Origin of the sequence: Peribacillus muralis (assembly GCF_001439925.1) — a bacterium.
GTDB classification, from domain to species: domain Bacteria; phylum Bacillota; class Bacilli; order Bacillales; family DSM-1321; genus Peribacillus; species Peribacillus muralis.
Genome location: NZ_LMBV01000001.1, coordinates 1 through 204,001, shown reverse-complemented (window position 1 = coordinate 204,001; position 204,001 = coordinate 1). Strand labels below are relative to the sequence as shown.

The window sequence follows — 204,001 nt, the reverse complement described above, 5'->3', positions numbered from 1 at the left end:
GGGCTGACCTCCGTTTTGACCGTGCATCATCATGCCGGGCTGGCCTCCGTTTTGACCACCCATCATCATGCCGGGCTGACCTCCGTTTTGACCACCCATCATCATGCCGGGCTGACCTCCGTTTTGACCATGAATCATGAACGCATCATATTGTTGACTTGAATCGGATTCAGTTGATTCTGTTTCATTTTGATGATATTGCATTTGATTCCCCATCTGTGGATAGGCCCCAAAATTCTGGTCTTGATAATGCTGCTGTGATTCATCGGATTGATATTGATGATAATCAGGATGGTGATGATGGTGTTGTTTTGTCGCTTCCGCTTGATACTGCCCCTTCACTTCCGGCCCATAAGTCCCAAGTAACCCTTTATTACAGCCACAATCTTCCTCATCCTCATCTGCAGACTGTATATGCTGTTGCGGATAATTATGATGGTTGTAAGAAGAAGATGATTCGCTTGGAGATTCATGGTTTTGCTGCATATAAGAACCTGCTACTTGAGGGTTCTGCATCATCCCCCCATAGAAATGGTGCGGCATCGGTGCAGGTGCTTGATATGGATATTGTTGTTGCTGGCTGTATGGATTCATACTTGCCCCTTGGACGAACCCCTGCCCCATCGATGGTGCGTACGGAGATGCTCCCCAGTTCTCAGAACTTTCATCCATCATTTGATAGCCCTGTGGTTCCGGGTATGCATAACCGCCTTGATACGGCGCTTGCATTCCGTGCATCGGCATGTGCGCCCAAGGAGGAGGCTGCATGCTATAGCCGGTTCCTGGCATGATTGGCGTCATTGGAACGCAATCATCCACAGGCTCATAATATTCTTGTTCGGGCGATACAGCTGGCTTCTTTTTCTTTTTCTTTGAAACGATCGGCTCTTCTTTTTTCTTCGGTAATGGTGGTGGTGCAGGGGGCTTTTGCACACTCATATTAGCCATGTTCACCATATAATAATTATTGATATCGATTTCAGGAATTACCGGTGTCGGTACCGGGACTTCCTTTGGAACGTCTATTTGCTTTTCTTTCACGATTGGCTTTGGCTGATATTTCGGTTGTTCTTTGATCGGCTGCTGATACTTTGGTTGTTCTTTAATCGGTGGCTGATACTTTGGTTGTTCCTTGATTGGTGGCTGATATTTCGGTTGTTCCTTGATCGGCGGCTGATATTTAGGTTGTTCCTTGATCGGCGGCTGATATTTAGGTTGCTCCTTGATCGGCGGCTGATATTTAGGTTGCTCCTTGATCGGCGGCTGATATTTAGGTTGTTCTTTGACTGGCGGCTTCTGCATCATTTGCTCTTTCATGGGTGTCGGCTGTTGAATTTGTGATTCTTTCACGCCCATATTAATGTTGGGTTTATTCATTTCTTTTATTACTGCTCCGGATGTCCCTGGTATTTTGATTTTCATTCCCGGCATCATCATGTCCGGGTTGCTTAATTGCGCGTTCACTTTTTTAAGTTCTTCAAAACTGACGCCGTATTTTTTGGCGAGTTTCCAAAGTGTATCTCCTTTTTGGACTATATGAATTTTCACGCTGATAACCCCTCCTGTGCATATGTCCATATATACTATGATGTAGTGGGTGAATTGCTAATATTTTTATCATGAAAACTTATGCGACAAAAAGGTCTTTTATGATTGGATCGATGATTTAGGGACACGGATGGTCTTTTTTTTGAAAAGGAATTAGATGATAAAACTTCCTAAAAAAAAAGAAAATCAACCGTAAATAGTTATGTCTTTCAAAACAACAATTTTACGAAAAGAGCCTTAACGCATATGCATTCACTTTATTAAAAATGGGGAGCTCGAACGCCGAGGATAAAAGAGAGATGAGGACAAAGGGTATAGCAAGTATCGGAGGCGAGATAAATATGAACCTTCATTTTTATATTCTTATTTACATATCTGATTTAAAAAACCCAGCCACCTTCACATGAGAAGATAAGCTGGGCTGTAATATTATTTGGGAGTTGAAACGAGAGGCATCGCTTATTCCTCGGCGACTTTAAGCTTGCTGAGTCGCCTATACTTGCTTTTTTCCTACACGGAGTCTCGAACCCGTTTCAATATACAATGCATTAGAACGAAGGCAAAACCACGATTTCTTCAGACATAAGGTTGCTATTGACCGTTGAACGGATTATCTCAAACTCGTTCCAACATTCGATTTAAAGCTAGAATTGCGTTATCCGCAATGCTTCTTTCGACTTTGATCGGATTGATGATAGTACCTTGTTCTATTGATTCAAGCGCCCATAGCAGATGCGGTAAGTCTATCCGATTCATCGTAAGGCATGGACACATATTCGGATTTAACGAGATGATGTTTTTGTCTGGATTTTTGGCGATAAGGCGCTTGACAAGGTTCATTTCCGTGCCGATTGCCCAAGCGGTGCCTGCCTCTGCTTTTTCGATCATATCAATGATATAGGAGGTGGAGCCTGCATAATCCGACAAAGCAACCACTTCCCGGCGGCATTCTGGATGGACGATGATATTCATGGCAGGCTGTTCTTTCCTTAATGCTTCAACATTCGCCGTTGTGAAATTTTCATGGACCGAACAATGCCCTTTCCATAGAAGCACCTTCATATCTTCGAGTTCACCTTCATAAATCAATTCCTCTTTATGTGGATCATAAACAGCCATTTCATTCAACGGAATTCCGATATCAAAGGCTGTGTTCCTGCCAAGATGCTGATCGGGAAGAAAAAGGATCCGCTCTTTTTGCTCAAGGGCCCACGAGACCATCTCTTGTGCATTGGAAGAAGTCACCGTGGCTCCGCCATTTTTTCCTACAAATGCTTTGATGGCCGCAGTAGAGTTAACGTAAGTAAGCGGGAGGATCGTATCGCCAAATAATTCCTGAAGCTTTGTCCAGGCCCGTTCGGTTTGAGCGATATTCGCCATATCTGCCATCGAACAGCCTGCACGCATGTCAGGCAGGATGACGGTCTGCCCCTCTTCTGTCAATATATCGGCCGTTTCAGCCATGAAGTGAACGCCGCAAAACACGATATAATCCGCTTCACGATTTTGAGCGGAAAGCTGAGCCAGCTGAAGTGAATCTCCCGTTACATCGGAAAACCGGATGACTTCCTCCCTTTGATAATGATGACCAGGAATATACAGCCGGTTACCCATGCGCTGCTTAATGTTTTGTACCGCTTTCCCCATATCCTCCACTGACATCGTTTTATATTTTTCAGGCAATACATGCCCTGCTGTGCTAGCCATATCCAGTATGTTCATTTCATTATCCCCTCACGTTCTGTAACTCTTGCGCTAATATCAAGTGCCCGGACGCTATGCGTCAGACTGCCCAACGAAATGTAATCTACCCCTGTTTCACGATATGCTGCTAAATTGCTTAGGGAAATTCCACCGGAAGCTTCCGTTATGATATGGTCAGGAACCAATTTGATCAGCTGCTTAATTTCTTCAGGGCTCCGATTATCGAACATGATGATATCCACGCCAGCTGCCACTGCTTCAAGCACTTGATCGCTTGACTCCGTCTCAACCTCCACCTTCCATGTATGCCCCAACTTGGCTTTGACCGCTTGAACCGCATCCGTTATGGAACCGGCAAAAGCAATATGATTGTCTTTAATCATGACCGCATCATACAAGCCATTTCGGTGATTGAAGGCTCCGCCTGAGCGGACGGCATATTTCTCAAGCATCCTCAGGCCAGGCGTGGTCTTCCTTGTATCACATGCCCTAGTCTTCGTCCCCGCTAGGATCATTGTCGCTTCACGAGCAAGCGTGGCAATTGCCGACATGCGCTGCACCAAATTTAAAACGACCCGTTCCCCTTTTAATAGCGAAGCCATATTGCCGGTCATTTTTGCAAGCTCTTGACCTGCTTCAAACACTTCACCATCCAAGACAGGCAGGGTCACCTCGATTTTGTTATCCAACAAAGCAAATCCCGCCTTGATGACGTCTCCGCCACTAAAAACCCCACCTTCTTTGGCAATGTAGGTCAACGTCCCTTGTTTTGCTTCACCAAAAATTGTATCACTCGTTACATCGCATTCCCCAATATCCTCGATCAAAAAATGCTCCAGCATTTGCTTAAGCTTCAATATATTCATATAGTCGCCGTCCCTTCAGTCGGTTTTTCACATCGGTACTAGCAAGGATGACCGAATTCCCAAGCCATAGGGAGTCATCTTCGCTTGGATAATCACTGCGGAAATGACCGCCCCTGCTTTCCGTTCTTGTCAATGCCGATTCGGCAATCAGCCACGCTACGATTATGGCGTTAGCTTTGGTAATCTCGGTAATCGATTGTCCGGTAACGTCCATATCAAGCAGACTTTCGATGTGAAAAGCCTCGAGATAATTCTTTAAGCTCATTAACCCTGCTTCCGTCCGGACTATTCCAGCTTCATTCATCAACTTTTCCTGCAATTCCGGTAATTCGGGTAAAGTAGCGATATGACAGAAACTTTTGGACTGCTGTTTTTCTTCCGGGATCTCCCTTGCTGGCAGATGTGCAAGCAAATCACCAAGCGCCTTGCCAAAAACCAGGCCTTCGAGTAGGGAATTGCTTGCCAAGCGGTTCGCACCATGCACACCCGTGCATGCGACCTCGCCGACAGCATACAAAGAAGGGACAGAGGTTTGCCCCCATTCATCTACTTCGATTCCACCCATTAGAAAATGGTTTCCAGGTGCGACCGGGATTCTTCCCGCCTGGAGATTCACCCCGCTTGTCTCACATAATGAGCTCACCGTCGGGAAGCGCTTTTTAAAATCCTTGATCATCGAAATATCCAAAAACACCTTTTCACCGCGCTGTACATAAGAAAAAATCGTTTGTGCGACAATATGCCTCGGGGCAAGATCTTTCAGATCATGGACACCTTCCATGATCGGCCTTCCCTTTTCCGTTACTAATATGGCACCATCTCCGCGGACCGCTTCTGAAACAAGTCCCCCGGTTTTGTTGTTCATAAAAAGCAGCGTCGGATGGAACTGGATGAATTCCATATCACGAACCTTCGCCCCCGCCTTGAATGCCATGGCGATTCCATCACCTGATACCGTTTGTGAATTAGAGGTTAACCGGTATAGCGAACCGCACCCCCCCGTTGCCAAAACCGTACGCTCTGCATGATAGACAGCCATTTTTCCTGACTTATTGATTGTTTTGACACCTATGCAGGATCCATCTTTACCGATGATCAACTCCACTGCGGCCTCATTCTCGATCACCGTTATCAATGATCTCCTCAAGCAGCCTATTAAATGCTCCATGATGTACTTTCCTGTACCATCCCCGTGGCTATGAAGAATTCTCCTTTCACTGTGAGCCCCCTCCATGCCAAGCATCAAGGTACCATCATGATTTCGGTCAAATTGCATTCCGGATCGGAGAAGTTCAGCTATCGCCGCTGGAGCTTCACAGACGAGTTTTTCCACTGCCTTTACCTTGTTATAGCGCTGGCCAGCAGCCAGCGTATCTTTTTTATGTAAGGATACTCCATCCTGATTGGATAGTGCCGCGGCAATCCCGCCCTGCGCCAAGTAGGAATTACTGTGACGAAGCGTTGATTTTGTGATGAGTATCACATGCTTATGTTCGCTTGCTTCCATTGCCGTTTTCAAGGCAGCAATCCCACTGCCTATCACGATGACTTCCGCTTTAACCATCATTATATCCCTCCTGTTTACGACAGGTGTCTTGACAACTATATTTACATATTATTAAACTATTATCAAGAGTTTTTTAGAATGAAGGATGGAAGTGATTTTATGATTTATTTGGACTATGCGGCCACAACGCCGATGGATGAAGAAGCGATCGAGGTGTTCAGCCAAGCGTCCCGGAGTTTTTTCGGGAACGCAAGCAGCTTGCATGATATTGGGTCAGAAAGTGCACGTTTATTGAATATGTCAAGACAGCAACTGGCAGAAATGCTGAACTTAAAAAAAGAAGCGATTCTGTTTACGAGCGGCGGTTCCGAAAGCAATATGCTTGCGATCGATACATTCGTCGCTTCGAAACCGGACTGGCAGAATCACTTGATTGTAAGCCGGACCGAGCATGCATCGATTGCCAATTTTGTCTGCAAGCTTGAACAATCCGGCTACGAGGTGACGTATTTACGGCATTTGGAAGATGGCCGTATCGATATCGAGCATCTGAGCGAAGCGCTGTCGGAGAAAACCTGCCTGGTCATTGTCCAACATGTGAATTCGGAAATCGGGGTCATTCAGCCGATTGAGCAAATAAGTAAACTCGTTCGTAAGCATCAAGCCTTTTTGCATGTCGATTGCGTTCAATCATTTGCAAGATTGCCACTGGGTGGGATATCTCCCTTATGCGATGGCATGTCCATTTCAAGCCACAAGGTTTATGGACCAAAAGGGACCGGGGCGGTCATTTTTCCAGCCATCCACCAGTTAAAGGCTTCGATTCCGAATATCACCCATGAATTTGGATTTCGGCCTGGGACAGTGGATGTTCCCAGTATAGCTTCCTTCGTGACAGCTGCCAAAAATTGTGAAAATATCATCGAAAACGAATATGAACGCATCTCCATGCTGCGGATGCAATTGATTCAGCAGTTAACGGAGAAAGAAGTCGACTTTCAAATCATTGGCGGGAAAACCGAACAATTGCCGCATATTCTGGCCCTGACCTTCACGGGATTGCAAGGACAGTACATCATGCTCGAATTAAACCGGCAGGGCTTCGCGGTATCGACGGGAAGCGCCTGCCAGATCGGTAAACAGGAGCCATCGAAAACCATGATGGCGATCGGGAAAAGCGAAGAAGAAGCGCATCAATTCGTCCGCCTTTCCTTTGGTAAGCATACGACGGCGGAGGATATTCACAAATTGGCAGACTGCCTCGAAGGAATGGTGGCCATTCGCTAAAACAAAACCGAGCATTCTATGGTAAAATGTTTGTAAATAAAGAGGTGAATGTTGATGGAAAAAAAGAAATTACGCGGCGAAGAAAGACGGACGAAACTTTTACATATATTGCAAACAAGCACGCAGCCCGTTACAGGCAACGAGCTTTCGCAAATGACGAATGTAAGCCGGCAGGTTATCGTTGGTGATATAACGCTCCTGAAAGCCCGGAATGAGCCGATCATTGCCACGAGCCAAGGCTATATGTATTTACCAGTCGAAAGCACGAAAAAGCCGGAAAGGATCATCGCTTGCCAGCACGATCCTTCTCGGACGCAGGAAGAGCTATTTCTACTCGTCGATATCGGCGTCACGGTGAAGGATGTCAAAATCGAGCATCCCGTTTACGGTGACCTAACTGCTTCCATCATGGTCAGCAGCCGGAAGGAAGTCCAGCAATTCCTCTCCAGGGTATCTGCCACGAACGCTTCCTTTTTATCGGAACTAACGAGTGGCATCCACCTCCATACCGTGAGTGCAGCAACAGAAGATCTGCTTGACGAGGCGGAGGTTGCACTGAGGGATGCCGGCATATTGGTCGATTGATTATACGAAGCCCTTCAAAAGCTTGAGGGGTTTTTTCTTATCTTATGATCTCAATCTTCCGAACGGCTTTCTTGATTGCTCCTCAATTGGCCGATGAGGTTGAGGACGGAACCGACCACTTGTATCCACCCCCCCATCGTCTGGATTAATTCGGCATCTGTCGGCTTCTTTTCTAAATCTGGATATTGATATTTTTGATTTCCCTCCTCGTTCTCTTCATCATCGTTTTCTTGTTTTTTACCATCATCTTCCTGATCTTTTTCCTGGATGCTATTTCTAAGTTCGTCAATTCCCCCAATCGCCTGCATCGAATTCCCTATCACCTGCAAAATATTTCCGGTGACATTCAAGGCCTGTTCTGGTTGATCGGGATTCACGTAAGCATCCGCCACAGCGGTTCCTCCGCCTAACGCTTGAATCAGATTACCCTTAATGATCAGTTCCTGCTTCGTCACCTCATCGAAATCGATGACCAATCCCAAAATAACAGTCAAATTACCAATCGCCTCTATCTGATTGCTTAGTTTGTTTAATGACCATGTGTCTTCCGCATCCGCCAATAACGCATTTCCAGTCGCTTGAAGTTCATTGCCGATCAAATCGAGGTTTTTGCGGAATTCTTCGTCGAACACATGCGATGGTGTTCCTCCAACAGCAGAAATGACTGTCCCTATCGCCTGCGCCCAAGAACCAAAAGTTTCTTTGAACTGACTATCCATCTCTACTGAACACCACCCTCTCCATGCATTTTGAGTAGTACTCCCACCCTAAAAAGGTGCCACCGTTACTGTAGTCATCAAGGTATGTATAGTTTTTTTGTCATCGCCATTCGCCTACCTATTGTATACGAGTTCATAAGGAATGGTGTGCAGTCTCAGGCTTTTTCAAAGCCTGAATGCTCCTTCTCCATTCATAAAAACCGGCGTTCAGACACAAAAAAACGCCCCCGATATGCTCAGGGGCGCCACCTCATCATTATTTTTCGGTTTTGATTGTACCTTTTTGCTTCTATGGATAGCAATATAAACCATTCAAGGAAGAAAGTTACCGCTGAACCACACCGCTTTGGACTTTAAAGCAGGAATAGCTTCCCATGACCGAAACCGTGCAGCCAAGAGCCTCCAACTCGGAAATGGCACCCGGGATGAGCACATCGTCAAGGGCCATTTCAATGTCGATGATGAAAAAGTAATTGCCCAAACCCGTCTTCATGGGCCTTGATTCGATCTTGGAGAGATTAAGCTTCCTCCAGGAGAAAGCGGAAAGAACTTGGTGCAGCTGCCCTGAGTGGTCGGCAGGAAGCTGGATCATCAAGGTCGTCTTCGCATCTCCTTCAACAGTCAAATGCCCGGTAAAGTCAACTTCACTGTTGGAAACGACGATAAACTTCGTATGATTATGTTCGTAATCATGGATATTTTGCTTTACGATCGTCAGCCCATACTCCGCTGCAGCCATATCATTGGCAATCGCAGCAATGTTGATATCAGGATTCTCCATCACCATCTTCGCTGCAGCGGCGGTGGAAGTCACATACTCATATGGAATGCCCCTCAGTTCTTTATGTAGGAATTTGCGACATTGAGCGATTGCATGGGAATGCGAATAGACCATGTCCGGTTTGAAGCCGGGGTACGCATGATCCGGATGCACCATATAATGCTGCTGGATCGGAATCGTCACTTCCCCTTTAATCGGTAATGTGACTTCATGGATCAAGTAATCCATCGTTATATTGACCGAGCCCTCCAAGGCATTCTCGATCGGGACGAGCGTGTGATTCACTTTGCCGTCACGGACAGCATCCAGGCAGTCCGGAATCGTGTTCATCGGCATTTTTATGTCATTAGGAAATAGTCGTGAAACAGCTAAATCCGTGAACGTTGCTTTCGGTCCTAGAAATGCGATTTTTGATGTCATATTATAAACTCCTTTTCACGGAAAATCTATTGTTTATGTTATGCCATTTTCTGATTTTTTACAATAGTTAATCCCCACATATAAAAAAACAGCCTGTACATGTAACATGTACAGGCTGTTTTCATGCGCCATTCCCAATGATTTCGACTTTTTCGACGAACTCCATTCTACGCAGTTTTGTTAGCAGTTCATTAATATCCATCGTCATTCCGCCCGTATTCAGAGACAAAGTAACATTGGCACGTCCCTGCAAAGGAATTGTTTGGTGAATCGTCATGATGTTGCAGCCGGATGATGCGACGAGCCGTAAGAGCTCCGATAGGGTACCGGAACGATCTTCAAGATAGAAGAACAGGGTAATCAGCTTTTCTTTGACAATGGTATGAAACGGAAACACCGTGTCGCGGTATTTGTAAAAAGCACTTCTGCTTAGGTCGACACGCTGTACCGCTTCCCAAACTGATTCTGCTTTCCCCCGCTCAATCATTTCTTTTGCATCCAGCGTTTTTTTCATCGCTTCGGGAAGGACATCCTCTCGAACGAGGAAAAACTTCTGATCGGCCTTATTCAAACTCTGCACGCCTCCTTTTGCCTGCCATCATGGCATCTAATCAATCAACAAATTCAAATTCATATTCAAGGATGCGGACGATATCGCCATTTGTGGCACCTCTTTGGCGAAGGCCTTCATCGACTCCGAATGAACGAAGCTGTCTGGCGAAACGACGGATCGACTCTTCACGGGTGAAGTCCGTCATTTTGAATAGACGCTCGATCTTGAATCCTGATACAGCAAAGCTGCCATCGGATTCGCGTTCAATGTTGAATTCATCCGACTGTGATGTATGTTTATAAAGGACACGGTGAATTCCCGTGTTTTCTTCTTCATGATCAAGAGGGAATTCAGGTGTTTCTTCGATTTTATCTGCAATTGCATAAAGAAGCTCACGAATTCCGTCTCGCGTTACCGCAGAAATCGGGAAGACAGGGTAGTCTTCTTCAAGCTTTTCCTTGAATGCCGCCAAATTATCTGCAGAGTCCGGCATATCCATTTTACTCGCAACGATGATTTGCGGACGCTCAGTCAAGCGCAGGTTATACTCTTCCAACTCTTTATTGATCGTTTGGTAGTCTTCATAAGGATCACGTCCTTCAAGACCCGACATATCGATTACATGAACGATTACCCTCGTTCTTTCAATATGGCGCAGGAATTGATGACCAAGGCCCACTCCTTCTGAAGCGCCTTCGATCAGACCAGGCAAATCGGCCATGACGAAGCTGCGGTGATCTTCCGTTTCCACCATTCCGAGGTTAGGGACGATCGTAGTGAAATGGTATTCGGCAATTTTAGGTCTAGCTGCAGATACGACTGAAAGCAAGGTGGATTTCCCTACGCTTGGGAAACCGACCAAACCGACATCAGCCAATAGCTTCAGCTCCATGATGATATCGCGCTCCTGGCCCGGTTCGCCGTTTTCCGCGATTTCAGGTGCAGGGTTGGCAGGTGTGGCAAAGCGGGAATTCCCCCGGCCTCCACGTCCACCCTTGGCAATAACGGCGCGTTGTCCATGTTCAACTAAATCAGCGATGACTTCCTTCGTTTTTTCATCAATGACAACCGTACCCGGCGGAACTTTGATGATCATATCCTTTGCGGTCGCTCCGTGCATGTTTTTGGACATGCCATGCTCTCCGCGTGGTGCTTTAAAGTGACGTTGATAACGGAAATCCATTAACGTACGCAAGCCTTCTTCCACTTCAAAAACGACATTGGCCCCATTACCGCCATCTCCGCCCGCAGGTCCGCCCTTTGGTATGAATTTCTCGCGACGATAAGCAACTATCCCGTTACCACCGTCTCCGCCTTTTATATAGACTTTCGTTTGATCGACAAACATGCTATCACTTCCTTGTTTTCTGCAAGTCAATTCTTGCTGTATACTTCTCTAAAAATTTATATTCATCAAAAAAATTAGTTCATCCTCATTGCATGCACGTATTTCAATCGACTGCTCAACCGTTAGTGAACAATCCAAAAACTCCATCACTGCAGATTGGTCAATGAACCTCCCTTGCATATGAAAGGAACAGCGCATATCGCTCACCCCTTTTTTATCCAGCGAAACAGTCAAGCTGTTTTCAAAAGACGGGTCGAGGCTTTTATCTAAAATGGTAAAGTAATCGTTTGTCCAGCGATACATCAGCTCATCCATCTCGACAGAGCCTTTGAACACATCGATGATTTCATATTCGCAATGAAATGATCCATTATTCCAATTTGACGTCAATAACATCTCGGTGAACTTCGGTAAATTCAAACTGGAAAGACGTGCTTCATTCTGCGTTTCAATAATGATTTCATCAATGATGCCTTTTACACGATCAATTCTGTTTAGCTCGAGGTTCCCTTTGATGATTTGAATTTTATTCAGCCAATCATGCCTCGTTTGACGTAGGGTTTCAATAGTCGTCCAATTTTTATCCATTATTAACACCTTCAATTATGATAAAGAAACTTTTATTTCAGCTCTATCATGTTGAATACTTCCATTTGTACAGTATATCAAAAATATAACAAACAGGAAATGAAGCTCGATTCACATGCCTTCACATGAAAGCCCCCGTCCAAAAAATACAGCCACACACCCTGAGTTCTTTGGACGATGGTAGAGCCATTTGAACTAAAAAAGAGAATGGGCCTTATTTATGCACCAATTGGAGATATTATCGTTATATTGGATTGTCTATTCGGGATGGGATCAGTAATTTGGATTTCCCCCCTAAAAGAGTAAGAAAGCCCGCCGGTTGGCGAGCCTTTTGTAAGTCAGAGGTTGTTTTCCTTATACTAATGACTAAAGTCTCCTGCAAAACGCTGGTTATTTATCGAACTATAGTATAAATAAAGGGCCGGACCCCTTCTCCACTATATAGCCTACCATTATTAAAAATGACGCGGTATATAGTGTCTCGGAGAAGGAATCAGACCCTATTGAGTCAGCCTCTGTTCAAGGATGCCAAATTATGCTTCTTGTGCAACTGGATATACGCTTACTTTTTTACGGTCACGTCCGAAACGTTCGAATTTAACAACACCGTCTACTTTAGCGTATAGAGTATCGTCTCCACCACGGCCTACGTTCTCACCAGGATAGATTTTCGTTCCGCGTTGACGGTAAAGAATAGAACCACCAGATACGAATTGACCGTCTGCACGTTTAGCGCCAAGACGCTTAGATTGAGAGTCACGTCCGTTCTTTGTAGAACCTACTCCTTTTTTCGAAGCGAAGAACTGAAGATTTAATCTTAACATTTGTTCCACCTCCTATTGGCTGAGGATAATTTTCATGTATTTACCATAATCACGCTCGATGGTTTGCAGCGATACGAGCATGCCATTCAAGAGCAGCTGAACCTTCTCCTCCGATTCCTGAGGAAGGTTCCCCGGAATCGTGCAGCGAAGATAGCCGCCTTCTTTGCCTTGCTCGATCTCAGGCTCTACATCCGTTAAGGACATAATCGCATTGACCGCCCCGAAGGAAACAGCCGACACTCCTGCACAAACGATATCAGAACCTTTTTTAGCAAAATTAGCATGTCCGCTTAAGGTGAACGAATCAATCCGTTCCTGCGGAGCATTAAAGACAACTTTAATCATCAAGAATCAGCCCTTACGCGTTGATTGCTTCAATCACAACTTTTGTGTATGGTTGACGATGACCTTGTTTTTTACGATTGTTTTTCTTCGCTTTGTATTTGAAAACAGTGATTTTCTTTTGCTTACCTTGTTTTTCGACAGTACCTGTTACAGTAGCGCCTTCAACTAGTGGAGCACCGACTTTCACGTCTTCGCCACCTACGAATAAAACTTTGTCAAATGTAACAGTTTCGCCTGCTTCTGCGTTTAATTTTTCAATGTAAACCGCTTCGCCAGCTGCTACTTTAATTTGTTTACCGCCAGTTTCGATAATTGCGTACATACTTGCACCTCCTTAAATGTCTCAGACTCGCCAATCACAGGCGTTTCACCTGAAAGGCAAAAGCTTAGGACCTGTTGTTGAGCGGTTGTAGCACGGGTGCTACAAACATAACATTAAAATCCTATCATGAAACAGGAAGAGCTGTCAATATATTTATAGAAATTCCCGCCTTTCACTCGAAGGCGCTGCTGATTTCCTGAACGGTGCCGAAGCGCTTGATGGAATAGGCGTTCGTGGAGCCAGGAAGAAAGGATAGGAATAACCTTTTGCCGCCGATCAGCTCCTCCAGTGTCGGTCTGTACGATTCCTTTTCACCAAGCAGCACGTCGGCAACCGCCCTGCTTGCCTCCACCCAGACCGCTTCATCATCTCTCTGCCGGTGCTCAAGCAGTTCTCGCTCCAGCCGGAAGGCCATGGTTTCCGGACTCTCGATTTTGCCGCTCCCACTGCAAACGGGGCAAGGAACCGTCATCAATTCGCTTAAGGACGGAGAAGTTCTCTTCCTTGTCACCTGAAGGATGCCCAATTCCGTAAAGCCGATGACCTGGACCCGCTTCTCATCCTTCGCCGTGTCCTTTTTGACGATGTCGATGATTTCTTGCTTATGTCGTGGTTGATCCATATTGATGAAATCGATCAAAACGATTCCGCTAATATTCTTCAACCTCAGTTGACGGGCAACCTCTTTCGCTGCCGCTTGATTCACCGCAAACAATGTCGTCTCCTTTGCCACTTTGCCGGTGAACTTACCTGAGTTAACATCGATGACGGTGAAAGCTTCCGTTTCTTCAAAAATTAAATAACCGCCATTATCAAGCCAAACGATTTTCTTGTTCGTTTTTTCCACTTTCGCTTCGATACTCGATTCGGAAAAAATATTTTGCGGACCGGTTGCATGGGATATTTCCCACTCCTTATGATTTTTCCGGGCCCATGATTTCAACTCCAGATAGGCGTTGAAATCATCGATAACCAGCTGTCCGACAGTCGTTCGAGTCATTTCGGCCATGATCATCTCCAAAAGAGTGTCCCGCTCAAGGATCAGTCCCGGAGCCTTGAGGGAGGCAGCCTTCCGTTCAAGTCCTTGATACATCTCACGCAATGAAGTCAGCTCTTCAATAAAAAACGCTTCACTCTCGTTCTCCATCATCGTGCGAACGATCAATCCTTCATCCGTTTTTTTATTTTGCATCGCTAGTTCACGCCACTGCTTTTGCATATGATCGTTACTGAATTTCTTTGAAACGCCCACATAATCGATCCCATGTATGTATACGAGGGATTCTGTCGATAACTCGATCAGCCCCGTCAATTTAGCTCCTTTTGTGCCTGTCTCATCCCGGCTCACCTGAACGAGCAGCTTTTCTCCCTGGCGAATATATTGACCGATGGCTTTTTTTCCATCGCTGTTTTTTGCCAGCTGGAAACTGGGAATCTCGTCTCGATGCAAAAAGCCATTCTTCTCCGCACCATAATCAACGAAGACGGCATCCATCCCAGGCAGCACCTTCGTCACTTTTCCAAGATAAATGTTACCGACCGTACTCCGCTTTTGAGGCGGCATGATATCAAGCTTACACAATACATCATTCTCAAGTACGGCGACTCTTTTTTCGCGTGAAGCCAAGTTCGCGATCATCTTTTTCATAAAAAAAAATCCTCTCCTCAATTTGAAGAAAGGATATCATATTTAATAAGAATATAATAGGTCACCGATTTTCCCATTAGTCATTTTCTCGGAAAAATAGGCATGAAGAATTTCCGTTTCATCCAAGGAGCCGCTTTCCTTGCCGTTTTTCATGATGATGATGGGGTGTTTACACCCTCGTTGGAACAGTTCTAGCACTTTATAAATCGGTTCCTGTGAATCCACCAAAATCGGCTTCAATTTCGCCAGATCATTCGTATGCCCATAATGGCGCTGCAAAAGGAAACGGATAAACGCATAATAGCGCTGCCGCCATTCCATCACGAGCGAGAGACTGATGAAAAAGACGATGAGCCAGATGTTCAAATTGAGCGGATCAAGAATGAGCCAGGTCAAAAAAGCCAAAACGGCGAAGGCTGCCGAAAAATGAAGTGTATATTTCTGTGCGTCAAGAAAGGTGCAATATAGCGATACACCAATGAATAGCAAACGTCCCCCATCCAACGGCCAAATTGGCAGCAAATTAAAAACCAGCAGCGTTAAGTTCATATACAAAAAGGGCTGATACAGCTCATAGGAAATAAAAGAAAAGAAATAGAGCAAAAAAGCTGCACCAATGAGCCAAACATGCTGAAGCGGACCGGCAAGCACCACCGCCAAATCCTCCTTCAAGCTTTTATTGCCATACTCCTCAGTCTCGACAGCCCCCCCGAAGGGAAGCAGCTGGATTGATTTTATCCGCCATTTGAAATGCTGGGCACAGATGGCATGCCCCATTTCATGAATGAAGACGATGAGCAGCAGCATCAGCACTTCAACGAAGTGAGCTGTGAGGATGGCCATGCCAATGACGAACCACAATGTCGGATGCACCCTGATCTTGAACAGCAGTTTCCCATATTCACTCAAAGGAAATCACCTTTTTAGGATTGACGAAGGCATCATTTTCCTTGATCGCTAAATAAAATCTGCCCTTGGATCCATCTTCACTGACTGTAACCTGTCCGACTTCATTACCCTTTTTAACGAAATCATACAATTTCACATCAATCTCCTTGAGCTGCCCATACCAGGATTCACTTTTATTGGCATGCTGAATGACGACCGTCTTTCCTATTCCCTCCTTTTCACCGGCAAAAATGACTAGCCCCTCATTGATTGCCTCCACCTTGGAGCCTTTGCTCGTTTCCAGTATGATACCTTCACCGTTCGTCTCGAACGTTTGGGTAATCTTCGCAGAAGCTGGCATGGCATATTCTTCATTCGAGTCGACCGTTTCCTTGTTCGCTTCCTTCGGCAAGAAAGCGATCGGTTTGCCAAACGCACTTTCATACCAATTGGAGATGGAAGCGAACTGAAATTCCTTGCTCATGTTTTCCGTGACAAAGCTCCTGGCAGGGTCAAGCCGTACCGATGGGTGCTTGAACATCACCGCGACAATCAGGAACAGGCAGACACTGACAAGTATTTTAAAGAAAAAATATTCTTTCCTGAAGAGCGGATGATCTTTTTCGGAATATCCGTTGAATGAATCAGCTCCATATGATTCATCATTGTTGATCTCCGTCCAACTGCTGTTCCCAACTGGGTTATCATTGAACTTACGTCTCTTGGCGATACGATTGCGGATATCTTTCCTGCGATCATCCATAAAGAATCCCCCCTGCTCTTGTCAAAGCGCTATATTACAGCGTATGAACAACTTGTCCGGACTATGACCGAGAAAAGATGTTAGTGATAAAATAAATATCCCGGACCAAATCGAGCGGAAACTCATAAAATTCAAGGGATTTTCACAACAATTAATGAAATTGAATAAATGAGGAAAAAATCCAATTGATATTGTTCCCTGAAATTTGTTATAATAAAGTGGTTTTAACATTATTGAGGGGGAACATTTTTTTATGTCAATCGAAATAGGCAGCAAAGTACAAGGTAAAGTAACAGGTATCACTAATTTTGGAGCATTCGTAGAATTACCAGGAGGCTCAACAGGTCTTGTGCATATCAGTGAGGTAGCAGATAGCTATGTAAAAGACGTCAATGACCATCTTAAAGTAGGCGACCAAATAGAAGTTAAAGTGATTAGTGAGAAAGACGGAAAAACTGCCTTGTCCATCAAAAAGGCTATAGATAGACCCGAAGGGCAAACCTCTTCTTATACCAAACGCCCACCACGCCAAGGGGATAGCCGTTCTAAAGATTTTCGTTCAAAAGGTAATTTCCAACCAAAGGAAAATTTCGAAGATAAAATGGTTCGCTTTTTAAAGACTAGTGAAGAAAATTTATCGACTCTTAAACGCAGCACCGAATCGAAACGCGGCGGCAGAGGCGGAAGACGCGGATAACCCGTCTAAGTTTCAACCATATAGATAAGGCAAGCCAAGGATCTTGGCTTGCCTTTTTTATTGGCGGAAGCAAAAAAAAGCGGGGGCATCAAGTGCTCCCGCTTCCTGAACTTGATTGTACTCATCAAGTTTTTTCGGAATTTTAGCGTACGCTAAAGAATTTTTTCAGTTTGGACATGAAGCCCTTCGGTTCACCGCCAATTGGCGACAAGGGAACGGATTCACCAAGAATCCTGCGGGCTATGTTCCGATAGGCAAGTGAGACTCTATTGTCTGGATTATAGGCGATCGGTTCCTTTTTATTAGCTGCCACAATGACCTGGTCATCGTCAGGGATGACGCCAATCAAATCAATTTTAAGAAAATCGGTAACGCCATCGATATCCATTTCTTCATCTTCATGAAGTAAATGGCCACGTATCCGGTTGATGATCAATTGTGGCGGTTCAATCTGCTCTTCTTTTTCAAGCAGGCCAATGATGCGATCTGCATCCCTGACAGCGGGCCTCTCCGCCGTCGTAACGATGATCGCCTTGTCCGCCCCGGCAATGGCATTCCTGAAGCCCTGTTCGATGCCTGCTGGGCAGTCAATGAGGATATAATCATAGTCCGGTTTCAAATCGCTGATGAGTTTCCTCATTTGCTCTTCATTCACCGCTGATTTATCGCTATTTTGCGGAGCCGGCAGCAAATAAAGCAAATCCTCGAAATGTTTATCTTTAATGAGCGCTTGATGTATTTTACAGCGCCCTTCGACCACATCGACCAAATCATAGATGATCCGGTTTTCCAACCCCATGATCACATCCAAGTTTCGAAGACCGATATCGGTATCAATCAAGCAAACCTTTTTGCCTAGAAGAGCTAAAGATGTTCCCAGATTGGCGGAGGTGGTCGTTTTCCCGACACCACCCTTACCGGATGTTATAACTATTGCCTCTCCCACGATTAGAGACCCCCTTCTAATCTATTTAAATTAGGTCTATATTTCTTTAAAACTTGCAGTTTATCGATAATGATATTTTCTTCTTCATCCATGAAGGCACATTCCAAGTCATGCCCCCATTTCGTATATTCATCAGGAGATAAATTGACTTGTCCGGCAATGCGAAGCTGGGCAGGCTTCATGACCGAGGCGGCTATTATCGCCTCATTATTCCCCTTGTAACCGGCATGGGCTATTCCCCTTAACTGTCCCATGACATATATGCTGCCCCCCGCACGTACCGTTCCATCGGGATTGACATCCCCGATTAGCAGTAAATCCCCGGGAACTTCAAAAACTTGTCCAGATCTTATCACCTTGGTGACGGTCGTCACTTGGTTTTCGTCTTTCCAGCGGTTCGCTTCGTCCTTTGTCAGGACATTCGAAATCATTTCATCTACAAAAAGCTTCTTTTTTTTGTGGATGACCTCTTTAATCATTTCTTCTTGTTTTTCATCAAGATAGCGGTTCCCTGTATGTACTTTAACGGAAATAGACGGGTCATTTTCTTGAAACTGATAGTTTGCCGAAAGCTTCACTTCTAACTCTTTCAATAATTCGGAAAATGAGCAAGAATCATCGAGATGAAGCATAAACCCGTCTTTTGTTCCCTTAATCATGACATTTTGCTGAATTCTTTTATTCATGACGTTTGTTTCACCTCAATGAAATATAATTCGACATAGGAAAACAAATTTCCTTTTTCTACGTACACGGAAGAGAGAAATACCAATCCGACCTGCTTTTTCGGACATTGAAACGTTATTCCGCTTCTCCTTGCAAATCAAGTTTTTCGAAAATTCTCTTTAAAGGATAGCAGCTGATGACAATGAATACGAGATTCAATAACAAGGTCGGCAGTAATCTCCTTTCCGCGAATTCACCGAATGGCATCTCGGCGAATGAAAGGATGGTATTCATCTGAAAAATGACTACCTCTAAAACGGCCGTAAACACAAACGCCGTCAAACAGGCAATCAAAACATTATTTTGCAGGATTTTCATGCATTTTGAAATCAAGTAGGCAAGAAAAGGAAGCAGGAACATATAAACCCCTAAGATTTCCGTATATACGACATCATAGGTCAATCCAAGAATCGCTCCATAAAGCATGCCCATTTTCCTGGAACCATACATGGTCAGGAAAAAAACGAAAATCATCATGAAATGGGGAACGAGGATTTTATCGTCCCCGAACGTATCACCCGCAAAAAGCTGCGCGAAGATGCTTTCAAAAACAAAAAAAATCAAGGCTATAAAAGAAAGGATGAATTGTTTCACTCAGCTTCATCCTCCCCATCACTTTCCTTCGCTACCCCGCCTACTTCACGCTGAACGACCATAACATTGTTTATATCGTAAAAATCCGTCGAAGGTTCAATATACGCAGTTTGATTCAATCCGTATTGATCGACCTTGACATCAACCACTTTTCCGATCAATAAACCTTTAGGGAAGATCCCTCCATAACCGGATGTGATGACCGTTGAATCCTTCTTGATTTTTTTATCGTATGGAATCCGTTTCATTAACAATAGGTTCTTTTTATCATCGAACCCTTCTATCAAACCGTATGCTTTATCATCACCTTGAACGATGGCGGAGACGCGGTTGGCTTTATCGATTGAACTCAAGAGCTGAACCGTAGCCGTGAAATCAGTTGCTGACTTAACCTTTCCCACAAGCCCATTGGACGTGATGACGGCCATATTCTTTTCTACCCCATTACGCTTTCCTTTATTGATCGTCAGCATTTCATGCCAACGGTCAGGATTGCGGCCGATGACCGTCGATTGAATCGGTGAATACTTCCGCAGGTCATCTTCCTTCTTGAGGTTATCGCGAAGATCTTCATTTTCTTCTTTTAAATCCTGGACTTGGGTTTTCAATAATACATATTCATCCAAGCGGGCCTTCAATTTTTTGTTTTCATCATATGTATGTTGAAGGTCTTTCAAGCCCCCTACAAATCCTGTTATACCCGAAACTGGCTTATTAAACACATTTCCAACCCAGCCTGTCGTATCTTTGAGGAATTGTTCCGGCCATGTCAACTCTTCTCTCTCCTTTAAGGAAAAACCGATCAATGCCACGAGAACGATGATACTAACGAGCAAGAGAAGGAGTTTTTTATTAAAAATCTGTGGCATGATAATTGCACCTCTATATCTTAATATCTTAAATCTTAAACATATACCCTTACATGCTTCGCCTTCGCTACCTGTTCATTAAGCAGCTTGGACATAAGAAAAACCGGCTCAAAATTGCAACCTTTTGTTGAGCCGGCTCCTATTTGAGAAGTTGTGCTTATCGGGAATCTCTTGATTTAGTTTTGAATAAGTGAATGTGGTCCAATGCTTTCCCCGTGCCGATCGCTACACAATCCAGCGGATTTTCGGCAATGATTACCGGCATTTGCGTTTCTTCACTGATGACTTTATCCAGATTGCGCAGTAGTGCTCCTCCGCCTGTCAACACAATTCCTCTATCCATGATGTCAGCAGCCAATTCAGGTGGTGTTTTTTCGAGCGTGTTTTTCACGGAATCCACAATCGCAGTAACCGTATCGCTCAATGCTTTGGATATTTCCTCAGCTGTAATTTCAATCGTCTTTGGCAATCCAGTCAATAAGTCACGACCGCGAATTTCCATGTTTTCGACGCCTTCCGTGTCACCGGCAGAACCAATTTCCATTTTAATCGCTTCCGCGGTACGCTCACCGATCATCAAATTGTAGTTTTTGCGTATGTAGACGATAATGGCATCATCCATTTCATCTCCGGCAATGCGGATGGATTGGCTCGTAACGATTCCGCCAAGGGAGATGATCGCCACTTCCGTCGTTCCTCCGCCGATATCGACGACCATGCTGCCTGTAGGCTCCCAAACAGGAAGGTCTGCCCCGATCGCTGCCGCAAACGGTTCTTCGATAGGATAGGCATCACGTGCCCCAGCTTGTCTAGCTGCATCAATGACTGCACGCTGCTCAACTGCCGTAATTCCAGAAGGTACGCAAATCATGACATATGGCTTGTTACCGAATACACCCTTTTTTTGGGCTTCTTTCATATAATACTTCATCATTGTTGCCGTCGTTTCATAATCGGCAATTACGCCGTCTTTCATCGGACGAAGTGCAACCACGTTTCCAGGTGTACGGCCGATCATGTTTTTTGCATCATTTCCGACTGCCACGATTTGCTTTGTATCGGTTTGCACCGCGACGACGGATGGTTCGCGAACTGCAATCCCTTTTCCTTTCACATATACAAGCGTGTTAGCCGTTCCTAAATCAATCCCTATATCTCTAGCGCCTATTCCAAACATTGGTATCTCCCTTTCGTAAACAAAAATGCCTTTTTATAAGTTCAAGTTGTAATTTGTCGTTTTTTGACAATAAGAGTTTTGAAAAAGTTTCCTCTTTTAAAAATCATAAACAATATTATATCGTATCGTCAAAAATTTTGATAGTGTCATAAATAACCTTTTTCCTTCAAACTAACATATTTATGCTCCCCGATAATGATGTGGTCCAATACTTCAATCCCGATAATTCTACCACATTCGACTAATCTTTTCGTCACTTCAATATCTTCTCTGCTAGGAGTGGGGTCTCCGGAGGGGTGGTTATGAAGACAGATGATAGAGGCGGCAGACCTTCTGAAAGCTTCTTTGAAAACCTCCCGTGGGTGCACGATCGAGGCATTGAGGCTGCCGATGAAGACCGTCGTTTTTTGAAGCACTTGATTTTTCGTATTTAAATAAAGGCAGACGAAATGTTCCTGGGACAAAAACCGCATTTCTTCCATGCAGTAATTGGCCCCGTCTTCAGGAGAACGAATCACATAGCGATCTTGATCATTCAATTGGTTCATCCTCCTGCCAAGTTCCACAGAAGCTAGAATATGAATCGCCTTCGCTTCTCCTATTCCTTTGATCCCGGTCAATTCTTCCACGGAGGCTTCTTTTAGCAGACGCAGGCCTTTGACGGAATTGATGAGCCTGCCGGCTAATTGCAGTACGGATTCTTCCTTTGTACCCGTCCTTAATAGCAGCGCAAGCAACTCCTGGTTGGAGAGGCTTTCTGGTCCGTCTTGCAAAAACCTTTCGCGTGGCCTCTCTTCTTTCGGGTAATCCCTTATTAACATTTTTTCACTCAAAACATCCGCCCTCCCATAAAAGGGAGATGCCAAAGCAGAAATCCACTTAGCCGAAATCTGCCTGCATCGCCTTGAGCTCACGGGCCAATCTTGAAACCGGAAGCCCGACGACAGAGAAATAATCCCCTTTGATTTGTTTGACAAGCAGGGACCCGTATCCTTGTATCCCATAACCGCCGGCTTTATCAAAAGGTTCCCCGCTATCCAGATAACGTTCGATTTCAGCTTCTGGCAGCTCCCAAAATGTCACTTCCGTTTTTTCCGCGAATACTTTGCAATGCTTACCGAATAAGATGGCAACACCTGTATAAACCTCATGTGTCCGACCCGATAACATCTCCAGCATCCTTTTTCCATCCGCGCGGCTTGTTGGCTTGCCTAATATCTTTCCATCAAGGACGACAACCGTGTCCGAGCCGATTACCCAGCTTTCCTGAAATCTTGCTAATATCGCCTTGGCTTTACGGGAGGCAAGCTCTTTCACCGCAGCATCTGGACACATGGTATCATCAATACTTTCATCGACATTGGAATTCATGCTTTCAAAGGGGATTTGTAGGAATTGCAGAAGTTCTTTACGACGTGGTGATGAAGAAGCTAAAATCAATGGCTGCATAATTAAAAGGTCACCTTTCTTTACATAGGGAGATACATACCTATCCTATCAAATTATCAGGCAATCCACAATTATTGTTTACTAGGAATCGACAATCCCGGCTAAGTATTTCCCGGAAAATAAAAAAAACTGTCATCTGACCGTTTCTTGGTGGGGAGCTTGTCCGCTTGGATAGCTCCCTGTTTCATCAGTTAACTTGATGCACTTTGGTAATTCAATAAAAAATCCAGAAGGCTTCCTTGTGCCTCCAGGAGCTTGTCTTCCTTTTTGGAGCTCTCAAACTCGGTAATCGCCTCTGCCGCAGCAGTTAGGTCGGCATTCATTTTAGATAACTCTTTCGATACTTTCTCCGCCTTCAGCTCGTTCAGGTTTTTTTTCAACGCTTCTTTGTTTACAGTCGCTTCCTTACCACGTAGCTTGGCCGCGGATATTTCCGCTAACGAAGCATAGACCATCTTCATCTTGTCGAGGGTTTTTTCATCCACCTCGCTTTTTCCATTTGCTTCAAGATTGATTTCCTTCCAATAAACGTCGACATCATAGGACTTTAAGAACAAGGCCAGATCTTTGCTTGAAGCTAGACTCTCTGCCGACCCCAGGAATAAATAATAGCTTTCTTCCAGTTTGAAAATTTCAGCGGGAACTTGCTTATCCAAGATTTTCTTTTGTATCTGCTTGGCAGCATCCTCGGTGCTGAATACTCCACCCTGCACAAGGAATGTTTTCAGCTCGGCTCCATTCTCCTTCACTGCCGCTTTTTTATCCTCAACCGGGGCTTTCGTTGAAATGGGTGTCTCGAGTGTGGGAACCGCGGCTTTTTCCCTCGTGATCGTTTTAACGGCGATCAAGCCAAGAATCGACCCAAAAAACACGGCACATATGACAGCGATCAAAAAGGTCTTAACTGGCCTTTTATCCGAGCCCTTCCTTGAGCTGGCACCAAAACCGATGAGCTTCGGCATTTTCTTCTTTTTTGGGGAAGGGACCAATACAATCTTGTTCTCATTCGCCTCATCAGGAAGTATCCATTCAAAACTCTCATCTTGATGCTCCTGCTCTTCACTCGCTGCCTCTTCGCTTTCGATTCTATTATTATCGGCAAATACTTTTTCTTCCCCATTGATTTTAATCGTGACACCTTTGCTTTTTCCTGACTTGCCCACTTTTTTTCCTCCTCTCCAGTTCATTTTTTCCATCCTATCATAGTGCAAAAAAAAAATAACAAGACTTTTGTCGTCTTGTCATTAATAGGTTTCGTCAAATTTCCCTTTCACTGACTAGTAGATTACCTATATCTTCTTAGTCACTGGTACTTCTGGTTCATTGCCGCATCCATATCCATGCCCCAAAAATGACGGACGATCGAATTTCTCGATGTTCACCTATAACCGAATGGGGGAAATTCACTGGCAGCGTGGACCGAGGGGCATTTTGACAAATTCCCCCTTTTTCTAAAATGGTCCTTTACACTCATCTTAGGTAGCTTACATACGAACGCACAATGTAATCGCCCCAAAAATATGCCGTCAATGTTCCGAAAACGATGTACGGTCCGAATGGAATCACGGTTTTCTTTTTTAGAACGCCGCTGAGCATCCCGATGATGCCAAAAAATGCACCATAAAAGCAGGCAAACAGCAAGGATAATAGCACTAGTTTCGTACCCAGCGCAAAGCCGATCACGGCAAACAGTTTGATATCCCCGCCACCCATGCCGCCCTTGCTCACTACGGCGATCAAGAGCAGGAGGGCGAAGCCGATTGCCGCCCCAGCTAGCGAATCCCACCAGAGAGACAGCGGGAAAGATACTCTCAAAGCAATAAAAAGCACCATAAAGAAGATCAGGATTTTATCAGGTATGAGCATGTAGATGACATCGGACACAAAGATGATCATGAATAACGAAATCAATGTCCAGCAAATGAAAAGCTCGCCCGACCAGCCCAGGAATATCGGAGCTGAGACGAATAATATGCCTGTCAGCATTTCCACGATCGGGTAAAGAGGGGATATCCTAGCTTCACAGCCCCGGCATTTTGCACCTTGCACTACATAGGAAATCACAGGAATCAACTCGAAGAATGTCAAGGTACGCCCACAGGAGGGGCAAGCGGAGCGACGGTTCACAAATGGTTGACTTACTGGAACACTTAAACCGACGACATTAAAAAACGAGCCTAAGATCAAGCCAAGTACGAGGAGATAAATATGGATAGCCATCATTTATGTAACGTGTACTTCCGAATTACTGGATTCCCAAAACTCATTCTTACAAAATCCTTCACCCGCATGGCCCATTCTTTTGCCAGGACAATAACCTCACGACAATCACTACGGTTATTCATCGTCATTCATCCTCCCGTATTTTATCTTCATGCCTGCTCTTTCAGTAAACTTCTCACATTCTCTGTCGATTCGATTCAGCTAGGAACAATTTATAAGCCTATTTTAACAAATAAACGTGGATTTGGTTGCTAAAAAACGTGATGAAGGGCGATGAAAAGCCAGATTCGTTTCTTTGTTGCTGCCCATATTGCCTACAAGCCAACAGACAGGAATGCCCTCACAAGTGAAAGGAAATGCAGGGACCCGGCGATGACAAGAACCTCCTTATTCCCTGTTTTCCGTTTTCCCTCCGTAATTGCCTCCTGCCAATTCTTGATTAACCGTTTATTGTCGTGATGAGATGCTTCATAAAGCGTCTGCGCATCCGCCGCCCGATCATGGACAAATTCGGTAATGATGATTTCAAGCGCATTTCCTTCAAGGTCACGAAGCATCTGAGCATAATTTTTATCCTTAAATGAGCTGAAAACGAATCGGTACTTATATTCAGGGTAATGCACCTTCAGCGTATCAATGAGTGCCTCGATGCCTGCAGGATTATGGGCACCATCAAGGATCACCAAAGGTTCATTGGATACCTTTTCAAACCGGCCATCCCATTTCGCTTCCGCTATCCCTTTGCGAATGCTTTTTTCATCGATATGCTCCATGGCAATTAAGACAGCAGCAATGGCTAATGCTGCATTCTCGATTTGATGGTATCCTAACATGTTCATTTCTATATGTTCGATAGTCTTATTTCCAAGTGAAAACGAGAAGCTTTGTCTGCTTTCGCTTTTCTTGACATCTGCTAAATGAAAATCCTTGCCTACTAGGTAATATGGGGCGCCGACTGCATCCGCCTTTGCTTCGATCACGTCGGCCGGTTCTTTCGCCGTCACTCCGCTTATGACTCCTGCCCCGGTCTTGATGATGCCCGCCTTCTCTGAAGCGATTTCCGCTAAGGTGTCACCGAGGATATTCGTATGCTCCAATGATATCGAGGTAATGATCGAAAGTAACGGCTTGATGACATTGGTTGTATCGAGCCTGCCTCCAAGTCCCGTTTCCATTAAAACTACATCGACTTCCTTTTTGCTAAAATAAGAGAACGCCATCGCTGTCAATATTTCGAATTGGGTGGGACCATTCCCTGCCTGATCCATCTCTTCGATGAACGGCCCAAGTTCACGGAACACAGCAATGAAATCGTTATCGCTAATTTCATCTGCATTTATCTTTAGCTGCTCATTCATGCGTATTAAATAGGGAGATGTGAAGGAAGCCACCTTGCCTCCTCCTTCTGCCATCAAAATTTCCTTAATATACTGAAGTGTTGAGCCTTTCCCATTCGAACCCGCAATATGAATATATGTTAGCCCTTCATGCGGATTGCCTAGTTTACTTAATAGTGCCTCCATGCGTGACAGGCCAAAATTCATGCCTAATTGAACTTGGCGCCGTTCAAAAAAATGATTGATTTCGTTCATGGTCGTTGCCATTAATCATCGAGCCTCCTCTATCTTTATACCGCTCTTATGCGTTAAGATTATTTTATCAATATATGAACGATTAACCTAGATGAAAGGTAGTGTTATTTCATGAAAACTTCTGTGCTTCACTGTTGGATCGTCGTGAATGGCTATTTACAGCATGATAAATTTTCCAGATTGGCTTTGTTCATTAAAGAAGCGGCTGAAAGAAAAAAAATCAAGGCAACCTTAATCCGTAATTCAGATCTTATTCCCGTCATAGAAAAAGGGGTTCCATTACTTAAAGGAACGTCTGAAATGCTGCCGGATTTTGTGCTGTTCATGGATAAAGACATTCATTTGGCACACCATTTGGAATTGCTCGGCCTTCCGGTATATAACAGCAGTACCGCGATCGACATTTGCGACAGCAAAGCGAAAACGCATCAAGCCTTGGCAGGACATAACATACCGATGCCAAAGACTGTCTTCCCCCCTTTCACGTATGAGGGTATCAAAAGGGTAAATATGGATGTTTTTAAACAGATCGGGAGCGAACTTGGATTCCCGCTTATCGTCAAGGAGTCTTATGGTTCTTTTGGGGAACAAGTTTATTTGATCCAAACGGAGGAAGATCTGCTCAAGACGATCCTTCAGCTTGGCCACAAACCATTCATCATCCAGGAATTCATCAATCATAGTAAAGGCCGGGACATTCGTGTCAATGTCGTCGGCGATCAAGTCGTTGCTGCTATGCAACGCCATTCCGAGCATGACTTCCGAGCCAACATGACTGCTGGCGGCAGGGCTGAACCATACACTCCCACGAAGGAAGAGGCAAAGCTTGCGATCCGGTGTGCCAAGATTCTCGGTGCCTCATTTGCCGGCGTCGATTTATTGTTTGGTGAAGATGGTCCGCTTTTGTGCGAGGTGAATTCGAACTCGCATTTACTGAATATATATGAATGCACCGGCATCAACATCGCTGATAGCATGTTTGATTATATGTTGAACATATTAGGAAAAGGAAGTACTTCAGATGACAAAAAAAACAGGCTGGCTAATTTATAACCGCGAGGATGCCGTAAACAATAAAGGATACATAGAATGGATGCTGGACGAGGCCAGTAGACTCGATCTTGATTTGCATTTCTACCATCGTGAGGACCTACGGATCGGCCATCGCTTCAATGAATTATACGTGGAACATGTGCTCAAACCCATCACATTGCCAGCCTTCGCCATCGTGCGGACCATCGATCCTTTTTTCACGAGACAGCTGGAGCAAATGGGGATCGCTTGCTTTAACTCCTCTTTCGTATCGGAAATCGTGAATGACAAAGCGAAGACGCATCAATATTTGACTCCACTCGGAATTCCGATGGCTGATACCGTGTATTGCCAAGGTAGGCCGAGTGCTGATGATATGGACTTCCCCTTCATCGCTAAAGAAACTAATGGGCGCGGCGGGAAACAAGTATTTTTAATTCAGCACGCTAGAGATCTTGCCGAATTGAAAGACGGAAATTGGCTTGTCCAAAAACCTGGCTTATTCGGTAGAGATATCCGCGTTTTTGTAATCGGTAACGAAGTGAAGGCTGCCGTGCTCCGCGAATCAGCTTCCAGCTTCAAGGCGAATTATACGTTAGGCGGGACAGCATCCTTATACGAGCTGACTGCATCCGATTTAGTTCTTGTTGAAAGAGTAATGGAAGCGTTCGATTTTGGCCTGGTCGGAATCGATTTCATCTTTGCCGAAGACGGCAGCTTGATGCTCAATGAAATCGAGGATGTTGTCGGCAGCAGGACGTTAAGTGCCCTTAGCGACTTGAATATCGTAAGAGAGTACCTCACATTCATAAATGAAAGAATCTCTGCCTCCATTTAGGACGTAAAAAGGATGAACCCAGCAAAAGCTGAGTTCATCCTTTTTTTATTTTACAGTTGTTTCAGTTCATTGATCCGGTGAATCACCGAGTCGCGTTTATCGCTATAGTCTTTTTCTTTGGCACGTTCTTCTTCGATGACGCTCGCTGGCGCCTTTTTCACGAAGCCCTCGTTGCCTAATTTTTTCTGTACGCGTTCCACTTCTTTATTAAGTTTGTCGAGTTCCTTTTCAAGACGTTTCACTTCTTCGTCGATATTGATCAGCCCTGTCAGCGGAAGGATCAACTCCACTCCGGTTACGACAGCCGTCATCGCCTGAGCCGGCTCTTCGACTTCCATGCCGATCGTCAATTGTTCAGGATTACAGAAACGCTCGATATAGCTGCTGTTTTTCTGCAATGTGCCTAAGATTGATTCGTCCTTCGCTTTTAAAATCAAATTGATTTTCTTGCTGAGCGGCGTGTTCACCTCAGCACGGATGTTACGGACGGAGCGGATGATTTCAACAAGCAGCTTCATTTCCTCGGCTGCAGCCGTATCCGTCAATTCTTCGTTCACTTCCGGCCAAGCGGCTACCGTGATCGACTCTCCTTGATGAGGAAGGTTCTGCCAGATTTCCTCAGTGATGAATGGCATGAACGGGTGTAACAATCTCATCGTGTTATCTAGCACGTAGGCCAAGATTGAGCGCGTCGTTTTCTTTGCCGCTTCATCTTCACCGTATAATGGAAGCTTCGCCATTTCAATATACCAATCACAGAAGTCATCCCAAATGAAGTTATAAAGCACACGGCCGACTTCACCGAATTCATAACGGTCCGCAAGTCTCGTCACGTTCGTGATCGTTTCATTCAAACGAGTCAAAATCCATTTATCGGCTACTGATTTTTCACCGCTTAAATCGATTTCATCGTACGTCATGCCGTTCATGTTCATCAAAGCAAACCGCGATGCGTTCCAAATCTTATTGGAGAAGTTCCAAACCGCTTCCACTTTTTCGGTACTGTAACGAAGGTCCTGACCTGGTGAGCTGCCGGTGGATAAGAAGTAACGTAAGGAATCGGCGCCGTATTGATCGATGACATCCATCGGATCAACACCATTGCCAAGCGATTTACTCATTTTGCGTCCCTGTTCGTCGCGAACAAGACCGTGAATCAACACATCTTCAAAAGGACGTTCACCCGTAAACTCAAGAGCTTGGAAAATCATCCGCGATACCCAGAAGAAAATGATATCGTAGCCAGTCACAAGCGCCCCGGTTGGGTAGTATCGTTTGAAATCGATACTGTCCGCATCAGGCCAGCCCATAGTCGAGAACGGCCATAAAGCCGAGCTGAACCATGTGTCGAGAACGTCTGTATCTTGTTCCCAGTTCTCCGCATCCGCAGGCTCTTCATGTCCTACATATACTTCGCCAGTTTCTTTATGGTACCAGGCTGGAATGCGGTGGCCCCACCATAGCTGACGGGAAATGCACCAGTCACGAATGTTTTCCATCCAGTGCAGATACGTTTTTTCGAAACGATCTGGAACGAAATGGACTTTTTCATCATCGGAACCTTTTTGAAGCTCAACCGATGCATCAGCCAGTGGCTGCATTTTAACGAACCATTGCGTTGAAAGATAGGGCTCGACAACTGCTCCGCTTCTTTCTGAATGTCCGACTGAGTGCAGGTGATCTTCGATTTTGAATAGTACTCCTTCTTCCTGAAGATCTTTGACGATTTGTTTACGGCAGTCAAAACGATCCATACCATCATATTTTCCGGCTTTTTCATTCATGGAGCCATCTTCATTCATGACAAGGATTCGTTCCAGATTGTGACGATTCCCGATTTCAAAGTCATTCGGATCATGAGCCGGTGTAATTTTCACCGCACCGGAACCGAATTCCATATCGACATAATCATCACCGACAATCGGGATTTCCCGGCCAGTAATTGGCAGGCGAACCATTTTGCCGATCAAGTGTTTATACCGATCATCTTCAGGGTGTACAGCAACCGCCGTATCGCCAAGCATCGTTTCCGGACGGGTCGTCGCTATTTCAATTTCACCTGATCCGTCTACTAACGGATATTTCATATGGTAAAACGCACCTTGAACATCTTTGTAAATGACCTCAATATCCGATAACGCCGTTTTCGTTGATGGGTCCCAGTTGATGATGTATTCGCCGCGGTAAATCAAGTTCTTATTATAAAGGGAAACGAAAACTTCGCGGACCGCTTTTGAAAGCCCCTCATCAAGCGTGAAACGTTCACGGGAATAATCAAGCCCAAGCCCAAGCTTTGCCCACTGTTCACGGATATGGCTCGCATATTCTTCCTTCCATTTCCATGTTTCTTCAACGAACTTTTCACGACCAAGGTCATAACGGCTTACGCCTTCGGCACGAAGTTTCTGTTCAACTTTCGCTTGAGTGGCGATACCGGCATGGTCCATACCCGGCAACCATAAAACATCAAAGCCCTGCATCCTTTTCATGCGTGTTAATATATCTTGAAGTGTCGTATCCCAAGCGTGGCCAAGATGCAGCTTGCCTGTCACGTTCGGTGGCGGGATGACAATCGTATAAGGTTCTTTCTTATCGTCACCTGTCGTTTCGAAAAACTTTCCATCAAGCCACCATTTGTAGCGGCCTTTCTCTATCGTCTGCGGATCATATTTAGTCGGCATCGAAATTTGGTTCTCTTCCATATCTTTTCCTCCTTTTTGGGCATAAAAAAAACTTCCATCATCTTAAAAGGACGAAGGAAGTTGTTCGCGGTGCCACCTTTTTTCCGAAAAAGAAAAGTTTCTCTTTCGGCTCTCAAAACGGATAACGGCTCTTCACCGGCCTTCGCTACTAAAGATCTTTCACGAAAACTGCTCGCGGACGACTTCGGATGCTGCTACCTGGAAACCTCCCACCAATTGGCTTCCTCTCTGAAAAGTGCATTTCATCTTACTATTTCCGGTCTTAGCATTGATTTTTATTCATATGTAAAATCATTGAATGCATATAGTATATAGTACAAAAAATATAGGGCTACAGTCAATCATCTTTTCATTCACTTTATTTAAGAAACAGGTCACTTCCTATATTCCATCCGTTGGCCCTGCCTCTTTCTTCATAGTATCCTCCTATAATGATCACTGTGACGTCTTTCTCACCTTTTCCACTAACGACCCATAAAGTATAAGAAGTCCTAAAAAGGAAGGTAATAAATATGAAGCGAAGATATACTCCCTATACTTTACCACCTTGGATGAAAAGATTCCGCGGTGTTTGCCAGCAGTTCATCGTTCCCTTCATCGTATTCCAAGGAATACGGACCCTGATTTTCCCGACTTTCTTTGATATGCTGCTGTTGGTCGCATTCATTTTCCTGGCCATGTCCTTCTATTTCGAATGGATTTAATTATTCCCTGACAGCAAAAAAATATACATGACTGGAGATGATCCAATCATGTATATTTAGCTTGAGGGTGATTGTTCTTCTTTGGCAGCCTCGGCAGCCGCTTTTTTCTGCTGTTCGATTTCCTCGATTTTCATCACCATATATTCAATGTTCTTCAGTAACCAGAATTGACGCTGCAGTTGGGTGACATGATCCAGTTCTGAACGCTGCGACCTGCCGTCCGAATATCCCTTCACCAATTCCAAAGCAGACCCAGGAAAAGCAAGATAGCTTTGCATGAGCAGCAATTCTTCTTCCTTCAGCGGAAAATAGCGCATGTAGTTATATAGCCAGTCAACGCAGTCGTCACATTGAACGGGATAGGTCCTCGCCGACTTAACGAGAAAAGGCAATAAATCGAAATGAGGCGGCGCCGTATTCGAATTCTCGAAATTGATGAAATACCCGTATCCGCGTTCATCATAAACGAAATGCTTAAGGGAAATCTTCCCATGAGTAACCACGGTTCGCACTTTTTCACTTTCCTTCGTTTTTTCATACCACGTTTCAAACTTCTTAATCGAGTACTTCAGTGCTTGTGACATATCAGTGAAGAACGAACATACCGTCATTTCGAACGGTGACATATACCATTTCTTTTCACAACTGACAATATACTCATCGATAAAGTCCTTCTCATTGTTCCAGGCATCAAGCGTCCGCTCATAATGAGCTTCCCTTTCTTCCATGTCCGCTTGTATTTCTTTTACGGTCAGCGTATGCATTCGGGCAAGCTCCCTGAACATTTGCTTATGCTTTTCATCACGCTCCCCATCTTTTTCATTGTTCAACCAGGGCATCAGGTAATACAACCGGCCATTATGGAGGACGGCATAACGTTGATCCATCGTTTGATAGATGGGAACGATCCGATTATAACCGCGATGATATAGCTTTTGGACATTTTTAATAAAATCAATGCCATTATGCGGCACTATCGATTTCAAAGCAAACGTACCTCGATCACTGTATACTTTCTTCACCCGTCCGAAATCCTCAACATATTGTACATAAAGGGCATATTCCTTCAAGACGGTTTCCGTGTCCCGATCCCGATTAACCGACTGCTGATTCTCGTTTTCCCTCACGAGACTCACTCACCTTCTCTAAAAAAACTAATACTAGACCGTCACCTTAGTAAAAAACAGGAGCAGGCCATTTATATGCTCTGCTCGCTGTCATGGTTAATTTTTATAGGCAACCGCCTTCGGTATATAGATGACTTGACCTTCCTCGACATGTGTACTCGATTCCAGTTCATTACCAAAAAGAATGGATTGAACCGTTACATCATATCGCTGGGCCAAATCTTCGAGCGTTTCCCCGTGCTGAACAATACATACCTTCATCCTTACTAGTTCTTCTTCTTGTTTTCTGCCGAATAAATGCATGATGGAAGACTGCTTTTCCCCTTGATCAACCGCTTCTTTTTCATCGCGTTCGGCGGCTTGCTTCCTGCCTTTATAACTTTTCGCTTCCTTGGCTTGCGGTTCCGTTCTTTCTCTTTCTTTGAATAAGTCGCTTATCGACGAATTAGGCTCATATTCCTCTTCGACCTTCACCTGTTCGTTAAGAATCGGTCCTGCGGCAATCGCGTCATCATCTTCCTGCCGCTCACCCTCGGTCTTGAAACGTGACACTGGGCCGCTGGTAACCGGAATGCTTTGATGAGCGCTAGCTTGCTCCTGTGCTTCCTCCGCTTTCAAGGACTCTCTTGGCGTTTCCCCTATCGGTTTTTCCTGCCTGCTCGGTTTCTCTTCTTGAATGAATGATACAGGTTCCTCGAATCCATGTTGTTCACTTTCATCTTGTTTGTCTTCCTTTCTGCTATATTCCGCCTCCCACTCCTCTTCTTCAGGATAAGGTGAAACCGGAATATCAAAAACAGGAGCATTGTGCTGATCGCTTAAATAAATCGGCTCTTCTTCTTCCTCTTCGTCAGCTTCAGCTACCCGTTTTGCCTCTGCAGAAAATGGGGTATATAACTCATCTTCCTCCTCATCACGAAAAACAGGCTGAAAATCCGGAATTGGCGGCATGCCAGCCACATAGGGAATGTAAGACTCATTTTCTCCATCCGTTTCTTCCTGTTTCTCCACTTCCCCTACTTCCTGTTCCGTATCGAACCTCTCTCCCACATATGAATCATTATATATCCCCGTTATCAACAGATCCGCCTGCAATTTCAAGCAGTTATGTTCAGGCAAAGCATAGTCAAAGCTTTGGATTGAGACATCGATTTCCTCCAATGAGGCAATCCGATTAGTAGGAATCGTTATATCAACCGGAAAACGGTGTGTGAACTCATTTAGTCCATTGAGATGCCTCTCGACCTTCTGCACGGCTTTGGGCAAAAAGGTTTGCGAAAACTCATCTTGTTCACCATTTTGCGAATCCTTGTATTCACCGCATAGATCTAACGAGCCTCGTATAAAAACATATTGATCACTCTCTTGAATCGTCACGTTCGGGTCCAAGGAAATCGAATAAAGCTCAGCCACTTCCTGTCCCTTCTGGAACCAAACGGATTCCTCTAAAGAAAATCGCAAATACGATTCATTTTCTTGCGACAAAACAACTCCTCCTTTCAACTTCAGAAACGGTACATATACCAATAACAATGTATGAGGGCAGACCATCGAATATTACTTAATTTCAGTGAAACCATCTTGTCCTCCTATTGCTGAGCCTATTAAACATCTAATCCTGCCGAGAGTCATTTAATTCAGCTTACTTTCACTTTTTCCGACCTACAATCACGTTTATTCAACCGAAAGCCCCTTTAATTCAACCTACTTTCACTTTTATTCGACCGAAATACATTTTTTTCGACTTACAGCCACTTTAATTCGACCTATACACATTTAATTCGACCTTCAACCACTTTTATTCGGCCGGAATCTTTTTAATTCGGCCTACAACCACTTTTATTCGGCTATAATCTATTTAATTCAGCCGACAACCACTTTTATTCGGCCGAGGCCCATTTAATCAGCCCAGTTTCAATACAAAAAAAAATCAGGCTAGCTTTCTCCAATAGTGTTTGGAAAAGGTAGCCTGATTTTTTATTCACGTCATTTTTTTAATTTCGCAAAGGCCTGTTCTGCCGCCATGATGGTTTTTTCGATATCTTCATCACTATGTGCGGTCGATAGGAATAAGCCTTCAAACTGGGACGGAGGCAGGTAGATGCCCTGGTTTGCCATTTCCCGATAGTAGGAAGCAAAGAATTCCAGATCGGATGTTTTGGCAGTATCGTAGTTGATGACTTCTTCATTCGTAAAGAATAGACCAATCATCGAGCCTGCCCGGTTGAAAGTATGCGGTACCCCATACTTTTCGGCTGCTTCGCCAATGCCTTTTTCAAGCATATCGCCTTTGCGGGTGAATTCTTGATAAGATTCTGGAGTCAATTGGCTCAATGTTTCAAGGCCGGCAGTCATAGCCAGCGGGTTTCCTGACAATGTGCCCGCTTGATAAATCGTTCCGCTCGGAGCAATTCGTTCCATGAATTCACGTTTGCCGCCGAATGCTCCTACCGGTAGGCCACCGCCAATAACTTTTCCTAGACAGGTAAGGTCGGGCGCGATGCCAAAATATCCTTGGGCACAATTATAGCCGACACGGAAGCCTGTCATCACTTCGTCGAAGATCAGAAGGGCACCATATTGGGTGGTCACTTCTCGTAAGCCTTCGAGGAATCCATGCTGTGGCGGAACGACGCCCATGTTCCCGGCAACCGGCTCGACGATGATGCAGGCGATATCTTCGCCGAATTGTTCAAATGCATATTTTGTTGCTGCAAGATCATTGTATGGTACGGTAATCGTATTTTTCGCAATGCCTTCCGGTACTCCGGGGCTATCCGGCAACCCTAATGTGGCAACGCCGGAACCTGCTTTGATTAACAGGGAATCGCCATGACCATGATAAGAGCCCTCGAATTTGAGGATTTTATCCCGGCCGGTAATGCCTCGTGCCAACCTTAAGGCACTCATGGTCGCTTCCGTCCCTGAAGATACCATCCGAATCATCTCGATCGAAGGCACCCGTTCAATGACCAGCTTAGCCAGTTCATTCTCGATAAGCGTAGACGTTCCAAAGCTTGTACCGGTTTCCGCTACCTTTTTCAATGCTTCAACGACACGGTCGTTCGTGTGACCGAGGATAAGCGGTCCCCAAGAAAGAACATAGTCGATATATTCATTAGCATCGATATCATACATTTTTGAGCCTTTGCCCCGCTCCATGAAAATGGGGTCCATGTCCACAGATTTGAAGGCACGTACCGGGCTGTTCACTCCGCCTGGCATCAAATTTATTGCTTCGGAAAACGCTTTTTTCGATTTTTCATATGACCGCATGATTCAATCCCCTTTTCCGTTACCGTTTTTTTATTATCTTTGTTGATCTTCGTCCATCCACCGTGCAACATCTTTTGAGAAGTACGTGATGATCAAGTCGGAACCTGCACGTTTCAAGCCTGTCAGCATTTCCATAACGATCGCTTTTTCATCAATCCAGCCATTTTGGGCCGCTGCCTTGACCATTGAATATTCACCGCTGACATTGTAGGAAACAACAGGGAGATTGAAATTATTTTTTACATCCCGGATGATGTCCATGTATGCGAGTGCCGGTTTTACGATTAGGAAATCCGCGCCTTCAGCCACATCGGATTCCGCTTCACGGAATGCTTCGAGACGATTGGCAGGATCCATTTGGTATGTTTTCCTGTCGCCAAATTGCGGCGCACCATTCGCAGCATCACGAAATGGACCGTAAAAAGCAGAAGCATATTTCACCGCATAGGACATGATCGGAATATCTTCAAATCCGGCTTCATCCAATCCTGCGCGGATGGCTGCCACGAACCCGTCCATCATATTGGAAGGGGCAATGATATCTGCGCCGGCCTCAGCCTGGCTGATTGCCGTTTTGGCAAGAAGGTCAAGGGAAGCGTCATTGAGAATTTTTTCCCCTTCAACGACCCCGCAATGACCGTGGCTTGTATACTCACAAAGACAAGTGTCAGCAATGACGATCACTTCTGGATATTGTTTTTTGATAAGGCGGGTTGCTTCTTGCACGAGTCCGTTATGGTGAAACGCCCCTGTGCCATGCTCGTCTTTATCATGTTCAAAGGGAACACCGAATAAAATGACCGATTTAATGCCAAGACTGACGACTTCATCCATTTCCGCTGCCAAATTATCCATGGAGAGCTGATAGATGCCCGGCATCGAGTTAATTTCATTTTTCACCTGTTCACCATCAATGACGAAGATGGGATAAATCAAATCCTCTTTATGCAGGTGTGTTTCTCGGACCAAAGCCCTCATGCCTGCACTTGCACGCAAGCGGCGATGGCGATTGAATGGAATGTTTTTCATTGTAAAGTTCCTCCCTTAGTATTTCGTGTCATGATGAAGTGTATGATATCCGCAACCATGGCGTCCGTCGTGTAAACATCCGGACACACGTCTACCGATAAACCATGTCTAACGGCCGTTTTAGCGGCAATCGGACCGATGCAGGCGATGATGATCGAATCTATGTATGTACCTAATTCGTGGCGTTCGATGACCTGCAGGAAATGGTTGACCGTCGAAGAACTCGTAAAGGTTATGATGTCAATGGCATGATTCTTTATAAGATGAACGAGTTCTTTTTCGCTGCTTGCGGGAAGTACCGTATGGTAGATGATCACTTCATCACCTATTGACCCGGCTTCATTAATTGCCTCGGCAATGACGGACCTGGCGAGGTTCCCCTTCGCCAGCAGCACGCGAGTTCCCGATTCCAGTAAGGGAATGAACTCCGAAACGAAGCCTTCAGCGACATATTCGGACGGCATGAAATCCGCCTCATATCCGAATCGTTTCAGAGCCACTTCCGTTTTGGAACCGATCACTGCTATTTTCGGAAGCGTGATTGGCTGTTTACCGAGAAGCTTGAAGAAGTATTCCACCCCATTTTGACTCGTCAAGATGATCCAGTCATAGGTATGCAGCGCTTCTAACCGTTGTTGGACCTCCTCGATATGTTCAGGCAAGGTGAACTCTAGCAGGGGCACAAGAAGCGGCGTTCCGCCATTTTTTTCGATTGACGCTTTTAAACCATCAGCCTGTCCTTTCCCTCTGGTGATCAATACGTGATAATCTTTAAGAGGTTGGAAAGCAATCATTACTGATCGAGCTCCTCTTTTACGCGGTCGATCAACCCTTTACCGCCCATTTCACTGATTTTTTTGGCAGCTTCATGTCCAACTGCCACGGGATCAGTACCTTCGACCATTTCTTTGTAAATGACCTTTCCATCAGGGGAAGCGACCAATGCCGTCAAGGAAACGGAGCCATTATCCTTTGCGACTGCGAATCCGGCAATCGGCACTTGGCATCCGCCTTCCATTTTATCCAAGTATGCACGTTCCGCTTCGACGGTCCTTTTCGTTTTTTCACACGTTAATTTTGCAAGTTCCACGAGTAAATCTTTGTCGTCTTCACGGCATTCAATGGAAAGGGCACCTTGGCCAACGGCAGGAATGCAAATGTCTTCATCTAAAAATTCGGTAACGACATCCCGTTCCCATCCCATTCTTGAAAGTCCAGCTGCCGCTAAGATGATGGCATCATAATCTTCCGTTTTCAGCTTGTTCAAACGCGTATCGATATTACCGCGAATCCATTTAATTTCAAGGTCGGGTCTTCTCGCCAGAATCTGGGCACCACGGCGCAGGCTGCTTGTACCGATGATGGAGCCTGGCTTCAATTGAGATAAAGTTTCATGGTTTTTTGATATCAAGGCATCCCGGTGATCCTCACGTGGCGGTATGCAGCCGATCGTCAAGCCGGACGGAAGCACAGCAGGCATATCCTTCATGCTATGTACGGCCATATCGATTTCTTTATCCAACATCGCCTGTTCGATTTCTTTAACGAACAAGCCTTTGCCGCCTACCTTGGAAAGTGTTACATCAAGGATTTGGTCACCCTTCGTGACGATTTCCTTTACCTCGAACTCATAAGGAGCTCCAAGCTCTTTAAGTTGGGCAATCACCCAATTCGTTTGGGTGATTGCTAATTTACTTCGTCTAGAACCGACAATAATTTTTCTCATAGTTTCCTCCTAAGTATTCCAAAAGTGGAATGTTGAAAGGCTTCCGAAAAGGAAAAAGTTGATTAACACAATCATGAAGGATCCAATATTCAGAAACGCTAGTGTCCTTCCATACATTTGTTTCCGGATTTTCAAGTATAAAAACACACTATAGCCTACTAGCAATATAAACGAGCCGATAATCTTCATGTCCAGCCACGATACACCCGGTACTTTTATATAGGCCCACTGAATGCCGAGGATAAGCGAAACCACCAACAAGGGCACGCCTATTGCCGCAAGGACATAAGACATATGCTCGAGCTTTGTTAAATCACCGAGTCGAAGCAGCCGTTTTCCCCACTTCTTCCGCTTCAGAAGATCATATTGAATTAAGTAGAGTAAAGAAAACACGAAAGAAAGTGTAAACGCACCATAAGATAGAATGGCAAATGTAATATGTATGAGCAATAGCTCTGAAACGAGACGCTGTGCAAGAACTTGCGATTCTATCTGGACAGGTGCAAAAGTGTGGATGGCCATGACCATGAAGCCTAAAACATTCGTAAAAAAGACGGTAAAATCGACTCTTAACAATCGATTGATGATTAATGATAACGATACGAGAACCCATGCATAAAAGTATAAGCCTTCAAAAATCGTCAAAACCGGGAACCTTCCCGTTTTCCATACATACAGAAACAAAAAAATTGTTTGCAATACCCAAACAATAGAAAGCAACCAGAAAGCGACCTTGTTCGCCTTCTGGTCATTATTAAGGAAGTCCATAAAATATAAAAGCATACTGATGGCATACAACAATACAGTGACTTCATGCAATCTTGTCATTAGTAATTCCATATCTACCTCATTACTGGACAGGAACTGGATTTAGCATGGATGCCTTGGAGCCGTTCCATTCTTTTTCATCATCCGCTACTAGGTGGTCTTCTATCAATTCCTCCAAATGGAAGATTTTCACGAAGTTATTCAATTGCTCTTTAGCATTTGGCTCATCCGCCAGCTCTTTTGCATAAAGAATCGGATCTTTTAACATTTGATTGATGATGCTCTTCGTATGCTTGTTCAATACCTTTTTGTCACGCTCGCTTAAATGCGGAAGCTTTCTTTCGATGCTTTCCATCGTTTCCTTCTGAATCGAAAGCGATTTTTCCCGTAATGAAGAAATGACAGGAACCACACCAAGCAAATTAATCCATTGATTGAAGTCGACGATTTCGGATTCAATCATCATCTCTATTTTCTCGGCAGCTTTTCTACGCTCTTCGATATTCGCTTGTACGATACCTTCAAGATCGTCAATGTCATACAAAAAGACATTTTCCAGCTCGGCCAATTTTGGGTCGAGGTCACGCGGAACGGCGATATCGACCATGAAGATAGGACGGCCTTTGCGGAGCTTGTTCACGAATGTCATCATCTCTTTTGTTACGAGGAGCTCTTTCGACCCAGTGGAGGTGATTAAAATATCCGCTTCCACCAAAGCGCATTGCAGTTCTTGAAGCTGCTTCGCTTTGCCATTGAACCTCTCGGCCAAATCGACCGCTTTCTGAAAGGTCCGGTTAATGACCGTAATGCTCTCGGCACCATTGCTATGAAGATTCTGGATCGCCAGCTCTCCCATTTTACCGGCACCAAGAATCAAGACGTTCTTGCCGTTCAGACCTCCGAAGATTTTTTTGGCAAGCTCGACGGCCGCATAGCTGACGGAAACGGCATTCGTATTGATTTCCGTTTCTGAATGAGCTTTTTTTGCTAATGTAAGGGATTGCTTGAAGAGATGGTTAAAAACCGTACCAAGCGTATCTTCTTTTTGTGCCAACATATAGCTTGAGCGAACTTGTCCCAAAATCTGAGTTTCCCCAAGGATCATTGAATTCAAGCCGCACGTAACCGAAAATAAATGCTCGACGGCCCCATCGCCTTCATAAATAAACAGATATTTAGAAAATTCTTCTTTGTCGATGTTAAACCATTCCGAAAGAAATTCCTTAATATAATAACGGGTTGTATGAAGCTGGTCACCGACCGCAAATATTTCCGTTCTGTTACATGTTGAAATAATGACATTTTCCAAGATGCTTTTTTTATTTTTAAGAGCTTTCATTGCCTCGGCAAGTTCGGCTTCGTTAAACGACAGTTTTTCCCGAATTTCAACAGGGGCAGTTTTGTAATTTATACCAACCGCTAGAATATGCATCCTTTTGTTTTGCACCCCCAAAATTTTTCATGTAAATTTATTATACCATGTCCTAAAATGGATTCACGTAAATAATATGAACAGTTTATGAAAACATATGCTACCATGAAAAGACGGCTATAACGTAAAAATTGTTCCAGCAGTGATTTAAATGTTACATACATATTTCGACATTGTGTACAAAAGTACCATATCAAAAATGGCAAAAAACTTCAAGTAATCGAATTGAATAGGAGGATAACATGAAAACGCAACGTATTTTCCCTGGAATCGTTTTAATCGGTTTCGGTCTCTATTTCTTTCTTGAACATTCCCAAATCTTGATTTTCCCAGGCTTCTTTAGCTGGCCGACCCTATTATGTATAGTGGGTGCCGCCTTCTTGATTCAGGCTTATAGCGGCAATGAATATGAATCGATCCTGCCCGGCGTGATCTTGCTTGGGTTCGGGGCACATTTCCACATCGTAAAAAACCTGGAAATATGGCCAGATAATATAGGTATCTTTATTTTAATCATCTCACTGGGTTTTATACTCCGGGCCCGCAAAACAAATACCGGAATGTTTCATGGGTTGATATTGCTGATCATTTCGATTCTTTTCTTATTCTATGATAAAATCTCAACCTCTTTCGGAATGGTTGAGACAACCACGGCGAATATCGAAAGGTTCTGGCCATTTGCCTTAATGGCAATCGGCATCTATTTTTTGATTCGGAAGAAGTGAGTATGCTCCGATCCAGACGAAATTCATCATGAAAAAGGGTATTCCGAATACGGAATACCCTTTTGTTTTACATATATTTCTTAAGGACGCCCCAGGCTTGTTCTTTCCCTTCGCCCGTTTCACCGGAGAAAAGAAGCAATTCATCTTCTTTTTCCATATTTAACGTTTGGCGCGTGACTTTTAAGTGCTTCTGCCATTTGCCTTTCGGAATTTTATCCGCTTTTGTGGCGATGACGATCCTCGGCAGGTCATAATGCTTCAGGAATTCATACATCGCGATATCATCCTTTGTCGGTGGATGACGCAAATCGACGATCAAAAGCGCAGCGCGGAGCTGATCACGGGAAGTGAAGTACGTTTCGATCATTCTTCCCCATGCATCACGCTCCGTTTTGGATACCTTTGCATAACCATAACCCGGAACATCCACAAAATGGAGTGCTTCATTTATGATATAAAAATTCAAAGTCTGTGTCTTACCCGGCTTGGACGATGTACGCGCCAAGTTTTTCCGGTTGATCATTTTGTTGATGAAACTTGATTTCCCAACGTTGGAACGGCCCGCTAAGGCAAACTCCGGAACTGGAGTATTGGGATATTGTTCAGGCTTTACGGCACTGATGACAATATCTGAACTTGTCACTTTCATTCGTCCACACCTACCAATGCATGCTCAAGAACTTCATCGACGTGTGAGACTGGAACAAATGTTAGTGCTTTACGGACACTCTCCGGGATATCATCAATATCCTTTTCGTTATTTTGCGGGATGATGATTTTCGTAAGTCCTGCCCGGTGAGCCGCTAAAGATTTTTCTTTAAGGCCGCCGATCGGAAGAACCCGTCCGCGTAATGTAATTTCGCCTGTCATGCCTACCTCTTTTCTGATCGGCCTGTTGGTAAGGGCCGATATTAACGCTGTTGCAATCGTGATGCCAGCAGAAGGACCATCCTTAGGGACAGCACCTTCAGGGACATGAATATGAATATCATATTTTTCATGGAAGTTCGTATCAATATGAAGTTTCTCGGTTTTTGAACGGACATAACTGAAAGCGGCCTGTGCTGATTCTTTCATTACATCGCCAAGCTTGCCTGTCAAGATGAGCTTGCCTTTACCTGGTGACAAGGAAACCTCGATTTGCAGCGTATCGCCGCCAACTGATGTGTAAGCCAAGCCGTTGGCTACACCGACCTGATTCTCGACCTCTGCTTGTCCATAATGGAACATCGTTTTCCCCAGAAACTCCTCGACATTCTTATCAGAAATGACGACCCGCTTCTTATCCCCGGATACGATGATTTTCGCAGTCTTCCGGCAGATGCCTGCAAGCTGCCGCTCCAGACTTCTGACACCGGCTTCCCGGGTGTAATAACGGATGATTTTGGTAAGAGCTTCCTCACGGATTTGCAATTGTGTCTTCAATAAACCATGGCTTTCCAACTGTCTAGGCAGGAGGTGATCCTTGGCTATATGAAGTTTCTCTATCTCAGTATAACCTGCAATCGAAATGATTTCCATACGATCACGAAGCGGACCAGGAATGGAGCCCAAATTATTCGCAGTCGCTATGAACATGACTTTGGAAAGATCATACGTTTCTTCAATATAATGATCGCTGAAGTTATGGTTTTGTTCAGGATCAAGCACCTCAAGCATCGCTGCAGATGGATCTCCCCTGAAATCATTGGACATTTTATCCACTTCGTCCAGTAAAAAGACGGGATTAATCGTTCCGGCTTTTTTCATGCCCTGGATGATCCGTCCTGGCATCGCCCCTACATATGTGCGGCGATGTCCGCGGATTTCCGATTCATCACGCACTCCACCTAATGAGATGCGAACGAAGTTCCGGTTCATGGATGATGCGATCGATTTAGCCAGGCTGGTTTTTCCGACACCAGGCGGTCCCACTAAGCAAAGGATCGGCCCCTTCAAGGAATTGGTCAATTGCTGAACGGCCAAATACTCAAGCACCCGCTCTTTCACCTTTTCCAATCCATGATGATCTCTATTGAGGATTTTTTCGGCTTTATGGATATTCAAATCATCTTTTGTCGCTTTGGACCAAGGAAGCGAAATCAACCAATCGATATAGTTGCGGATGACAGAGCTCTCAGCAGAGCTAGAAGGCACTTTTTCATACCGGTCCAACTCCTTTAAGGCCGCTGCTTTAATGTGCTCAGGCATGTCCGCTTCTTCAATCTTTTCGTTGAGGACTTCAATCTCGCCCGTCTTTCCTTCTTTATCGCCCAGTTCCTTTTGGATCGCTTTCATTTGTTCACGTAGATAATATTCCTTTTGAGTCCGTTCCATCGAACGCTTGACACGCTGGCCGATCTTTTTCTCGAGAAAAAGAACCTCTTTTTCATTATTGATGATTTCGATTACACGGCTTAAGCGCTTTTTCATATCAATCGTCTCTAGCACTTCCTGCTTCTCCTTCAGCTTCAAAGGCAGGTGGGAGGCAATGATATCAGCCAATCTCCCTGGCTCTTCGATATCGGAAGTGGATGTGAATGTTTCACCGGTTATTTTCTTGGACATTTTTATGTATTGTTCAAAATAATCCAGAAGAGTGCGCATCAATGCTTGATGTTCCGCATCCTTATCATCGCTATCTTCATATATTTTTATCTTGGCACCATAATGTGTCTCATAATCGTAAAATTCAACGACCTCTGCTCGGTTCAATCCTTCCACCAACACCCGGATTGTTCCGTTCGGAAGCTTCAACATTTGCTTTACTTTTGTTAAGGTTCCCATTTTAAATAAATCTTCTTCACCTGGTTCGTCCAACGAAACATCTTGTTGTGTCGTCAAAAATATAAGATGGTCTTCCACCATTGCTTTCTCAAGGGCTTGCACCGATTTATCTCGGCCTACATCTAAATGAAGGACCATCGTTGGATATACAAGCAATCCTCTTAGCGGCAGGAGGGGGACGATGATTTCTTTATCAGTCATTTCCTGACACCTCCATCTATTTAATATCGTCGTTGTAAACTATTTACCCATGTTCTCAACCTTTTAACAATTCTATCCTATTTATATAGAAGTGTCTATTCGTTTACCTTAACACGTTTCGACTGCTCTTATTATCTCCAATATTAAATAAAAAAGCACGTCTGAACTCACGATTTTTTTCCTGAATGATTGATTCGTGACATCATTATAATGCCCCGGTTTTGTTAAGCCGGGGCACTTCCTTTATACGCTTTCTTTTTTTGATAGGTCCAAGGATGTGAGGATTTGCTCCGACATCATTTCCTTTTTCAATGCATGATCCAGCACTTCTTTTACATGTGAAACGGGAATGATTTCGATATCGTTGATTTCCAATAACAGCGGCTGCATGTTTTCGGCTGGGATAATCACTTTGTTTGCTCCCGCTAGCTTCGCAGCCTTGATTTTCGGTATCACTCCGCCAATTGGTTTAACACCGCCATGGAGGCTGATTTCCCCAGTCATTGCGATTGTATGGTCAACAGGGATTTTATATATGGCCGAGTATATGCCAGTTGCCATCGCAATCCCCGCAGAAGGGCCATCGACGGGACTTCCGCCCGGGAAGTTAACATGGATATCGAATTGATCGGCAGGCACCCCCATCGAACGGAGAACCGTAATTACGTTTTCAACCGAACCTTTCGCCATGCTTTTGCGGCGGATCGACTTGCCATTCCCTCCGCCAATGCTTTCCTCTTCAACGATTCCGGTAATATTTATCGAGCCTTTTTCATTGCAGGCAGCCATGACGCTAACCTCGATTTCCAGCAATGCCCCTGAGTTGGGACCATAGACGGCAAGACCGTTTACTAAGCCTATTTTTGAATTTGATTCTATTTTCCGGTCCATCCGTGGCGTCAATTGACTGCTATGTGCCATCCAATCTATATCTTCTTCTCTTATGAAGGTCCTGTCTTCATTAATGGAGATTCCTGCAAGACTTTGGATCATATTGACCGCTTCCCTGCCATTCCGGGCATAATCGGAAACCGACTGCAATCCTTTTTCGCTTATCGTGATCCCCACTTTTTCGGAGGCATTCTTAGCTACTGTAATGATTTCTTCACGATCCAGTTCACGGAAAAACACTTCGATGCATCTTGAACGGATTGCAGGTGCAATTTCATTCGGTGTCCTCGTTGTCGCTCCAATCAAGCGAAAGTCGGCTGGAAGCCCGTTTTTGAAAATATCATGGATGTGAGTGGGAATATTTTGATTTTCTTCTTGATAGTAGGCACTCTCCAGAAAAACCTTTCGATCCTCCAATACCTTTAGTAGTTTATTCATTTGGATGGGATGCAGCTCCCCTATTTCATCTATGAACAGCACACCGCCATGAGCATTGCTGACAGCTCCTTGCTTTGGCTGCGGGATGCCAGCCTGTCCCATTGCCCCGGCACCTTGATAGATCGGGTCGTGCACCGACCCGATCAGCGGATCGGCAATCCCGCGCTCATCGAACCTGGCTGTAGTCGCATCCAATTCAACGAACACGGCTGAGTTTTTAAAAGGTGATTTACCATTTTTCTTAGCCTCTTCAAGGACAAGTCTGGCTGCTGCCGTTTTCCCAACCCCCGGAGGGCCGTACACGATCACATGCTGAGGATTCGGTCCACATAATGCAGCTTTCAATGCTTTAATTCCATCCTGCTGCCCGATGATTTCGTCGAATGTGCTTGGTCTGACCTTCTCTGCCAATGGTTCGGTTAGTGAGATCGACCTCATTTTTCGTAATTGGTCCATTTCCTTTCGTGAATCCCGGTCAATCGAAACCTTTTGGGTCCGCTGGCCTTTCAATAAGTTAAAAAAATACAGTCCAATAATAATCCCAAAAAACAGCTGAATAAACAACGCCAATCCTGTCCAATTCATTCTATTCCCTCCTGCACTCTCCTAGTTTGTCATTTCTGTTAGTATCTCCTTTGGAAGGGCGAAATTATCCAAGAAATCCACGTTGTAAATTATTGGGGTTTTGGCGGGGGAAATAGTTTTGGCGAGTTTGGATTATATCGTTTCATTGCACTTCAGGCGCTCCCTTTCCGCGGGCGGTCGGGGAGCCTCCTTGGCGCTTTGCGCCTGCGGTGTCTCCCCTTAACCGCATTTCCCGCAGGAGTGTCACACCTTTCGTTCCAATCCACTCTGCGTGAAAATGTAGATTGAAACGGCAACACTAAGTTAGATCATTATTTTAAGATCGAGTAGGCTACGGAAAACATACGTGCGTGTCGAAAATTCACCGAAGAGTAAAAAAAAATACAAATATACATTAATGGCAAGCCAGGCAAAGACATTATCAGAGAGTATGACCCAACTCTTTCCACTGGGTAAATGGATCAGTCAACAACGAAAGCTCAGGTTCTTTTAAAGAAAAAAAACAAGCAACGCCTGAGTGAATCAGCTGAGGTATTGAAGAGAAATAAACAGTTAGAGATGGAGAATGAGATCGTAAGACAAGCGCTGCTAGCCATTGTGAGTGATTAAACGTATGTAAGGATCGAGAAAAAATGGCATGATATCTTTCGATTAGGTTGAGGTTAGACTTTCATTGCTCAAAGTTTTGGTGAGTTTGTACAATGTCCGTTTCATTGTACTGCAGGCGGTCCGTGAGCCTCCTCAGCTTTTAGCCTGCGATGTCTCTGTCTCACGAAGACACGCATTTCCCGCAGGAGTGTCACACCTTTCGTTCCAATCAACTTAGCGTGAAAATATAGATTGAATCGGCAACAGTAAGTTAGATCATTTTTTTAAGATCAAGTAGCCTAAGGAACATGCTTGCGCGCGGAACATTTACCGAAGAATTAAAAGGTACAATACTATCTAAATGGAAAGCCAGACAAAGACATTATCAGAGAGTATGACCTGACTCCCTCAACTGGGAAAATGGATCAGTCAACGACGGAGCTCAGGTTCTTTTAAAGAAAAAAAACAAGCAACACCTGAGTGAAATAGCTGAGGTCTTGACTTGTAAACAGTTCTTATACCTCGTCTTACCACTGAAACAACGGACACGGGCAGAGGCTGGTTTTATTGAGTCCGCGCATACAAAAGCATGAGATCAAGCGGGGAATTTGCAAAGAAAAAGGGTTTCGGAATGAGATCATTCCGAAACCCTTTTGTCTATATTCGGGGACTGCCATTATGTACTGGCGGTCTTACTTTTTTAGATCCATTAAGCAGATGTTTTCTTTTCTTGTCCCTTGATGGTTGTGCCATCTTTAAGGACAAGCTTCGGAGATTCGTTTTTGGAAATCGTGTTGCCTGTGATCACACATTTTGCAACATCATCACGTGAAGGCAGGTCGAACATCACTTCAAGAATGATACCTTCAATGATGGAACGCAGACCACGGGCACCCGTTTTACGCTCGATCGCTTTTTTGGCGATTTCACTTAATGCTTCCGGTTCGAATTCCAATTCAACATCATCGAGCTCAAGCAATTTTTGATATTGCTTTACAAGCGCATTTTTTGGTTTTGTCAGGATTTCAATCAAAGCAGCTTCATCCAATTGCTCAAGAGTAGCAATTACTGGAAGACGTCCGATGAACTCCGGAATCAGACCGAAACGAAGCAAATCTTCAGGAAGTACTTTGGAAAGCAATTCTTTTTCCGCTATATCATCCTTTTTCACGTCAGAGCCGAATCCAATCACTTTTTGACCAAGACGGCGTTTGATAATCGGTTCGATGCCATCAAAAGCACCGCCACAGATGAATAGAATATTGGTCGTGTCGATTTGAATGAATTCCTGGTGCGGATGTTTACGTCCACCTTGAGGCGGAACGCTTGCAACCGTTCCTTCAAGAATTTTCAATAGAGCTTGCTGCACGCCTTCACCTGACACGTCACGTGTAATCGAAGGATTTTCCGATTTACGGGCAACCTTATCGATTTCGTCAATATAAATGATGCCTTTTTCTGCTTTTTCCACATCATAATCGGCTGCTTGGATCAATTTAAGGAGGATATTTTCCACATCTTCCCCTACATATCCAGCTTCCGTCAATGAAGTCGCATCAGCAATTGCAAAAGGAACATTCAATAGACGGGCCAGTGTTTGAGCAAGAAGGGTTTTCCCGCTTCCTGTCGGTCCGATTAGGGCAATGTTACTTTTAGAAAGCTCGACATCGTCGACTTTGCTATTGGAATTGATACGCTTATAATGATTGTAAACGGCAACAGCCAAAGATTTCTTCGCTTGTTCTTGTCCAATCACGTATTCATCAAGAATTTCCCGGATTTCCATAGGTTTAGGTACATCCCTGAATTCCACTTCTTCATCTGTACCAAGTTCTTCCTCGACAATCTCCGTACAAAGCTCGATACACTCGTCACAAATATAGACACCTGGACCAGCAACCAGTTTACGGACTTGTTCTTGTGTTTTTCCGCAAAAAGAACATTTCAACTGTCCTTTTTCATCATTAAATTTAAACATGTACGTTCACCCCTTTAAATACTCTTCCAACTCTATCACATAGCGGTACCCAATCTTAATAAAAAAACTAGGCACACATCTTAAACATTCCAAAATCCCTAGTATGTTTTGCATTTTATCATGTTCTTGGAATTTTCGTAACAAAAATGCTCACGTGTCCGAGTTGTTAAAAGTACAATAATCAATCAATATGTATTTGCCCTTTACCAGTATGCCCAAAACTTTTGATTTTTAAAATTAGGATTCGCTGTATAAATATGTATATGCGGTATTAGAACTAATCTACACCGAAATCCAAAAAAAATCAATCAGGAAGTAACCAAAATTAGAAATTTCCACTAATTCTCAATATGTATAAAACAAGGCACGATTACTCGCGCCTTGTTTTTTTAAAGGGTAATATTAATAAAAATTATTTAGCGTCAACAGTTTTGCTGTTTTCTACCAAGAAGTCGATAGCTTTCTTAATTTTAAGATCGCCTTTGATACCTTCCAAGTTTCCAAGAGCTTGTTTGATCGCGTCAATTTCCATATTGTACATTGTAGCCATTTGTCCAAGTTCAGCTTCTACATCTTCATCAGTCGCTTCAAGCTTTTCAGCTTCAGCAATTGCTTCAAGAGTTAGGCTCGTACGAACTTGTCCTTCTGCTTCTTCTTTCATTTGTGCTTTCAAAGCTTCTTCGTCTTGACCTGAGAATTGGTAGTAAAGTTCCAAGTTAAGACCTTGAGATTGAATGCGTTGTGAGAATTCATTCATCATGCGGTCCACTTCGTTAGAAACCATCGCTTCAGGAACGTCCATTTCTGCGCCTTCAACAGCTTTACCGATTACCGTGTTTTGAATGAAGTTTTCTTCTTCGTGCTTTTTGTCATGCTCTAATTTATGTTTTGTTTTTTCTTTCAGTTCAGCCAACGTTTCCACTTCGTCGTCAACGTCTTTCGCGAACTCGTCATCCAACTCAGGAAGTTGTTTTGCTTTGATTTCGTGGATTTTCACTTTGAATACAGCTGGTTTTCCTGCAAGTTCAGCAGCATGGTATTCTTCAGGGAAAGTAACTTCGATATCTTTTTCAGCGCCAGTTTCAAGACCAACTAGTTGCTCTTCGAATCCTGGGATGAAAGAATTTGAGCCGATTTCCAATGAATGGTTTTCGCTAGCTCCGCCTTCGAATGCTTCACCATTAACGAATCCTTCAAAGTCAAGTACCACTGTATCGCCTTCGGCAACTTGTCCTTCTTCTTTCACAACAAGCTCAGCTTGACGCTCTTGTAAAGTTTTCAATTCGTTATCAACATCTTCGTCCGTTACTTCAGTGTTGAATTTTTCAACTTCTACACCTTTGTAATCTCCTAATTTAACTTCTGGCTTAACTGTTACAGTTGCAGTGAAAATTAGGTTTTCGCCTTTTTCCATTTTCTCGATGTCGATTTCTGGACGGTCTACCGGCTGAATTCCAGCTTCTTCGACAGCATTTGCGTATGCATCTGGAAGAATGATATCAAGCGCATCTTGATAAAGTGATTCTACGCCGAATTTTTTTTCGAACATTTGACGTGGCATTTTACCTTTACGGAAGCCAGGTACATTTACTTGTTTCACTACTTTTTTGAAAGCTGCGTCTAAACCTTCGTTTACTTTTGCAGCGTCAACTTCGATTGTTAGTACGCCTTGATTACCTTCTTGTTTTTCCCATTTTACAGACATTTGTTTCCCTCCAAAAAATCTATATACTTCAATAATAAGCATTGGATGAATATGCTTTGCAAGTGTTAACAAGTCATCCTTCAAATATACCCAAAAAAAATCTTGGGATTTCGTCAAATTTAGACGAATTATACATTACAACCACTACATTATACCACAGGTTGATTCTGTTACAACAGCAATAGGTTAAATAATGGGATAAGAAATTTCCTCAATTTCTTTTAAATAGGATAAAATTTCGGTAACCTCTTCCTCTTTTACGAAATAATCACCCGCTATGTTCCTCGCGGAAACGTTGCCAGTCATGTATCCCTCAGCTAAGGAATGGTATGCGGCCGCCCAGGCAGGAATGCTTTTTGGTTCCGGTTCGAATGGGTACAACAGGAATGAATGCCGTTCGATTAGACTATGCACCATTTCGAATAAGCTCGGGTTTTCCTGACTGATCCTTGCTTCCGTCAGGCTGGTGATTTTCTTATAGTAGTCCGTTTCCTTCAAGCTCTTCAATTCCGTCGGCAGGACTGACTTCGTTTCGTTGAATTTCCTAAGCGTCACTTCTTCGTTATATTCCTGGTCGGTCAAAATGTTCAGGAGCATCGTTTTGAAGAAAGGGTGTCCTTCATCCATTTGGAGAAATTGCTCGATTTTGGGGATAAGCGGTCGGATATTGATGTTCGTAAGTTTCGAAATAACCAAGAACATTTCGTTATCCGTCTTGCCTTCAAAAAGCCCTTCCTCTTGCAATTCCGCAGTAATCTGCTGATTTTGCCGGTCTTCTTCGTCTTTTCTATCCTCAAGTGCCCGCTTGCTGAACTGAAGCATCTTTTCAAAATGCTCCTCCTTGTCGAACGGAATTTGGCTCTCATCAAACAGCAGTTCAATCAATGTGACCATTTCCTGATGCTCGCTTAATTGCAGCAGGACCATCAAATAGATATTGATGAGTTGAAAATAATCACCGATGCCTTTATTCAGCATCTCTTTACATAGATCTTTTGCCTCGTCGTAAAACTCCAGTTCGACAAGTGAGACTACAAGTCCCATACAAACCTCATCATCGTCAGGTTCATACTCCCTCGCTTGGCTGAACAGCTGTGCAGCAGCTTTGAAGTTTCGATTACCTAGCTCATCCAATCCTTTCGCAATCAGCCTTTCCCCGAGATTCGGAAAGGCGATAATCCTGGTTTCCTCAGCCTTATTTCGGTTGTTTTCATTATCCATCCTATTTTCCGCCTCACCGTTCGCTTTTTGAAAAACAGTTTAGCATGTAATAGGCGGAAATACAAAAATTTATCAGGATGTTCGACTCGATCCGACCTGTTTCAAGACTCACTTGCACAAAAAAATCCCGTTTCTTTTCAATGAAGAAAAGAAACGGGAGATTCTCCTTCTATTAAATAGTAGAAGCAGCCTTAGTTCGAGATTCGAAGGCAGAAATGGCTTTATCATATTGAAGGGTGATGGAGATTTCATCCCACCCTTTGACAAGCATTTCTTTCCAGTACGGATGAATTTCAAAGCTTGCTTCAAAACCTTGATCATCTCTCAAGGTTTGGTTGGGAAGATCAATTGTCAGCTCATAGTCAGGTGCGGAAGCCGCCTCCATCAAATGCTTTACTTCAGACGGCGTCAAGGCGACCGGAACCATGCCATTTTTCATGCAATTACTTTTGAAAATATCTGCATAAGACGGTGCGATAACGATGTCGAAGCCGTAGTCTTTCAAGGACCATGGCGCATGCTCGCGCGAAGATCCGCAGCCAAAGTTTTCACCTGCTATTAAAATGGACGTGTTTTGATTTTGGGGTTGGTTCAATTCGAAATCAGGTCGTTTCTTCCCTTCTTCGTCAAAACGCCAATTATAGAATAAAAACTCACCAAAACCGCTGCGTTCGATTCGTTTTAAAAACTGCTTAGGGATGATTTGATCGGTATCCACGTTATTTCGGTCAAGTACCGCAGCTCTTCCTTTATATAATGTGATCGGTTCCATTACGTGCACCTCCAGTTAATTCGTATTAATGGACTTGTTCAGCCTGCTTGAATTTTCTGATATCGACAAATTTCCCATGAATGGCGGCCGCAGCAGCCATGGCCGGACTAACCAGGTGTGTCCTTGCACCCGCTCCCTGCCGGCCTTCAAAGTTTCGGTTACTTGTGGAAGCACAATGCTCTCCGGATGGGACGGCATCAGGGTTCATGCTGAGACACATGCTGCACCCTGACTCACGCCACTCAAAGCCGGCAGATTTAAATATTTCATCCAGCCCTTCCTCTTCCGCTTGCCTTTTTACCCTTTGCGAGCCGGGAACGACCATTGCCCGCACCCCTTTATGAACCTCTTGGCCATCGATCATTTCTGCGGCCTGTCGTAAGTCCTCTATCCGGGAATTCGTGCAAGAACCGATGAATACATGCTGAACGGGAATATCCGTGATCGCCATGCCTTCCTTCAGGCCCATATACGCTAGTGCTCGATCCAATTCCTTCGAATCAATGATTTCCTCGGCAAAGGTCGGCACCTTGCCATCCACTCCACTAGCCATTCCAGGATTTGTGCCCCAGCTTACCATTGGTGAAATAAGACTGCCATCTAGGATGATTTCTTGATCATATACAGCATCTTGATCACTGGACAACGATTTCCAATCCTGAACACAGCGCTCGAATTCCTCCCCTTTTGGTACATATTTACGACCCTTCAAATAAGAAAAAGTCGTTTCATCTGGAGCAACCAACCCGGCTCTCGCCCCGCCTTCAATCGACATATTGCATACAGTCATTCGTTCTTCCATTGACATATCTCGGAAAACTTCACCGCAGTATTCAATGATATGTCCCGTGCCAAAATCGACACCGAATTTGGCGATCACATATAATATGACATCTTTCGCCTTCACTCCGTGACCGAGCTGGCCGTTCACCTCAAGCTTTAATGTTTTCGGTTTTGTTTGCCATAAGGTTTGCGTGGCCAACACATGCTCGACCTCACTCGTACCAATTCCAAATGCAATCGATCCGAACGCGCCGTGCGTGGAGGTATGACTGTCGCCACAAACAATCGTCATCCCTGGCTGTGTCAGCCCTAATTCCGGTCCGATCACGTGTACGATCCCTTGTTCCGGGCTGTCTAAATCAGCAAGGCGGATGCCAAACTCCTTACAGTTTTGGTCAAGTGCATCTAACTGTTTCCTGGCAATGTCATCCTCGATGAAATAGCGATTGACGGTTGGTACATTATGATCCATTGTTGCAAATGTACGGTCCGGCCTCCTGACTGTACGACCTTTTAATCTCAATCCTTCAAATGCTTGCGGTGAGGTCACCTCATGTATATATTGAAGGTCTATATATAATAAATCCGGCTTATTTTCCTCTTCGTTTACAATATGCTGGTCCCATATTTTCTCTATTATCGACTTTCCCATCCCTTATCCACCTCAATCAATACTATATTTTTTTAAAAAACACGGCCTAAAGTTAGGCCGTGAAAGACGTTTATGCGTAAGCTCCCATGATATTGGAGATGGCTTCCTGGTCTAAAAGATTAGCTTTAATTTCAGCAATCATCTCTGAAGTAGAGGTAATATCCGATTGGCCATTTGCGATATCGCCCGTCCTCAAGCCGTATTCAAGCACCGTTTCCACAGCCTGCTCAACGGCATGTGCCTCATCCTCCAAACCAAAGGATAGCCTAAGCATGGACGCCGCCGATAAAATGGTCCCAATCGGATTAGCTAGGTTTTTACCCGCAATATCCGGCGCAGAGCCATGAATCGGTTCATAGAGATTCGGACCTTCCGTAGATATCGAAGCTGAAGGCAGCATTCCTAGTGAACCGGTCAATACGGAAGCTTCGTCACTTAAAATATCACCAAACATATTTTCCGTTACGATAATATCAAATTGTTTCGGATTTTTAATCAGCTGCATGGCTGCGTTATCAACAAGCATATGTTCAAGCCTTACATCCGGATAATCCTTGGCCACCTCTTCAGCCGTTTCACGCCACATCCTGCTGGATTCAAGAACATTCGCTTTATCGACGGAGGTGACTTTTTTCTTGCGCTCGGATGCCAAGGCAAACGCCAATTCAATGATGCGCTTCATTTCACTTTTCTGATAGAAAAGCGTATCGACGACGGCTTCTTTCCCTTCCCTTTCGACCCGTTCGCTCGGCTTTCCAAAATAAAGACCGCCTGTTAATTCCCTGACAATCACGAAATCAACATCTTCAATGAATTCCTTTTTAAGAGGAGAAGATTCGGACAAGCTGGAATAGTAGCTGATGGGACGAATGTTAGCATAAAGATTCAAATCTTTACGGATTTTCAGCAACCCACGTTCCGGCCTTAAGTGCGCTGGCTGATCATCCCATTTCGGACCTCCAACAGCCCCTAATAAAACCGCATCGCTGCTTTTACAAATCTTCACAGTATCATCAGGCAAGGGTGAACCTGTAAGATCGATGGCCCCGCCGCCAATTTCACCATATTGAAAGTCAAACTCGTGTCCGTATCTTTGGGCAACGGCTTCGAGGATTTCTACAGCGCCTCTTGTCACTTCTTTGCCGATTCCATCTCCTTGAAGCACCGCAATATTCCTTTTCATCGAAATCTCCCCTTCCTATTGTAATACTGCCTTTTCTTCCAGTTCCTTCATGATGATAACACGGTTCACAGCGTTCAAATACGCTTTGGCGGATGCTTCGAGAACGTCCTGATCAAGACCGCGGCCGCTTGTTTCGACACCGTTATAATCAATTTTCACAAAAACCTGGGCAAGGGCGTCCATTCCACCGCCAACCGATTGGATTCGGTAGTCCTTCAAGTTTATTTCACAGCCTAAACATCTCTGTAGCGTATTATAAAGGGCCTCAACACTTCCTGCCCCCGTAGCTGCCTCCAAAATTACTTCATCAGCCCCTTTTTTCAACGTTACCGTCGCTGTCGCCGTCTGATGTGTACCGTGGGAAATCTGCAGCGATACGAGGTCATAGAAACTGATATCCGTCGCTTTTTCTTCAAGCACAAGTGCGACGATATCTTCATCTGTCATCGTCTTTTTATTATCAGCCAATTCCTTGAATTGAACGAACAATGAGTTCATTTCCTCATCCGTCACTGAAAAATTCAATTCTTGCAATCTCTCTTTGAAGGCATGTCGTCCTGAATGTTTGCCTAATACGAGTGAATTGGAGGATACCCCAACGAGTTCAGGCGATATGATTTCGTATGTCGTTTTTTCTTTTAACATGCCATCTTGATGAATGCCTGACTCATGTGCGTATGCATTGGCACCGACTATGGCTTTATTGGCAGGAACCTGCATGCCGGTCAGACGACTGACCAAATCACTGCTCCTTTTAATTTCATTCAATACAAGATCCGTTGTTGCTTGATAGAAATCTTTCCGGATGTACAATGCCATGGCCACTTCTTCAAGAGCTACGTTTCCGGCGCGTTCCCCTATGCCGTTGATCGTTCCTTCGACTTGTGTCGCCCCGCCTTCGATGGCAGCCAATGAATTGGCAGTTGCCATCCCAAGATCGTCATGGCAGTGGGCAGATAAGCTAACCTTACTAATAGAAGGAACATGTTCAAGGAGGTATCGGAAAATGTTGCCGTATTCGATAGGAGCGGCATAACCTACCGTGTCTGGGATATTGATGACCTTGGCACCAGCCTGTATGACCGCTTCGACGATTTCCGCCAAGTAGTCAAGCTCTGTTCGACTCGCATCTTCTGCTGACCACTGTACGATTGGAAAACGGGCTGCCCCATATTTGACCATCTCGACGGACTTTTCAATCACTTGCTGCTTCGTCATTTTCAACTTATATTCACGGTGTATCGGGGATGTGGCGATGAATGTGTGCAATCTTGGTTCCGCCCCGATTTTCAATGCATCCCAAGCCGCATCGATATCCCCTTTCACCGCACGCGCCAGCCCTGTAACAGAGCTGTTTTTAATTTTGCGCGCGATTTCCTGAACGGAATTGAAATCCCCCTTGGATGCTGCCGGAAAACCGGCTTCGATAATATCAACACCCAGCCTTTCAAGCTGATAGGCTATTTCAAGTTTTTCGGTAAAATTCAAGTTTACTCCTGCGGATTGCTCCCCATCTCGAAGCGTCGTTTCGAATATATTAATTTTTCGCAACGGCTACCACTTCTTTCTCTTTTTGTTGAGGTTTGACGAATGGCATCATTTTTCTTAATTCACGGCCCACCACTTCGATTTGATGTTGGTTTTCGCGATTATTGATAGCATTGAAGACTGGACGATTCGCTTGGTTTTCCAAGATCCATCCTTTAGCAAACTCGCCTTCTTGGATATCTTTCAAAATGGCTTTCATGGCCTCTTTCGTCGTTTCCGTCACAACGCGTGGTCCAGAAACGAAATCTCCCCATTGTGCTGTATCTGAGATTGAATAGCGCATGTTTTCCATTCCGCCCTCATACATAAGGTCGATGATCAATTTAAGTTCATGTAAACACTCGAAATAGGCGACTTCCGGTTGGTATCCAGCTTCTGTCAATGTTTCGAAACCGGCTTTTACAAGGGAAGTTAATCCGCCGCAAAGGACAGCCTGCTCTCCAAATAGATCCGTTTCCGTTTCTTCCTGGAATGTCGTTTCAAGTCCGCCAGCTCTTAATGAACCGATTCCCCTTGCGTACGCAAGCGCCAATTCCCTTGCTTCGCCCGTAACATTTTGGTAGATGGCAAACAATGCCGGTACCCCTGCACCTTGTTCATATGTACGGCGAACTAAATGTCCAGGACCTTTTGGCGCTACCAATAATACATCCACGTCTGCCGGCGGAACGATTTGATTGAAATGGACGTTGAATCCGTGCGCGAACATTAACGCTTGACCTGCACGCAATACCGGTTTGATTTCTTCTTGGTATACTTTAGGCTGCGTTTCATCCGGTAAAAGGTTCATGATTACATCTGCTTGTTCAGCTGCCTCTTTAACTGTGTAAACATTAAATCCGTCCTCTACCGCTTTATCGAATGATTTACCTTTCCTGATCCCGATGATCACTTCAACGCCGCTGTCACGTAGGTTTTGTGCGTGTGCGTGTCCTTGTGAACCGTATCCGATAACTGCTACCTTTTTATTGTTGAAAAAATTCTCGTTTGCTTCTGCGTTATAATATACTTTTGCCATAATGATTACATCTCCCTTTTCTCTTCTTTTTTTGTTTTATACGATGGTTGCACTTTTAGCATGTGCGATTTGCATGCCACGCGGGATGGCAGCCGTCCCTGTCCTTGCCAATTCTTTGATGCCATATGGCTTGATCAATTCAATGAAGGCTTCAATTTTCTCTGATTCCCCCGTGATTTGAACGGTCAGGCTATCTTTGCTGACATCGATTACGGATGCTCGAAACGGTTCGATCAATGCATAAATATCAGCTCGGGTCTGTGTCGTCACTAATATTTTAATTAACGCAAGCTCCCTCGCCACAATCGATTGATTCGTAATATCATTCACTTTCAACACTTCGATTTGCTTATTCAACTGCTTTGTGATTTGTTCAATGACTGCTTCGTCGTCCACATCGACCACGAAGGTCATTCTTGAAATGCCCTCCTGCTCGGATGGACCGACAGCCATGCTTTCAATGTTATAATTTCTTTTCGAGAACAAGTTCGTAATCCGATTCAGGACACCTGGCCGGTTGTTCACGGTGAGGCTAAGGATTCCTTTCATTATTAAACTCCTTCCATTTCATCAATCCCTTTTCCCTGCGCTACCATCGGAAAGACATTTTCGTTTTGCTTTACACGGAAATCGATTAACACGGGACCATCAGTCGCTAACGCTACATCGAGGCAGTTGCTCGCTTCTTCCTCCGTCGTCACTTTGTATCCCGGAATTCCGTATGCATCAGCCAATTTGACGAAGTCTGGATGTGATTGAAAAATACTATGCGAAAAACGCTTTTCATGAAAAAGTTCCTGCCACTGCCTCACCATTCCGAGCGCCCCATTATTGACGATGATGATTTTGATCGGCAAATTCCTTTCAGCAATGACCGAAAGTTCTTGAAGGCACATCTGGAACCCTCCATCCCCCGATATGGATAGCACCGTCGCTTTTGGGTCAGCCAATTGTGCTCCGAGAGCCGAAGGCAACCCGAAGCCCATCGTTCCCAGCCCCCCCGAGGTGACCCATGAATTCGGCTTGTTAAACGGATAGTATTGGGCTGCCCACATTTGATGCTGCCCGACATCCGTCGTAACAATCGCTTCACCATTCGTTTTTTCATGAAGCATTTGGATGACTCGCTGCGGTTTCAGCACACCCTCCTCATGTTCATAGCGCAATGGAAATTCTTCATTCCAATTCGTCAGCTGTGTAGTCCATTCACCAATAGCTGCCTTCCTGCCGTTTTGTGCAATCAGCTCCTTCAGCGCTTCCTTCGCACTGCCAACAACCGGAATCTTTGTCGGAACGTTTTTACCGATTTCCGCAGGGTCAATATCGATATGAGCTACCTCTGCAAGCTGGGCGAACTTGGCTAAGTTACCTGTCAAGCGATCATCGAACCTAGCACCGATATTAATTAATAAATCACATTTCGATAAGGCCATATTGGCTGCAAAACAACCATGCATACCGCCCATGCCGATAAAGAAAGGGTGATCGGCTGGAAATCCTCCCAGACCCAATAAAGTGTGGACGACAGGAATACCTTGCTGCTCGACATACTCCTTCAATAAATGGGATGCTTTTGCATGCAGGACACCTGCCCCAGCAAGGATGACCGGCCTTTTCGCTCCACTTACGGCCTCAACAAGCTTTCTGATTTGCAGGTAATTCGGCTTCGTCCTTGGCTGATAACCAGGGAGGTCCATTTCCGGTTCTGTTTCCATTGATGCCCCTTCTACAATCGCCATATCTTTAGGGATATCGATCAACACAGGTCCAGGCCTTCCGCTTGAAGCGATATAAAAGGCTTCTTTTATAATGCGCGGCAGGTCTTCCGGCTTTCTTACCTGATAGTTATGCTTAGTAATCGGGGTAGTGATTCCAAGTATATCGGCTTCCTGGAAGGCATCTGAACCAATTACACTTGTAGAGACCTGACCCGAAATAACGACAAGCGGCAAGGAGTCGATCATCGCATCCGCCAAACCGGTAACGATATTCGTTGCACCCGGGCCTGAAGTGACGATGACAACTCCCGGCTTGCCGGTGATTCTCGCGTACCCCTCCGCAGCATGGATGGCACCCTGTTCATGTCTTGTCAAGATATGAAATAGCCCCGAGCTATAAAGCTTGTCGTAAATCGGCAATACGGAACCGCCCGGATAACCAAAGATGACTTCAACCTCTTCCTTCTTCAATGCATCCATCAGAAATTCGGCACCACTATAATGCTTCTTGCCACTTTTCCGATCAGCTACCACTGATTTTTGTGTCATTTTGTAAAACCCTCCTTTGCTCATCTTTAAAAAAATTCTGAATTTTCAGCTTTTTAAGCATACAAAAAAAGCCTTCCCACCCCAAATCTACTTGCACTTTGCAAGTTAAAGGGGTGAAAAGGCTTGATGAGCCACTCCACGGTACCACCCTTTTTCGCATGAAATTCCATGCGCACTTCGAATAGCTTAAGCTATTCTCTGTTTTGGTAACGGGTACTGGTACGCACCCGTTCAGCCCTACTAGTCTGACGTTCAAGCTGAAACTCCAAGGTGAGTTCATCTTTCGGGACAATACCGGTTCTCAGCAACCCGGCTCTCTGTGAATGCCTTGTAAAAAAGACTACTTATCCTCTTCAATGTTTTACTCATTATTCAAATTTTTCAAGAAACTCTTATGTGTGATGTCTTGTATTTGTGATTATCTTACGCGTATTTCAGAGGGTAGTCAACAGGTTTTTAAGAATTTTTTGATAATTCCAAATTAAAAGATTTATTGTATACGCTTACAAACCTATCACTGCCACATTTTATATTAAAAAGAAATTTAAATTATTTTTTTAAAACTATGGGTATTACAGCTAAACACATAATCTGTTAAACGAAAAAAATGAATCCTTCAGGTAAATACGGGAAACTCCGTTATCCCCATATCGCCGCTTTCACGACCGGTTCATCCTTATCCCAGACAATCCGCTCCTATATCCAAAAGGCAATTTAAGGGCCATACTGCCCATCTCCCCGCTACATTGTGAATGCACGCATTCCAGGAGACGATTCACTTCTAAAAAACAAAAAGGCTGGACATACGAAGGTTCATGCATCCCACCTTCTTGCGTCCAACCCTTTCACTCATTTAGCCCAAACATCCAGGTATTTTGCCTGTTTTTCAAACTGTTTTAGAACGAAGGAACAGACCGGAACAATTTTCAAATTTTCCTCACGTGCAAACGCGACTACCTTTTCAAGAAGAGCACTTCCTACCTTCTGACCGCGAAGCTTGTCAGACACGACCGTATGGTCAACCGTAATTTCATGAATGTCCGATTTAAAAAATGTGATTTCTGCAAGCTTTTCACCATTTTCTTCAACAAAAAAAGAATTTTCACCTTTTTGGATATCCAACATCTGATGACCTCCTTTTAGATCTCTTTTATCATATCTCACAAAATGGAATTTAAACAAATGATAAAAACCCATTACCGAGAATGTAACGTTTCCTCACAAACAATAAACTGTTACTGCACCTTTTAAGAAATGAAAAACGGCGCGATGCTGCATAATGTGGTTCCTATCTCTCATTAGGCAGTATAACAGAGTGGTAAGGCAAATTTTCAGCATCACAATCATCATGATTTCATTCAGTTTTTCTGATCACCTCATTCTAATGGAAGATATTATTCCACAAACATGTAATAATATATAATATAGAAAGAACTAAAAAAACTGCCCTTAGAAAGGGCAGAATCAGGTTTTTATTAAAAATAAAAATATTAAACGATCGTCGCTAACAGAATGACCATCATACAGCATAAGGACGATGTTCGCACTGGAAGGCTGGAAGGTCCCTTCATGGATCTGCCGCCTCTTTTGCAGACAAGCGGAAGTTGCCGGCACTGTAACGATAAGGACTAGAACGCATGTGAACATGCCCATCAAATCAATTCAGGCACCAATGGTAAAATGCAGGCTCGTCGGGAGAAACCCGACACCAATGAACACAATCACCGTTCTTATGTCATCACCTTGCTTCACCACTTCAATCCACCTCATCCTTCACGCACTTAGTCTCCTACATCCCCCTATTCCTCCAAGTCGATCAAGCCTCGTCATTCAGTCATCTTTTAAGGAGTGAAAAGGCCCTGATCATCGATCCTATGAACATAAGCCCCGCACCGCCAAGCAATAAATAAATACAAAGTGTTTTATCAATAACATTCAAAGGATAAAGCAAGGCACCCAGTGCAATGAATGTCCCTATCCCCGTCATGACCCATCCTAGTTTTTTCATTTGCAACTCCTATAATCTATTATTTAGAGTAAAGGTTTTCTACGAAAAAGATAAACCCCTCAACAATAGCTTAAACCATTTAAAAATCAACAACAAGTGAACCTTGAAATTATACAAAAAAAAGAACCCTAAACGGCCCCTAATCGAAGAAATTCATATTCGTTACATGTCTTTATTATCTTTTTCCATATACTCTTTTATCTTCCTCTCCTCCCAAGCAGAAGTGAAGGTACCGTGGGCAAATGTCGTTATCCCATGAACCGAAATTCCGATTCCCCACCCTCCCAATGGATAAAGAAATCACCAATTGCCAGGATCAGTTACGGCATTAAGAACAAAAAGCATCACATTAACCAAAAGATAGACGGCTAAATGAATATAAAAGGCCTTAAGGTTTTCCACCCTTTTTTTTGCCCTTAAATATTTTTCTCCTTCTCCCATATATCTCCCCCCTGAATCTCCTTACCATAACAATACCCTATTTACCCATTTTTTTCATCTTTTCTCGGTAGGCGGTTCATCATGTTCAGAATCAAGGGAAAGAGTCATTTAAACAATATCAATCCTTTAAAGTCAGTCAGTCGGCTTTCTCCTTGTTATAGCCACGGTCTCCATACGGTTTAACTTTCTCCAACCAGGCTCCTTCAAGCTTTTGCAGCTCCCGTTTGACATCAAAGTAGCCTGTTTCCTTCGGCTTTAATACCTCCAGCACCTCAAAGGTAAACGCCTCTTTTCCGTATTGATTCCACTCTTCTTGCAGCTCTGTATTTGTGCTGGTTCCCATGGACAATTCGAACTGTTTCCCCTTCAACGTTTTTAAATTCCTGGTGCTGGCGATAAACACCTTATGATTGAGCTGGTTTTTAATTTGGTAAATTCCCGCTTCCACTTTCGTTTCTTTGAATAATTGCTTCAATTCTTTTTTACGATCCATCTTCCTTGCCTCCTATCATCATTTCTTCAGCCAATATTGACTGCCATCAGGCTTTCTATCCAAGAATCCATATTCTATTAAATATCTTCTCAATAGAACATGATCATCATAAACAGCAGCTAAGATTGTATTGATTTCTTTCTCCTCGTACTTCCGATCATTATCAAAATGGTTCGTAAGTTGTTGGAGGATGATTAGCCTCTGTTTTTCCTTTGGCGGGAAAGTCTTTAACGCATCCATGCTATCGTTACGGAAATATTTCTTTAAAATCGCCGTTTCTTCATCCTTTGTAACGTTGTAACGATCATCGACCATCCTTGCTTTATGATGAAGCGGAACGAATGCCGGCGCATGCTGATCTTTATCTTTCAATAGCTCCATCATCGCTAAAAACAACTTGGCCTGACGCTCCTTTTCCTTCAAGACAAAGCGATGATTCCGAATTGTCGAGGCACTGCCAATCCCCGTTTCCTCCTGTACCTCTGCATCATTCTTTCCTTGGTAAAAAAGGCGCAAAAGGCGATTTTGATGATCCGTAAGGCCCGTAAGTTTCTTATCAAGATCGATTAAGTATTCAAAAACGGAGCTGTGCGCTGTTTCAATATGAATTCTCATATACCTCTTCGCTTCATACAGAACTCCATCATCCGGGTATACGATTCCCTTTTGAACTGCAGTTCCGCACAGTAAACAAATATATTGATTCTCATCTTCGATATACCCTTGTTTCAGTTCATCCTGAGAGGCATTCCAAAACATTTCGGCGTTTTCCAAAAAGCAAACACTTCCTCATAAAGTTTATAATATAATAAACATAATATTAATTTGTTTGTAATTTGTCAATGTTTTTTCCTCACGACCATCTCTGTATAACTATGTACATGCAGTGAAATGAAATGCAAGGCGCGACACTCCTGCGGGAAGTGCGCGTCTACGTGAGACACCGCAGGCGCAATGCCGAAGAGGCTCACCGAACGTCCGCGGAAAGGAAGCGCCTGCAGTGCAATGGAACGGTCATTGTCCAATCTCACAAAACTGCGGGCAATTGAAATTGCAAATTAGTTTTTTCACGCACAGTGGAATGAAACGATCGAAGTACTGACTCTCCAATCTGTGGAGTGGAATGAAACGGAAAAGTATCAAAACCAAAAAAATCTGTAGACAAACTCCACTATCATTCGAGTTTGTCTACAGATTGGATCATATGAAACATTACACCCCTTAACGAATTAGCTAGGCACAAACTTAAGTATCCCTTCCAGATAAACACCTTGTTCTTTTCGCGTGCATTCTCTCAACTTAATTCTTCCTTCGTTTTCTAACTCCTTGGCTAGTTGGACTACTTTAGTTCCATCTTCGGCTATCTCGACTGAAAAGAAATTACCCCGAGTGGAAGTTTGAATGAACTTGAACAAACGATCTTTATTCATTTAAACAACTCCTTATTTATAACAAGTTCGACATAAAAGGTCATCCACCTGCGATATTTTGAAATAAAATACTTCTTACACGCATGCGAATATCCGCAACCCTCAATGGAGGAAGATCCAGCGTTTCTAATTTTAAAAACACTACGCGTTCAAAATGCGCTGCTTTCCTTAAATGAATGGTCAAAATATATTACTATCACTTACTATATTGATAGCTTTTCAGACCTATAAAAACATTAGTGATATACCATATATAGTCCCGGTTTTCGACATGAATTTTCATTTAAAATAAGTAAACTACAGACCTTTTCCTTATTTTTTGTTGAAATTTGTCAGATTATTTTATATAATCTAGGTGGTTGCAACCAATATAATCCTTAATTGGGAGGTAAATTACATTGAGAAAAAGTAAATTGATAGTAACAGGTCTTTTATCATTAGGCATTCTAGGATATGCAGGAACGGAAACACAAGCTCAGGAGGTACGTAGCTTCACTGGTTATAATGTTACTTACTCAGGAGCTGAGAAATTTGCACCAGATTCATTGAGAAAATCAAACACCAAAGGGGTTGTTAATCTATCCAACGATTCTGGTACTGCATGGATTACAGCAAATATGAAAAACTCTAACGGTGTTTTCAGGGGGGGAACAAATGTCCAAAGAGGAAAGAAAGCCACATTTACAACTGTGAAGGCCGAGGTAGGGTACAAGTACAAATTAGGGCTAAGAAAAACGAATAATACTGGTGGAGGGAAAGTGACGATTAAAGGTTCTTGGTCTGCAAGTGGAGGTTAACGTTAATTAACTAGAAAGTGTTGTCCGGGATTTCATTCTTGGGCAACACTCCTTTAAATCATCAATTAATGCTAGTAGAAACAGCGGAGGATATCGATGTTACTTAGTAAATTTAAAATTAGAAGTAGATATATGGCGTTAGCATCATTTTTGTTGTTTGGCGGATTAACCCTTTCCTGGGTGTTTGCTAGTTATTATTTTGAAATCATGACTATGGATTACAATGCACCTGATTTAGTAGGGACTAAAAAAGAAATCAGACACAGTTTTATAGCTGGCATTTCAAATTGGGAAGTATTTGTTGATTCATCGATGTTTCACCTAATTAATTTTATTCCCATCTTATTCATCTTACCTACGCTCGGGCTATTCACAGAAAAGCGAAGTTTATATGTTCTAGGGAGAAACCGATTTCCATTAATAAAGAAGACTGTTTATAGAGATGTAATACAATATACATTGTTATCAACGGTTACTGTTGTATCAACCTATTTGTTGTATTATTCGATAGGGGCAATCTTTGTTTATCGCAGTCTTGATGATATCGGAGGATTTGCTTCGATTTTACCTCACAATTTTTATAGCAACCATCCTTACCTCTTCTTTGTTTTTATGGTATGTACAATCTATTTATGTTTAGCATTTGTTTTCAGTTTGTTAGCTTGTGCATTGGTTTTATTATTAAATCGAGAGTATAAAGTAATTGTATCGGTATTAATCATCTATTTTTTGTACGGAAAACTAGGTGTTTACACTCAAAGTGTCTGGTTTGATATTTTTGCAAGCTTTACCGCATTTAATACCATGTATTCGACATTGGAAGCATTTATGCCATTGGTTCTATTATTTATCATTTCGATAATATTACTGATAGTCGGTGTAAACAAGACAGTTAAAAATCCTGAAAGTTAAAGGTCTAAAAAAGTGGCGATAAAAAACTATCCAATATTATTACTAACCGTCCTGATTTCTTCCGTTTCGTTAGCCTTTATTAACTATATCCAAGGCTATCAACATATCATGATTTATATGAGTGACTATAATGAATCGTTACAAGCTGAAGCGATCTTGGATCGGATATATGTTAATAAAGACTTTAACCAGATTGAACATATGGAAGGAAATAGTGTTCTCCATTTCATCAGTCCATATACGTTTTTTTTAGCTTCTATTTTTTGGGGTTCCATTTCTTTCCTCATGGTTAAGAAAACCTATCATCCATTTGTTTTTTCCCGGGTCAAACTGCAACGAGAAGCTTTAAGAATAATTAGAGGACCATACATCCTTCATGTAACGTTATTTGTATTTATATACGTTGCTTCCATTATTACGTTCGTTTTTGTTAATGGTGAATTGGAATTTGATGATCCTGGTTCGATCATAAAACAATTTTTATTTTTCATCTTTGCAAGCACGCTCATTTCCTTAGGACTTTCATCGATTATGTTTTACCTATACTTGAAATTCCAAGAAACGATCGCTTTATTGATTGTGTTCATACTCATTTCCGTATTATTTATCATGGATTTGCAACTAAAGAAAATCAGCGTTGTATTTATTAGTGGAGATGCTTATTTTGTTGGCGGGATGATTGTGGGGATATGTTTAATGATTCTTTCCCACCTATTACTACGGAACTTGAAATATAAAATTGCATAGGGGCCATAACATGATTAAAGTGAAAAATATTAATAAGAGCATAAAACATAACACCATTCTAAATAATATTTCCTTATCAATTAAGCCAGGAATTTGTGTAGGCTTTGTTGGCCCAAATGGATCAGGCAAAACGATGTTGTTAAAAGCCATTTGTGGATTTACGACAATTAATGATGGCGAGATTTGGGTTGAAGGCAAACCAATCCTTTTCAGTAAGAAATATATTGACAATGCCGGCATCATCATTGAACAGCCTCCATTCATAAACTACTTAACTGGTATGGAAAATTTGTCTATCTTAGCGAATATACAAAAAAAGATTACAAAAGAAGATATCGTTCAAACCTTAAATAAAGTGGGGCTGCTTCATGCAAAAGACAAAAAAGTGAAGGAATATTCCTTGGGCATGAAGCAACGATTGAGGATAGCACAAGCTATTATGGAGAGCCCGAATATTTTAGTCTTAGATGAACCTTTTAATGGATTGGATAAGAAATCCATTACCGAGATTCAAGAGCTGTTATTGGATTACAAGACGAATGGCGTCACGATTCTACTAACAAGCCATGATGATAGGCAAATAAATTATCTTTGTGACATAGTCTATGAATTGAATGGGGGCGAGCTCGTTGAATAAAATATACGCTTGTCTTATCTTGTGTGTACTATTACTAACAGCATGTTCGCCATATGGAATTACTGGAAACCCAGATCCACAAGATGCTAGTGATACCGAATCCACTCCTGAAGAAATAGCTGCTATGGAAAATCCTATAACTTTTTCAATAACAGTGGAGGAATTTGAAAAAGCGATAGTAAACAATGATAATCAAAGGCTCCTAATTAAAACAGAGTCAGGTTTTAATACAAAAGATAAAACAATTCAACTTACTTATGATTCAACAGACGAAAAGAAGAATCTAGCCGACCTTTTTTTATTCGTTGAGGAATCTAAAGAAGACTTTCCAACTATCGAAAAGAAATTTACGGCTGTTTTAGAGGTAATTTTCCAATCTTTGGAAGCATCCTATGATATAAGCGAATTGAAAGCTAATTTAAAAGGCAATGATTTCCTCGGTATGGATACAGATGATGTTTCCGTATCCATAACAAATAATAGTACAAATATTCAATTGGCTATCATTCCGAAATAGCGACATTTATCGTTTTGGCATTTGCTACGTCTAGACAACACAGGGATAAACTTCTCCATCAACTTTTTACTAAAATAAAAAACCACCCGAGAATGTTGATAAAACAACATTCTCGGGTGGTTTTTGCCTATACGCACTTGCACGCATACAGCTANNNCAGGAGAGATTCGAACTCCCGACCGACGCCTTAGAAGGGCGTTGCTCTATCCAGCTGAGCTACTGAGACATGATGCTATCCCCTATCAGCCAAACAACAGGCATATCAAAGGGCCTACACAGAATTAAATTTTCACTGTAATACTACACTATATAAATAGCAGGGATTAGTTAGAACAATTCTCTAACAAAGTCCTATTACCATGTATCAGAATACCCTAAAGCTTTAAAGTTTTCAAGTACTTATATACAATATGTTTGCTTTTTTTATCACATACATTATCTAAGACCCGATTTAAACATTACACAAAATACTAGTTTCTAATTCCGGTTGTATCCAGAAGACTATGCATTATGAAAAGCGTAGCACCACCTTTACCACGAATGTAAATTTTAAAGCGTGGGACGAAGAATTTCAAGAGCCAAAATAGGCACGATTTTAGCTCGCAGTTTACACCACGCAACGGTTGTGGAGATTCTTATCGTTTAAAGAATAATTTAGAGAAAGAAAACGAGTAATTTTGTACTTTCTTACAGAGGCAAACATTTATAAACGGACACAGCTTCTCAAAAATTATTGTAAGGACAAACTAAAAGTTTTATCAGAAGCAGGGGGGTGAAGGTACATATAAATATCCCTTAAGATTATCAGCAACTTCCTCTACATCCAAGTCAAGATACTGAATTGTAACAGCTCAACGCAAGGTTCGCTCCTTGCTTAATAGGAGAAATGCCTGTCTCATCCTCATCTTGTCTCCTCCGATATTTGTATCGGAGATAATAGAACCAGGCAGGGATATTGCATGCACGAGAAAAGGTATGCTTCCACAGTGTTATAACCTGTGTTAGCATACCTTTTCTNCAGGAGAGATTCGAACTCCCGACCGACGCCTTAGAAGGGCGTTGCTCTATCCAGCTGAGCTACTGAGACGTTTATGATATAAGTTGCGGTAAAACTTATGTATTACCTTAACTGTTCCCTTAGGACACTTCTTATTATAGTAGGATATCAAAAGAAAGTCAATGCTTTTTCTGAAAAAGTTTTTTCCTTTTTTAAATCCAGGAAGCGGGGAAAAACGCTTCCTGTTCATTATACAAGAAGTCATTCGATTTGATAAGAATTTCCTAGCTCCTCGACGATTTTTCCTTCAAGGTCATAATAGTTGATTTCAAGTTGATTCGCTCCGATGGTCAATATTACATAGGTCTTTTCTTTTCGCCCCCGCGGCTGACGGATGCTTCCAGGGTTGATGAAAAGCTTGCCGTCTAACATTTCAGAGCCTGCAGCATGGGAGTGGCCAAAGCAAATGATATCCGCACCGGTTTCTTCGCTTTTATAAGCTAAGTTCATGAGCGTCATCTTTATGTTGTAAAGATGCCCATGGGTAAGGAAGAATCGCTTACCAGCGATGTTCTCCACAAGGTCATTCGGATAAGCGGCATCATAGTCACAATTCCCGCGAACGGCGAGGAAATCCTCCATGAGGGGATTCTTTCGTTCCAATTCGGAATCTCCACAATGGATCATGGCTGCGACTTCATGTTTATGACGATCGGTTATCATACTGATTTCCTGCGTTAGTCCATGACTGTCACTCATAATTAGGACTTTAATCAAGATATTCCTTCCTCCTTGTTTAAAAATAGATCAAGTTTTTCATCCAAAGCCTTCAAGGCATGGGCCCGGTGGCTGATTTGGTTTTTTTCCGCTTTTGACAATTCGGCATTTGTTTTGCCTAGTTCTTTAACAAAGAAGATAGGATCATATCCAAATCCATTTTCTCCAGAGGGGTGCTCCGTAATCACACCCTCCATCGTTCCTGATACCGTAATCGTTTGTTGGTTCGGTGAAGCTAAGGCCAAGGCGCAATAAAATCTCGCGGTCCTTTCCGCTTCAGGTACGCCTTCCAGTTCGTTGAGGACTTTTTGCGTGTTCGCTTCGTCACTTTTCGCTTCACCGGCATAGCGAGCAGAATATACTCCTGGCCGGCCATCCAATGCATCTACAATCAAGCCCGAGTCATCCGCAATGACAAAACGTCCTAGCTGCTGGGCAATGGCCTCTGCCTTCAAGATGGCATTCGCTTCAAAAGTCGTACCCGTTTCCTCCACATCCGGTGCATCCGGTACATCGAGGAGCGTCTTGACTTCATATCCTTTAGCAGAGAACAAGCTTTCGAATTCCTTTGCTTTACCTTTATTCTTCGTTGCAATGACTACTGTCTTCATTCTTCAATTCACCCTTTTTTCATTTTTTCAGCTATGGGCCTGAAAGCTTTTGCGCACCTCCAATAAGGTACGAAGCCCTTCCTGAGCCACTACAAGCACTTGCGATAGCTCGTTATAGGTAAATGCCGCCTTCTGCAATCAGGCAAACTTACCGCTGCCTGCAATGATGAAAGTTCTATCCACAAGCACTACTGAATCTTCCACGTAATAATGTAAGTCTAACACAATTCGTGCTTCTTCAATAATTAAGAAACTTGCGGCGTTACCAAATATTAACAACAGGTAATCCCGTCCATGTATCCCAGATCTAAACAAAAAATAAGAGGCAGCGGGTAGGCTGCCTCCATATGCTCCATCTATAGTATACAAAATCGTTCCTTTAAAAACTACCGGTGTTGACCTTTTCCGGACGGACCACCGGCTCTGATAATTTCTTCCCTTCTTCATTAAGAATATCAGCGTTGCCCTTCACTTGCATTTCAACGCTTTCAATCCCTTTCTGTTCCGTTAACGAAAGGACCAAGGCATCTAGAACTTCTTTTGAAACTTTCTTCTCTTTAAAACTGCCTAGAATGTTTTCGTTAAAGTTGAGGCTGACCTTGCCGTCCGCCATTTTAGGCTCGTCAAGTAAAGCTACATCACTCATGAATCCTGTTTGTAACTTCGAACCCGACGGACTTTTCGTCAATTCCTGGACCGCCGCAGTTACATCATCGGACACCGTTTCACTGATCCGGCGCGTTACCGGAACATAATAGGTATATTCCTCGTCACCGCCGACATAATAAACGGTCAGTGCTTTTGTATTCGAAATGTCGACTACGTCACTTGTATCGATATTGATTCCTGAAGACCGGGAAATATTCTCATCTATCGGTGTGCCATTGACCGGCATTTCGGAAATATCTTCGCCATTTATTCTCATTTTGATTTTATCGACGGAGTCGAATTGTGTCAGCGTCCAAGTAATCGCCTGTAGGATCTTAAGCTCATCTTCTTTTTTATAGTTTTTGAACTCCGGAGAAAAGTCCGCCACCGCCACTCCTTCTTTAATGTTCACGCTTATTTGGGTATCAGTAGGAATGACCGCCCTGAACCCATTTGGAAGTTTATCCGTGACAGGTCCGTTATCGACAAGGTAATCAAGTGCTTGCTTAGCTACAGCTTCGGATTTAGGCAGCTCCAATGTCTGAGGAACGACATACCCGCTTTTATCAATTAAATATAACTCCGTTTTTACCGTTTGGGATTCAACGGCGCCTTCCTCACCATCTGTTGCAGGTTGTTTTTGACCATTTGACTCTTTTAATGAAGATTCCTCGTCGACTAATGAAACATCCTTCGGTGGATCGATTTCCTTTTTCTCTTCACCGCCGAATAATCCACACCCGGAAAGCCAAATAGAAGATGCGAGAATAGTCACAGCCATCGTTACTTTTGATTTATTGGACATAAAATCACTCCTAGGACAGTTTGTACTCCTATTTATACGAGCCCTAGGAAAAAATAGACCAATTTTTTTTCGCTTTCAAACACGTACCCTATCGCCTCTCAATAAAATTGATACGTAAGGGCAGCAATATTTTTGGAAATAACCGCTTCTCCTTCTGCCTTCTTTCCTGGCGATATACCGATGCAAACTTGGCAGCTACACTTTTTTTTGATTTCAAAAAAAAGACTCCAAAATTGGAAGTCTTATAAATGATCGATCTTAATGGTTTCCACCATATTGATATGAATGCCCAGCCAGCTCGATGCGATCGTTCCAAACATGTCCCTTGAACCGGTTGTATAAAAACGGTGAACCGGACGGAGTTTGCTTTTATTGATTAATCTATAGTAATCCAATATAACGCTTGCCTCACGGGCCGTTTCTTCCCCTGAGGAAATGACCTGCACTCCATTCCCCATATAAGATGAGATGACAGGCCCCAGCAGTGGATAATGGGTACAGCCAAGAATTAACGTATCGATCTTCGTTTTCTTCAACGGGCTTAAGGTTTGTGCCACGACCCGATTGACGATCTCCCCTACAAACTCCCCACTTTCTACGATCGGGACAAATTTCGGGCAGGCTAGACTGTCCACTTTCACATCAGTGTTGATGGACGCCAGGGCGTCATCATACGCTTTGCTTTTCACCGTGCCTACCGTGCCGATAATGCCAATATGTAAGGAATTCGAAACTTTCAATGCTGCTCTTGCACCAGGGTGGATGACACCCAGAACAGGGATCGGCAGTGTGGCCCTGATTTCATCGAGTACCGCCGCTGTCGCTGTGTTGCAAGCAATGATCAGCATTTTAATATCCTTCTTCAACAAAAATCTCGTCATTTGCCATGTAAAGGCTTGAACATCCTTTTTGGACCTGGGCCCGTAAGGACATCTTGCAGTATCGCCTAAGTAGATAATATTTTCATTCGGTAGCTGTCGCATGACTTCTTTCGCTACAGTCAAGCCGCCTACCCCTGAATCAATGATTCCTATTGGTTGTTTCAAAAAACTCGCCTCATTTTTCTTTCATTTCTTGATGTAATTTAGCTAAGATTCCTTGAAGGGAAACGATGTCGGCATCATTGAATTGAGCTAATACGCCACTCAAATACTGCTGCCGTTTATTAATAACCTCTTCGATAATCCGTTCCCCTTCAGAAAGAAGGTGAATACGAACCACCCGCCGGTCCTTTTCATCCTTGACGCGCTGGACAAGCTGTCGATTCTCCATCCGATCAATCAAATCCGTCGTTGTGCTGAAGGCGAGAAACATCTTCGTCGACAATTCGCCAATCGTCATGTCGCCCGATTCAAAAAGCCATTGCAAAGCCACAAATTGAGGAATGGTAATTTTATAATCATGGAGAATTTCTCTTCCCCTTTGCTTAAGCCATGTCGATACATAGCGCAATTCCTTCTCGATATCGGCTACATAAGCAACCTGCTTCTCTTCTTCCATACACCCAGCTCCCCACTTCATGAAACTTATCATACTACCATTTTGGATGAAAGTGAAATGATTTTCAAGATTGATTATCTGGAAATAACGTTACCCCAATACAAAAATAAGCAGCATCCAAAGAAGTCAAAACAATGAAATTGTTTTGGCCTTCCTTATATGCTGCCAAATAGAACGGGAGAGAAAATATTTATAATGCTTACGTATCGATCGTTAACACACTAAAGCTTAAGTTCTCCCATACGAAGGAGTTCTATGACTGCCTGCGAACGTCCTTTGACTCCAAGCTTCTGCATCGCATTCGAGATATGGTTTCGAACTGTTTTTTCGCTTATAAACAATTCACCTGCGATTTCTTTTGTTGTTTTATCTTGTACTAGTAACTCAAATACTTCTTTTTCTCTTTTGGTGAGTAGTGGCTTATGAGTGAATTCGTTCTCCTTCAAGTAATGTTACCCTCCTTGCCTTCACCAGCATAAAACCCGGAGTGGGTGTCTATTTAGTCAAGATATAGTATGTCGGCAAGTGCAAGGGAGTGACTATTTTACTGAACGGGATAAAATTTTTTCACGAATGTTCGACCTCTGCATGCCACATACCTTGTTTCATCTCTTCCGTCCAAGGGGTCGGCTTTCCAGTGACCTTGGAGACTTGGACAATCGTTCCCCTGCCCGTTAAACATATGGAACCGTCTTGCTTAGTGCCCATGTAATGGATGTCTACGGAAGAAGTACCTATATGGTCAGCTTTCACATGGATCGTCAATTGATCATTGAAAAACACTTGTTGTAGATAATCACACTGCAGATCGGCGACAACTGGGATTTGATCACTGGTGAATGCAGTCCAATCTTGCATGAATCCCAAACTATTAAAATATTCTATACGTGCTTCCTCGAAATAAGTAAAAGGAATCGTGTTATTCAAATGCCCGAACATATCCGTTTCCGAAAAGCGGACCTTAATTTCATGCTTAAAAGAAAAATCATTGATCCACTCGGTTATATTATCGATGTATGATATTCTGCCCAACTTGTGCACTCCCTTTCGAAAATGAATGGCTATTCACTCATTTTATAAGAAAAAAGCGATAATGAAAAGGATTTTCTCTTTAATGCTGGTTAATTTTAAATGCTTACCTGAAAAAAGGCTATTTTCTGATACTTTGTTGCTATTCACCAAGTAATGCCGGTGTGGTTGACCACTGCTCCGTTTTCAAGAGTATCGCAATCTGCTCCAAACAACCTTAAATCATTTTAAAAACAACAATCTTTACGAAAAGAGCCTAAAAAAAAAAAGAACCCATATCCTAAGATACAGGCTCTTTCATTTAGTCGATTAAACTTCGTCGCTTCCAAAGAAGTTACGGAATTGCTGAATGGCAGTATCACGGTTCAACGCTGCAATCGATGTAGTCAACGGAATGCCTTTAGGGCAAGACTGCACACAGTTTTGTGAGTTACCGCAGTTTGCAAGTCCTCCATCACCCATGATTGTATTTAAACGTTCCGCTTTGTTCATTGCACCGGTTGGATGTGCGTTGAATAAACGAACTTGTGATAGCGGTTGTGGTCCCATGAAGTTTGAATTGGTGTTCACATTCGGACAAGCTTCCAAGCAAACGCCGCAAGTCATGCATTTTGATAATTCATATGCCCATTGACGTTTCTTTTCCGGCATACGCGGTCCTGGTCCAAGGTTGTACGTTCCATCGATTGGAATCCAAGCCTTTACCTTCTTCAAGGAATCGAACATACGGCTGCGATCTACTTGAAGGTCACGAACCACTGGGAAGGTGCGCATTGGAGCAAGGCGAACCGGCTGCTCCAATTGGTCGATAAGGGCTGTACATGATTGTCTTGGTTTACCATTGATAACCATTGAACAAGCACCACATACCTCTTCAAGACAGTTCATGTCCCAAGCGATTGCTGTCGTATGTTTGCCTTGTACCGTTACCGGGTTACGACGGATTTCCATTAGAGCAGAAATAACGTTCATATTCGGACGGTATGCTAATTCGAATTCCTCATCATAAGGAGCTGAATCCGGTGTATCTTGACGAGTGATTATAAAACGGACTGTTTTAGTCTCAGATTTAGTTTCAACCATTTTTTTGCTCCCCCTTCTTAATGTTTCGTCGTGTAGTCACGTTTACGCGGTGCGATCAGTGATACATCAATATCTTCATAATGGAATTCCGGTGCTTGATCCAAGCCCTTGAATGTTGCCATTGTCGTTTTCATGAATTCTTCATCATTACGTTCCGGGAAATCAGGTTTGTAATGTGCTCCACGGCTTTCATCACGGTTTAACGCTCCAATCGTGATTACCCGTGCCAATTGCATCATGTTTTGCAGCTGTCTAGTGAAGGCAGCTCCTTGGTTGCTCCATTTAGCCGTATCATTGATGTTGATTTTCTTGTAACGTTCCATCAGCTCAAGAATCTTGTTATCCGTTTCTTTCAGCTTGTCATTGTAACGAACGACCGTAACATGCTGTGTCATCCACTCGCCAAGCTCTTTGTGAAGGACGTACGCATTTTCATTACCATCAAGAGACATGACTTCATTCCATTTTTCTTGCTCTTGTTTTTCATACCCATCATACAAGGAAGAAGGAATCGATTCGGAAGTTTTATCAAGGCCTTCAATATATTTAACGGCATTCGGTCCAGCGACTGAACCACCATAGATGGCTGAAAGCAGTGAGTTCGCACCTAGGCGGTTCCCACCATGTTGAGAGTAATCACACTCACCTGCAGCGAATAAACCTTTAATGTTAGTCATTTGGTCATAATCCACCCATAGTCCGCCCATTGAATAGTGAACGGCAGGGAAAATTTTCATTGGAACTTTACGAGGATCTTCACCCATGAACTTCTCGTAGATTTCAATGATTCCGCCAAGTTTAATATCAAGTAATTTAGGATCTTTATGAGATAGATCCAGGTAAACCATGTTTTCCCCATTAATACCAAGCTTCATGTTCATACATACGTCGAAAATTTCACGTGTCGCGATATCACGAGGTACCAAGTTACCGTAAGCAGGGTATTTTTCTTCAAGGAAGTACCAAGGTTTTCCGTCTTTATAAGTCCAGATACGTCCGCCTTCACCACGAGCCGATTCACTCATAAGGCGAAGTTTATCATCTCCAGGGATTGCTGTCGGGTGAATTTGGATGAACTCACCATTAGCATATTTAACACCTTGTTGATATACGATCGATGCTGCTGAACCTGTATTGATCATCGAGTTCGTTGATTTACCGAATATGATTCCAGGGCCGCCGCTCGCCATGATGACTGCATCGCCAGGGAATGATTTGATTTCCATTGTCGTCAAGTTCTGAGCTACGATACCGCGTGCTGTTTCTTCATCATCGATAACAGCTCCGAGGAATTCCCAGCCTTCATATTTCGTTACAAGGCCTTCCACTTCATAACGGCGAACCTGCTCGTCCAACGCGTACAGTAATTGCTGTCCAGTTGTTGCACCAGCGAATGCTGTACGGCTATGCTGAGTACCACCGAAACGACGGAAATCAAGAAGACCTTCCGGAGTACGGTTGAACATAACACCCATACGGTCAAACATATGGATAATCGATGGTGCCGCTTCGCACATCGCTTTAACTGGCGGTTGGTTAGCCAAGAAATCCCCGCCGTAAACTGTATCATCAAAGTGGATGAGTGGAGAATCCCCTTCACCTTTTGTATTTACTGCCCCATTGATTCCGCCTTGGGCACAAACTGAGTGAGAGCGTTTAACAGGAACTAATGAAAATAAATCAACCTGTTGTCCCAGCTCTGCTGCTTTGATCGTCGCCATTAATCCGGCTAGACCTCCACCTACGATAATGATTTTACCTTTACCCAATTCTGTCACTCCCTTATTTCCATTAGCAAAGCTATGTTTTTATCCGGATACCTATAAATGAACGCCAACTTCTTATACGAAAGCGAAAATTGCTCTAACGCCGATATAAGAAAGAAGAACGAAAACGACCAAAGTAAAGTAAGTCATGATTTTTTGCGATTTAGGTGAAACTGTCAGACCCCAGCTCACTGCAAATGACCATAATCCATTAGAAAAGTGGAAGATTGTCGAAATGACCCCAACTAAATAAAATGCAATCATGAATGGGTTAGAGAAGATATCTGCCATCATGTCAAAGTTAACCTCTGCACCCATAGCTGCTTGAATTCTAGTTGCCCAAATATGCCATACTAGGAAAATCAATGTTATGACTCCAGTTAAGCGTTGCAGCATGAACATCCAGTTACGGAAGAAACTGAATCTCCCTAAATTGTTTTTTGCTGTAAAGGCAATATAAATTCCGTACACAGCATGGAAAATGATTGGTAGATAGATTACGACCCATTCTACCAAAATTTTTACGGGCGTGTATTCAATTAAATGAACTGCCCCATTAAATGTCTCTTCCCCTTTTGTTGCCATAAAGTTTACTGATAAATGAAAAATTAGGAATAGACCAATCGGAATAACTCCAAGTAGTGAATGAAGTCTACGATTCCCAAACTCGCGATTTTTTGCCACTAAGTGCCCCCCCTTAATTTGTGAAAAATCATGCAAAGATAATCTGGTGGCTACCTATTATCTCCGCGTGAAAATAAAGTATAGAATGCAAAAAAAAGCTCTCCTATACTTTCTTACAATTATGTGACATGTCCATTTTACTCCTGACTTCTATGTGCGTCAAGAAAACGGATACAACAAATCTCTTTTTTAGAATAGATTTTATTGGATAAAAATGCATATTTTTTTATTTGTCAAGGTTATATTTCATCAAATAACGTATGAATCTATTAATATCCCGGTATAATTTATCATTTTTTCCCAATTGTGTTTTAAATAAAAAAAACAATATAATTTGCAAAAGAAAAACGTTTATAATAGATTTACAGAAAGAGGCGATAAACTATGAAAAAAAATATTGCTGCAGCGATAGAGGAAGAAATTCAACCTGAAGTGTTCCAAGTTCCGGCTTTCGGATATGAATTAATCAGGGAAGTACTGCTGAACGATATTCTTGGAAAAGACTCGAATCAGATCCTCTATTGGGCAGGTAAACAGTTAGCACGAAAATTCCCACTGGATAGCGATCAGGAAGTTATTGAATTTTTCCAAAGCGCAGGTTGGGGCCATCTCGAAATAATGAAGTATACGAAAAACGAAATGGAATACTCATTGACCGGTGAAATAATTAGCCGCCGCCTGGATTTGCATCCTGATTGTCACTTCCAGCTTGAAGCCGGCTTTCTTGCCGAGCAGTTTACACTGCAGAAAAAGTTCCTCAGCGAATCAACGGAAGAAGTTAAACGCCGCGCAAAAAAAGTGACTTTCATCATTCAATGGGACCCCAGAGATCCAGTCTAATGAGCCCAGAAAAACAGACTTGCCAATTTTATCGGAAGTCTGTTTTTTTATGGGACTAAAGCTTATTCAAGCTAGCACATTTGCATGTTGTCCGAGTTTAAATGCTTCATGAAGGGAGTCAACGGCCTTCACCATTTCCTTCTCATTGACGACAGTAGAAACTTTAATTTCCGAAGTGCTGACCATTTTCACTTGGATGCCTGTATTGGCCATCACTTCAAACATCTCAGCAGCCACTCCCGGATTGGATACCATACCAGATCCGACGATGGACACTTTTGCCAACCCGCCCTCCGTTTCGACCCGGTCAAATGCCAATTGTTCTTTATTGTTTTCCAACACGAGCAGGGCCGCTTCCGTATCTTCACTTTTTATGGAGAAGGATAGATTTGTCGTATCCTCGGCGGTCATGCTTTGAATGATGATATCCACATTGATCCGGTTTTTCGCAAGCGTCATGAAGATGGTTGATAATGCACCAAGAGATTGTGGTAAACCATATACCGTAACCCTTGTAATGCTATCTTCAAAAGCGATTCCCCGTACAATTAAATTTTCTTCCATTGTTGCTTCCTCCTCAATGATCGTTCCAGATTCTCTTTCCATGCTCGAACGGACTTCAAGCGGTATTTGATAATTTTTCGCATATTCGACAGCCCTCGGATGGAGGACACCTGCGCCTAAATTGGCTAGCTCGAGCATCTCATCATAAGAGATGGAGTGAAGTTTTCGCGCTCCCTTTATGTAGCGGGGATCGGATGTGAATACACCCGTAACATCCGTATAAATGTCACATCTATCCGCATGAAGCGCTGCAGCGATGGCAACCGCCGTCGTGTCGGAGCCGCCTCGCCCTAATGTAGTGATTTCGCCATTAACATCGCTCCCCTGAAAGCCGGCGACGACGACGATTTTCCTCTCTTGGAGCTTAGCTTGGATTTTTGAGGCATCAATGTCTAATATCCGGGCATTCCCATGAACGGATTCCGTTTGCATGCCTGCCTGCCAGCCTGTATAGGAAATCGCTTCATGTCCCTTTTCAATCAACGCCATCGTCAACAGGGAAATTGTGACCTGCTCCCCCGTCGTCAAAAGCATATCCATCTCCCTCTTACTTGGAATCCTGGAAATCTCTTGGGCCATGGAAACCAATTTATCGGTCGTTTTGCCCATCGCTGAAACAACGACGACTACTTCATTCCCCTTCTCCACTTCCTCGATTACCCGATTGGCAACATTTTTCAGTTTTTCAACGCTACCGACGGATGTCCCGCCGAACTTTTGAACGATTAATGCCATCCTCATGCACCCTCTCTATCTTTTTAGGCAATAAAAAAAGCAATGAGAAGTATCTCATTGCTGTGATCACATATAGCATACTGTAAACACAGTGAGATAGCCCTCCAGGGTATAAACCCTGACAATCCGCCATTTATTAAATGTCAGACCAGAAAAACAAAGTATGAGCCTTGTCTTCCTTCGGCGTCCCTCCCTTTCAAATCCCTTCTCGGAAGCTCATACTTCTCCAGGGTTCTACTCTTGAATTCCGCACCTCTATCAGCACTTTTTAAGTTGTCTAGTTAAAAATCCCCTTTAATCATAGCATAGAGATATAATGGCAGCAAGGTTATTCTTGTAATTTTCTTACGATTCCCTCAGCTACCCCTTTTGGCATGCCTGCCCCGACAATTTCCTCAACTGAAGCTTCTTTAATTTTCTTCAACGAACCGAAATGCCTTAATAATTGCTTTCTCCGCTTTTCCCCGACACCTGGAATATCATCAAGCTGGGAGTGCACGGCATTTTTCCCGCGCAGCTGGCGGTGAAACGTAATCGCAAACCGGTGCACTTCATCCTGAATTCTTTGCAATAAGTAGAATTCCTGACTCCGGGAATCAAGCGGAACGATCTCAAGCGGATTGCCAATCATCAATTGAGAGGTTCTGTGCTTTTCATCTTTAATTAAACCAGAAAGCGGGATTTCCAGGCCTAGTTCATTTTCCAGAATATCGCGTACAGCCTCCACATGTCCCTTACCTCCATCAATGATGATCAAGTCAGGAAGCGGAAGCCCTTCCTTCAATACTCGCGAATACCTTCTTCTCACGACTTCGCGCATCGATTCGTAATCATCTGGCCCTTGCACCGTCTTGATCTTATATTTGCGGTATTCCCTTTTCTCCGGCTTGCCATCAATGAACACGACCAAAGCGGAAACAGGATCGCTTCCTTGGATGTTGGAGTTATCAAAAGCTTCAATTCGATGCGGGGTATAAATTCCTAATTGCACTCCAAGGTTTTCCACAGCATTGATCGTTCTTTCTTCATCCCGCTCAATCAATGAAAACTTTTCCTGCAGCGCAATGGAGGCATTTTTATTCGCCAATTTCAGCATCTCTTTTTTCGATCCCCGTTTTGGGTGAATCGTCTTCACACCAAGCAGCCCTTCAGCCAATTCAGCATCCACCGACTCCGGCAGCAAGATTTCCTTCGGTTTGAAATGGTTGGTAATCTCGTAAAACTGACCGAGGAATGTAAGCAGTTCCTGTTCCGGTTCATCATAGACAGGAAAAAGGGAAACATCCCTTTCTATTAACTTACCTTGCCGTACAAAAAATACTTGAACGCACATCCAGCCTTTATCGTAGGCAAATCCAAAAACATCACGGTCAATGAAATCGGTCGTCATCATTTTCTGCTTCTCCATCGTGATATCGATGTGGGCTATTTTGTCACGGAACTCCTTCGCTCTCTCAAAATCGAGCTCTTCGGATGCCTCCAGCATTTTTTCGGTCAGTTCTTTTTTAATCTCTGTATGCCCGCCATTCAGGAAGCGGTTGATATCATCGACCATTTTTTTGTATTCCTGTTCCTCCACATCATACACACAGGGGGCTAAACATTGGCCAAGGTGGTAATATAGGCAAACCCGATCCGGTAGGGTATTGCACTTCCGAAGAGGGTAAATGCGGTCTAGCAGCTTTTTCGTTTCGTTAGCGGCAAAAGCGTTCGGATAAGGACCGAAATATTTCCCTTTATCTTTTTTGACCTTGCGCGTAATGATCAGGCGAGGATGCCGCTCCGCAGTCAGCTTGATGAATGGATATGTTTTATCATCCTTAAGCATGACATTATATTTTGGATCATGTTTTTTGATTAAATTCAGCTCTAATATGAGCGCCTCGATATTGGAGGATGTGACAATGTATTCAAAATCCTCAATCTCATTTACAAGGCGAAATGTCTTTCCATCATGGGAGCCTGTGAAATAAGAACGGACACGGTTCTTCAACACTTTCGCCTTGCCTACGTAAATGATCGTTCCCTGTCGATCTTTCATCAAATAACAACCAGGCTGATCGGGAAGCAAGGCAAGTTTATTCTTTATTTGTTGGTTCATGCATTCAGCCTCCTCTTCTCCCATTTTACAATCATTATATATCATGATAGCGAAAAAAGCTTCAAGTCCGAAGACTTGAAGCTTTTTTCAGCTCACTTATTAAGCGTGTTTTGCAATAAGCTCAGCAAGAGCTTCTTTAGGTTGGAAGCCAACCACTTTATCCACCACTTCACCGTCTTTAAGGACGATCAGTGTCGGAATGCTCATTACTCCGAATTTCCCGGCTGTTTCTTGGTTTTCATCTACATCGACTTTTACGATTTTCGCTGAATCGCCAATTTCGGTATCAAGCTCTTGAAGAACAGGAGCGATCATTTTACAAGGTCCGCACCAAGGAGCCCAGAAATCTACAAGAACGACACCTTCGCTAGTATCGGTTGTGAAAGTTTGGTCAGTTGCATTTACAATAGCCATATATATTTCCTCCTCAAATTTACTCAAATAACTAAAGACAGTATACCATTATTGCTAGAATCGATGCTAATATTTTGCTTCAGTGGTAGGATGTCCAAAAAAAGCGGAATTATGCACCCATAAGTCCCAGCTTAAATCATAATAAAGAAGAGACAGGACATGAAATGTCCTGTCTCTTCTTCGAAACATTTTTGCTTTAAGCGTTCACTTTAAGTTTTCTGAATTCTTCCGTCAGTAATGGAAGGACTTCGAAAAGATCGCCGACAATTCCATAGTCCGCTACATTGAAGATGTTCGCTTCAGGATCTTTGTTGATGGCAACGATAACCTTGGAGTTGGACATACCAGCTAAATGCTGTATCGCTCCAGAGATGCCGCAGGCAATATAGAGGTCAGGTGTAACAACTTTACCCGTTTGCCCGATTTGCAAAGAATAGTCACAATAGTCCGCGTCACATGCACCACGGGACGCCCCTACCGCTCCGCCAAGAACTTGTGCCAGTTCCTTTAAAGGTTCAAAGCCGTCTTCACTTTTCACACCGCGGCCACCGGCAATGATCACCTTGGCTTCCGAAAGGTCTACACCTTCACTTGCCTTTCTGACCACATCTTTTATGATCGTACGTAAATCCTTAATGTCCACGCTCAATGCAGCAACATCACCGGAGCGGGACTCATCTTTCGCCAATGGCTCAATATTGTTCGGGCGAATCGTCGCGAATATCACTCCACCTGTAACAATTTTCTTTTCAAAAGCTTTACCAGAATAGATTGGACGAGTGAAAACGATATTTCCGCCTTCTTCTTCAATTGATGTTACGTCAGAAATCAATCCTGATTCAAGCTTCCCGGCCAATTTTGGGGCAAGGTCTTTTCCAAGTGCCGTATGTCCGAAGAAAATGCCTTCCGGCTTTTCCTGCTCGATGACGGCGAGCAAGCCTTGAGCATACCCATCTGAAGTGTATTGCTTCAATTGATCGTTTTCGACAGCAACAACCCGGTCTGCACCATATTGAATCATTTCATTCCCCAAATTTTGAACACTGTCACCAACTAAAACACCTACGATTTCCCCGCCGGCTGCAGCAAGTTTAGCCGCACCGATAGCTTCAAATGATACATTTCTTAGTGAACCGTCGCGAACTTCGCCCAATACAAGAAACTTTCTAGCCATTTATAAAAACCCCCTGTGCTCTATTTTATCCATTTGTTGTGTGTTGTTTTTTTAAAAAAAAGAACCGTTTCGATTAAATCACTTTAGCTTCGCTGCGTAATAATTGAACAAGTTCGCTAACTTGGTCACCAATTTCGCCGCTCAATACTTTTCCAGCTTCTTTTTTGGCTGGAAGGTAGATTTCGATCGTTTTTGTTTTCGCTTCAACATCGTCCTCTTCCAGGTCCAGATCGTCCAATTCCAATTCTTCAAGCGGTTTTTTCTTCGCTTTCATGATTCCTGGCAAAGAAGGATAGCGTGGCTCATTTAGCCCTTGCTGAGCTGTCACCAACAATGGAAGGGATGCCTCGATCGTTTCGGAATCCCCTTCAACATCACGGATAACGCTTACATTTCCATCTGCAATATCCAATTTAGTGATCGTTGTAATATAAGGGATTTCCAAAATTTCGGCAACGCGTGGACCGACTTGACCTGAACCGCCATCGATTGCCACATTTCCTGCAATGATTAAATCGGCCTTTTTGCCTTTTAAGTATTCGCCGATGATTTTGGCAGTCGTGAATTGGTCGCCATTTTCTACATCATCTTCGATATTGATCAATACCGCTTTATCTGCACCCATTGCAAGTGCTGTACGTAATTGCTTCTCAGCCTCTTCGGTTCCTACTGAAATGACCGTCACTTCGCCGCCTTGTGCATCGCGCACTTGGATGGCCTCTTCAACAGCATACTCATCATACGGATTGATGATGAATTCTGCTCCATCCTCATTAATTTTCCCGTTGGATAGTGTAATCTTTTCTTCTGTATCAAATGTTCTTTTCAGCAGCACATAAATGTTCACGATAATACCTCCCGAATGATTTGAGTTTTGAAGATTATGAATTTTATTGATATATTAAAAGTATTCTTCAAATTCCAGCAAAATCCTGCATAATATTCAAAAATAGTTTTCTACTACCGCCTAAACTATCATTTCCCTTTAAATACGGCCTCTCTTTTTTCAATGAAGGCAGCAATCCCTTCTTGGGCATCAGCGGTGTCAAAAGCTTTGCCGAAAAGAGCGGCTTCCCTATCCACACCTTTATGATAGGCTTCATGTTTCGTATAATTCAATAACTCGATGGCCGCCTTTAAAGCAAGCGGGCTTTTCTTGGCAATTTTATTGGCCAGTTCCTTCGCCTTCGGAAGCAGCTCTTCATCACTGTATGCATGATTTGCCAATCCCCATTGAACAGCTTGGGTGCCTGTAATTGGTTCACTTGTAAAGAGCATTTCAGCTGCTTTTGCCATGCCTACATAACGTGGAAGCCGTTGTGTGCCGGCAAAACCAGGGATTAAACCCAACTGCAGCTCAGGCAAGCCTAGCTTTGCCCTTTCAGTCACCAAACGAATGTGACAGGACATGGCCAGTTCCAATCCTCCGCCAAGGGCCGCTCCATGAATGGAGGCAATGACCGGTTTAGGAAACGATTCAATTTTCTCAAATACAGCTTGACCTTTTTTGGTCAGCGATATGAAAGCTTCACCATTGTCCACTTCAGTAAACTCTTTAATGTCAGCACCCGCCGAGAAGAATCTCCCTTCACCATGAAGAAGGACAACTCGTACCGCTTCGTTTTGCCCGATTTGATCGAATGCCTCTGACAGCTCCCCGATGATGGCCGAGGAAAGTGCATTTGCCGGTGCATGATCAATCGTAATGAAAGCCACATGATTTTCGACAGAAAGCTTAAGGTATTTCATATCTATCCCTCCTGGCATACTAGTCAAACTTATTTGAATATTCAATATGTATCACTTCCCGTTTATTGCCAGAAAGTAGAATTAACCGATTTCTTAGAGGATGGCTGGCATCCTCTATGTAAATCGTTAACTTTTCAAACCACATCCACCAAGGAGAAGGCGGTGGACATCTGGAGCTAGGTCCGAAAGTGAATACTTTTGCTCATTCATGACCCACGTCGTCGCCGTTTCGTCAATGGTTCCAAATATCATCTGCCTGGCAAGTAAATTATTTAAATCCGGCAGGAATTCGCCATTCTCTTTTCCTTCAATGATGATCTGATCGATTAAATTTAAATACCCTCTCAACACATCATTGATTCTTAGGCGCAATTCTTTATTCGACTGTCTTAATTCCAACTGGGTTACAATTGCTAGATTCACGTCTTCTGAAAGGATTTGAAAATGTTTCTGGATAAGTACCTGCATTTTTTCGGAAGCTGTGGATTTCCCTTTTAGCTCTTCCTCGATCTGTTCCACAAAATAGCCCATCTTTTCATGAAATAATGATATTAAAATATCTTCTTTATTTTTAAAATAAAGATAAATGGTGCCATCCGCTACGCCTGCCTGCTTGGCAATCTTGGATACTTGGGCTTGATAGTACCCGTTTTCGGCAATGACGATAACGGCTGCATCAATGATTTGATTATACTTTGGTCTGTTGCGATTCACTGGACGTCCCCTTTCAGAAAATGAATGAATCATCATTCATATTTCTATCATAAAATGACGGCTCTTGACTGTCAAGCATAAACTTTGAAGAGTGAGTCCTGACATCCCGCACATTCTATCGTGTACATTGTACAGCTTCGATCGGCAGGTTGTCCAGCTTCTCAAAAAAAACTCGGAGCCATGAGCCACTGCTCCGTAAGATGGGATGCTGCTTTACGCGTCTTTTCTTTCCTCGGATAGCTTTTTCTTTTCCTCTTCGATAAGGACTCTTCTCAAAATCTTTCCTATCGTCGTTTTAGGCAGCTCTTCCCTGAATTCATAGCTGCGCGGCACCTTGTAGGAAGCCAGGCTCTTTCTGACAAACTCATTCAATTCCGCTTCTGTCACACTTGCATTTTTCTTCAGGACAACATACGCTTTGACCGTCTCCCCACGATATGGATCGGGTATACCTGCCACAACAACCTCCTGGATCGCCTCATGCTCGTATAGTACTTCTTCCACTTCACGAGGATATATATTGAAGCCTCCGGCTATGATGGTATCCTTTTTCCTCTCGACAACATAAAAGAATCCTTGCTCATCCATGTAGCCCAGATCGCCTGTAAGCAGCCAGCCATCTTTGAACGTGCTTTCCGTTTCTTCCGGCCGATTCCAATATCCCTTCATCACTTGAGGCCCTTTTATGGCGATTTCCCCAATTTCATTCGGAGGCAGCTCTTCACCGGTTTCCAAAGACAAGATCACCGAGTCCGTATCTGGCCATGGCAGTCCAATGCTTCCTTTTACACGGGGCTGATCCCAAATGAAATTACCATGGGTTACTGGAGAGGTTTCCGATAGTCCATAGCCCTCAACCAGCTTTCCGCCCGTCATTTTTTCAAATTGCTCTTGAACCTCCAATGGCAATGGTGCAGAGCCGCTTATACAGGCATTGATGGAAGACAGGTCATATTTGGCGATATCCGGATGGTTCAATAGCCCAATATACATCGTTGGTGCACCAGGAAACATCGTCGGTTTTTGTTTTTGGATGGTTTTCAGCGTCGCTTCAACATCGAATTTCGGCATGATGATCATCGTATTCCCTTCCATGACGGAAAGAACCAAAACCGTCGTCATCCCGTACACATGGAAGAATGGTAAAATGGCCAGGATCCTTTCCTCACCGCGCCTGTTTCTATAAAGCCAAGCGTTGCACATCTTCGTATTCGCCAATAAGTTCTTGTGAGTAAGCATGACCCCTTTCGGAAAGCCCGTTGTCCCACCTGTATATTGCAAAAGGGCAAGGTCCTCATTCACATCAATCGGCTCGGCGACTTCCTCATGGACATTCCGTTTCATGATTTCGGTAAATAAATGATGATTACCTGCATGCTCGACTTTAACGACGATGCCATATTGCTTTTTTTGGATGAACGGGTAGATAATGTTTTTCGGAAAAGGTAAATATTCCTTGATAGCGGTTACAATGATGTGTTCGATATTCGTTCTTGAAGCGACAGCAGTGACACGGGGAAATAAAATGTCCATCACTAAAATCATTTTCGCCCCGGAATCTTTCATTTGATACTCGAGTTCACGTTCCGTATAAGTTGGATTCGTTTGAACCACGACTCCGCCGGCCATCAATATCCCAAAAAAGCTGATGACACCTTGAGGGCAGTTGGGAAGCATAACGGCGACCCGTTCTCCCTTTTGAAGGCCGATGCTTTTCAAATAGTCTGCGAACTTTAAAGACGATTCATAAACTTCCCGGTACGTTAATTCTTTTCCCTGGAAATGAATCGATACTTTATCGGGGAATTCTTCCGCTGACTCTTTCAAAAACGAATAAAGAGGTTTATCTTCGTACGACAAATCGGCTGGTATCTGCTCCGGATATATGGCTTGCCATGGCTTATGACTCATTTACACCCCTCCTTCTGAATATTCTTAATACTCATTCTCATTATAATACAATCGGGATTTTCTTACAATTAATATTGCAAGCAGGAAAAATGAGCATAAAGGCCGATAGCGGGGGGAAAAGTGTATTCAATGAGCCATGGACAACCCACAGTTTGGAGTAAATGTACATCGACTGTTACATTTCACTGAAGTGCTATGGAACAGTCTAAGTTCAGATTCTCCAACCGTAGCCATCTAATACAGAGTGGATTGGAACGGAAGGGGCGACACTCCTGCGGGAAATGCGCGTCTACTTGAGACCCCGCAGGCTAAAAGCCGAGGAGACTCAATGACCGCCTCTGGATAAGGGAGTGCCTGCAGTGCAAAGGAACGGTCCAAGGTTCAGATCCTCCAATACTGTGGGCATTTATATACTAACTTCGTATTAATATAGATTGGATTGGAACGAAAAGCGCGAGACTCCTAAGGGAAATGACCCAATTCTTCAACCTCTGTGCTAAGTTCTAACTGAAATCCCCCTTTCTATTTGACTGCAAAAATAAAAAGCGACGCATATGGCCGCTTTTTTCAAGTGAAGAACATCATATAAATGATTCCAAGCAGAAAAAAGATTCCGCAACAAACAATCAAGACTTTTGCAAGTTTCTCCACAGCTTTCTCCCTCTCTGATAGACATCAAGAAATCCCGGCGCCGATGACAAAAGATAAAGCGATGGAAATGATCATCGATAGGAATCCGACTGCCCGGTTATCTTTTTGTATCTCTTCATCTATTTTAAATCCAGGTGTCATAAATTCAAAAATGAAATAACCGACCAGTAAAAGGACAAATCCATACACACCCCAGCCAATCATGGTCAGGAGCGAATTCTGATGGAGGATGGATTGTTGGAATACATAAGCGATCCCAAATATTTTGCCGCCAGTTGCCAACGCCACAGAAAGGTTTCCCTGTTTGATCTCCTCCCAGTTCTTGTACTTTGTGACAAGTTCAAAAATGGCTAAAAAAACAATCATGCACAAAATAACGACACTGTAACGAGCAGCTATATATACATATTCATTTTCCCACATATTCTCCATGGTCCAACTCCCAAAATGGTAACTGGTCATCCGGCTTGGCAAAGTAGCGGGGATGACCACTTTCCTTTATTTAAATTCCACCACCGTAACACCTGTTCCGCCTTCTCCAGCTTCGCCGAACCGGATCCTTTTGACAGATCGGTGATTTTTCAAGTACTCCTGGACCCCGGACCGGAGCGCCCCCGTACCTTTACCATGAATGATGGAGACATTTGAATATCCGGCCAATAGCGCATCATCCACATACTTTTCGACTCTCGAGATGGCATTTTCAAAGCGTTCTCCACGCAAATCAAGCTCCACGCTAACGTGGTAATCCCGCCCTTTTATCGTGGTGAGAGGCTTGGTTTCCTTCACTTTCGTAGACTTGATGAATTCCAGGTCAGACTCTTTCACCTTCATTTTCATGATGCCGATTTGAACTTGCCACTCATTACCGGAAACCTTTTCGATCAGGTGACCCTTTTGGCCAAAGCTTACGACCTTTACTTCATCCCCGGGTTTCAAGCTTTTCTCAAGCGGCTTTATCACTTTATTCGATGTTTTCTTCACTTTTGGCGTTGCTTCTTCAAGTCGTTTTTTCGCATCGATCAGTTCATGCTCTTTCACATCGGCATTTTTTTCAAGTCGCAGCTTACGTAGATCAGCAATGATCGCTTCCGCTTCTTTTTGTGCCTGTTCAACGATCGCAGTTGCCTCTTTTGCTGCCTTTTCGACAAGCGCATCGCGTTCTTCTTCATATTCACCCATTTGCTTTTGCAAATCTTTATGAAGGATTTCCGCCTGCTCCAAGTGATTCTTGGCTTCCAGTTCTTCCTCTTCCGCCTTCTTACGGCTATCTTCGAGGGAAGCGATCATATTTTCAACTTTATTCGTATCTTCTCCGATATGACTGCGGGCATTGCTTATCACGCTTTCTTCCAAACCAAGGCGCTTGGAAATTTCAAAGGCATTACTCCGCCCAGGTACACCAATCAAAAGTTTATAGGTTGGACTTAAAGTTTCCACGTCAAATTCAACGCTTGCATTAATGACGCCTTCTCGATCATAGCCATATGCTTTCAATTCAGGATAATGTGTCGTTGCAATCACACGTGCCCCGCGCTTATATACTTCATCCAATATGGAAATGGCTAAAGCGGCCCCTTCCTGAGGATCCGTGCCGGCTCCAAGCTCATCGAATAATACAAGGCTGTCATAATCGACATGCTTTAAGATATCGACAATATTGACCATATGTGAAGAGAATGTACTTAAGCTTTGTTCAATCGACTGTTCATCGCCAATATCGGCATATACAGAGGAAAACACGGCCGTTTCAGAACCATCGAGCGCTGGGATTTGCAGACCGGCCTGGGCCATTAACGTACAAAGGCCAAGCGTTTTCAAGGTAACCGTTTTCCCCCCAGTATTCGGGCCCGTGATAACGATTGTCGTAAAGTCATCGCCTAGGAAAATATCATTGGCTACGACAACATCACTCGGAATGAGCGGATGTTTCGCTTTGAATAATTTCACGCGTCCCTCATTATTCAAAATCGGTTTGGATCCTTTTATCGCCTTTGCGTACTTCGCCTTAGCGACAAGGAAGTCGATATGGGCAAGTACCTTGACATTATGAAGCAGTTCAGGCGTGTACCCTCCGACCTTTTCCGATAGTTCAACCAATATCCGTTCTATTTCCTGCGTTTCCTTCGCCCTGGTTTCCTGCAGGACATTATTCAGTTGAACGATTGCTTGCGGTTCAATGAACAACGTCTGCCCTGATGAAGATTGATCATGAATGATCCCGCCATACACACTGCGGTATTCCTGCTTTACCGGGATGACAAAACGGTCATTCCGGATCGTAATGATGGCATCCGATAACATTTTTGTTGCATTGGATGACCGGATCATGCTTTCCAATTTTTCCTTGACACGACTTTCGTTCGTCCGAATCTGGTTTCTTAGTGCTCGAAGCTTATCGCTCGCAGAATCCATCACTTCGCCATGTTCACTGATTGCGTAGGTAATTTCCTGTTGCAAATCAATTAATGGATGAAGGGAATCGATATATTCGGCTAAAAGCGGGACATCGATTTCCTGCTCGGCTAGTTCTTCGAAGAAACGGGTCAGGATCCTGCCGGCACGAATCGTACTCGCAAGCTCCATCAACTCCATCGGTGAGAGCATTCCGCCGATTTGGGCCCGTTTGGCATGTGGACGGATATCAAAAATTCCGCCCAATGGCAAGTTGCCTTTCAAACGGACGATTTTGGCTGACTCATCCGTTTCTTCCTGCCATCTCGACACTTCTTCAAAATCCGTGGAAGGCATCAGTAGCTGAGCCTTCTCTTTTCCTATCGATGATGATGCATGTGAAATTAATTGTTCTTTGATTTTATGAAATTCCAATGTCTTTAAAGCTTTATTATGCATGGAGTTAAGGCTCCTCCTTATTTATGGGCAAGTAGTTAATCATTTCTCTTTAAAAACGCTAATAATCCAGCAGTGTCCTTTGCATTCAGGACCGCCGATTCTTTGATCCAGCCCTTTTTGGCCGATGAAACTCCAACCGGCATATGTTCGAGCATGTCGATGCTGTGGGCATCGGTATTGATTACGATCGTAACGCCCGCTTCCTGTGCCTTGCGCAGATGGGGAGGCGCCAAATCCAGACGGTTCGGATTGGCGTTCAATTCCAAAGCAGTATTCGTATCACGGGCCAGCTCGATCAGCATCTCCATATCGACATCATATCCGGTACGTTTGCCGATGATCCTTCCCGTTGGATGGGCGATGATATCGACATGTGGATTATTCAGAGCCGTTTTTAAGCGCTCCATGATCGTTTCACGTGGCTGTGAAAAACTGGAATGGATCGATGCAATTACCAAATCCAGCTCCGCAAGCAGATCATCATCATAATCAAGCGTCCCATCAGGGAGGATATCCATTTCAATCCCGGAAAGCACGGTGAAATCATCGTATTTCTCATTTAGTTCATGAATGATTTTCTTTTGTTCACGCAACCGCTCCACGGTCAGTCCGTTCGCCACTTTCAAATATTGCGAATGATCGGTGATGGCCATATATCGATAACCTTTTGCACGGCATGCTTCAATCATTTCTTCAATCGTATAAGCTCCATCGCTCCAAGTGGTATGCATATGGAGATCACCTTGTATGGCCTCTAAAGATATGAGCGGTTCACTTGCATCATATTGCTCCACTTCGGTTCCATCTTCGCGTAATTCCGGCGGGATGTAAGGCAGATCAAAGTGCTGGTAAAATTGTTCTTCTGTTTCGAACGTCAGCACCTCTCCAGTTTCCGCCACTTCGACACCATATTCGCTGATTTTTTCGCCTCGATCTTTTGCAAGCTGGCGCATCCGCACATTATGATCCTTCGAACCGGTAAAATGATGCAGCGTCGTGATGAATTCCTTATCCTTCACGATCCTGAAATCGACAGAAATATCATATTCATAGTCCAGTACGACCGACACTTTTGTATCACCTGCCGCAATCACATGCTTTATTCCTGAAATAGCAAGAAGCTGGTTCTTCACTTCTTCGGGATGATCTGTCGAGATGATGAAATCGAGGTCCTTGATCGTTTCCCTCATGCGACGGATGCTGCCAGCCCTCGATGACCGGATGATATGCTCCATATTGCCAAGAGCCGTTTCAATATCAGCCGCTATCGGCCTCATGAAGGCAAGCGGAAGTCGATCAGGCCGTGATCCTGCCTCGGCAATCGCGGCCAGGATCTTCTCCTCCGTTTTTTTGCCGAATCCGGCCAGGGCGGCAACCCTGCCTTCTTCACAGGCGGTTTTGAGATCATTCACATCATTGACATGCAGCTCTTTATGGAGTTTGGCAATTTTTTTCCCGCCCAGGCCTTGAAGCTGCAGCAGTGGTATCAAGCCTTTTGGCACCTGCTCCTGAAGCTCTTCAAGTACGGTCGATTTCCCTTCATTGATATACTCTTCGATGACGGAAGCCGTTCCTTTCCCAATTCCATTTAAAGCTGTGAAGTCCTCAATGGCAGCTAAACTCCGATCATCCGTTTCCAACGCTCCCGCTGCCTTGCGGAAAGCTGAAACCTTGAAAGGGTTCTCTCCTTTTAATTCCATATATATTGCGATTTTTTCTAATAGTTTAATGATATCTTTTTTATTGATCGTCATTTATTTCACCGCCGAAAAAATTAGTTGGTTGTCCCTTGTTTTCTTTCTTAAAGATACCTTTCTTGAAGGTAAAGTACAAGCAGGCCGATTCTTGCTGTGATTCCATCAGGGCAAGGTCATGCTATTACAGAAAAGGGGCCTCCCCCATTCAAAGTAATGAATCATCCAGGACTTTGAGAAAGGGAGGCAGGCCCTCGTTTACTGTCATTATGATTGATCTGGTTTTTGAAACCAAAGCTCTTTCACTTGTTCGGAAAGGAACGGCGTATGTTTCACGATCGATTCTGCCAGAAAAGATCCCGCTAGTGGCTTCTGAATCGAATCCATTGGCAGCATGGCAGCTATATATAATATAATAAACATGATAAGATAGATTTCGATAAAGCCCAGTATCCCGCCACCCCAGCGATTCAGCTGTTTTAATATCGGTAGGTGGGTAATGAAATTAAGCATCGAGCCAAGCATTTGCCAAAGGATCTTGGCTGCAAAGAAAATGATGGCAAAGGCAATTGCATTGTAATACGCCGTTTCGAGCCCGACTGTTTCGAAAAACATCTTAAGGGTCGCGGAATCACCCATCGTTGGAAATGGGATCCACAATTTCAAATTGGGGGCAAGATCTCCGTAAAACACATATGCGACGATAAAGGCTACTATGAACCCTGTCATATGAACGGTTTGTAAAATGAAGCCACGCTTTAAACCGATCAATAAACCGATTAAAAGAATGGCCAGAATGGCTAAATCAAGCATGTACTCAGTCCTTCTCTCTCTTTAATTCCAGTTGAAGCTGGTCTAGTTCATCTTTTAACTTAATATATTCGTGGATGGTATTCACGGCCGTTAGTACCGCTAGCTTGCTTGTATCCAAGTATGGGTTTTTCATACTGATCTCTCTCATTTTTTCATCAACCATCGAAGCGACCAGGCGCATATGACTTGCGCTTTCTGTTCCGACGATTGTATATGGTTGTCCGTATATATCAACAGTTGTTTTATTTCGTTTATCGTCTGACAAAATGATGCCCCCAATCTAAACAATCCTAATTCTATCATATCATGAAGTTTTTCGTCATGAAAGGGAGTACCACGTCATTTCTTGTATAAAAACTGCAATAATTTGTCAAATGAAAACGACCTGTGAAGCAGATTTCCTAAAATCTAATTTTAAGTTAGGAGTTTACCGATTATGTCCCATGTTGTTTTACTTATCAGCCCCGCCCAAATAAAGGCGATGAACGAACATTATTCTTCATCCTTAGCTACAAAACTGCCGCCAGGGAGCATCTTCTCCGCCAAGCCGCCCTTATGCACGGTGACCGCCTATAAATCCGGAAAGGTACTTTTTCAAGGTAAGAATGCGGAACTGGAAGCAGGCAAATGGCAGCAGGCCGCTACGGCTGCCGCGCCAAAGAAAAAAACGGCAGCAACCGCTTCAGTCAATGTCCACCGGTATTCACCGCCAGCCAATATCGGAACGATGTCAGTAATTGGTTCCGATGAAGTCGGAACAGGAGACTATTTCGGTCCAATCACGGTCGTAGCCGTTTATGCAAAAACGGAGCAACTCGCCCTATTGAAGGAGCTTGGTGTTCAGGATTCCAAAAATCTGAAGGATCCACAAATCATCGAAATTGCCAAACAGATTAAGGATGTGGTGCCTTTCAGCCTGCTGACATGCGACAATCCAAAATATAATGCGCTTCAGGCAAAGGGAATGTCACAAGGAAAAATGAAGGCACTCCTCCATAACCAAGCAATCAAGTATCTCATCCAAAAAATCCACCCAGAACAAGCAGAGGCGGTCCTTATCGATCAATTTGCCCAACCAGATGTATTTTTTAATTACTTGAAAGGCCAAGAACAATTTCAGGCTAACGCCACCTATTTATGCACAAAAGCGGAAGGGATACACCTTGGAGTAGCAGCTGCATCAATCCTCGCGCGATATGCCTTCGTCAAACGCTTTGACTTGCTCAGTGAAAAAGCCGGATTCAAAATCCCTAAAGGAGCCGGATTTGCAGTCGATGAAGCGGCCGCACGATTGATTCATGAAAAAGGAATCGACTCACTGCAAGAATTCACGAAAACCCACTTCGCCAATACCGAAAAAGCAAAGCGATTATATCAGCAGAAATATCATAAGTAAGAAAAGGCGGCCCATCACGAAGGGAATCCAAAAAATTAGATACTTTATTTAATTAGGCAACCTTGAGGGCATGAACCCGGTAATCTACTGGGCTCATGCCTTTCTTACGATTAGTCGATGTCTTTGTTTGAATTAATTTATTAGTATTTAGAATGCACAGAGTGTCCATCATTACATAATTCGGTGACGATTTTTTAAATATATCCATGCAAAATAGACCTAGCCAACTTGAATTCTTTTTAGGTTATTTGATTATGTAATTATTTATAAAACTATGTTTTGGAGGCCAACCCATAATCATAGTTCATATTGTGTGAAATAAGAAAGAAGATGTTCTTCAAAAGCTTAATTACACAGGCGATGGACGCAACTTTATGACATTTGTTATAGGGTTGCTTTTTTAATTTGTCGTAATAATCTACGAAGTGATTCTGTCCGTAACGTCTCTGTTTAAACAAGTTCTGATTTATTAGGAACAGCAGTATTCGTAAGTGTTTATTACCACGCTTATTAATTTTGTCCTTAAAATAGGGGTTTCCTGATTGGAATCGGCGTATGTCAATACTCGCATAAGCATTTAATTGTTTGTTATTCTCAAAACGGTGGATGTCTCCGATTTCTGCTATTAAGCGAACTGCTGTATTGGAACCAATGCCTGGAAAACTCAAAGATCACCTTGTATTCGCTGGGTTTGCTAATTGGACCATATCATTAATAGATTGTTCCTTCTGTTGGAGAATTCATGACCGTAGTTGCTCGCACAAAACACCGATGAAGAAACAGTTGGATAGGACTGTTGGGACGCCTCAATTAGTGCGATTGCTTTATTGTTATGTTTTAATTTCACTTTGATTCGTTTGTAATTGTAATAAATGATTGATCTTCCCGCCCTTTTTTGGAATGCTCCATGCAGCCANAAGAAGTTTTCTATGACNCGCATTGTCTAAACAATTTCCTTTGCGGGACGTGCTTTGTATAATGTTATGTCTCTTCAATTCATGTGAGTATTATTTCATCCGGTAATGCCATCCCTGATCTGAATGAAGAGTGGGGAAATCTTTTGATTCCAATCGCATAAAGGCTTGGTCGACCATCTTGGAGACTAAGGGATAAACAGGACGTGATTCGATATTGTAAGGAATGATCTCTCCATGGATAACAGGCTTTATTTATTCATATTTATCCTGACGCCCGAAGGAATAATACGTACTCCGTGTGAGATTTGCGACGGACAGAAGTAACTTTAACTTTAAATTCCCCCTTAGTTCATGTACTACGGACGCTTCGCTTTCTTTAACTAAGGCTCTCAACTTTTTTAAATATACATTTTCTGCACGTATCTTTCATTTTCAACCTGTAACGCCCCTAATGACCCTTTTACCGGTTTAATCTTCGTTTCTTTCTTCATGGATGTACGCCCTTTTTGTTCTTTTAACCATCAATCTCACCTCCTTTCTTATTTCGGGACACGAAACACTTATCTTGCATTTATAATGCATATACATTTTTTTGTAATTCGTACATGTTATTTGTTAAAATACATTAATCTTCAAAAAACATAAAATATGTTTTGAAATAGTTTCCTAAATATAACAAAAAGAAGAGAGGTCTCAACTCCCTTCTCCTAACTGTCTATTTTTTATCTAATATCTCTTAACATCTAACTTATTAAATTTAATTTATGGATAAGTAATTTCTAAATAAATAGTATGTGTAGCCGTCATTCCACTTACCTTAATTTTAGCACTACTCCATGCTCTTGGACTAGCTTGACCGACCGCAAAGAAATTATATCCCCATCCAGTAGTGTAAGAGTAGCTGTTGCTTGGTGAGTCTTTTGTATCTTTTTACCATGAAATGTTCCAGAGTGAGCTGTAACACTTCTACTCGTCACAATATACATGCTAGAACTTGGTTTCCAGCTACCATATACTTTATTTAGTTTAATTTTTTCGCCATTTGAACTTACATCATAATTGACATTAAGCTTAGCAGTAACACCACCACTAGTTTTATTGCCACCACTGCTTATATAAGAAGTAATACCTGAAGGATTTGACTCTTCAACCGGAATAAAAACGTCATAACCTTCAACTGTTGAGCCTTTGTTGTCAGATTCAATTTTATCAATTTCAACACCATTGTTTGGATCTAACGGATTTAACTCCGTAATTTCTCCAGTTTCATCATTTGTAATGAGAACCTTAACTTTGCTTACATCTGATGAGCCTAAGTCTCTCGGTTCCTCATTCGCATTAGCTGTACTAGTTGAAAAAAACACAACTAGAGCTAAAGTAAGTAGATAAGTTGGAATATTCTTAAAATTAATAATTTTAATCACCCCTCTCTTTATTTGGTTAAAGCACATCATACTATAGTCGCAATTTAAAGAAAATTATGTAAATTTCCTTTAAATATTACAAAATATGCAATCTATAAGTACCGTATTATTCTTAAGAAATATTGTTGTTTTTGAATAATTAAATTCAACTTATTTTCATATATGTTAAAATTGCAATCATCAACTTTAACTAGAATTAATTAAAGAGGTTATGAGAGTTATGCTAGAATTATAAAATAGGGGTGATTTAATGAATGGAGAAAATGAAACACCTGAGAGAAGAAGAGAAAGACTTAGACAAGAAGAACTAAAAAGAAATCCTGCCGGGAGCATTCATGGCAGTGGTCTATCAGATTTAGTAGGTAGTTTGGGTTTGGGATGGAAAGGTACAGGAATCCTAATCATAGTAATTATAATCGCATTTATAATTGCCGCAATATTCTTAAAATAATGAACCTAAAAAGTTAAACATTTTATTCAGTTAGGCAACCTCGAGGGCATGAACCCGATAATCTACTGGGCTCATGCCTTCTAATTTCTCTTTGGTTCGTCTGTGATTGTTAAAATGGATGTAATACTTCCAGTTTTATGAAATGCTCCATGCTGTCGAACTTCTGTAAATAAAAGTAATTTAGATTTTAGTAAGCATNCGCATTGTCTAAACAATTTCCTTTGCGGGACGTGCTTTGTATAATGTTATGTCTCTTCAATTCATGTGATGATATTAAATTGATTGGCTACAGTTCTGAATGAGTCCATTCCTTCTAAATAAAAAAGGACAGCTTTTAGTTGAATATTTAGTCATAAAAAAATAGCACCTCCAATTGTTAGATTGTGCCTAACAATTGGGGTGCAGTTCATTTTCCAGGGAACAGCCGCTTTTTTTGGATGAAGCATCGCGGGGTGGTTCACTTTACTCGCCAATTCGAGCGCTTTACTCGCGAATTCGAGCACTTTACTCGCAAATTCGGGCGGTTTACTCGTAAATTCATAGAAAGACAGCCCCCTAGTTTCTGGGAGCTGTCTTTCTTGTTTTATCCTCTTAGTTCTGCGCCGGCTTTTTCTTTTACGGCTTCAAGCACTTTTTCATGTGCTTTTGTAATGTCTTCGTCGGTTAGCGTGCGTTCCGGGTCGAAGTATTTCAGTGAGTAGGCAATCGATTTCTTGCCTTCCTCCATTCTTTCACCTTCGTATAAGTCGAAGATGCTTACTTCCTTGAGCAGCTTGCCTCCGGCTTCTTCAATAATATCCTGGATGTCACCTGCTTTAGTCGCTTGATCGACAACGAGGGCGATATCGCGTGTCGTTGATGGATAGCGCGGAATGGTTTGATACGCAATCGGCGCGACTTCGGCTTCTGCCAATGCCTTTAAGGAAAGTTCGAAAATATATGTTTCTTTAATATCCAAGTCTTTTTGGACGGTTGGGTGCACTTGGCCGATGAAGCCAATCACTTCACCATTCAATAGGACTTCCGCTGTCCTTCCTGGATGCATATCGTTGATTTGTGCTTGGCGGTAGTTGATTTGATCATTTAACCCGAGTGTATCGAATAATGCTTCAATCACGCCTTTAGCTACAAAGAAGTCTACCGATTTCTTTTCGCCTTGCCATAGATGGGACTCCCATAGGCCGGTCATTGCTCCAGCAACATGTTCTTTTTCTTCAGGCAGTTCTTGTTCATCACGCTTAAAGAATACCGAACCGATTTCATACAGTGCCAGTGAATCGATTTGGCGGGCATTGTTATATTTTACGACTTCCAGCAATTGAGGCACGATGCTTAAACGCAGCTGGCTTCTTTCTTCACTGATCGGCATGGCTAATCGGATGGATTCCCTTGCTTCCAATGCGAATTGTGATGCTTTTTCCTCGCTTGTCAGTGAATAGGTCACCGCTTGATAAAGACCTGCGCCTTCAAGTGTACGGCGAGCCTTCCGCCGTTTCATTTGATAATCTGTCAATTGGCCAGGGGTAGCGGAACCGATCGGCAGTGTAGTCGGAATGTTATCATATCCATATAAACGTGCCGCTTCTTCGACTAAGTCAGCTTCAATCGTAATATCACCACGACGCGTCGGGACAGTGATCGTGAACGTTTCATTGTCAAGTTCCACGCCGAATTGCAGACGTTTGAAGATGGATTCCACTTCAGTTACGGTCATGTCTGTTCCAAGAAGTGTGTTGATTTTTTCAACAGTGATACTGATGACTGCAGGTTCCATTGTCAATTCGTCAACTTCTGCTGCTCCTTGTAAGACTGTTCCGCCAGCATATTGTGCAATCAATTGTGCAGCGCGTTCTCCAGCTTCACGAACTCTTGCCGGGTCGACGCCTTTTTCAAAGCGGGCACTCGCTTCACTGCGCAAGCCATGGTCTTTTGATGCTTTACGAACTACCGTACCTGCAAAATAGGCACTTTCAAGGATGATGTTCGTCGTATCATTTTTCACCTCGGAATCGGCTCCGCCCATCACACCAGCTATCGCAACAGGTTCAATGCCATTTGTAATAACTAAATGATCAGGTGTCAACGTACGTTCCGTTTCATCCAATGTTACAATTTTCTCTGCATCCTTCGCTCTGCGGATGACGATTTCCTTTGAACCAAAGCGGTCATAATCGAAGGCATGAAGCGGTTGACCATATTCCAGTAAAATATAGTTCGTGATATCGACCACATTATTATGAGGACGGATACCTGCAGACATTAACCGAGTCTGCATCCAAAGCGGTGAAGGACCGACTTTTACATCTTTGATGATTTTAGCAGTGTATATCGGGTTATCTTCTTTCGCTTCCACTTTGACACTGATATAATCAGATGCTTTTTCAGCTGCCTCTGCTTTCTCGATAGCCGGCCATTTCACATCCCGGCCTAAAATCGCTCCCACTTCATAGGCAACACCAATCATGCTCAAAGCGTCGGAACGGTTTGGAGTCAGTCCAAGCTCCAGCACTTCATCGCTTAAACCAAGTTCCTCCAATGCATCTTTCCCTACTTCAGCATCATTAGGGAAGACGAAGATGCCTGTAGCATAATCCTTGGAAACAAGCTTGGATTCAAAGCCCAATTCTTGAAGAGAGCAAATCATCCCGTGCGATTCTTCTCCGCGAAGCTTCGCTTTCTTAATTTTGAAATTACCTGGAAGGACTGCGCCAACAGTAGCGACTGCGACTTTTTGGCCTTTATCGACATTCGGTGCCCCGCAGATGATTTGAACGGGATTTTCGGCCCCGATATCAACTTGGCATTTATTCAATTTATCCGCATTTGGATGCTGTTCACGTTCGATGACGTGCCCGATGACGACTCCTTTTAGCCCTTCACTTTTCTTTTCCACCCCTTCAACCTCAATGCCGCTTTTCGTGATTTTGTCAGCTAGCTCCGTCGCATTGATGCCTGAAAGGTCAACATAATCTTGTAACCATTTATATGAGACAAACATGGTAGGTCCTCCTTTATAAAATTAAATTTATGCTTCGTGATGGTTGAATTGTTTTAAGAATCGAACATCATTCGTATAGAAATGACGGATATCGTCCACACCGTATTTCAACATGGCAATCCGTTCCACGCCCATTCCAAATGCGAATCCAGAGTATTTTTTGGAATCGAAGCCAGCCATCTCAAGGACGTTCGGATGAACGATTCCCGCGCCAAGCACTTCAATCCAGCCTGTTTGTTTACATACGCTACAGCCTTTACCACCACAGATTTTACAAGAAATATCGACTTCGACAGAAGGCTCCGTAAATGGGAAGAAACTTGGACGTAGACGGATTTCACGATCTTGCCCGAAAACTTTTTTCGCAAATACGTCAAGCGTCCCTTTCAGGTCGCTCATGCTGATGTTCTCATCGATGACCAGGCCCTCAATCTGCTGGAACTGATGGGAGTGTGTCGCATCATCGTTATCACGGCGATATACTTTTCCTGGGCAAATGATTTTAACGGGACCTTGACCTTTATGTTTTTTCATCGTTCTAGCTTGAACCGGTGAAGTGTGCGTCCGCATCAGGATTTCATCCGTGATGTAGAAGGAATCCTGCATATCACGTGCGGGATGGCTTTTTGGCAAGTTAAGTGCCTCGAAGTTGTAGTAGTCGCTTTCGACTTCCGGACCTTCCGCAACGGTGTAACCCATCCCGATGAATAAGTCTTCGATTTCTTCGACAACACGTGTTAATGGGTGAAGATTCCCCTTGTTAACCGGACGTCCTGGCAGAGTCACATCAATCGTTTCCGTTGCCAGCTTAGCATTGACAGCTGCTGTTTCAAGTGCTTTTTGTTTTTCTTCGATCTTGGAAGCGATCGCTTCTCGTACATCATTGGCCAGTGCCCCGATTTTCGGGCGTTCTTCGGCAGATAATTTACCCATGCCGCGCAATACCTCAGTGATTGGCCCTTTTTTCCCTAAATAAGCAACACGGACTTCATTCAGTTCCTTTAATTCGGAAGCGGCGGTTACTTTTTGCAACGCTTCTTCCTGCAGTTCTAGTAAACGTTCCTGCATCATGTTTTCCTCCTTTATTTTCCTTTTGTAAAAATGAACACAAAAAAACCCCTATCCCTAAAGGGACGAGGTTTATGTATCGCGGTACCACCCTTATTAGTGCAAGGACAAATAAACTCCTGCACTCACTTCATAAAAATAACGGCTTTTCACCGGAACATTTTTCGGACGATATGTCTTCCCAATGCCAACTCGAAAGGTGAATTCCCTTAAGCAGTGCCATAAAAATGCTTTCAGTCGAGGCATTTTTTCCCTGGATATGGATACCTTAAGTTACTACTCTTCGTCATCGTTGTTTGCATTATAAAATTCTGTTTCATTATAGTATAATTCGGCGGCCGTTTCAAATTCATTTTCGCAAATGGTACATTAAAATCCCGGCAGCGATTCCCACATTAAGCGATTCGCTTTTTCCGTAGATGGGGATATAAAGGTTTTTTGTCGTCTTCGCCAATAATTCCTTCGAAACGCCTTGGCCTTCGTTACCGACAAGCAGGGCGAATCGAGATGTTTTCTCGACTTCTTCAAATGGTGAAGCACCTTCCAAAGCCGTGCCATAAACCGGCGTCCCGCCCTGTTTCAGCTCTTCGATGATCTCGGATAGGTTTGCTTTAATGACAGGCATATGGAATAGGCTTCCTTGTGTCGAACGAACCACCTTCGGGTTATATAAATCTGCGCATCCTTCGCCAACAATGACTGCATCCATACCAGCTGCATCCGCTGTCCTGATCATCGTACCTATATTCCCCGGATCTTGAACAGCATCGATCAATAATAGCTTATCCGGATTGATGGACTCCATGCTCATTACTTTCTGTTCACACACCGCAGCAATTCCCTGCGGGGCCTCCGTATCGCATATCGCTTTCATGATTTCATGTTTCACATAAATGACTTCCGTGCCTTCGAGTTTAAAATCGGCACGCATTTCCATTTCTTCATTGACGATCACTTCGATGACGATTTCTTCTTTTAATGCTTCTTCAACAAGGTGAAATCCCTCGACTAAATATTTGCCTGTCTTATCGCGCTCTTTTTTAGTCAATAGCTTCTTCCATTGCTTAACTTGCGGGTTTTTTACGGATTCGATATATTTCAAGGGTAAACGCTCCTTTAACTTCACACTGATTTTCCTATTATAACGCAATTCACATACATATTGCATGTGTGTTTGTGAAATGCTATTAATGTCAGTCATTATGTGTTAGAGGAGGAATAATTGTGAATTTAAATCTACGTAATGCGATCATCCAAAATGTATCTGGAAATTCGCAAGAGCAGCTGGAAGACACGATTGTCGATGCGATACAGAACGGCGAGGAAAAAATGCTGCCTGGCTTGGGCGTATTATTCGAAGTCATCTGGCAAAATTCATCCGAGCAGGAAAAACAGGAAATGATCACTGCCCTTGAAGCAGGTTTAAAAAAATAACAGCCCTCGGAGGCTGTTATTTTTTTGATTCGCTTACTTCGTCATCGGTACCACTTTATCCGAGGCAGCCTTCATTTCAGCGACAGACACTTCCTCATCGAGAAGTAGAATGAATTTTTTCTCACTTACTTCTTTTAGGATCTCATTTGTCTCGGTTACGGAGTACCCGTATTTCATGAAAAAGGTACGTAAATCCCCCGATCCTTCTTCCGTGAAGAAATGAATGATTTTCTCTAGAAACGTATCCTTATCCTGGTTGGCGATGATCAATATATCCGTATGTTCATTTCCTAGCTGCACATCATTTTTTATGTCAGCTGCCACTGTCATTTGTATGCCAGTCACGCCTTTTGCTTGTAAATCATGAATTGCAGCAAGTAGTTCCGGATTAGAGTCAAAAACACCATAAACGTTTTTGTCCATGTTTTCTTCCTCCTTGTTACTTCACTTGAAATAGAATTCCTCTGTAATTATACCTTGTCGCTTTATCAATAAACAAGCAAATAATGCATTGGGAAATGCTAGCTTATGGCTGAAAAACCCACAAAATAACAGCCTCCGGCAGGCTGTTATTTTGCGCTCTTACAGTTTATCGGTGTTGATTCGATTTTTGATATAATCGTCTTCCAATTCATCCTCTTTAACATCACGGTTCAGAGATCGTTCTGAATCGAATCCTTTTTGGGTATCGGCTGAAAAAGCTTCAGCATGTGGGTCGCTTGCCACTGTTCCTTCACCGTACCCCTTCTCCTGCTGCTTAAATTTTTCAGTGGAGTTGGCCCTGATTTCCCTTTCTTGAGCTCGGTTCGAGTCCAGCTCTTCATGATTTTCAAAGATATCGGCAGAATTCCCGTGCAGTTCTTTGCTTCTCCCTGGCTGTGCCTCCACTTCCCGTGTTTGATAGGCATTAGCAGTCGTCTCCGGAAAAAGGTTCGGGTCGGGGTTGTTCACCACTCCTGTTTTAAGCGGATCTTCTATAAGTGGTTCGTCATCATGCATATCGTCTGACGCGGCTGTCTTGTCATTTGTAAGAATCAAGAATTTCCCTGCCTCCACTTCGTTTATATAAGCGGTCACTTCACTATCGGCAAGACCCATTTCACCTAGCCTGTTCCTGATGTCGCCATGTCCTTCGTTCAGGAAAAAATGTTTCATTTTATCAATAAAGGATTCCTCGTTAGAGTTAGTAACGACCTCGACATCCGGATCACGCTTTTCATTGACAAAATTCAAATCTTCTTTCCTATCAGCTATTACCGTTATTTCTCCTTCATGGACCCCCTTTTCCTTGAGGGATTGTATAGCCTGGTTTATTTCTCTTTCCGTATTAAAAACACCAAATAATGTTTTTCCCATGCTTCTTTCTCCTCCTATTATTCCGTTATTTCTTCTTATGTGTATTTATACCCTGATGGGTGCTAATTAAACAAAAAAGTTTGCTCTCCCTAGCCTCGAAGCTTAATAAGTCTTTAAAATCAAAAAAAGCCTGCAGTTTTAAAAACTGCAGGCCATTTCCTTCACTCTTAGAAGCGGTCGGTTCTACGATCAGTTGCTTTTTCCTCATTCACGATCGATTCATCTGTACTATCAAGCTGAATATCTTCCTTTTTAAGAGTATCCTGAACTTGTTCCGTTTCTTGTACAGCATGTTTCTTGATCACAATTTCATCAGTGACGACCGGTTTTTTCGAAACTTCCAGTTTTTCTTCAACAACGGGGATCCGTAATGTTTCCCCATTTTCAATGCTACCGGCTTCCAGATTCGATTCCCGTCCTGAAACTGATCTATGCTCGACTGTCACTTCTTCGTGTTCAACAGGGACATTAATGGTTTTATGCTGTTCATGGACTTCTTTGTTAATGACGACTTCACCTGTCTGAACTCTTTGTTTGTCAATGTTCAGCTGTTCTTCTCGTAGTGTAAGCGTCCTTTCATCCTCTGGCAATTCACGACCTTGTCCGTTGACTCCATAAACATCTTCTTTATTTAGTGTATCGGTTTTTTCAGTGCCGTTATATAGTTGGTTGGTGGAGTTTGTATCAAGCCTTGTTCCGGCAGTGTCCATATTTCCGGTAGTGAATTTATCTCTTGCCGTTCCTAGATGGCCTTCACCTTCTTCAACGAGAACCAGGACTTTTCCATTCTCCACATCAAAGACATGTTCAGCCGCATCACTGTTTGAAAGGCCTGCATTCGCCAATCTTGTTGAAAGGTCTGCCGTATCTTCCGGCATGAAGAATCGTGCCACCTTGTCCATAAATGATTCGTCGTTAGAAACATTCGTCATCGTATGAACATCCGTTTCGCGTTGATGGTTCGTGAAATCCAATGTTTCTTCTTTGTCTGCGACGACCGTAATATCGTCTCCTTCAAAACCCTTTGCCTTAAGTGCATTAATTGCTTGGATCACTTCCGCGTTTGATTCATATACTCCATATACTGTTTTATTCATTTTACATTCCTCCTTAGGTTTTGTTGTTTTGTTTAGTGGATGCTATATATAATCAGTACCCGCCATAGTCCTAAGTAAACGAGGAATTCATATTTCTTTTTTGTTATAACATTTACAATTCGTTCTCAGCACAGAACGAATTTTTTACTAATATCCAGGCTTTACAGTGGTTTTCGACTTTTTCAAATGTAATGTTTAACCAAATGATTCCATATATATTTTACCTGCACTCTTTTTCTTCTATTATTATAAAGCCACAGCCTTCATAAGCAGGTCTGCAATATGCACCGCTTTCGTACATTCCCCCAAGTTTTCCCTCTCGATCCCCAATTGCATTTGTAATAAACAGCCGGGGTTCGCGGTAACGACAACGTCCGCCTGCGTTGATTTGGTGTGCTCCATTTTCGTGTCGAGAATTTTCATCGACATCTCTGATTCGACGATATTATAAATTCCCGCCGATCCGCAGCAGCGATCTGCATCCTTCATTTCGCGGAAATCGATTCCTTCTATTGCTTGAAGGAGAATTCGCGGAGCAATGGATGTATTCATCACATTTCGTAAGTGACACGAATCCTGGAAAGTTATCGTTTGAGCTGGCAATTTCAGGCGAGTTTTTTCATGAAAGCGTAAATCAACGAGAATCTCACTGATGTCTTTCAACTTATTTTTAAAAGCAATTGCCCGTTCATGCCACTCCGGTTCATCTTGAAGTAAATGGTCATAATCGATGAGAAAAGCTCCACAACCGCCGGCATTCGTAATTATATAATCCACTCGGTCCGCTTCAAAGGCTTCAATATTACGCTTGGCCAATTGCTTTGCCCCATCTTTTTCACCACTGTGCCCATGCAGCGCCCCGCAGCAAGCCTGGGATTTCGGAATCACGATTTCACATCCGGCTAGCTGAAGAAGCTTTAGTGTCGCCTTGTTCGTTTCCAGAAACATCGTATCCATTAAGCAGCCGGAAAAAAATGCGACCTTTTTAAGTAGCGTACCCATTGCAGGCAGCTCGGTTGGCCTGTTTTTCATTTCTGATCTCTTCGGAACCTTTGGCAGCACCTTTTCCATGGTCGCCAAATTATCGGGCAGTATGCTTAGGACCCCTGTTTTGCGGGCGATATATTGCAGACCCGACCTTTGATAGAAGCCAAGCAAGCTTGTCATGTTCTGCATTCGCTCCTGATGTGGGAATAGTCCGCTAAAAACGGCCTTGCGGATTGTCTTCACAGGAAAACTATGTTCCTTATTCTGATGGATGATATCCCTTGCTTCTTCCAGAAGATGGCCATATTTCACACCGGAAGGGCACACAGGTTCACATGCCCTGCAGCCTAGGCATAAACTTAAAGAACGTTCGACATCTTCATCGGGCTCTATTACTCCATCCGTCACCGCTTTCATCAGGGCAATCCGACCCCTCGGCGAATGAGATTCCTTTAACCCGGATTCAATGTATGTCGGGCAATGGGGCAGGCAGAAACCACACCTCATGCAATTCAGCAGTTCATCTTCATTCATTTTTTCCGCAAATTGACTGGCAATCGCTTCTCTTTCCTGAACGGTCGTCATGAAGTAACCACCACTCTTTTCCTGCTTTCCTTGGCAAAGACTTTGCCGGGATTCATGATATTATTGGGATCAAATGCTTGCTTTATCGACCTCATGGCGGCAACCCCCTCCTTCTTAAGCTTCCATTCAAGATAAGGTGCCTTCATTGCACCGACTCCATGTTCACCGGTGATCGTCCCGCCAAGATCGATAGCCGCGGCAAAAATGTCGGCAAAGGCAAGCTCCACCCTCTCCATTTCTTCATGATCACGAGCATCCGTAATACATGTAGGATGGAGGTTCCCATCCCCTGCATGACCGAATGTACAAATGTTCACGTCATGCTTGCTGGCAATTTCATTAATCGCTCGAACCATCTTGGCAATTTCCGAACGGGGAACTGTCGCATCTTCCAAAATGGTCGTCGGCTTCAGCCGAGCCAGTGCAGAGAGGGCAGTACGTCTTGCCGTTTTCAGCGCAGCTGCATCAGACTCCGTCTCGGCAATTTCCACGGAAACCGCCTTTTCTTCCAGGCAGATATCAGCCATCCTTTTCATATCACGCTCCACCACTTCTAAAGGACCATCCTGTTCAATCAAAAGGACCGCTTCCACATTGGTCGGCAACCCGATTTTCGCAAAATCCTCAACGACGACCAACGTCGGCCGATCAAGGAATTCGAGGGTGACAGGAATGATCTTATTTGAAATGATTTTAGCCACGGACTGTGCTGCAGCATCCAGATCTTGATACAGTGCTAGCATCGTCTTTGTCGTTTCCGGCATAGGGATCAGCTTTAAAATCGCTTCCGTAACGATCCCTAGCGTTCCCTCGGAGCCGACCATTAGCTTCGTTAAATCATACCCCGCTACATCTTTCGCAAGCTTGCCCCCTGTGTGTATGATGTCCCCATTCGGAAGGACCACTTCAAGCCCGATGACATAATCACGGGTGACTCCGTACTTTAATCCTCGCAGTCCACCGGAGTTCTCATTAATGTTGCCTCCGATCGTGGAGATTTTCATTGAACTTGGATCCGGCGGATAAAACAAGCCCTTCGGCTCAACTGCTGAAATCAAGTCCAAAGTGATGAGTCCAGGTTGCACCGTCGCCGTTAAGTTTTCTTCATCTATTTCAAGCAATGCGTTCATTCGAGTGAATAATAGAACAAGTCCGCCCTCCGTCGGGCAGGTGCCTCCGCTCAAGTTCGTTCCAGACCCGCGTGGAACGATCGGAATGTTGTGCTCGTTGCACACCTTGACGATTTCCGACACTTCGGCTGTACACCCCGGTTTAATGACGGCGTCAGGCATCGCTTGATATCCTGGTGTGGCATCATATGAATAAACTAGGCACTCCACTTTCGAATCATCGTAATTTTCCGCACCAACGATGGAAAGAAGTAGTTGCTTAACCTGCTTTGTTATCATGTTTGAATTTCCCCCTCTTCATTACAATCACAATTGATAGCTTTGATATAATTTAAGTATAAGGAAACAACGACACAATCATCTATGTATGAAAATACATATTTTTAATTTTTTTTCACAATTAATCTGTATGTTTATCCAATACCCTTAGTGCTAGATAAAGTGTGACCAAATCTGCCAGCTTCCTTGGATTCAGTTCGGTCAGGTCTTCGATCCGCTTGAGTCTATAATGGAGGGTATTGATGTGGATATGAAGGGCTGCCGCGGTGTCCTTCATGGACAGGTCACAGGCAAAGTAGATGGAAAGGGTTTTAAGCAACTCCTCATGGGGAAGCAATTCCTCAATTGTCCGGGCTACATATTCCCCTCTTGTTTCTACGGTAACCTCATCAAGCAGGACTTCAAGCTTCAAATCCTCGTCAAATACAATCCCTGCTGATGGAATTGCAATTTTCAACGAGCGCTCCGCCTTAAAAAAAGCCTTTCTGAAGGCGGAGCCAGACATCGGCGAGCTAACCCCCACACTTACTTTAAAACCAGAGCTATCTTCCAGCTTTCTTTGCAGTTTACGTAATTTAATGAATTGTTGATCTCTTGATTCGATAAAATCGGGTGCTGAGAGAAGAACGAACTGATTCCGGCCCCACCTGACGACGATGTCCAATGGATGCTGTTGCCTTACGTAAATCTGAAGTGCCCTCCACACATGTGGCTCAATGACTTTTTCAGTCTTGAATTCACCTAGGATGATGGTTCTTTCTACATGAACATCGATTCCAAGCAGCTTCGCCTTCTGAAGGAACGGCTCATGGAACGTTTGAAGCTGATGCCATTCAAAGACGAAGAATTCCCTCAGACGTGATTGAGATTCCTCCTGTTCGAGGTGATAGCTTTCCTGAATGAACATTTCCGTCATCTTTTTTAATAGTTCGGCATAGGGGGAAACAAGTTCAGGATCCCCGGTGATGCCAATTACACAAACGGCTTCCTGATTAAAGAAAATCGGGAGGTTGATTCCCGCCTTCACCCCTTTCCAGCTTCGCTCATCCTGTTTATTTATAATCAATTTCTCGCGGTTTTCAAAAGCGTGTATCGCCCCTTCATGGTAGGAGCCAATCCGGCTGTCATCAGTGCTCGCGATGATCGTACCAGCATGATCAATGATGATGATCTCCTCATCAATCAATTTACGGACCTCTTGCACCAATTTTTCAGCCACGGCTGACAATTGCATGAACCTTCCTCCTTCACTATTGGGCTTGGAATATATTTTGGCGGCCCCTTTCCAAAAAGGGCGCCTTATTCTACTTTATGGTATCATCCAGGAGGAAAGGACGCCATATTGCAAGAAGGTAATCACATATACGAGCAGCTATTAGAATAAAATCAAGATTATTTATGGTGAAGGACATTTGTGTTATATACTATTTACTAGAGAAATTCATAGAAAATAGAGGTGCTACTACTTGGTATACAAAAAAATAAAACCGAAAAAAATTTATGAAGTCGTCAGCGATGAACTTTATGAAATGATTCGGTCTGGTACCTTGAAGCCAGGTGATCAATTGGATTCCATTCAACAGCTTGCAGAAAATTTCCAAGTCGGCCGCTCGGCCATCCGTGAAGCACTAAGTGCTTTAAGCTCAAGGGGTCTCATTGAAATTAAGCAAGGGGAAGGAACATTCGTTAAAACATTCGACCCTGCCATCATGAATCATCCTTTGACTGCTGCGCTTTTGCTGGATCAAGATAATATCAAGCATTTGCTCGAGGTTCGCAAAATCCTTGAATCCGGTACGGCTGAAGTTGCTGCAAAGAAACGAACGAACGAAAACCTTGCCGAACTAAAGGAAAGGCTTTTCAATATGAAAAGCGTCTCTGACGATGAAGAATTGAGCGATAAAGCAGATATTGCTTTCCATGTTGCCGTGGCCAACGCTTCACAAAATGAGCTACTTATTTCTTTGATGAACCACGTTTCTGAACTAATGACGGAAAAGATGAGTGATATCCGCAGGGCTGCCTTATATTCCGAAGAAATGACGCTTAATCAGCTCTATCAGCAGCATGCAAGGATTTATGAGGCAATCGTTGAGCAAGATGAAGCAGGAGCCCGCAATGCCATGCTGTTTCATTTGCAATGTGTCGAGGGATCATTGGACGGGGTCATCAATAAAATCCGATGATATTGTTATAATTTTCAAAACACTCTATACAAACAAAGATAAAATTGATATTATTTTGAAAACGACTTCTTCATGTACAAGATTGGAAATTGGTGTTCGGTATTCCTTTTTCCATTTTTCAGTCATCAGATGACCTGATAACCTAGTAAGAAAAGGAGGAGTTTAAATTGAAAGTGACTCTCTTTGCTACATGCTTAGTTGATCTGTTTCAATCCAATGTCGGTAAAGCAACGGTGGAGCTGCTGGAGAGATTGGGCTGTGAGATCGATTTCCCTGAGTCCCAGATATGCTGCGGACAGCCAGCCTATAATAGCGGGTATACAAAGGATTCGAAGGAAGCGATGAAAAAGATGATCAGAACGTTCGCAGACGCTGAACACATCGTCACCCCTTCCGGTTCCTGTGCAGCGATGTTCAAGGAATATCCGGTTCTTTTTCAAGGAGATGTCGAATGGGAAAAGAAAGCTATCTCATTAGCGGAAAAGACCTATGAATTGACCCAGTTTATCGTCGATGTCTTAAAAGTGACCGACGTCGGGGCAACCTTTAAGGGAAAGGCGACTTATCATACTTCTTGCCATATGACAAGGCTGCTTAAAGTGAAGGAGGCCCCTTCGATTTTATTAAGCCATGTTAAAGGCCTTGAAATGACCCCTCTTCCGGATGCTCAGAACTGCTGCGGATTCGGCGGCACATTTTCAGTTAAAATGGGCGATATTTCCGGACAAATGGTAGAGGAGAAGGTCTGCAATATTCAAGACACCGGCGCCGATTTTTTAATCGGCGGGGATTCAGGATGTTTGATGAACATCGGCGGACGCATCCAAAGGAAAGGAGAACCGATTCAAGTGCTTCATATTGCGGAAGTGCTGAATGGTATGTAAAGAAAGCAAGGAGGGGAAAAACGATGGCTATGAAAACGAGCTCGGCCAAATTTAAAGAACGGGTTGATGAAGGATTACATAATGATTTTATGCGCATGGCCGTATCGAGTGCCCAAGAACGATTGCATGGACGAAGGCTGACAGCAGTAGATGAATTGGGCAATTGGGAGGATTGGCGGTCACTTGGGCAGGAAATCCGGCAGCATGTCCTCGCCAACCTTGACTTCTATTTGCACCAGCTTGCTGAAAATGTTTCAAAACGGGGCGGTCTTGTTTTTTTCGCCGAGACCGCCGAAGAAGCAAGCGGATACATCAAGGATGTGATTGTTAATAAGAAAGCCAAGAAAATCGTGAAATCCAAATCGATGGTCACGGAAGAGATCAATTTGAATGCTGCCCTTGAAGCAATTGGCCTCGATGTCGTGGAAACGGATCTTGGCGAATACATTTTACAGGTGGATGATCATGATCCCCCTTCCCATATCGTGGCACCTGCCCTGCATAAAAACAAAGAACAGATTAGAGAAGTATTTAAAGAGAAGCTGGGATATACGCAAACCGAAAAACCAGAAGAGCTCACCGCCCATGTCCGAGGCATCCTGCGAAAGGATTTCTTAAGCGCCGATGTGGGGATTACCGGCTGTAATTTTGCAATTGCGGAAACGGGCTCGATTGGTTTAGTGACGAATGAGGGAAATGCTGATCTGGTCACCGCTCTTCCAAAAACGCAAATTACCGTGATGGGAATGGAACGGCTCGTCCCCACTTTCGATGAATTCGAGGTCCTTGTCAGCCTCTTGACAAGAAGCGCCGTCGGTCAAAGATTGACCAGCTACATCACTGCCCTTACCGGTCCTCGAGACGAAGGCGATGTCGACGGCCCAGAGGAATTTCATCTGGTGATCGTCGATAATGGACGTTCCTCCATTTTAGGAACCGAGTTTCAATCCGTGCTTCAATGCATCCGCTGTGCTGCCTGTATCAATGTATGCCCGGTCTATCGCCAGGTTGGCGGCCATTCATATGGTTCCATTTATCCGGGGCCAATCGGGGCAGTGCTTTCCCCCTTGCTCGGAGGATATGATGATTTCAAGGAGCTTCCATATGCATCGACTCTTTGTGCAGCCTGTACAGAGGCTTGTCCGGTTAAGATTCCCCTGCACGATTTACTCAGAAAGCATCGTGAAGTTATTGTGGAAAAGGAAAAAATGGCCCCATTTTCGGAAAAGATGGCGATGAAGGCATTCGGTATCGGCGCAGCCTCTCCTATGCTTTATAAGTTTGGTTCCAAAATGGTCCCTTCTGCCATGTCTCCTTTTAAAACGGGAGATAGCATCTCAAAAGGGCCGGGTCCGCTGAAGTCCTGGACAGAAAGCCGAGAGTTTCCTGCGCCAGGTAAAGAGAGCTTTCGGGACTGGTTCAAAAATCGTGAGAAGGGAGGAAACCCATCGTGAAGGGAACCATCCATAATGAAGAGTCGTTTTTAGCCAATATTGCCAAAAACCTAGGAAGGCCTGTTATAATCGAGGGCATTTCACTGCCTGTTTGGAAGAACTCCCCCCAAAGGGAGGTTTTGAAACAGGCGACACCTAATGAGCTTGTCGAGGAATTGCAGGAGCAGTGTAAACGGGTCCATACCGAGTTTCATCTGACTGATTCTACGCAAGTGAAGCATCGTTTAAATCAGGTGATCGAGCAGCTTGGTAACGGCCCCTTGATCATCCCAAAGGACGATCGGTTTTCAGAGTATGAATTGGATGATTTATTATTGGAAAAAGACACGTTTGTATGGGATCACCAAGCTGGCAGAAAAAACATAGAAAAAGCTGAGCGTGCCAACATCGGAATCACATTCAGTGAAATGACATTGGCAGAATCAGCGACCGTCGTCTTGTTCAACAGCAAGGATCATGGCCGATCCATCAGCTTCCTTCCCTCCTGCCATGTTTCAATCATCCCAAAAAGCACCATCGTTCCGCGAATGACCCAGGCTGCTGCGGCCATCCGTTCGAAAGTCTCCCGTGGTGAAGTTATTCCTTCCTGTATTAATTTCATAACCGGACCAAGCAATTCTGCCGATATCGAAATGGATCTAGTCGTTGGCGTCCATGGTCCCATAAAGGCGGTCTATATTGTCGTCGAAGATAAGTAGATGCAAAAGAAAATGGAGTCGACCTTTTTCTGGTCCACTCCATTACTATCTTTTCGTTAAAATTATTCGTAAATGATTCGATCTACGGCTTCACGGTCAAGGCGTTTGATCACTTCTACAATGAGCTTGACAGCGTTCTCGTAATCATCTCTGTGCAGCATCGCCGCATGTGAATGAATGTAGCGGGTTGCAATCGTGATTGCCAATGCGGGCACTCCATTTGCCGTCAAGTGGATGGAGCCGGCATCCGTTCCGCCTCCAGGAATCGATTCATATTGATAAGGAATGTTCATTTCATCAGCCGTGTCGGTGACGAAATCGCGCAATCCCTTATGCGCCACCATCGATGCATCATAAATGACGATTTGCGGGCCTTCCCCCATCTTACTCATCGCTTCTTTATCGGTTACCCCCGGTGTATCACCGGCAATGCCGACATCGACAGCAAAGCCGATATCCGGCTGGATCTTGAATGTCGATGTTTTCGAGCCACGCAGGCCGACCTCTTCCTGCACGGCGCCAATTCCGTAGACGACATTGGGATGTTTACTATCTTTCAACTGCTTAAGCACATCTATGGCGATGGCACAGCCAATGCGATTATCCCAAGCTTTGGCAAGCAGCATCTTTTCATTATTCATGACGGTGAACTCGAAATATGGCACGACCATATCTCCTGGCTTGACGCCCCATTCCTTCACTTCTTCCTTGCTTGTTGCTCCAATATCAATGAACATGTCTTTAATATCGATTGGCTTTTTCCTCGCCTCAGGTGACAGGATGTGCGGCGGCTTGGAACCGATGATCCCTGTTACATCACCTTTACCCGTGACGATCGTCACGCGTTGGGCAAGCATCACCTGTGACCACCAGCCTCCTACCGGCTGAAAACGTAAAAATCCTTTGTCATCAATTTGGGTGATCATGAAACCGACTTCGTCCATATGTCCCGTAATGACGATTTTCGGTCCGTTTTCATCACCCGTTTTCTTGGCAATTAAACTTCCCAGGCCATCTGTCGATATTTCATCCGCAAATGGTGTTATGTATTCGGTCATCACTTTTCTTACTTCACTTTCATTTCCTGCTATGCCTTTAGCATCCGTTAAGTCCCGGAGCATTCGCAACGTTTCATCTAATTGAGCCATCTTCTTTCCTCCCTGTTTCTAACAACATAAGAATAATTATACAAAAAATCGTTCGCATAAACAATCAGTAGCCTTGCTTTTGGCGTTCATAATTCACTTCATTTTTGCTTACATATGCCTGTTCCACATCCACTGCGGAAAATCCGAGCATCTCCCCTAAATATAGATACTCCCTAAACACCTTTTGAAACGCTGCCTCGTTAAGTACTATGCGGAATTCACTGATATAGCCGTAAATCGCAATGAATTGAGTCGTCAGATCAGTCTCTTGCTTCTTTCGAACCGCTTGAATTTCCGGTACAAAACCAAGGTCGATCCCAAGTGACAAAATGAAATGGATGCCATCCACATATTCAGCCAATACCGTTTCTTTCTCGGCAGGGCCTTTAAGACTCCAGAACTTAAAGCATCTCGTTTCGTTAGCCAGCTCCCCAAGCTCCACTAACAGCGCGAGAATCTTCCGTTCGACCAAGTTTTCTGCACCTAAATCATGCTTGGCTTGAATATGTTCATCCAAGGCCGCCTGCATGTCCAATAATTTTACTATGTTCATTTTCATCACTACTTTCTATCATCATCCATTAAATTATAACAAATAAATGAAACTTATTAAAAACCCATACGTAAATGAAGGGAATCACTCTGTTTAGGGAGGTCGCTCCATGGTATTGATACTGCGGTTCATTCTTTTGGCTTTCATCATCCTTTTCATATATACGGTCATCAAATACCTAATGAACCCAAAACGAAAATTAGAGCTCGCACATGAACAGAAAAAATACTTTCTTCTCGACGAAACAGCCAATATCCACAAGAATTTTTTGTTGACGTATAACGGGGTCATGTTTGAAGGGGAAAAGTATTTAGGAACGACGGAACGCTCATTCGAGGTCATATCGATCTTCATCTGGCCCAAAACGGTCGCCGGCTTGAAAGGCTTGAAGCGAACTGACTTCTTGAAAATCGAGGCAGCGATAAAAAAACAATATCCCGATGCGGTTATCGATTGGAAAAGTCCGGTTAAGGAATTTTTGAAGAATGATTGACAGTCACGCAAGAAAAGCCTTGAGTACACTTCCCTCAAGGCTTTTCTTTTTAATCATGAGATCGAAAAAATTCCTTCCAGGGAACGACGGTCTGCTTCTCCCTCAATAAATAGAGCAAAACGGTTAAGGATAATAAAATGATGACGATCAGCGTCGGACTGAAGTCTGCAATATAGTGGCCAAAAACCGTGTAGACGAAGGCAAGGGGGATATTAGTCATGAAGGATAGGTAAAGATAATCTTTCAAACCCTTATTGGATTCCAATAAGCAAAGCGACAATAAGTGAAAATGGATGAACGGTATGAGCCGCAGTACGGCAATTTGCCGGCTGTTCAGCTTTCGATTTCCGAAAAGCTTATTCTTAAGCCGCAGCAGCTTATCTTTGGTTTTCGGGAATTTGCCTATCACGAAATAGAAGATCATGCTCGATAACGTCAAGCCGATAACCGAATATATGGTTCCAAAAGCTGCCCCGAATAACACCCCCCCAGACATGCAGACCACAATGACGGGAATGAATAAAAACTGCCGTAATAAATGAAACGTGATAAAAATCAACGGTGCAAACACGCTGCCTGATTGAACGTAGCTCATCACAAGTGTCAGTTTATCATTCATGCTCTCCCTCCAGCTACTTCTTGCTGCTTCTACAAGCATATACATTATACGGGCTACATATTACCATTGAATGAATATCTTGATCAGTAAGGCTATCTGAAGAATCATCAATAAGGGCAGGCCCCACTTAAAAGCTGCATGCTTCGTCTTATGGCGGAAATGCTTCATTCCCAGAAAAGCCCCGGTCCCTCCGCCTATGACCGCCCAAAACCAAAGTGTCTTTTCTGCTATCCGGTACTCCCGATTACGCGCTTTCCTTTTGTCGATTCCCATTATGGCAAACCCGATGATGTTCGTGATGATTATATATGCAACAATGAACCATACTCCCTGCATCCTCATTCCTCCTTTAAATATGTAAAAAGCCACCCTCTAAAAAAGAGAGTGGCTGATATCAGTAGACTTATTTGTCTAATTGTTGTTTAGCAGCAGTTGCTAATTGAGCAAAAGCTTGTTCGTCAGCAACAGCAAGATCAGCAAGCATTTTGCGGTTCACTTCGATACCAGCAAGCTTTAGACCATGCATTAAACGGCTGTAAGAAAGACCGTTGATGCGTGCAGCTGCGTTGATACGAGTGATCCAAAGTTTGCGGAAATCACGTTTCTTTTGACGACGGTCACGGAAAGCATAGTTTCCTGACTTCATTACTTGTTGGTTAGCTACTTTGAAAAGAATATGTTTCGCGCCATAGTAACCTTTAGCTAATTTTATTACCTTTTTACGACGTTTGCGAGTAACAGTACCGCCTTTTACACGTGGCATGTTATTTCCCTCCTATTTAACTCGATAAATCGAACTTATTTAATGTTGTCTAGCATATGACGAATACGTTTGAAGTCACCTTTGCTTACAAGGCTAGCTTTGCGAAGCTTACGCTTTTGCTTAGTAGATTTGTTAGCAAATAAATGGCTTGTGTAAGCGTTAGAACGCTTAAGTTTGCCGGATCCAGTCTTTTTGAAACGTTTAGCAGACCCGCGGTGAGTTTTCATTTTAGGCATAAGGTATTCCTCCTCATTACAAATTACTTTACAATTACTTTTCAGCTTTTGGTGCTAAGATGATGAACATGCTGCGTCCATCCATTTTTGGATGTTGCTCGATTGTAGCCACTTCTTTACATGCTTCAGAAAAACGAACGAGTACACGTTGACCAATTTCCTTATGCGTAATGGCACGTCCTTTGAATCGGATAGAAGCTTTTACTTTATCGCCTTTTTCAAGGAATTTAATACCGTTGCGAAGCTTCGTATTGAAATCATGTTCTTCAATCGTCGGGCTCAAGCGAACCTCTTTCAGACTGATGACTTTTTGATTTTTACGTGCTTCCTTGTCTTTCTTTTGCTGCTCGAAGCGGTGTTTTCCGTAGTCCATGATCCGGGCTACCGGAGGCTTTGCATTTGCAGCAACTAAAACTAGATCAAGATTTACACGAGCGGCAATTTCCAATGCTTCGAATTTCGTTTTAATTCCAAGTTGTTCTCCGTTTTGGTCAATAAGACGAACTTCACGGGCTCGGATGCCCTCGTTTACCATCGCGTCTTTACTAATAGTTAGCCACCTCCAAAGATATTGGCGAATACGAATATTTGAATCAATTCGGTCACGCTCACAACTCGCTTACAGGATATAATCATAATAAAAAAGTGTGGATGCATGCTGCACCCACACTGATAGACTCATTCAGAAAGATCCAAATAATCAAATCATGACCTGTTAACTGCATTGCTTGCGTCAACCAGGTGAGAAGCGGGTGCTTCTTCTTTTCCTCAAACACGTATTCAATTCACTTTAGAAATATATCATAAACACTGATGACTTGTCAAATGCTAATTTTATTCGTTTTTCACAACAAAATTAATATTATCAGACATTCTGTAATTTGACAATACGTTTTTTCAAAGTAATTTGGACAAAAAGTATTCATCATGATACTTCCCAGCAAAAAACAGTGATTCCCGCTTTACTCCTTCTTGTTCAAACCCCATCTTTTCATACAAGCTAAGCGCACGGACATTACTTGCTATAACGGTTAACTCCAGGCGACGGATTCCGTTTTGGCGGGCAAACTTCTCCATGTCCTCGAATAACCTCGTCCCGATGCCTTTCCCCCGATCGCCTTCCTTGATGCCGATGACGATCTTGGCTGAATGCCTCGTTCTTTCAAGCCTGCTCCCTACTAACAGTAAATACCCATGCAATTCATTGCCACTCGCAGCAACAAGGAATGCGGAATGGGGATTTTTTTCGATTTGCTCGATTTGTCTTTCCATTTGGATGTTCGTCGCGTTTCTTTCACCAGGGTTAAATAGCATATACCCGGAATCTTCAACATGATTGAACAACGCTGCCAACTTATCACTGTCTTGCCTCGAAGCGCTTCTAATTTCCATTTTCCGCCACTCCCCCAATGGATGATACCTTAGTCAGTCAAATGTTAAGAGTTTTCTTTTGCTTTTTTCTTTTTCTCGATCGAGTCCCAAGAAAAGAGAATGATCCAAAAAAGCAGGACCGGGACAATCGCATATTGGCGATAATCGTCCAACACCAAAAGAATGATGATCGCAAGGAATGTTGGTCCGAATAGATAAGAAAATTTCTTTTTCATGCTGATCCTCCCTTTCATAATTGTTGTTTATTCATTCACATGATGGTCTCATTTTAGCATGACTGAATGAAAAAAGGGACACAACAATATGTGCCCCTTTTTACCATTAGCGGCTTACTTCCGCTTTAATGGCTGCAACAAAATCTTCAAAAGCGATCGTTTCCGATTTTTGTTCACCGTATTTACGTACATTCACACTGCCTTCTTTGACTTCATTGTCGCCAACAACGAGCATGTACGGAATTTTTTGCATTTGCGCTTCCCGGATTTTATAACCGATTTTCTCGTCACGTGTATCCAGATCGACACGAATGCCTTGCGCTTTAAGTTTTTCCTGCACTTCTTTCGCATAATCCAAATGCACTTCCGGTGAGACCGGAATCACTTGGGCCTGGATAGGAGCCAGCCAAGTCGGGAATGCTCCCTTGTATTCCTCGATCAAGTAAGCGACGAAGCGTTCCATTGTCGAAACGACACCGCGGTGTATGACAACCGGGCGATGCTGCTTGCCGTCCTCACCGACATAACTAAGATCAAAGCGCTCAGGAAGCAAGAAATCAAGCTGAACAGTGGAAAGCGTTTCGTCTTTTCCTAAGGCCGTACGCACTTGAACGTCAAGCTTCGGACCGTAGAATGCAGCTTCACCTTCTGCTTCAAAATAATCCAGTCCAAGCTCATCCATGGCATCTTTTAACATGCCTTGAGCTTTTTCCCACATCGCATCATCATCGAAATATTTCTCTGTATCTTGCGGATCGCGATAAGATAGACGGAATGAATAATCCTTGATATCGAAATCTTTATATACCTCAAGGACAAGGTTCACAACACGCTTGAACTCTTCTTTGATTTGATCCGGACGGACGAAGATGTGAGCATCGTTCAATGTCATCCCGCGTACACGCTGCAGTCCGGAAAGCGCACCTGACATTTCATAGCGGTGCATCAAGCCAAGCTCGGCAATCCGGATCGGCAGTTCGCGGTAGCTGTGGATGCTGTTTTTATAGACCATCATGTGATGCGGACAGTTCATCGGACGCAAAACAAGTTGTTCGTTTTCCATCTCCATGACAGGAAACATGCCGTCCTGGTAATGATCCCAATGTCCGGATGTTTTATAAAGATCCACGCTTCCCATTACAGGTGTGTAGACGTGGTCATAGCCTAGACGTTCTTCCTTATCGACGATATACCTTTCAATCGTCCGGCGAATTGTCGCGCCTTTCGGTAGCCACATCGGCAGTCCTTGCCCGACTTTTTGTGAGCTCATGAACAAGTTCAATTCCTTGCCGATTTTACGATGATCCCGTTCCTTGGCTTCTTCGAGGAAGCGTAGGTGCTCAGCTAATTCTTCCTTCTTATAAAAAGCCGTTCCGTAAATGCGCTGTAGCATTTTGTTTTTGCTATCGCCTCTCCAATAAGCACCAGCGATGCTCAACAGCTTGAATTCCTTGATTTTCCCAGTTGATGGGACGTGAATTCCACGGCAAAGATCAAAGAATTCCCCTTGCTCATACAGCGTTACTTGCTGCTCCGCAGGAATCGCATCGATCAGCTCCAGTTTATACTCATCGCCAATTTCTTTAAAACGGGAAATGGCTTCATCACGACTGACCTCGATACGGGAGATTTCCAAATTCTCATTCACGATTTTCTTCATTTCTTTTTCAATCAATGGAAGATCTTCAGGGGTCAATGATTCCTCTAAATCGATATCATAGTAAAAACCGCCCTCGATGACTGGACCCACTCCGAATTTAGCATTTTTGTACAAGCGCTTGATGGCTTGAGCCATTAAGTGAGCTGTACTGTGACGCAGCACTTCAAGCGCATCAGTTGCATCCTGAGTAACGATTTCAATTGTTCCGTCCTCTAGAAGCGGACGTTTCAAATCATATAATTCACCATTGAATTTTCCGGCAATCGATTTTTTTCTTAAGCCAGGACTGATCGATTGGGCGATGTCCTCAGTTGTTGTGCCTTTGGCAAACTCCTTCACCGCTCCGTCAGGAAAAGATATTTTCAGTAATTCAGACATTTTTAGTTTCACTCCTTCTTAAAAGTTCAGACAAAGTCCTTGCAGGCAGCAGATTCCAATCCAACACAAAAAGCCCGCCCCTGTATAAATACAGGGACGAGCTTAGTAATAGATATCATTAACCCGCGGTTCCACCCTCGTTCCATTTTGCTTTTCAAGGCAATACGGCACTTGTAACTTGGTAACGGCAGCTTCCCGTCAGCTCATAATCGCATAATGCTTGCTTTCCGAGCCGAAGTTTAAAGGTGGTAAGTGTTCCATGCGAATAGGAAGCTTTCAGCCTGTTGGCTCCCCTCTCTGATAAACGGCAACTAGAATACCCTTGTCCTCATCATAACTTTTGTTTTTTAATAGTATGTAGGAAATTATAAGTCGTTATACGGGGAAAATCAAGGTTAATTTTTTCTTACGGAATAAAGTTATTCAATTGAACGGGAAAATGACGAAAGTGGCAGAACAGTCGCCCGCTCTTCGAAAATCCTTGAGATCGTTTGTATGAGGCCCTCTTCCTTGTCATCTGTATAAATATATAACGTGACAGGTGCGATTGATAACAGTGGAGCCAGTATCACCGTATCGAGAAAAAGTGAGCTTTTCGCAAGCAGCCTCCTGTCAATCAAACTATTGATTTTCGGGCGGTCGAGCTTCGAGAATTCCTGATCGTAAAAATGAAAACCATCATTGTTGACGAGGTGAAGCTTTGTTAATTTCGGCTCCTGCCCAAAAAGGCAATCTCGGAGCGTAGCGATGAAATTTTGATAATCCTGTTCCAATTTATATTCATCGATCGCCTTGACAACAAACTTCTCCAACGTGTGCTGAAATGACTTCAATCGAAAGGTCGTGAAAGAATCGAATGAAAAAGAAATCTTCCCCTCCAATATGCTTTGCAGCCCGAACTCAATCGATCGTTTCTCATTACTGAATGCCGCATCCCCATTAACAGCCCTTTCCCCTTCGATGATCGAGGAGGCAATTTCGATGATCGCTTCGATTTCCTCCCGCTCTCTATAGAAAAATTTCCCGACGATGATTTGTTCAAGTACGGAAAGCGTCTTTTCTTCCAATAAAAATGCATGAAATGAGTCACGAAGCAGGATTAACCATTTATCACCTGAAGACTTTGTCATATCCACATGCATGCCTTGCTGCGGAAGAAATTGAATGTATGGTCGAATTTCCGCCCCTAGTGGATGGACAGAAACGAAATTAAGCAATTTCAATGCCTCTGAATCATTTTGAAACGAAATTTGCACTACGACACCCCCCCTTCCCCCTTGCTTCTTTTTTCATGTATATGGGGTAGGGGACAGGTTTAGAAGTAGATAGGGACCTGTATGAAAGAAAAAAGTGACCTCTAAAAAAGAGACCACTTTACTTTATCTTCTCCGGTTCACTCCATCAAGTCTTACAGGCTCCGCCAAATATTGAATTCTTTCCAATACCCGGGCCGCTTTCACTTCTTCCTTCTCACCCCGCTGTGAAAAGGTCAGGTGATTCTCCAAACCATTCATATCGAAATTCGAAGTGAAGAACGTCGGAAGATTTTCGAGCATCCTAAATTGCAAAATCGGACCGAAGACCTCATCACGTCCCCAGCTCGTCATCGACTCTGCCCCGATATCATCCAGCATAAGGATAGGTGCCGTCTTCACCATCTCGATTTTTTCATTGACCGTATTATCACCAATCGATCCCTTGAGCTCCCTTAAATAATCGGGAACATAGACGATAAGGGAAGCGATTTGCCTTTGAGCAAGTTCATTGGCGATCGCACCAAGTAAATACGTTTTCCCCACGCCGAACTTGCCGTATATATACATGCCTTTTTGCCTTTTACCTGGTTCATACTCCATAATGAACGACATCGCCTTACTTAAGACACCCAAGCGTTTGTTTTCATCATCCGTTTGGGTAAAATCCTCGATCGTCGCTTTTAAAATATCCTTTGGCACGTATAGGCTGCGAATCAGTTTTTCCCGTTTCCGCTTTTCGTCTTCAGCCAGCTTCCGCGGACAAACTTCATAATTCAAATTCAGGGCCTTTCCTTGAACAACCAATTTCGGATAATACCCATGCATCATATTGATGCAGCCATCCAAGCTCGGGCATTTGTCGCACTTATTACTTTGTGAAGTGAATTCATAAAGCTTTCCCAGGTTTTTATCAATCATTTCCTTCGTGACAGTCGAACTATTGGCATTCAAGAATAACCGCACCTGCTCGTCTTCAAAAATCTCCTGTTTCAGCTTTTCATAACGCTGTTGAAATTGGTTCGTATTCGCCAATTTATTAAGCGAGCGATTAATCTTTTCCATCGTTCATTTCACCTCCTGCTTTCCATTGCTTCCATTTCTCCTGAAGCTCTCGTTTTTGGGCGTCCAGTTCAGGCTGATCCACAGTCTGCTCCTGTACAGCTTTTTCCTTTTTCTCAAGCCATTCCGGAACGACTTCTTCCCGAATTGCCTTTTTCCGTCCGCCTTTGGCCGCATTCCCGCTGCCTTGAGCCCAGTCCTGATATTTCCGGTGTTCGTTTTTGGCTAGCTCCATCGCCTCAATGACGGTGGAAACCTTAAGCCGTGCCCAATGGCCTGCCAGCTTTTCGACATAGCCCTTCGTGAATTTCATATCCGTTTTGAGCATAACATATTCAATCAGGACATTGACGACACCTGGATTCAGCTTTTGATTGATCATCACGCCTTCCACCACCTTCAAATCTCCGCTTGATGGCTCTGCACCGCCTGACAATTGCATGAGCCGCTCGCGTGGTGAGATTGTTTCCAAATGACGGATCAGCTCTTGCTCCTGCGTTTTCGGTTCTTCTTTTTGTGTCCGTTCACGTATCGGCTGCACCCGATTAACAAGGGACGGCATATCAGCCTGCCTTTCGATTTGATACCAATCCCTTGCCGCTTTTCGAAGATTCTCCTCATCTATCTCATCATCCAATGAAACGGCATCCATCACTAGTTTTTGCATTTCGAGCGGATCGATGCCATATAAAAAAGCAAGTTTGGCAATCGTACTTCTTATTTTCGGCGTAAACGCCTTTTTTGGTACGATCGAGGATTTCATCCCGGCAAATAACAATTCAAAATCAAATGAATGATCAAACCCCGAAGGTTCGACTCCCTCGGCCCGGTCGATGAATTGCTGCTTGGGCAACGGCTGCCATTCATTTGCCGCTTCATCGGTTACGTATAAGGAGTCCAAATGATCGGATGAGAAGACCTCCGCAAACGACTTCGTCACACGGTCATATTGATCAGTCAAGATCTGGTCATCACAAAAGAATCGCTTTAACCGGTTGAATTGCGCTTTGCCAATTTTTTTGTATAAGTAGATATTCAGCATCCCATCCGTAAAAAACTGCTGAGGGGACAACGGAGGGTTCAATTCATAAATGAATTCCTTCGTACCATTTTTCGATTGCTTATATACATTCAGCAAGCCGATCCCCTCAAGCAATAGGCGTGCTTCGTAAATGTCACCTAGCTTCAGGCCGATGGTATTCATCAGTTGATAATGTGAGGAAGTTTCAGACCATAACCTGTTTTCCTCCAGCTCACTCCACAGCGTCATGTATAAGCTAATGCAGATAGGTCCAATAAGAGGTTGATATAGTCGGGTCAGTATTTTCCGATCATAATCATGAAGCAGCCCCGCAGATGAGACCAAGTATGAATCCGCTGGGAGCAATTCTTGCCAATGCATTGACATCTCCATTCAAACCTTTCAAAAGATGTAGTGAAAAAAGAGCCAAAGTGAATCTTCAGCTCTACTTTCTTTCTTTATTAATCAAATCTTTCAATTCATCGATAAAGACATTGATATCTTTAAATTGCCGATAGACGGATGCGAACCTAACATAGGCAACCTCATCGACTTCCGCCAGCTTGTCCATCACCATTTCGCCGACATTGTCGCTTTTCACTTCCGATATGCCTTGGTTGCGCAGTTCTTTCTCTACATAACTGGTGATTTGCTCTAGCTCTTTCAAGGGAACCGGACGTTTTTCACAAGCCCTGATTAAGCCACGCAGGATTTTATCACGGCTGAACTCTTCCCGTGTCCCGCCCTTTTTGACGACAATAAGCGGTGTTTCCTCCACCTTTTCAAATGTCGTGAATCGAAAACCACATGCCTCACATTCACGGCGACGTCGAATCGATTTGCTTTCATCGACTGGCCTGGAATCGAGCACTCTTGTTCCATTATATTGACATGATGGGCATTTCATCAATATCAGCTCCGTATTTTATGTAGGACTCCCCTATCTAAATGTTCCCCATGTAATTTATCTTCTATTTCAATCTTATATTAAAAGGAACGGCCAGTACAAGTAAAAAGTGTAACTTAAAGGCAGCAGGCGTTTTTTGCCTTTCCGATAAGCACAGTCAGGAACGGCCGAATTCTTGCAATAAAAAAGAGATGCACCCATGGCATCTCTGTGTATACGTGTTTTTATAAGGCACTTATATTGGCTTTTTTCATTTGTACAGGTCCTAATCCACGTGGCAATTCGATGTTTTCACGTGTTTGCGCATTTAGTGCTTCTGCAATATAATCTGCCGCAATATTCGGATCCAAGTTACCGCATGTATAGACATCAATGCTCGCATAGCCGTGTTCTGGAAAACTGTGAATCGTTAAGTGTGATTCAGAAATGATGACAACCCCGCTAACTCCCTGTGGAGCAAACTTGTGAAAGGCAACTTCGCGCACCTCTGCACCTGATTTCAAAGCAGCATCAACAAATATCTTTTCAATCAAATCGATATTGTTCAGTTTTTCAAAGTCACAACCCCAAAGTTCTGAAATGACATGTCTACCCATTGTTTCCATAGTGTAAGCTGTTTCCATTTTAAGCTTCCCCCTTACCATGATTTAAAAATAAGTTCTGATAACTACCACGGGGGAAAGTTAGTCCAAAGAGGTCCTAACCCTTTAAGTAGCCATCATGCAAACCGCTTTTGAAGAAGTTCACGATTCATAGTATATATGGTTTGAATTTTTTTTGCAACTGCAAATTTGAAGTTTTGGCAAGATAACCTGCATTTCAGAATAGGTATATCGGCATTCAAGAAAGCCGGATTGCCTTTACTTCAGTTTATTGCTGCGCCTCATGACCACTAGGAAATAGATGAGTCTGGTGATCAAAAAAAAGCTTCCCTGTAGAGAGCTTTGTTTATAGAACCCATGTTAGAGTGAACTAATTTTGACCGTCACTTTCTGTAAAACATCTATCACTTATAGTTTGAGAATTTGTACTTTGGCCGTTGCATTGCACTGCAGGCCCTCCCTTATCCCAGAGGCGGTCCTTGAGCCTTCTCGGCCTTCCGCCTGCGGGGTCTCACGTAGAACGCATTTCCCGTAGGAGTGTCGTTGCCTTCCATTTCATTCCACTTTGCTTGGATATGAAGGCTGGCATTCCATAAAAAAGATGTAAAAAGCCATGGTAAAAGGTAGATGATTAATCACTGCCATTATCGAAAGACAGCGGAACCCCCAAAAAAAGATGCCGTCTGCAAATTGCAGACGGCATCTCCTTCAAGCTGGCTAGTCTTTAAATATGCCCTTTATAAAAGGTACACTTTAAAAGTTTAGCAGGCTTATTTTACCGATAATTCAACTTCTGATGTTCTTTTCAATTCGGATGCCACCAATTTCACTAGGTCGACTACCCGGTTGGAGTAACCCCATTCATTATCATACCAGGCGAGTACTTTCACTTTCCTGTCTCCTATCATCATCGTTGTCAGCCCATCGATGATGGCGGAATGAGGATTGGTTTTGAAGTCACAGGAAACTAAAGGTTCAGTCGTATACTCCAATATACCTTTAAGTTCATTTTCTGAGGCGTCGATGAATGCTTGGTTCACTTCATCAACCGTGACATCACGGTTTAAATCCACAACAAGATCGACTAAGGACACGTTAGGTGTCGGTACGCGGATAGCCATTCCGTGAAGCTTGCCTTTTAATTGGGGCAGCACGAGGGAGATGGCTTTTGCAGCTCCTGTCGTCGTAGGAATGATGCTTTCCGCAGCCGCACGGGCGCGTCTTAAGTCTTTATGCGGGTTATCGATATTATTTTGGTCATTCGTATAAGAATGGATCGTTGTCATCAAGCCGTTGCTTATGCCGAATTTCTCATCAAGCACTTTCGCAACAGGCCCAAGACAATTAGTTGTGCAGGATGCATTGGAAATGACAAAATGCTTGTCAATTTCCAGCACTTCCTCATTGACGCCCATGACAATGGTAACGTCTTCATTTTTGCCCGGTGCCGATAATATCACTCGTTTTGCACCTGCATCCAAATGAAGAGCCGCTTTGGAACGTTCATTGAATTTGCCTGTAGCCTCAATTACAATATCTATATTCATCTCTTTCCAAGGCAGTAGCTTTGGATCGCGATTATTGATTAGTTGTACCCGGCGGCCATTCACAATAAGTGAATCCTCTTCCGCTACAATGATGCCGTCGAATTTACCATGTATCGTATCATATTTTAGTAAGTGGGCTAAAGTTTCAGCAGGATAGCTTGCATTAATGGCAACAATGTCCAAACTCTCATCTAATATGGCCTTTCGGAAAACCATCCTTCCAATTCTCCCAAATCCGTTAATTGCTATTCTTGAATTCATCGTTCGGACCCTCCTGAAAATATTAATGTTATACTTATTAGCTCTAATATGTAATTAGTATAACATATTTCAAAAGAATTGTGCTAATAAAAATGCGGATTATCTCTATTTTTTCAACACAAAAGGAAGAAATCCCAATGATTCCTTCCTTCAGATTGTATACAAACTCAATGAGAAACGAGTTTGTATACAGTTTTTCATGAGTGTGTACCATTAGAATGTTGATGTCCACCACTCCACTGTACATGAATATGAAGGAGTGAATCCCGATTGCCCGCAGTTTTGGAGAGGGATACTTCAATCGTTTCTTTCCAGTGCAGTTGCCCCCTTATCCAGAGGCGGTACGTAAGCCTCCTCGGCTTTCAGCCTGCGGTGTCTCACGTAGACGCGCATTTCCGGCAGGAGTCTCGTTGCCTTCCGTTTCATTCCACTTTGCGAGAACAGGAAGATAGAGTTTCCATTGCGTACACCTATAGTTTTGTAAATTATCCGTTCCGCTCCACTTTGAAAAAGAGGGATTCCCGATTGTCCACCTGTAGCTGACGAGAAACGGTACAAAAAGCATGTGAAAAGCACGATTTTAATGAGGAATGTCCTCAAATTCGGGCCAAAGTCTAAACTCGCGAGTTAAGTCGATAAATTGGCGAGGAAAAGTGCCGAACTCGCGAGTAAAGTGGTTAAATACGCGAGGAACGCTCCGAAAGGGTGAAAGAAAGCAGTCATTATGCGGAGAACCCGGGCTGAACTCGCGAGTAACTGTACCTTAGACCGTCCCATTCCACTTTACATGAAGACAAAGGTTGAATTCAGATTGTCCATAGATTCGGAGGAATTGGACTTCGACCGTTTCATTTTACTGTAGATACGCTTAGCAGGAGTCCCGTACCTTACGCTCCAATCAAATTCGTTTTCTCCTTTAGATATTAATCCTTTTCCTTAAAGTCGTTTAAAATTAAGTAAAGCAACCTTCCACCGAATAAATTCGATACAGAGTAAGATGAACATTTTGCTTCAACTTAAGGCGAAAATTCAAAAAGGGTTCGGAATTTTTAAATTCCGAACCCTTTTTGTCTGCAAACTTAAGGAAGGAGCCTCAGTGGTTCCTTCCTTTCACGACAACTATAAGATATGCCAATCGTTAAGTATTGCCCTGACCTGCTTCTTCGTTTCCGTCAGTTCGCCATTATTGTCAATGACCGCATCCGCTAGAGCTTTCTTATCAGCTAAAGGCATCTGTGAATGAATCCGGGCTAGGGCATCCGCTTCCGATAGGCCATTCCTGTTCATCAAGCGCTTTAATTGATTTCGCTCATCTGCATATATCAAAAGTGTTTTTTCCACCATGTATGTTAGCTTACTTTCGAATAAGAGCGGAATATCCATGAATACCGTTTCTTCGCCTGCGGCAAGTGCCTCCTCCGTTTTGAGGAGCATCCATTTCCTTACGGCTGGATGCACGATGCCATTCAACAGCAACCTTTTTTCCTGATCATGAAAGATTATCGACCCTAACGCAGCGCGGTCGATAGTCCCATCCGCCAATAAAATCTCTTCTCCAAATGCACTTACCACTTGTTGGTAGGCTTCTTCACCCGGCTCAACGACAGCACGGGAAGCCAGATCTGCATCTACGATCGTGAAACCGAGCTCCTGTAAATAGAGGCTGACACTGCTTTTTCCGCTCGCAATGCCTCCGGTGATTCCGATGATTTGTCCCATAAGCTCCCCCTTTTACATCCTATTTCATAACTTGAATAACCCGATTAACATTAATAGTACACCAGGAAGAAAGGTCAAATGCTGAACGACTTTATTATTTGCAAGCAATTTTCCGCTTTGAATTCCGCTCCATATGAAGAGTGAACTCATGACGGCGATGCATGCCGCGAGGATGATGGGGGAAATCCCGATCATGGCCGCGCCAACCCCAGCCCCGAACGCATCGAGTGATAATGCAAATCCTAAAACGAGTGCTTCGACACCGGTGATCGTACCTGATTTGTCAAAGTCGGCATTCAATGGTTTTTGTAAAATATTAATGACTACCCCAAGGGATTTAATTTCAAAATTGAAGATGATCTTTTCATGATATTTATCATCTTTCTGATCTTTTTCCGGCTTGAAGTATTGGTATACCATCCAGGCACCAAGGAAAATGAGAATGATGCCTCCCGTTTTTTCAGCCGCACCGATGGATATGAGCTGACTGATGAATTGCCCGATGACCATCGCTATGCCTAAACTCAATGCAGAACAAATCGAGATGACCGCTATTGACTTTAACGGGATTTTCATTTTCCGCATACCGAATGTCATCCCCACGCCAAATCCGTCTATACTAACTGCAAAAGCAAGAAAAATAATTTGTAGCCACATCGGAATATTTCTCCTTCCCTTCTCGCTGCTACCCTAGTATATGGAAGGAGCCCATCCGATGTGTGTGAAACCCAGAAGCTAAATTAGCGGCTGGCAAACTGGGCAAATATGTGTGCCGCGCCCTGCAACGACATGCTTTTCAAGAGGTGTGCCGCATGTTTTGCAGTCCTCGCCTTTTCGTCCGTAAACATTCAGTTCCAACTGAAACATGCCGATTTGACCTTGGGAATTGATGTATGAACGAATCGTGCTTCCTCCCTTTTCGACAGCTTCACCTAGCGTGGCAATGATTTCAGCATGCAGCTTTTTTATTTCTTCCAAGGACAGAGAGGAGGCTATCCTCTCAGGGTGGATGCCGGAACGGAATAACGACTCATCCACATATATATTCCCGATTCCAACGACAACCGTTTGATCAAGAAGGACTGGCTTGATTTTCCTGTTGGTTTTCGCCAATTTCGCCCTCAGTCCTTCAACAGTAAAATCGCTTGATAACGGTTCAGGTCCCAAATGCAGCAGTGGCAACCGCTCGAATTCCTCCCCTTTAGTAAATAAGTGCATCGTGCCGAATTTTCGAACATCACGGTATCGAAGTTCACTGTCGTCCGTGAACGTAAAAATCACATGTGTATGCTTATCATACGGCTCTTCCTTTTGATGCACCCCGTATTTGCCTTCCATCCTTAAATGCGAAACCATCGAATATTCATCCAAGGTGAAAATGAGGAATTTGCCCCGCCTGCCGATTTCATGGATCGTCTGCCCCTTTAAGGCATCCTGAAACTGTTCGATGGGCTCGGGTGCTTTAATGATCTTTGGCCAGAAGACGGACACTTCCTTGATTTCTTTTCCAAGTACGAGCTGCTCTAACGTTCTTCTGACTGTTTCCACTTCTGGAAGTTCTGGCATTGCAATCACCTATCTTATCTTATTTGGCATCAAACCATGTTGGCCCGAAGGCATAGTCCACTTTCAGAGGCACGTTCAATCCGATGGCATTTTCCATTTCCTCAGGAACGATCACCTTCAGGATTTCCAGCTCCTCCGGCGGAGCTTCAAAAATCAATTCATCATGCACCTGAAGGAGCATCCTCGTCTTGAGTCCTTCCTTGATCAGGCGCTTATTCATATTTAACATCGCCAGCTTGATGATATCGGCGGCACTACCCTGGATCGGCGTATTCATGGCTGTCCGTTCAGCAAAGCTCCTGATGTTGAAATTCCTGCTTGTAATCTCAGGGATATAGCGCCTCCTTTGCATTAAAGTCGTGCTATACCCTTTTTGGCGAGCTTCATGTATGCTTTCTTCCATATATTCCTGGACTCCGGGAAAACTCCTTAAATACTTCTCGATGAACTCTCCCGCTTCTTTTCTTGTGATGCCCAGGCTTTGCGATAGCCCGTAATCACTTATCCCATAAACAATGCCGAAGTTGACCGCTTTGGCTTGGCGTCTCATGTTTGAAGTGACTTCCTCCGCCGGTACATGGAATACATCCATCGCTGTTTTTGTATGAATGTCCATCCCGGCTTGGAAAGCTTCCACAAGTCCATCATCATTGGCGATATGCGCCAGCACGCGTAATTCGATTTGCGAATAGTCAGCGGCGAATATGATCCAATCCTTTTCGGAAGCAATGAAGGCCTGCCTGATTTTCCTTCCTTCTTCAAGCCTGATCGGGATATTTTGCAGGTTGGGATCTGTCGAACTTAACCGGCCTGTCTGAGTCAATGCTTGGTTGAAACGGGTGTGCACCTTATCCGATTTGTCATTGACCACTTTAAGCAGACCTTCAATATAGGTGGATTGCAGCTTCCCAAGCTGACGGTACAGCAATATTTCCTTTACGATATTATGCTTGCTTTCCAGTTTTTCCAGCACATCCGCTGATGTGGAATACCCCGTTTTCGTTTTTTTCATGACCGGAAGCTCCAGTTTTTCAAAAAGGATGGCTCCGAGTTGTTTAGGAGAATTGATATTGAAAGCTTCACCGGCCAAATCAAAAATCCTCGCTTCGATCGTTCTTAAGCGAACGGCCAATTCCTGCCCCATATTTTTCAAGCGGCCAATATCGACCTTTATGCCCTGCCATTCCATGTTTGCCAGGATGATTGATAATGGCAACTCAAGATCCGTCAACAAGTGAAATTGCTCAAATTCATGAAGCCTTTTGACCATCGGTTCTTTCAAAGAAAGGATCGCCTTCGATTTTCTGGCAATATGCTCACTCAATATAGCTTCATCTGGTATCATCCGTTTTGCGCCTTTTCCATAGAAAACATCATCGGTTTCAAGACGTATCGTCCCTTGGGTTTTCGTGATTTCCGCCACTTCATCCACTGACTCTGCCGGATCCAGGATATAAGAGGCTAAAAACACATCAAAATCGATGCCCTTTATTTCGACTCCCCGATGGCGGAGTGCCACAACGGTGCGCTTCGCATCAAAAACCGTTTTCTTTTTCTTTTCATCCTCCGCCCAGGATTTGAATGCCTCGGAGCTCAAGGCACTATCGCCATGGAAGTAGAAATGACCATGCTCATTACTGATGGCAATGCCGATGATGTTTGCTCGATGATAATTATCTTCTAAAATTTCCACATACAAAGCACTTTCATCAGCAAACATTCCTGCCATCATTTCTTCCGTATGGACCTCTATCTTCTCCTGCTCAAGCGGGACACTTTCCGTAACATCCAATTTCTCGAGCAACGTCGAAAAGCCAAGCTCTTTATAAAATGAAATGACTCGATCCTGATCGATTCCGCTGTACTCGGTCTCGTTTACAGTAACGTCAAGCGGCGCTTCCCTCGTAATTGTTGCCAACTCTTTACTCAACAGCGCCAGGTCTTTATGTTCTTCTATTTTCTCTTTCAATTTTTGTCCGCTTACTTCATCAATCGACTGCAGAAGGTTTTCCACGGTTTCGAATTGATGCAACAGCTTAAGGGCGGTCTTCTCGCCAACGCCCGGTATCCCAGGAATATTATCGGAGGCATCTCCCATCAGCCCCTTTAAATCAATGATCTGCAAAGGAGATAAACCGTATTTTTCATGTATATGTTTTGGCGTATATTCTTCAATTTCAGTAATTCCCTTTTTCGTGATCGAAACCGTCGTACTTGGGGAGGATAGTTGTGTTAAATCCTTATCACCGGAAATGACTTTCACTTCGAAGCCATCCTTTTCAGCTTGTAACGACAGCGTACCGATAATATCATCGGCTTCATAGTTCTCCAGTTCATATCTTTTTATTTGAAAACAATCCAACAGCTCGCGAATGAAAGGAAATTGCTCGGACAATTCAGGCGGCGTTTTTTGGCGTCCACCTTTATATTCCTTGAATGTCGCATGTCTGAATGTCGTCTTGCCCGCATCAAAGGCTACCAGTATATGCGTCGGTTTTTCCTCTGCGAGTATGCGGTTGAGCATCATCGTGAATCCGTACACGGAATTCGTATGCACCCCTTTATCATTATTCAGGAGCGGAAGCGCAAAAAACGCACGATAAGCAATGCTATTTCCATCTATGAGTACTAACTTTTTATTCATTTTCGTCTTCCTCCAGTCCAACAGGTTTATGTAAGTTCCAGCTTCTATTAATAAGCACAAAAAAGCCGTTCATTTTCTCCCTCTATTCTACCATGAGTAGAAGCGGAAAGAAAAATGACGGCTATGCGGTTATTTTGTATTTCCCATTAACAAGCTTGCATAAGGGGAATCCGATGGCAGAACGATGACCGTTTGATCTCCAATCGTTTTTTTGTAGGATTCAAGAGTCCGATATAATTTATAAAATTCCGGGTCTTTGGAAAACGACTTGTTATAGATTTTCGCCGCTTCCCCTTCTCCTTCTGCCCTGATTACTTCGGCATCCGCCTCCGCAGTCGAGAGCAATTCCTTCACCTTGCGATCTGTATCGGCAATGATCTGGTTTTTCTTCGCATCACCTTTGGAAAGGTACTCTTGCGCTTTTGATTCACGCTCGGAAATCATCCTCTTGAAAACGGACGCTTCATTTTCGGCAGGCAAATCCGTCCTTTTTATCCGGACATCGGTCAAGCTGATGCCATAATTGTCATTTTGCAGCAGCTCGTTGACTTTTTCCGTTATGCGGTCATTTAAACTTCCTCTGGACGACTTCTCGTCATTGATGATTTCATCATAATTCAATTGTCCCAGCTCTGAACGAACGGCTGAATAGATGAACTCCTCCATTTTCGTTTCTGCATTTTCAAACGTCCTTGCATTTGTAATCAACTTCTTCGGATCTTCGATTCTCCATACTGCATAGTTATCGATCAGCATCCGTTTTTTATCCTTCGTATTGATTTCCGCTTCGGAAACATCAGAAGTCATCTGGTATTTCGGCAAGGTCATGACCGTTTGGATGAATGGCACTTTCGCCTTCAAGCCCGGGGACTTATCGATCCTTACAACCTCACCGAATTGACGGACGACTTTGTATTCCCCCTCTTTGACGATATAAACGTTGGTGAAAATGATCAGCAGCAGCACAATGAAAATAATGAGAAAAATGCCGATCCTGAAATAGCCCCTCCAATGAAAATTGCCTTTTTTCAGCTCAGTGAAATCTATTACCTTCCCGCTCATTGTTTTGTGCCCCCTTCCCCTGTCGCTTTTTCTTCGGGTGGATTCTCCGTTTTCGTTTCTGCATTAGGATCTTCAGGAACTGGCGGTTTTTTCGTTTCCTCTTTTTCAAGGGAACGAAGCGGCAAATATTTCATCGTATTACCATCATCATTCATGATATAAATTTCAGCATTCGGTAATACTCCCTCAAGTGTCTCAATTATAAGGCGGTCCTTCGTAATCCCCTTATTGTCTTTATACTCACTATATAGTTTTTCAAAAACCGCTACATCCCCGCGAGCGGACTCGGTACGGGCAGCTTTATCCCCATTGGCCTGCGAAAGGATGGCATCTTTTTCCCCTACCGCTTCATTCATCCGTTTATTTTCATATTTATCGGCTTCGTTTTTTTTCGTATTGGCCGTTTCACGGGCATCCGTCACATTCGTAAACGCTTTGCGCACTTCTTCATTCGGTAACTCGACATCCTGGAGCTTGACGGCAGAAATGGAAATCCCAACATCATACTTCTTCATTAGCTGGGACAATAATTCCCGTACATCCGCTTCGATTTGCGCTTTCCCGGAAGTGAGTGCATCATCGATTTTCGTGCTGCCGATGATACTCCGTAAAGCAGCAGATGTGGTGTCATATAATATTTTTTCTGGATCCTCTGCATTGTATAGATATTTTGGAGGGTCGGTGATTTTCCACTGAACCACTAGGTCGGCCAGCACAATATTTTCATCACCCGTAATCATTTTCGTCTCACTCGGGTAATCCTTCACCTCTCCGTCCTCTTCCTTATATCCGAACTTAAGGCTGAACGTTTCTTTCGATAGCTTCTCAACCGACTGTATCGGCCAAGGCAGTTTAACGTGAAGACCTGGTTCTGTAATCGTCTCCTCCACCTTACCGAACGTCATGATGACAGCTTGATCGGATTCATCGACCGTGTACCAGGTCGATATCGCAACAATCCCCACAATTAAAATAAGAAAAACAAGTCCTGTGATCGTATATATCCTTTTTAAGCTAACGATGCGGATCACCCCTTCTTTTGCCGTTATATCTTATTTACGCAAGGAGGGGCCCAAAGTTTCATGAAAATGAAATATTTTCCTAACAAAATAGTATGGAAGATACCGTCCAGGCGGAAAAATGGACAAAAATAAAGACAGAGACGGTTTTTCGTCTCTGCCGATGCTAACTCCTTGGATGAGGGGTTGTACAAACATTGTAACCCCCCATTATGAAGTTCGTTTTAAGACTTTGTAAAGGAAATGTAAATTCACGATTACCTACATTTTCCCTTTTAAGCTTTTGTTTAGCGTGACTGTAAAGGTCGTCCCTTTGCCAGGTTTGCTCTCTACTTTGATTTTGCCTTTATGGACTTCTATAATATGCTTGACGATGGCCAAACCAATGCCCGTTCCTCCCGAATCACGGCTTCTGGCCTTATCGATCCGGTAAAACCTTTCAAAAATCCTCGGCAGTTCTTTTTCTTCGATACCGATCCCGTTATCTTGGACCACAATGTCCACCGTCTGTTCATTCTCGATGACATTCACGGTGACGCTGCCTTCATTTGGCGTATACGTCAATGCATTCGTTATTAAATTAATGAACACCTGTTTGATCCTGTCCGATTCCCCTTCAATGAATACCGGGTCCTGTGATGCTATGATCTTAAGCGATACTTCTTTTTCCTTCAGCTTCCCCATCAGCATCTCCTGTATTTCACGAAGGACTTTCGTAATGTCCACGACGCCTGCTTTTAATACGAATTCCTGCTGCTCCATCTTGGATAAATTCAAAAGCTCCTGAATTAGTTCTTGCAGCCGGTCACTTTCTTTCAAAATGATCGATAAAAAGTGCTTCAATGTCTTTTCGTCTTTTAAGGCCCCGTCCAACAATGTTTCGGAAAATCCTTTAATGGAAGTAATCGGTGTCCTCAATTCATGGGAAACGTTCGCCACGAAATCCTTGCGCATTTGCTCGAGCCGCTTCAATTCGGTGATATCATGGAAAATGAGCAGGATTCCTTTCCATTCATCATGATTTCCGATGATGGGTGCCCCATAAATTTCAAAATGCTTGCGTTCTATGGAAAGCGGTATTTTCACCTGACGTTTTATCGTTTTTTCGGTTCGAAAAATCTCTTCGATGATCGAGATGACTTCCTGATCTTTTATGACCGAGTAATACTCTTGAAACAGAAACGAGGCGGCATCCACCCGGAAGCTTTTTTTGAATTCACGGTTGATAACGGTGGTATACCCCTTACTATCTATAAGCAGGACACCACTTCCGATATTTTCCACAAGCGTTTCCAACCGATCCTGATTCATTTCCCTCGCTATCTCCGTTTCTTGCAGGTTCCTTGCCAATATGTTCAAGGAGGTTGTCAGCATGCCCGTTTCATCGGAATGCAGTTCCAATGTCCGAGTCCCATAATTCCCTTTAGCCAATTCAATGGCTGTCATCGTAGCCTGCTCGATCGGCCGGGTATAGTATGAAGTGATTTTACTGGCAAGCATGAGAATGATGATCAAAGCCACCCCTAAACAAATGATCAAAATTTGCCACATTTGCTTATTCACTTGATGAATGGCTTCAATTTCGTTGCTATGAACAACAAAACCCTCAATCTCGCCATCCTTTTCAACCGTCTTCCAATAATAATGAAGGTCCGAGTCCCCTTCAACCACTTCGTACCCCTCCCCATGCTTAAGCCCTTTTTCCAACGTAATTTTGCGAAGGACATTGGCATGGTTCTTTAGTATTTCATTGGATGAAGTCGAATCGTATAATATGTCCCCATTCGTTGCGAGAATGGTTAAGTTCGAATCCAAGAGGGGCGTCAGCTTTGCCGTTTTCCCTGTTTCCAAAAAGGAGACGATTCCCCCATGCTCTTGAATATAAGTAGATATGAAAAATGTTTCATTTTGTATCCGCTCATTGAATGTTTTAATATAATAGCTTTTGAACAAATGCCCCAATAAAAAGCCCACGGCCATCAGGACGACCATCACAAGCGTGATGAGGGTAAACAGGAGCTTTTTACGATAGGTCGTCATTCTTTTTTGGGCTCCTCAAGCTTATAGCCCAAGCCCCTGATCGTTTTGATATATAAAGGTTTTTTTGTATCGTTCTCGATTTTCTCACGAAGGTGGCTAATATGTACATCGACGATTCGGGAATCGCCCGCGAAATCGTAATTCCAGACTGCACTAAGAAGCTGGTCCCTCGTTAATACTCTTCCTTTATGCTTTGCCAAATACAAAAGTAATTCAAATTCCTTCGGAGTCAATTCTAATTGCTGTTCATCAAAGAATGCTTCGTATCGATCAGGAAACACTTTCAAGTCGCCCAACTGCACGAGACCATCTTCCTGATCATGACCTGCCTGACTTCCATTGGATTGCAGCTGCGATCTTCTTAAGATGGCTTTAATCCTTGCCACGACCTCACGCGGACTGAATGGCTTGGTTAAGTAATCATCTGCCCCAAGTTCGAGTCCGAGCACTTTATCAAATTCGTCGTCCTTAGCTGTCAGCATCAAGATCGGTATATTGATTTTTTGCTGGCGAAGCTGTTTACATACTTCAAGTCCATCCATTTTAGGAAGCATCAAATCCAATACGACTATATCGGGACGGATGTCTACTGCAGCCTGAAGGCCTTCTTCTCCATCCGAAGCCGTGACCACCGCATAGCCTGCTTGTTCTAGGTTGTACTGAAGTAAGGTAACTATTGATTGTTCATCATCCACTACGAGAATTTTCTTTGACATTAGATCCTCCTGAATTATGTATTACCCTTAAAGACCGAATTCTTCAATCTACTCATCCAATTCCATTATAAAGAATATTATCTGTAATTTACACATAAAAAAATCATCGCCCGCAATTCCTTTTGATTATTAGCGTAAAATAAAAAAACTGCCTGGAAATTAGGTAGGGCATTAGCCACCCTTCCCATATCCGGGCAGTTAGCAAAGGAACCTTCACGGATTCCTTACTGAAGAACTTGCATGACTGCTTTAACTGATTCAACTGATTTGGCAAGTGCCGCTTTTTCATCATCAGTCAATTCAAGTTCGATGATTTGTTCAATACCGTTTGCACCTAGTACAGTCGGCACCCCGAGGTAGATTCCTTCAAATCCGTATTCACCTTCTAGATAAGCGATCGATGGAAGAACACGGCGTTGGTCTTTGAGGATCGCTTCAACCATCTCCACTAAGGAAGCAGCAGGGGCATAGTAGGCGCTGCCGTTTCCAAGAAGGTTTACGATTTCTCCGCCGCCAGTACGGGTACGGGCCACGATTGCTTCTAAACGATCTTGAGGGATCAATGTTTCCAAAGGAATTCCGCCAGCATAAGAGTAACGTACTAGAGGAACCATATCGTCACCGTGTCCGCCAAGGACGAAGCCAGTTACATCTTTAACGGACAAGTTCAACTCTTGTGCTACGAAAGTCCGGAAACGCGCTGTATCAAGTACACCTGATTGTCCAATTACGCGTTCCTTAGGAAAACCTGATTCCTTAAAAACGGTGTATGTCATGGCATCAACTGGGTTAGTCAACACGATGATCGTTGTATTTGGAGAATGCTTAACCACTTCTTTAGTTACCGATTTCATAACTTTTTGGTTGGTTTGAACTAAGTCGTCACGGCTCATCCCCGGCTTGCGAGCAATACCGGCAGTGATGATGACGACGTCAGAATCTTTTGTATCGGCATAATCGGATGTACCGATGATGTTAGCGTCGAATCCAAGAACGGGACCTGCCTCCGCCATATCAAGCGCTTTACCCTTTGTAGGGTTTTCGGCTTGTGGAATATCCACTAGAATGATATCGCCAAGTTCTTTTTGAGCTGCCAGGAATGCAGCCGTAGCACCAGTGAAACCTGCACCAACCACTGTGATCTTTTTACGTCTAGACATGTTATTTCCTCCTCGAAGTCATCGAATTTTCGGAATACTTTTAACATACATAAAACATACTCATATACACATATAAGCCTTCTGGAAAAGAACCCGTAAAGGAACTTTTCCAGAAAGCATACTTAGCATTTATTATTTAAGGTTTTTGATAAGCTCGTCAGCGAACTCGGAACATTTAACTTCTGTTGCACCTTCCATTAGGCGGGCAAAGTCGTATGTAACAACTTTAGAAGCGATCGTTTGTTCAACTGATTTAGTGATGCTGTTTGCAGCTTCGTTCCAGCCAAGGTGCTCAAGTAAAAGAACGCCTGAAAGAAGAACTGAAGATGGGTTAACTTTATCAAGACCAGCATATTTTGGAGCCGTTCCGTGAGTTGCTTCGAAGATGGCATGTCCAGTTTCGTAGTTGATGTTTGCTCCTGGAGCGATACCAATTCCGCCAACTTGTGCAGCAAGTGCATCAGAAATGTAATCTCCGTTCAAGTTCATTGTTGCAACAACATCAAACTCTTTTGGACGAGTCAGGATTTGTTGTAAGAAGATATCAGCAATGGAATCCTTAACGATGATTTTGCCTTCAGCTTCAGCAGCAGATTGTGCTTGGTTAGCAGCTTCCGTGCCTTCTGCGTCTTTAATTTTGTCATATTGGTTCCATGTGAACACTTTATCGGCGAATTCTTGTTCAGCCACTTCATAACCCCAAGATTTGAATGCGCCTTCCGTGAATTTCATGATGTTACCTTTATGAACAAGCGTTAAAGATTTACGGCCTTCTTTGATCGCATAGTTAAGCGCAGAGCGAACAAGACGCTTTGTTCCTTCTTCGGAAATCGGTTTGATTCCGATACCTGAAGTTTCTGGGAAACGGATGTTTGTAACACCGAATTCAGTTTGTAGGAAGTCGATTAATTTCTTCGCTTCGTCAGAACCTTTTGCATATTCGATACCTGCATAGATGTCTTCAGTGTTTTCACGGAAGATGACCATGTCAGTGTCTTCCGGACGTTTAACTGGTGAAGGTACACCATCGAAGTAACGTACTGGGCGAAGACATACGAATAAGTCCAATACTTGACGTAATGCTACGTTCAATGAACGGATACCGCCACCGATTGGAGTTGTAAGTGGTCCTTTAATTGCGATTAGATATTCGTTAATGACATCAAGAGTTTCTTGTGGAAGCCATTCGCCTGTTTGGTCAAATGCTTTTTGTCCAGCTAAAACTTCTTTCCATTCGATTTTCTTTTCGCCATTGTAGGCTTTTTCAACTGCTGCGTCCAAAACGCGAGAAGCTGCTGCCCAGATATCAGGACCGATTCCGTCTCCCTCAATATAAGGAACGATTGGGTTGTTTGGCACGTTAAGAGCACCGTTAGTAACTGTGATTTTTTGGCTTTGTGTCATGTTTCTTACCTCCGATTCAAATTCAAAGGTTAGATGGTCCACCATTAAAACAGGCAGCACCACTAACCCCTTTTACTCACATCTATTAATTTACTACAAATTCGCTGAAATAAAAATAAGTTTCGAAAAACTTTTAATTAGCGTTTTTCGATTGGTACGTATTTTTGCATACCTGGTCCAACATAATCTGCACGCGGACGGATCAAACGGTTGTTTGAATATTGCTCAAGGATATGAGCAATCCAGCCTGAAGCACGGCTTACAGCAAAGATTGGTGTGAATAGGTCGTGCTCGATACCTAAACTGTGGTATACCGAAGCAGAATAGAAATCCACGTTTGGCGGAAGATTTTTTTGACCAGTTACGATGTCATTGATTTTAATGGACATATCATAATATTGAGGCTGTCCAGTAAGCTCCGTCAATTTTTGGGACATTTCTTTAAGGTGCTTGGCACGTGGATCGCCTTTACGGTATACACGGTGGCCAAAGCCCATGATTTTTTCTTTATTGGCTAATTTTTCGTTGATGTAAGGCTCAACGTTTTCAACGGAACCAATTTCCGTAAGCATTTTCATGACTTGTTCGTTAGCTCCGCCGTGAAGTGGGCCTTTCAAGGCGCCAAGGGCAGAAGTAACGCCAGAATAGATATCGGATAATGTAGCCACACAAACGCGTGCTGTGAATGTAGAGGCGTTCAATTCATGGTCAGCATGAAGGACCAATGCTTTGTTGAATGCTTCTTCTTCAATTGCCGTTGGTTCATTACCGCTTAACATGTATAAGAAGTTAGCAGCAAAGCTTAAATCTGTACGAGGTGCAATCGATTCTTTTCCTTGACGGATACGAGCGAAAGTTGTTACCAAAGTAGGGATTTTAGCTTGGATGCGGATGGCTTTACGGTAGTTAGCATCTTCACTCATGACGTCTGCCTCTTCATCATATAGACCAAGTAGGGAAACGGCTGTGCGAAGGGCTCCCATTGGGTGCACTTTATCGATTGGGTAAGTATTGAAATGATTGACCACTTCAGCTGGAATATCAGCATTTTCAGCAAGCTGTTTAGTTAATTCTTCTAATTGGCTTTTGGTTGGAAGAGCTCCATGCCATAATAGATAGATTACTTCTTCGAACGTTGCATTTACAGCCAAATCGTCGATGTCATAACCTACATACGTTAATGTATCATCGATGATGGAGCTTACTGATGAAGTTGTTGCTACCACACCTTCAAGACCTTTTGTTGCTGTCATACTAAATCTCTCCTTTTCCTGAATATTCCCCTATGTCCTTGCTCATTGCGTATAAATATAGCGCTTCCAAGAGATTAGCTATTGATTACAACCATCTATTTTTTAGCAGAAGACATACATCTTAAGTTGGAAGCGTTCACAGAAAAAAACCCCCATAATTAAAATGTACGCTAAACCTTAAGACAAGATCTAAAAATTTAATGCTTGTAGCTATTCCTAGTGAGCGCTTGCTCAATAACTACATCTTTTTTAAGATTCCTCATAAATATCATTGATATTCTGAATCTCAATTTTAATAATCCAGAGCAGTTACATCATTATTATAAACAATAAACACTTTTTTGGGAATGAAAAGCACTTAAAATGTGAAAAAATTATTATTTTATCAGAAGAATTAGCTACATATTCTCTTGCATTTTTAAAGCTGGATCGAGACGTTTTTTTAGAAATTTGCTGCAAGGCAGAATAAATGAAACATTAAATAGCATATTTCCATTTTCAAAACGTTCGAATTCTTCTACCCTTTACAAACCCTTCATTTAAAAAAATTGAAGATCTGCATGCATAAATAAGCGATGCCCGCCCCGATTAACGGACCGACAGCCACGCCCTTGAATAAGGCGACCGCAAGAATCGTCCCAAAAACAAGGGCCGTGGTAATGTGCGGATCATGTGACAAAAGTGTTATTCCATTTTTCGCTATGAGCGCAACCGCTATTCCGGAAGCTAGCGCGATCCAGGCATAAGGAGATTTAACCGCATCTCCGAGTTCCTTGAACCCAATTGTCCCGTTAGCTATCGGTATCAGAACGGAAATGGTGATGATCGTCACTCCCAAATTGATTCCTTTCGCCTCCAGGTAGGGGAAAACCTTTGCATCGAGACCGACCACTTTCATGATAAGAAGAAAACCAGCAGCCATGATTAGCGACGTGTTTTTTCCGAACCAGCCAATTGCTGCAAGTAATACTAAAAATGCGATAGGTCCGTATACCATTATTCCTTCGACTCCAATCTAGTTTTTCATTATTTTAACATAACAAACAATTCTCTTTCCTGATTTATTGAGCGCTCGATTGACGGAAAAAGTTAAAGGGAATGAAGAAAGAATCTTTCCTTTCATTTCCATTCTCGTTACAATTATAATACAAACTTTATAATAGAAGGAGGATATGTCTTGAATCCAGTTTATATGTATCGCTTCATTCGTTTTTTACTCGTCATCGGCGGAGTAATTTTAGGTGGGATTGCCTTGTTTTATTTATCTAAATATACCTATCCATTCATCATTGCCATGGTTATCGCATTCTTGATGAACCCACTTGTCACTTTCTTCGAAAAGAAAGGCAGGCTACCAAGGGGGTTTGCCGTATTCATTTCCCTCTTGCTCATTTTTCTTTCATTTGCGGGGCTCATCACCTTACTGATCACCGAAATCATATCAGGTACCAATTACCTGGCAGGAGTCATACCTGAACACATCGAAACGATCGTCGACTATATAGAGTCTTACATCGCCACCACCATCATCCCTTTATATAAACAAATCGCTTCCATGTTCAATAATTTGGATACCGGACAGCAGGACACCGTCCTCAAGAATATCCAAAATATCGGCGAAACCATCACTACAGGAGTAAGCGGCTTCATTCAAACTTTCTTGAAGAACATTCCCACAATCATCGGCTGGTTCCCAACCACGGCAACAGCTCTCCTTTTTACTTTGCTTGGTACTTTCTTCATCAGCAAGGATTGGGATACCTTTGGCAGAATGACCGGACGTGTGTTGCCTGATAAGATTTTTGCGGGTGCCAAGCGTTTATTCAGGGATTTAAAACGGGCCTTGTTCGGCTTTATCCGGGCACAATTCACGCTTGTTTCATTGACGACTGTTACGATTTTGATTGGGTTTCTCATTTTAGGGGTGAACTATTCGATTACGATTGCCCTAATATGCGGCTTGGTCGATATCATTCCGTATTTAGGGACTGGCACGATCTTCATTCCGTGGATCATCTTTGAGTTCATCGCTGGAAATTCGAGTCTCGCTATCGGTTTGTCCGTGCTTTACATAATCGTTGTCGTCCAGCGTCAATTAATAGAGCCAAAGGTTCTCTCTTCCAGTATCGGTCTCGATCCGCTTGCCACTCTCATCGCCCTGTTCATCGGATTCAAGTTGATTGGATTCCTAGGGCTTATAGCAGGACCCGTCGTACTCGTGATATTCAATACACTTCAACGCGCCCATGTCTTCAAAGCCATCTGGACCTTCATCATCGGTGCGGATACAAAAAAAACCACATAACACCAATAATATGATAACATTCTCCTAAAGACCATATAAAAATCCGCCTCGGATGGAGGCGGATTTTTTATGTCAAGCTTATTTCGAGGTCTCGAATTGCTCTGCTTCCGTAGAACCCGCTAGTGCTGTCGTGGATGAGGTTCCACCTGAAACGACTTGTGCCACTTCATCGAAATAACCGGTTCCCACTTCCCGTTGATGACGTGTTGCCGTATAGCCTTCAGCTTCACTGGCGAACTCAGCTTGTTGCAATTCAGAGTATGCAGCCATTCCACGCTCTTTATAACCGAGAGCAAGATTGAACATGCTATGATTCAATGAATGGAAGCCTGCAAGAGTGACGAATTGGAACTTATAGCCCAGTTTACCCAATTCGACTTGGTAGCTGGCAATTTCTTCGTCGCTTAATTTCGCTTTCCAGTTAAATGATGGTGAACAATTGTAAGCAAGCAGTTTCCCTGGGAATTCTGCATGAATCGCTTCTGCAAAGCGGCGGGCATCCGCTAGATTAGGTTCAGAAGTCTCGCACCAGATCAGGTCGGCATATGGTGCATACGCCAAGCCGCGTGCAATCGCTTGGTCCAGGCCTGCGTTGGTACGGTAGAACCCTTCTGGAGTTCTTTCACCTGTGATGAAAGGCGCATCCACCGGATCGATATCGTCGGTGATCAAATCTGCAGCATCTGCATCCGTACGGGCAATTAAGATCGTTGGTGTCCCCATTACGTCCGCTGCCAATCGGGCGGAAACCAAATTACGCACGGCCGTTTGGGTCGGAAGCAGAACCTTGCCGCCTAAGTGTCCGCATTTTTTCTCGGAGGAAAGTTGATCTTCAAAGTGAACGCCAGCCGCTCCTGCTTCAATCATCCCTTTCATTAATTCAAAAACATTAAGGGAGCCTCCAAATCCAGCCTCAGCATCCGCTACGATTGGAGCGAACCAATCGATATCATCTTTTCCTTCGGCAAAGCTGATTTGGTCTGCACGCTGAAGGGTCTGATTAATGCGTTTAACCACTTGCGGCACGGAGTTGGCTGGATATAAACTTTGGTCCGGGTACATTTGTCCTGCAATGTTAGCATCGGCTGCCACTTGCCAGCCACTTAGGTAGATCGCTTTTAAACCGGCCTTCACCTGTTGCATCGCTTGGTTGCCGGTCAATGCTCCCAATGCATTGATGAAATCCTCAGTATGCAATAAGTTCCATAGTTTTTCAGAACCGCGGCGCGCCAATGTTTGCTCGATATCGATCGAACCTCTTAATTTAATTACCTCTTCAGCCGTATAAGGACGCTTGATTCCTGTCCACCGTGAGTCGTTTTCCCAGCTTTGTTGTAATTGTTGCACTCTTTCATTTTTCATTGTCATTTCCTCCTGTTTTATATCATTATTTTTAATATTATGATAATTGTTCGTATGCCGGATTGGTTAAGAAATCAGCAAACTCATCTCTTTCGATCAATTCTTCAAATAGTTTAGTAGACTCTGCGAACTTTCCTGTTTTGAAGGCTTCTTCCCCTACCTCCAATTTAATCGCAGCCACTTCTTCCGCTTTGATTTGATGGAATAACGCCTTGTCTATTTTCCTGCCATCATCGAGAATCCCTTTTGGATGACGGATCCATTGCCAAACTTGAGCTCTTGAAATTTCGGCCGTTGCTGCATCTTCCATTAAGTTATTAATCGGTGCAGCCCCTCTACCGCTTAACCAAGAAGCAATATATTGGATGCCGACGTTAATGTTCGTCCTCAATCCTGCTTCAGTGATCGTTCCTTCGGGTACTTGAAGCAACTCTTTGGCTGTTACATGTACATCTTCACGTTTTCGGTAAATTTGATTCGGTTTTGGAACAAGCAGGTCAAACACCTCTTTAGCCGCACTTACCATACCTGGATGTGCCACCCATGTTCCATCATGCCCGTCCCTTGCCTCACGCTCCTTATCGGCCCGGACTTTTGCAAAAGCCTCATCATTCTTGACCGGATCATTTTTCACCGGGATTTGTGCGGCCATTCCCCCGATTGCCGGAGCATTTCGAGTGTGGCATGTTTTAATTGCCAATAAGGAATATGCCCTCATGTTCGGTACAGTCATCGTGACCTGCAAGCGATCAGGGAAAATGACATCATCCGAATTACGGAATTTTTTCAGGAAACTAAATATATAATCCCAGCGGCCACAGTTCAGGCCTGCCGAATGTTCCTTCAGCTCGTACAGAATTTCGTCCATTTCAAATGCGGCAAGAATCGTTTCTATCAATACCGTTGCCTTGATGGTTCCTTGCGGGATTCTCAAATCGTTCTGAGCATATACGAATATATCATTCCATAGTCTTGCTTCCAGATGGCTTTCCATTTTCGGCAGGTAGAAATATGGGCCGCTTCGTTTTTCTATTAATGCCTTTGCGTTGTGGTAGAAGTATAAACCAAAGTCGAATATGCTGGCTGATATTGGCTGTCCATCCAAAAGGACATGTTTTTCTTCTAAATGCCACCCGCGGGGCCTTATTTTCAGTACAGCTGTTTTTCCCTTTAATTCGTATACTTTCCCATTTGGGTTTTCGAATGAAATCGTACCTCTGATGGCATCGCGCAAATTCAGCTGGCCCTCCATGCAGTTGTCCCAAGTAGGTGAGTTGGCGTCTTCAAAATCAGCCATAAACACATTGGCACCCGAGTTCATGGCATTAATGATCATCTTCCGATCGACCGGCCCGGTAATTTCAACCCTGCGGTCTTGCAGGTCATGCGGGAGCGGGGCAACGGTCCAATCACTTTCACGAATTTGCTTCGTTTCTTCAAGGAAATCAGGCAGCCAGCCTTGATTCAAGTCTTCTTGAACGATATTGCGACGTTCTAAAAGTCCCTTTCTTCTTTCACTGAAATGCCGCTCCATTCTTTCAATGAATTGAAGAGCTTCCGCCGTAAGTATTTGCTCATATTCCGGCTTAATGTTGCCTATTATTTGTAAGCCTTTTGCTTCCGTAATCATGTAGCCTCTCCACTTCCTTTCCAATCCCCTTATGTTATAATACAGGTGTTTCATTTCCTGTTTGTATTATATAACACGTTGTATAAATTTGTCACCAGTTTTTTCTAAAAAATTCAGAAAAATGAGAACAAGGTAAAAAAAGGCTGTAAAATCAACGTTTTCACTAGTCATTTTTCCATCATTGCCAGTCGTATTTGATTCTTTGGTGGTGAAACAGAGCACGATACATCTCGTGGAATAAAAATACAATTGCAGAAACTTCGGGATGCCAAAATGTAGACACTATAGTTGAAAAGTGAGTTTGTCTACATTTTTTATGGGTTGTACTGATTTCAACTTTTAGATTGCATTTTTCCCCTAAATTCTAATTTGTTTTAGATTTTATTAAACGGACATGACCATGATTACTTTTAACTTAACTGATTTCTAAGCCACTTGGTTCGAAAGTAGAGGCTGCCGGTGATTTCTCTTTCATTTTCTGAATTAAAGTACGACTGTTTACGAGAATGACTACTATGTAAATGAAGAACGAACAAAACAGTTTAAATAACGCTGCAATAGGGCAACGGTTCTGTATTGACAACGATTGTAACAACTGGAGATACACATGACAGTCAAATCTTAGAGCCACTTATTGAACATCCGGTTGAGAAAGAAAGTTAGAGCAACAGAAGCCGCAGATACGACTTAAATCTCTTACTATAGGTGGAAATTCTAAATCACTTTTGTCCACAAACTGACATACTGGAGAAACTTCACCTTATTTCCCCAAAATAAAAAGGCTGTCTAAAAGCGTGAGCCTTTAGACAGCCTTATATTATTTATGCCTGATGATGGTGACTTTTCCTTTGTTCATCCTGTTCATGAGAAACCGGATCACAATCGGTTTGAGGAGATTCCGGGTTGGCGGAAACACAAGGATCAATCCGATGATATCCGAGATGAGACCTGGGGACAGCAGCAAAGCAGCTCCGATAAAAATACAAATCCCATCAATGATTTCATTTCCCGGCATCATTCCATAACGAATCTGTTCCTGTGCCTTTCTCCACGTTTCCATCCCTTGCTTTTTAGCCAGATAGGCTCCGATTAAACCAGTAGCTATAATCAGGAACAAGGTAGGCCAAAAGCCAATCACCTTGCCTGACAGCAATAAGACAATAATTTCAACGACCGGCATCGCAATGATAAACAATAAAAAATATCTCATTTACTTTCCTCCTGCACAGCCCAGTTCTGGTACGGGGACACCTATCTTACCTCATTGGCACGGAATGAGCCAAAAATCCGCTTCTATAAAACGTTGGCATGACCATCATAAATGACGCCACGACCTGCATCGACGGTTACTCTTTGTCCATCCTTGAAGATTTTGGTCGCGTTTTCCGCTCCAACGATGACCGGAATGCCCAATGTGACACCTACTACGGCTGCATGACTTGTCAATCCGCCTTCTTCGGTAATCAATGCCGCACATTTTTCAATGGCTGGCATCATATCGCGATCGGAGCCGATAGTGACCAAGACAGAACCTTCCGTCACTTTTTCCAAAGCTTCCTTGGCATTCTTCGCTGTGATCACTTGACCTTTTGCAGATTTCCTGCCGATTCCTTGCGCCTTCAGAAGAACCTCTCCTAACACATGAATCTTCATCAAGTTAGTCGTTCCTGTTTCCCCAACAGGGACACCAGCTGTTATGACCACTAAGTCTCCATGGGACACTAAACCGGAATGCAGGCTCTCATCGATTGCCGTTTGCAGCATTTCATCCGTTGTCGTCGCCTTTGGACCAATTTGCGGATAAACTCCCCAAGCTAACGCAAGGCTTCTGGAAACATGATCATTGGATGTTACCGCAATGATCGGTGCTTTCGGACGATATTTAGAAATCATCCTGGCCGTATGACCGCTTTCGGTAGGGGTGATGATCGCTCCCGCATTAAGATTAAGTGCCGTATGAGCAACCGACTGACCGATGGCATCCGTGACATTATGACGGCTCACCTTACTTCTAATTGATAATATATCCCGATAATTGAGTGCAGATTCAGCACGTGATGCAATGTTATGCATCGTTTGCACCGCTTCTACTGGATAGGTTCCAGCAGCTGTTTCTCCTGAAAGCATGATCGCATCCGTTCCATCAAAGATGGCGTTGGCAACGTCACTAGCTTCAGCACGGGTCGGCCTTGGGTTACGCTGCATTGAATCGAGCATTTGTGTAGCCGTTATGACCGGTTTTCCAGCGTTGTTACACTTTTTAATCATTTGCTTTTGGACTAGCGGCACTTCTTCTGCAGGAATCTCCACGCCAAGATCTCCACGAGCAACCATCAAGCCATCTGAAACCTCGAGGATTTCGTCAAGACGGTCTACCCCTTCTTGATTTTCAATTTTTGGAATGATTTGAATATGCTCCGCTCCATTTTGTTGCAGTAATTCACGCACTTCGAGCACGTCAGAGGCTCTGCGTACAAATGATGCCGCAACAAAATCGATACCCTGTTCAATTCCAAATAGGATATCCTGTTCGTCTTTCTCTGTAATACCTGGCAGATTGACCGAAACACCCGGTACATTGACACCCTTTTTGTTTTTCAGTGTCCCGCTATTCAATATTTTCGTATGAATTTCTTTACTTAATTCATCAATTTTCAATACTTCAAGACCGATCAATCCATCATCCAAAAGGATTTTCGACCCAGCATGAACATCATGAAGAAGCCCTTCATAGGTAATCGAGAATTTCTCTGGTGTTCCAAGCACTTCATTCATGGAAATGACGACTTCATTACCGGCCACCAGCTCCATGGAATCGTTCTCCATGTTATTGGTGCGTATTTCAGGTCCTTTTGTATCCAGCAGGATTGCAACCTGTTTCCCGGATTTTTCGCTAGCCTCCCTAATATTGCGGATTCTAGCGGCATGTTCTTCATGATTGCCATGAGAAAAGTTAAGCCGAGCTACATTCATCCCCGCTTCTATTAATTGAACCAGCTTTTCGATACTTTCGCTTGCGGGGCCGATCGTACAAACAATCTTCGTTTTGCGCATGGTAAATCCTCCTTTAAGGAAAACTCGCCGCCTGTCCCTTGTGGAGGCAGGGGCGTAGTGTATTTTGTCTCAACTTTTAAAACCTGCATATTTTCGTAAGCGTATATACTGATCATTGGGCAATTGTGATGACTTAGATGGATAGCTCCGAAGATAAGTCATACATTTTCTTGTCAATTGTATGCTGTTTTCCCAGGACCTCGATGATATCATGGTCGACAAGTCGATTCTGTTCAATCCCAACAGCCCTGCCTCCTGCGCCCTCCAGAAGCAATTCGACAGCTCTAGCGCCAAGTCGGCTTGCCAAAACCCGGTCGTTGGCGGAAGGAGATCCGCCGCGCTGTACATGACCAAGTACCGTCACACGTGTTTCAATTCCTGCCTTCGACTCGATTTTCCTCGAAACATCGACAGCACTTCCCACACCTTCGGCAACAATGATGATACTATGCTTTTTACCACGGTCATGCCCGCGATTCAACTTCCCGATCAGCTCTTCGATATCGTAATCATACTCAGGGCAAAGAATCGTTTCCGCTCCGCCAGCCAGTCCGGCCCAAAGCGCAATATCCCCTGCATTTCTTCCCATTACTTCAACTACATAAGTCCGTTCATGAGAAGTCGCCGTATCGCGAATTTTATCGATGGCATCGATGACTGTATTCAAAGCCGTATCGAAACCGATCGTAAAGTCTGTCCCTGGTATGTCATTATCAATCGTTCCAGGAACCCCTATACAAGGAAAGCCCCTTTCAGTCAGAGCCTTGGCTCCCATGTAAGAACCATCGCCACCTATTATGACAAGGCCCTCAATGCCATACTTTTTCAATTGTTCGATTCCTTTTAGCTGGCCCTCCTCTGTCTTGAATTCAAGACAACGAGCCGTATGTAGCATCGTACCCCCGCGATGAATGATATCACCGACAGATCCAAGTTCCAGTTTCCTTATATCGCCACTTATCAAGCCTTGATAGCCATGATAAATCCCAAAGACCTCCAATTCATGAAAAATGGCTTTCCGGACAACCGCTCGAACTGCCGCATTCATACCTGGAGAGTCTCCTCCGCTTGTCAATACACCTATTCTTTTCATTACATGTCACCTCTCTACAGCACTAATCAAATTTAAGCCTTTATTTATAATACCATTGTACCCTTTTTCAAGCTTCAATAAGCAGAAACTATTTTACTTATACTTACTTGATGTTATAAGACTAACCGATTTTGTTCAGAAATTGAAGTAAAATGACACGAATGTTTACATTCTGACGCTTTAACGGTTTCGGTAACGAATGCTCTTGCTCCATAAGAAAGGCTGAAAAAACGTGATGCCCTAGGCAGCACGTTTTTCCTTTGCACAGTGTTTATGAATGCTGTTTGGCTTCCTTAGGTTGGTTTGCAAATTCATATTCACCGATTTTCTTGAATTTCATGTAACGCTGGTTGATGAGATCCTCACCATTCAAAGGAAGAAGCTCATTAAATGAGCGTTTCAAGATTTCCTTGATCGCTTCTGCCTGTGCATTTGCATTCCGGTGGGCTCCGCCTTTTACTTCCGGGATGATTTCATCGATGACCCCCAAACGATTCAAGTCAGGAGCCGTAATCTTCATCGTTTCAGCAGCTCTTTTAGCTTGGGAGGCATCCTTCCATAATAGCGCAGCCGCCCCTTCTGGAGAAATGACAGAGTATGTTGAATTCTCAAGCATGAAAATCCGATCGCCAACTCCGAGTGCCAAGGCACCGCCACTTCCACCTTCACCGATGACAATGCTTATGATCGGCACTTTCAGCCCGGCCATTTCAAAAAGATTTTTGGCAATGGCTTCACTCTGGCCGCGTTCTTCAGCAGCTTTACCAGGGAAAGCTCCCTTCGTATCGATAAAGCAAATGATCGGGCGATTGAATTTTTCCGCCTGCTTCATCAAACGCAGCGCTTTCCGGTAGCCTTCTGGATGAGGCATGCCGAAGTTACGACGGATATTTTCCTTCGTATCCTTGCCGCGTTGATGGCCGATGACGGTCACGGCCCGTCCATTGAACTGTGCGATGCCAGCCACAATCGCCTCATCATCACCATAATAACGATCTCCATGAAACTCGATGAAGTCATTGAATAATAACGGGATGTAATCAAGCGTAGTAGGGCGGGCTGGATGCCGGGCAATCTGCACTCGATCCCACGGTTTTAAATGGTCATAAATATCCACTTCCAGCTTTTCCAAACGGTTTTCCAACGTTGCGATTTCTACCGTAAGATCAACATCAGCATCTTTCGTAATGGTCTTCAGTTCTTTAATTTTATTTCTCAGGTCCGTAATTGGACGCTCGAACTCTAACTCATAAATCATGACCATTCACCACCCGGGGCATGAATTTTAAGGATCGTCGTCAAGGTTTCTTTCAATTCGGTACGCTTAACGACAGCATCCAATTGACCGTGCTTCATTAAAAATTCAGCGGTTTGGAAGTCTTCAGGAAGCTCTTCATGAATCGTCTGTTCAATGATCCTTCGTCCCGCAAAGCCAATCAAGGCCCCAGGTTCGGCAAGGTTAATATCACCAAGTGACGCGAAGCTTGCCGAAACCCCACCCGTTGTCGGATGGGTCATCATCGAAACGATCAAACCACCTTCATTGCTGAACATCTTGAGGGCAGCACTTGTCTTGGCCATCTGCATCAAGCTCAGTACGCCTTCTTGCATCCGGGCACCGCCTGATGCTGTAAAGATGATGAACGGGATCTTCAATTCACCTGCCCGTTCAATGGCACGGGTGATTTTTTCACCAACAACCGAGCCCATGCTTCCCATCCGGAAATTGGAATCCATGATGGCTGTCGAAACTTGGTATCCATTGATGCTCCCTAATCCCGTAACGACGGCTTCGTTAATTTTGGCTTTCTTTTTATCTTTCTCCAATTTATCCAAGTAATCCGGAAATTCAAGTGGATTGACGGAAATCATTTCTTTATCGAATTCCTTGAAACTGCCGGAATCAAATAAACATTCGATACGTTCATGTGAAGACATCGAATGATGGAACCCGCAATGTAGGCAGACTTTCTTGTTTTTCAATAACTCTTTTGTATACATGATTTTTTTACAGCCTGGGCATTTTGTCATAATTCCTTCTGGTACATCTTGTTTCTCCCGATCTAAAGGAACCGTTGCATATTTCTTCTTAGATTTCGCAAATAGCTCTTTAAGCAAGCTTAATCCTCCCTTTACCACCAATTATCCATTTTATGATACTTGGTACAAACTATATCAGAAATAAAATTAGTATCGTGTAAAAAGGTGTCACTCGTCCTTCGACATATTCCTAATTCTAATAAGATACGTTTCGATAGCTTTTTCTTCATCCCGTTCGAGCAAATATGTAAGAAGTGTCAGATAATCTTCTTTTTTCACATTCCCTTGGACCATCTCTGATGTTCTAGCATAGCTGTTGACAATACGCCAAATTCTCTCAAGTAATCGATTTCGATTCAATATCGCTATTCTTAAGAAGAAATCGTCATCACGAAACTCCTCAGCTTTGACCCAGCCCACTAGTCGTTTGATATCTTCAGCCTTTGCGAAAAAAGCGACGATCCTTAAACAGTCAATTTCAATTAACCTTTTCGTCTCAGCCAAGTCTTGTTGTACCTTTTTGTCTTGCAAAAAAAAGGTTCCCAGAAGCTCTACTAGCTTATGCTCCTGGAAATCCCTGATAAACGTCCCTTCACCACGCCTCGTTTCTATCAATCCTAATAGCTCCAAGGCACGCAATGCCTCACGGACTGAGGAACGACCGACATTCAAACGATCCGACAGCTCCCTTTCCGAAGGGATCTTATCCCCCGGCAAGAGACTGTCCGCTTCAATCATGCTGCGTAGGCTCTCAACGACATCGAGATAAATTTTGGATGAAGAAGTACGATCTTTCAAATTAATTATTCCTCACTTTTTCCAATAATCGCTAATTTCCTTGTTTTTTCTTTAATTATCTCAGGATCGACATGAATTCTAGCTACTCCCGTTTCCATCGCTGCTTTTGCAACAGCAGCCGCAACGGCAGGTGCTACCCTCTCATCAAATGGAGCAGGGATAACGTAGTCTTCGTTCAACTCATGTTCCTGTATTAAACCGGCAATGGCTTTTACTGCAGCAACCTTCATTTTTTCATTGATATGAGTCGCACGTACATCCAATGCCCCACGGAAAATCCCTGGGAAGGCAAGAACGTTATTGACCTGATTCGGGAAATCCGAACGACCTGTACCAACCACTCTTGCACCCGCAGCTTTCGCATCCTCAGGCATGATTTCCGGATCCGGATTGGCCATCGCGAAAATGATCGCATCCCGGTTCATTGCTGAAACCATTTCTTTAGTCAACGCACCTGCGGCAGAAACACCTATAAACACATCCGCGTTTTGGATGACCGCTTCCAAAGGTCCTGAAACCTTATTTCGATTGGTCACTTTCGCCACTTGTTCTTTAATATCATTCATGCCTGTCGTACGGCCTTCATAAATGGCACCCTTCGTGTCACACATAATGATGTCGCGAACTCCATAGCTATAAAGCAATTTAATGATGGCGATGCCAGCAGCGCCGGCCCCATTCGCCACTACTTTAATTTCTGAAATCGATTTATCAACAAGGCGTAAAGCATTTACAAGACCTGCTACGGTTACAATCGCTGTACCGTGCTGATCATCATGAAAAACAGGGATATTCATTTCTTTCTTAAGTCGTTCTTCAATTTCAAAGCAATTCGGTGCGGCAATGTCCTCTAAATTCACTCCCCCGAATGTCGGCTCGAGTAATTTAACGGTCTCTACAATTTTATCCACATCCGTCGTTTTTAAACAAATCGGAAAAGCGTCCACTCCTGCAAAGCTTTTAAATAACACGGCTTTACCTTCCATAACCGGTAAAGCGGCTTCAGGACCAATGTTTCCAAGCCCCAGCACAGCCGTCCCATCGGAAATCACGGCGACAGTATTCCCTTTCATCGTGTAGTCATGTACGGTTTCTGGCTTGTCGTATATTTCTTTACAAGGTTCTGCAACTCCAGGAGAGTAAGCGAGGCTCAAATCTACCGCATTCCTAACCGGCACTTTAGAAACTGTTTCTAGTTTTCCTTGATGCAAGCGATGCATATGTAAAGCTTCTTCTCTTAATGACATATTTTCACTCCTAAAACGAATTGGGTAAAAACCTGATATTATATGCTGAAATCTAGTGGTCAGACCACAGCGGCCTGTTTTCAATATAACATACCTATTAAAGTTATAAAATAGTTATTCTTTCTTGTAAACCACATTCCCTTTTCCAACCATGTCAATTAATGACTGCATCAAACTTTCCGTAGGATTGACCCAATCCCAATAAGATAGCTGTACATAGCGGTTTTCCCTTTCATAAAAAAGCATCACCTTCGTTTCGCCGCCGTGCTGCAATAAAATTTTTTTTATTTTTTGCAGCGTTTCCTTCGTTTGCTTGTCAGCTTCAATTTTAAGGAAAATCGTTCCGTTTTTCTCTTCCTTCATCTGCTTCACTTTTTCGAGTGAATAGACGTTTTTGATCAAGAGCTGGTTTTTACCGTCCCGTTCCTCCAGCGTTCCTTGCAGCATGACGAGTTGCCCTTGGCTCAATTCCACAGAATGTTGTTTATACACATTCGGGAAAGCGACCGCTTCAATATCACCATCTTCATCGCTTACACTCAAAAACGCCATTACATCGCCCTTCTTCGTCCTTATCGTTTTAATTGACGTAATATAGGCACCGAGCAAGATTTTCGATTCCTTTTTATGGGTCGCCTCGTCTATGCTCAAACAGCCGAAATATCGGAAAAGCTCCCTGTAGCTGGTGACAGGATGATTCGATAGGTAGAGTCCCAATGCGCCTTTCTCCAAGAGCAGCTTATCTTCGATTGGAATTGGATCGACCTTATTGTACTTGGGCTTAAGTGAAAATTCGCCATCCGAAAACATATCGAACAGATCATCGCCCGGATTGACCAATTCAGTATGGCTGATCGCTACGTCCAAACTTGCCAGCAAGGTTGCCCGGTCTTCTCCGAATTCATCCAGTGCCCCTGAATTCACAAGCGCCTCGAGCACCTTTCTATTCACGATTTTCCCCGATACCCGTAAACAGAAATCGAATAAATCCTCGAACCTTTTTTGCCTTCTTGCCGCAAAGATTTCCTTTAAAACGGTACCGCCTATCCCTTTTATGGCACCAAGGCTAAAACGGATCCCTTCCTTTTCCGGCAAAAACGGATAGCCGCTTTGGTTAATCGAAGGAGCGAGGATCGTTATCCCTTTCTTTTTTGCTTCTCGGATATATTGGAATACCTTGTCATCATTCCCGATTACCGATGTCATCAAGGCTGCCATGAAATATTCAGGGTGGTGGGTTTTCAAGTAACCTAGCTGATAGGCAATGACACTGTAGGCGACAGCATGACTGCGGTTGAAACCGTAGTTTGCGAACCGTACGATCAAGGTATATATTTCATCCGCGGTTTTTTCCGAATATCCTTGCTGCAGCGCGCCGCTCACAAAATGCTGCCGCTCCTGATCAAGCACATCCTTTTTCTTCTTCGAGACGGCCCGACGGAGCAGGTCAGCCTCTCCAAGTGAAAAGCCGGCTAGGCGAGAGGCAATTTGCATGATTTGTTCTTGATAGACAATGACGCCATATGTAGGTTCAAGAATATCCCGCAAATCCTCATGCAAATAATCGATTGGTGCCAATCCATGCTTTCGCTCGATGAACAATGGTATGTTTTCCATCGGACCTGGACGGTAGAGGGCATTGACGGCAACGATATCTTCGAATCTACTCGGCTTCAGCTTGATCAAAACCTTCCTGATGCCATCCGATTCGAATTGAAACACTCCAGTTGTTTCGCCTCTTCCTAATAGCGCCAAGGTCTCGGGATCATCCATGGTGATTTGTGACAAATCAAGCTTTCTACCGGTTCCTTTTTGGATATTTTTTAAAATATTATCAATGAGCGTCAAATTACGAAGTCCAAGGAAGTCCATTTTAAGGAGTCCAAGCTCTTCAAGAAGGTCCATCGGATATTGCGTCAGATGGATGCCATCATGTCCTCCCTGGATCGGGATATGTTCGGTCAGTGCCTGGTCGCTGATGACGACACCCGCCGCATGTGTCGAAGCATGGCGAGGCAATCCTTCAAGCAATAACGCCGTTTGAAAAAGCAATTGATGCAGTTCGCTCTCATTAACGAATTCACGCAGTTTTTTTGATTCCTTGAAGGCCTCAGGCAGTGTTATGCCAAGGCGATTTGGAATCATTTTCGAGACCGCTTCCTGCTCCTTCGTATTCAAGCCGAAAACACGTCCTGTGTCCCTTAATGCAGCTTTGGCCGCTAATGTGCCGAACGTAATGATTTGCGCTACATGAAATTCCCCGTATTTCTTCGCGACATAAGCAATCACCTCTTCACGACGGTTATCAGGGAAATCAATATCGATATCGGGCATCGAGATTCTCTCCGGATTCAGGAAACGCTCGAACAGCAAGGCATGCTCGATTGGATCGACATCCGTTATCGACAGCACGTAAGCGACCATCGAACCTGCGGCCGATCCTCTTCCAGGCCCTGTCAGGATGTGGTGATCTTTTGCGAATTTCATGAAGTCCCATACGATTAAAAAGTAATCGCTGAATTTCATCTTAGTAATGACATCCAACTCATATCGAAGCCGCTCTTCATATTCAATCGGGGCATTGGGCAGTTTCTTCTTCAATCCCTCGAAACAAACGGCTTCGAGCATTTCCTCTGCTGTGACTTCATCTTCAGTAGGATACTTAGGCAGCAGGGAACGGTGGAACGGAATGTCAAGATTGCATTGCCCGGCGATAAGGAGCGTATTCTCGAGTGCATCCGGCCTGTCATGGAATAGCTCCGCCATCTCGGTTCGGCTTTTCAAATAATATTGCTTGGATTCAAGCACCGTATGCGTATCATCTGCCAACTTGTCACCATTTCCAATCGCCAACAACACTTCTTGTGCGAGTGCATCACTTTCGTTCAAATAATAGACTGGATTCGTCGCTACGACGTTTATCCCTAACTCTCTCGAAAGTAAACTTATGGCTTCGTTTCCTTCCTGCTCATTTGCAATCGACAATCTCTGTATCGATGCATAAAAGTTATCAGCACCAAAAATCTGCTGAAACCTCCTTGCCGCCTGTTGTGCTTCTTCTGGCCTTTCTTCCTTTAACAGCGTTTCTATTTGTCCTTCGGCCCCAGGTGTGATAGCTATCAACCCCTTGGAATAGCCTTTAAGCCAATTCAATGGGATGCCCGAAGGTGATTTCGTTTTTATGGCACTGCTTATTTTAAGCAAATTCTGATATCCTTGGAGATTTTTCGCTAATAAAAGAAGTCCATGTGCAGCTTCCCGTTCATCAAGGACATCTGCAAGAATCCCGATAATCGGCTTTATGCCCTGTCTCTTGCACTCTTTATAAAAATAAACTGAACCGTACATGACATTTCGATCGGTTAAGGCAAGACTTGTACAGCCATCCGCTTTCGCTTTGGCCACAAGTTCAGTAATCTTCACCGTACTTGTCAGCAGGCTGTATCCGCTCTGAATATGGAGATGAGTATACACGTTTTTATTCTCCCACCTTTGTAAGGCATGTTTCTTTCATTATAGTGTTTATTTCAAAAAAAGAAAATATGTTCTCATTTCCAATCCCATTTCCCACCGTATTTCCACCGGGTATCATATTACCTCGGCAATCCCCATATAATTGGACTAGAAGAATATCAAGCCAAAAAGGATGATGATACATGAATGAAGCCTTTGTTCCAGCCTTTCTCAACAGCTTTTTCATATCGCTTGGCGTTTTGCTCGGCGGCTCGATTATTGGAGGCCTCGCCGCTTTTTTCACGGGACAGGCCCCGATGACGGCTGTTTTCCGATTATCGGACAGCCTCCGGATTTGGGCGATCGTCGCGGCCATCGGAGGCACTTTTGATATGGTCTATAATTTTGAACGCGGTATTTTCCACGGGGAAACGAAGGATATCGTCAAACAGGTTCTATTGATTCTATCTGCCCTTGGCGGAGCACAAACAGGAGCACTGATCATCAACTGGTTCACCCAGGAGCATATCTCATCATGAGGATTCCCCCTTATCATCGAGCACCCACCTGGCAGCGTTTTTTTGCCGGAGCTGCCCTTGGCGGATTGCTCAGCTGGGTGATTTTCTTTTATATGCATGGAGTCCAGCAGGAGAAGCAGATTTGGACGCTTCACGAACAAAGTGAAAAAATCAAGGATTTAAATGAGAAAATCGCCATTTGGGAGAAAGATTATCAAAAATTGAACCAGAAAAACGAGGAAATCCTGACGATTCAGGAAGTGGAAGTAACGATTACGAATGAAAAATACAGTCTAGATAGGCTGAGTATTGCCGAAGCGGAGGATCTGATTGAGGACGACCTTTCCTCTCTTCTCGCCAAAGATGTCGCCAGTGTTTATGACGGAAAGATACTTTTGAAAAAATCGATTGAAAATAAGATTGTGACCATCAATAAAAAGCGCTACCAACTTGAAGTCGTCGAAATCATGTTTTTTACGAAAATGAATATCGACATCAAATTGAAAAGGACTACTTCGTGAATCTTGACTTAATAAGTGAATATCCACTAAATGTAAAGACCAAATCATTTACGATTTGGTCTTTTATTATTTACTATACCGTTTGATTCAACGCTTCCATATCAGCAAGGATGTTCTCGACCTCATCCCAGGAGTGGATCGAAGCCCCAGCAGCAAGCGGATGGCCTCCGCCGTTATATTTCCGGGCAATCGTGTTGATGATCGGCCCTTTAGAACGGAAACGGACTCTGATTTCTTTATCTTCTTCAATGAAGAAGACCCATGACTTAACATTTTTTATCGAGCCGAGCGCAGAAACGAGCTGTGAAGCCTCCGATGCCGAAGCATCGAATTTCTCAAGGATTTCCTTCGTTATGATCATTTTACCCGTTCCAAATGGCAGGATTTCAAAATGCTGCAGCACATAGCCATTCAAGCGGACAACGCTTTCCTTGACATCATACATTTCCTGGTATAGCTGAGGACGGGAAAACGAATAGGTGATCAACTCACCGGCATAGTCAAATGTCTTTTCAGTCGTGCTTTGGAACAGGAAGCGTCCTGTGTCGCCGACGATGCCCGCAAAAAGAAGTCGTGCCGCTTCATCCCCCATCTTCAACCCTTGATCTTTACCAAACAGGTAAAAATCATATATCATTTCGCATGTTGAGCTTGCTGATGTATCGACCCACCTCATATCTCCATATGGATCTTCATTTGGATGATGATCGATCTTGATCAGCTTATCCCCTGTCTTATACCGTGCATCACAAATCCGGTCCGTATTTGCTGTATCACATACGATCACCAAAGCCCCTTGATACGTTTCATCCGAGATCACATCGAGCCTTCTTAAGTAATTCAATGAGGGTTCTTCTTGACCGACCGTGAATATTCGTTTTTCAGGGAAAGATGCTTTCAGGATTTCCGCCAGCCCCCCTTGTGAACCATAGGCGTCCGGGTCCGGACGGACATGACGATGGAGAATGATGGTATCATATCGCTTTATTTCTGCCAAAATTTCAGCTTTCATATAAATCTCCCCCAACATATATATTAAAAGTTACTAATTAAAGATGATATATTTCATTTAATCAAAAAATTGAAGAAATAGAAAGACTCAACTTGTTTACTGTGGCATTCCCTGCCATTTCCCGCTACAATAAAAAGGTACATATGTTAAATTGGGGGAATTTCAAACAATGCCTATCCTTGTCACCTTGATCGTTCTATCACTAGGGGTCTATCTGTTTTATAAAATCAAATCGGTTCGAACCAAGATGCCGATGGAGAAAAAGTGGATTACCGGAAAGTCTTCCATTGCCTTAGGAGCATTTGTCGCCCTATTTGGAATCAATCAGCTTTTTCTGTTCCACACGACCACCACTTATATCATCGCCGCCGTTTTCATCTCAGTCGGCCTGTTCAGCGTTTATGGAGGCTATAAAATGTATAAATATTACCTGCCATATGCAGTTGAAGAAGCCGCAAATCAAAAAGGATAATCGACATTCGATTATCCTTTTTGATTTGATTTTTCATGACCTGTCCAGCAGTTGGCAGGTCAACATAGCCTTTCCGACAAGTTTACCTTGGTTAAACACTTCGACATCCACTTTTCCGAATTTACGCCCGACGTCAAGGACACGAGGATGGATTTCAAGCGTACTGTCGATCTGGACTGGCTTGATGAAGTAAATCGTCATATTTTCCACGACCAAGTCACCTCGTTTGTAGCTTCTCAGTGCCCGGTTCGCTGAATCCGTCACCAATGTCGTGAACACACCGCTTGAAATCGTCCCAAGATAATTGGTCATTTGCGGAGTGACGCCATAGTTATACACTTCCTCACCCTTACCCCGGTTCGAAGTCATCACAAGCTGACTCGTAATCGTATCGTCGATCGTTTCGCCAACCTGTGGCTGCCTTTGGCTCATTTGCAGTGCCTTCAGCACATCCTGCCTGCTGACGATTCCTTTGAGAATATGACTGACATTCACGACCGGGATCAATTCGATTCCTTCCCAAACCATCATATGCGCAGAAGAGGCCACACTCGTTTTATCTCCGACCGTCATCGGATTTTTCGTCATCACCTTTTCAATGAGCGTCAATTCATCCTGACCCATGATATCCTTTGAAGTGACCATTCCCTGGACCTTCATATTGTCATCAACAACAGGAAAACGGCTATGCCCTGATTGCTGATTTAGCTCATGCCACGTCTGAACCCTGTCACCGATCGTCAAAAAGGTCGTTTCCTGAACAGGCGTCAAAATGTCCTCCACAAGCAAGATTTCCTTTTTGATCAATTGGTCATAGATCGCCCGATTGATCATCGTTGCGACAGTAAAGGTATCGTAGCTCGTTGAAATGACTGGCATTTCCAATTCATCGGCTAACCTTTTAACCGGATCCTCCGTATCGAAGCCTCCCGTAATCAGCACCGCCGCCCCCGCTTTTAGCGCATGCTCATGGGCCTGTGTACGGTTCCCGACGATCAGCAAATTTCCTGCGCCCGTATATCTCATCATCGCATCCAGCTTCATTGCCCCGATGACGAATTTATTCAATGTCTTATGAAGTCCCGTTTTGCCACCAAGAACTTGTCCGTCCACAATATTAACGACTTCAGCGAAAGTGAGTTTTTCAATATTCTCTTTTTTCTTTTTCTCTATACGAATCGTGCCTACCCGCTCGATCGAGCTCACATAGCCCTGATTCTCCGCCTCTTTAATGGCCCGGTACGCCGTTCCTTCACTAACATTCAATGCTTTCGCAATTTGGCGGACGGAAATCTTCTCGCCAACCGGAAGCCCATCGATATGCTTTAATATTTGTTCATGCTTTGTAGCCAAGCGCTTCACCCTTTTCACGGTATTCCTATTCCCCATTATAAGGTCAAAGAGCCCAGTTTATCAAACAACTACTAATATTGGCGCACCCGTTTGTATTCTACCTGCCGTTTCAACTTGTGCTTTTTAGGCGAATACAGAATGCCCGTCAAATTTCCGGCAACCGCCAGCAATGCGAACAACAACCAACATCCAGCAAACAAGCCCTCCAAACCCCCGCTTTCCAACGACAAGCGCGGCACGGCATAATACAGCATCACTCCGCATAAAAGCAAACACAACAACAACCTCTGCTTCATCCAATTCCCCCCCCTTTATTTGCCATCCATTCATTTTATGCCTTCAAAAGGAAAAAAGACTGACCTCCATGAACGAGATTTACTTGCATAAACCTCCACTATGTATTGATTCTATGAATCGATCACACAAAACTTTGAATGCCCTAGCTAGTTGGGAGGAAATGAAGCAAAGATAAAGCTGCAATCTTCGGGAGAGAAATAACTGATGGTAATCCGGTGAGGAGTTAACGAACAAAGCTATGGGACTCTAACTTCGCTTTTATGCAAAGTGCATTCGAATGGTCATGGTACAAACCCTCAAAACTGTGGAAAATTTGAGTGCTATCTTCGATTTAATGTACAGTGAATGAAACGGGCTAAGGTACAGTTACTCGCGAGTTTTTGCTTTGCAGCTTTTACTCGCGAATTTAGATTTTTCCTCAAATTTGAGGACTTTTCTCATATAAATCGTGCTTTTGTACCGTTTCTCGCCAAATCGGGATTCCTTTTTTATTTTCACACAGAGTGGAGTGGAACGGAGGGTGCGAGACTCCTGCTTAGAAATGCGTGTCAACTTGAGACACCGCAGGCTGAAAGCCGAGGAGGCTCACGGACCGCCTCTGGAAAGCTAAGCGCCCGCAGTGCAACGTAACGTTCATTGTTCAAATTCCAAAACTATAGGCAATCTCAATTCTATCTTAGTATTCAAGCAAAACAAAAAAACTGCAGACAAACTCCATTATCACCAAGTTTGTCTGCAGTATAACAGAAGCCACTAAAGGCTGCCGCTCTTCTCTTTATAATTCTATTTCATCACCGGGTTCCATGATGAATCCATTTCCCTCTTCAAGCAGGTCAATGAATCGATTGGGGTCCTGTTTGATGACAGGGAAAGTATTATAATGGATTGGCACAACCTGTTTCGCTTGAAGGAATGTTGCAGCAAGCGCCGCATCTTCAGGCCCCATCGTGAAATTGTCGCCGATCGGTAAAAAGGCAAGGTCAATCGGATGGCGCTCCCCAATCAATTTCATATCGGAATATACCGAAGTATCGCCGGCATGATAGATCGTTTTGCCTTCTATCGTAAGCAACACACCAGCTGGCATCCCTAAATAGATGATTTGTCCATCTCCTGCATTGAAGCCCGTACCATGAAAGGCAGGCGTCAGTTTCACTTTTCCAAATTCGAACTCATAAGCTCCACCGATACTCATTCCATGAGTGCGAACGCCTTTTGCACCGAGGTAGTCGGCAAGCTCTGCAATACCGATGACGAGCGAATCATGTTTCTTAGCCAGTTCAACCGTGTCACCTATGTGGTCATTATGACCATGTGTTATGATGATCACATCAGGTTTGATATCGTCAACCTTCAAATCGGTTAATGAATTTCCATTAATGAACGGATCGAATAAAATCGTTTTGCCGTTCGTTTCGACTTTTACAACTGCATGTCCATGAAAAGATACTTTCATTTATGATGCTCCCTTCTCCTACCTACTAATTTTCAATCAATAAGCTTTCTTAGGACTTTCCCATTTACTATGCTTTTAAATATTGCTAAGGTAATTATATCTTATTATTGGAGGTAACGTCATGAATGAACGTTTGACAGAATTACAAGATTGGCTACAGACCAATGAGGTTGAAGCCGCTTTTCTTACATCCACTGAAAGCATCTTCTATTTAAGCGGATTCTTTAGTGACCCTCATGAAAGACTGCTTGCACTTGCCATTTTTGCAGATGCCGACCCATTCCTGGTTTGTCCGCAAATGGAAGTGCCGGATGCCAAGCATGCTGGATGGGATGGGGAAATCATCGGATATACCGATATTGAAAACCCATGGGAAAAAGTTAAGCAAGCTGTGGTAAGCCGTGGACTGACCATTAATAAAATGGCCATTGAAAAAGAGCATATGAACGTGGAACGCTACGAGCACATCCAGCATCACTTCGGAGCACCAAAGCTCGTTCCCGCAGAAGAAAAACTTCAAAAGATGCGAATGATCAAGTCAGAGGATGAAATGGTCAAAATCCGCGAAGCCTGCCGACTTGCCGACTTCGCGATCGAAGTGGGCGTAAGTGAAATCCATGAAGGTAAAACGGAAATGGAAATCCTTGCAGCGATTGAGTATGAATTGAAAAAGGCCGGAGTCAGCCAAATGTCATTTTCCACGATGGTGCTAACCGGAAAGAATGGTGCCTCGCCTCATGGTACACCAGGAAATACGAAGGTTCAGCGCGGCGACCTTGTCCTCTTTGACTTAGGCGTCGTTCACGAGGGGTACTGCTCTGACATCACCAGGACCGTCGCTTACGGTGACATCAATGATAAGCAGGCAGAAATATACGAAACGGTCCGCATAGCCCAGGAAGCTGCCGTAACCGCCAGTAAACCAGGCGTTTCCTGTTCGGAAGTTGACTTGATTGCCAGAAACATCATCCGCGATAAAGGATATGGTGAATTCTTCCCGCACAGACTTGGCCATGGCCTTGGTATCAGCGTCCATGAGTATCCATCCTTGACTGAAACGAATTCCTTGAAACTTCAATCCGGGATGGTTTATACGATCGAACCAGGCATCTATGTTCCAAATGTTGCAGGCGTCAGGATCGAGGATGATCTATTGATCACCGAAACAGGCTGTGAAGTTCTGACCAAATATCCAAAGAGTCTGCAAATCATAAAATGATGAGGTGACCACCCTCTGGAACCCCCAATCTCAGTCGAGAGGGGGGTTTTGCTTTTTATTCTTCATAACTAATCGGTCCTTATTCCGTGCTTCACGACTTTATCACTGCCGTCAAACGAAATGACCAGCCATTCACTATCTATCCTTATGAATCCCCTCTCGGCACCGAGATAATAAACAACATTATCTTCCTCTTTTAAAATATTCCGTTACTGTTGGTGACCCTAAAAGCGGGATCACTTCTTCTTTTGTCTTCCCTATCAATTCATGTTCATTGATTAGGTCATCTACTAGGTACACTCTGCCTTCATCATCATTTATCCATCCTTCAGTGGTGAACCTTGATTCATATTCATTTATTCCTAACAGAAGAACAAAGCCAAAGCCCGTTATGATTATAAATCTATTTTTGATTTTCCTTTTATTATCCTGATCGCTATACTCCCATGAGATCCATTGAAAAAATAGTAAAAGGACAAACGGAAGCAGCATTGCTGTTATACTCATTAACCTGATCGAAGCATGTACAGAATTGATGTAAAAAATGTAAACGAAATAGATCAAAGCATATAAAAGCACGTATAAAGCTAGTGCGTAGTTTCCAATTCTTGTAACACTCAATGAAAAAACTCCCCTCTCGTACTAAATTTACCATGTAATGAATGTACTTATTTTTTCACCATAGTAAGGCTGGGTTAGTATTTCCATGTGGTTATTTCCAGAGCATTGGCAAAACCATTCGCTCATTGTTATAATGGAGATAATAACCAACAAGAACGCCATAGTATATTAGGAATGAAATAGAAGGGGGAGATCCATTATGAATAGTATAGATTATAAAAAGATTCTCGTAGCGGTGGATGGTTCGGAAGAAGCGGAGTGGGCATTAAAAAAGGCCATCTATTTGGCTAAACTCAGTGACGCGACCCTTGTGCTGGCACACATCGTCGATACTAGGAATTTCCCTACAATCGAAGCTTATGATATGACCCTCCGTGATAGTTCTGATGCCTTTGCCAATGAGCTTTTGGAAAAGTACAAAGCGGAAGCCGTTGCATCCGGGATCGCAAATGTTCAAACTGAAGTGTCATATGGTTCACCTAAGGTTCAAATTCCAAAAGATGTAGCGAAAAAACATTCAATCGATTTAATTGTATGCGGTGCTACAGGCCTTAATGCCGTCGAACGCTTCCTGATCGGCAGCGTGTCGGAGGGCATCGTTCGCAATTCAAGCTGCGATGTAATCATCGTGCGTACGAATACCGATAAATAATCAGCAAAAAAGCTCGTTCACCAAGTCGGAGAACGAGCTTTTTTTTGCTGTTATTTATTCACTAGCTTCTCCGCTTTTGCGATAGCAAGCTGCACTTGATCAAAGCCAGTACCGCCCGCACTATTACGGCGTTTAACAGCTTCGTAAGGATTTAATGCATCATAGATATCATTTTCAAACAGCTCGGATGCTTCCTGGAATTGCCCGATGCTCAAGTCGACTAAATAGCAGCCATTCTGCACACAGAACAATACAAGCTTCCCGACCACTTCGTGCGCCTCACGGAAAGGCATCCCCTTTGAAGCTAAATAATCAGCTAACTCCGTCGCATTCGAGAAGTCATTTTTTGTTGCTTTTTCCATTACGTCCGTATTCACTTTCATCGTTGAAATCATGCCGGCAAAAATTTTAAGTGAACCAACAATGGTTTTAACCGTATCAAAAACGCCTTCTTTATCTTCTTGCATATCTTTGTTATAAGCAAGTGGCAGTCCTTTCAAAACGGTCAATAATCCAGTTAAATTCCCGTAAACCCGGCCAGTTTTCCCACGGATCAGTTCAGCCATATCCGGGTTTTTCTTCTGCGGCATTATGCTGCTGCCCGTTGAAAAGGCATCATCCAATTCAACAAATTGGAACTCTTGGCTAGACCACAGGATGATTTCTTCGCTGAAACGGGATAAATGCATCATCATCGTCGCACTGTTGCTCATGAACTCAATAGCAAAGTCCCGATCACTTACCGCATCAAGGCTATTTTCATATATCCCATCAAAACCTAACAGCTCGGCACTGAGCGCTCGATCAATCGGGAAGGTCGTCCCGGCCAATGCCCCTGCTCCCAATGGCGAGATGTTGATTCTTTTGTAGCTTTCGGAGAAACGCTGCTTATCACGCTCAAGCATCCAAAAATAAGCCATTAAGTGGTGAGCAAATGAAATGGGCTGTGCCCGCTGCAAATGTGTATAACCTGGAATTAGTGTTTCCACATTTTTCTTGGCTTGTCCCAAAATCGCTTCCTGAAGATCATTGATAAGCTGCAGAATCACCTTCGTTTGATTGCGCATATATAAATGAAGATCTGTTGCAACCTGATCATTACGGCTTCTGCCAGTATGGAGCTTTCCGCCAACTGGACCGATTTCGCTTATAAGCATACTTTCCAGGTTAAGATGGATATCCTCCATCTCAACCTTAAAAGTCAAATCACCGTTCTCGGCTTTTTCCTGCAAACTTTTCAGCCCTGCAATGATTTGATCTGCCTCTTCAATAGGTAAAATGCTGCATTGCTTTAGCATCGTTACATGAGCTAAGCTCCCTTGAATATCTTCAAGGACAAGTTCCTTGTCAAAGGAAATGGAAGCTCCGAATTCGTCTACCCATTCCTCTGCGGATTTTGTGAATCTTCCTCCCCAAAGCTTGCTGCTCACACTGTCACCTTCTTGTTATTGACCATGCTGTTCACTTTCGTTGGAAGTCCCCATAGCTTGATGAATCCAACTGCTGCATCATGATCGAATTCATCCGCCTTTGTATAAGTAGCCAATTTTTCATCATAAAGGGAGTACTCGGATTTTCTGCCTTCTACGATTGCATGACCTTTGAATAGTTTCACACGAACTGTTCCCGTTACGTTCACTTGTGTTTCTTTCAGGAATGCGGCCAATGCTTTTTGAAGCGGTGAGAACCAAAGTCCTTCATAAATCAATTCGGTCATTTTCTTTTCGATCACAGGTTTGAAGTGAGCCAGCTCTTTTACAAGCGTAATGTCCTCAAGCTCTTTATGCGCAGCAATCAATGTCATCGCCCCAGGAGCTTCATAGACTTCACGGGATTTGATTCCTACTAATCTATTTTCCACATGATCAATACGTCCAACTCCGTGCTTACCGGCAATTTGATTCAGTTCAACAATCAAGTCAGCCAGTTTATAGTGTTTGTTATTCAACGTGACAGGAACACCTTGTTCGAAACCAATTTCAATTATGTCAGCCGTATCCGGTGTGTTTTCAAGACTTGCAGTCACATCATAAGCCTCTTCGGGAGGAGCGGCCCATGGATCTTCCAGGATTCCACATTCATTGCTTCTTCCCCAAAGGTTTTGATCAATCGAGAATGGGCTTGCCAAGCCAATCGGTACAGGAATTCCATTTTTCGCTGCATATTCAATCTCTTCTTCACGAGACCATTTCCAATCACGAACAGGTGCTAGAACTTCCAAATCAGGGTTCAGAGCTGAAATGGAGACTTCAAAACGCACTTGGTCATTTCCTTTTCCCGTACAACCGTGCGCAACAGCTACCGCATTTTCCGCTTCAGCCACTTCCACTAATTTCTTCGCAATCAGCGGACGTGATAGCGCCGATACCAATGGATATTTCCCTTCATACAAAGTGTGTGCCTGAAGGGCCGTTAAAGCGAATTCATCCGCAAATTCATCTTTAGCATCAATTACATAAGAACTGACCGCACCAACCGTAATCGCTTTTTCCTTAATGAAGTCAAGGTCTTTCCCTTCACCGACATCCAAGCAGCATGCCACAACTTCATATCCTTGATCTTGTAACCATTTAATTGCGACGGAAGTATCCAAACCTCCGGAATATGCTAAAACAACTTTTTGATTTCCCATTTTCATCGTCCCTTTCGTGTGAATAAAAATTCATCTATTGTTATTTTTATTCATTCTATGATTAGTACTTTATCATTTTTATAGAAGGAATACAAGGGGTATTTTGAAGAATTAGCTAAAATTCCCGTTCCTATTCTAAGGCTCGTCATACATTGGATGCTTCCACCGGAATATAGTAAACTAAGAGTATGAAAAACTAAAAAAAGTGGAGGGAATATGAAAGAGTTATTTACCTATGATGAACGGCTCGGCATCGCCATTCCTGATTTGAACGTGGAGTGGGATGAATATACAAAAGGCGTGCAACAGCAAATACTTGTGCATTGGGAGAATATCCGGGGGAGCATCCCCGACCGCATTAAGGAGCTGGAATCTGCCATTAACCTGAAGCAAAATCAGCTCTCCGATGAGAGTGACTTCGCCATATCATGCCAGCTCAATTCCGAAATTGCGGAACTTGCTTCGATCATCAATGACTTGTGGCTCTGGTACCGGACCAATCAGGGCGTGAGTGAGAAGATGCATAATTAAGGGCTACTTCATGCAAAAAAGGCCACAGGAAAATAAAGTACCCTATAGAATAGACACGTTGAAAAAAGTCTATCCTGTAGGGTACTTTTGTTTATAATAAGAAAAAACACAATGGAGTGAACTGGTTGTATTCGACAGATAGTTCCTTTCCGCCATGCATCAATACGAAGATAGAATTGCGTTTGCCTACAGTTTTGGAGGAATTGGACCTCGATCGTTGCATTGCACTGCGGGCGCTCCGTGAGCCTCCTTGGCTTTCAGCTTGCCGGGGTCTCACTAAGACGCACATTTCTAAACAGGAGTCTCGTTTCCTTCCGGTTCATTCTTTTAACATTTAGATAGTACTTCTTTGGCTCAGAGTTTTGGAGGTTATGGACTTCGACCGTTTCGTTGCACTGCAGTTGCTCGCTTTCCGCGGGCGGTCGGGGAGCCTCCTCGGCTTTGCGGGGTCTCCCCTATACCGCATTACCCGCAGGAGTCTCGCTCCTTGCGTTTCATTCCACTTTGCGTGAAAACGAGAATTAAACTTTTGTTGCCCTCAGATTTGCGATTACCACCATAATTGAGGAAGTGTAGCCTAAAAAAGATGCCGCCTGCAAAGTACAGACAGCATCTCCTTTAAGTTGCCGAGCTTTTAAAACGTGATCTTTTTGCAATTGTCTTACAAATCCTTCCTTAGTTCACCGACGATATGTCCCAACTCCGGAAGAATCAATTTATTCATCGCAAGCCGCACCGCACCTGATGAGCCAGGTGTGGAAAAAACGGCTTTATCGTTCACGATTCCGGCAGCGGCCCTTGATAATATCGCCGCCGAGCCGATGTCCTCCTGATAGCTAAGCATACGGAAAAGCTCACCGAAGCCGGGAATTTCCTTGGTCATCAATTCTCTGACCGACTCGATCGTTACATCTCTTTTAGCGATTCCGGTGCCGCCATTCATCAAAATGATATCAACCTTGCCGCTTCGGCAGCCGCCCTTAACTGCAGCTTGAATCACATCTTTTTCGTCTTTTACAATTTCGTATCTTGTCACTTCATGGCCATGCGCTTCCAATAGTTCCTTCATCAGTGCGCCGCTTTTATCCGTTTCCTCATTACGCGTATCGCTAACGGTTATCACCATGCAGCGAATAGCCTCCGTAATCGCCTTTTTATGAATATTGACGCTCATTAATCATCAGCCTTCTTCTCCCGTAAAAAACGATATTGATAAAATTTCTGGGCAAATTCACTGACACTCCGGGTCATTTGGTAATTGGCACCTGCCCCGATGGCGATGCTGATGAATGGAATGCCCCGAACGAGTTTTTTGCGGAAAACAGTAATGGATAAAGCCTTCAGCAACTGCTTCAGTGGCTGCTCCATCCAGGTCGGGTTTGTCAGTTCTTCAATTCCCAAATAAAAATAATCATCTTCTGCGGTTTCGATTTCATGAATCAATTCTTCCCAAGCTATTCCCTGGAGTCTCTTTGGCATCGCTCCTGCATTGAAAACCTTAAGAGCCACCATCATTTCGAAAGGCGTATTCACCTCGAAGCCATAAGACATGGCGACAAGCTGCACAGTACGGATATTGATGACCGTCATGGCGGGTAAATCACTCCCAAGCAGAAGCCGGCCTCCCGATCCGCTCATCCCTCCTTGTGCAAATGAGTATAAACGATGCTTGGCAATATGCTGATTTGCTATGTAATTCAACTGGTCGATCGATAAAAGATTCAAATCACCAAGCATTTCGATTTCTTCATTAAAAACGCGTGCTGAGGCTAAAATCCGCTCCCTTGCATCTATTTGGATTTGTGAGCTCTGTACCATGGCATGCAAATGAAAAAGCCATGTGTCGAGTTTTTCAAAAAACTGTTGCTGGACGTTTTCAGGAAGCAGTGAAAAGCCCTGCTCTAACCATTTATCATACAATGCAGCAATATCCGTCGGCTCATATTGGTATAAATTTTCTTGCCATTCATTGATTTCATTCCAAACTTTCAATTCCCGATTGGTGAATTCCATGCATCAAGCCTCCTATGTACAGAATTGGTTGATTCTCCCTTAAGTATATCATACGCGATGCTTTTTCAAGTATAGAGGATGACCCGCCCAGAGTTTCACAAGGGTGAGGACAGTCAAAAAAAAAGATGAATGTGTCTTACAATCATTTGGGTGTGTTCATTAAAAAAATTCCCTTACCGGAAAGAACGGTAAGGGAACTTCTGTTCGCAAAATCAAGAAGGCATATTTTCCTCGTTTCCGTTTAAAGCAACCTTCATCGTATCCCTGACGATCATGATTTCTTCATTAGTGGGGATGACCATCACTTTGACTGGTGAATACGGCGAATTGATGAATGCTTCCTTACCTGTGGAGGTACGGTTAAGGTCTTTATCCCAATAAACACCCATGAATTCAAGTCCCTCCAAGATCCGGGCTCTAATGGCTGGGCTATTTTCACCGATGCCTGCTGTGAAAATGATGCCATCCACTCCCCCCATTTTGGCTGAATAAGAACCGATATACTTGTGAATCCTGCCTGCAAATACTTCAAGGGCGAGTTTAGCCCTCTCATTGCCTTTGTCCGCTTCGACTTGGATATCGCGCAAATCGCTGGAAAATCCGGAAAGAGCCAGCATACCGCTTTTCTGATTCAAGACATCCAGCACTTCATCAGCTGTTTTACCTGTTTTTTCCATGATATATGGCATGAGCGCAGGGTCGATATTACCTGAACGTGTTCCCATTGTAACACCTGCCAACGGGGTAAATCCCATGGAGGTATCCATCGACTTACCACCCTTTATGGCCGTGATGCTGGCACCATTCCCTAGATGGCATGATAACAAGCGAAGCTGTTCAAGCGGACGGCCAATCATATCTGCGGCCCGTTGGGAAACATACTTATGGGAAGTGCCATGAAACCCATACTTCCTTATTCCATAATCTTCATAATATTCAAAGGGTAAGCTATACATATACGAACTTGCAGGCATCGTCTGATGGAAGGCAGTATCGAATACCGCAACTGCCGGAACATCGCCTAATATTTGTCTGAAGGCTTTGATTCCCGTGCTATTGGCCGGATTATGAAGGGGTGCCAACTCTGAAAGCTTATCGATTTCCTTGATCACTTCCTCCGTAATCAGGACCGAATCACTGAACACCTCACCACCATGCACCACACGATGGCCAACGCCATCTATTTCGTCAAAGGAGTCAATGATGCGATGATGAATCAGCTTTTTCAACAAAATACCTACAGCCACTTCATGATTAGGTATATCCATCGTTTCAGAAACATTTTCGCCTCCGACACTCAAAGTAAAAGTGGAATTCTTCAAGCCAATCCGTTCCACAAGACCTTTTGTAATTACTTGTTCATCAGGCATCTCAAAAAGCTGAAATTTCAATGAAGAGCTGCCTGCATTTATTGCGATGATTTTTGACATCCATCCTGCTCCTTTACTCTAAGCTAGTCTACATTTTCTTATGGTTCCCTAAAAAGAAATATGCAGTATATCATACAATCTTATCATGGCAGGTGGATACTACCAAATAATAAGAGGAGGTAAAAAATACCCAACCCGTACAAACAAAAAAATGAAAGCCAATGCGCATCGCATCAGCTTTCATTTGTTATTTTTCCTCTTTAAACCAATCATCCATCTGTTGCATCACGGAACTTGTCGCTTCAAAATCCGAAAGCTTTGGAAGTTGGACGAGCAATGCCTTTTTCGGGGCTTCGATACCTTCTTTTTTCTTTTGAAGGATCAGAATGCTTTTCGCTGCCGCTTCATTTTTGAACATCGAAAGCGGCAGTTGCACCATTCCTTGGATATGTGTTTGTTTTTTCAGGAACTCATTGAGTTTCGGCGCTTCATCCGAAACGAATAAGTTATTCGGGACGATGAAGAAAAGATATCCGCCGTCCTTCACATGTTTAACACTTTGCTCGATAAACAAATGGTGTGCATAGGAATGTCCCTCTCCAGCCTTCAATTCGTATTCGTTTGCACGTACATCATTTGGATAATAACCAATCGGCAAATCACTGACTACGACATCCGAGGGATCGATGAATAGCGGCTCCAAGCTGTCCTGATTGTGGAATTCGAGCGGGTGCTCTTGTAGGTTGGCACCTGCATAAGCGAGCTTGATCAAGGTTTCGTCAATCTCGACGCCATATGAAGCGATGTTTTTTTCAGGCAGTTGGTTCAAGATCGCAAATAACAAGTTCCCTGTTCCGACGGCTGGATCGAGCATGATCAACTCTTTTTGATCCTTGGTGAATTTACCGACTAAATAACTGACGAACATGCCGACAGCATCGGGGGTCATTTGATGGTTCGGTTGCACGCTCTGCTGCATGCCCTTTAGTATAGCGAGCTGATACGCTTTACGGATTGCTTCCTTCTCATATTTCTCAAGTGAAAAGTCCGCATAATGCTTTAATAACCTTTTCTTCGATACTTCACTTATTTCTTCCTGCAGCACTTTCCCTTGAAAGAAATTCTCGCCCGTTTCACCTAGGGCATCAAGATACGTACATGAGAGTTCACTTTGCAATATCTGTGCTGTTTCATTGAATTCATTAAATAATTGTTCAACTGGGGTAGACTTCACTTATTAATTCCTCCTGTTTGCTTCTGTCCCTATTTTAAAGGTAACAAGAAAGAGATACAAGCCGGAGACCCTAGGAATCGTCCTTGGCTGTACTACGGACGGACCGCTTTTGGAAAAGTGAGTATCTTCAGTGCAACGAAACGATCGAGGTCCAAACCCTCTAAAACTGTGGGCAATCGNGGGTTCCATCTTCGTGTTCACGCAAAGTGGATTGAAACGGAAGGCAACGAGACTCCTGCGGGAAATGCGCGTCTACGTGAGAACCCGCATGCGGAAAAGCCGAGGAGGCTCAAGGACCGTCCGCTGAAAGGGAGTAACTATAGTGGAATGAACCATCGAGGTCCAAACCCTCTAAAACTGTGGGCAATCGGGGTTTCATCTTCGTGTTCACGCTAAGTGGAANAAACGGAAGGCAACGAGACTCCTGCGGGAAATGCGTGTCTACGTGAGACCCCGCAGGCTGAAAGCCGAGGAGGCTCACGGACCGCCCGCGGAAAGCGAGTGCCTGCAGTGCAATGGAACGACCAAAAGTCCAATCCACCAAACTTTCATCAATCAAAATTCCTTCTTCGTGTTCTCAGCGCTCGCGCTGTGGGGTCTTCCCACAACCGCATTTCCCAGAGAAGTCCTGCACACCCGCTTCAATCATCTTTGTTATAAAATTTAGATATAAACCATACCCGAGGAGTTGAAGATATTGCGGGCCAGTTGGTTCGGAATACCACTTGATCAGTTACGTTTTCGGAGGCTCTTTTGTTTACAAACTGAAGCACTGTGTTGTTGCCTAGTATTTTTTTTTATTGGATAGGCTCAATCAATGACCAAACAGAGTACTATACATGAGGTGGTGATTATATGGATAATCAAAATCAATACTATCATGGGCAGGTTAATCCGATAAACCAGCAACATGATATTCAGTCAGCAGATGAATTTAACAGGCAACAACAAAGCTATCAACAAGGGTTTCGGCAAGGATATCGACAAGGGTATCGACAGGGGTATAGAGATGGATATAGGGCAGGGCAACAAGCGGGTTATTATCCAAGACAAATGCCGTCTTGGCCTAATGAAGTTGACATAAAAATAGGTACACCTAATGGTCAAGAGTGGTCTGGCAAGATTGTTTTACCATTAAATGGTGAGAGTTTAGAACCCTAACTAAATCGATATATCAATCCTAAAAAAACGTGTATCAGAACGAATTGTATGGTCGGCACGCACAGATTTTAGATACGTGCATCTCCATTGAAAATCAGGGCCTGGAAAGGCTGTTGATCATTTCAACGACAAAGTGTTTATCAACAAGAATTTCAACATTAAAACAAAAAACCGGGCATATGGTGCCCGGTTTTTTAGAATTCACATCTTATTTTGCAGCTTTAGCCGCTTCAATTGCACCTTCGTAATTCGGGTGGTCTGTACCTTCGCTTACATATTCCACATAAACGATTTCATCAGAACTGTTAACGACGAATACAGAGCGTGCCAAAAGGCGTAGTTCTTGCATAACAACACCATATGCTTCACCGAATGAAAGGTCACGGTGATCGGAAAGAACTTGAACATTATCAAGTCCGCTAGCTGCACACCAGCGTTTTTGTGCGAAAGGAAGATCGTTACTGATCGTCAGCACTTTCACATTACCCAATTTTGATGCTTCTTCATTGAATTTTCGTGTTTGTGCATCACATACACCTGTATCCACGGAAGGAACTACACTGATGATACGGACGGAGCCTTTGGAGTCGCTTAATGTAACGGGTGATAAGTCATTTGCCAATACGGTAAAATCAGGAGCCTTGTCCCCAACTTTGAGTTCTTGTCCTACCAAAGTGATCGGGTTGTTTTTAAATGTAACTGAAGCCATTAAAATTCCTCCTTTTTCTTCTATATGTACATGCATTATCATATTTGTTTTACCGGAATTTTGCAATTAATTGAATTGAAAAAAGTAAATATTCCCTAGTGATCACTTAAGCCTTCAAATGTGGAATCTTATATTCAAGCAAAAAAAAAACTCGGCAGACGCCGAGCTCAGTTAGAAGTCCAGATCCTGTTTAGGCTCCTCGTATCTCTTCATAGGAGGCTGACTGCCACCTTGCTTTTGATTGCTATCCTTCTTGGCAAGCATGGACTGGATTTTATCGACTACTTGGGGAGCTAAATCCATCATTTTTTCCAGAAGGTGCGTCCCTTCATCAAGATGAATCATCTTTACGCCATGGGAACCGACAATCAAAAAGGCAATTGGCGTTATGGATACCCCACCACCGCTACCGCCTCCAAATGGCTGCTTGGATTCGCCTTGCTGTCCTTGATGATGCCCATCAATCACAAATTCGCTGCCACCTGCCGCAAAGCCGAAGCCCACTTTGGAAACAGTTAAAATGACACTTCCATCCGGAGTTTCCACCGGATCGCCGATGATCGTGTTCACATCGACCATTTCTTTCAGATTTTCCATCGCTTCTTTCATTAATCCTTGGATCGGATGATCTGACATCTAAATTCCTCCCTCTAGAACGATTGTTTATTGGAATCACCTGATAGCCTCGCTAAATTCCTGGACTTGAAATTTGCCTTTTTGCCTTTCCAATAACGAAGCAGTTTTATTCCAGTCCACATAGCCTGCCCGATTCTAAATTGTAATATGCAGGAAATTGACGTATTGGCCTGCCATCGCTGAAAGTTAGGCGTAATGGTATAGGAGGGCATGATTTGAAAATTCAAATAAGAGGTCAATAAACCGATGATCGACCCTTTAAGTGCCCAGCAAGCTCCGGTTAGCATACCAGTATGTGCGGCGTTTTTAGTTCCGACGATGCTATGCCACACGAATTTTTTAACCTTGACCTTTCGTGTGAACTGCCGGACGATTCGATGAAAGCCGACTATATGCACAATCATCGTCCGGAGGTCAGCCAATCCATCACGTAAATCTTCTGCCGTGATTTTTTTCGTTTCTTCTTTTTTATCTTCTTCCTTCATTCCTTGTTCTTGCTTTACTACTATACCTGCCGATTCATCATCCTTCTTAATGACCGGCACCTTGATCGTATAATGGAAAAGTCCATACCAAGCTGATAATTTAATATGTATTTGGTCATTTCTATGAACATGCTTTAAATCAATGTACACCCTTATTTTAGTGAACATAAGAAGAAGCAGCAGTAAAATGAGGCTACCTGCAATCAACAAAAGCCACTTCATGCATCCACACCCTTTTTGCCTCTCATTATCGGCATGTACAAAAAAAAATAAACCTGCAAAAGCGAAAAACCGCTCTTACAGATTTATGAAATCCATCATCTTCTGATCAAGACGACGCTTGTGTCTGCGAATACATCATGCAAAGCCTGTTTCTTCGGCAATAGTCCTGCCAAGAGATAACCGATCCATGTCATTTTTGAAATATAGCGCCCGATCAGCTCCCTGAACAATACCGTACTCCAAGAAATGACTTTTGCCTCTTCCTTCAATGCCACAACCTTCAGTCCAAAAATCATTTTACCCAAGGTTTGATTCAAGTACTTCGTCATCAAAACAAAGTATAAGAAGAATACGATTCCCGTCAAAAAGCCCTCTGCGGAAAACCACAGATCATCTGTCCCTTCGTAAAACTTGAAGATCGGATGAATCAAGATTCGATTCAAGCTTCCGATAACGAGCAGGTCCGCTAAATACGCCCAAAATCTCATCCAAAAACCAGCAAAGTATACTTCCTTCAGTTCCTGATCGACAGCGATCTCCGCTGTTGATACATCCGAATTAACGGGATCCCCCTGTTTTTCAAGTAGATTGGGTGAAGCAATACGTTCATTATTTTCATTCCGTTCCGTCATCCTTCAGCCCCCCTATTCCGCATACAAATACATTAAGCGTGGAGAATTTGAAGAGGAAAGGATTTTTGTCAGTAGCGCCGTTTCCACATCATTTCCCAACATTTTTTGCGCTCCCATACTGAATAATGAGCCGAAGCCAGCCTCATCTGTATAACGGATAACTTGAGCATCTTTTTTGCCTAAATCCGTTTTCATTGCGGCAATGACATCATCCAAATGGCCAAAATCATCAATTAAATGGTTTTCTTTCGCCTGACGCCCATCATAAATGCGGCCGTCCGCGATCTTTCTTACTTCCTGCTCCGTCATACCGCGGCCGTCTGCAATGACCTTCACGAATTGATCATAAGAATTGTTAATCATGTTTTGCAGTATATCTCGTTCTTCGCCCGTCATTTCCCGGGTAGGACTCATAATATCCTTATGCGGTCCGCTTTTGATCGTTTCGAACTCGACGCCATATTTCTTGGCCAACTTCTCGTAATTATACCCATGCATGATGACGCCGAGGGAGCCCGTCATCGTTTCTGGGCTTGCATAAATCTTATTAGCCGGTGCTGAAATATAATAGCCACCCGAAGCGGCCATTGACCCCATTGAAACATAGACGGGTTTTTTCACTTTCTTAATATCAAGGATCTTGTCATAGATCTCTGCACTTTCGACGACACCGCCGCCAGGTGAATTTACCCGGAGGATAATTCCCTTGATATCATCGTTTTCTTCTGCCATCTTCAGCTTATCCATGAAGGCACGGTGATTATATGTTGCCGAACTTAGTAATGATGCTTCTCCTGTATCCTGAATCGTTCCCTCTACATCAAATACGGCAATAACATTCGTGTAGTCTTCGCCTTCGATGATTTCTTCATAAAATTCGCTTTCGGACGCGAATAAGTCATTAATGACACTTTCCGTATCAGCTGTAAAAAAAGTCGTAGCCGTCCCTACCAGAATAGAGACAAAAAACAAAACGGCTGCGATTCCTAATGCTGCCCAACGCTTTCCATTCATCTGTGTTCCCCCTTAACGATATGTATCCTCTTACCATACGAACTAATAACGAAAATGTTTCATTCCATGATAAACTAAGACAGTTAAAATTGTAGCAAATAATCCTCTAATTGGAAATGCGCAAGCTTGATCACTTTGTACGTTCGCTCAAGATTATTGTTTCGATTGCTTCAATCAGTCCCAAATATGTTGTGCATCGAAAATTCTTCTGTATTCTGTTTAAACGGGAAAACAGAGAATTAATTATACCATTTTTCTCCTTCGATCGTTTGCACGAGTGAACGAGTTAACTGCTCATATTCACTGTAGATCGGCATAACTCACGAGTAAAAGTGCCAAACTCCCAAGTAGACGCTCCGAATTGACGAACAAAGTAATGAAAAGTGTAACAGCATACTAAAATATATCATTTCATGATAAACTACTATCATAAGTGCAGCACACAATTCTCGAAAAGGGACAGGCACAGGTTCTTTTTTTGCTCCAGCGTTTCTATATCGAGAATTAAGAAAGCCCTTTCATTACTATTCAAATTAGGGGGATCATGATGAACATTCGAAGAAATATTTATTTTTTCCATGCTTCAAGTTCAGAAATGCAAAACAAGGTCGAACGTCTCGCGGAGTTGGCTAACCGGCACTCCTATGAAGTCGTCCAAGATTCCACAATAGCCAACATTATCGTGAGCATTGGTGATGATGGTACCTTTTTACAAGCTGTACGTAAAACCGGCTTTAGGGACGATTGTTTATATGCCGGCATTTCCACCACCGGAAATTTGAATATGTACTGCGATTTCCACCTGGAAGATACAGACAAAATGATTGATGCGATGACAAAAGAGCAAATCGAGGTTCGAAAATATCCAACCATCGAGATTCAATTGGATGAACAGCCGTCCTTTTATGCCCTCAACGAACTGAGTATCCGAACTTCGATCACCAAGACGTTCATTATGGATATTCATATCGACGAAATTCATTTCGAAACCTTCCGCGGGGATGGAATCATCATTGCGACCCCTACCGGTAGCACTGCCTATAATAAGTCGGTGAATGGTGCCGTCGTGGACCCGCTTCTCCCTTGTTTTCAGGTGAGCGAGCTCGCTTCCATCAATAATAATACGTATCGGACCCTCGGGTCTTCATTTATATTGAGCAGCGATAGAACCTTGACTGTTCAACTTGAACAAAACGGCCCAAGCTATCCGATCGTTGGACTTGATAATGAAGCGTTGAGTATCAGCCATGTCGGAAGGGTAAAGGTCCGCTTAAGCGGAAAAGTCATCAAAACCGTTAAGCTAAAGGATAATTCTTTTTGGGAAAAGGTAAAAAGGACCTTTCTCTAAAAGACGTAAAAAGGTACCAGATTTATATCTGGTACCTTTTTATATATCATAAAAATCTTTGGTGTTTTGATAAAGGGTTTCATAAACATGGTCGATCGGTAAGTCTTTGATTATAGCCATTTGGCGAATACTTTCATGGATCATGCCAGGGTGTGTCGACTTACCCTTGAATACACCTTCAAACTGCCATGGTCCATCCGTTTCAACCATCATTAGTTCAAGCGGATATACAGCAACCAACTCCTTTATTTCCCTTTCATAGCAAACATCCGGTGTAATTGAAATGCGGTATCGGTTTTGAATCATTCTTGCAATCGTCCGGCTATCACCTTTAAACCAGTGAAAATGCGCCTTTGTGATGTCGTGCTTCTCCAATAAATCGCAAACAATAGGGGCATCATCATGAACGGCATGAAGGATAACCGGTTTTTCGATTTTTTTAGCAAAAGCAAGGAACCTTTCAAGAATCTTTATATATTCAGCCAAATCGATCGCGGAATCTTCCTGCCTTAAGTAAAAGGGAAGCCCTATCTCCCCTACAGCAATCATATTGTGCTGGTGTGCCAGCATCCAATTCAATAATCCATTCATTTCTCGTTCACTGGGGAGACGCTGCTCTGGGTGAAAACCAAAAGCAGGCTTGATTCGTGAATCTTTGCATGAAAGCACGTCATTTTTCATGGAAGATTCCAGATCCATGGAAACCGTGAGCAGGGCTTCCACCTGGTCCTTTTCCATATCTGCGAGAATCTGTGATTGCTTACTTTCATCATATTGATCAAAATGAATATGGCTGTCGATGATCTTCATGCTTAGGCGCCCTCCTTGGCTTATGTAGTGAAGGTTGGCTTCAGTGCGGCATATAATTCCCGTTTCAAATGGAAGAAATCATCACTGAGAAGCTGCTCTTCCCTTCTTGGCCTTGGGAATGGAACGACAACCTCCTTGATGACTGCTGCCGGCTTGGCTGATAACACGTAAATCCGATCGGAAAGGAAAACCGCTTCATCGATGCTATGTGTAACGAAAAGCACCGACCTTCGATATTCCTCCCAAAATGACATCAGCCATTTTTGCATCTGCACTCTTGTCAGTTCATCCAAGGCGGAAAAGGGTTCGTCGAGGCACATCAAATCCTGCGGGCTCAAGATACTCCGGATAAAGGCGGCCCTTTGCTTCATGCCTCCGGATAATTCGTGCGGATATGCTTGCTCATACTCTCCCAACCCTGCTTTAACCAATAGGGCTTTGGCCATTTCTTTGTCTTTGATACCAGCCAGTTCACTGCCTAGCAGGACATTTTCCAAAACCGTTCTCCAAGGTAATAGCGACGGCTGTTGCGGCATATAGCTTATATGGCCCTTTAAGCCATTTATGTTCTTACCGTCCAGTAAAATATCACCCTGGTCCGGCTCCAGAATGCCGCCGGTTAAGTGGAACAACGTACTTTTCCCACTGCCTGATGGACCAAGGATCGTCACAAATTCCCCTTCATCCACATGAACATTCAGCTTCTCTAAAATATTTTGTTTACCATCGAAGGAATAGGAAACGTCTTTAATTTCCAGATGCATGCTTTTCATCCTCCTTTCGCTTCCATGAAACAAGGTACCTCTCCAGTAACGTAATGACCCCGAAAAAGAGCAGGCTCATTCCCATAATGATGAAAATGGCAACAAACACCCGGTCGGTCCTAAACGCGGAGGAAGCGAGTGTCATATAAACGCCAATCCCGGATTTCGCCCCGAGCCACTCCGAAATGACCGCACCCATTACACTGTACGTGGCTGAAATTTTCAGGCCGGAGAAAATGAACGGAACCGAGTGAGGGAGTTCGAGCTTCCAAAACAACTGTCCGTTTCCCGCTCCCATCATCTTAAAATAATGCTTAAGTTCAGCCGGTGTCTGGCGCAGGCCATCCAATGAGGCAACTGCAACCGGAAAAAAGCATACGAGCGAAATGACGATGAGCTTCGGAAGCATCCCAAAGCCAAACCAGATCACTAAAAGCGGTGCCAGCACGATGACGGGAATGTTTTGTGACAGGATCAGCAAAGGATAGACTGCATCCTTCACACCTGAAAACAGATGCAAGGCCGCTGCAATCAATAAGCCGATACAGCTTCCAATTAAAAAACCCGATAACGCAAGCTCAGTCGTTGATAGCAGGTGTCCCCAAAGACTATGTACAGACTTGATACCTTCAATGAAAATAGCTGATGGAGCAGGAAGCAGCCATTCTTCGATTTTCAATATCGCTGTCGCTGACTCCCACGCCATCAGCAGCAATACTAAAAGAAAGAAGGGAGCCCCCTTCTTCCACATTCTCCTTTTCATGGCCGATACTTCTCCGTCAACGTATCCATCGTGATTCCGCTCGGCTGATACAATATCTTGACTTGGGAAATGACATTCGGCGAACCTAATTCAATCATTCTTACATTCATTTTTTCTATTACCGCAAATAGCTGGGAAAGCTCCCCCTCCATGGTTGTTTCTAGTGGGTGAACCTCGTATTTGACACCTGATTCGTCTATGATCTTAATTGCTTCATCGACTAAAGGGATGACATCTTCACCTTTAGGAATAATTTGGATACTAATTAAAGAATTGGCCATTTTTCTCCTCCTATTGTGATAAAAACTCATTGGTAAACGCCTCTTCTGGTTTGAATTCACCTTCAAGAAGCTTATTATCTCTCATCCATTCACTGTAATTCTTCCATATTTCTAGCTTTTGTTCACCCCAGCGAGGCGCATCTCCCTGATATTTGTCTGCAAGCCACGCCTGGCTTTTCCTCACTAGTTTGGCATCCAGATCCGGAGCGGCCTCCATTAATATGTCCGCAGCCGCATCTGGATCATCGATTGCAAACCGATACCCTTCCGAAGTTGCATGAAGGAATGCCTTAACAGTGTCTGGATCTTCTTTGATTAGCTTTTCGTTCGTTGTCAAAACAGGTGTATAGTAATCGAGCTTATCCGAGTAATCGGTTAAGTAAACCATATTCAGCTTTTCATTTCTCAGCTCGGCCTCGATACCAGTCCATCCATAATAAATCCAGGCGAAGTCTACATCTCTTTTAACTGAAGTGAAAAAATCAGCGTCTCCTGTATTCACTATATCCACTTTGTTTACATCCGCATTTTCTTTTTTCATCAGTGAATTGATGATGGCCTTTTCTACCGGAGATCCCCAGCCACCATATGTTTTCCCTTCAAAATCCTTTGGAGATTTTATGTTTTTGGCTGCTGGGGAAGCGAATCCAGAGGTATTATGCTGAATGACAGCAGCCAAAGAAACGATTGGCACACCTTGGACGCGGGCCTGGGTAATGCCTTCCTGATAGCTAACGCCAAATTCGGATTTCCCGGAGGCCACAAGCTTATCGGCACCTGCTTCACCTGGCATGATAATATCGACATCCAAACCTTGTTCTTTAAAATACCCTTTTTCCTTAGCTACATACAATCCTGTATGGTTTGTATTCGGTGTCCAATCAAGCACGACCGATACTTTTTTCAACCCTTCATCGTCTTCCTTTTTTGTTGCTTCTTCTTTTTCGTTCGTTCCGCCGGCGCCACATCCAGCTAAAAGGAACAACGAAGTCAGCAATGGCAAAAATTTATTCAAGCGGGTATCCTCCTACTCATCAGATAAGATCCACATGCAGGAATATTGAGGGCGCCAGGTTCATGAATAATAAAAAAAAAAAACGCCCGAAGATGAGTTCGGACGTTAACATACAAAACGGAATTTCTGTCATAATATGTTCCCTCCGCTGGCACCATCCAGATCAGGTTCAAAGAGTCAGCATCTATTGGACGCAATCTCAGCCAGCATTACTGGCTCCCCTACATTTCTCGCACATATGGACTTTTCTCTATCATTATATCAATTCATGGAGAAAAGGGAAAACTAAATTGCTTTCTATCAAAAATCCCCTACAGCCCGCCATTCGAATCATGCTTTACTACCCGATTTCAAAAATAGTCACTTCCTTGCAGGCAATCATATAATGAACATGACCTGCAGACATTTAAAAGTACCAGATTTATAATTCATAAGCAAAAGGTGGATATGATCATGATAAAGATTAATCACAAATGGTTAGATGTCAGTCAAATCCAACCAGGTATAGCATCTGCCAAGGAGCTGGAAATCCTTCAATTGCTGGCGGGGTATGAGACCGTTTTTGAATACCCGAGCTTGGAGGAGCTTGATTTTGAAATCCAATTGAGGCTTCGAGTCATTGAAGCAGCCATTTCCTTAGATAAAAGCGGTGCAGAATTTGCAACACTCGAGGAATCGGAAACAAATCCACGATATTGGCACCTTGCAAAGGATGGCACCTTCACCCTTCAGTTAGGCATTCCTCCCCATGTTGCCGTTACAGACATTTTCCAAAACGGAAGGCAATATGCTTTTGAATGTGGGACAGCAATCGTCGTCACATTCTTAAGGGCGATAATGGATGTAATCGGACCGCGGAAGTTTGACTATCTTTTTTCAGACCTATTTCTATACGACTGGCATCCTCCAACGAATATGGCCCTGAACGTTCACCGTGGCACGGATTTTTTACCTGGCGACTGCTTGTATTTCAAAAACCCGGAACATAATGAAAAAACGCCGGAATGGCAAGGGGAAAATGTGATATTATTACGAAAAAACCTCTATTTTGGCCATGGGATCGGCATTACCAATGCTAAAGGAATCATTGATGAGCTAAACGTCAATAGAAAATTGAATGCGGCGATATCTGCCTACTTGACAAAGCATATCGTAAGCCTCGATAGTTCCTACTATCATGGCACAGTCCAACCATATCCCGTCCGCGAAGGTTCCCATCTCGATAGCCTCCCCAATTTGATCGTTTCTGAAATAGGGTCGAAGCTTCTCCTTTCATGAAGCACGGCCCTGCATAAAAAATGCTTGGAGGATAGATCCACCAAGCATCTTTCTTATTCACGCACCAAGATTCCTTTTGCCTTTAAGTCGGCGGGCGCTTGCTTGCCCCCATTTCGTAATGGAGAGCGTATAAACTGCCAAGGCGGACCATATGAACAAAAAGGCTAACAAATGTGCTTTAGTAAAGCTTTCATGATAGACGAAAACACCGATCAGTAAGGATAGGGTCGGAGCGATGTACTGAAAAATGCCAAGCATCGAGAGCGGGATCTTTTCTGCCCCTTTCGCAAAATATAACAGAGGTAAAGCCGTGACAATCCCACCGCCCACCAACAGCAAACCTGTGCTCCCATTTGTAAAGAATTGCATGTCTGCCTCGGTCGACAAGTATATCAGGTATCCAAGGGCAAGAGGGGTTACCATCATCGTTTCAAGCGTCAGACCGATCGCTGATTCGGCCTTGATCATCTTTTTGGCCAATCCGTACAATCCAAAGGTCATCGCCAATACAAGGGAGACCCAAGGAATGGTGCCGAAGTGGATTCCAAGAATCAAGACTCCGATTCCAGCAAGCACGAACGACATGACTTGCGCTCCGCTCAATTTTTCCTTTAAGACGATTACGCCCAAAAGGACGCTGACTAGCGGATTGATATAATAACCAAGGCTCGTATCGAGAATCTTTCCTGAGTTAACGGCCCAGATGAACACTCCCCAATTAGCTGTAACGAGCAGGGACGCTGTCAGTAAAGCTGCAAACAATTTCGGGTTACGAACTATATACTTGAAATAATCCACAAACGCCTGCCATTTTCTCATGAACATCAATAACACCAGCATGAAGACGAAAGACCACAATACCCTTTGCGCTAAAATCTCTGTTGCACCGACCCCTTGGAGGAATTTCCAGTAAATCGGAACAATTCCCCACATCATATAAGAAAGCGCGGCATAAATCGCCCCTTCTTTTTGTTCATTCACTTTCATAACCTGCCTTCTTTCCATACATTCCTTGATAATAAAAAACCATCTAACCATTTTGCAATGGGTTTGCTCTTTTTGCAACTGTTATTTTTTATGATACATGACTCTGTCATCAATGACCGTCATGACCGCCTCAGCTTTTAGAAGCTCTTCCGGATCTACTGCAAAGACATCCACATCAAACACGGTAAAATCGGCATCGTACCCTTTAATTATCCGGCCGCGCCGCTTTTCCTGACCGATTGCCGCGGCACTCCCTTTCGTATAGAGAGAAAATGCCTCAAAAACGGTCAGCCTTTCAGCCAAGTTATACCCAGCATCCTCACTGTTGGTTTTTGCCCTCGTGACGGCAGCATGTATGCCGAAGATTGGATTAAGTGGCTCGATCGGTGCATCTGAACCGCCCGCACAAATGATTCCCATACGCAAATAGGTTTTCCAGGCGTATGAGGTTGCCAGTAGTTTAGCCGGTACCTTTTCCTCCACCCAAGGAAAGTCGGACGGTACGAAACCGGGCTGGATATCAAAGATCACCGGCAGTACAGCTGCCCGCTCAAGCAAATCCGGCCGGACTATCTGGGCATGGATGAGCCTGTCATGCAGCCCGAATTTCGGAGGGAAGGCTTCAATGGCATCCAATACATATTCAAAAGCGAGATCGCCAATCGCATGGGCAGCAATCGGCATTCCTGCCTGCCTCGCTTTTTGCACCCAGTGGTGAAGCTCGGTTTCCGTGAATATCGCCACGCCATTCGTACCGCTTTGATCTGCATAAGGCTCGCTCAGCAAGGCTGTATGACCGCCTAACGAGCCGTCGGTGAATATTTTCATGCTGTCGAATTTGATATATCGCGTCCCCTCTTGATAACGGCCGCCTGCTGCCAGCATGTCTTCAAGGGCTTCATGATGGACGAGCAAATTGGCTCTAAAGGCCATCCCCTTATCCTCGATGACCGATTTAAACGCCTCGTAAGTTGGCTCGAAGCCATTGTAATAATGGAGGTCCTCCGTATGACCGCCCGTCAGCCCCAGCTTATAGGCATCCGCTATCGCCTCCTCAAGCGCAGTTTCGATATAGTCCTGGTCAATGCCGGGAAGGCTGTCTAAGATGAGGTTCTGTGCCTGGCTTTCCTTCAATAAACCATTAAGTCGTCCATCAGGATAGCGACATATCACACCACCTGACGGTTCAGCCGCATCCTCCATAATATCAGCTGCCATCAAGGCGCAGGAATTGACCACCAAGGCATGACGGCAAATCCTTTTCAATACGATGGGATGCTCTGTCGAGATGGCATCGAGATCGTCCCGTAAAATCAAGTCAGGGATCGTCCATTCATTTTCATTCCATCCTTCAGCGACTATCCACTTTCCTGCAGGTGTCACGGCGCACTTTTCCTTCAGGATGCGCAGGACAGCTTCCCTGCCTTCCAGCAAAGAAAGGTCTAGACGAAGCAGACGCTCGCCATGCCCGACCAAATGAAGGTGGCTGTCCACCAACCCCGGAAGCATCGTTTGTCCTTTTAAGTCGATTTCCCTGGAAATATTGCCGGCATACTCCTGTTTTAAATAGGTAAGGCTGCCGGTGTCGACAATAACACCATCCTCGCTGAAAAGGGCCTCCACCCGATCTGCTTCTTTAATCATCGTATAAATGGACCCATTGTACCATAACGTTCCCATACCGGCTTTACACTCCTTATTAAATGTTCTTACTGTGCATATATGGTGTAAGTGTACCATCTCATCTCAAAGATTCCCATATTTAAGATAAAAAAACGTCAGCCTGAGGGCTGACGGACATGATTTCATTTAATTATTTTTGGAGTGCTTCTTCCCTTTTCCGTAAATCCACCCGTTTGATTTTACCGGAGGTGGTTTTGGGAAGCTCATCAAGAAATTCGATTTTCCTCGGATATTTATATGGGGCCGTCGATTCTTTTACGTGCGTTTGGAGTGTAGAGATCAAGTCCTCGTCAAGCGGATCGATATCATCCATCAAGACAACATACGCCTTGACTACATTCCCCCTTATTTCATCGGGACTGGCAATTACGGCACACTCTTTCACATATGGATGGTTTACGAGTGCATCTTCCACTTCAAACGGTCCAATGGTATATCCAGAGCTGATGATGATATCATCGGCACGTCCTTCAAACCAAAAATACCCTTCTTCATCCTTTTTCGCTTGATCGCCGGTAATATAATAATCACCGCGGAATTGCTTTGATGTACGTTCAGGATCTTTAAAATATTCTTTAAAAAGTGCAGGTGTATCGACATGCACGGCAATGTCACCGACTACACCGGGAGAACAAGGGTTGCCGGAATCATCAATGATTTCCACATGATTTCCGGGAGTCGGTTTGCCCATGGAGCCCAGCTTAATCTCCATCCCTTTTGTTACACCCACCAGCAGGGTATTTTCGGTTTGTCCATATCCATCGCGGACTTCAATATCAAAATGATTTTTGAAGACCTCGAATACCTTTTGATTGAGAGGTTCACCAGCCGACACGGCACTATGAAGATGTGATAGATCATAGTCATCAAGATTATCCACCTTGGCCAGCAGTCTGTATTCGGTTGGTGTGCAGCATAACGCATTCACTTTGTAGTCCTGGAGCAGCTGAAGGTATTTTTTCGCCTCGAACTTCCCATGATAGGCAAGACCAGTTGCGCCCGTGCCGAGTACAGCTAGGAAAGGGCTCCAAATCCACTTTTGCCAACCAGGACCTGCCGTTGCCCAAACCACATCCCCCTCACTGATGCCAAGCCAGTTTGCCGCTGACGTTTTCAGGTGGGCATATGCCCAGCCATGTGTATGGACGACCCCTTTAGGATTTCCAGTCGTTCCGGAAGTGTAAGATAAGAAGGCCATATCTTCACTCTTCGTCGAAACCAATGCCAGCTGATCCGATTGCGCACGGGAGAGCTCATCCAAATCCAGCCAATGCTCCACCGGCTTTCCAATTGCGAATTTCAGAAGGCCTGCCGCCCCGTCAACCTCGTCCAGCTCGGAAGTATATTCATGAAAACTGATTATCCCCTTAACGTCACCGTGGTTGATACGGTATTCCAAGTCCTTTGCACGCAGCATTTCGGAGCAAGGAATGACGATCATGCCTATTTTCAATGCAGCTAAGTAAACTTGATAAGCCTCCACCAGGCGAGGAATGATGATCAAGACTGTATCGCCTTTTCCCAGCCCTTCCTTCTTGAAGGCATTCCCGATTTTGTTTGCTCGTTTAAGTAATTTTTCATATGTAAGTTGTTTTTTCTCTCCGGCTTCGTTCTCCCAAAGAACAGCAACTTTTTCAGGATCTTTTGCAAAACGTTCCATTTCACTCACTAAGTTGTACTGTTTTGGAGCTAATAAATCTTCACGTTTCATTTTCTTCCCCTCCAATTATGAACTCTTAGTACCTACTCATTATACAAGATACTGCTCCCATATATCCATGTATTTATACAAATAAATAAAGAGAACGGGTTAGAAACCCGCTCCCTTTATACTGGAAGAAAAATTGCAGTGTTTTTATTTATCAACTCAGTCGATTTCATGTTTTATAAGACAGAAAAAAATCATGTAGTATACGAAGTAGGCCTGCATCGCACTTTAATCAGGCATACACGCATTATCGATAAACTGAAAGAGAGCGGGTTAAAAACCCGCTCTCTGTAGCCATATTTATGAAATTATCTTTTGTACCCTCCGCCTAATTGTTGTTCAGCCATTTGAACAAGGCGTTTTGTGATTTCTCCACCAACTGATCCGTTAGCGCGAGCTGTTGTGTCGGCACCAAGTTGTACGCCGAATTCAGAAGCGATTTCATATTTCATTTGTTCTAGAGCTTGTTCCACTCCAGGTACCAATAATTCGTTTGAGCTGTTGTTGTTTGCCATGTGTTTTTCACCTCCTTGTGATTATAGAGTGTGTTAAAACACATGGCTTCATTCGCACTATTTTATTGGTAATTACAGGATATTAAAACAAGTCTTCCATGGCTTCTGGTTTATCGAATGTCTGTCCCGGTTTGATGGTCAAAATTTCGGTTTCAGCGACTGCTTTTTCAATCAAGGAGTCGAAGTCGACGAAGCTCTCATAGTAATTGACCTTTTCACGTTTCGGTTTCGTTTTTGGGCTTGCTGGCGTGAACACCGTACAGCAATCTTCATACGGGAGATTGGATATTTCAAACGTATCGAGCTCTCTCGCGATTTTGATGATTTCGGTTTTATCCATTGTGATGAGCGGACGCAAAATCGGTGTATTCGTCACCTCATTGATGGCATACATACTGCTCATCGTCTGACTGGCCACCTGGCCAAGGCTTTCGCCGGTGATAAGTGCCATCGCTTCCTCTTTTTCACGGATTTGATCGGCGACCCGCATCATTAAGCGGCGAGTTGTGGTCATCGAGTAGTTTTCCGGAATCTGTTTTTGAATCAATAATTGAATTTCCGTGAATGGTACGATATGCACTTTCATGCTTCCATTGATTTCAGCAAGCTTGCCGGCCAGATCAATGACCTTTTGCCTTGACCGTTCACTCGTGAAAGGAGGACTGTAAAAATGGATCGCTTCGACATCCAAACCGCGTTTCATCGAGAGGAATCCAGCAACCGGACTATCAATACCTCCAGAAAGCATCAGCATCGCCTTTCCGCTTGAACCGAAAGGAAGCCCTCCGGCGCCCTGGATGATTTCACCAGTCATATATACAGCCTCACGTCTCACTTCCACCAACAAATTCAAGTCAGGTTTTTTTACGTCCACCGTTACACCTTCTGTATTACGAAGCAAATGGCCGCCTAGTGCCCGGTTAATTTCATCAGTATTATACGGGAAATCCTTGTCCGCACGTTTCGTCGTGATTTTGAACGTGCTTACCTCTTCAGAAGTTTGGTTAAGGTAATATAGCGCTGCCGTTTTCATCACTTCTAAATCACGCTCGACTTTTATCGCTGGACTTAAGGACTGAATCCCAAATATGCCTGTTAACCGTTCAATGACCGGCTTATGGTCCACACCGTTCAGGAGAACGTACATCCGTTCGCGGTTTGCCGTAAGCACTACACCGTCTATATCCTTTAAACTCCAGCGGATGTGTGCCTTCATTTTATCTACAAAGCCTTTACGGTTTCTTTTTTTCGTGGAGATTTCTCCATAGCGGATAATTATATGATCAAATTTCATTTCGCAACCCTCATTATTTTTTCTAAATTTACGACAATTTTTTGTATCGCCGCCAGAACTTGCTTTGCTTCATCGAGCTCATTTCCATACGTAGTGCTGATGCGGATGACGCTCTCGGAACGAGCTTGATCATGGAACATCGCATCCACCGTTTTGCTTACCGTCCTTTTTTTTGAAGAACAAGCACTTGTTGTTGAAACAAATATCCCGTCCGATTCCAAAGCATGCAGCACTACCTCTGATTTAAGCAGCGGTAAGGAAAAATTCAGAATATGGGGTGCACCTTCCTCAGGACTGTTAACCAGCACCCCATCCATTTCGTTCAAACCTTTATATAAATATTGTTTAATTTGTTCAAGCTTATCATGATGCAGCAATTGATTGTTCATACTAAGACGGAAAGCTTTCGATAAGGCCACGATTCCCGCGACATTTTCGGTGCCGCTCCTGATTTTCGTTTCTTGATTGCCCCCATGGAAAAGCGGATCGATCTTAACGCCTTCACGAACGTAGAGGAAGCCTGTCCCCTTCAAACCGTGGATTTTATGTCCGGAAAAGGTGCATAAATCGACATGGGCTTCCCGCAATGATAAAGGGACCTTGCCAGCTCCTTGCACATTATCGACATGAAAGAGCACGTGCGGGTATTGTCGTAGCACTTCTCCTATTTCAGCGATAGGTTGTATCGAGCCTACTTCATTATTGACATGCATGATGGAAACCAATATGGTGTCTTGTCTAAGTGCATCCATAAGGTCACACAATTCAATCTGCCCAAGTTGGTTAACAGGCAGAATCGTGATTTCAAAACCTGATTGTGTCAATGAGTAACATGCATCTTCGACAGATGGATGCTCAATCGCCGTCGTGATGATGTGCTTGCCCCGAGTCATCTGAGCTTGGGCTGCGCCTTTAATGGCAAGATTATTCCCTTCCGTTCCGCCGGAAGTGAAATATATTTCCGAGCCCTTTACCTTTAACAGATCAGCGACTTGATTTCGTGCTGCGGAAAGGAGTTTCTCGGATTGAACCCCAAGCCCATGCAGCGAGGATGGATTGCCAAAATAGTCAGAAGAAACCTTAAGGAATGATTCGATGACTTCTGGATATGGTTTGGTTGTTGCGCTATTGTCAAAATAAATCACAAGTTCACCTTCCATGTTTTGTATCTATGATGGTCATTCTTTTACATATCAATATAATTGTTGGTATTGCAACATCTAATATTAACATAATTGAATTTGAAAGAGAATGTAAATCACTGGTCCCCGAATCCAAGTAACCGCCTTACATGGTAACCCTTTGCGGATTTGGTTTAGCTCCCAAACCAAAAAACCCGCCATGGCGGGTTTTAGGATAGGACTTCTTCAATATTCGCCCCAATTTTTCGTAAGCTTCCAGGGTCGACCTTTTCAATCGCAGTGGCTGCCGTTTCCAATGCAGCTTGATATTCATAGCTGCGGAATTTGGCCTCCGCCTCCCTAAGACTGTCAGCAACTGTATCGTGACTGCTGCGATAACGATTTCCGAATTGAATTACTTTTTCGGCCAAATACATATGTTCAATCAATTCTTGTGCTTTTTCAAAGACCTTATCTACCTGCTGAACCGCTTTTTCCAGATAAATATAAACAGAGGCCATGTCAAGCGGCTTTTCTTCCAGTTTATTTTGAACGTCCTCGATGCTTTCTTTAGCACCCTCTAGCACAGTTTTATACTCTTCAGGGAGCCCCGGGATATTGCTTTTGGAAATTAAACGGCCGGTATCGATCATTTTGCGTTTCAATTCAGCCAATGAATCCCTCGCATCCATTTCATCTTTCCGTAAAGCCTGTAATTTAACGGAAAAGTCTTTCTGATTTTCCTGTAACTCTTTCAGCTGTGCTCCTAATCCCTGCATCTCTTCACTGATTAGGGAGCTTGCCATCACATTATCCTCCATCTTCAATACAAGCAATTGATGGCGTTTCGAAATTTGGGCAATCTGCTTTTCCATTTTCCGTTGTGCTTCGAGCTCATTTTCCGTCAATTGGTAGGAGTGCTGGACATGTATCGTTTCGACTTTGAGTTTGTCGCTTTCATATTCAAGGTCACTTATCGTTTTCCTGAGGACTTCATCGTTTTTCAAGACATATTGTTTGGAGAGTACCTCTTTCTCAAGCAGGTCATATAGAACCTCGATGCTTTCGTGCATATCTTTAATGCCTTTTTCGACAACTTCCGTTTCAGCATTTTCCAATTGCGTTTTATAAAGCTCCAGTTCCTCCTCAAGCCTTGATATCTCCTGTTGAAAATGAATATGGCTCAAGAAATACCCTTGTCCTGACATCTCCTCGTACCCGTCCTTTAATTCATTGATTTGGGCATGCAGCTCGGATTGGCTGTCAACCAATAATTTGGGAAGCATCTCCATTTTCACGGTCAGGACTGCCAGCTTTTCCTTTATGGAAAGAACGAGCTCCCTCGCATTCAAGTAATTTCCGTTTTCCGTTTCTTCTTCATACTTTTGCAGGATCTGCACGACTTCATCTAGGGTGTTTTCCAGCTTATCTGCCGCTTTCCCGTAATTATGCCTATGTGCAAGCAATGATTTCTTCAGTTGGCGGTAGGATTCTTTAATATCCTCGATTTCCAAGCGATTCTTTTCCTCACTGCCTACAAGTTCATTCAATTCATATAAAATCTTTTTGATCATTTCTTCAATTTCATTCAGCATGACGGTAATTTTTTGCTGGACCTCTTTGGATCGTCTGAACCGGTATTTATCGACAAACTCCTCTGCATCGAATAATAGCTCTTCGACCTTCGGCATATGGTCCGTAATGATGGCGTCCCATTCGATACGCCAGTTTTCGAACATTTCCTCGGTTTCACCAGTCATGTTCAATTGTTTAACTTTAGAAAGCTCTTCCAGCACGGGGCGGTGCATGATGCTTATTTTCCAGGACTCCAGTCGATCGATTTCTTTAAAATATCTCTTTTTGAAAAAATAACCCCATATGATAAAAATCAAAATTAATACGATTACCCCAAGTATGTACTCCATGCTAGGCCCCCTGTTCTAGTCCTTCCAGTCTTGCTCTATTATATATCAATTTTTAAAATGTTAAATTTAATGCTTTTATGATACCATGTTAGCAATAATTTTTGATGAGAAAAATGAACTTTTTGTAGAAAATTGCTACAAATACCTGTTTTTTGGGAGGGAATGGCCATGAAAGCTGATAATCACGTGCATACTCCGTTTTGCCCTCACGGCTCTTTGGATACTTTCGAAGATTATATTACGCGGGGAATCGAGCTGGGATTAAAGGAAATCACATTTACGGAACACGCACCCTTACCCCGGGATTTTCAAGACCCGACACCTGAAAAAGACAGTGGCATGGACGCTGCCCTACTTCTCGATTACCTTCAGGAGCTTCGCGTATTGAAAGAACGCCATAAGGACAAAATCTTGATCAAAACCGGACTGGAGGTTGATTTTATAGAGGGTCATGAGAATGCAACAAAGGAATTCCTCGATGAAATCGGAGAGTTCCTGGATGACAGCATACTTTCCGTCCACTTCATCAAGATTCAAGATAGTTGGCACTGCATGGATTTCAGTGCAGATGAGTTTGGGCGGATCGCCAACGAACTAGGATCCGTCGAAGCGCTATATGCCAACTATTATGATACATTGGAAAAATCAATTGAAGCTAATTTAGGCATATATAAGCCGAAACGGATCGGTCATATCACCCTGGTCCATAAATTCCAGCATCGCTATCCACCAGCATTTAATTTTGACGAACGTGTATACAGAGTGCTGGATATGATCAAGAAACAAAAATACGAATTGGATTATAATGGCGCCGGGCTTGTCAAGCCCCTGTGCGGCGAGCCGTACCCGCCAGAACGGTTTGCCGCTTATGCCAAGAATCTCGGCATTCCGCTCGTTTATGGCTCCGATGCCCATCAGGCTAAAGATTTGGGACAAGGCTACCCGGCACTGATTGCAGCGTTCAATGGGTAACTGATGCATCCACTTCAGGCTCGCCCCACTAACTGAGGCTCGAGGTCCTTTGCAATGAAAAGGGTATCTTGGAGAAATCGACCGACTTCATTCGCATAGATATTCGTGTAATAGGCTTCCTGCGGAAACACATGAAGCACATCCATCGCATAATGGGTATGCAGGACAGGTGCTGTCAGCAGGCCCTTCAGCTGCAGCAAATACATCGGAATCGAAACCGAGTGGAAGCTCCTGTTCTTAATTCCTTGTTCCAAAATATATTGAAAATAAGACTTTTCCTTTGTAAAATAAGTCGAATGGATTTCCCGGTTCAAATTGGAATCCAATGAAGATTCCCCATAGATGAACCGTGCAGCCAGGAAGTTTTCCCTCTGGAAGGCGAGTATGCCCTTCACGAGATTCAGCAAGCAATGCTGCGGTCCTTTAAGGTCGAGAAGGGTCATGTTCGTCTCAAGAACCAGGATATATTCTTCTAAATAGGAAGTGAAACAGAATTCCAGCAGCCCCTGCTTATTTTTGAAATAGTAAGCGATATTTGCAGCGTTCACTTTCGCTTTATTGGCAATATCCCGGATCGACGTCGCATGGTAACCTTTTAAATGAAATAAATGCAATGCAGCTTCGACAATGGCTTGTTTCGTTGGCGTCTGGCGATTCATTCAGGCGATCCCTCGCTTTCTTTGAGACAAGTCTTGTGGACTATTTCTGTACGAATGAGCCTGAATCCTTTAGTTAGTTCTCGACAAAATCCAAACAAACAAGCAACATGAGTAGAATGTGCTGTAAAAATATGCGGAAGACAGGTGAACGCTTTTGTTTAATGTCGAAATGTATCAAGAAAAAAAAGAAAAAAACTATGAATTGGTCCAAAAACAGCTTTCAGCCTTAATTGAAGATGAAACGAACCGAATAGCCAATTTAAGCAATGCGGCGGCTTTACTGAATCAGTTTCTTGATGAAATAAATTGGGTCGGCTTCTATCTATATGAAGAGAACCAATTGATTTTAGGACCATTCCAAGGACTTCCAGCATGTGTCCGCATCCCAATGGGCAGAGGCGTATGCGGGACATCTGCGGCCACTAAAAAAACGCTGCGTATCGAGGATGTCCATCAATTCCCTGGACATATCGCCTGTGATGCAGCATCTCGGTCTGAAATTGTCATTCCTCTCATGCAGAACGGCAAGTTGATCGGTGTGCTCGATATCGACAGCCCGATCACGAACAGATTCGACGAAATCGATCAGTACGGACTCGAGAAGTTCGCTGAAATCCTTTCCAAGAGTTTATAACATTAAAGGGAGCGGCAACATAAAGCCGCTCCCTTTTTCATTGCAGGACTCCATGTACATGCACCCGGTCCTTGCCTGAATTCTTCGCACTATATAACGCCTCATCGGCCCTTTTGACGACTTCCTTCACACTATCCGATCGTCCTTTTTCCCAATGGGACACGCCTACTGAGATCGTCACACCGGGATTGGAAATATCCCTTACCTTATCCTTTAACCGTTCGGCAATTCGAATGCCCGCTTCCAAAGTTACAGAAGGCAGGTAAATAGCAAGCTCCTCCCCGCCCCATCTTGCCCCTACATCATGATCACGAATGTTATGCTGGAGAAGGTTTGACACCTGGATCAGAATTTCATCGCCAACCTGATGACCGTATGTATCATTAATACTTTTGAAATTATCAATATCGATCATGATGAATGTCCCTTCTTCATCCTCTTCCATCGATCTAGACATTTTTTCATCGAGAAATCCCCTTGTATAAAGCTGTGTCAAATGATCGGTAATCACCATTTTTTCAAATTCTTCCCGCAGCATCGAATTTGCCATCGCCATGCTCGAGTGCTGGATGAGCGATTGTAGCAATCTGAACATATCGAACGAAAAGAAATACGCCTCCTGATGGAGGATGACAGCGAATCCCTTGCCCTCTTTTCCTTCCATCATCGGAACGGCCATAAGGGAAAGATACTGCATCTCTTGATTGGGACAATGAATCCTTAAATCACCGATGAAAAGCGAATCATTGTCTCCCCCAAGCCTATCGATCAGGAATGAAACGTAAAGATCTGCTTCCTCCGCATCAAAAAATTCAGAGCTGCCCCTCAGGATATTCCGCCTATCATCTTTGTCTATCATCATAAAGCCCACTTGTTGGGCATGAAAGGATTTGATGATTTGCCTTTTCATATACACCATCGTTTCATCCAAGCGCAGGTTGGAATTCAAATGGTGGGAAACCTCATTGATGAGCTGTAAATCGGCGACAAGCATTTTGGATTGTTGATAAAGCTGGGCATTCTCCAAGGCACTCCCGGCAGTTTTGGCCAACAATGATATAAACTCGATTTCCTGCGTTGGGAAAGTGAATGGTTTAGGAGCAATGACCTGAAGCACCCCATATACACCCTGTTTCCCCTTTAGTGGTGCATATAGAATGGTTTGATTTTCGGTGGGCTGATCTTCGAACTCCATATTTCCCGATACGTAAGCTTGCAGAGCGGCCACATTATCACTATTATATTCCAGTTCCTTAATCGGCAAGTTTTCATGACCGTCATGATCATGGGAAAGTAACAGGAAATAATCGAATGTCGGATATACGGTATGTAAAGTAGCGATGATCTCCTCCAATACAGCGTCTCGGCTCATGGAAGAATGGAACTTTTCAGTGACCTTGAAAAGTTGTTTATATCGCCTTTCCTCGTCCAATATATTTGAAATGGATAAAGCGGTTTTCAAGATGCTCGTGAATTCGGTAGCAAAGATGGTGCCTTCCTCCATGGTCAGGCTGGAGAGAACGCTAACTTCCTGCTCTTTAAATGCCGTCAGTCCGATAACCTTCCCATTATCCCAAAGCGGGATGACAACCTGAAAATCCAGAACTCCCCCTTGCATGCGAATCATCCCTACCCCTTCATCAACTTGTTCTTTACACATCATTTCAATATACTCCTGAACGCGTGCATCCATGATATGGTCGTGAAGGCTTCCAGTCGAGGTATCTTTATAGAATTGCCGTTTCCACTCATCCAATTTAAAGAACGTAACCTCTTTTAACTCCAGCAATATTTTTGCATCACATAAAAAGGTCTCCAACAACGTTTCATCGTGAAGTTCACCTTGTCTATTTTGCATATGTTGAAAGAAGAGCATCCTTAATTGATTTAACATCTGAGCTGTTTTATTCTTCATCTTTATCATCCCTATATTACAGCCTATTTTTTTGAGAGAACCTGAGATTACATCCTATCCGCAAGTCGAATTGATGCAAAAAAAAACGGGATCGGACGATACATAGTAAATAGCGATTACCAAGAAAAAATGGGAAGCCATCCAATTACGTTTTAAACTCATTATTTTATTATAACGCTTACAATGAAAAAATCCTCCCTAATAATAGTATTTTTTAAATATATTGTCTTTTCATCTTAATCGGTTCATCTCCCCGCTCCTTAATTAATCGCCGACTTCCCTTGACTCATTGAGCAGAATATTATACAATACTCCTTGTGTAAAATATTGCAGCCTATGTGACAGCTTTTATGTTCTCATTTTGTTCCTCCATCCAGAGGTGTATCTCGTAACTCTCTGCTGCTAGGGCGAAGGTACATGAAAACAAAATGGTCATGATCGTCCATTCACACGGTTTTTATTTTACCAAAATAAAACCATTTAAAGGAGGAGTCATCCTATGGCTCGTTATACTGGCCCAAGCTGGAAACTATCCCGTCGTTTAGGAATTTCCCTAACAGGTACTGGTAAAGAATTAGAGAAACGCCCTTACGCTCCAGGACAACATGGTCCTAACCAACGTAGAAAAATTTCTGAATACGGAATGCAACTACAAGAGAAACAAAAACTTCGTCACATGTACGGAATCACTGAACGTCAATTCCGTTCAATGTTCGACCGTGCTGGCAAACTAAAAGGTGTTCATGGTGAAAACTTCATGGTTCTTCTTGAATCACGTCTTGATAACCTAGTTTACCGTCTTGGTTTAGCTCGTACACGTCGTCAAGCACGTCAACTTGTTAACCACGGTCACATCATTGTAGACGGACGTCGCGTAGATATCCCTTCTTACAAAGTGTCCCTTGGACAAACAATTGCAGTTCGTGAAAAATCACGCAACTTCTCAATCATCAAAGAATCAGTTGAAGCAACTAACTTCGTACCTGATTTCCTTACTTTCGATGCTGAGAAATTAGAAGGTACTTTCACTCGTTTACCAGAACGTTCTGAATTGCCTGCTGAAATTAACGAAGCTCTTATCGTTGAGTTCTACTCTCGTTAATACTTTGTTAACAGCTATTTTAAAACCCCTAAAAACATTGATTTCAATGTTTCTAGGGGTTTTTTTCTTTTGCTCCTAATCTGTGGAATGAATAATGTATAAAATCTTTTTTTACGTTCTCTTGAAATGGGAGGACGTTTTTTCTACACAACAAAAAAATTGGGGGATTACTACTGGTCTTGTTATCTAATCTTTTTAGCATGATTTACTTCTGATAAAAATGAAAGAAATGAAAATTAAAGCATATTCTTTTGACTCTTGGAATGAAAATCAATGAACATAGATATTAAGGTTTACTTACATTCAAAAGGAACTAACTTCATGCAGAGCGGTAGCTTCTCTGTCTTGGCATCTGACTTCAAAATATACCCAAATTGGACAACTGCAGTTGCCGCGTTTGAATGGATACAGCAGATATAAATTAGCGTTTCTGCAGGTGATCAATTAAAAATTTATAACGTTAAAATGAAATAATTTAGAATCTAAACCTAAAAGACCCCTACTCAAAAAACGAGCAAGGGCCTTTTATTACGGAGCTAAATACTTTTAAATAAAAGTAATCTACTTTTATGTGAGCAGGTATCCAGGATATCTACTTTATCTAATATAACCAAATTCTCAATTATTTAGAAACAATTATTAAATCATTTCTAATCAAAAATCTATATAAAAATTTCCATATTAAGAAGCCCACAACAGTACCTAAAACGTTAAAAATTAAATCATCAATATCAACCGCACGATAATTATAACCAATCCAAAATCCTGCTAAACCTTGAAACAGTTCAATTGATAAACTTGATAAGAAACCAATGAGTATAACTTTTTTTATGTTTTGTATATTTACGAAAATTATTGGTAAAACAAATCCCATTGGAATAAATAGAATGATATTACCAACTACTTGTTTCAAAAGAATAGTTATTCCAAAACTTAAAGATCCATAACTCATTGCTTCATAAAAAATTTTAAATGGTATAAAATTATGTTTTAACCCGAGCTGATCCTCAATCATTGTTTCAATTAAATATTTTTGAACCGGGAATGGAAATATAGTTATTCCAATAAGACTGCTTATATAAATAATAAATAGTAATACATACATAAATTTCAGAATAGATATACGTCTTTTCACAAGTGGAAATATTAATATAATAATAGATAAAGATAATATTATTATACACGGGTATAAAGCTAATATCATTTTATAATTCTCCAATTTTTTATTTAATAACTTATTGTACCAGATCCTTGAATTCTTTTACCATTTTGATTTTTCCATATTTCATATCCGTATTTTTTACCTTTTGTTAACCCGTTTACGGTAGATTTATAAGGAGAACCTGCACTTGATTTACTATATGGAGTTAGTATAGTTTCATGGACACATTTTAGTTAAGTCCTTACAATGATTTTTGAGAGGATGTGT

At 43.4% G+C, this 204,001-nt stretch carries 190 protein-coding genes, 1 tRNA gene, 5 pseudogenes, 2 riboswitches and 5 other annotated features; of the genes and pseudogenes, 36 read left to right on the top strand and 160 right to left on the bottom strand.

Annotated elements, in window-relative coordinates; genetic code table 11:
* The 4 genes from safA to nadB all read right to left on the bottom strand — a co-directional run.
* A partial coding sequence (safA, locus tag ASU00_RS25865) for a SafA/ExsA family spore coat assembly protein (protein WP_152983665.1) occupies positions 1-1,548 on the bottom strand: 1,548 nt, incomplete at its 3' end.
* Between the two features lie 615 nt (positions 1,549-2,163).
* Positions 2,164-3,270: a quinolinate synthase NadA gene (gene nadA / locus ASU00_RS00960; RefSeq protein WP_057911572.1), complete on the bottom strand. Its 1,107-nt coding sequence runs from the start codon at positions 3,268-3,270 to the stop codon at positions 2,164-2,166.
* Positions 3,267-4,118, bottom strand: coding sequence for a carboxylating nicotinate-nucleotide diphosphorylase (gene nadC / locus ASU00_RS00955; protein ID WP_057911571.1), 852 nt, complete (start codon positions 4,116-4,118; stop codon positions 3,267-3,269). The genes nadA and nadC overlap by 4 nt, the downstream gene beginning before the upstream one ends.
* Complete coding sequence (gene nadB / locus ASU00_RS00950; protein WP_236712558.1) at positions 4,099-5,685, bottom strand: L-aspartate oxidase; 1,587 nt, start codon at positions 5,683-5,685, stop codon at positions 4,099-4,101. Before nadB ends, nadC begins: the two co-directional genes overlap by 20 nt.
* Positions 5,686-5,763: 78 nt before the next feature.
* Between nadB and ASU00_RS00945 the strand changes: the two genes are divergently transcribed.
* Together ASU00_RS00945 and ASU00_RS00940 are read left to right on the top strand one after the other, a co-directional pair.
* The gene (locus tag ASU00_RS00945; protein WP_236712557.1) at positions 5,764-6,912 is read left to right on the top strand and encodes an IscS subfamily cysteine desulfurase; all 1,149 of its coding nucleotides are present in this window, start codon (positions 5,764-5,766) and stop codon (positions 6,910-6,912) included.
* 51 nt (positions 6,913-6,963) lie between these two features.
* Positions 6,964-7,497, top strand: coding sequence for a transcription repressor NadR (locus ASU00_RS00940; protein WP_057911570.1), 534 nt, complete (start codon positions 6,964-6,966; stop codon positions 7,495-7,497).
* A gap of 50 nt (positions 7,498-7,547) precedes the next feature.
* Here the strand turns inward: ASU00_RS00940 and ASU00_RS00935 are convergent, their stop codons facing one another.
* From ASU00_RS00935 to ASU00_RS00885, 11 genes are all read right to left on the bottom strand, one after another.
* The gene (locus ASU00_RS00935; RefSeq protein ID WP_057911569.1) at positions 7,548-8,216 is read right to left on the bottom strand and encodes a DUF6944 family repetitive protein; all 669 of its coding nucleotides are present in this window, start codon (positions 8,214-8,216) and stop codon (positions 7,548-7,550) included.
* A gap of 325 nt (positions 8,217-8,541) precedes the next feature.
* Positions 8,542-9,417, bottom strand: a complete 876-nt coding sequence (pheA, locus tag ASU00_RS00930) for a prephenate dehydratase (RefSeq protein ID WP_057911568.1) — start codon at positions 9,415-9,417, stop codon at positions 8,542-8,544.
* Between the two features lie 121 nt (positions 9,418-9,538).
* Entirely contained in the window at positions 9,539-9,988 is a 450-nt protein-coding gene (locus tag ASU00_RS00925) for an ACT domain-containing protein (protein ID WP_057911567.1), read from the bottom strand.
* Between the two features lie 40 nt (positions 9,989-10,028).
* Positions 10,029-11,318, bottom strand: a complete 1,290-nt coding sequence (obgE, locus tag ASU00_RS00920; RefSeq protein WP_057911566.1) for a GTPase ObgE — start codon at positions 11,316-11,318, stop codon at positions 10,029-10,031.
* A gap of 48 nt (positions 11,319-11,366) precedes the next feature.
* Positions 11,367-11,906 (bottom strand): Spo0B domain-containing protein, encoded by a 540-nt coding sequence (locus ASU00_RS00915; protein WP_057911565.1) that lies wholly within the window; start codon positions 11,904-11,906, stop codon positions 11,367-11,369.
* A 533-nt stretch (positions 11,907-12,439) separates the two neighbouring features.
* Complete coding sequence (gene rpmA, locus ASU00_RS00910; protein WP_034308845.1) at positions 12,440-12,730, bottom strand: 50S ribosomal protein L27; 291 nt, start codon at positions 12,728-12,730, stop codon at positions 12,440-12,442.
* A 12-nt stretch (positions 12,731-12,742) separates the two neighbouring features.
* On the bottom strand, positions 12,743-13,075 hold the full coding sequence (locus ASU00_RS00905; RefSeq protein WP_057911564.1) for a ribosomal-processing cysteine protease Prp: 333 nt from the start codon (positions 13,073-13,075) through the stop codon (positions 12,743-12,745).
* 13 nt (positions 13,076-13,088) lie between these two features.
* The gene (gene rplU / locus ASU00_RS00900) at positions 13,089-13,397 is read right to left on the bottom strand and encodes a 50S ribosomal protein L21 (RefSeq protein ID WP_034308849.1); all 309 of its coding nucleotides are present in this window, start codon (positions 13,395-13,397) and stop codon (positions 13,089-13,091) included.
* 13 nt (positions 13,398-13,410) lie between these two features.
* Positions 13,411-13,494 (bottom strand) — a sequence feature (ribosomal protein L21 leader region).
* Positions 13,495-13,569: 75 nt separating this feature from the next.
* The gene (locus ASU00_RS00895; protein WP_057911563.1) at positions 13,570-15,045 is read right to left on the bottom strand and encodes an Rne/Rng family ribonuclease; all 1,476 of its coding nucleotides are present in this window, start codon (positions 15,043-15,045) and stop codon (positions 13,570-13,572) included.
* Between the two features lie 42 nt (positions 15,046-15,087).
* Positions 15,088-15,954 carry a M50 family metallopeptidase gene (locus ASU00_RS00890; protein ID WP_057911562.1) on the bottom strand — a complete coding sequence of 289 codons (867 nt, stop codon included), beginning with the start codon at positions 15,952-15,954 and terminating at the stop codon, positions 15,088-15,090.
* Entirely contained in the window at positions 15,947-16,696 is a 750-nt protein-coding gene (locus tag ASU00_RS00885) for a M23 family metallopeptidase (protein ID WP_057911561.1), read from the bottom strand. The genes ASU00_RS00890 and ASU00_RS00885 overlap by 8 nt, the downstream gene beginning before the upstream one ends.
* Positions 16,697-16,949: 253 nt before the next feature.
* Here ASU00_RS00885 and ASU00_RS00880 point away from each other — a divergent pair, with 253 nt between their 5' ends.
* Positions 16,950-17,393, top strand: coding sequence for a S1 domain-containing RNA-binding protein (locus ASU00_RS00880; RefSeq protein ID WP_034308861.1), 444 nt, complete (start codon positions 16,950-16,952; stop codon positions 17,391-17,393).
* A 142-nt stretch (positions 17,394-17,535) separates the two neighbouring features.
* Here ASU00_RS00880 and minD read toward each other — a convergent pair whose 3' ends face one another.
* The 11 genes from minD to ASU00_RS00830 all read right to left on the bottom strand — a co-directional run bounded on the left by minD (position 17,536) and on the right by ASU00_RS00830 (position 26,981).
* Entirely contained in the window at positions 17,536-18,339 is an 804-nt protein-coding gene (gene minD / locus ASU00_RS00875) for a septum site-determining protein MinD (protein ID WP_057911560.1), read from the bottom strand.
* A 2-nt stretch (positions 18,340-18,341) separates the two neighbouring features.
* A complete protein-coding gene (gene minC / locus ASU00_RS00870) occupies positions 18,342-19,025 on the bottom strand; it encodes a septum site-determining protein MinC (RefSeq protein ID WP_057911559.1) in 684 nt (227 codons plus the stop codon).
* Between the two features lie 115 nt (positions 19,026-19,140).
* Positions 19,141-19,659, bottom strand: a complete 519-nt coding sequence (gene mreD / locus ASU00_RS00865) for a rod shape-determining protein MreD (RefSeq protein WP_057911558.1) — start codon at positions 19,657-19,659, stop codon at positions 19,141-19,143.
* A complete protein-coding gene (gene mreC / locus ASU00_RS00860; protein WP_057911557.1) occupies positions 19,656-20,528 on the bottom strand; it encodes a rod shape-determining protein MreC in 873 nt (290 codons plus the stop codon). Before mreC ends, mreD begins: the two co-directional genes overlap by 4 nt.
* Before the next feature lie 157 nt (positions 20,529-20,685).
* Positions 20,686-21,705, bottom strand: coding sequence for a rod shape-determining protein (locus tag ASU00_RS00855; protein ID WP_057911556.1), 1,020 nt, complete (start codon positions 21,703-21,705; stop codon positions 20,686-20,688).
* A gap of 146 nt (positions 21,706-21,851) precedes the next feature.
* A complete protein-coding gene (gene radC / locus ASU00_RS00850) occupies positions 21,852-22,526 on the bottom strand; it encodes a RadC family protein (RefSeq protein ID WP_057911830.1) in 675 nt (224 codons plus the stop codon).
* A gap of 58 nt (positions 22,527-22,584) precedes the next feature.
* A complete protein-coding gene (locus ASU00_RS00845) occupies positions 22,585-23,154 on the bottom strand; it encodes a Maf family protein (RefSeq protein WP_057911555.1) in 570 nt (189 codons plus the stop codon).
* A gap of 191 nt (positions 23,155-23,345) precedes the next feature.
* On the bottom strand, positions 23,346-24,317 hold the full coding sequence (locus ASU00_RS00840) for a hypothetical protein (RefSeq protein WP_057911554.1): 972 nt from the start codon (positions 24,315-24,317) through the stop codon (positions 23,346-23,348).
* Between the two features lie 307 nt (positions 24,318-24,624).
* On the bottom strand, positions 24,625-25,377 hold the full coding sequence (locus tag ASU00_RS00835; protein ID WP_057911553.1) for a prepilin peptidase: 753 nt from the start codon (positions 25,375-25,377) through the stop codon (positions 24,625-24,627).
* On the bottom strand, positions 25,374-25,499 hold the full coding sequence (locus ASU00_RS26595; RefSeq protein ID WP_269085294.1) for a hypothetical protein: 126 nt from the start codon (positions 25,497-25,499) through the stop codon (positions 25,374-25,376). The genes ASU00_RS00835 and ASU00_RS26595 overlap by 4 nt, the downstream gene beginning before the upstream one ends.
* Positions 25,500-25,691: 192 nt before the next feature.
* Positions 25,692-26,981 carry a bifunctional folylpolyglutamate synthase/dihydrofolate synthase gene (locus tag ASU00_RS00830; protein WP_057911552.1) on the bottom strand — a complete coding sequence of 430 codons (1,290 nt, stop codon included), beginning with the start codon at positions 26,979-26,981 and terminating at the stop codon, positions 25,692-25,694.
* Positions 26,982-27,080: 99 nt separating this feature from the next.
* On the opposite strand from ASU00_RS00830, the gene ASU00_RS00825 reads away from it, so the two are divergent.
* A complete protein-coding gene (locus tag ASU00_RS00825; RefSeq protein WP_082630096.1) occupies positions 27,081-28,022 on the top strand; it encodes an ATP-grasp domain-containing protein in 942 nt (313 codons plus the stop codon).
* Positions 27,991-28,839, top strand: a complete 849-nt coding sequence (locus ASU00_RS00820; RefSeq protein WP_057911551.1) for an ATP-grasp domain-containing protein — start codon at positions 27,991-27,993, stop codon at positions 28,837-28,839. Before ASU00_RS00825 ends, ASU00_RS00820 begins: the two co-directional genes overlap by 32 nt.
* A gap of 50 nt (positions 28,840-28,889) precedes the next feature.
* On the opposite strand, the gene ASU00_RS00815 is transcribed toward ASU00_RS00820, so the two are convergent.
* Entirely contained in the window at positions 28,890-31,541 is a 2,652-nt protein-coding gene (locus ASU00_RS00815; RefSeq protein WP_057911550.1) for a valine--tRNA ligase, read from the bottom strand.
* A gap of 43 nt (positions 31,542-31,584) precedes the next feature.
* Positions 31,585-31,814: a binding site (T-box leader), on the bottom strand.
* A gap of 239 nt (positions 31,815-32,053) precedes the next feature.
* On the opposite strand from ASU00_RS00815, the gene ASU00_RS00805 reads away from it, so the two are divergent.
* On the top strand, positions 32,054-32,245 hold the full coding sequence (locus tag ASU00_RS00805) for a hypothetical protein (RefSeq protein ID WP_057911548.1): 192 nt from the start codon (positions 32,054-32,056) through the stop codon (positions 32,243-32,245).
* A 56-nt stretch (positions 32,246-32,301) separates the two neighbouring features.
* Here ASU00_RS00805 and ysxE read toward each other — a convergent pair whose 3' ends face one another.
* From ysxE to hemA, 8 genes are all read right to left on the bottom strand, one after another.
* On the bottom strand, positions 32,302-33,372 hold the full coding sequence (gene ysxE / locus ASU00_RS00800; protein WP_057911547.1) for a spore coat protein YsxE: 1,071 nt from the start codon (positions 33,370-33,372) through the stop codon (positions 32,302-32,304).
* A gap of 96 nt (positions 33,373-33,468) precedes the next feature.
* Positions 33,469-34,857: a stage VI sporulation protein D gene (spoVID, locus tag ASU00_RS00795; protein WP_057911546.1), complete on the bottom strand. Its 1,389-nt coding sequence runs from the start codon at positions 34,855-34,857 to the stop codon at positions 33,469-33,471.
* Positions 34,858-35,358: 501 nt separating this feature from the next.
* Complete coding sequence (hemL, locus tag ASU00_RS00790) at positions 35,359-36,648, bottom strand: glutamate-1-semialdehyde 2,1-aminomutase (RefSeq protein WP_057911545.1); 1,290 nt, start codon at positions 36,646-36,648, stop codon at positions 35,359-35,361.
* A 33-nt stretch (positions 36,649-36,681) separates the two neighbouring features.
* Positions 36,682-37,677, bottom strand: coding sequence for a porphobilinogen synthase (gene hemB / locus ASU00_RS00785; RefSeq protein WP_057911544.1), 996 nt, complete (start codon positions 37,675-37,677; stop codon positions 36,682-36,684).
* Positions 37,674-38,471, bottom strand: coding sequence for a uroporphyrinogen-III synthase (locus ASU00_RS00780; protein ID WP_057911543.1), 798 nt, complete (start codon positions 38,469-38,471; stop codon positions 37,674-37,676). The genes hemB and ASU00_RS00780 overlap by 4 nt, the downstream gene beginning before the upstream one ends.
* Positions 38,471-39,403, bottom strand: a complete 933-nt coding sequence (gene hemC / locus ASU00_RS00775; RefSeq protein WP_057911542.1) for a hydroxymethylbilane synthase — start codon at positions 39,401-39,403, stop codon at positions 38,471-38,473. The genes ASU00_RS00780 and hemC overlap by 1 nt, the downstream gene beginning before the upstream one ends.
* Positions 39,404-39,412: 9 nt before the next feature.
* Complete coding sequence (locus tag ASU00_RS00770; protein WP_057911541.1) at positions 39,413-40,243, bottom strand: cytochrome C assembly family protein; 831 nt, start codon at positions 40,241-40,243, stop codon at positions 39,413-39,415.
* Between the two features lie 10 nt (positions 40,244-40,253).
* Positions 40,254-41,603: a glutamyl-tRNA reductase gene (hemA, locus tag ASU00_RS00765; protein ID WP_057911540.1), complete on the bottom strand. Its 1,350-nt coding sequence runs from the start codon at positions 41,601-41,603 to the stop codon at positions 40,254-40,256.
* A gap of 242 nt (positions 41,604-41,845) precedes the next feature.
* Here hemA and ASU00_RS00760 point away from each other — a divergent pair, with 242 nt between their 5' ends.
* The gene (locus ASU00_RS00760) at positions 41,846-42,328 is read left to right on the top strand and encodes a LiaI-LiaF-like domain-containing protein (protein ID WP_057911539.1); all 483 of its coding nucleotides are present in this window, start codon (positions 41,846-41,848) and stop codon (positions 42,326-42,328) included.
* A 67-nt stretch (positions 42,329-42,395) separates the two neighbouring features.
* Here the strand turns inward: ASU00_RS00760 and yihA are convergent, their stop codons facing one another.
* The 19 genes and pseudogenes from yihA to ASU00_RS00670 all read right to left on the bottom strand — a co-directional run bounded on the left by yihA (position 42,396) and on the right by ASU00_RS00670 (position 65,296).
* The gene (gene yihA / locus ASU00_RS00755) at positions 42,396-42,977 is read right to left on the bottom strand and encodes a ribosome biogenesis GTP-binding protein YihA/YsxC (protein WP_057911538.1); all 582 of its coding nucleotides are present in this window, start codon (positions 42,975-42,977) and stop codon (positions 42,396-42,398) included.
* Positions 42,974-45,295, bottom strand: coding sequence for an endopeptidase La (lon, locus tag ASU00_RS00750; protein WP_057911537.1), 2,322 nt, complete (start codon positions 45,293-45,295; stop codon positions 42,974-42,976). The genes yihA and lon overlap by 4 nt, the downstream gene beginning before the upstream one ends.
* 243 nt (positions 45,296-45,538) lie before the next feature.
* The gene (gene lonB, locus ASU00_RS00745) at positions 45,539-47,209 is read right to left on the bottom strand and encodes an ATP-dependent protease LonB (RefSeq protein WP_057911536.1); all 1,671 of its coding nucleotides are present in this window, start codon (positions 47,207-47,209) and stop codon (positions 45,539-45,541) included.
* 1,297 nt (positions 47,210-48,506) lie between these two features.
* Complete coding sequence (gene clpX / locus ASU00_RS00740) at positions 48,507-49,775, bottom strand: ATP-dependent protease ATP-binding subunit ClpX (RefSeq protein ID WP_057911535.1); 1,269 nt, start codon at positions 49,773-49,775, stop codon at positions 48,507-48,509.
* 412 nt (positions 49,776-50,187) lie between these two features.
* On the bottom strand, positions 50,188-51,480 hold the full coding sequence (gene tig / locus ASU00_RS00735) for a trigger factor (protein WP_057911534.1): 1,293 nt from the start codon (positions 51,478-51,480) through the stop codon (positions 50,188-50,190).
* 186 nt (positions 51,481-51,666) lie between these two features.
* Positions 51,667-52,701 carry a tetratricopeptide repeat protein gene (locus ASU00_RS00730; RefSeq protein WP_057911533.1) on the bottom strand — a complete coding sequence of 345 codons (1,035 nt, stop codon included), beginning with the start codon at positions 52,699-52,701 and terminating at the stop codon, positions 51,667-51,669.
* A gap of 172 nt (positions 52,702-52,873) precedes the next feature.
* Positions 52,874-53,473, bottom strand: coding sequence for a 3-isopropylmalate dehydratase small subunit (gene leuD, locus ASU00_RS00725; RefSeq protein WP_057911532.1), 600 nt, complete (start codon positions 53,471-53,473; stop codon positions 52,874-52,876).
* 25 nt (positions 53,474-53,498) lie between these two features.
* A complete protein-coding gene (leuC, locus tag ASU00_RS00720) occupies positions 53,499-54,908 on the bottom strand; it encodes a 3-isopropylmalate dehydratase large subunit (protein ID WP_057911531.1) in 1,410 nt (469 codons plus the stop codon).
* Between the two features lie 70 nt (positions 54,909-54,978).
* On the bottom strand, positions 54,979-56,091 hold the full coding sequence (gene leuB, locus ASU00_RS00715) for a 3-isopropylmalate dehydrogenase (protein ID WP_057911530.1): 1,113 nt from the start codon (positions 56,089-56,091) through the stop codon (positions 54,979-54,981).
* Between the two features lie 15 nt (positions 56,092-56,106).
* Positions 56,107-57,642, bottom strand: coding sequence for a 2-isopropylmalate synthase (locus ASU00_RS00710; RefSeq protein WP_057911529.1), 1,536 nt, complete (start codon positions 57,640-57,642; stop codon positions 56,107-56,109).
* Positions 57,629-58,657: a ketol-acid reductoisomerase gene (gene ilvC, locus ASU00_RS00705; protein ID WP_057911528.1), complete on the bottom strand. Its 1,029-nt coding sequence runs from the start codon at positions 58,655-58,657 to the stop codon at positions 57,629-57,631. Before ilvC ends, ASU00_RS00710 begins: the two co-directional genes overlap by 14 nt.
* Before the next feature lie 36 nt (positions 58,658-58,693).
* The gene (gene ilvN, locus ASU00_RS00700; protein WP_057911527.1) at positions 58,694-59,206 is read right to left on the bottom strand and encodes an acetolactate synthase small subunit; all 513 of its coding nucleotides are present in this window, start codon (positions 59,204-59,206) and stop codon (positions 58,694-58,696) included.
* Positions 59,207-59,208: 2 nt separating this feature from the next.
* Complete coding sequence (gene ilvB / locus ASU00_RS00695; RefSeq protein ID WP_057911526.1) at positions 59,209-60,924, bottom strand: acetolactate synthase large subunit; 1,716 nt, start codon at positions 60,922-60,924, stop codon at positions 59,209-59,211.
* A gap of 106 nt (positions 60,925-61,030) precedes the next feature.
* Positions 61,031-61,290, bottom strand: a binding site (T-box leader).
* A gap of 483 nt (positions 61,291-61,773) precedes the next feature.
* Positions 61,774-62,049 (bottom strand): GNAT family N-acetyltransferase, encoded by a 276-nt coding sequence (locus tag ASU00_RS00685; protein WP_057911524.1) that lies wholly within the window; start codon positions 62,047-62,049, stop codon positions 61,774-61,776.
* Positions 62,050-62,758: 709 nt separating this feature from the next.
* Entirely contained in the window at positions 62,759-62,932 is a 174-nt protein-coding gene (locus ASU00_RS25715) for a hypothetical protein (RefSeq protein ID WP_169792900.1), read from the bottom strand.
* A 162-nt stretch (positions 62,933-63,094) separates the two neighbouring features.
* Positions 63,095-63,373, bottom strand: a pseudogene (locus tag ASU00_RS24940) (2TM domain-containing protein).
* Positions 63,374-63,509: 136 nt separating this feature from the next.
* A complete protein-coding gene (locus ASU00_RS00680; protein WP_057911523.1) occupies positions 63,510-63,866 on the bottom strand; it encodes a GIY-YIG nuclease family protein in 357 nt (118 codons plus the stop codon).
* An 18-nt stretch (positions 63,867-63,884) separates the two neighbouring features.
* The gene (locus ASU00_RS00675; protein WP_057911522.1) at positions 63,885-64,640 is read right to left on the bottom strand and encodes a DUF2087 domain-containing protein; all 756 of its coding nucleotides are present in this window, start codon (positions 64,638-64,640) and stop codon (positions 63,885-63,887) included.
* A gap of 455 nt (positions 64,641-65,095) precedes the next feature.
* Positions 65,096-65,296 (bottom strand): hypothetical protein, encoded by a 201-nt coding sequence (locus ASU00_RS00670; protein WP_057911521.1) that lies wholly within the window; start codon positions 65,294-65,296, stop codon positions 65,096-65,098.
* 398 nt (positions 65,297-65,694) lie between these two features.
* Between ASU00_RS00670 and ASU00_RS00665 the strand changes: the two genes are divergently transcribed.
* From ASU00_RS00665 to ASU00_RS27055, 6 genes and pseudogenes are all read left to right on the top strand, one after another.
* Complete coding sequence (locus ASU00_RS00665) at positions 65,695-66,093, top strand: hypothetical protein (RefSeq protein WP_057911520.1); 399 nt, start codon at positions 65,695-65,697, stop codon at positions 66,091-66,093.
* A gap of 96 nt (positions 66,094-66,189) precedes the next feature.
* On the top strand, positions 66,190-67,005 hold the full coding sequence (locus ASU00_RS00660; RefSeq protein ID WP_057911519.1) for a hypothetical protein: 816 nt from the start codon (positions 66,190-66,192) through the stop codon (positions 67,003-67,005).
* A 12-nt stretch (positions 67,006-67,017) separates the two neighbouring features.
* Positions 67,018-67,752: a hypothetical protein gene (locus ASU00_RS00655; protein ID WP_057911518.1), complete on the top strand. Its 735-nt coding sequence runs from the start codon at positions 67,018-67,020 to the stop codon at positions 67,750-67,752.
* Between the two features lie 10 nt (positions 67,753-67,762).
* The gene (locus ASU00_RS00650; protein ID WP_057911517.1) at positions 67,763-68,389 is read left to right on the top strand and encodes an ABC transporter ATP-binding protein; all 627 of its coding nucleotides are present in this window, start codon (positions 67,763-67,765) and stop codon (positions 68,387-68,389) included.
* Positions 68,382-68,906: a hypothetical protein gene (locus tag ASU00_RS00645; RefSeq protein WP_057911516.1), complete on the top strand. Its 525-nt coding sequence runs from the start codon at positions 68,382-68,384 to the stop codon at positions 68,904-68,906. Before ASU00_RS00650 ends, ASU00_RS00645 begins: the two co-directional genes overlap by 8 nt.
* Before the next feature lie 503 nt (positions 68,907-69,409).
* Positions 69,410-69,581, top strand: a pseudogene (locus ASU00_RS27055) (ATP-binding protein); the annotation flags it as partial.
* Positions 69,582-69,919: 338 nt separating this feature from the next.
* Here the strand turns inward: ASU00_RS27055 and ASU00_RS00635 are convergent.
* The 11 genes from ASU00_RS00635 to ASU00_RS00585 form a co-directional block, all read right to left on the bottom strand.
* Positions 69,920-69,992: transfer RNA gene (locus ASU00_RS00635), tRNA-Arg, on the bottom strand.
* Positions 69,993-70,164: 172 nt separating this feature from the next.
* The gene (locus tag ASU00_RS00630) at positions 70,165-70,677 is read right to left on the bottom strand and encodes a metallophosphoesterase family protein (RefSeq protein ID WP_057911829.1); all 513 of its coding nucleotides are present in this window, start codon (positions 70,675-70,677) and stop codon (positions 70,165-70,167) included.
* Positions 70,677-71,291, bottom strand: a complete 615-nt coding sequence (locus ASU00_RS00625; protein ID WP_057911515.1) for an XTP/dITP diphosphatase — start codon at positions 71,289-71,291, stop codon at positions 70,677-70,679. Before ASU00_RS00625 ends, ASU00_RS00630 begins: the two co-directional genes overlap by 1 nt.
* A gap of 379 nt (positions 71,292-71,670) precedes the next feature.
* Entirely contained in the window at positions 71,671-72,744 is a 1,074-nt protein-coding gene (locus ASU00_RS00620) for a GerMN domain-containing protein (RefSeq protein WP_057911514.1), read from the bottom strand.
* Between the two features lie 242 nt (positions 72,745-72,986).
* Positions 72,987-73,790: a glutamate racemase gene (gene racE / locus ASU00_RS00615; RefSeq protein ID WP_057911513.1), complete on the bottom strand. Its 804-nt coding sequence runs from the start codon at positions 73,788-73,790 to the stop codon at positions 72,987-72,989.
* Positions 73,791-73,800: 10 nt separating this feature from the next.
* Positions 73,801-74,244, bottom strand: a complete 444-nt coding sequence (locus tag ASU00_RS00610) for a MarR family winged helix-turn-helix transcriptional regulator (protein WP_057911512.1) — start codon at positions 74,242-74,244, stop codon at positions 73,801-73,803.
* Positions 74,245-74,465: 221 nt separating this feature from the next.
* Positions 74,466-74,690, bottom strand: a complete 225-nt coding sequence (locus ASU00_RS00605; RefSeq protein WP_028392149.1) for a helix-turn-helix domain-containing protein — start codon at positions 74,688-74,690, stop codon at positions 74,466-74,468.
* Between the two features lie 121 nt (positions 74,691-74,811).
* Positions 74,812-75,276, bottom strand: a complete 465-nt coding sequence (locus ASU00_RS00600) for an acyl-CoA thioesterase (protein ID WP_057911511.1) — start codon at positions 75,274-75,276, stop codon at positions 74,812-74,814.
* A 306-nt stretch (positions 75,277-75,582) separates the two neighbouring features.
* The gene (gene sdhB, locus ASU00_RS00595; RefSeq protein WP_057911510.1) at positions 75,583-76,356 is read right to left on the bottom strand and encodes a succinate dehydrogenase iron-sulfur subunit; all 774 of its coding nucleotides are present in this window, start codon (positions 76,354-76,356) and stop codon (positions 75,583-75,585) included.
* Between the two features lie 17 nt (positions 76,357-76,373).
* Entirely contained in the window at positions 76,374-78,125 is a 1,752-nt protein-coding gene (sdhA, locus tag ASU00_RS00590; protein WP_057911509.1) for a succinate dehydrogenase flavoprotein subunit, read from the bottom strand.
* 72 nt (positions 78,126-78,197) lie between these two features.
* Entirely contained in the window at positions 78,198-78,806 is a 609-nt protein-coding gene (locus ASU00_RS00585; RefSeq protein ID WP_057911508.1) for a succinate dehydrogenase cytochrome b558 subunit, read from the bottom strand.
* A gap of 384 nt (positions 78,807-79,190) precedes the next feature.
* On the opposite strand from ASU00_RS00585, the gene ASU00_RS00580 reads away from it, so the two are divergent.
* Positions 79,191-79,646, top strand: coding sequence for a YslB family protein (locus tag ASU00_RS00580; protein ID WP_057911507.1), 456 nt, complete (start codon positions 79,191-79,193; stop codon positions 79,644-79,646).
* Positions 79,647-79,712: 66 nt separating this feature from the next.
* Here ASU00_RS00580 and ASU00_RS00575 read toward each other — a convergent pair whose 3' ends face one another.
* The 13 genes from ASU00_RS00575 to zapA all read right to left on the bottom strand — a co-directional run bounded on the left by ASU00_RS00575 (position 79,713) and on the right by zapA (position 95,284).
* A complete protein-coding gene (locus ASU00_RS00575; protein WP_057911506.1) occupies positions 79,713-80,945 on the bottom strand; it encodes an aspartate kinase in 1,233 nt (410 codons plus the stop codon).
* An 89-nt stretch (positions 80,946-81,034) separates the two neighbouring features.
* Positions 81,035-81,211, bottom strand: a riboswitch (Lysine riboswitch).
* Positions 81,212-81,273: 62 nt separating this feature from the next.
* Entirely contained in the window at positions 81,274-83,046 is a 1,773-nt protein-coding gene (uvrC, locus tag ASU00_RS00570) for an excinuclease ABC subunit UvrC (protein ID WP_057911505.1), read from the bottom strand.
* Positions 83,047-83,145: 99 nt separating this feature from the next.
* Positions 83,146-83,460, bottom strand: a complete 315-nt coding sequence (gene trxA, locus ASU00_RS00565) for a thioredoxin (RefSeq protein ID WP_057911504.1) — start codon at positions 83,458-83,460, stop codon at positions 83,146-83,148.
* 196 nt (positions 83,461-83,656) lie between these two features.
* Positions 83,657-84,634 (bottom strand): electron transfer flavoprotein subunit alpha/FixB family protein, encoded by a 978-nt coding sequence (locus ASU00_RS00560; RefSeq protein ID WP_057911503.1) that lies wholly within the window; start codon positions 84,632-84,634, stop codon positions 83,657-83,659.
* A 73-nt stretch (positions 84,635-84,707) separates the two neighbouring features.
* Positions 84,708-85,481 carry an electron transfer flavoprotein subunit beta/FixA family protein gene (locus ASU00_RS00555; RefSeq protein ID WP_057911502.1) on the bottom strand — a complete coding sequence of 258 codons (774 nt, stop codon included), beginning with the start codon at positions 85,479-85,481 and terminating at the stop codon, positions 84,708-84,710.
* Between the two features lie 128 nt (positions 85,482-85,609).
* A complete protein-coding gene (locus tag ASU00_RS00550; RefSeq protein ID WP_057911501.1) occupies positions 85,610-86,383 on the bottom strand; it encodes an enoyl-CoA hydratase in 774 nt (257 codons plus the stop codon).
* 126 nt (positions 86,384-86,509) lie between these two features.
* Positions 86,510-87,097 carry a TetR/AcrR family transcriptional regulator gene (locus tag ASU00_RS00545; protein WP_057911500.1) on the bottom strand — a complete coding sequence of 196 codons (588 nt, stop codon included), beginning with the start codon at positions 87,095-87,097 and terminating at the stop codon, positions 86,510-86,512.
* A gap of 213 nt (positions 87,098-87,310) precedes the next feature.
* Positions 87,311-89,008, bottom strand: a complete 1,698-nt coding sequence (locus tag ASU00_RS00540) for a long-chain-fatty-acid--CoA ligase (protein WP_057911499.1) — start codon at positions 89,006-89,008, stop codon at positions 87,311-87,313.
* Positions 89,009-89,683: 675 nt separating this feature from the next.
* Entirely contained in the window at positions 89,684-90,091 is a 408-nt protein-coding gene (locus ASU00_RS00535) for a DUF350 domain-containing protein (RefSeq protein WP_057911498.1), read from the bottom strand.
* Positions 90,092-90,157: 66 nt separating this feature from the next.
* Positions 90,158-92,512: an endonuclease MutS2 gene (locus tag ASU00_RS00530; protein ID WP_057911497.1), complete on the bottom strand. Its 2,355-nt coding sequence runs from the start codon at positions 92,510-92,512 to the stop codon at positions 90,158-90,160.
* A 35-nt stretch (positions 92,513-92,547) separates the two neighbouring features.
* Positions 92,548-94,266, bottom strand: a complete 1,719-nt coding sequence (gene polX, locus ASU00_RS00525) for a DNA polymerase/3'-5' exonuclease PolX (protein ID WP_057911496.1) — start codon at positions 94,264-94,266, stop codon at positions 92,548-92,550.
* A gap of 207 nt (positions 94,267-94,473) precedes the next feature.
* Entirely contained in the window at positions 94,474-95,019 is a 546-nt protein-coding gene (locus tag ASU00_RS00520; protein ID WP_057911495.1) for a CvpA family protein, read from the bottom strand.
* 4 nt (positions 95,020-95,023) lie between these two features.
* Complete coding sequence (zapA, locus tag ASU00_RS00515; RefSeq protein ID WP_057911494.1) at positions 95,024-95,284, bottom strand: cell division protein ZapA; 261 nt, start codon at positions 95,282-95,284, stop codon at positions 95,024-95,026.
* Between the two features lie 171 nt (positions 95,285-95,455).
* Here zapA and rnhC point away from each other — a divergent pair, with 171 nt between their 5' ends.
* On the top strand, positions 95,456-96,415 hold the full coding sequence (rnhC, locus tag ASU00_RS00510; protein WP_057911493.1) for a ribonuclease HIII: 960 nt from the start codon (positions 95,456-95,458) through the stop codon (positions 96,413-96,415).
* A 272-nt stretch (positions 96,416-96,687) separates the two neighbouring features.
* Here rnhC and ASU00_RS27050 read toward each other — a convergent pair.
* The 3 genes and pseudogenes from ASU00_RS27050 to ASU00_RS00500 form a co-directional block, all read right to left on the bottom strand.
* A pseudogene (locus tag ASU00_RS27050) lies at positions 96,688-97,331 on the bottom strand (transposase); the annotation flags it as partial.
* Positions 97,332-97,350: 19 nt separating this feature from the next.
* Positions 97,351-97,569 (bottom strand): annotated as a pseudogene (locus ASU00_RS26860) (DDE-type integrase/transposase/recombinase); the annotation flags it as partial.
* Positions 97,570-98,144: 575 nt separating this feature from the next.
* Positions 98,145-98,756, bottom strand: coding sequence for a hypothetical protein (locus ASU00_RS00500; RefSeq protein ID WP_236712556.1), 612 nt, complete (start codon positions 98,754-98,756; stop codon positions 98,145-98,147).
* Between the two features lie 250 nt (positions 98,757-99,006).
* Between ASU00_RS00500 and ASU00_RS00495 the strand changes: the two genes are divergently transcribed.
* Entirely contained in the window at positions 99,007-99,207 is a 201-nt protein-coding gene (locus ASU00_RS00495; protein WP_057911492.1) for a DUF6366 family protein, read from the top strand.
* A gap of 30 nt (positions 99,208-99,237) precedes the next feature.
* Here ASU00_RS00495 and ASU00_RS25950 read toward each other — a convergent pair.
* The 4 genes and pseudogenes from ASU00_RS25950 to ASU00_RS00480 form a co-directional block, all read right to left on the bottom strand.
* Positions 99,238-99,405: pseudogene (locus ASU00_RS25950) on the bottom strand (IS3 family transposase); the annotation flags it as partial.
* Positions 99,406-99,790: 385 nt separating this feature from the next.
* Positions 99,791-102,205, bottom strand: a complete 2,415-nt coding sequence (gene pheT, locus ASU00_RS00490; protein WP_057911491.1) for a phenylalanine--tRNA ligase subunit beta — start codon at positions 102,203-102,205, stop codon at positions 99,791-99,793.
* Between the two features lie 27 nt (positions 102,206-102,232).
* Entirely contained in the window at positions 102,233-103,273 is a 1,041-nt protein-coding gene (gene pheS / locus ASU00_RS00485) for a phenylalanine--tRNA ligase subunit alpha (RefSeq protein ID WP_057911490.1), read from the bottom strand.
* A 58-nt stretch (positions 103,274-103,331) separates the two neighbouring features.
* Positions 103,332-103,572, bottom strand: a binding site (T-box leader).
* Between the two features lie 50 nt (positions 103,573-103,622).
* Positions 103,623-104,375 (bottom strand): TrmH family RNA methyltransferase, encoded by a 753-nt coding sequence (locus ASU00_RS00480; protein WP_057911489.1) that lies wholly within the window; start codon positions 104,373-104,375, stop codon positions 103,623-103,625.
* Positions 104,376-104,497: 122 nt separating this feature from the next.
* Between ASU00_RS00480 and sspI the strand changes: the two genes are divergently transcribed.
* Positions 104,498-104,707: a small acid-soluble spore protein SspI gene (sspI, locus tag ASU00_RS00475; RefSeq protein ID WP_057911488.1), complete on the top strand. Its 210-nt coding sequence runs from the start codon at positions 104,498-104,500 to the stop codon at positions 104,705-104,707.
* 33 nt (positions 104,708-104,740) lie between these two features.
* On the opposite strand, the gene ASU00_RS00470 is transcribed toward sspI, so the two are convergent.
* From ASU00_RS00470 to ASU00_RS00445, 6 genes are all read right to left on the bottom strand, one after another.
* Complete coding sequence (locus ASU00_RS00470; protein ID WP_057911487.1) at positions 104,741-105,130, bottom strand: general stress protein; 390 nt, start codon at positions 105,128-105,130, stop codon at positions 104,741-104,743.
* Positions 105,131-105,289: 159 nt separating this feature from the next.
* The gene (locus ASU00_RS00465) at positions 105,290-106,063 is read right to left on the bottom strand and encodes a YflT domain-containing protein (RefSeq protein WP_057911486.1); all 774 of its coding nucleotides are present in this window, start codon (positions 106,061-106,063) and stop codon (positions 105,290-105,292) included.
* Positions 106,064-106,230: 167 nt separating this feature from the next.
* Complete coding sequence (locus tag ASU00_RS00460; protein ID WP_057911485.1) at positions 106,231-107,160, bottom strand: YsnF/AvaK domain-containing protein; 930 nt, start codon at positions 107,158-107,160, stop codon at positions 106,231-106,233.
* Positions 107,161-107,406: 246 nt separating this feature from the next.
* Complete coding sequence (locus ASU00_RS00455) at positions 107,407-108,732, bottom strand: (Fe-S)-binding protein (protein ID WP_057911484.1); 1,326 nt, start codon at positions 108,730-108,732, stop codon at positions 107,407-107,409.
* Positions 108,729-110,141: a glycolate oxidase subunit GlcD gene (glcD, locus tag ASU00_RS00450; RefSeq protein ID WP_057911483.1), complete on the bottom strand. Its 1,413-nt coding sequence runs from the start codon at positions 110,139-110,141 to the stop codon at positions 108,729-108,731. Before glcD ends, ASU00_RS00455 begins: the two co-directional genes overlap by 4 nt.
* Positions 110,142-110,262: 121 nt before the next feature.
* The gene (locus tag ASU00_RS00445; RefSeq protein ID WP_057911482.1) at positions 110,263-111,375 is read right to left on the bottom strand and encodes a CdaR family transcriptional regulator; all 1,113 of its coding nucleotides are present in this window, start codon (positions 111,373-111,375) and stop codon (positions 110,263-110,265) included.
* Positions 111,376-111,607: 232 nt separating this feature from the next.
* On the opposite strand from ASU00_RS00445, the gene ASU00_RS00440 reads away from it, so the two are divergent.
* From ASU00_RS00440 to ASU00_RS00425, 4 genes are all read left to right on the top strand, one after another.
* On the top strand, positions 111,608-112,327 hold the full coding sequence (locus ASU00_RS00440) for a FadR/GntR family transcriptional regulator (RefSeq protein WP_057911481.1): 720 nt from the start codon (positions 111,608-111,610) through the stop codon (positions 112,325-112,327).
* A gap of 167 nt (positions 112,328-112,494) precedes the next feature.
* The gene (locus tag ASU00_RS00435; protein ID WP_057911480.1) at positions 112,495-113,211 is read left to right on the top strand and encodes a (Fe-S)-binding protein; all 717 of its coding nucleotides are present in this window, start codon (positions 112,495-112,497) and stop codon (positions 113,209-113,211) included.
* A gap of 23 nt (positions 113,212-113,234) precedes the next feature.
* Positions 113,235-114,665 carry a LutB/LldF family L-lactate oxidation iron-sulfur protein gene (locus ASU00_RS00430; protein WP_057911479.1) on the top strand — a complete coding sequence of 477 codons (1,431 nt, stop codon included), beginning with the start codon at positions 113,235-113,237 and terminating at the stop codon, positions 114,663-114,665.
* Entirely contained in the window at positions 114,659-115,363 is a 705-nt protein-coding gene (locus ASU00_RS00425; protein ID WP_236712564.1) for a LutC/YkgG family protein, read from the top strand. The genes ASU00_RS00430 and ASU00_RS00425 overlap by 7 nt, the downstream gene beginning before the upstream one ends.
* Before the next feature lie 62 nt (positions 115,364-115,425).
* Here the strand turns inward: ASU00_RS00425 and ASU00_RS00420 are convergent, their stop codons facing one another.
* Together ASU00_RS00420 and ASU00_RS00415 are read right to left on the bottom strand one after the other, a co-directional pair.
* Positions 115,426-116,511 carry a M42 family metallopeptidase gene (locus ASU00_RS00420; RefSeq protein ID WP_057911477.1) on the bottom strand — a complete coding sequence of 362 codons (1,086 nt, stop codon included), beginning with the start codon at positions 116,509-116,511 and terminating at the stop codon, positions 115,426-115,428.
* 64 nt (positions 116,512-116,575) lie between these two features.
* The gene (locus ASU00_RS00415) at positions 116,576-117,064 is read right to left on the bottom strand and encodes a dUTP diphosphatase (protein WP_057911828.1); all 489 of its coding nucleotides are present in this window, start codon (positions 117,062-117,064) and stop codon (positions 116,576-116,578) included.
* Between the two features lie 109 nt (positions 117,065-117,173).
* Between ASU00_RS00415 and ASU00_RS00410 the strand changes: the two genes are divergently transcribed.
* A complete protein-coding gene (locus ASU00_RS00410) occupies positions 117,174-117,557 on the top strand; it encodes a hypothetical protein (protein ID WP_057911476.1) in 384 nt (127 codons plus the stop codon).
* A gap of 49 nt (positions 117,558-117,606) precedes the next feature.
* Here the strand turns inward: ASU00_RS00410 and ASU00_RS00405 are convergent, their stop codons facing one another.
* From ASU00_RS00405 to ASU00_RS00280, 26 genes are all read right to left on the bottom strand, one after another.
* Entirely contained in the window at positions 117,607-118,176 is a 570-nt protein-coding gene (locus ASU00_RS00405) for a TVP38/TMEM64 family protein (protein ID WP_057911475.1), read from the bottom strand.
* Between the two features lie 60 nt (positions 118,177-118,236).
* Positions 118,237-118,512 carry a DUF1294 domain-containing protein gene (locus ASU00_RS00400; RefSeq protein WP_057911474.1) on the bottom strand — a complete coding sequence of 92 codons (276 nt, stop codon included), beginning with the start codon at positions 118,510-118,512 and terminating at the stop codon, positions 118,237-118,239.
* A gap of 67 nt (positions 118,513-118,579) precedes the next feature.
* A complete protein-coding gene (gene rplT, locus ASU00_RS00395) occupies positions 118,580-118,939 on the bottom strand; it encodes a 50S ribosomal protein L20 (protein WP_034309067.1) in 360 nt (119 codons plus the stop codon).
* Between the two features lie 35 nt (positions 118,940-118,974).
* Positions 118,975-119,175: a 50S ribosomal protein L35 gene (gene rpmI, locus ASU00_RS00390; protein WP_034309070.1), complete on the bottom strand. Its 201-nt coding sequence runs from the start codon at positions 119,173-119,175 to the stop codon at positions 118,975-118,977.
* Between the two features lie 34 nt (positions 119,176-119,209).
* Positions 119,210-119,710 carry a translation initiation factor IF-3 gene (gene infC, locus ASU00_RS00385; RefSeq protein ID WP_057911473.1) on the bottom strand — a complete coding sequence of 167 codons (501 nt, stop codon included), beginning with the start codon at positions 119,708-119,710 and terminating at the stop codon, positions 119,210-119,212.
* A gap of 98 nt (positions 119,711-119,808) precedes the next feature.
* Positions 119,809-119,945 (bottom strand) — a sequence feature (ribosomal protein L20 leader region).
* A gap of 127 nt (positions 119,946-120,072) precedes the next feature.
* Positions 120,073-120,567 (bottom strand): GNAT family N-acetyltransferase, encoded by a 495-nt coding sequence (locus ASU00_RS00380; protein WP_057911472.1) that lies wholly within the window; start codon positions 120,565-120,567, stop codon positions 120,073-120,075.
* A gap of 44 nt (positions 120,568-120,611) precedes the next feature.
* Positions 120,612-120,782, bottom strand: coding sequence for a hypothetical protein (locus tag ASU00_RS25265; RefSeq protein ID WP_155645463.1), 171 nt, complete (start codon positions 120,780-120,782; stop codon positions 120,612-120,614).
* Positions 120,783-120,888: 106 nt separating this feature from the next.
* Positions 120,889-122,820 (bottom strand): threonine--tRNA ligase, encoded by a 1,932-nt coding sequence (gene thrS, locus ASU00_RS00375; RefSeq protein WP_057911471.1) that lies wholly within the window; start codon positions 122,818-122,820, stop codon positions 120,889-120,891.
* 419 nt (positions 122,821-123,239) lie between these two features.
* Positions 123,240-124,076 carry a sporulation protein YtxC gene (gene ytxC, locus ASU00_RS00370; protein ID WP_057911470.1) on the bottom strand — a complete coding sequence of 279 codons (837 nt, stop codon included), beginning with the start codon at positions 124,074-124,076 and terminating at the stop codon, positions 123,240-123,242.
* Between the two features lie 123 nt (positions 124,077-124,199).
* Positions 124,200-125,138 carry a primosomal protein DnaI gene (gene dnaI, locus ASU00_RS00365; RefSeq protein ID WP_057911469.1) on the bottom strand — a complete coding sequence of 313 codons (939 nt, stop codon included), beginning with the start codon at positions 125,136-125,138 and terminating at the stop codon, positions 124,200-124,202.
* Complete coding sequence (locus ASU00_RS00360) at positions 125,125-126,537, bottom strand: replication initiation and membrane attachment family protein (protein WP_330219503.1); 1,413 nt, start codon at positions 126,535-126,537, stop codon at positions 125,125-125,127. Before ASU00_RS00360 ends, dnaI begins: the two co-directional genes overlap by 14 nt.
* Before the next feature lie 64 nt (positions 126,538-126,601).
* Entirely contained in the window at positions 126,602-127,063 is a 462-nt protein-coding gene (gene nrdR, locus ASU00_RS00355) for a transcriptional regulator NrdR (RefSeq protein WP_057911467.1), read from the bottom strand.
* A 224-nt stretch (positions 127,064-127,287) separates the two neighbouring features.
* Positions 127,288-127,668: an adenosylmethionine decarboxylase gene (speD, locus tag ASU00_RS00350; protein ID WP_034311443.1), complete on the bottom strand. Its 381-nt coding sequence runs from the start codon at positions 127,666-127,668 to the stop codon at positions 127,288-127,290.
* A 767-nt stretch (positions 127,669-128,435) separates the two neighbouring features.
* Complete coding sequence (locus tag ASU00_RS00345; RefSeq protein ID WP_057911466.1) at positions 128,436-129,473, bottom strand: glyceraldehyde-3-phosphate dehydrogenase; 1,038 nt, start codon at positions 129,471-129,473, stop codon at positions 128,436-128,438.
* A gap of 1,119 nt (positions 129,474-130,592) precedes the next feature.
* Positions 130,593-131,192: a dephospho-CoA kinase gene (coaE, locus tag ASU00_RS00335; protein ID WP_057911464.1), complete on the bottom strand. Its 600-nt coding sequence runs from the start codon at positions 131,190-131,192 to the stop codon at positions 130,593-130,595.
* Positions 131,193-131,216: 24 nt separating this feature from the next.
* Entirely contained in the window at positions 131,217-131,849 is a 633-nt protein-coding gene (gene ytaF / locus ASU00_RS00330; RefSeq protein WP_057911463.1) for a sporulation membrane protein YtaF, read from the bottom strand.
* Positions 131,850-131,927: 78 nt separating this feature from the next.
* Positions 131,928-132,758 (bottom strand): DNA-formamidopyrimidine glycosylase, encoded by an 831-nt coding sequence (gene mutM / locus ASU00_RS00325; RefSeq protein ID WP_057911462.1) that lies wholly within the window; start codon positions 132,756-132,758, stop codon positions 131,928-131,930.
* A 19-nt stretch (positions 132,759-132,777) separates the two neighbouring features.
* The gene (gene polA, locus ASU00_RS00320) at positions 132,778-135,402 is read right to left on the bottom strand and encodes a DNA polymerase I (protein WP_057911461.1); all 2,625 of its coding nucleotides are present in this window, start codon (positions 135,400-135,402) and stop codon (positions 132,778-132,780) included.
* Between the two features lie 129 nt (positions 135,403-135,531).
* A complete protein-coding gene (gene hflC / locus ASU00_RS00315) occupies positions 135,532-136,464 on the bottom strand; it encodes a protease modulator HflC (protein ID WP_057911460.1) in 933 nt (310 codons plus the stop codon).
* Positions 136,461-137,486: an FtsH protease activity modulator HflK gene (hflK, locus tag ASU00_RS00310; protein ID WP_082630115.1), complete on the bottom strand. Its 1,026-nt coding sequence runs from the start codon at positions 137,484-137,486 to the stop codon at positions 136,461-136,463. The genes hflC and hflK overlap by 4 nt, the downstream gene beginning before the upstream one ends.
* A gap of 258 nt (positions 137,487-137,744) precedes the next feature.
* Entirely contained in the window at positions 137,745-139,523 is a 1,779-nt protein-coding gene (gene pnpS / locus ASU00_RS00305; RefSeq protein ID WP_057911459.1) for a two-component system histidine kinase PnpS, read from the bottom strand.
* A complete protein-coding gene (locus tag ASU00_RS00300) occupies positions 139,520-140,239 on the bottom strand; it encodes a response regulator transcription factor (protein WP_057911458.1) in 720 nt (239 codons plus the stop codon). The genes pnpS and ASU00_RS00300 overlap by 4 nt, the downstream gene beginning before the upstream one ends.
* Before the next feature lie 224 nt (positions 140,240-140,463).
* Positions 140,464-141,399, bottom strand: coding sequence for a malate dehydrogenase (mdh, locus tag ASU00_RS00295; RefSeq protein WP_057911457.1), 936 nt, complete (start codon positions 141,397-141,399; stop codon positions 140,464-140,466).
* A 132-nt stretch (positions 141,400-141,531) separates the two neighbouring features.
* Positions 141,532-142,848 (bottom strand): NADP-dependent isocitrate dehydrogenase, encoded by a 1,317-nt coding sequence (gene icd, locus ASU00_RS00290; RefSeq protein WP_269085300.1) that lies wholly within the window; start codon positions 142,846-142,848, stop codon positions 141,532-141,534.
* 92 nt (positions 142,849-142,940) lie between these two features.
* Positions 142,941-144,056, bottom strand: a complete 1,116-nt coding sequence (gene citZ, locus ASU00_RS00285) for a citrate synthase (RefSeq protein ID WP_057911456.1) — start codon at positions 144,054-144,056, stop codon at positions 142,941-142,943.
* Positions 144,057-144,591: 535 nt separating this feature from the next.
* On the bottom strand, positions 144,592-145,053 hold the full coding sequence (locus ASU00_RS00280) for a DUF441 domain-containing protein (RefSeq protein ID WP_057911455.1): 462 nt from the start codon (positions 145,051-145,053) through the stop codon (positions 144,592-144,594).
* 180 nt (positions 145,054-145,233) lie between these two features.
* On the opposite strand from ASU00_RS00280, the gene ytvI reads away from it, so the two are divergent.
* On the top strand, positions 145,234-146,361 hold the full coding sequence (gene ytvI, locus ASU00_RS00275) for a sporulation integral membrane protein YtvI (protein WP_057911454.1): 1,128 nt from the start codon (positions 145,234-145,236) through the stop codon (positions 146,359-146,361).
* A gap of 78 nt (positions 146,362-146,439) precedes the next feature.
* Here ytvI and aceA read toward each other — a convergent pair whose 3' ends face one another.
* From aceA to dnaE, 10 genes are all read right to left on the bottom strand, one after another.
* The gene (aceA, locus tag ASU00_RS00270) at positions 146,440-147,723 is read right to left on the bottom strand and encodes an isocitrate lyase (RefSeq protein ID WP_057911453.1); all 1,284 of its coding nucleotides are present in this window, start codon (positions 147,721-147,723) and stop codon (positions 146,440-146,442) included.
* A 37-nt stretch (positions 147,724-147,760) separates the two neighbouring features.
* Entirely contained in the window at positions 147,761-149,353 is a 1,593-nt protein-coding gene (gene aceB / locus ASU00_RS00265) for a malate synthase A (RefSeq protein ID WP_057911452.1), read from the bottom strand.
* A gap of 817 nt (positions 149,354-150,170) precedes the next feature.
* Entirely contained in the window at positions 150,171-150,563 is a 393-nt protein-coding gene (locus ASU00_RS00260) for an FxsA family protein (RefSeq protein ID WP_057911451.1), read from the bottom strand.
* 83 nt (positions 150,564-150,646) lie between these two features.
* Positions 150,647-152,407 (bottom strand): pyruvate kinase, encoded by a 1,761-nt coding sequence (pyk, locus tag ASU00_RS00255; RefSeq protein WP_057911450.1) that lies wholly within the window; start codon positions 152,405-152,407, stop codon positions 150,647-150,649.
* A 133-nt stretch (positions 152,408-152,540) separates the two neighbouring features.
* Positions 152,541-153,500: a 6-phosphofructokinase gene (gene pfkA / locus ASU00_RS00250; RefSeq protein ID WP_057911449.1), complete on the bottom strand. Its 960-nt coding sequence runs from the start codon at positions 153,498-153,500 to the stop codon at positions 152,541-152,543.
* Between the two features lie 271 nt (positions 153,501-153,771).
* Positions 153,772-154,758: an acetyl-CoA carboxylase carboxyl transferase subunit alpha gene (gene accA, locus ASU00_RS00245; RefSeq protein WP_057911448.1), complete on the bottom strand. Its 987-nt coding sequence runs from the start codon at positions 154,756-154,758 to the stop codon at positions 153,772-153,774.
* Positions 154,755-155,618, bottom strand: coding sequence for an acetyl-CoA carboxylase, carboxyltransferase subunit beta (accD, locus tag ASU00_RS00240; protein ID WP_057911447.1), 864 nt, complete (start codon positions 155,616-155,618; stop codon positions 154,755-154,757). The genes accA and accD overlap by 4 nt, the downstream gene beginning before the upstream one ends.
* Positions 155,619-155,708: 90 nt before the next feature.
* A complete protein-coding gene (locus ASU00_RS00235; RefSeq protein WP_082630089.1) occupies positions 155,709-156,338 on the bottom strand; it encodes a FadR/GntR family transcriptional regulator in 630 nt (209 codons plus the stop codon).
* A 5-nt stretch (positions 156,339-156,343) separates the two neighbouring features.
* Complete coding sequence (gene ystJ, locus ASU00_RS00230) at positions 156,344-157,585, bottom strand: NADP-dependent malic enzyme (RefSeq protein WP_057911446.1); 1,242 nt, start codon at positions 157,583-157,585, stop codon at positions 156,344-156,346.
* Between the two features lie 114 nt (positions 157,586-157,699).
* Positions 157,700-161,059: a DNA polymerase III subunit alpha gene (gene dnaE / locus ASU00_RS00225; protein ID WP_057911445.1), complete on the bottom strand. Its 3,360-nt coding sequence runs from the start codon at positions 161,057-161,059 to the stop codon at positions 157,700-157,702.
* Positions 161,060-161,241: 182 nt separating this feature from the next.
* Here dnaE and ytrH point away from each other — a divergent pair, with 182 nt between their 5' ends.
* Positions 161,242-161,577 carry a sporulation membrane protein YtrH gene (gene ytrH / locus ASU00_RS00215; RefSeq protein WP_057911443.1) on the top strand — a complete coding sequence of 112 codons (336 nt, stop codon included), beginning with the start codon at positions 161,242-161,244 and terminating at the stop codon, positions 161,575-161,577.
* Positions 161,574-162,077 (top strand): sporulation membrane protein YtrI, encoded by a 504-nt coding sequence (gene ytrI / locus ASU00_RS00210; protein WP_057911442.1) that lies wholly within the window; start codon positions 161,574-161,576, stop codon positions 162,075-162,077. The genes ytrH and ytrI overlap by 4 nt, the downstream gene beginning before the upstream one ends.
* Before the next feature lie 73 nt (positions 162,078-162,150).
* On the opposite strand, the gene ASU00_RS00205 is transcribed toward ytrI, so the two are convergent.
* A complete protein-coding gene (locus ASU00_RS00205; RefSeq protein WP_057911441.1) occupies positions 162,151-163,089 on the bottom strand; it encodes a DHH family phosphoesterase in 939 nt (312 codons plus the stop codon).
* A 169-nt stretch (positions 163,090-163,258) separates the two neighbouring features.
* Between ASU00_RS00205 and ASU00_RS00200 the strand changes: the two genes are divergently transcribed.
* On the top strand, positions 163,259-163,561 hold the full coding sequence (locus tag ASU00_RS00200) for a YtpI family protein (protein ID WP_057911440.1): 303 nt from the start codon (positions 163,259-163,261) through the stop codon (positions 163,559-163,561).
* A gap of 33 nt (positions 163,562-163,594) precedes the next feature.
* On the opposite strand, the gene ASU00_RS00195 is transcribed toward ASU00_RS00200, so the two are convergent.
* The 3 genes from ASU00_RS00195 to ASU00_RS00185 all read right to left on the bottom strand — a co-directional run bounded on the left by ASU00_RS00195 (position 163,595) and on the right by ASU00_RS00185 (position 166,667).
* On the bottom strand, positions 163,595-164,914 hold the full coding sequence (locus ASU00_RS00195; protein WP_057911824.1) for a DRTGG domain-containing protein: 1,320 nt from the start codon (positions 164,912-164,914) through the stop codon (positions 163,595-163,597).
* A gap of 123 nt (positions 164,915-165,037) precedes the next feature.
* Positions 165,038-165,244: a hypothetical protein gene (locus ASU00_RS00190; protein ID WP_057911439.1), complete on the bottom strand. Its 207-nt coding sequence runs from the start codon at positions 165,242-165,244 to the stop codon at positions 165,038-165,040.
* Between the two features lie 742 nt (positions 165,245-165,986).
* Positions 165,987-166,667: a metal-dependent hydrolase gene (locus ASU00_RS00185; RefSeq protein ID WP_057911438.1), complete on the bottom strand. Its 681-nt coding sequence runs from the start codon at positions 166,665-166,667 to the stop codon at positions 165,987-165,989.
* Between the two features lie 121 nt (positions 166,668-166,788).
* Between ASU00_RS00185 and ASU00_RS00180 the strand changes: the two genes are divergently transcribed.
* Positions 166,789-167,886: a M24 family metallopeptidase gene (locus tag ASU00_RS00180; RefSeq protein ID WP_057911437.1), complete on the top strand. Its 1,098-nt coding sequence runs from the start codon at positions 166,789-166,791 to the stop codon at positions 167,884-167,886.
* Between the two features lie 183 nt (positions 167,887-168,069).
* Here the strand turns inward: ASU00_RS00180 and ASU00_RS00175 are convergent, their stop codons facing one another.
* Positions 168,070-168,507, bottom strand: coding sequence for a hypothetical protein (locus ASU00_RS00175; RefSeq protein ID WP_057911436.1), 438 nt, complete (start codon positions 168,505-168,507; stop codon positions 168,070-168,072).
* A gap of 199 nt (positions 168,508-168,706) precedes the next feature.
* Between ASU00_RS00175 and ASU00_RS00170 the strand changes: the two genes are divergently transcribed.
* Positions 168,707-169,159, top strand: coding sequence for a universal stress protein (locus ASU00_RS00170; RefSeq protein ID WP_057911435.1), 453 nt, complete (start codon positions 168,707-168,709; stop codon positions 169,157-169,159).
* 50 nt (positions 169,160-169,209) lie between these two features.
* Here the strand turns inward: ASU00_RS00170 and argH are convergent, their stop codons facing one another.
* Complete coding sequence (gene argH / locus ASU00_RS00165; RefSeq protein ID WP_057911434.1) at positions 169,210-170,589, bottom strand: argininosuccinate lyase; 1,380 nt, start codon at positions 170,587-170,589, stop codon at positions 169,210-169,212.
* On the bottom strand, positions 170,586-171,791 hold the full coding sequence (locus ASU00_RS00160; RefSeq protein WP_057911433.1) for an argininosuccinate synthase: 1,206 nt from the start codon (positions 171,789-171,791) through the stop codon (positions 170,586-170,588). Before ASU00_RS00160 ends, argH begins: the two co-directional genes overlap by 4 nt.
* Positions 171,792-172,007: 216 nt before the next feature.
* On the opposite strand from ASU00_RS00160, the gene ASU00_RS00155 reads away from it, so the two are divergent.
* Positions 172,008-172,322 carry a hypothetical protein gene (locus tag ASU00_RS00155; RefSeq protein ID WP_057911432.1) on the top strand — a complete coding sequence of 105 codons (315 nt, stop codon included), beginning with the start codon at positions 172,008-172,010 and terminating at the stop codon, positions 172,320-172,322.
* Positions 172,323-172,983: 661 nt separating this feature from the next.
* Here ASU00_RS00155 and ASU00_RS00150 read toward each other — a convergent pair.
* From ASU00_RS00150 to ASU00_RS00135, 4 genes are all read right to left on the bottom strand, one after another.
* The gene (locus ASU00_RS00150) at positions 172,984-173,496 is read right to left on the bottom strand and encodes a MogA/MoaB family molybdenum cofactor biosynthesis protein (protein ID WP_057911431.1); all 513 of its coding nucleotides are present in this window, start codon (positions 173,494-173,496) and stop codon (positions 172,984-172,986) included.
* Positions 173,496-174,335 carry an EcsC family protein gene (locus ASU00_RS00145; RefSeq protein WP_057911430.1) on the bottom strand — a complete coding sequence of 280 codons (840 nt, stop codon included), beginning with the start codon at positions 174,333-174,335 and terminating at the stop codon, positions 173,496-173,498. Before ASU00_RS00145 ends, ASU00_RS00150 begins: the two co-directional genes overlap by 1 nt.
* A gap of 212 nt (positions 174,336-174,547) precedes the next feature.
* Entirely contained in the window at positions 174,548-175,765 is a 1,218-nt protein-coding gene (locus ASU00_RS00140; RefSeq protein ID WP_057911429.1) for an acetate kinase, read from the bottom strand.
* Positions 175,766-175,952: 187 nt separating this feature from the next.
* Positions 175,953-176,939, bottom strand: coding sequence for a class I SAM-dependent methyltransferase (locus tag ASU00_RS00135; RefSeq protein WP_057911428.1), 987 nt, complete (start codon positions 176,937-176,939; stop codon positions 175,953-175,955).
* A gap of 180 nt (positions 176,940-177,119) precedes the next feature.
* Here ASU00_RS00135 and ASU00_RS25945 point away from each other — a divergent pair.
* Positions 177,120-177,335, top strand: a 216-nt coding sequence (locus ASU00_RS25945; RefSeq protein WP_236712555.1) for a hypothetical protein, incomplete at its 5' end; no start/stop codon positions are given.
* Between the two features lie 459 nt (positions 177,336-177,794).
* The gene (locus ASU00_RS00130; protein WP_057911427.1) at positions 177,795-178,100 is read left to right on the top strand and encodes a hypothetical protein; all 306 of its coding nucleotides are present in this window, start codon (positions 177,795-177,797) and stop codon (positions 178,098-178,100) included.
* A 208-nt stretch (positions 178,101-178,308) separates the two neighbouring features.
* On the opposite strand, the gene tpx is transcribed toward ASU00_RS00130, so the two are convergent.
* The 5 genes from tpx to sppA all read right to left on the bottom strand — a co-directional run bounded on the left by tpx (position 178,309) and on the right by sppA (position 181,798).
* Positions 178,309-178,809 (bottom strand): thiol peroxidase, encoded by a 501-nt coding sequence (gene tpx, locus ASU00_RS00125; protein ID WP_057911426.1) that lies wholly within the window; start codon positions 178,807-178,809, stop codon positions 178,309-178,311.
* Positions 178,810-178,980: 171 nt separating this feature from the next.
* The gene (ytfJ, locus tag ASU00_RS00120; RefSeq protein WP_057911425.1) at positions 178,981-179,445 is read right to left on the bottom strand and encodes a GerW family sporulation protein; all 465 of its coding nucleotides are present in this window, start codon (positions 179,443-179,445) and stop codon (positions 178,981-178,983) included.
* A 14-nt stretch (positions 179,446-179,459) separates the two neighbouring features.
* Positions 179,460-180,152, bottom strand: coding sequence for a DUF2953 domain-containing protein (locus ASU00_RS00115; protein ID WP_057911424.1), 693 nt, complete (start codon positions 180,150-180,152; stop codon positions 179,460-179,462).
* Between the two features lie 95 nt (positions 180,153-180,247).
* Positions 180,248-180,784, bottom strand: coding sequence for an RDD family protein (locus ASU00_RS00110; protein ID WP_082630087.1), 537 nt, complete (start codon positions 180,782-180,784; stop codon positions 180,248-180,250).
* Between the two features lie 12 nt (positions 180,785-180,796).
* The gene (sppA, locus tag ASU00_RS00105; protein WP_057911423.1) at positions 180,797-181,798 is read right to left on the bottom strand and encodes a signal peptide peptidase SppA; all 1,002 of its coding nucleotides are present in this window, start codon (positions 181,796-181,798) and stop codon (positions 180,797-180,799) included.
* Between the two features lie 547 nt (positions 181,799-182,345).
* Here sppA and ASU00_RS00100 point away from each other — a divergent pair.
* A complete protein-coding gene (locus ASU00_RS00100; protein ID WP_057911422.1) occupies positions 182,346-183,146 on the top strand; it encodes an NAD kinase in 801 nt (266 codons plus the stop codon).
* 39 nt (positions 183,147-183,185) lie between these two features.
* Here ASU00_RS00100 and ASU00_RS00095 read toward each other — a convergent pair whose 3' ends face one another.
* From ASU00_RS00095 to ASU00_RS00075, 5 genes are read right to left on the bottom strand one after another with little or no spacing between them, the layout of a single operon-like run.
* The gene (locus ASU00_RS00095) at positions 183,186-183,956 is read right to left on the bottom strand and encodes a TatD family hydrolase (RefSeq protein WP_057911421.1); all 771 of its coding nucleotides are present in this window, start codon (positions 183,954-183,956) and stop codon (positions 183,186-183,188) included.
* A 20-nt stretch (positions 183,957-183,976) separates the two neighbouring features.
* Positions 183,977-184,729 (bottom strand): ABC transporter ATP-binding protein, encoded by a 753-nt coding sequence (locus ASU00_RS00090; protein ID WP_057911420.1) that lies wholly within the window; start codon positions 184,727-184,729, stop codon positions 183,977-183,979.
* The gene (locus tag ASU00_RS00085) at positions 184,704-185,483 is read right to left on the bottom strand and encodes an ABC transporter permease (protein WP_057911419.1); all 780 of its coding nucleotides are present in this window, start codon (positions 185,481-185,483) and stop codon (positions 184,704-184,706) included. The genes ASU00_RS00090 and ASU00_RS00085 overlap by 26 nt, the downstream gene beginning before the upstream one ends.
* Positions 185,480-185,764, bottom strand: coding sequence for a thiamine-binding protein (locus tag ASU00_RS00080; RefSeq protein ID WP_057911418.1), 285 nt, complete (start codon positions 185,762-185,764; stop codon positions 185,480-185,482). Before ASU00_RS00080 ends, ASU00_RS00085 begins: the two co-directional genes overlap by 4 nt.
* Before the next feature lie 10 nt (positions 185,765-185,774).
* Complete coding sequence (locus tag ASU00_RS00075) at positions 185,775-186,779, bottom strand: ABC transporter substrate-binding protein (RefSeq protein WP_057911417.1); 1,005 nt, start codon at positions 186,777-186,779, stop codon at positions 185,775-185,777.
* A 123-nt stretch (positions 186,780-186,902) separates the two neighbouring features.
* Positions 186,903-187,012: riboswitch (TPP riboswitch) on the bottom strand.
* 220 nt (positions 187,013-187,232) lie between these two features.
* Here ASU00_RS00075 and ASU00_RS00070 point away from each other — a divergent pair.
* On the top strand, positions 187,233-188,057 hold the full coding sequence (locus tag ASU00_RS00070) for a hypothetical protein (RefSeq protein ID WP_057911416.1): 825 nt from the start codon (positions 187,233-187,235) through the stop codon (positions 188,055-188,057).
* 57 nt (positions 188,058-188,114) lie between these two features.
* Here the strand turns inward: ASU00_RS00070 and rarD are convergent, their stop codons facing one another.
* The 7 genes from rarD to ezrA form a co-directional block, all read right to left on the bottom strand.
* A complete protein-coding gene (gene rarD / locus ASU00_RS00065; protein WP_057911415.1) occupies positions 188,115-189,044 on the bottom strand; it encodes an EamA family transporter RarD in 930 nt (309 codons plus the stop codon).
* An 81-nt stretch (positions 189,045-189,125) separates the two neighbouring features.
* Positions 189,126-190,724, bottom strand: a complete 1,599-nt coding sequence (locus tag ASU00_RS00060) for an amidohydrolase (RefSeq protein WP_057911414.1) — start codon at positions 190,722-190,724, stop codon at positions 189,126-189,128.
* A 133-nt stretch (positions 190,725-190,857) separates the two neighbouring features.
* Positions 190,858-192,438 carry an acyl-CoA synthetase MbcS gene (mbcS, locus tag ASU00_RS00055; protein WP_057911413.1) on the bottom strand — a complete coding sequence of 527 codons (1,581 nt, stop codon included), beginning with the start codon at positions 192,436-192,438 and terminating at the stop codon, positions 190,858-190,860.
* 305 nt (positions 192,439-192,743) lie between these two features.
* Positions 192,744-192,950, bottom strand: coding sequence for an alpha/beta-type small acid-soluble spore protein (locus tag ASU00_RS00050; RefSeq protein WP_057911412.1), 207 nt, complete (start codon positions 192,948-192,950; stop codon positions 192,744-192,746).
* A gap of 82 nt (positions 192,951-193,032) precedes the next feature.
* On the bottom strand, positions 193,033-194,244 hold the full coding sequence (gene thiI / locus ASU00_RS00045; protein WP_057911411.1) for a tRNA uracil 4-sulfurtransferase ThiI: 1,212 nt from the start codon (positions 194,242-194,244) through the stop codon (positions 193,033-193,035).
* Positions 194,241-195,389, bottom strand: coding sequence for a cysteine desulfurase family protein (locus tag ASU00_RS00040; protein WP_057911822.1), 1,149 nt, complete (start codon positions 195,387-195,389; stop codon positions 194,241-194,243). Before ASU00_RS00040 ends, thiI begins: the two co-directional genes overlap by 4 nt.
* Before the next feature lie 206 nt (positions 195,390-195,595).
* On the bottom strand, positions 195,596-197,290 hold the full coding sequence (ezrA, locus tag ASU00_RS00035; RefSeq protein WP_057911410.1) for a septation ring formation regulator EzrA: 1,695 nt from the start codon (positions 197,288-197,290) through the stop codon (positions 195,596-195,598).
* A gap of 168 nt (positions 197,291-197,458) precedes the next feature.
* On the opposite strand from ezrA, the gene hisJ reads away from it, so the two are divergent.
* On the top strand, positions 197,459-198,262 hold the full coding sequence (hisJ, locus tag ASU00_RS00030) for a histidinol-phosphatase HisJ (RefSeq protein ID WP_057911409.1): 804 nt from the start codon (positions 197,459-197,461) through the stop codon (positions 198,260-198,262).
* A 14-nt stretch (positions 198,263-198,276) separates the two neighbouring features.
* Here the strand turns inward: hisJ and refZ are convergent, their stop codons facing one another.
* Positions 198,277-198,921, bottom strand: coding sequence for a forespore capture DNA-binding protein RefZ (gene refZ / locus ASU00_RS00025; protein WP_057911408.1), 645 nt, complete (start codon positions 198,919-198,921; stop codon positions 198,277-198,279).
* A 154-nt stretch (positions 198,922-199,075) separates the two neighbouring features.
* Here refZ and ASU00_RS00020 point away from each other — a divergent pair, with 154 nt between their 5' ends.
* Positions 199,076-199,555 carry a GAF domain-containing protein gene (locus ASU00_RS00020; protein WP_057911407.1) on the top strand — a complete coding sequence of 160 codons (480 nt, stop codon included), beginning with the start codon at positions 199,076-199,078 and terminating at the stop codon, positions 199,553-199,555.
* Between the two features lie 37 nt (positions 199,556-199,592).
* On the opposite strand, the gene ASU00_RS00015 is transcribed toward ASU00_RS00020, so the two are convergent.
* Positions 199,593-201,470, bottom strand: a complete 1,878-nt coding sequence (locus tag ASU00_RS00015) for a diguanylate cyclase (RefSeq protein ID WP_082630086.1) — start codon at positions 201,468-201,470, stop codon at positions 199,593-199,595.
* A gap of 499 nt (positions 201,471-201,969) precedes the next feature.
* Between ASU00_RS00015 and rpsD the strand changes: the two genes are divergently transcribed.
* Positions 201,970-202,572 carry a 30S ribosomal protein S4 gene (gene rpsD, locus ASU00_RS00010; RefSeq protein WP_057911405.1) on the top strand — a complete coding sequence of 201 codons (603 nt, stop codon included), beginning with the start codon at positions 201,970-201,972 and terminating at the stop codon, positions 202,570-202,572.
* Positions 202,573-203,194: 622 nt separating this feature from the next.
* Here the strand turns inward: rpsD and ASU00_RS00005 are convergent.
* Complete coding sequence (locus tag ASU00_RS00005; protein ID WP_057911404.1) at positions 203,195-203,776, bottom strand: VanZ family protein; 582 nt, start codon at positions 203,774-203,776, stop codon at positions 203,195-203,197.
* Positions 203,777-204,001: the final 225 nt, after the last annotated feature.

What these genes read in the sequence shown, in the direction of transcription:
- rpmI (WP_034309070.1), bottom strand. Translation starts at nt 119,175, where the DNA reads ATGCCTAAAATGAAAACTCACCGCGGGTCTGCTAAACGTTTCAAAAAG.
- ASU00_RS00470 (WP_057911487.1), bottom strand. Translation starts at nt 105,130, where the DNA reads ATGGACAAAAACGTTTATGGTGTTTTTGACTCTAATCCGGAACTACTT.
- ilvN (WP_057911527.1), bottom strand. Translation starts at nt 59,206, where the DNA reads ATGAAAGGAATCCTTAGCCTCACCGTGAACAACCGGCCAGGTGTCCTG.
- ASU00_RS00070 (WP_057911416.1), top strand. Translation starts at nt 187,233, where the DNA reads ATGATAAAGATTAATCACAAATGGTTAGATGTCAGTCAAATCCAACCA.
- coaE (WP_057911464.1), bottom strand. Translation starts at nt 131,192, where the DNA reads ATGGGACAAATCATCGGAATCACCGGAGGCATTGCGAGCGGAAAAAGC.
- ASU00_RS00445 (WP_057911482.1), bottom strand. Translation starts at nt 111,375, where the DNA reads ATGCAATTGTCAGCCGTGGCTGAAAAATTGGTGCAAGAGGTCCGTAAA.
- uvrC (WP_057911505.1), bottom strand. Translation starts at nt 83,046, where the DNA reads ATGAACCAACAAATAAAGAATAAACTTGCCTTGCTTCCCGATCAGCCT.
- ASU00_RS00650 (WP_057911517.1), top strand. Translation starts at nt 67,763, where the DNA reads ATGATTAAAGTGAAAAATATTAATAAGAGCATAAAACATAACACCATT.
- clpX (WP_057911535.1), bottom strand. Translation starts at nt 49,775, where the DNA reads ATGTTTAAATTTAATGATGAAAAAGGACAGTTGAAATGTTCTTTTTGC.
- mreC (WP_057911557.1), bottom strand. Translation starts at nt 20,528, where the DNA reads ATGCCACAGATTTTTAATAAAAAACTCCTTCTCTTGCTCGTTAGTATC.
- leuD (WP_057911532.1), bottom strand. Translation starts at nt 53,473, where the DNA reads ATGGAACCGATCACATTATATAAAGGAAGAGCTGCGGTACTTGACCGA.
- ASU00_RS00410 (WP_057911476.1), top strand. Translation starts at nt 117,174, where the DNA reads ATGGTATTGATACTGCGGTTCATTCTTTTGGCTTTCATCATCCTTTTC.
- infC (WP_057911473.1), bottom strand. Translation starts at nt 119,710, where the DNA reads ATGGTAAACGAGGGCATCCGAGCCCGTGAAGTTCGTCTTATTGACCAA.
- ASU00_RS00420 (WP_057911477.1), bottom strand. Translation starts at nt 116,511, where the DNA reads ATGGCTCAATTAGATGAAACGTTGCGAATGCTCCGGGACTTAACGGAT.
- dnaI (WP_057911469.1), bottom strand. Translation starts at nt 125,138, where the DNA reads ATGGAAAAGATTAATCGCTCGCTTAATAAATTGGCGAATACGAACCAA.
- ezrA (WP_057911410.1), bottom strand. Translation starts at nt 197,290, where the DNA reads ATGGAGTACATACTTGGGGTAATCGTATTAATTTTGATTTTTATCATA.
- leuB (WP_057911530.1), bottom strand. Translation starts at nt 56,091, where the DNA reads ATGAAAAGGAATATTGCGGTGCTTCAAGGAGATGGAATCGGCAAAGAA.
- ASU00_RS00805 (WP_057911548.1), top strand. Translation starts at nt 32,054, where the DNA reads ATGAAGCGAAGATATACTCCCTATACTTTACCACCTTGGATGAAAAGA.
- ASU00_RS00560 (WP_057911503.1), bottom strand. Translation starts at nt 84,634, where the DNA reads ATGGCTAGAAAGTTTCTTGTATTGGGCGAAGTTCGCGACGGTTCACTA.
- ASU00_RS00080 (WP_057911418.1), bottom strand. Translation starts at nt 185,764, where the DNA reads ATGGCCAATTCTTTAATTAGTATCCAAATTATTCCTAAAGGTGAAGAT.
- ASU00_RS00780 (WP_057911543.1), bottom strand. Translation starts at nt 38,471, where the DNA reads ATGATTGCTTTCCAACCTCTTAAAGATTATCACGTATTGATCACCAGA.
- rpmA (WP_034308845.1), bottom strand. Translation starts at nt 12,730, where the DNA reads ATGTTAAGATTAAATCTTCAGTTCTTCGCTTCGAAAAAAGGAGTAGGT.
- ASU00_RS00520 (WP_057911495.1), bottom strand. Translation starts at nt 95,019, where the DNA reads ATGCTTGATTTAGCCATTCTGGCCATTCTTTTAATCGGTTTATTGATC.
- ASU00_RS00360 (WP_330219503.1), bottom strand. Translation starts at nt 126,537, where the DNA reads ATGCATTGGCAAGAATTGCTCCCAGCGGATTCATACTTGGTCTCATCT.
- pnpS (WP_057911459.1), bottom strand. Translation starts at nt 139,523, where the DNA reads ATGACGACCTATCGTAAAAAGCTCCTGTTTACCCTCATCACGCTTGTG.
- ASU00_RS00185 (WP_057911438.1), bottom strand. Translation starts at nt 166,667, where the DNA reads ATGAAAGTATCTTTTCATGGACATGCAGTTGTAAAAGTCGAAACGAAC.
- ASU00_RS00625 (WP_057911515.1), bottom strand. Translation starts at nt 71,291, where the DNA reads ATGAAGACAGTAGTCATTGCAACGAAGAATAAAGGTAAAGCAAAGGAA.
- pyk (WP_057911450.1), bottom strand. Translation starts at nt 152,407, where the DNA reads ATGCGCAAAACGAAGATTGTTTGTACGATCGGCCCCGCAAGCGAAAGT.
- ASU00_RS00115 (WP_057911424.1), bottom strand. Translation starts at nt 180,152, where the DNA reads ATGAAGTGGCTTTTGTTGATTGCAGGTAGCCTCATTTTACTGCTGCTT.
- ASU00_RS00945 (WP_236712557.1), top strand. Translation starts at nt 5,764, where the DNA reads ATGAAGGATGGAAGTGATTTTATGATTTATTTGGACTATGCGGCCACA.
- sdhB (WP_057911510.1), bottom strand. Translation starts at nt 76,356, where the DNA reads ATGGTTGAAACTAAATCTGAGACTAAAACAGTCCGTTTTATAATCACT.
- ASU00_RS00280 (WP_057911455.1), bottom strand. Translation starts at nt 145,053, where the DNA reads ATGGTATACGGACCTATCGCATTTTTAGTATTACTTGCAGCAATTGGC.
- ASU00_RS00085 (WP_057911419.1), bottom strand. Translation starts at nt 185,483, where the DNA reads ATGAAAAGGAGAATGTGGAAGAAGGGGGCTCCCTTCTTTCTTTTAGTA.
- accA (WP_057911448.1), bottom strand. Translation starts at nt 154,758, where the DNA reads ATGATTTATGAGTTAGAGTTCGAGCGTCCAATTACGGACCTGAGAAAT.
- hemC (WP_057911542.1), bottom strand. Translation starts at nt 39,403, where the DNA reads ATGAGAAAAATTATTGTCGGTTCTAGACGAAGTAAATTAGCAATCACC.
- ASU00_RS00455 (WP_057911484.1), bottom strand. Translation starts at nt 108,732, where the DNA reads ATGACGACCGTTCAGGAAAGAGAAGCGATTGCCAGTCAATTTGCGGAA.
- hemA (WP_057911540.1), bottom strand. Translation starts at nt 41,603, where the DNA reads ATGCATATTCTAGCGGTTGGTATAAATTACAAAACTGCCCCTGTTGAA.
- rplT (WP_034309067.1), bottom strand. Translation starts at nt 118,939, where the DNA reads ATGCCACGTGTAAAAGGCGGTACTGTTACTCGCAAACGTCGTAAAAAG.
- ASU00_RS26595 (WP_269085294.1), bottom strand. Translation starts at nt 25,499, where the DNA reads ATGAATAACCGTAGTGATTGTCGTGAGGTTATTGTCCTGGCAAAAGAA.
- mdh (WP_057911457.1), bottom strand. Translation starts at nt 141,399, where the DNA reads ATGTCTAGACGTAAAAAGATCACAGTGGTTGGTGCAGGTTTCACTGGT.
- hemL (WP_057911545.1), bottom strand. Translation starts at nt 36,648, where the DNA reads ATGCGGTCATATGAAAAATCGAAAAAAGCGTTTTCCGAAGCAATAAAT.
- ASU00_RS00300 (WP_057911458.1), bottom strand. Translation starts at nt 140,239, where the DNA reads ATGTCAAAGAAAATTCTCGTAGTGGATGATGAACAATCAATAGTTACC.
- thrS (WP_057911471.1), bottom strand. Translation starts at nt 122,820, where the DNA reads ATGTCTGAATTACTGAAAATATCTTTTCCTGACGGAGCGGTGAAGGAG.
- ystJ (WP_057911446.1), bottom strand. Translation starts at nt 157,585, where the DNA reads ATGTCATTAAGAGAAGAAGCTTTACATATGCATCGCTTGCATCAAGGA.
- ASU00_RS00905 (WP_057911564.1), bottom strand. Translation starts at nt 13,075, where the DNA reads ATGATTAAAGTTGTCTTTAATGCTCCGCAGGAACGGATTGATTCGTTC.
- ASU00_RS00140 (WP_057911429.1), bottom strand. Translation starts at nt 175,765, where the DNA reads ATGTCAAAAATCATCGCAATAAATGCAGGCAGCTCTTCATTGAAATTT.
- ASU00_RS25265 (WP_155645463.1), bottom strand. Translation starts at nt 120,782, where the DNA reads ATGAAAAAGAAATTTTCTTATCTATTCGGACCAACATTCCTTGCGATC.
- ASU00_RS00580 (WP_057911507.1), top strand. Translation starts at nt 79,191, where the DNA reads ATGAAAAAAAATATTGCTGCAGCGATAGAGGAAGAAATTCAACCTGAA.
- mbcS (WP_057911413.1), bottom strand. Translation starts at nt 192,438, where the DNA reads ATGAAACGTGAAGATTTATTAGCTCCAAAACAGTACAACTTAGTGAGT.
- ASU00_RS00015 (WP_082630086.1), bottom strand. Translation starts at nt 201,470, where the DNA reads ATGAAGAATAAAACAGCTCAGATGTTAAATCAATTAAGGATGCTCTTC.
- pheT (WP_057911491.1), bottom strand. Translation starts at nt 102,205, where the DNA reads ATGTTTGTCTCATATAAATGGTTACAAGATTATGTTGACCTTTCAGGC.
- ASU00_RS00405 (WP_057911475.1), bottom strand. Translation starts at nt 118,176, where the DNA reads ATGAATGATAAACTGACACTTGTGATGAGCTACGTTCAATCAGGCAGC.
- ASU00_RS00100 (WP_057911422.1), top strand. Translation starts at nt 182,346, where the DNA reads ATGAACATTCGAAGAAATATTTATTTTTTCCATGCTTCAAGTTCAGAA.
- ASU00_RS00345 (WP_057911466.1), bottom strand. Translation starts at nt 129,473, where the DNA reads ATGAATTCAAGAATAGCAATTAACGGATTTGGGAGAATTGGAAGGATG.
- yihA (WP_057911538.1), bottom strand. Translation starts at nt 42,977, where the DNA reads ATGAAAGTGACAAGTTCAGATATTGTCATCAGTGCCGTAAAGCCTGAA.
- ASU00_RS00160 (WP_057911433.1), bottom strand. Translation starts at nt 171,791, where the DNA reads ATGGGAAATCAAAAAGTTGTTTTAGCATATTCCGGAGGTTTGGATACT.
- ASU00_RS00005 (WP_057911404.1), bottom strand. Translation starts at nt 203,776, where the DNA reads ATGATATTAGCTTTATACCCGTGTATAATAATATTATCTTTATCTATT.
- ilvB (WP_057911526.1), bottom strand. Translation starts at nt 60,924, where the DNA reads ATGACACAAAAATCAGTGGTAGCTGATCGGAAAAGTGGCAAGAAGCAT.
- tig (WP_057911534.1), bottom strand. Translation starts at nt 51,480, where the DNA reads ATGTCTGTAAAATGGGAAAAACAAGAAGGTAATCAAGGCGTACTAACA.
- ASU00_RS00815 (WP_057911550.1), bottom strand. Translation starts at nt 31,541, where the DNA reads ATGGAAGAGAACCAAATTTCGATGCCGACTAAATATGATCCGCAGACG.
- hisJ (WP_057911409.1), top strand. Translation starts at nt 197,459, where the DNA reads ATGAAAGCTGATAATCACGTGCATACTCCGTTTTGCCCTCACGGCTCT.
- ASU00_RS00465 (WP_057911486.1), bottom strand. Translation starts at nt 106,063, where the DNA reads ATGGGAAAAACATTATTTGGTGTTTTTAATACGGAAAGAGAAATAAAC.
- ASU00_RS00260 (WP_057911451.1), bottom strand. Translation starts at nt 150,563, where the DNA reads ATGAGATATTTTTTATTGTTTATCATTGCGATGCCGGTCGTTGAAATT.
- nrdR (WP_057911467.1), bottom strand. Translation starts at nt 127,063, where the DNA reads ATGAAATGCCCATCATGTCAATATAATGGAACAAGAGTGCTCGATTCC.
- ASU00_RS00760 (WP_057911539.1), top strand. Translation starts at nt 41,846, where the DNA reads ATGAAAACGCAACGTATTTTCCCTGGAATCGTTTTAATCGGTTTCGGT.
- ytaF (WP_057911463.1), bottom strand. Translation starts at nt 131,849, where the DNA reads ATGTGGCTACAAATTATTTTTCTTGCTTTTGCAGTTAGTATAGACGGA.
- mutM (WP_057911462.1), bottom strand. Translation starts at nt 132,758, where the DNA reads ATGCCAGAACTTCCAGAAGTGGAAACAGTCAGAAGAACGTTAGAGCAG.
- ASU00_RS00190 (WP_057911439.1), bottom strand. Translation starts at nt 165,244, where the DNA reads ATGAATGGATGGCAAATAAAGGGGGGGGAATTGGATGAAGCAGAGGTT.
- ASU00_RS00090 (WP_057911420.1), bottom strand. Translation starts at nt 184,729, where the DNA reads ATGAAAAGCATGCATCTGGAAATTAAAGACGTTTCCTATTCCTTCGAT.
- ASU00_RS25715 (WP_169792900.1), bottom strand. Translation starts at nt 62,932, where the DNA reads ATGAAAAAACTAGGATGGGTCATGACGGGGATAGGGACATTCATTGCA.
- ASU00_RS00050 (WP_057911412.1), bottom strand. Translation starts at nt 192,950, where the DNA reads ATGGCAAACAACAACAGCTCAAACGAATTATTGGTACCTGGAGTGGAA.
- ASU00_RS00380 (WP_057911472.1), bottom strand. Translation starts at nt 120,567, where the DNA reads ATGGAAATTAGAAGCGCTTCGAGGCAAGACAGTGATAAGTTGGCAGCG.
- ASU00_RS00530 (WP_057911497.1), bottom strand. Translation starts at nt 92,512, where the DNA reads ATGCATAATAAAGCTTTAAAGACATTGGAATTTCATAAAATCAAAGAA.
- ASU00_RS00670 (WP_057911521.1), bottom strand. Translation starts at nt 65,296, where the DNA reads ATGAATAAAGATCGTTTGTTCAAGTTCATTCAAACTTCCACTCGGGGT.
- ASU00_RS00550 (WP_057911501.1), bottom strand. Translation starts at nt 86,383, where the DNA reads ATGAAATACCTTAAGCTTTCTGTCGAAAATCATGTGGCTTTCATTACG.
- pheS (WP_057911490.1), bottom strand. Translation starts at nt 103,273, where the DNA reads ATGCAGGAACGTTTACTAGAACTGCAGGAAGAAGCGTTGCAAAAAGTA.
- speD (WP_034311443.1), bottom strand. Translation starts at nt 127,668, where the DNA reads ATGGAAACAATGGGTAGACATGTCATTTCAGAACTTTGGGGTTGTGAC.
- nadA (WP_057911572.1), bottom strand. Translation starts at nt 3,270, where the DNA reads ATGAACATACTGGATATGGCTAGCACAGCAGGGCATGTATTGCCTGAA.
- lon (WP_057911537.1), bottom strand. Translation starts at nt 45,295, where the DNA reads ATGACTGATAAAGAAATCATCGTCCCCCTCCTGCCGCTAAGAGGATTG.
- rpsD (WP_057911405.1), top strand. Translation starts at nt 201,970, where the DNA reads ATGGCTCGTTATACTGGCCCAAGCTGGAAACTATCCCGTCGTTTAGGA.
- ASU00_RS00170 (WP_057911435.1), top strand. Translation starts at nt 168,707, where the DNA reads ATGAATAGTATAGATTATAAAAAGATTCTCGTAGCGGTGGATGGTTCG.
- ASU00_RS00540 (WP_057911499.1), bottom strand. Translation starts at nt 89,008, where the DNA reads ATGAGTCATAAGCCATGGCAAGCCATATATCCGGAGCAGATACCAGCC.
- ASU00_RS00935 (WP_057911569.1), bottom strand. Translation starts at nt 8,216, where the DNA reads ATGGATAGTCAGTTCAAAGAAACTTTTGGTTCTTGGGCGCAGGCGATA.
- nadC (WP_057911571.1), bottom strand. Translation starts at nt 4,118, where the DNA reads ATGAATATATTGAAGCTTAAGCAAATGCTGGAGCATTTTTTGATCGAG.
- ytfJ (WP_057911425.1), bottom strand. Translation starts at nt 179,445, where the DNA reads ATGTCAGATCATCCGATCCAAGGATTAATGAAAGAAGCGATGGAAAAT.
- ASU00_RS00460 (WP_057911485.1), bottom strand. Translation starts at nt 107,160, where the DNA reads ATGAATAAAACAGTATATGGAGTATATGAATCAAACGCGGAAGTGATC.
- ASU00_RS00575 (WP_057911506.1), bottom strand. Translation starts at nt 80,945, where the DNA reads ATGGCATTAATCGTTCAAAAGTTCGGCGGGACATCCGTCGGTAGCGTT.
- ilvC (WP_057911528.1), bottom strand. Translation starts at nt 58,657, where the DNA reads ATGGCAAAAGTATATTATAACGCAGAAGCAAACGAGAATTTTTTCAAC.
- polA (WP_057911461.1), bottom strand. Translation starts at nt 135,402, where the DNA reads ATGAATAAAAAGTTAGTACTCATAGATGGAAATAGCATTGCTTATCGT.
- pfkA (WP_057911449.1), bottom strand. Translation starts at nt 153,500, where the DNA reads ATGAAAAGAATAGGTGTATTGACAAGCGGAGGAGACTCTCCAGGTATG.
- ASU00_RS00400 (WP_057911474.1), bottom strand. Translation starts at nt 118,512, where the DNA reads ATGCAGGGAGTATGGTTCATTGTTGCATATATAATCATCACGAACATC.
- minC (WP_057911559.1), bottom strand. Translation starts at nt 19,025, where the DNA reads ATGAATAAAAGAATTCAGCAAAATGTCATGATTAAGGGAACAAAAGAC.
- radC (WP_057911830.1), bottom strand. Translation starts at nt 22,526, where the DNA reads ATGTTAATAAGGGATTACCCGAAAGAAGAGAGGCCACGCGAAAGGTTT.
- leuC (WP_057911531.1), bottom strand. Translation starts at nt 54,908, where the DNA reads ATGGGAAAGTCGATAATAGAGAAAATATGGGACCAGCATATTGTAAAC.
- lonB (WP_057911536.1), bottom strand. Translation starts at nt 47,209, where the DNA reads ATGAATTGGACAGGATTGGCGTTGTTTATTCAGCTGTTTTTTGGGATT.
- icd (WP_269085300.1), bottom strand. Translation starts at nt 142,848, where the DNA reads ATGGTGGACCATCTAACCTTTGAATTTGAATCGGAGGTAAGAAACATG.
- hflC (WP_057911460.1), bottom strand. Translation starts at nt 136,464, where the DNA reads ATGAGCGGGAAGGTAATAGATTTCACTGAGCTGAAAAAAGGCAATTTT.
- citZ (WP_057911456.1), bottom strand. Translation starts at nt 144,056, where the DNA reads ATGACAGCAACAAAAGGTCTTGAAGGTGTGGTAGCAACAACTTCATCA.
- trxA (WP_057911504.1), bottom strand. Translation starts at nt 83,460, where the DNA reads ATGGCTATTGTAAATGCAACTGACCAAACTTTCACAACCGATACTAGC.
- ASU00_RS00835 (WP_057911553.1), bottom strand. Translation starts at nt 25,377, where the DNA reads ATGATGGCTATCCATATTTATCTCCTCGTACTTGGCTTGATCTTAGGC.
- ASU00_RS00915 (WP_057911565.1), bottom strand. Translation starts at nt 11,906, where the DNA reads ATGGATAAAAATTGGACGACTATTGAAACCCTACGTCAAACGAGGCAT.
- rarD (WP_057911415.1), bottom strand. Translation starts at nt 189,044, where the DNA reads ATGAAAGTGAATGAACAAAAAGAAGGGGCGATTTATGCCGCGCTTTCT.
- aceB (WP_057911452.1), bottom strand. Translation starts at nt 149,353, where the DNA reads ATGATTACGGAAGCAAAAGGCTTACAAATAATAGGCAACATTAAGCCG.
- ASU00_RS00110 (WP_082630087.1), bottom strand. Translation starts at nt 180,784, where the DNA reads ATGACGGAACGGAATGAAAATAATGAACGTATTGCTTCACCCAATCTA.
- ASU00_RS00130 (WP_057911427.1), top strand. Translation starts at nt 177,795, where the DNA reads ATGGATAATCAAAATCAATACTATCATGGGCAGGTTAATCCGATAAAC.
- ASU00_RS00680 (WP_057911523.1), bottom strand. Translation starts at nt 63,866, where the DNA reads ATGGATCGTAAAAAAGAATTGAAGCAATTATTCAAAGAAACGAAAGTG.
- ASU00_RS00830 (WP_057911552.1), bottom strand. Translation starts at nt 26,981, where the DNA reads ATGGCAACGACCATGAACGAAATCAATCATTTTTTTGAACGGCGCCAA.
- ASU00_RS00150 (WP_057911431.1), bottom strand. Translation starts at nt 173,496, where the DNA reads ATGAGCGTCAATATTCATAAAAAGGCGATTACGGAGGCTATTCGCTGC.
- ASU00_RS00620 (WP_057911514.1), bottom strand. Translation starts at nt 72,744, where the DNA reads ATGTCCAATAAATCAAAAGTAACGATGGCTGTGACTATTCTCGCATCT.
- tpx (WP_057911426.1), bottom strand. Translation starts at nt 178,809, where the DNA reads ATGGCTTCAGTTACATTTAAAAACAACCCGATCACTTTGGTAGGACAA.
- ASU00_RS00685 (WP_057911524.1), bottom strand. Translation starts at nt 62,049, where the DNA reads ATGTTGGATATCCAAAAAGGTGAAAATTCTTTTTTTGTTGAAGAAAAT.
- ytrI (WP_057911442.1), top strand. Translation starts at nt 161,574, where the DNA reads ATGAGGATTCCCCCTTATCATCGAGCACCCACCTGGCAGCGTTTTTTT.
- ASU00_RS00660 (WP_057911519.1), top strand. Translation starts at nt 66,190, where the DNA reads ATGTTACTTAGTAAATTTAAAATTAGAAGTAGATATATGGCGTTAGCA.
- ASU00_RS00200 (WP_057911440.1), top strand. Translation starts at nt 163,259, where the DNA reads ATGCCTATCCTTGTCACCTTGATCGTTCTATCACTAGGGGTCTATCTG.
- aceA (WP_057911453.1), bottom strand. Translation starts at nt 147,723, where the DNA reads ATGAAAAATGAAAGAGTGCAACAATTACAACAAAGCTGGGAAAACGAC.
- ASU00_RS00205 (WP_057911441.1), bottom strand. Translation starts at nt 163,089, where the DNA reads ATGAAAGCTGAAATTTTGGCAGAAATAAAGCGATATGATACCATCATT.
- thiI (WP_057911411.1), bottom strand. Translation starts at nt 194,244, where the DNA reads ATGAAATTTGATCATATAATTATCCGCTATGGAGAAATCTCCACGAAA.
- ASU00_RS00820 (WP_057911551.1), top strand. Translation starts at nt 27,991, where the DNA reads ATGACAAAAAAAACAGGCTGGCTAATTTATAACCGCGAGGATGCCGTA.
- ASU00_RS00730 (WP_057911533.1), bottom strand. Translation starts at nt 52,701, where the DNA reads ATGGATAATGAAAACAACCGAAATAAGGCTGAGGAAACCAGGATTATC.
- ASU00_RS00885 (WP_057911561.1), bottom strand. Translation starts at nt 16,696, where the DNA reads ATGGATGATCGCAGGAAAGATATCCGCAATCGTATCGCCAAGAGACGT.
- ASU00_RS00845 (WP_057911555.1), bottom strand. Translation starts at nt 23,154, where the DNA reads ATGCAGCCATTGATTTTAGCTTCTTCATCACCACGTCGTAAAGAACTT.
- ASU00_RS00060 (WP_057911414.1), bottom strand. Translation starts at nt 190,724, where the DNA reads ATGGGAACGTTATGGTACAATGGGTCCATTTATACGATGATTAAAGAA.
- rnhC (WP_057911493.1), top strand. Translation starts at nt 95,456, where the DNA reads ATGTCCCATGTTGTTTTACTTATCAGCCCCGCCCAAATAAAGGCGATG.
- refZ (WP_057911408.1), bottom strand. Translation starts at nt 198,921, where the DNA reads ATGAATCGCCAGACGCCAACGAAACAAGCCATTGTCGAAGCTGCATTG.
- ASU00_RS00535 (WP_057911498.1), bottom strand. Translation starts at nt 90,091, where the DNA reads ATGGAGAATATGTGGGAAAATGAATATGTATATATAGCTGCTCGTTAC.
- obgE (WP_057911566.1), bottom strand. Translation starts at nt 11,318, where the DNA reads ATGTTTGTCGATCAAACGAAAGTCTATATAAAAGGCGGAGACGGTGGT.
- pheA (WP_057911568.1), bottom strand. Translation starts at nt 9,417, where the DNA reads ATGACATCAAAAATCGCATTTCTAGGACCGAAAGCAACGTTCACGGAT.
- ASU00_RS00430 (WP_057911479.1), top strand. Translation starts at nt 113,235, where the DNA reads ATGGCTATGAAAACGAGCTCGGCCAAATTTAAAGAACGGGTTGATGAA.
- ASU00_RS00145 (WP_057911430.1), bottom strand. Translation starts at nt 174,335, where the DNA reads ATGGAATTCACCAATCGGGAATTGAAAGTTTGGAATGAAATCAATGAA.
- ASU00_RS00770 (WP_057911541.1), bottom strand. Translation starts at nt 40,243, where the DNA reads ATGGAATTACTAATGACAAGATTGCATGAAGTCACTGTATTGTTGTAT.
- ytrH (WP_057911443.1), top strand. Translation starts at nt 161,242, where the DNA reads ATGAATGAAGCCTTTGTTCCAGCCTTTCTCAACAGCTTTTTCATATCG.
- ASU00_RS00825 (WP_082630096.1), top strand. Translation starts at nt 27,081, where the DNA reads ATGAAAACTTCTGTGCTTCACTGTTGGATCGTCGTGAATGGCTATTTA.
- polX (WP_057911496.1), bottom strand. Translation starts at nt 94,266, where the DNA reads ATGACGATCAATAAAAAAGATATCATTAAACTATTAGAAAAAATCGCA.
- ASU00_RS00880 (WP_034308861.1), top strand. Translation starts at nt 16,950, where the DNA reads ATGTCAATCGAAATAGGCAGCAAAGTACAAGGTAAAGTAACAGGTATC.
- rplU (WP_034308849.1), bottom strand. Translation starts at nt 13,397, where the DNA reads ATGTACGCAATTATCGAAACTGGCGGTAAACAAATTAAAGTAGCAGCT.
- ASU00_RS00415 (WP_057911828.1), bottom strand. Translation starts at nt 117,064, where the DNA reads ATGAACATAGTAAAATTATTGGACATGCAGGCGGCCTTGGATGAACAT.
- glcD (WP_057911483.1), bottom strand. Translation starts at nt 110,141, where the DNA reads ATGATAACAAAGCAGGTTAAGCAACTACTTCTTTCCATCGTTGGTGCG.
- ASU00_RS00155 (WP_057911432.1), top strand. Translation starts at nt 172,008, where the DNA reads ATGAAAGAGTTATTTACCTATGATGAACGGCTCGGCATCGCCATTCCT.
- ASU00_RS00895 (WP_057911563.1), bottom strand. Translation starts at nt 15,045, where the DNA reads ATGAAAAAGATGATCGCGAACTTGGCTTCACGCGAAAAAAGAGTCGCC.
- hemB (WP_057911544.1), bottom strand. Translation starts at nt 37,677, where the DNA reads ATGAAAAACATTCCATTCAATCGCCATCGCCGCTTGCGTGCAAGTGCA.
- ASU00_RS00495 (WP_057911492.1), top strand. Translation starts at nt 99,007, where the DNA reads ATGAATGGAGAAAATGAAACACCTGAGAGAAGAAGAGAAAGACTTAGA.
- ASU00_RS00855 (WP_057911556.1), bottom strand. Translation starts at nt 21,705, where the DNA reads ATGTTTGGAATAGGCGCTAGAGATATAGGGATTGATTTAGGAACGGCT.
- sppA (WP_057911423.1), bottom strand. Translation starts at nt 181,798, where the DNA reads ATGAATGGAAAGCGTTGGGCAGCATTAGGAATCGCAGCCGTTTTGTTT.
- ASU00_RS00180 (WP_057911437.1), top strand. Translation starts at nt 166,789, where the DNA reads ATGAATGAACGTTTGACAGAATTACAAGATTGGCTACAGACCAATGAG.
- ASU00_RS00095 (WP_057911421.1), bottom strand. Translation starts at nt 183,956, where the DNA reads ATGAAGATCATCGACAGCCATATTCATTTTGATCAATATGATGAAAGT.
- ASU00_RS00610 (WP_057911512.1), bottom strand. Translation starts at nt 74,244, where the DNA reads ATGGAAGAAGAGAAGCAGGTTGCTTATGTAGCCGATATCGAGAAGGAA.
- nadB (WP_236712558.1), bottom strand. Translation starts at nt 5,685, where the DNA reads ATGATGGTTAAAGCGGAAGTCATCGTGATAGGCAGTGGGATTGCTGCC.